194 protein-coding genes, 3 tRNA genes and 11 pseudogenes (2 of these 208 only partly in view) are annotated in these 230,686 nt (G+C 65.6%); 123 read left to right on the top strand and 85 right to left on the bottom strand.

Annotation, left to right across the window (positions count from 1 at the left end; genetic code table 11):
- The 3 genes from G6N68_RS22600 to G6N68_RS22590 form a co-directional block, all read left to right on the top strand.
- A protein-coding gene (locus G6N68_RS22600; protein ID WP_163717154.1) for a sensor histidine kinase crosses the window boundary here: on the top strand, positions 1-1,220 show its 3' portion. It extends 325 nt beyond the left edge of the window; the window shows 1,220 of its 1,545 coding nt (coding positions 326-1,545); its start codon lies off the left edge, out of view; it ends in the stop codon at positions 1,218-1,220.
- A 78-nt stretch (positions 1,221-1,298) separates the two neighbouring features.
- The gene (locus G6N68_RS22595; RefSeq protein ID WP_163717152.1) at positions 1,299-2,828 is read left to right on the top strand and encodes a S1C family serine protease; all 1,530 of its coding nucleotides are present in this window, start codon (positions 1,299-1,301) and stop codon (positions 2,826-2,828) included.
- The gene (locus G6N68_RS22590; protein WP_163717150.1) at positions 2,828-3,373 is read left to right on the top strand and encodes a MogA/MoaB family molybdenum cofactor biosynthesis protein; all 546 of its coding nucleotides are present in this window, start codon (positions 2,828-2,830) and stop codon (positions 3,371-3,373) included. The genes G6N68_RS22595 and G6N68_RS22590 overlap by 1 nt, the downstream gene beginning before the upstream one ends.
- Before the next feature lie 19 nt (positions 3,374-3,392).
- Here G6N68_RS22590 and mscL read toward each other — a convergent pair whose 3' ends face one another.
- From mscL to G6N68_RS22570, 4 genes are all read right to left on the bottom strand, one after another.
- Entirely contained in the window at positions 3,393-3,863 is a 471-nt protein-coding gene (gene mscL, locus G6N68_RS22585; RefSeq protein WP_163717147.1) for a large-conductance mechanosensitive channel protein MscL, read from the bottom strand.
- A 31-nt stretch (positions 3,864-3,894) separates the two neighbouring features.
- Positions 3,895-4,518 (bottom strand): SAF domain-containing protein, encoded by a 624-nt coding sequence (locus tag G6N68_RS22580; RefSeq protein WP_163718878.1) that lies wholly within the window; start codon positions 4,516-4,518, stop codon positions 3,895-3,897.
- A gap of 116 nt (positions 4,519-4,634) precedes the next feature.
- On the bottom strand, positions 4,635-4,967 hold the full coding sequence (locus tag G6N68_RS22575) for an FmdB family zinc ribbon protein (protein ID WP_163717144.1): 333 nt from the start codon (positions 4,965-4,967) through the stop codon (positions 4,635-4,637).
- Positions 4,968-5,044: 77 nt separating this feature from the next.
- Positions 5,045-5,638 (bottom strand): 5-formyltetrahydrofolate cyclo-ligase, encoded by a 594-nt coding sequence (locus G6N68_RS22570; protein ID WP_163717140.1) that lies wholly within the window; start codon positions 5,636-5,638, stop codon positions 5,045-5,047.
- Positions 5,639-5,709: 71 nt separating this feature from the next.
- Between G6N68_RS22570 and G6N68_RS22565 the strand changes: the two genes are divergently transcribed.
- The 5 genes from G6N68_RS22565 to G6N68_RS22545 all read left to right on the top strand — a co-directional run bounded on the left by G6N68_RS22565 (position 5,710) and on the right by G6N68_RS22545 (position 10,160).
- Positions 5,710-6,618: a UTP--glucose-1-phosphate uridylyltransferase gene (locus G6N68_RS22565; protein WP_163717137.1), complete on the top strand. Its 909-nt coding sequence runs from the start codon at positions 5,710-5,712 to the stop codon at positions 6,616-6,618.
- Between the two features lie 52 nt (positions 6,619-6,670).
- The gene (gene glp / locus G6N68_RS22560) at positions 6,671-7,945 is read left to right on the top strand and encodes a molybdotransferase-like divisome protein Glp (protein WP_163717134.1); all 1,275 of its coding nucleotides are present in this window, start codon (positions 6,671-6,673) and stop codon (positions 7,943-7,945) included.
- Positions 7,946-7,956: 11 nt separating this feature from the next.
- Positions 7,957-8,610: a GNAT family N-acetyltransferase gene (locus tag G6N68_RS22555; protein ID WP_205351414.1), complete on the top strand. Its 654-nt coding sequence runs from the start codon at positions 7,957-7,959 to the stop codon at positions 8,608-8,610.
- Between the two features lie 377 nt (positions 8,611-8,987).
- Positions 8,988-10,037: a divisome protein SepX/GlpR gene (gene sepX, locus G6N68_RS22550; protein ID WP_163717131.1), complete on the top strand. Its 1,050-nt coding sequence runs from the start codon at positions 8,988-8,990 to the stop codon at positions 10,035-10,037.
- Positions 10,038-10,087: 50 nt separating this feature from the next.
- Positions 10,088-10,160: transfer RNA gene (locus tag G6N68_RS22545), tRNA-Ala, on the top strand.
- 37 nt (positions 10,161-10,197) lie between these two features.
- On the opposite strand, the pseudogene G6N68_RS31635 reads toward G6N68_RS22545, so the two are convergent.
- The 3 genes and pseudogenes from G6N68_RS31635 to G6N68_RS22530 all read right to left on the bottom strand — a co-directional run.
- Positions 10,198-10,290: pseudogene (locus G6N68_RS31635) on the bottom strand (class I SAM-dependent methyltransferase); the annotation flags it as partial.
- A 161-nt stretch (positions 10,291-10,451) separates the two neighbouring features.
- Positions 10,452-11,921 carry an MFS transporter gene (locus tag G6N68_RS22535; RefSeq protein ID WP_163717129.1) on the bottom strand — a complete coding sequence of 490 codons (1,470 nt, stop codon included), beginning with the start codon at positions 11,919-11,921 and terminating at the stop codon, positions 10,452-10,454.
- Positions 11,922-12,102: 181 nt separating this feature from the next.
- A complete protein-coding gene (locus G6N68_RS22530) occupies positions 12,103-12,522 on the bottom strand; it encodes a limonene-1,2-epoxide hydrolase family protein (RefSeq protein WP_163717126.1) in 420 nt (139 codons plus the stop codon).
- Positions 12,523-12,624: 102 nt separating this feature from the next.
- Here G6N68_RS22530 and G6N68_RS22525 point away from each other — a divergent pair, with 102 nt between their 5' ends.
- Positions 12,625-13,251: a TetR/AcrR family transcriptional regulator gene (locus G6N68_RS22525; RefSeq protein ID WP_163717123.1), complete on the top strand. Its 627-nt coding sequence runs from the start codon at positions 12,625-12,627 to the stop codon at positions 13,249-13,251.
- 17 nt (positions 13,252-13,268) lie between these two features.
- Here the strand turns inward: G6N68_RS22525 and G6N68_RS22520 are convergent, their stop codons facing one another.
- The 3 genes from G6N68_RS22520 to G6N68_RS22510 all read right to left on the bottom strand — a co-directional run bounded on the left by G6N68_RS22520 (position 13,269) and on the right by G6N68_RS22510 (position 17,778).
- Positions 13,269-14,384 carry a dihydrodipicolinate reductase gene (locus tag G6N68_RS22520; RefSeq protein WP_240355572.1) on the bottom strand — a complete coding sequence of 372 codons (1,116 nt, stop codon included), beginning with the start codon at positions 14,382-14,384 and terminating at the stop codon, positions 13,269-13,271.
- A 66-nt stretch (positions 14,385-14,450) separates the two neighbouring features.
- On the bottom strand, positions 14,451-17,054 hold the full coding sequence (locus tag G6N68_RS22515; protein WP_163717119.1) for a flavin-containing monooxygenase: 2,604 nt from the start codon (positions 17,052-17,054) through the stop codon (positions 14,451-14,453).
- A gap of 94 nt (positions 17,055-17,148) precedes the next feature.
- Entirely contained in the window at positions 17,149-17,778 is a 630-nt protein-coding gene (locus G6N68_RS22510) for a cutinase family protein (protein ID WP_163717116.1), read from the bottom strand.
- A gap of 102 nt (positions 17,779-17,880) precedes the next feature.
- Here G6N68_RS22510 and G6N68_RS22505 point away from each other — a divergent pair, with 102 nt between their 5' ends.
- Positions 17,881-18,684, top strand: a complete 804-nt coding sequence (locus G6N68_RS22505; protein ID WP_163717113.1) for an enoyl-CoA hydratase/isomerase family protein — start codon at positions 17,881-17,883, stop codon at positions 18,682-18,684.
- Between the two features lie 27 nt (positions 18,685-18,711).
- Positions 18,712-19,593, top strand: a complete 882-nt coding sequence (locus G6N68_RS22500) for a haloalkane dehalogenase (RefSeq protein WP_163717108.1) — start codon at positions 18,712-18,714, stop codon at positions 19,591-19,593.
- 3 nt (positions 19,594-19,596) lie between these two features.
- Here the strand turns inward: G6N68_RS22500 and G6N68_RS22495 are convergent, their stop codons facing one another.
- The 3 genes from G6N68_RS22495 to G6N68_RS22485 are packed head-to-tail and all read right to left on the bottom strand — an operon-like array spanning position 19,597 to position 21,031.
- Positions 19,597-20,220 carry a maleylpyruvate isomerase family mycothiol-dependent enzyme gene (locus G6N68_RS22495; RefSeq protein ID WP_163717105.1) on the bottom strand — a complete coding sequence of 208 codons (624 nt, stop codon included), beginning with the start codon at positions 20,218-20,220 and terminating at the stop codon, positions 19,597-19,599.
- Positions 20,217-20,705 (bottom strand): SRPBCC family protein, encoded by a 489-nt coding sequence (locus G6N68_RS22490; RefSeq protein ID WP_163717101.1) that lies wholly within the window; start codon positions 20,703-20,705, stop codon positions 20,217-20,219. Before G6N68_RS22490 ends, G6N68_RS22495 begins: the two co-directional genes overlap by 4 nt.
- On the bottom strand, positions 20,702-21,031 hold the full coding sequence (locus G6N68_RS22485) for an ArsR/SmtB family transcription factor (protein WP_163717099.1): 330 nt from the start codon (positions 21,029-21,031) through the stop codon (positions 20,702-20,704). The genes G6N68_RS22490 and G6N68_RS22485 overlap by 4 nt, the downstream gene beginning before the upstream one ends.
- Positions 21,032-21,100: 69 nt before the next feature.
- Here G6N68_RS22485 and G6N68_RS22480 point away from each other — a divergent pair, with 69 nt between their 5' ends.
- Both G6N68_RS22480 and G6N68_RS22475 read left to right on the top strand, forming a co-directional pair.
- Positions 21,101-21,562 carry an SRPBCC family protein gene (locus tag G6N68_RS22480; protein WP_163717096.1) on the top strand — a complete coding sequence of 154 codons (462 nt, stop codon included), beginning with the start codon at positions 21,101-21,103 and terminating at the stop codon, positions 21,560-21,562.
- Positions 21,563-21,627: 65 nt separating this feature from the next.
- A complete protein-coding gene (locus G6N68_RS22475; protein ID WP_163717092.1) occupies positions 21,628-23,340 on the top strand; it encodes an FAD-binding protein in 1,713 nt (570 codons plus the stop codon).
- Here G6N68_RS22475 and G6N68_RS22470 read toward each other — a convergent pair.
- Positions 23,262-23,822 carry a hypothetical protein gene (locus tag G6N68_RS22470; protein ID WP_163717089.1) on the bottom strand — a complete coding sequence of 187 codons (561 nt, stop codon included), beginning with the start codon at positions 23,820-23,822 and terminating at the stop codon, positions 23,262-23,264. The genes G6N68_RS22475 and G6N68_RS22470 overlap by 79 nt on opposite strands.
- Positions 23,823-23,966: 144 nt before the next feature.
- On the opposite strand from G6N68_RS22470, the gene G6N68_RS22465 reads away from it, so the two are divergent.
- Both G6N68_RS22465 and G6N68_RS22460 read left to right on the top strand, forming a co-directional pair.
- Positions 23,967-24,803: an alpha/beta fold hydrolase gene (locus G6N68_RS22465; protein ID WP_163717086.1), complete on the top strand. Its 837-nt coding sequence runs from the start codon at positions 23,967-23,969 to the stop codon at positions 24,801-24,803.
- A gap of 104 nt (positions 24,804-24,907) precedes the next feature.
- The gene (locus G6N68_RS22460) at positions 24,908-25,159 is read left to right on the top strand and encodes a hypothetical protein (protein ID WP_163717083.1); all 252 of its coding nucleotides are present in this window, start codon (positions 24,908-24,910) and stop codon (positions 25,157-25,159) included.
- Here the strand turns inward: G6N68_RS22460 and G6N68_RS22455 are convergent.
- Complete coding sequence (locus G6N68_RS22455) at positions 25,156-25,902, bottom strand: class I SAM-dependent methyltransferase (RefSeq protein WP_163717080.1); 747 nt, start codon at positions 25,900-25,902, stop codon at positions 25,156-25,158. The two genes, G6N68_RS22460 and G6N68_RS22455, sit on opposite strands and share 4 nt — an antisense overlap.
- Positions 25,903-25,984: 82 nt before the next feature.
- On the opposite strand from G6N68_RS22455, the gene pat reads away from it, so the two are divergent.
- From pat to G6N68_RS22440, 3 genes are read left to right on the top strand one after another with little or no spacing between them, the layout of a single operon-like run.
- Positions 25,985-26,977: an acetyltransferase Pat gene (gene pat / locus G6N68_RS22450; RefSeq protein WP_163717076.1), complete on the top strand. Its 993-nt coding sequence runs from the start codon at positions 25,985-25,987 to the stop codon at positions 26,975-26,977.
- Positions 26,978-26,980: 3 nt separating this feature from the next.
- A complete protein-coding gene (locus tag G6N68_RS22445) occupies positions 26,981-27,679 on the top strand; it encodes a DUF5642 family protein (protein ID WP_163717073.1) in 699 nt (232 codons plus the stop codon).
- 40 nt (positions 27,680-27,719) lie between these two features.
- The gene (locus G6N68_RS22440) at positions 27,720-28,376 is read left to right on the top strand and encodes a DUF5642 family protein (RefSeq protein WP_163717070.1); all 657 of its coding nucleotides are present in this window, start codon (positions 27,720-27,722) and stop codon (positions 28,374-28,376) included.
- On the opposite strand, the gene G6N68_RS22435 is transcribed toward G6N68_RS22440, so the two are convergent.
- A complete protein-coding gene (locus tag G6N68_RS22435) occupies positions 28,373-28,969 on the bottom strand; it encodes an alpha-ketoglutarate-dependent dioxygenase AlkB (protein WP_205351413.1) in 597 nt (198 codons plus the stop codon). The genes G6N68_RS22440 and G6N68_RS22435 overlap by 4 nt on opposite strands.
- A gap of 80 nt (positions 28,970-29,049) precedes the next feature.
- Between G6N68_RS22435 and arcA the strand changes: the two genes are divergently transcribed.
- Positions 29,050-30,255, top strand: a complete 1,206-nt coding sequence (gene arcA / locus G6N68_RS22430; protein ID WP_163717064.1) for an arginine deiminase — start codon at positions 29,050-29,052, stop codon at positions 30,253-30,255.
- Between the two features lie 54 nt (positions 30,256-30,309).
- Here arcA and G6N68_RS22425 read toward each other — a convergent pair.
- Together G6N68_RS22425 and G6N68_RS22420 are read right to left on the bottom strand one after the other, a co-directional pair.
- Positions 30,310-31,157, bottom strand: a pseudogene (locus G6N68_RS22425) (type IV toxin-antitoxin system AbiEi family antitoxin).
- Positions 31,158-31,268: 111 nt separating this feature from the next.
- Entirely contained in the window at positions 31,269-32,855 is a 1,587-nt protein-coding gene (locus G6N68_RS22420) for a dolichyl-phosphate-mannose--protein mannosyltransferase (protein ID WP_240355570.1), read from the bottom strand.
- A 25-nt stretch (positions 32,856-32,880) separates the two neighbouring features.
- On the opposite strand from G6N68_RS22420, the gene rsmI reads away from it, so the two are divergent.
- Positions 32,881-33,774, top strand: coding sequence for a 16S rRNA (cytidine(1402)-2'-O)-methyltransferase (gene rsmI / locus G6N68_RS22415; protein WP_163717058.1), 894 nt, complete (start codon positions 32,881-32,883; stop codon positions 33,772-33,774).
- A gap of 11 nt (positions 33,775-33,785) precedes the next feature.
- Here rsmI and G6N68_RS22410 read toward each other — a convergent pair whose 3' ends face one another.
- The 5 genes from G6N68_RS22410 to G6N68_RS22390 form a co-directional block, all read right to left on the bottom strand.
- A complete protein-coding gene (locus G6N68_RS22410; protein ID WP_240355569.1) occupies positions 33,786-35,051 on the bottom strand; it encodes a hypothetical protein in 1,266 nt (421 codons plus the stop codon).
- Positions 35,052-35,180: 129 nt separating this feature from the next.
- On the bottom strand, positions 35,181-36,455 hold the full coding sequence (locus tag G6N68_RS22405) for an aminodeoxychorismate synthase component I (RefSeq protein WP_205351412.1): 1,275 nt from the start codon (positions 36,453-36,455) through the stop codon (positions 35,181-35,183).
- A gap of 59 nt (positions 36,456-36,514) precedes the next feature.
- Positions 36,515-37,420, bottom strand: a complete 906-nt coding sequence (locus tag G6N68_RS22400) for an RNA polymerase sigma-70 factor (RefSeq protein ID WP_163717055.1) — start codon at positions 37,418-37,420, stop codon at positions 36,515-36,517.
- Entirely contained in the window at positions 37,417-38,613 is a 1,197-nt protein-coding gene (locus G6N68_RS22395; protein ID WP_163717053.1) for an NAD(P)/FAD-dependent oxidoreductase, read from the bottom strand. Before G6N68_RS22395 ends, G6N68_RS22400 begins: the two co-directional genes overlap by 4 nt.
- Before the next feature lie 193 nt (positions 38,614-38,806).
- Complete coding sequence (locus G6N68_RS22390; protein ID WP_163717051.1) at positions 38,807-39,607, bottom strand: FkbM family methyltransferase; 801 nt, start codon at positions 39,605-39,607, stop codon at positions 38,807-38,809.
- A 340-nt stretch (positions 39,608-39,947) separates the two neighbouring features.
- Here G6N68_RS22390 and G6N68_RS22385 point away from each other — a divergent pair, with 340 nt between their 5' ends.
- The 6 genes and pseudogenes from G6N68_RS22385 (at position 39,948) to G6N68_RS31090 (ending at position 48,685) form a co-directional block, all read left to right on the top strand.
- Positions 39,948-41,807: a putative bifunctional diguanylate cyclase/phosphodiesterase gene (locus G6N68_RS22385; protein WP_163717048.1), complete on the top strand. Its 1,860-nt coding sequence runs from the start codon at positions 39,948-39,950 to the stop codon at positions 41,805-41,807.
- Positions 41,808-41,825: 18 nt separating this feature from the next.
- On the top strand, positions 41,826-43,520 hold the full coding sequence (locus G6N68_RS22380) for a hypothetical protein (protein ID WP_163717046.1): 1,695 nt from the start codon (positions 41,826-41,828) through the stop codon (positions 43,518-43,520).
- Between the two features lie 190 nt (positions 43,521-43,710).
- Positions 43,711-45,220, top strand: a pseudogene (locus G6N68_RS22375) (tyrosine-protein kinase domain-containing protein).
- A 32-nt stretch (positions 45,221-45,252) separates the two neighbouring features.
- Positions 45,253-46,695, top strand: a complete 1,443-nt coding sequence (locus G6N68_RS22370) for an O-antigen ligase family protein (RefSeq protein WP_240355567.1) — start codon at positions 45,253-45,255, stop codon at positions 46,693-46,695.
- Positions 46,692-47,807 (top strand): glycosyltransferase family 4 protein, encoded by a 1,116-nt coding sequence (locus G6N68_RS22365; protein ID WP_163717042.1) that lies wholly within the window; start codon positions 46,692-46,694, stop codon positions 47,805-47,807. Before G6N68_RS22370 ends, G6N68_RS22365 begins: the two co-directional genes overlap by 4 nt.
- 104 nt (positions 47,808-47,911) lie before the next feature.
- Complete coding sequence (locus G6N68_RS31090; protein WP_308205891.1) at positions 47,912-48,685, top strand: FkbM family methyltransferase; 774 nt, start codon at positions 47,912-47,914, stop codon at positions 48,683-48,685.
- Here the strand turns inward: G6N68_RS31090 and G6N68_RS22355 are convergent.
- The 13 genes and pseudogenes from G6N68_RS22355 to G6N68_RS22295 all read right to left on the bottom strand — a co-directional run.
- A pseudogene (locus G6N68_RS22355) lies at positions 48,666-49,712 on the bottom strand (glycosyltransferase family 4 protein); the annotation flags it as partial. The gene G6N68_RS31090 and the pseudogene G6N68_RS22355 overlap by 20 nt on opposite strands.
- Complete coding sequence (locus tag G6N68_RS22350; RefSeq protein WP_163717035.1) at positions 49,709-50,824, bottom strand: class I SAM-dependent methyltransferase; 1,116 nt, start codon at positions 50,822-50,824, stop codon at positions 49,709-49,711. The pseudogene G6N68_RS22355 and the gene G6N68_RS22350, both read right to left, overlap by 4 nt.
- Positions 50,821-52,071, bottom strand: coding sequence for a class I SAM-dependent methyltransferase (locus G6N68_RS22345; RefSeq protein WP_163717033.1), 1,251 nt, complete (start codon positions 52,069-52,071; stop codon positions 50,821-50,823). Before G6N68_RS22345 ends, G6N68_RS22350 begins: the two co-directional genes overlap by 4 nt.
- Positions 52,072-52,106: 35 nt before the next feature.
- Positions 52,107-54,176, bottom strand: coding sequence for a glycosyltransferase (locus G6N68_RS22340; RefSeq protein ID WP_163717031.1), 2,070 nt, complete (start codon positions 54,174-54,176; stop codon positions 52,107-52,109).
- Positions 54,173-55,674 (bottom strand): annotated as a pseudogene (locus tag G6N68_RS31885) (oligosaccharide flippase family protein). Before G6N68_RS31885 ends, G6N68_RS22340 begins: the two are co-directional and overlap by 4 nt.
- A 65-nt stretch (positions 55,675-55,739) precedes the next feature.
- Complete coding sequence (locus G6N68_RS22330; RefSeq protein ID WP_163717028.1) at positions 55,740-57,278, bottom strand: sugar transferase; 1,539 nt, start codon at positions 57,276-57,278, stop codon at positions 55,740-55,742.
- Positions 57,275-58,108, bottom strand: a complete 834-nt coding sequence (locus G6N68_RS22325; RefSeq protein ID WP_240355564.1) for a WecB/TagA/CpsF family glycosyltransferase — start codon at positions 58,106-58,108, stop codon at positions 57,275-57,277. The genes G6N68_RS22330 and G6N68_RS22325 overlap by 4 nt, the downstream gene beginning before the upstream one ends.
- Positions 58,105-58,686 carry a dTDP-4-dehydrorhamnose 3,5-epimerase gene (gene rfbC, locus G6N68_RS22320; protein WP_163717027.1) on the bottom strand — a complete coding sequence of 194 codons (582 nt, stop codon included), beginning with the start codon at positions 58,684-58,686 and terminating at the stop codon, positions 58,105-58,107. Before rfbC ends, G6N68_RS22325 begins: the two co-directional genes overlap by 4 nt.
- Entirely contained in the window at positions 58,683-59,357 is a 675-nt protein-coding gene (locus G6N68_RS22315) for a PIG-L deacetylase family protein (protein WP_163717025.1), read from the bottom strand. Before G6N68_RS22315 ends, rfbC begins: the two co-directional genes overlap by 4 nt.
- The gene (locus tag G6N68_RS22310; protein WP_163717022.1) at positions 59,354-60,187 is read right to left on the bottom strand and encodes a glycosyltransferase family protein; all 834 of its coding nucleotides are present in this window, start codon (positions 60,185-60,187) and stop codon (positions 59,354-59,356) included. The genes G6N68_RS22315 and G6N68_RS22310 overlap by 4 nt, the downstream gene beginning before the upstream one ends.
- A 133-nt stretch (positions 60,188-60,320) precedes the next feature.
- Entirely contained in the window at positions 60,321-61,517 is a 1,197-nt protein-coding gene (locus G6N68_RS22305) for a PPE family protein (protein ID WP_163717020.1), read from the bottom strand.
- A gap of 188 nt (positions 61,518-61,705) precedes the next feature.
- Entirely contained in the window at positions 61,706-62,929 is a 1,224-nt protein-coding gene (locus G6N68_RS22300) for an IS1380 family transposase (protein ID WP_240355563.1), read from the bottom strand.
- Positions 62,930-63,244: 315 nt separating this feature from the next.
- The gene (locus G6N68_RS22295; RefSeq protein WP_163717018.1) at positions 63,245-63,544 is read right to left on the bottom strand and encodes a PE family protein; all 300 of its coding nucleotides are present in this window, start codon (positions 63,542-63,544) and stop codon (positions 63,245-63,247) included.
- 385 nt (positions 63,545-63,929) lie between these two features.
- Between G6N68_RS22295 and G6N68_RS22290 the strand changes: the two genes are divergently transcribed.
- Both G6N68_RS22290 and G6N68_RS22285 read left to right on the top strand, forming a co-directional pair.
- Positions 63,930-64,607: a TetR family transcriptional regulator gene (locus G6N68_RS22290; RefSeq protein ID WP_163718873.1), complete on the top strand. Its 678-nt coding sequence runs from the start codon at positions 63,930-63,932 to the stop codon at positions 64,605-64,607.
- Between the two features lie 101 nt (positions 64,608-64,708).
- Positions 64,709-65,473, top strand: a complete 765-nt coding sequence (locus tag G6N68_RS22285) for a TetR family transcriptional regulator (RefSeq protein WP_163717016.1) — start codon at positions 64,709-64,711, stop codon at positions 65,471-65,473.
- On the opposite strand, the gene G6N68_RS22280 is transcribed toward G6N68_RS22285, so the two are convergent.
- The 3 genes from G6N68_RS22280 to metG all read right to left on the bottom strand — a co-directional run bounded on the left by G6N68_RS22280 (position 65,474) and on the right by metG (position 68,173).
- Complete coding sequence (locus G6N68_RS22280; protein ID WP_163717014.1) at positions 65,474-66,043, bottom strand: serine acetyltransferase; 570 nt, start codon at positions 66,041-66,043, stop codon at positions 65,474-65,476.
- An 87-nt stretch (positions 66,044-66,130) separates the two neighbouring features.
- A complete protein-coding gene (locus tag G6N68_RS22275; protein ID WP_163718872.1) occupies positions 66,131-66,496 on the bottom strand; it encodes a PAS domain S-box protein in 366 nt (121 codons plus the stop codon).
- Between the two features lie 126 nt (positions 66,497-66,622).
- Entirely contained in the window at positions 66,623-68,173 is a 1,551-nt protein-coding gene (gene metG, locus G6N68_RS22270; RefSeq protein ID WP_163717012.1) for a methionine--tRNA ligase, read from the bottom strand.
- 40 nt (positions 68,174-68,213) lie between these two features.
- Between metG and G6N68_RS22265 the strand changes: the two genes are divergently transcribed.
- The 5 genes from G6N68_RS22265 (at position 68,214) to G6N68_RS22245 (ending at position 74,246) form a co-directional block, all read left to right on the top strand.
- Complete coding sequence (locus tag G6N68_RS22265) at positions 68,214-69,065, top strand: TatD family hydrolase (protein ID WP_205351411.1); 852 nt, start codon at positions 68,214-68,216, stop codon at positions 69,063-69,065.
- A 189-nt stretch (positions 69,066-69,254) separates the two neighbouring features.
- Positions 69,255-70,382, top strand: a complete 1,128-nt coding sequence (locus G6N68_RS22260) for a resuscitation-promoting factor (protein ID WP_205351410.1) — start codon at positions 69,255-69,257, stop codon at positions 70,380-70,382.
- Complete coding sequence (gene rsmA, locus G6N68_RS22255; protein ID WP_163718869.1) at positions 70,355-71,281, top strand: 16S rRNA (adenine(1518)-N(6)/adenine(1519)-N(6))-dimethyltransferase RsmA; 927 nt, start codon at positions 70,355-70,357, stop codon at positions 71,279-71,281. Before G6N68_RS22260 ends, rsmA begins: the two co-directional genes overlap by 28 nt.
- Before the next feature lie 50 nt (positions 71,282-71,331).
- Positions 71,332-72,279, top strand: a complete 948-nt coding sequence (locus G6N68_RS22250) for a 4-(cytidine 5'-diphospho)-2-C-methyl-D-erythritol kinase (RefSeq protein ID WP_371871649.1) — start codon at positions 71,332-71,334, stop codon at positions 72,277-72,279.
- Between the two features lie 332 nt (positions 72,280-72,611).
- The gene (locus G6N68_RS22245; RefSeq protein WP_163717009.1) at positions 72,612-74,246 is read left to right on the top strand and encodes a fatty acyl-AMP ligase; all 1,635 of its coding nucleotides are present in this window, start codon (positions 72,612-72,614) and stop codon (positions 74,244-74,246) included.
- Positions 74,247-74,334: 88 nt separating this feature from the next.
- Here G6N68_RS22245 and pth read toward each other — a convergent pair whose 3' ends face one another.
- The 4 genes and pseudogenes from pth to G6N68_RS22225 all read right to left on the bottom strand — a co-directional run bounded on the left by pth (position 74,335) and on the right by G6N68_RS22225 (position 77,882).
- Entirely contained in the window at positions 74,335-74,910 is a 576-nt protein-coding gene (gene pth / locus G6N68_RS22240) for an aminoacyl-tRNA hydrolase (protein WP_163717007.1), read from the bottom strand.
- 12 nt (positions 74,911-74,922) lie between these two features.
- Positions 74,923-75,579, bottom strand: a complete 657-nt coding sequence (locus G6N68_RS22235; RefSeq protein WP_163717004.1) for a 50S ribosomal protein L25/general stress protein Ctc — start codon at positions 75,577-75,579, stop codon at positions 74,923-74,925.
- Positions 75,580-75,754: 175 nt separating this feature from the next.
- Positions 75,755-76,623: pseudogene (locus tag G6N68_RS22230) on the bottom strand (oxidoreductase).
- Positions 76,624-76,649: 26 nt separating this feature from the next.
- Entirely contained in the window at positions 76,650-77,882 is a 1,233-nt protein-coding gene (locus tag G6N68_RS22225) for a cytochrome P450 (RefSeq protein WP_163717001.1), read from the bottom strand.
- Positions 77,883-78,051: 169 nt separating this feature from the next.
- On the opposite strand from G6N68_RS22225, the pseudogene G6N68_RS32240 reads away from it, so the two are divergent.
- Together G6N68_RS32240 and G6N68_RS22215 are read left to right on the top strand one after the other, a co-directional pair.
- Positions 78,052-78,168 (top strand): annotated as a pseudogene (locus G6N68_RS32240) (LuxR C-terminal-related transcriptional regulator); the annotation flags it as partial.
- Between the two features lie 175 nt (positions 78,169-78,343).
- Positions 78,344-79,408 carry a GGDEF domain-containing protein gene (locus G6N68_RS22215; RefSeq protein ID WP_163718867.1) on the top strand — a complete coding sequence of 355 codons (1,065 nt, stop codon included), beginning with the start codon at positions 78,344-78,346 and terminating at the stop codon, positions 79,406-79,408.
- A gap of 16 nt (positions 79,409-79,424) precedes the next feature.
- Here the strand turns inward: G6N68_RS22215 and G6N68_RS22210 are convergent, their stop codons facing one another.
- The 5 genes from G6N68_RS22210 to G6N68_RS22190 all read right to left on the bottom strand — a co-directional run bounded on the left by G6N68_RS22210 (position 79,425) and on the right by G6N68_RS22190 (position 83,145).
- Positions 79,425-80,087, bottom strand: coding sequence for an LpqN/LpqT family lipoprotein (locus G6N68_RS22210; RefSeq protein WP_205351408.1), 663 nt, complete (start codon positions 80,085-80,087; stop codon positions 79,425-79,427).
- Positions 80,084-80,440 carry an arsenate reductase (glutaredoxin) gene (arsC, locus tag G6N68_RS22205; protein WP_163716998.1) on the bottom strand — a complete coding sequence of 119 codons (357 nt, stop codon included), beginning with the start codon at positions 80,438-80,440 and terminating at the stop codon, positions 80,084-80,086. The genes G6N68_RS22210 and arsC overlap by 4 nt, the downstream gene beginning before the upstream one ends.
- Entirely contained in the window at positions 80,441-81,421 is a 981-nt protein-coding gene (locus G6N68_RS22200; RefSeq protein ID WP_163716995.1) for a ribose-phosphate diphosphokinase, read from the bottom strand.
- A gap of 98 nt (positions 81,422-81,519) precedes the next feature.
- Complete coding sequence (glmU, locus tag G6N68_RS22195) at positions 81,520-82,983, bottom strand: bifunctional UDP-N-acetylglucosamine diphosphorylase/glucosamine-1-phosphate N-acetyltransferase GlmU (protein WP_163716992.1); 1,464 nt, start codon at positions 82,981-82,983, stop codon at positions 81,520-81,522.
- Positions 82,984-83,073: 90 nt separating this feature from the next.
- Positions 83,074-83,145 (bottom strand) — tRNA-Gln (locus tag G6N68_RS22190).
- 502 nt (positions 83,146-83,647) lie between these two features.
- Between G6N68_RS22190 and G6N68_RS22185 the strand changes: the two genes are divergently transcribed.
- The 10 genes from G6N68_RS22185 to G6N68_RS22140 all read left to right on the top strand — a co-directional run bounded on the left by G6N68_RS22185 (position 83,648) and on the right by G6N68_RS22140 (position 94,547).
- Positions 83,648-84,241, top strand: a complete 594-nt coding sequence (locus G6N68_RS22185; protein ID WP_069418729.1) for a TetR/AcrR family transcriptional regulator — start codon at positions 83,648-83,650, stop codon at positions 84,239-84,241.
- A 125-nt stretch (positions 84,242-84,366) separates the two neighbouring features.
- Positions 84,367-84,630, top strand: coding sequence for a hypothetical protein (locus G6N68_RS22180; protein ID WP_163716989.1), 264 nt, complete (start codon positions 84,367-84,369; stop codon positions 84,628-84,630).
- 96 nt (positions 84,631-84,726) lie between these two features.
- Positions 84,727-88,356 (top strand): transcription-repair coupling factor, encoded by a 3,630-nt coding sequence (gene mfd, locus G6N68_RS22175; RefSeq protein ID WP_163716986.1) that lies wholly within the window; start codon positions 84,727-84,729, stop codon positions 88,354-88,356.
- Positions 88,357-88,366: 10 nt separating this feature from the next.
- Positions 88,367-89,449 carry a nucleoside triphosphate pyrophosphohydrolase gene (locus G6N68_RS22170; RefSeq protein ID WP_163716983.1) on the top strand — a complete coding sequence of 361 codons (1,083 nt, stop codon included), beginning with the start codon at positions 88,367-88,369 and terminating at the stop codon, positions 89,447-89,449.
- Positions 89,450-89,642: 193 nt separating this feature from the next.
- On the top strand, positions 89,643-90,374 hold the full coding sequence (locus G6N68_RS22165) for a lytic transglycosylase domain-containing protein (protein ID WP_163718865.1): 732 nt from the start codon (positions 89,643-89,645) through the stop codon (positions 90,372-90,374).
- 105 nt (positions 90,375-90,479) lie between these two features.
- Positions 90,480-91,769, top strand: coding sequence for a phosphopyruvate hydratase (gene eno, locus G6N68_RS22160; protein ID WP_163716980.1), 1,290 nt, complete (start codon positions 90,480-90,482; stop codon positions 91,767-91,769).
- Positions 91,770-91,780: 11 nt separating this feature from the next.
- The gene (locus G6N68_RS22155; RefSeq protein WP_163716978.1) at positions 91,781-92,476 is read left to right on the top strand and encodes an FtsB family cell division protein; all 696 of its coding nucleotides are present in this window, start codon (positions 91,781-91,783) and stop codon (positions 92,474-92,476) included.
- Positions 92,469-92,966 carry a DUF501 domain-containing protein gene (locus tag G6N68_RS22150; RefSeq protein ID WP_163716974.1) on the top strand — a complete coding sequence of 166 codons (498 nt, stop codon included), beginning with the start codon at positions 92,469-92,471 and terminating at the stop codon, positions 92,964-92,966. Before G6N68_RS22155 ends, G6N68_RS22150 begins: the two co-directional genes overlap by 8 nt.
- Positions 92,959-93,918 carry a Ppx/GppA phosphatase family protein gene (locus G6N68_RS22145; protein WP_163716970.1) on the top strand — a complete coding sequence of 320 codons (960 nt, stop codon included), beginning with the start codon at positions 92,959-92,961 and terminating at the stop codon, positions 93,916-93,918. Before G6N68_RS22150 ends, G6N68_RS22145 begins: the two co-directional genes overlap by 8 nt.
- A 335-nt stretch (positions 93,919-94,253) precedes the next feature.
- Complete coding sequence (locus G6N68_RS22140; RefSeq protein WP_163716967.1) at positions 94,254-94,547, top strand: hypothetical protein; 294 nt, start codon at positions 94,254-94,256, stop codon at positions 94,545-94,547.
- A gap of 193 nt (positions 94,548-94,740) precedes the next feature.
- Here G6N68_RS22140 and G6N68_RS22135 read toward each other — a convergent pair whose 3' ends face one another.
- From G6N68_RS22135 to G6N68_RS22110, 6 genes are all read right to left on the bottom strand, one after another.
- The gene (locus tag G6N68_RS22135) at positions 94,741-96,255 is read right to left on the bottom strand and encodes a sensor histidine kinase (RefSeq protein ID WP_163716963.1); all 1,515 of its coding nucleotides are present in this window, start codon (positions 96,253-96,255) and stop codon (positions 94,741-94,743) included.
- A 7-nt stretch (positions 96,256-96,262) separates the two neighbouring features.
- Entirely contained in the window at positions 96,263-97,036 is a 774-nt protein-coding gene (locus G6N68_RS22130; RefSeq protein WP_163716960.1) for a response regulator transcription factor, read from the bottom strand.
- A 184-nt stretch (positions 97,037-97,220) separates the two neighbouring features.
- Positions 97,221-97,505, bottom strand: a complete 285-nt coding sequence (locus G6N68_RS22125) for a WXG100 family type VII secretion target (RefSeq protein ID WP_079220028.1) — start codon at positions 97,503-97,505, stop codon at positions 97,221-97,223.
- A 32-nt stretch (positions 97,506-97,537) separates the two neighbouring features.
- On the bottom strand, positions 97,538-97,834 hold the full coding sequence (locus G6N68_RS22120; RefSeq protein WP_163716957.1) for a WXG100 family type VII secretion target: 297 nt from the start codon (positions 97,832-97,834) through the stop codon (positions 97,538-97,540).
- A 60-nt stretch (positions 97,835-97,894) separates the two neighbouring features.
- On the bottom strand, positions 97,895-99,070 hold the full coding sequence (locus G6N68_RS22115; protein ID WP_163716954.1) for a PPE family protein: 1,176 nt from the start codon (positions 99,068-99,070) through the stop codon (positions 97,895-97,897).
- A gap of 62 nt (positions 99,071-99,132) precedes the next feature.
- Positions 99,133-99,948: a PPE family protein, SVP subgroup gene (locus tag G6N68_RS22110; protein WP_163716951.1), complete on the bottom strand. Its 816-nt coding sequence runs from the start codon at positions 99,946-99,948 to the stop codon at positions 99,133-99,135.
- A gap of 360 nt (positions 99,949-100,308) precedes the next feature.
- Between G6N68_RS22110 and G6N68_RS22105 the strand changes: the two genes are divergently transcribed.
- From G6N68_RS22105 to G6N68_RS22050, 12 genes are all read left to right on the top strand, one after another.
- A tRNA-Leu gene (locus G6N68_RS22105) sits at positions 100,309-100,382 on the top strand.
- A gap of 186 nt (positions 100,383-100,568) precedes the next feature.
- Positions 100,569-101,723, top strand: coding sequence for an acyl-CoA dehydrogenase family protein (locus G6N68_RS22100; RefSeq protein WP_163716948.1), 1,155 nt, complete (start codon positions 100,569-100,571; stop codon positions 101,721-101,723).
- Positions 101,724-101,950: 227 nt separating this feature from the next.
- Positions 101,951-103,183: a class I SAM-dependent methyltransferase gene (locus G6N68_RS22095; RefSeq protein WP_163718864.1), complete on the top strand. Its 1,233-nt coding sequence runs from the start codon at positions 101,951-101,953 to the stop codon at positions 103,181-103,183.
- 198 nt (positions 103,184-103,381) lie between these two features.
- The gene (locus tag G6N68_RS22090; protein ID WP_163716945.1) at positions 103,382-103,705 is read left to right on the top strand and encodes a hypothetical protein; all 324 of its coding nucleotides are present in this window, start codon (positions 103,382-103,384) and stop codon (positions 103,703-103,705) included.
- Positions 103,706-103,956: 251 nt separating this feature from the next.
- On the top strand, positions 103,957-106,239 hold the full coding sequence (locus tag G6N68_RS22085) for a putative bifunctional diguanylate cyclase/phosphodiesterase (protein WP_240355561.1): 2,283 nt from the start codon (positions 103,957-103,959) through the stop codon (positions 106,237-106,239).
- A 36-nt stretch (positions 106,240-106,275) separates the two neighbouring features.
- On the top strand, positions 106,276-106,668 hold the full coding sequence (locus tag G6N68_RS22080) for a YchJ family protein (protein WP_240355560.1): 393 nt from the start codon (positions 106,276-106,278) through the stop codon (positions 106,666-106,668).
- Positions 106,669-106,788: 120 nt separating this feature from the next.
- Positions 106,789-107,790 (top strand): AAA family ATPase, encoded by a 1,002-nt coding sequence (locus G6N68_RS22075; protein ID WP_163716943.1) that lies wholly within the window; start codon positions 106,789-106,791, stop codon positions 107,788-107,790.
- 27 nt (positions 107,791-107,817) lie between these two features.
- Positions 107,818-108,684, top strand: coding sequence for a DUF58 domain-containing protein (locus G6N68_RS22070; protein WP_163716940.1), 867 nt, complete (start codon positions 107,818-107,820; stop codon positions 108,682-108,684).
- Positions 108,674-109,165 carry a hypothetical protein gene (locus G6N68_RS22065; RefSeq protein ID WP_163716938.1) on the top strand — a complete coding sequence of 164 codons (492 nt, stop codon included), beginning with the start codon at positions 108,674-108,676 and terminating at the stop codon, positions 109,163-109,165. The genes G6N68_RS22070 and G6N68_RS22065 overlap by 11 nt, the downstream gene beginning before the upstream one ends.
- Positions 109,156-110,145 carry a hypothetical protein gene (locus G6N68_RS22060; protein WP_163716934.1) on the top strand — a complete coding sequence of 330 codons (990 nt, stop codon included), beginning with the start codon at positions 109,156-109,158 and terminating at the stop codon, positions 110,143-110,145. Before G6N68_RS22065 ends, G6N68_RS22060 begins: the two co-directional genes overlap by 10 nt.
- Positions 110,142-111,089 carry a vWA domain-containing protein gene (locus tag G6N68_RS22055; protein WP_163716931.1) on the top strand — a complete coding sequence of 316 codons (948 nt, stop codon included), beginning with the start codon at positions 110,142-110,144 and terminating at the stop codon, positions 111,087-111,089. Before G6N68_RS22060 ends, G6N68_RS22055 begins: the two co-directional genes overlap by 4 nt.
- The gene (locus tag G6N68_RS22050) at positions 111,086-111,823 is read left to right on the top strand and encodes a hypothetical protein (protein WP_163716928.1); all 738 of its coding nucleotides are present in this window, start codon (positions 111,086-111,088) and stop codon (positions 111,821-111,823) included. Before G6N68_RS22055 ends, G6N68_RS22050 begins: the two co-directional genes overlap by 4 nt.
- Before the next feature lie 3 nt (positions 111,824-111,826).
- Here G6N68_RS22050 and G6N68_RS22045 read toward each other — a convergent pair whose 3' ends face one another.
- Entirely contained in the window at positions 111,827-113,530 is a 1,704-nt protein-coding gene (locus tag G6N68_RS22045) for an acyl-CoA synthetase (protein ID WP_205351407.1), read from the bottom strand.
- A gap of 49 nt (positions 113,531-113,579) precedes the next feature.
- On the bottom strand, positions 113,580-113,945 hold the full coding sequence (locus G6N68_RS22040) for a DUF4345 domain-containing protein (RefSeq protein WP_163716926.1): 366 nt from the start codon (positions 113,943-113,945) through the stop codon (positions 113,580-113,582).
- Between the two features lie 198 nt (positions 113,946-114,143).
- On the opposite strand from G6N68_RS22040, the gene G6N68_RS22035 reads away from it, so the two are divergent.
- The 3 genes from G6N68_RS22035 to G6N68_RS22025 are packed head-to-tail and all read left to right on the top strand — an operon-like array spanning position 114,144 to position 117,097.
- A complete protein-coding gene (locus G6N68_RS22035) occupies positions 114,144-114,623 on the top strand; it encodes an MmpS family transport accessory protein (protein ID WP_163716923.1) in 480 nt (159 codons plus the stop codon).
- Between the two features lie 44 nt (positions 114,624-114,667).
- Positions 114,668-115,453, top strand: coding sequence for a hypothetical protein (locus tag G6N68_RS22030; RefSeq protein WP_163716920.1), 786 nt, complete (start codon positions 114,668-114,670; stop codon positions 115,451-115,453).
- A gap of 51 nt (positions 115,454-115,504) precedes the next feature.
- Entirely contained in the window at positions 115,505-117,097 is a 1,593-nt protein-coding gene (locus G6N68_RS22025; RefSeq protein WP_240355559.1) for an esterase-like activity of phytase family protein, read from the top strand.
- On the opposite strand, the gene G6N68_RS22020 is transcribed toward G6N68_RS22025, so the two are convergent.
- Complete coding sequence (locus G6N68_RS22020; RefSeq protein WP_240355558.1) at positions 117,084-117,596, bottom strand: nitroreductase family deazaflavin-dependent oxidoreductase; 513 nt, start codon at positions 117,594-117,596, stop codon at positions 117,084-117,086. The two genes, G6N68_RS22025 and G6N68_RS22020, sit on opposite strands and share 14 nt — an antisense overlap.
- A 117-nt stretch (positions 117,597-117,713) precedes the next feature.
- On the opposite strand from G6N68_RS22020, the gene G6N68_RS22015 reads away from it, so the two are divergent.
- The 9 genes from G6N68_RS22015 (at position 117,714) to G6N68_RS21975 (ending at position 126,642) form a co-directional block, all read left to right on the top strand.
- Positions 117,714-118,469 (top strand): dienelactone hydrolase family protein, encoded by a 756-nt coding sequence (locus G6N68_RS22015; RefSeq protein WP_163716914.1) that lies wholly within the window; start codon positions 117,714-117,716, stop codon positions 118,467-118,469.
- Between the two features lie 12 nt (positions 118,470-118,481).
- Entirely contained in the window at positions 118,482-118,754 is a 273-nt protein-coding gene (locus G6N68_RS22010) for a DUF6295 family protein (protein WP_163716911.1), read from the top strand.
- A gap of 49 nt (positions 118,755-118,803) precedes the next feature.
- Positions 118,804-119,547, top strand: coding sequence for a DUF427 domain-containing protein (locus G6N68_RS22005; RefSeq protein WP_163716908.1), 744 nt, complete (start codon positions 118,804-118,806; stop codon positions 119,545-119,547).
- 728 nt (positions 119,548-120,275) lie between these two features.
- The gene (locus G6N68_RS22000) at positions 120,276-121,475 is read left to right on the top strand and encodes a YncE family protein (protein ID WP_163716905.1); all 1,200 of its coding nucleotides are present in this window, start codon (positions 120,276-120,278) and stop codon (positions 121,473-121,475) included.
- A 119-nt stretch (positions 121,476-121,594) separates the two neighbouring features.
- Positions 121,595-123,232 carry a long-chain fatty acid--CoA ligase gene (locus G6N68_RS21995; protein ID WP_163716903.1) on the top strand — a complete coding sequence of 546 codons (1,638 nt, stop codon included), beginning with the start codon at positions 121,595-121,597 and terminating at the stop codon, positions 123,230-123,232.
- A 97-nt stretch (positions 123,233-123,329) separates the two neighbouring features.
- A complete protein-coding gene (locus G6N68_RS21990) occupies positions 123,330-124,394 on the top strand; it encodes an NAD(P)H-dependent amine dehydrogenase family protein (protein WP_163716899.1) in 1,065 nt (354 codons plus the stop codon).
- A gap of 31 nt (positions 124,395-124,425) precedes the next feature.
- Positions 124,426-124,899 (top strand): SRPBCC family protein, encoded by a 474-nt coding sequence (locus G6N68_RS21985; protein WP_163716896.1) that lies wholly within the window; start codon positions 124,426-124,428, stop codon positions 124,897-124,899.
- A gap of 22 nt (positions 124,900-124,921) precedes the next feature.
- Complete coding sequence (locus G6N68_RS21980) at positions 124,922-125,788, top strand: class II glutamine amidotransferase (RefSeq protein ID WP_163716893.1); 867 nt, start codon at positions 124,922-124,924, stop codon at positions 125,786-125,788.
- Positions 125,785-126,642 carry a patatin-like phospholipase family protein gene (locus G6N68_RS21975; protein WP_163716890.1) on the top strand — a complete coding sequence of 286 codons (858 nt, stop codon included), beginning with the start codon at positions 125,785-125,787 and terminating at the stop codon, positions 126,640-126,642. The genes G6N68_RS21980 and G6N68_RS21975 overlap by 4 nt, the downstream gene beginning before the upstream one ends.
- 11 nt (positions 126,643-126,653) lie before the next feature.
- Here the strand turns inward: G6N68_RS21975 and G6N68_RS21970 are convergent, their stop codons facing one another.
- Entirely contained in the window at positions 126,654-127,742 is a 1,089-nt protein-coding gene (locus G6N68_RS21970; protein WP_163716887.1) for a patatin family protein, read from the bottom strand.
- An 81-nt stretch (positions 127,743-127,823) separates the two neighbouring features.
- Positions 127,824-128,258, bottom strand: coding sequence for a lipoprotein LpqV (locus G6N68_RS21965; protein ID WP_240355557.1), 435 nt, complete (start codon positions 128,256-128,258; stop codon positions 127,824-127,826).
- Between the two features lie 112 nt (positions 128,259-128,370).
- Here G6N68_RS21965 and G6N68_RS21960 point away from each other — a divergent pair, with 112 nt between their 5' ends.
- Together G6N68_RS21960 and G6N68_RS21955 are read left to right on the top strand one after the other, a co-directional pair.
- Positions 128,371-128,940 (top strand): cysteine dioxygenase, encoded by a 570-nt coding sequence (locus G6N68_RS21960; RefSeq protein WP_163716884.1) that lies wholly within the window; start codon positions 128,371-128,373, stop codon positions 128,938-128,940.
- The gene (locus tag G6N68_RS21955) at positions 128,940-129,320 is read left to right on the top strand and encodes a rhodanese-like domain-containing protein (RefSeq protein ID WP_163716881.1); all 381 of its coding nucleotides are present in this window, start codon (positions 128,940-128,942) and stop codon (positions 129,318-129,320) included. Before G6N68_RS21960 ends, G6N68_RS21955 begins: the two co-directional genes overlap by 1 nt.
- A gap of 57 nt (positions 129,321-129,377) precedes the next feature.
- Here the strand turns inward: G6N68_RS21955 and G6N68_RS21950 are convergent, their stop codons facing one another.
- Both G6N68_RS21950 and G6N68_RS21945 read right to left on the bottom strand, forming a co-directional pair.
- Positions 129,378-131,147, bottom strand: a complete 1,770-nt coding sequence (locus G6N68_RS21950; RefSeq protein ID WP_163716878.1) for an alpha/beta hydrolase — start codon at positions 131,145-131,147, stop codon at positions 129,378-129,380.
- A complete protein-coding gene (locus tag G6N68_RS21945; protein WP_163716875.1) occupies positions 131,144-131,926 on the bottom strand; it encodes an enoyl-CoA hydratase in 783 nt (260 codons plus the stop codon). The genes G6N68_RS21950 and G6N68_RS21945 overlap by 4 nt, the downstream gene beginning before the upstream one ends.
- Positions 131,927-132,286: 360 nt before the next feature.
- On the opposite strand from G6N68_RS21945, the pseudogene G6N68_RS21940 reads away from it, so the two are divergent.
- A pseudogene (locus G6N68_RS21940) lies at positions 132,287-133,516 on the top strand (IS110 family RNA-guided transposase).
- Between the two features lie 24 nt (positions 133,517-133,540).
- On the opposite strand, the gene G6N68_RS21935 reads toward G6N68_RS21940, so the two are convergent.
- Positions 133,541-134,578 carry an enoyl-CoA hydratase/isomerase family protein gene (locus G6N68_RS21935; protein ID WP_163718858.1) on the bottom strand — a complete coding sequence of 346 codons (1,038 nt, stop codon included), beginning with the start codon at positions 134,576-134,578 and terminating at the stop codon, positions 133,541-133,543.
- Between the two features lie 215 nt (positions 134,579-134,793).
- Between G6N68_RS21935 and G6N68_RS21930 the strand changes: the two genes are divergently transcribed.
- On the top strand, positions 134,794-135,639 hold the full coding sequence (locus G6N68_RS21930; RefSeq protein ID WP_163716872.1) for a Bax inhibitor-1/YccA family protein: 846 nt from the start codon (positions 134,794-134,796) through the stop codon (positions 135,637-135,639).
- Between the two features lie 240 nt (positions 135,640-135,879).
- Here G6N68_RS21930 and G6N68_RS21925 read toward each other — a convergent pair whose 3' ends face one another.
- Entirely contained in the window at positions 135,880-137,097 is a 1,218-nt protein-coding gene (locus G6N68_RS21925; protein ID WP_163716871.1) for an acetyl-CoA C-acetyltransferase, read from the bottom strand.
- Between the two features lie 70 nt (positions 137,098-137,167).
- Positions 137,168-138,151, bottom strand: a complete 984-nt coding sequence (locus tag G6N68_RS21920; RefSeq protein ID WP_163716868.1) for an SGNH/GDSL hydrolase family protein — start codon at positions 138,149-138,151, stop codon at positions 137,168-137,170.
- A 232-nt stretch (positions 138,152-138,383) separates the two neighbouring features.
- Here G6N68_RS21920 and G6N68_RS21915 point away from each other — a divergent pair, with 232 nt between their 5' ends.
- The 7 genes and pseudogenes from G6N68_RS21915 (at position 138,384) to G6N68_RS21880 (ending at position 156,843) form a co-directional block, all read left to right on the top strand.
- Complete coding sequence (locus tag G6N68_RS21915; RefSeq protein ID WP_163716865.1) at positions 138,384-139,451, top strand: alpha/beta hydrolase; 1,068 nt, start codon at positions 138,384-138,386, stop codon at positions 139,449-139,451.
- A 75-nt stretch (positions 139,452-139,526) separates the two neighbouring features.
- Entirely contained in the window at positions 139,527-140,933 is a 1,407-nt protein-coding gene (locus G6N68_RS21910) for a cystathionine beta-synthase (protein WP_163716862.1), read from the top strand.
- A gap of 363 nt (positions 140,934-141,296) precedes the next feature.
- Positions 141,297-152,250 (top strand): annotated as a pseudogene (locus G6N68_RS21900) (PPE family protein); the annotation flags it as partial.
- Positions 152,251-152,361: 111 nt separating this feature from the next.
- The gene (locus G6N68_RS21895) at positions 152,362-154,005 is read left to right on the top strand and encodes an IS1634 family transposase (protein WP_163716859.1); all 1,644 of its coding nucleotides are present in this window, start codon (positions 152,362-152,364) and stop codon (positions 154,003-154,005) included.
- Positions 154,006-154,171: 166 nt separating this feature from the next.
- A pseudogene (locus G6N68_RS21890) lies at positions 154,172-154,738 on the top strand (hypothetical protein); the annotation flags it as partial.
- A gap of 162 nt (positions 154,739-154,900) precedes the next feature.
- The gene (locus tag G6N68_RS21885) at positions 154,901-155,575 is read left to right on the top strand and encodes an RDD family protein (RefSeq protein ID WP_163716852.1); all 675 of its coding nucleotides are present in this window, start codon (positions 154,901-154,903) and stop codon (positions 155,573-155,575) included.
- Between the two features lie 110 nt (positions 155,576-155,685).
- On the top strand, positions 155,686-156,843 hold the full coding sequence (locus G6N68_RS21880; RefSeq protein WP_163716848.1) for a cystathionine gamma-synthase: 1,158 nt from the start codon (positions 155,686-155,688) through the stop codon (positions 156,841-156,843).
- A gap of 18 nt (positions 156,844-156,861) precedes the next feature.
- On the opposite strand, the gene greA is transcribed toward G6N68_RS21880, so the two are convergent.
- Together greA and G6N68_RS21870 are read right to left on the bottom strand one after the other, a co-directional pair.
- Positions 156,862-157,356 (bottom strand): transcription elongation factor GreA, encoded by a 495-nt coding sequence (greA, locus tag G6N68_RS21875; RefSeq protein ID WP_069422335.1) that lies wholly within the window; start codon positions 157,354-157,356, stop codon positions 156,862-156,864.
- Between the two features lie 221 nt (positions 157,357-157,577).
- On the bottom strand, positions 157,578-158,012 hold the full coding sequence (locus G6N68_RS21870; RefSeq protein WP_163716845.1) for a DUF4307 domain-containing protein: 435 nt from the start codon (positions 158,010-158,012) through the stop codon (positions 157,578-157,580).
- 185 nt (positions 158,013-158,197) lie between these two features.
- Between G6N68_RS21870 and mca the strand changes: the two genes are divergently transcribed.
- The 4 genes from mca to G6N68_RS21850 are packed head-to-tail and all read left to right on the top strand — an operon-like array spanning position 158,198 to position 161,790.
- The gene (gene mca / locus G6N68_RS21865) at positions 158,198-159,067 is read left to right on the top strand and encodes a mycothiol conjugate amidase Mca (protein WP_163716842.1); all 870 of its coding nucleotides are present in this window, start codon (positions 158,198-158,200) and stop codon (positions 159,065-159,067) included.
- Positions 159,064-159,366 (top strand): hypothetical protein, encoded by a 303-nt coding sequence (locus G6N68_RS21860; protein WP_163716839.1) that lies wholly within the window; start codon positions 159,064-159,066, stop codon positions 159,364-159,366. Before mca ends, G6N68_RS21860 begins: the two co-directional genes overlap by 4 nt.
- Positions 159,353-161,374, top strand: coding sequence for a thioredoxin domain-containing protein (locus G6N68_RS21855; protein WP_163716835.1), 2,022 nt, complete (start codon positions 159,353-159,355; stop codon positions 161,372-161,374). Before G6N68_RS21860 ends, G6N68_RS21855 begins: the two co-directional genes overlap by 14 nt.
- A gap of 35 nt (positions 161,375-161,409) precedes the next feature.
- Entirely contained in the window at positions 161,410-161,790 is a 381-nt protein-coding gene (locus tag G6N68_RS21850) for a nuclear transport factor 2 family protein (RefSeq protein WP_163716833.1), read from the top strand.
- Between the two features lie 27 nt (positions 161,791-161,817).
- On the opposite strand, the gene trhA is transcribed toward G6N68_RS21850, so the two are convergent.
- Positions 161,818-162,558, bottom strand: a complete 741-nt coding sequence (trhA, locus tag G6N68_RS21845) for a PAQR family membrane homeostasis protein TrhA (RefSeq protein ID WP_163716830.1) — start codon at positions 162,556-162,558, stop codon at positions 161,818-161,820.
- A 157-nt stretch (positions 162,559-162,715) separates the two neighbouring features.
- Between trhA and G6N68_RS21840 the strand changes: the two genes are divergently transcribed.
- The 11 genes and pseudogenes from G6N68_RS21840 (at position 162,716) to G6N68_RS21790 (ending at position 191,544) form a co-directional block, all read left to right on the top strand.
- Positions 162,716-163,504, top strand: coding sequence for a (2Z,6E)-farnesyl diphosphate synthase (locus G6N68_RS21840; protein WP_163718856.1), 789 nt, complete (start codon positions 162,716-162,718; stop codon positions 163,502-163,504).
- Between the two features lie 266 nt (positions 163,505-163,770).
- Positions 163,771-166,188: a cellulose binding domain-containing protein gene (locus G6N68_RS31075; RefSeq protein ID WP_163716826.1), complete on the top strand. Its 2,418-nt coding sequence runs from the start codon at positions 163,771-163,773 to the stop codon at positions 166,186-166,188.
- Between the two features lie 983 nt (positions 166,189-167,171).
- A complete protein-coding gene (locus G6N68_RS21830) occupies positions 167,172-172,847 on the top strand; it encodes a PE family protein (protein ID WP_163716823.1) in 5,676 nt (1,891 codons plus the stop codon).
- A gap of 97 nt (positions 172,848-172,944) precedes the next feature.
- Positions 172,945-176,505 carry a PPE family protein gene (locus tag G6N68_RS21825; protein WP_163716820.1) on the top strand — a complete coding sequence of 1,187 codons (3,561 nt, stop codon included), beginning with the start codon at positions 172,945-172,947 and terminating at the stop codon, positions 176,503-176,505.
- Positions 176,506-176,601: 96 nt separating this feature from the next.
- Positions 176,602-180,171, top strand: a complete 3,570-nt coding sequence (locus tag G6N68_RS21820) for a PPE family protein (protein WP_163716816.1) — start codon at positions 176,602-176,604, stop codon at positions 180,169-180,171.
- A gap of 96 nt (positions 180,172-180,267) precedes the next feature.
- Positions 180,268-180,705 (top strand): annotated as a pseudogene (locus tag G6N68_RS32400) (PPE family protein); the annotation flags it as partial.
- 160 nt (positions 180,706-180,865) lie between these two features.
- On the top strand, positions 180,866-185,125 hold the full coding sequence (locus tag G6N68_RS31875; RefSeq protein ID WP_163716810.1) for a beta strand repeat-containing protein: 4,260 nt from the start codon (positions 180,866-180,868) through the stop codon (positions 185,123-185,125).
- Between the two features lie 114 nt (positions 185,126-185,239).
- Positions 185,240-186,610, top strand: a complete 1,371-nt coding sequence (locus G6N68_RS21805) for a hypothetical protein (protein ID WP_163716807.1) — start codon at positions 185,240-185,242, stop codon at positions 186,608-186,610.
- Positions 186,611-186,672: 62 nt separating this feature from the next.
- Entirely contained in the window at positions 186,673-187,758 is a 1,086-nt protein-coding gene (locus G6N68_RS21800) for a methyltransferase (protein ID WP_240355556.1), read from the top strand.
- A gap of 150 nt (positions 187,759-187,908) precedes the next feature.
- Positions 187,909-188,322, top strand: a complete 414-nt coding sequence (locus G6N68_RS21795; protein WP_163716804.1) for a hypothetical protein — start codon at positions 187,909-187,911, stop codon at positions 188,320-188,322.
- A 393-nt stretch (positions 188,323-188,715) separates the two neighbouring features.
- Positions 188,716-191,544, top strand: coding sequence for a PE family protein (locus G6N68_RS21790; protein ID WP_163716799.1), 2,829 nt, complete (start codon positions 188,716-188,718; stop codon positions 191,542-191,544).
- 43 nt (positions 191,545-191,587) lie between these two features.
- On the opposite strand, the gene coaA is transcribed toward G6N68_RS21790, so the two are convergent.
- A complete protein-coding gene (coaA, locus tag G6N68_RS21785; protein WP_069422453.1) occupies positions 191,588-192,526 on the bottom strand; it encodes a type I pantothenate kinase in 939 nt (312 codons plus the stop codon).
- Positions 192,527-192,674: 148 nt separating this feature from the next.
- Between coaA and glyA the strand changes: the two genes are divergently transcribed.
- From glyA to G6N68_RS21760, 5 genes are all read left to right on the top strand, one after another.
- On the top strand, positions 192,675-193,955 hold the full coding sequence (gene glyA / locus G6N68_RS21780; protein ID WP_163718854.1) for a serine hydroxymethyltransferase: 1,281 nt from the start codon (positions 192,675-192,677) through the stop codon (positions 193,953-193,955).
- A gap of 71 nt (positions 193,956-194,026) precedes the next feature.
- Complete coding sequence (locus G6N68_RS21775) at positions 194,027-194,854, top strand: acyl-ACP desaturase (RefSeq protein WP_163716797.1); 828 nt, start codon at positions 194,027-194,029, stop codon at positions 194,852-194,854.
- A gap of 230 nt (positions 194,855-195,084) precedes the next feature.
- On the top strand, positions 195,085-196,386 hold the full coding sequence (gene phoH2 / locus G6N68_RS21770; protein ID WP_163716794.1) for an RNA 5'-3' helicase PhoH2: 1,302 nt from the start codon (positions 195,085-195,087) through the stop codon (positions 196,384-196,386).
- A gap of 30 nt (positions 196,387-196,416) precedes the next feature.
- The gene (locus G6N68_RS21765) at positions 196,417-197,292 is read left to right on the top strand and encodes a polysaccharide deacetylase family protein (protein WP_163716792.1); all 876 of its coding nucleotides are present in this window, start codon (positions 196,417-196,419) and stop codon (positions 197,290-197,292) included.
- Between the two features lie 111 nt (positions 197,293-197,403).
- Entirely contained in the window at positions 197,404-198,858 is a 1,455-nt protein-coding gene (locus G6N68_RS21760; RefSeq protein ID WP_163718853.1) for an adenylate/guanylate cyclase domain-containing protein, read from the top strand.
- Positions 198,859-198,902: 44 nt separating this feature from the next.
- Here G6N68_RS21760 and G6N68_RS21755 read toward each other — a convergent pair whose 3' ends face one another.
- The 3 genes from G6N68_RS21755 to glpX form a co-directional block, all read right to left on the bottom strand.
- On the bottom strand, positions 198,903-199,925 hold the full coding sequence (locus G6N68_RS21755; protein ID WP_163716788.1) for a hypothetical protein: 1,023 nt from the start codon (positions 199,923-199,925) through the stop codon (positions 198,903-198,905).
- Positions 199,926-200,020: 95 nt separating this feature from the next.
- Positions 200,021-201,424, bottom strand: coding sequence for a class II fumarate hydratase (locus G6N68_RS21750; protein ID WP_163716784.1), 1,404 nt, complete (start codon positions 201,422-201,424; stop codon positions 200,021-200,023).
- 31 nt (positions 201,425-201,455) lie between these two features.
- Positions 201,456-202,538, bottom strand: coding sequence for a class II fructose-bisphosphatase (gene glpX, locus G6N68_RS21745; protein WP_163716781.1), 1,083 nt, complete (start codon positions 202,536-202,538; stop codon positions 201,456-201,458).
- A gap of 115 nt (positions 202,539-202,653) precedes the next feature.
- Here glpX and G6N68_RS21740 point away from each other — a divergent pair, with 115 nt between their 5' ends.
- Complete coding sequence (locus G6N68_RS21740) at positions 202,654-203,304, top strand: DUF4245 domain-containing protein (RefSeq protein ID WP_163716778.1); 651 nt, start codon at positions 202,654-202,656, stop codon at positions 203,302-203,304.
- Between the two features lie 36 nt (positions 203,305-203,340).
- Positions 203,341-204,138: a dienelactone hydrolase family protein gene (locus G6N68_RS21735; RefSeq protein WP_163716777.1), complete on the top strand. Its 798-nt coding sequence runs from the start codon at positions 203,341-203,343 to the stop codon at positions 204,136-204,138.
- Here the strand turns inward: G6N68_RS21735 and G6N68_RS21730 are convergent.
- A complete protein-coding gene (locus G6N68_RS21730) occupies positions 204,119-205,309 on the bottom strand; it encodes an AI-2E family transporter (protein WP_163716774.1) in 1,191 nt (396 codons plus the stop codon). The genes G6N68_RS21735 and G6N68_RS21730 overlap by 20 nt on opposite strands.
- Positions 205,310-205,404: 95 nt before the next feature.
- On the opposite strand from G6N68_RS21730, the gene G6N68_RS21725 reads away from it, so the two are divergent.
- Positions 205,405-206,943 (top strand): carboxylesterase/lipase family protein, encoded by a 1,539-nt coding sequence (locus tag G6N68_RS21725; RefSeq protein ID WP_163716770.1) that lies wholly within the window; start codon positions 205,405-205,407, stop codon positions 206,941-206,943.
- Positions 206,944-206,947: 4 nt separating this feature from the next.
- Here G6N68_RS21725 and G6N68_RS21720 read toward each other — a convergent pair whose 3' ends face one another.
- Genes G6N68_RS21720 through G6N68_RS21705 form a run of 4 tightly spaced genes read right to left on the bottom strand, consistent with a single transcriptional unit; the run spans position 206,948 to position 210,204 of the window.
- Positions 206,948-208,078: a 3-beta-hydroxysteroid dehydrogenase gene (locus tag G6N68_RS21720; protein ID WP_163716767.1), complete on the bottom strand. Its 1,131-nt coding sequence runs from the start codon at positions 208,076-208,078 to the stop codon at positions 206,948-206,950.
- Between the two features lie 41 nt (positions 208,079-208,119).
- Positions 208,120-208,362: an exodeoxyribonuclease VII small subunit gene (locus tag G6N68_RS21715; protein ID WP_163716764.1), complete on the bottom strand. Its 243-nt coding sequence runs from the start codon at positions 208,360-208,362 to the stop codon at positions 208,120-208,122.
- Positions 208,355-209,596 carry an exodeoxyribonuclease VII large subunit gene (gene xseA / locus G6N68_RS21710; protein WP_163716762.1) on the bottom strand — a complete coding sequence of 414 codons (1,242 nt, stop codon included), beginning with the start codon at positions 209,594-209,596 and terminating at the stop codon, positions 208,355-208,357. Before xseA ends, G6N68_RS21715 begins: the two co-directional genes overlap by 8 nt.
- Positions 209,593-210,204 (bottom strand): lipid droplet-associated protein, encoded by a 612-nt coding sequence (locus G6N68_RS21705; protein WP_163716759.1) that lies wholly within the window; start codon positions 210,202-210,204, stop codon positions 209,593-209,595. Before G6N68_RS21705 ends, xseA begins: the two co-directional genes overlap by 4 nt.
- Positions 210,205-210,293: 89 nt before the next feature.
- Between G6N68_RS21705 and G6N68_RS21700 the strand changes: the two genes are divergently transcribed.
- Positions 210,294-211,301 carry a 4-hydroxy-3-methylbut-2-enyl diphosphate reductase gene (locus tag G6N68_RS21700; RefSeq protein WP_069420931.1) on the top strand — a complete coding sequence of 336 codons (1,008 nt, stop codon included), beginning with the start codon at positions 210,294-210,296 and terminating at the stop codon, positions 211,299-211,301.
- Between the two features lie 23 nt (positions 211,302-211,324).
- Here the strand turns inward: G6N68_RS21700 and G6N68_RS21695 are convergent, their stop codons facing one another.
- Entirely contained in the window at positions 211,325-212,548 is a 1,224-nt protein-coding gene (locus tag G6N68_RS21695) for a DUF6542 domain-containing protein (RefSeq protein WP_205351405.1), read from the bottom strand.
- Between the two features lie 84 nt (positions 212,549-212,632).
- Here G6N68_RS21695 and ychF point away from each other — a divergent pair, with 84 nt between their 5' ends.
- The 4 genes from ychF (at position 212,633) to G6N68_RS32225 (ending at position 215,066) form a co-directional block, all read left to right on the top strand.
- Positions 212,633-213,706, top strand: a complete 1,074-nt coding sequence (gene ychF, locus G6N68_RS21690) for a redox-regulated ATPase YchF (protein ID WP_163716756.1) — start codon at positions 212,633-212,635, stop codon at positions 213,704-213,706.
- 286 nt (positions 213,707-213,992) lie between these two features.
- Positions 213,993-214,190, top strand: a complete 198-nt coding sequence (locus G6N68_RS21685) for a type II toxin-antitoxin system VapB family antitoxin (RefSeq protein ID WP_163716754.1) — start codon at positions 213,993-213,995, stop codon at positions 214,188-214,190.
- Complete coding sequence (locus tag G6N68_RS21680) at positions 214,187-214,555, top strand: type II toxin-antitoxin system VapC family toxin (protein ID WP_163716751.1); 369 nt, start codon at positions 214,187-214,189, stop codon at positions 214,553-214,555. Before G6N68_RS21685 ends, G6N68_RS21680 begins: the two co-directional genes overlap by 4 nt.
- Entirely contained in the window at positions 214,527-215,066 is a 540-nt protein-coding gene (locus G6N68_RS32225; protein ID WP_371871645.1) for an SRPBCC family protein, read from the top strand. Before G6N68_RS21680 ends, G6N68_RS32225 begins: the two co-directional genes overlap by 29 nt.
- 30 nt (positions 215,067-215,096) lie before the next feature.
- On the opposite strand, the gene arr is transcribed toward G6N68_RS32225, so the two are convergent.
- Entirely contained in the window at positions 215,097-215,507 is a 411-nt protein-coding gene (arr, locus tag G6N68_RS21670; RefSeq protein WP_163716746.1) for an NAD(+)--rifampin ADP-ribosyltransferase, read from the bottom strand.
- A 130-nt stretch (positions 215,508-215,637) separates the two neighbouring features.
- On the opposite strand from arr, the gene G6N68_RS21665 reads away from it, so the two are divergent.
- On the top strand, positions 215,638-216,045 hold the full coding sequence (locus G6N68_RS21665; RefSeq protein WP_163716743.1) for a VOC family protein: 408 nt from the start codon (positions 215,638-215,640) through the stop codon (positions 216,043-216,045).
- A 23-nt stretch (positions 216,046-216,068) separates the two neighbouring features.
- The gene (locus G6N68_RS21660; protein WP_163716740.1) at positions 216,069-216,410 is read left to right on the top strand and encodes a DUF1801 domain-containing protein; all 342 of its coding nucleotides are present in this window, start codon (positions 216,069-216,071) and stop codon (positions 216,408-216,410) included.
- Positions 216,411-216,730: 320 nt separating this feature from the next.
- Here G6N68_RS21660 and G6N68_RS21655 read toward each other — a convergent pair whose 3' ends face one another.
- Positions 216,731-217,126 carry a DUF732 domain-containing protein gene (locus G6N68_RS21655; protein ID WP_163716739.1) on the bottom strand — a complete coding sequence of 132 codons (396 nt, stop codon included), beginning with the start codon at positions 217,124-217,126 and terminating at the stop codon, positions 216,731-216,733.
- 66 nt (positions 217,127-217,192) lie between these two features.
- On the bottom strand, positions 217,193-217,693 hold the full coding sequence (locus G6N68_RS21650; protein ID WP_163716736.1) for a nitroreductase family deazaflavin-dependent oxidoreductase: 501 nt from the start codon (positions 217,691-217,693) through the stop codon (positions 217,193-217,195).
- 118 nt (positions 217,694-217,811) lie between these two features.
- On the opposite strand from G6N68_RS21650, the gene G6N68_RS21645 reads away from it, so the two are divergent.
- Both G6N68_RS21645 and G6N68_RS21640 read left to right on the top strand, forming a co-directional pair.
- Positions 217,812-218,147, top strand: a complete 336-nt coding sequence (locus G6N68_RS21645) for an Mtp family mycobacterial-type pilin (protein ID WP_503826933.1) — start codon at positions 217,812-217,814, stop codon at positions 218,145-218,147.
- A complete protein-coding gene (locus G6N68_RS21640) occupies positions 218,144-218,572 on the top strand; it encodes a hypothetical protein (RefSeq protein ID WP_163716733.1) in 429 nt (142 codons plus the stop codon). Before G6N68_RS21645 ends, G6N68_RS21640 begins: the two co-directional genes overlap by 4 nt.
- 95 nt (positions 218,573-218,667) lie before the next feature.
- On the opposite strand, the gene G6N68_RS21635 is transcribed toward G6N68_RS21640, so the two are convergent.
- Positions 218,668-219,048: an HNH endonuclease gene (locus G6N68_RS21635; RefSeq protein WP_163716730.1), complete on the bottom strand. Its 381-nt coding sequence runs from the start codon at positions 219,046-219,048 to the stop codon at positions 218,668-218,670.
- Between the two features lie 300 nt (positions 219,049-219,348).
- Between G6N68_RS21635 and G6N68_RS21630 the strand changes: the two genes are divergently transcribed.
- The 4 genes from G6N68_RS21630 to G6N68_RS21615 all read left to right on the top strand — a co-directional run bounded on the left by G6N68_RS21630 (position 219,349) and on the right by G6N68_RS21615 (position 222,176).
- Positions 219,349-220,305: a DUF1214 domain-containing protein gene (locus G6N68_RS21630; RefSeq protein WP_163716726.1), complete on the top strand. Its 957-nt coding sequence runs from the start codon at positions 219,349-219,351 to the stop codon at positions 220,303-220,305.
- Positions 220,266-220,493, top strand: a complete 228-nt coding sequence (locus G6N68_RS32220; RefSeq protein WP_371871643.1) for a type II toxin-antitoxin system death-on-curing family toxin — start codon at positions 220,266-220,268, stop codon at positions 220,491-220,493. The genes G6N68_RS21630 and G6N68_RS32220 overlap by 40 nt, the downstream gene beginning before the upstream one ends.
- Before the next feature lie 392 nt (positions 220,494-220,885).
- The gene (locus G6N68_RS21620; protein WP_163716723.1) at positions 220,886-221,446 is read left to right on the top strand and encodes a C40 family peptidase; all 561 of its coding nucleotides are present in this window, start codon (positions 220,886-220,888) and stop codon (positions 221,444-221,446) included.
- A gap of 217 nt (positions 221,447-221,663) precedes the next feature.
- Positions 221,664-222,176, top strand: a complete 513-nt coding sequence (locus tag G6N68_RS21615; protein WP_163716721.1) for an OsmC family protein — start codon at positions 221,664-221,666, stop codon at positions 222,174-222,176.
- Between the two features lie 2 nt (positions 222,177-222,178).
- Here G6N68_RS21615 and G6N68_RS21610 read toward each other — a convergent pair whose 3' ends face one another.
- Positions 222,179-222,895, bottom strand: coding sequence for a guanylate cyclase (locus G6N68_RS21610; protein ID WP_163716718.1), 717 nt, complete (start codon positions 222,893-222,895; stop codon positions 222,179-222,181).
- A 59-nt stretch (positions 222,896-222,954) separates the two neighbouring features.
- Here G6N68_RS21610 and G6N68_RS21605 point away from each other — a divergent pair, with 59 nt between their 5' ends.
- On the top strand, positions 222,955-223,164 hold the full coding sequence (locus G6N68_RS21605) for a hypothetical protein (protein WP_163716715.1): 210 nt from the start codon (positions 222,955-222,957) through the stop codon (positions 223,162-223,164).
- Here the strand turns inward: G6N68_RS21605 and G6N68_RS21600 are convergent.
- Positions 223,116-223,949, bottom strand: coding sequence for an adenylate/guanylate cyclase domain-containing protein (locus G6N68_RS21600; RefSeq protein ID WP_163716712.1), 834 nt, complete (start codon positions 223,947-223,949; stop codon positions 223,116-223,118). The two genes, G6N68_RS21605 and G6N68_RS21600, sit on opposite strands and share 49 nt — an antisense overlap.
- Positions 223,950-224,028: 79 nt before the next feature.
- On the opposite strand from G6N68_RS21600, the gene G6N68_RS21595 reads away from it, so the two are divergent.
- Genes G6N68_RS21595 through G6N68_RS21585 form a run of 3 tightly spaced genes read left to right on the top strand, consistent with a single transcriptional unit; the run spans position 224,029 to position 226,939 of the window.
- Positions 224,029-225,435 carry a glucose-6-phosphate dehydrogenase gene (locus tag G6N68_RS21595; protein WP_163718850.1) on the top strand — a complete coding sequence of 469 codons (1,407 nt, stop codon included), beginning with the start codon at positions 224,029-224,031 and terminating at the stop codon, positions 225,433-225,435.
- Positions 225,432-226,472 carry a phosphogluconate dehydrogenase (NAD(+)-dependent, decarboxylating) gene (gene gnd / locus G6N68_RS21590; protein WP_263991920.1) on the top strand — a complete coding sequence of 347 codons (1,041 nt, stop codon included), beginning with the start codon at positions 225,432-225,434 and terminating at the stop codon, positions 226,470-226,472. Before G6N68_RS21595 ends, gnd begins: the two co-directional genes overlap by 4 nt.
- A gap of 2 nt (positions 226,473-226,474) precedes the next feature.
- Positions 226,475-226,939: a hypothetical protein gene (locus G6N68_RS21585; RefSeq protein ID WP_205351403.1), complete on the top strand. Its 465-nt coding sequence runs from the start codon at positions 226,475-226,477 to the stop codon at positions 226,937-226,939.
- Here the strand turns inward: G6N68_RS21585 and G6N68_RS21580 are convergent.
- On the bottom strand, positions 226,930-227,787 hold the full coding sequence (locus G6N68_RS21580) for an alpha/beta fold hydrolase (protein ID WP_205351402.1): 858 nt from the start codon (positions 227,785-227,787) through the stop codon (positions 226,930-226,932). The genes G6N68_RS21585 and G6N68_RS21580 overlap by 10 nt on opposite strands.
- A gap of 133 nt (positions 227,788-227,920) precedes the next feature.
- Between G6N68_RS21580 and G6N68_RS21575 the strand changes: the two genes are divergently transcribed.
- Complete coding sequence (locus G6N68_RS21575) at positions 227,921-229,255, top strand: adenylate/guanylate cyclase domain-containing protein (protein ID WP_163716704.1); 1,335 nt, start codon at positions 227,921-227,923, stop codon at positions 229,253-229,255.
- 89 nt (positions 229,256-229,344) lie between these two features.
- The gene (locus G6N68_RS21570; RefSeq protein WP_163716701.1) at positions 229,345-229,830 is read left to right on the top strand and encodes a VOC family protein; all 486 of its coding nucleotides are present in this window, start codon (positions 229,345-229,347) and stop codon (positions 229,828-229,830) included.
- Positions 229,831-229,846: 16 nt separating this feature from the next.
- Here G6N68_RS21570 and G6N68_RS21565 read toward each other — a convergent pair whose 3' ends face one another.
- Positions 229,847-230,170 (bottom strand): TetR/AcrR family transcriptional regulator, encoded by a 324-nt coding sequence (locus G6N68_RS21565; RefSeq protein ID WP_163716698.1) that lies wholly within the window; start codon positions 230,168-230,170, stop codon positions 229,847-229,849.
- An 84-nt stretch (positions 230,171-230,254) separates the two neighbouring features.
- Here G6N68_RS21565 and G6N68_RS21560 point away from each other — a divergent pair, with 84 nt between their 5' ends.
- Positions 230,255-230,686, top strand: partial view of an alpha/beta fold hydrolase gene (locus G6N68_RS21560; RefSeq protein WP_163716695.1) — the 5' portion only. It continues 471 nt past the right edge of the window; the window shows 432 of its 903 coding nt (coding positions 1-432); the start codon lies at positions 230,255-230,257; its stop codon lies beyond the right edge, outside the window.

The following is a 230,686-nucleotide window of genomic DNA, read 5'->3' as shown; positions in this document are numbered from 1 at the left end:
GCCAAACCCTGCCGGTCGGGTCACCGGAGAAAGCCGTCATCCGCGGCGAACTCTTCATGTCGCGGCGTACCGCGGGCGATCAACGAGTCCTTGCCATCCACCTGCCCAACGGCAGCTCGCTGATCATCTCCAAGAGTTTGCGGCCCACCGAAGCGGTGATGAGCAAACTGCGCTTCGTGCTGCTGATGGTGGGTGGAGTCGGCGTCCTGGTTGCCGCGGTGGCCGGCGGGATGGTGACCCGGGCCGGCCTACGTCCGGTAGCGCGCCTCACCGAAGCGGCCGAACGGGTGGCCCGCACCGACGATCTGCGGCCCATTCCCGTTTTCGGAAGTGACGAATTGGCAAGGCTCACCGAGGCTTTCAACCTCATGCTGCGGGCCCTGGCCGAATCTCGGGAGCGGCAGGCGCGGCTGGTCACCGACGCCGGCCACGAACTGCGCACCCCGCTGACCTCGCTGCGCACCAACGTCGAGCTGCTGATCGCCTCGATGCAACCCGGGGCGCCGCGGCTTCCCGAACAGGAGATGGACGGCCTGCGCAGTGATGTGCTGGGCCAGATCGAGGAATTGTCCACGCTCGTCGGCGACTTGGTCGATCTCACCCGCGGCGACGCCGGTGAGACCGTGCACGAGCCGGTGGATATGGCAGACGTCATCGACCGCAGTCTGGAACGAGTCAGGCGGCGCCGCAGTGACATTCATTTCGACGTCGAGGCGATGCCATGGCAGGTCTACGGAGACGCGGCCATGCTGTCGCGGGCCGTATTGAACCTGATGGACAACGCGGCCAAGTGGAGCCCGCCGGGCGGGCGGGTCGGCGTCACGCTGACCCAGCTCGATCCGTCCCACGCCGAGCTGGTCGTGTCGGACCACGGCCCCGGCATCGCGCCTCAGGAACGGCGTCTGGTGTTCGAGAGGTTCTACCGGTCGACGTCCGCTCGGGCGATGCCGGGCTCAGGCTTGGGGCTGGCCATCGTCAAGCAGGTAGTGCTCAACCACGGTGGATCACTGCGGGTCGAGGACACCGTTCCGGGTGGGGACCCCCCGGGTACGTCGATCCGCGTGTTACTGCCCGGTCGCCCGATGCCGACGCCGGTTTATCCGACCGAGGCGGGGGATATGTCAGACAGCGCGCGTCAAGGTGACACCGGCGACGACGGGAACTCACGGAATTCGGCGAATGTTATCTCAGTGGATTCTCAGTCCGCGCGCGCAACGTAGTTGTGCAGCTACTGTTAACCGTTAAGCCTCACGGCAGTACCCGAAGGCCCAAATCAGGAGAAGAGCCACATTAGCGACATGACGAATCACCCGAGGTATTCGCCACCGCCGCAGCAGCCGGGATATCGCGCATCGGAGCAACCGGTGCCGCCTGCGTATGCCCAGACGCAGCAAGCGTATAACCAGCAGTTCGACTGGCGCTATCAGCAGCCGACGACGGAGCACCGCCAGTCGTTCGAGGGGGCACCCACGCAAAGCGGCACGGGTTCTCACCCGATACCGAGCGGTACCGGAGCATATCCGGTCCCCGGCGGCACCGGCTCCTTCCCGTTGCCTGGGGCTACCGGGCCGGGCCCGATACCGCGGGGCACGGGGCCGGGTCCGATACCCGGGCCAACCATGCAAGGTCCGATGCCGGGCAACACCGGACAGCGGCCGATACCGGGGATGTACCCGCCGATGGGCCCGCCTCCGCAGATGCCGCGCCAACCCCAAAAGCGTTCCCGCGCGGGCCTGTTGACCGTTGGTGCGGTGGCTATCGCCGTGGTGTCCGCGGGTATCGGCGGCGCGGCGGCGACGGTCGTGGAGCTGGGTAACAAGCCCGCGAGCAGCACCGCCGCGACGGCGTCATCGGGCGGCGCGCCCAGCGTGCCCGCGGCGAACATGCCGCCGGGTTCGGTCGAGCAGGTTGCGGCCAAGGTGGTGCCGAGCGTCGTCATGCTCGAGACCAATTTGGGCCGCCAGTCCGAGGAAGGCTCCGGCATCATCCTGTCGGCCGATGGGCTGATCCTGACCAACAACCACGTGGTCTCGGCCGCGGCCAAGCCGCCGGCCGGAGCGCCGCAGCCGAAGACGACGGTCACGTTCCACGACGGCCGGACCGCCCCGTTCACCGTGGTCGGGACTGACCCCACCAGCGACATCGCCGTGATCCGCGTGCAGGGTGTCTCCGGGCTCACCCCGATCGCCATCGGGTCCTCGCACGACCTGCGCGTCGGCCAACCGGTGCTGGCCATCGGGTCACCGCTGGGGCTGGCGGGCACGGTGACGACGGGCATCGTCAGTGCCCTCAACCGGCCGGTGTCGACGACCGGGGAATCCAGTAACCAGAACACCGTCCTGGATGCGATTCAGACCGATGCCGCGATCAACCCGGGTAACTCCGGTGGCGCGCTGGTCAACATGAACGGGCAACTCGTGGGCGTCAACTCGGCGATCGCGACCATGGGCGCGGATTCCGGCGACTCGCAAAGCGGCTCGATCGGCCTCGGCTTCGCAATTCCGGTTGACCAGGCCAAGCGCATCGCCGACGAGTTGATCGCCACCGGCAAGGCATCGCACGCCTCGTTGGGGGTCCAGGTGACCACCGACAAGGATGTGCCGGGCGCCAAGGTCGTCGAGGTGGTGCCCAACGGTGCCGCCGCGGCCGCCGGAGTGCCCAAGGACGTCGTCGTCACCAAGGTCGACGACCGCGTTATCAACAGCGCCGACGGGTTGGTCGCGGCGGTGCGGTCCAAGGCCCCAGGTGAAAAGGTTTCGATCACGTTCCAGGAGCCGGGTGGCGGCAGTCGGTCGGTGCAGGTGACGCTGGGTAAGGCGGAGCAGTGATGAAGGTCGATGCGCAATTGTCCGACCTCGGATATACGGTTGCACCCATGGAACAGGGCGCGGAATTGGTAGTCGGCCGGGCACTCGTCGTCGTTGTCGACGACCGCACCGCGCACGGGGACGAGGACCACAGCGGTCCACTCGTCACTGAGCTGCTCACCGAGGCGGGGTTTGTCGTCGATGGCGTCGTCGCGGTCGAGGCCGACGAGGTGGAGATTCGAAACGCGTTGAACACCGCGGTGATTGGCGGCGTCGACCTGGTGGTTTCGGTCGGCGGAACGGGCGTGACGCCGCGTGACGTCACCCCGGAAGCCACGCGCGACATCCTGGATCGGGAAATCCTGGGTATCGCCGAGGCACTCCGTGCTTCGGGACAGGCGGCAGGAATCACTGATGCCGGGCTCTCGCGTGGTCTGGCGGGCGTGTCCGGAAGCACGCTGGTGGTCAACCTCGCCGGTTCTCGTCCCGCCGTGCGGGACGGCATGGCTACGCTCAACCCGCTGGCCGCGCACATCATTGGCCAGCTGTCGAGCTTGGAGATCTGAGGCTTTTAGCCTCGGGCGACTAGCCCCGGCCCAGTTGCTCCTCGGCCTCCGCGCGCGGGCCGTGGCTGGGGGTGGGAGCCCCACCGCCGTGCCTCCCCGACGAGCCGTTCCCGTTGGTCTCGGCAAGCAGGTCGCGGATCTCGGTGAGCAGCACAACCTGCGCGTCGTCGGCCTGCTCGACCTCGCCCTTCTTGCGCAGGCTGTTGTAGGGCAGCACGACGAAGAAGTAAACGACCGCTGCGATCAGAATGAAGTTGATGAAGGCCGAGAGCAGGATGTTGAGGTTGATTTCCTGGCCGCTGTTCCAGAGGGGCATCTTCAGCAGGCTGACATCGGTCTGCTGATTCGCGCCGATTGAACTGGTCAACGGCGTGATAACGCTTTCGGTGAACTTGGTGACCAAGCCCGTGAATGCAGTACCGATCACGACCGCAACGGCCAGATCGACGATGTTGCCCCGCGAGAGAAACTCTTTGAACCCTTTGAACATGAGCCGTTCCTTTCTGGACCCCTCAGCCAGCTCAGTGCAGGGTCAGGGTGACTTTCTGGCCCAGCGCCGAACCTGCCACCGCGTTTGCCACGCGGGCTGGCAGCGCAATTAACACTACGCGGTCAGCCTCCGTGGATTGAGTCTTGTTTTTGGCCGAGACCAGCACTACGACGGCATCGGTGGCTAACACTCGGGGGACGGGCTGCGGCGTCAGCTGCCCTTCGGAGGCCGGGGCCGCCAGCACGTCGACGACATCGCCGACCCGGACCAGGTCGATCAGCGCGTTGTCGGCCAGATGTAACGGCACGATCCGGGCACCCGCCCCGACCGTCGCCTCGGCCAGTCGGTGACCCAGCAACCGCACGTCGGTGAGCACCTCGCCCCGCCGCGTCGGGCTGGCCAGCGTGGCGCCCACCACCGCCCCCAGGTCGGTCTGCGAGCCGTCGGGAAGCGTTGTCGCCGAACGGGTTTCCAGGCGGACGTCGTCTCCGGTCAACGCGGCGCCGGGGCTCAGATCGCGCACCGCCACCACCACGTCGGCGCGGTCGTCGGCGGGATCGGGTCGTAACGCCGCGACGCCGGCCAGCACCACCAGCCCGCCCGCCGCAATCCGCCGGGCCCGCACCGTCCGCGTCCAGTCAGGACGCAGCGCCATCGCCAGGCGGCTCAGCAACGTCGGGTTCAGCGACTGCCCCACGACGCAACCGTAGGCGCAGCTCCCTGCCGGCAAACGCCGGTCAGGGCGCGCCTGTGGATAACGCCGTCAGATCGCTAGGTCGACGCGCCCGCGGCTGCCGGGGTGGAGCTGCTGGCCTTCTCGGTCGAGCTCGACGACTTGCTGTCACCAGAGCTGGAGCTGGAGCCGGATCCTGAGTCACTGTTCGAGGACGAGGACCCGTTGCTCGACCCGCTCGAATTCTTGCCCGCCTCGCGGCTGTCGGTGCGGTAAAACCCGCTGCCCTTGAACACGATGCCGACGGAGTTGAACAACTTACGAAGTCGGCCGGAGCACTTCTCGCAGGTAGTGAGCGCGTCGTCGGTGAAGGCCTGCACGATGTCGAAGCGGTCGGCGCACTGAGTACACGCGTAGCTGTAGGTCGGCACAGAAAACCTCCGGATGATGTTAAGCGCTGGGTTAGCACTCTACCGTCTCAAGTGCTAGAACCGCCACGTGACTTCGATCATTCCCGGCTGACCAGTGGGATAAACCCGCGCTCGGGCGTGAGTGCGTGCGTCATCGGAACGTCGTGAGGTTCGGACGGCAGTTCGTCGACCAATTCCTCGTCCCGCACCACCGCGACCAACTGGGCTTTTGGATTCCGCGTCGCCAGCGAGCGGTCGTAAAAGCCCTGGCCACGGCCCAGTCGCACGCCCCGGCGGTCGACGGCCAGGGCTGGCAGCAGCACCAGACTCGCCTCGGCCAGCGCCGAAGCGGGCAGCCACGGTTCCGGCGGTTCGAGCAGTCCCCAACGCGCCGTCGTCAACTCACCCGGCCGGTATTCGCCCCACTGCAGCGGCAGCGGCGCGTTGTCGGCGTCGCTGCGCGCCACCGGCAACAGCACCCGACCCGCTCGCTGCAGCAACTCATCCAACATCTCGATCGATCCCGGCTCCGAGCCCACCGGCACGTACGCACACACCGTGCATGCGCCGCTCACCAGCGCCGTCACGTGCTTGGCGAGCTTGCGCGCCTCGTCGGCCCTGGCCTCGTCGGCAACGCGACGCCGGGCGGCCAACAGCCGGTCGCGCAACGCGGACTTGCTCGCGGTCGCCATGCCTTTCACGATGACAGCCGCACTGTTCAGGTCGGCACACCGGCCCCAAGCTGTTGAAGGGAGTTATGGTGATGACGATGGCACAAGTACCTGTTCCCTATACGGCGATCGTCCCCGCGGCCGGGCTGGGGACGCGGTTCCTGCCTGCCACCAAGACCGTTCCTAAAGAACTGCTACCTGTCGTCGATACCCCGGGCATCGAGCTGGTGGCCGCCGAGGCGGCGGATGCCGGGGCCGAACGGCTGATAATCATCACCTCCGAAGGCAAGGACGGGGTGGTCGCGCACTTCGTCGAGGACCTCGTGCTGGAAGGCACCCTCGAAGCCCGTGGCAAGAAGGCCATGCTGGCCAAGGTCCGACGCGCACCGGCTCTGATCAAGGTCGAGTCCGTCGTGCAGGCCGAACCGCTGGGCCTCGGGCACGCGATCAGCTGCGTCGAACCTAGCCTTTCGGCGGACGAGGACGCCGTCATGGTGTTGCTGCCTGACGACTTGGTGCTGCCGACCGGCGTGCTGGAGACGATGTCGCAGGTGCGGGCGCGGCACGGTGGCACGGTGTTGTGTGCGATCGAGGTGTCTCCGGAGGAGATCAGTGCTTACGGCGTCTTCGACGTCGAGCCCGTTTCCGACGGCGGTGACGACGTATTGCGGGTCAAGGGCATGGTGGAGAAGCCCAAGGCCGAGGACGCCCCGTCGCTGTTCGCGGCCGCCGGCCGCTACGTGCTTGACCGGGCGATTTTCGACGCGCTACGCCGCATCGACCGTGGAGCCGGCGGCGAAGTTCAACTGACCGACGCGATCGCGTTGTTGATCGCCGAGGACCACCCGGTGCATGTGGTGGTGCATCGCGGATCCCGACACGACTTGGGAAATCCCGGCGGGTACCTCAAGGCTGCGGTTGACTTTGCTTTGGATCGTGACGACTATGGCCCGGATTTGCGGCGATGGTTGGTGGCGCGATTGGGCCTGACCGAGCAGTAGCCGGCGATAATCCGGCCCGGCTTCGCCACTTGGCTAGACGGAAAGGCGCGCTGTGCGTTCTGTGGAGGAACAGCAAGCCCGGATATCGGCAGCCGCGGTAGCCCCGAGGCCTATACGTGTTGCCATCGCCGAGGCGCAAGGACTGATGTGCGCCGAGGAAGTGGTGACCGAACGGCCGCTGCCCGGGTTCGATCAGGCCGCCATCGACGGTTACGCGGTGCGCAGCGTCGATGTGGCCGGTGTCGGCGATGCCGGTGGCGTGGAAGTCTTTCCCGACAGTGACCTCGAAGGCCGCGAGGTGCTGACCCTGCCGGTGATGGGGTTCATCGAGGCCGGTTCACGCACCCCCGCCAGGCTGCAGCCGCGCCAGGCCGCCCGGGTGCAGACCGGCGCGCCGTTGCCGACGCTGGCCGATGCCGTCCTTCCCTTGCGGTGGACCGACGGCGGGATGAACCGCGTGCGGATCCTGCGCGGGGCGCCGTCGGGCGCCTATGTGCGGCGGGCCGGTGACGACGTGCAACCCGGTGACGTTGCCGTGCGGGCGGGGACGATCATCGGGGCCGCCGGGGTGGGGTTGTTGGCCGCGGTCGGCCGCGAACGGGTGCTGGTGCATCCGCGACCGCGGGTGGCGGTCATGGCGGTCGGCGGTGAACTGGTCGACATCACCCGAACCCCTGGGAATGGTCAGGTGTACGACGTCAATTCGTACGCCTTGGCGGCCGCAGCTCGGGATGCCGGTGCGGAGGTGAATCGGGTCGGCATCGTCAGCAACGACCCCAAGGAACTCCGCGAAATCGTTGAGGGACAGCTGAACCGGGCGGAGATCCTGGTGATCGCCGGCGGGGTCGGCGGGGCGGCGGCCGAGGCCGTCCGCGCGGTGCTTTCCGAACTGGGCGAGATGGAAGTGGTGCGGGTCGCCATGCATCCGGGGTCGGTGCAGGGCTTCGGGCAATTGGGCCGCGAGGGTGTTCCCACATTTCTGCTGCCCGCCAATCCGGTGAGCGCGTTGGTGGTGTTCGAGGTGATGGTGCGGCCGCTGATCCGGCTTTCGCTTGGTAAGCGCCAGCCGATGCGCCGCATCGTGCAAGCCCGTACGCTTTCGCCGATCGCATCGGTGGCCGGGCGCAAGGGTTACCTGCGTGGCCAGCTCATGCGTGACCAGGAAAGCGGTGAATACCTGGTGCAGGCGCTAGGGGGAGCCCCGGGAGCGTCGCATCTGCTGGCCACGCTCGCTGAGGCGAATTGTCTGGTCGTGGTGCCTAGCGGGGCGGAGCAGATTCGCACCGGTGAGATCGTCGACGTCGCCTTCCTCGCTCAGCACGGCTGAGTCGCACCTTGGTGAAACTGTTGCGCCCCAACTATCGGCATCCCGGCTGGCCAATGTCGTTGGGGCCGTTGCGCGTAGCCGGCGGGGTGGTCCGGCTGCGGCCGGTGCGGATGCGGGATGGCGCGCTGTGGAGCCGCATCCGGCTGGCCGACCGCGCGTACTTGGAGCCCTGGGAGCCGGTCACCGACGGCGATTGGACGGTCAGGCACAACGTCGCCGCTTGGCCGACAGTGTGCTCGGGTCTGCGTGCCGAGGCGCGCAAGGGGCGCATGCTGCCCTTCGTGATCGAGTTGGATGGCCAGTTCTGCGGTCAGCTGACGATTGGCAACGTGACGCACGGGGCATTGCGGTCGGCGTGGATCGGCTACTGGGTGCACAGCTTGGTGACCGGCCGTGGGGTGGCGACGGGCGCGTTGGCGCTGGGGCTCGATCACTGCTTCGGGCCGGTCAGGCTGCATCGTGTGGAAGCGACTGTGCGGCCGGAGAATCTGGCCAGCCGGCGGGTGCTGTCGAAAGTCGGTTTCCGCGAAGAGGGTCTGCTGCGGCGGTATTTGGAGGTGGACGCCGCCTGGCGGGACCACCTGCTGGTGGCGATGACCATCGAGGAGGTCAACGGATCGGTGGTCTCGACGCTGGTCCGGTCTGGTCAAGCCAGCTGGGCTTGAGTTTTCCTTTGGCTTTTGTTCGTCGAGCGTCACGCGAGAGTGACGTTGGGTGTTGAGTGTCGCGCCAGCGTGACGGTCGGCGGTGGCGCCGGGCTGGCCGTCGCGATTTGGCGTCGAGCGTCACGCGAGAGTGACGTTGGGTGTTGAGTGTCGCGCCAGCGTGACGGTCGACGGATCCGACGCCCTAAACGGGGGCTCAGGCGGCCCGCGAACTTGAGGAAACCGAAATATTCCTGTGGCTAACGTGACATATGTGGCGTGTGATGCTTGAACGAGGCGAATTACAGGTGTGTAATTGCCCTGGTCATTACAGACCCGGCCGCGGTGGCTGACGATCAAGCCTCGCGGGGCAGCGGAACCGAAGAGAGCAGGTCATCATGCCGAGCATCCCGCAGTCGTTGTTGTGGATATCGCTTGTGGTGCTTTGGTTGTTCGTCCTGGTACCCATGCTGATCAGCAAGCGGGAGGCGGTGCGGCGCACCAGCGACGTGGCGCTGGCGACCCGGGTGCTCAACGGCGCAGCGGCTTCGAGGCTGCTCAAGCGCCGGGGCGGGCCCGCCGCGGGCCACCAGAGTGACCCGGACTGGCAAGCAGATGAGCACGACGATTCGGAATTCTCCGACGAACACGACGAGGACGACGACGCCCCGACCGACCAGCTGCGGCGCGTTCGCCCGCTGGTCATGGCGGTCGCCCACGACGACGCGCCGAGCGAACCGGACTACCTGGACGTGGACGTCGTCGAAGACTCCGCGGCGCTGCCGCCTGGCGAAAGCGTGCGGTTGGGCGAGCCCAAGTTGGTGGCCGAGCCCGATCCGGTCGACGAAGTGGTCGAGGAGCCGGTGGAGGAATCCGCCGAACCAGAGGCCGAGGCCGAGGCGGAACTGCACGACGACGAATACGAATACGTCGACGACTCTTCGGGTTTGGAGCCTCCGGACGACGGCGCCGAAGACGACGGGCCCGTGCCCTTCACCCCGGGTGTATCGCGGCGACGCCGGTTCGACAACAAGACCGCCGCGGTGGTCAGCGCTCGCAAGTACCGGTTCCGTCGGCGCGTCCTGATGGCGATGGCGGTGGTCCTGGTCGGTTCGGCCATCATGGCCTTCGAAGTGACCCCGTCCGCCTGGTGGGTGTGCGGGACCGCCACCGCGGTGACGCTGATGTACCTGGGCTATCTGCGCCGCCAGACGCGGATCGAGGAGCAGGTGCGGCGTCGCAGGATGCAGCGGATGGCGCGGGCGCGACTCGGCGTGGAGAACGCCTACGACCGCGACTACGACGTGGTGCCGGCGCGGCTGCGCCGCCCGGGTGCCGTGGTGTTGGAGATCGACGACGAGGACCCGATCTTCGAACACCTGGACTACGCGATGCCGATGCGCAACTACGGATGGCCGCGCGATCTCCCGCGGGCAGCCGGGCAGTAGGGGCGCGGTTCGGCCCATCCCGGGCTCGGCTGGTAGCCTGCTAGCGACCAGGGGCTATGGCGCAGTTGGTAGCGCGACTCGTTCGCATCGAGTAGGTCAGGGGTTCGATTCCCCTTAGCTCCACAAAGTTTGTGCAGGTCACAGGGTCGAATAGGCCGGACAGTCGGTACGTCCTCGCATCGAGGCCGACTGCCACGATCACCAATTGCTCGATGTTGCCTTTAGTCGCTGAGGCGCAGATCTCGTCAAGCAGACGGTGCGTTCTTGCGGTACGTCATGCGAGGTCGTCCTCGGGCCCATGCAAGACAGACACCCCGCGCCATTGCGTCCAACACGACTCTTTCGCTCGCATCCGCGGTAGGCGCGTCAGACCGCCCGGTGTCGTTGTCGGCCATGGCTTCTCAGCACGTTCCCCTATGAGTTGCCGGACGACTCGGATCGTTGTCGATCGCGTCTGGGTGCCAAGATCGCAACGGCGGCAGCGGAAACCAGGACGACAACAGCCAGCATCAGCAGCGATGAGTGCATTGCGTGCATGAAGGCGTCCTTCGCGTGACTTGACAAGTCGCCTCCTGCGGGGCCGAGCCGATCGGAGATTGTCAGTGCTTGCGCAAGTGAACCGAGCGCGGGTTCCCTGATCGGCTGGGGCAGCATCGCGACGCTCTGGGCAAGTGCGTGGCTGTATCCGGCGGCGAGGATTGAACCGGCGAGCGCGATGCCCAGCGCACCGCCTAGTTCCCTTGTTGTGTCGTTGATTGCTGAGGCGACGCCTTGCTTACTCAGTGGGACTGCCCCGGTTATTGCAGTGGTCGAGGGAGCGTTGCAGATGCCCATTCCGGTACTGAGGACCAGCATCGGCCATGCCAGGTCGAAGTACGTCGAGTCGGCCTCGAGCAGGCACATGCACAGGAGTCCGGCCGCCAAGATTGCGAGTCCCCCTGCTACAGAGATTCGTAGCCCCAAGCGGGGCAGATACCACTGCGTGAGCGCTGCGCAGATGAACAGGGGAACCGCGAGAGGGCACAGCGCGACAGCGGTTTGGAGCGGGCTGTAGCCGATCACCAGTTGCAGGTACTGCATGATCAAGAAGAAGAACCCGAAGATGGCGAAGAACAGGGTCGTCATGCCGATCGCGCCGGTCAGCATGTCGGGTCTTCTGAATACGCGAATGTCGAGCAGTGGATGCTTGCGACGCAGTTCGAAGAAGCCAAAGACAACGGCGAGCAAGATTCCGCCGGCAAGGCAGCCGTACACAGTCGGGTCGCTCCACCCTCGCAGCGGAGCTTCAATAACGCCGAACACGAAAACGGCGATTGCCGAGCCGATAAGCAGCGCACCCCACCAGTCGACCGGCGTTGCCTCGGGGTCTTTGGACGACGAGATCGTCAGCGCCAACACGAAAAGTAGAGCTGCTGCTCCGACGAACGCCCAGAAGATCGTCCGCCATGGCCCGAATTGCGTGAGTAGTGCGGTCCCCGTAAAGCCGACGAGGGCGCTTGACGCGCACACCCCGGCCCAGATGCCAATTGCCTTGTTGCGCTCTTCTTTCGGATATGCCGCGGTCAACAACGACAGTGTGGCCGGCAGAATCGCTGCAGCACCGACCCCTGTGACACCCCGCGCAACGATGAGTGCGGTGGGCGAGTCGAAGTAGATGGGCGTCAGCGATGCCGCGGCGAAGATAACGAGTCCGACCAGCAGGACGGTGCGCCGCCCGTAGCGATCCCCTAATGCGCCAGCGGGCAGCAACAGGCACGCCATCACCAGCGTGTAGCCGTCGACGATCCACGTCAGTTGCGACTGTGTCGCAAGGGTGTCCACCGCGATAGCGCCCAATGCGGCATTCAGAGCCACCATCGACGAGATGACCAGAAGGACACCCATCGAGCAGACGATCAGAAGCCAAATTTTGGAACGTCCGGACAAGACGCTTGATTGAGCCTCTTCGCCCGCGCTTGGTTTGGGGAGTTGTTCGTCAACCGCGTCGGTCGTGGCGTCAGTGTTCACCGCGTTGCGTGTTCCTGTCCCGTTGATCGGTCATCAGTTACCGGTCGTTGCTCCTCGGTCATGTCGTGGAGGTGGATGGAACCAGCGCGCTAATGTCCTCGCCCTGAAGGAGTTTGATCGTCAGATTGAGATCGAAGTAGTCCGTCCAACGCGTGATCTTGCCGTCGTCGCCGACGACGAACGTTCCCATCACCGGAATGGCCGGCTTGGTTCCATTGGGTGTCTGGATGTAGTCGAGCCGTTCAGTCAGTACCACCGGGCCATCGGCGGCGATGTTGACGATTTCGAAGGCGTAGGCGTCGGGAAACATCGAGAACTGTGCGCCCAGGTTCTCCACGATGGCGTCTACGCCGGTGAAGGCCGGCATACCGACGTTCTGGTACACCGCGTTGTTGGCCAACAGTGGGCGTAAGGCTTCGGGATCCCGACGTTCCATCAGGGCGCAAAACTCGCGGACCACCTCGATAGGACTGGACACAGCAACCTCCGGTTTCGGATGGTGATGACAGCTTCACATGGGACCTGCATGTGACATACAGACCGTATGTCACATGCAGGCAGTATGCAATACGATATTGCGATGGCCCAGAGCCAGCAGAAACTCGATCCCAAGGCGCGACGTGCCGCTCAAGCGGAGGCCACCCGCGCCGCACTGATCGACGCAGCAAAGCGTCTGTTCGTCGAGAAGGGCTACCACCACACCGGCACCGAGGAAGTCGTTGCAGAGGCTGAGGTCGGTACTCGCGGCGCTCTTTATCACCACTTCGCCGACAAGCAGGCACTCTTCGAGGCGGTGTTCATAGCGGTCGAGGAGGACCTCGTCCTACAGGCCGCCAAGAATCTGGCAGATCCAGCTCACGGCGCATTCAATCAGTTGCGCCAGGGTTTGATTGGATTCCTCGACGCGTCCCTCACGCCCCAGGTTCAACGGATCCTGCTCATCGACGGACCGGCGGTCTTGGGTTGGGCTAGATGGCGCGAACTGGAAAGCGTCTACGGATTGGGAGCCATCCGCGCGATGCTCGAAATTGCCATCGAGGAAGGCGATCTAGCCGCCGGTCAGCCGGTCGCAGTGCTGGCTCACGTTCTTCTCGCCGCGGCAGAGGAAGCCGCGATGTTCATCGCAAATGCAGTCAATCAGCAAGAAGCGCGGGACGAGAGCGTTCGGGCGCTCAACGCACTGCTGGACGGACTCCGATCGCGCTAGCCCGAATCGCTAGCGGTTCAGACAGTGCCACGTCGGGTCTGCCGGGTGACGATCGACGGCCCCGCCAGCGGAGCATCCAAAAGCCCGGGTGCCGCGTCGATGACAGCCGGAATCGCATTGACCGCCGCCATCGCCGTTGCCGCGACGCCGGGGTTGGTCTTGTCGCCTGGTGCAGGGTCGAGCCGCAGGGCGAGGGTCATGCTGGGGGAGCCTTCGATGCGGAACACCATGCCGCCCTGGCCGGGTTGCGCTGGCAGCGGCCAGCTGTCGGGCCACGGCGTGGAGGTCACGGTCGCGAAGTATTGGACGGACACGACCGGTCGCCCGTCGCAAACGGCGGCGAGCTGCCAGCGGTGTCCGCAGATGGTGCCGGCCGGGATCACCCCGAGCGCGGTGTCGAGATCGTCGGGGGCCAGGACTGTTTCCCAATCCAGCGCAACGTCTTCCACGTCGACCGACAGCGCGTCGGCGATGTACCGCACGACGGGCCCCCAGTCATTGTGCACCTTGCCTGACGCGATGCGGATGGGAACGTGGCCGTCCGGTTTCCCGAAGCCCATCGACTCGTGCAGCACTTCCCAGATCGGATAGGCCAGGTCGAGGTCCAGCGCGTACTCGTCCATGCGATAGGTGTCGATGACGCCGGCGCCAGTCAGCAATGCGGTGGGGAGGTTCAGGCTCACGAACCCGGGTTCGCATCCGGTCGCATAGAAGGTCGCGTTGCCCTCGCGCGCGGCGCGCTCGATCGGATCGCGCCATTTCGCCGGGGCCGCTTGGGGATACACCATTGGGATGGCGGAGATGGTGACGACGTTGATGCCGGCTTCCAGGTAACCGACGATGTCGGCGATCGCCTCGTCCTCACGCCGGACGGCGGTCGCGCAGTAGGCGACGCAATCCGGCTTGGCGTCCAGCACCGCGGCAACGTCACCGGTGGCTGCGATGCCCACGTCGGGCCGTCCACACAGTTGGCCCGCATCGGTGCCGACTTTCGTCGGGGAGGACACCTTGACCCCGATCAACTCGAGCGCAGGGTCGTCGATGATCGCGCGCAGCGCCACGCTGCCGGTCAAGCCGGTTCCGACATGTACAACGCGACGCTTCGCGGTCGCGGAGCCAGGGGATGGAGTCACAAGAGCCGCCTCACTGTATGTCCACTAGTAAGACTTACCAGAAGCGATTCAGCGGACGACGGCAGCTCACCCCGTCGGCTGGGCTGACGCAGCCTTTGCGGCGTCGACCGCGAAAAACCCGCGCAGCGCCTCAGCCATCTGAGCCCGGATCGGGGCTCCCGAGACGACGACATCGACCATCGGTACCGACAAGTGTGTGTGACCACGGGCCCGTAAAACCTGGGTCGGAACCCCCGCTGCCGCAAGGGCTTCGGCGTAGGCGATGCCCTCGTCGCGCAACGGGTCGAAATCTGCCGCGACGATCATTGCCGGTGGCAGGCCTGACAGCTCCGCCGCGCGCAGCGGGGCAAGCCGCGGATCGTGTCGCACGTCTGGGTCGGAGTACTGGTCGAAGAACCAGCGCATCAGCGCGGTGGTCAGACCGTAGCCCTCGGCGTTCTCGACGTAGGAGCCGCGGGTGAAGTCGGTATCGGTGACGGGAGTGAGTAACACCTGCCCGACGATCCTCGGGCCGGCCGCATCCCGGGCGAGTCGGCACACCACCGTCGCGATGTTGCCGCCCGCGCTCCACCCGCACACCGCGAGCCGTCCGGGCACGCCGCCTAGCTCTTCGGCGTGAGCCGCCACCCACTGCAGTGCCGCCCAGCCGTCGTCGTGCGCGGCCGGAAATCGATACTCGGGGGCATGCCGGTAATTCACCGACACGACGAGCGCATCGCTGAGCACGCACAAGTCGCGACACAGCGGATCGTCTGAGGCGGCGTCGCCGAGAACCCAGCCGCCGCCATGGAAATAGACGACGAGGGGGTGCGGACCCTCGCTCGCAGGCCGATACACGCGATAGGCCAGCGGGCCTGCCGGCCCGGGCAGGGTCCCGTCGGCGATCTCGCCGACACCGGGACCCGGTGGACGGGCCAGGTTGACCTCGTCGAAGAAGGCACGCAACCCGTCGGCCCCCATCGATTCCAACGGAGGCAGGTTCAACAGCGCCGTTTGCTCGAGGACCATCTGGACATCGGGCTGCAACTGACGCACCACGCCGTCGTTGCATTGCGAGCCGCCGGGGCCGGACAACCTGAAGCCCAGATAGTCCCGCTCCACCACCTCGTCGCAGGTCAGCCGGTAGAAGTCGACACCGACGGTGTAGGCCATGAAGACCCGGGGCTTGCCCGGAATGTTGGCGCCCACGTACCACGAGTTGGCTTGTGGGAAAAGCGTTATCGCCGCGGCGTCGTCAACGTGCTGCATCCAGCCGGCCGCGGCGAGCTCGGTGGGTTCGATCTGGTCGAACCCGTGCGTGCGCAGGTACGTCAACGCGTCGGCGACGAAATCGATGTGCTGCTCGATCGACACCGCCATGTTGGACAGCACCGACGGGCTGTTGGGGCCGGCGATGAGGAAGAAGTTCGGGAACCCCGCGACGGTCAGGCCGAGGTATGTCGATGGGCCGTTCGACCACTTGTCCCTCAAGGCAACTCCACCGCGGCCGACGATGTCGATGGCCGCGACGGCGCCCGTGATGGCGTCGAATCCGGTCGCGAACACGATCGCGTCAAATGCGAAAGATTCGCCGGCCGTGTCGATTCCGGTTTCCGAGACACCGAGCAGCGGTTGCTTCTGCAGGTTCACCAACCGCACATTCGGCCGATTGAATGTTTCGTAGTAACCGGTGTCCAGGCACAGCCGTTTCGAGCCAACGGGATAGGTTTTGGGGCACAACGCTTCCGCTGTCTCCGGATCGTGCACGATGCTGCGGATCTTGCCGCGGATGAACTCGGCGAAGTCGGCGTTCGCCGCCGGGTTGCTCATCGTGTCGGTGTAGAGGTTGAGCACTTCGAGCAATTCGCCGCGCTGCCAGGCCCGTTCGTACCGCTGCTGACGTTCCTCAGCTGATGCCGCGATCGACGGAGTGATGGTGCGTTCCAACGGCACCCCGCCGAAGGAGTATTTCGCCGCGTGCCGGTAGGCGGCGTCGTCGGCCAGTTGCTCGAGTTTCTCCCGTGAGATGGGTCCGTTGTGGGCGGGGATCGAAAAGCACGGTGTGCGTTGGAATACCACCAGCTGCGCCGCTTGCTGGGCGATGAGGGGGATGGTTTGGATCCCCGATGAACCGGTTCCGACGACACCGACGCGCTTGCCGGTGAAGTCCACGGATTCGTGAGGCCAGCGACTGGTGAAATACACCTTGCCGGTGAAGCTTTCGATGCCGTTGATGTCGAGGTCTTTGGGCCTGGAGAGGCAGCCGGTCGCCATGACCAGGTGGCGGCAGGTGATTTCCTCGCCGCGGTCGGTGCCGACGCGGTACCCCGACAGGTCGTCGTCCCAGTGCGCGGACAGGACGCGGGTGCGGAACCGGATGTCGCGACGAAGGTCGTGCTTGTCGGCGACGTGGTTCAGATACCGCAGGATCTCGGGTTGCGTGGCGTACTTTTCCGACCATTGCCAGTCGCGCGACCAGTCCGGGTCAAAGCTGTACATGTAGTCGACGCTGGGTATGTCGACACGGGCCCCGGGGTATCGGTTCCAGTACCAGGTGCCGCCGATGTCCTCGGCCGCCTCGAATATGCGCATTGAATGACCGGTGAGTCGAAGCCGGTACGCGGCGTACAGACCTGCGAAGCCCGCACCCACGACCACAACGTCGACGTCCGTGTGATGTACGTCACTCATCCGCCTATCATCGCCGCTTGGGCGCGTTTTAGATAGAAGGCAGCGGTCACCGCTCTGATCGGGCGGCTTCAAAGCGAACGCGCTGCCCAGCGACTCACAGCCTGCCGGCGACGTAGCTCGCGGCTTGGTCCACCAGGCCGGAGTCGATGTATGACGGCTGCAGGTGCGACGGCCAGTCGGTCCCGCGCCCGCAGATCGGGTCGCCGTTCGCGCACTGGTCGATCGTCCTGTCGGCAAAGGCTGCGGGCGGGCCTAGCCGCTTGGCCCCGTTGCCGAACAGAGCGACCGCGGCGACATTCTGATTGACCCCGGCCGGAATCATGCCTCTGGCCGCCATGTCGGCCGCCGTCGCACCCAGCGAATAGCCGCCGATCACCATGCGGGTGTTCGGGCAGCTTTTCGCCATGGACTGAATGTGATTGCTGATATCGGCGGCGCCGGCGGCCGCGTTGATGTTGGCCGGATAGTTCACCCCGTACACGCCGATCGGGACGCCGGTCTTGGCGCGCAACGAACCCACGAAGGCATCGCCGACGGCGCCGACGCCGGGCGGCTCCTCTCGGCCGCGAGCGAAGACGACTTCGGCCCCGGGGCAATCCGCCGACGCGACTGGGAGCAGGGCTACGGTCGGAATGATTGCCGGGGCCATGACGAATGTCGCCGCGAGCAGGGCGGCGGTTGCCGGGCGACGATATCCCCCCGATTTCCTAGCAACGAGCGTCATCCGGCCGATATTACGAATCGAACTTTAGAGCCCGCTGTGACGTCAAAATCGGTGGCCGTATGGTCCTGGATATCCCCTGGACATGCTAAGGAGCCTCGCCCGATGTCATCGAACGCCGCTGATCCGGTCACCCTCGAAATCGCTAACGCGGTTGCCCGAGTGAGCCTCAACAGGCCGGACGCCGGCAACGCGATGGATGCGCCACTGGGACGCGCACTGCGCGACGTCGCCGAGTCGCTCCAAAAGCGCGACGACGTCCGTGCGGTCCTACTCAGCGGAAACGGCCCACGGTTCTGCGTCGGCGGCGACCTGAGCTACTTCGCGTCCTCCGAGGACATCGGCGCCGCCCTCCAGTCCCTGGCCGGCGACGTACACGCCGCCGTCGAGGCCTTCGCAGCACTCGACGCACCCGTCGTCGCCGCCGTTCACGGCGCGGCCGCCGGTGCCGGACTGAGCTTGGTGGCCGGAGCGGACCTCGTGATCGCCAGTGAGACAACCAAGTTCACGATGGCCTACACGGCGGCCGGTCTCTCGCCGGACGGCGGCGCCACCTGGTTTCTGCCGCGGGTGATCGGCCACCGCCGCACTGCGGAGATGGCCATCACCAACCGCGCGCTCACGGCCGCCGAGGCGCTCGACTGGGGACTGGTGACCCAAGTGGTGGCCGACGACGAGCTCAGGCCCACCGCGGAGAAGCTCGCCGAGCGGATCGCGTCGGGCCCGACGGCCGCGTTCGGAACGGTCAAGCGGCTGCTGAACGCCTCATCGAACGCGACGTTGAAGGAACAGCTCGCCGACGAAGCCGACGGGATCGTCGCCAACTCCGTATCGGCGGACGGGCGCGAGGGGGTGGCCGCGTTCCTGCAGAAGCGGCGCCCCAACTTCGTCGGCCGTCGCATCGAGTGAGTCGCATCGAGTGAAAGGCAGAGACCGATGAGCCAATGGCGTGAGTCCAAGCAATACGTGGAGGTCCTCGGCCGGCGCGTGGCCTACGTCGAGCAGGGAACGGGCGACCCGATAGTCCTGCTGCACGGCAATCCGACGTCGTCCTACCTGTGGCACTCCGTCATCCCCGAACTGACCGGCAAGGGCCGGTGTATCGCGCCTGACCTCATCGGCATGGGTGACTCGGACAAACTTCCCGGACCCAACGACCCCGGGTACACCCTGGCGGGCCACCAGAAGTTCGTCGACGCCTTCCTCGACGTCATCCTGGGCGCCACCGAGAAGGTCGTGCTGGTCATCCACGACTGGGGCTCGGCCCTGGGGTTCGACTGGGCGCGACGTCATCCCGGCCGGGTTCGCGCCATCGCCTACATGGAGGCCATCGTGCGACCGCTGGACAGCTGGGACGACTGGCCGGAGGCGGCGCGCCGCATCTTCCAGGGGTTGCGTTCCGAGGCGGGCGAAGACATGGTCCTCAACCGCAACCTGTTCGTCGAGGCCATCCTGCCCAACTCCATCAAGCGCAAGCTGTCCGACGACGAGATGAACGAGTATCGCCGCCCGTTCGCCAACCCAGGTGAGGAGCGTCGCCCGACGCTGACCTGGCCACGCCAGATCCCGATCGAAGGACAGCCGCCCCAGGTGGTCAAGGTCGTCGGTGAATACGCGAACTATTTCGCCACAACGCCGGGCATCCCGAAGCTCTTCATCAACGCCGACCCCGGCATCATTCTCGTTGGCGCGCAACGGGAGTTCTGCCGCTCCTGGCCCGATCAAACCGAAATCACCGTGTCCGGCCTGCATTTCATCCAGGAAGACTCTGGCCCTGAAATCGGTAGGGCCGTAGCCGCTTTCATCGACGGCCTATAGGCATCACAGGCGCGCGGCCAACGTGGCCTGCCCGGGACCGGCGAGTTCGGGCACGGCGGCCGGACGGCCCGTCATCACCATCAACAGGGCCTCGCCGGTGCCGTAGACGTCGGGCCCGCTGCCGTGCTCCCAGTCGACGTCGGTTGCCTGCAGGTGTAAGCCTCTGATGCGCCGGCCCGCGCCGAGGCGGGGGTTTCCTGGCACCAGAGGCAGGATGCGTGCGAGCCGCTCGGGCGGAACCGTTCGGGGGCGGCCGAGTGCGCGACGGATGTCCTGGTGATGAACGGTTCCGTCGACCAGTGCGATCATCCCGCCGAATCCTGCGGTAAGCCCTTGTGGGCGTAGATGTTTGCGCAGAAAGGCAATCAACTCGTCGGGCGACTTCCCGGAGAGCTCTTTGACCCCCACCTCGTTGGTGCGGACGACACCACCTTTGGCAAACCGCTTGACCAAGCCGAACCAACGCAACTCTTCGTAGCTGACGACGTGTGCGACAACGTCTTTGACCGTCCAGCCCCGGCACAGGCTGGGGGATTCCCAGTCCTGCGGGTTCAACGTCTCAAGGAATGCGGCCAGGTCTGACCGCTCCGCAAATGCCAAGTCCATCAGCGAAGTCTCGGTGCTCATCGCTTCAACTCCGCCTCCGCTAACGCGACGTACCGGTGCAGGTACAGCGGCCAGCCGGCGTCACCGTCGACTCCGTCGGCCACGGATCTCCACCCGGCGCCATGGCGGTCCAGGTGGCGATGCTCCAATTCGACCCGCGTGCGATCAACGGACTCGGCGACGAAGCGCACTTCGACTTCGCTCGTCCTGGTGTGGTCGTGTTCCAGCTGCCAGGTCGGCCCGATGTCCCAGGAGAAGACCACCCGCGAGGGCGGCTCGTACACCAGGACGCGAGCCCATTCGCATCGACTGCCGTCAACTCCCACGTCGTAGATGTGCCCGCCGACGCGCGGTTCGAACACGGTCTTGTCGATCGGCACCGGCAGCAGATTGTGCTCGCGCGGCTTGATGGCATCGAACTTGTCGACGAACAGCGCGAACGCGCGCTCCACACCGGTGTTGACCACCACGCTCTTTCGGATCGGCGGCACGCCTGATGACGTCATCCTTCTTCCCCCTTTTCTTGGCTTTCCTCGGCAAGCGACCGATATGCGTCCAGAGCCTTCTCCCAGAACACATCAAGCTCTGACCTGAGCGCCTCAAGGCCTGCCGGATTTAGCTGGTAGATCCGGCGGGTGCCGACTGGCCGATCGGCGACTAGTCCGGCGCGTTTGAGCACTTTCAGGTGCTGCGAGACCGCCGGCCGGCTGATGGGCAGACCATGAGCCAAGTCGCCGACCGCCATCGGCCCACCCGCCAGACGCTTGAAAATCGTTCGGCGGGTGGCATCAGCAAGAGCCCCCCAGGCATCTTCTGCTTCGTAAGTCAGCACTAACGGTAAGTATACACTTACTAAAGAGGTCCGCGTAGCTTGATCCGAGAGGGTTAGGGAGGGCGGCCAATGCCTACAGCAACCACCGGCGAAGCGCGTGTCCAGATCGACGCAGCACCGCTGAGCGTGTACCAACTCATCAGCGACATCACGCTAATGGGCGAGTGGAGTCCGGAGTGCTATCGCTCGGAATGGCTCGACGGCGCCACGACCGCCGCCGTGGGCGCCCGGTTCTGGGGCCATAACCGGCTCGGCGTGATCCGTTGGCGCAGGGATGCGGTCATCACGGCGGCCGAACCCGGACGCGAATTCTCGTTCACCACCTTGAACCCGAAGGGCCGCGAGGAGACGTTGTGGCGCTACCAGCTTCGACCGGTCGGAGGGGGCACCGAGCTGGCCGAGTCGTACCGATTTCTGTGGTGCTCCATCGCGAGCCGGATAGCCGAGCTGCCCCTGCCGCGCGACAAGCAACTCCGGCGCGGCATCCAAGAAACTCTAGAACGAATCAAGGCCGTGGCGGAACAGAAGTAAGAACACGTTCCAGTTCTGGTGGAGAAGGGGCTGTTCAGCCTGTCGACGCAGCACTAGAACCTGTTATGTTGCTTCGTGCCGTCAATCACCACGAGGGCAGGAACGCGATGGGCAGCTCAGACCACATCAACGAAACCACCGACATCGTCGTAGTCGGCTTCGGCGCGGCGGGGACCTGCGCAGCAATTACGGCACGCGAGGCGGGCGCGGAGGTCATCGCGCTCGACCGCGCCAACGGCGGCGGCGCGACCGCCATCTCGGGCGGCATCATCTACGCCGGCGGAGGCACGGCGGTGCAACGCGAGGCCGGAGTGGCCGACACGGTCGAGCAGATGCTCACCTACCTACGGCTGGAAGTCGGCGACGTCGTCAGCCAACAGACGCTGGAATCGTTCGTTGGTGGCAGTGCGGACATGATCGACTGGCTCAAGGAGCAGGGAGTCCCGTTCGACTCCACGTTGTGCCCCTACAAAACGTCCTACCCCAACAATCGGTATTACCTGTATCACTCGGGAAGCGAGAACGCCGGCGCTTTCCGCCGGCATACCCCGCCGGTCCAGCGTGGGCACCGCGTCAAGGGCACGGGCACCTCGGGCAAGCAACTGTATGCGCCACTGCTGAATTCGGCACTGGCGCACGGGGTCGACTTCCGGCCGCACACGACGGTCACCAAGTTGCTGCAGGATGCCACCGGCCGGGTCACCGGGGTGGAGGCCACGACGATGGGCCAAGCGCCGGAGCGGATTCAGCGGTTGTACGCGAAGATGGCCGCAGTGTCGACGAAGCCGGGCATCTATTACCCCCCGCTGCGTCGCGCGCTCGAATACCGGCTGAGAAAGCTCGAACGCCGCTACGGTCGGACCATCCGGATCACCGCCCGCCGCGCGGTGATCATCTGCGCCGGCGGATTCATCGCCAACACCGAGTGGATCGAACACTACGCGCCGGAGTTCAAACACGGCCTCGCCCTGGGCACCGCCGGCGACGACGGCAGCGGCATCGCGCTGGCCGAAAGCGTCGGCGCCGTCACCCAGCGCATGGACAATGTGTCGGCGTGGCGGTTCATCACGCCGCCCAGCGCGTTCATCAACGCCCTCATCGTCGACCAACAGGGGCGGCGGGTCATCGACGAAAGCCGGTACGGCGCGGCCGTGGGGCAGGCAATAGTGCGGAACCACAACGCAAAAGCCTGGCTTCTTGCCGACGCCGCGCTGATGCGCGAGGCCCGTCGGCAACTGATCGGTCAGACATTGTGGTTCCAGCGCCTACAGACCACCGCGCTGCTGCTCACCGGCTCGAAACGCGGTGCGACGCTGCGGGATGTCGCGGAAAAGGCCGGCATCGACCCGGACGGCCTGCAGGCCACGGTCGACGCGCACAATGCCGCAATCGATTCGGGCGCACCGGATCCCGTGGGAAAGCATCCCGACTTCACCCGACGGATCGCCAAGCCGCCGTTCACGCTGTTGAACATCTCCGTCCGGCCCAGCCTGATCAATCCCACGCCGATGCTCACCCTCGGTGGCGTGCGGGTGGACGAGGTCACCGGTGCCGTGGTGGACGGATCGGGCGCGCCCATCCCCGGCCTCTACAGCGCGGGCCGATCCGCGGTCGGCGTTGCCTCAAACTCCTATGTCAGCGGCCTGTCCATCTCCGACTGCGTGTTCTCCGGTCGCCGCGCCGGACGGCATGCCGCCGATCAATCGTCGGAGTGGACTTCGGAATCGGCGTCGGGGCCTAGCGAAAACAGCGACGATGCAACGGGTTTGGTGACGTAGGTGCGCGCCCCGGAGGTCACCGCCAGCACGATCTGCGGTGGCTGACCCTGGACGCGCTCGGCGACCTCGGCGAACCGGCGCGCGTGCTGTAGTTCGGTGATGAAGATCGCGCTGCCTCCGGCCGGTATCTCGAGGGGAACCTCGTCGCCGCCGATCGGCTTTTCGACGGGCACCAGCGACGTGCCGCCCGGTTCGGCGCGCACGGCCCACCCATCGACGTAGCAGGGTGCCCGACCGGCGTTGACGACCTTGACGCCGATGATGAACGGACCGGCGGACAGGTTCCCCTCGGCATCGGTGAGCACCTCGCGCACGTCGGCGCTGGCGTCGTTGGTCACCAAGCCGTCGGGTGTCATCAATCCCACCAACGGCGTCAATTTGGGACGCGGACCCCGTCGCAAGAAGTCGATTAGCTGCCAACTGAGCGAGGCCACTGACAGGACGGTTGCGACGACGCCCAGGACGAATGCCGCGACGCTCATGGCGCGGGCCTCAGACCGTTGACCATGTCGTAAACGCTACTAAGGAAAGTCACATAAAGTCGAAATGCAAGCATCACGACATGTGACCTAGCTCCCTCTCGGTCCCTCTCGTTGCCGGCTTTATGAGTGCGCAAAGATGGCCTGATGGAACAGTTCTCGCGCGGACAGCTCGTTTTTGACGTTCGGGACAGCGGGCCCGAGGACGGGCCGGTGGTGGTTCTGCTGCATGGACACCCGCAGACCAACTCGGCTTGGGACGGCGTTATCCCCCTGCTCACCGCGCGCGGCTATCGGTGCCTGGCCCCCAACCAGCGCGGCATTTCCCCCGGGGCGCGGCCGCCGCGCCGGCGGGAGTATCGCCTGTCGGAACTCGTCGACGATGTCGGCGCGTTGATCGACGCCAGCGGGGCGCAACGGGTGCACCTGGTGGGGCACGACTGGGGTGCGTTGGTGGCCTGGGCTTTTGCCGCCACGCACCCCGACCGGCTGATCACCCTGACGGCGCTGTCCGGCCCGCACCCACGCGCGCTGCGCCGGGCGCTGCTGACCGGTCAGCAGGGGATGGCGTCCTGGTACGCGTACTTCTACCAGTTGCCACGTCTCCCGGAGCGGGTGTACCTCGGCCGGGACGGCAAAGGCGCGAGGCTGTCGGCGATGATGCAGGCGGGCGGTCAACGCCTCGAGTTCGCCGACCGCGACGCGCGGGCCATGGCCGAACCGGGTGCCTACACGGCCGCGCTGAACTGGTACCGGGCGATGCCGTGGTCGGGGCGGGTCGGACCCGTCGACGTCCCCACGTTGTACGTCTGGGGCGATAACGACCCGTACATCCTGGATCGGGCCGCACACACCTGCGGCAACTACGTCAGCGGTTTCTACCGATTCGAAATCCTGCGCGGCGCGGGTCATTGGCTGCCCGACGAACACCCGGACACCGTCGCAGACCTGCTGTTGGAGTTCTTCGCCACCCGGCGCGCATAGCTTTCCTGCCGGAAACCTGATGATCTTCCGATAATCAGCTGAACATCTGTTAAGACCCCGTTTTTGCGCAGGACACGGGTTCTCGACGCCCTTAATGTCAGGGCATGAGCACTAGGTATTACCTGCAGAAGCTCCCTGTGGAGTCCGTCGAACCGGGCTTCTCACTGGCCGTGCACGACGGGGACGACTACCGACTCTTCCAGGTCGAATGCACGCAGATGTGCCAGCGCAACGGTCAGCCCGTGATGATCACGCTGACGTCGGAACCGTTCGACGGCGGCGAACCTTGGGTCTTGGAGTACCAGGCGGGAACGCCGGTGGTCAGGCTGCTGGGCGTCGGCGCGGCCGCTTCCTAGCCGGGCTTTGCGGCAGTGACGAACTGCAGCACGCGTTGGGTTTGCTGCTCGACGTCGACCAGGCCGGCCGAGGAGAAAAGACCGACGAAACTGTCCCGGTCGAACATGGTGAGCCCGATCAGCGTGGCGGTGGCGGTGAACGCGTGCCGGATGGGGGCCACTTGCCCGGAGTAGCTGGTCAGGATCGCGATTCGGCCGCCTGGCTGCAGCACCCGCACCATCTCGTGGGCGATCCGGAACGGCTCGGGCATCAGGTACAACGCACCGAAACAGCAGACAGCGTCGAAAGTTTCGTCGCGGAAAGGCAACTGGCGCGCGTCGCCGCGGACGTAGCAGGTCCGCGGCCCGCTGTTGTCCTGGACGGCCCGGGTGACCATCGGCTCGGAGATGTCGAACCCGACCGCGAGCCCCCCGGCGGGCAGCTGCCGCGCCAGTGGGGCGGTGAAATTGCCTGGCCCGCAGGCGACGTCGAGCAACCTGGTCGCCCTCGACACGTGCAGCGCCTGCGCAGCGCGGCGCTGCTCGGCGCCCGTGGTGACGCCACTGGCAAGGTAGAACGAAGTCGGACGCCACAACCGTTCGTAAACCGTGGCGACGAACGGACTGTTCATGGCCCGCTGGGCGAAGGTCGGTGCGGGTGAACTGGTGGATTCGCCCAGCACATCCAGGAAGCCGTGTCGCACGGCGGCGCCCTGGTTGAGCAGGCCACGCGTCAACTCGAGCGGATCCTGGTCGGCGTTCATTCCGGCCAGGCTAGTGCGCATCCTTGCCGCCACAACGACGGACGCCATAACCTGAAGCGGATCTAGACCGCGGAAAGACGGGATGGCCGAATTGACCGGCGCGGGGGCCCAAGAACTCGCGGGAATGGACATCTTCAAGGGGTGTCCGGCCGAAGAGCTGGAACCCTTGGCGGAACTCCTTTCGCCGCTGCGTGCCGACACCGGACAGGTGCTGATGCGGCAGGGCGAACAGGCGGTGTCGTTCCTGCTCATCTCGTCGGGCACGGCCGAGGTCATCCACGTCGGCGACGACGGAGTGGTGATCGTCGAGTTGGTGGTGCCCGGCACCATCGTGGGGGAGATCGCGCTGCTGCGTGACATTCCGCGCACGGCGACGGTCACCACGGTCGAGCCGCTGACGGGCTGGATCGGCGGCAAGGACGCGCTGGACCGCATGGTTCACATCCCGGAGGTCATGCCGCGACTGCTGCGCATGGTCCGTCAGCGCCTGGCGGCCTTCATCACGCCGATCCCGGTACGGTTGCGCGACGGCACTGAGTTGCTCCTGCGCCCGGTCTTGCCCGGGGATAGCGAGCGGACCGTGCACGGGCATGTGCACTTCTCCAGCGAGACGATCTACCGCCGGTTCATGTCGGCCCGGACCCCCAACCCGGCGATGATGACCTACTTGGTCGAGGTCGACTACGTCGATCACTTCGTCTGGGTGATGGTCGTGGACGGCGACCCCGTCGCCGATGCCCGCTTTGTTCGCGACCATGACGACCCGACGGTTGCGGAGATAGCGTTCACCGTGGCCGACGCGTACCAGGGGCGGGGAATCGGGACCTTTCTGATCTCCGCGCTGTCCGTCGCGGCCTGGGTGGACGGGATCGAAAAGTTCTCCGCGCGAATGCTTTCCGACAACCTGCCGATGCGCACCATCATGGACCGGCACGGCGCCGTCTGGCAGCGGGAGGACATCGGCGTGATCACCACGGTCATCGACGTGCCCGGACCGCGTGACCTGAGTTTCGGAAGCGACATGGCCGAGCGGATCAAGCGGGTGGCCCGGCAGGTGATCGAGGCGGTCGGCTGACCGATGCGGCGGCCATGGGCATTGTGGGTGAGCCCGGTCGTGGCGTTTGCGGTGGCAGCTTGCGCGCAATCGCCCCCGCGCTCGTCGGCGCCGTCTCCGTCGTCGTCGGCGGCAGCGTCGTCAGCGGCGCAGGCGGCCGGCATCAACCCCGCCAACATCAAGCGGGTGGCGCGGGAATTCCCGGACGGCTATGAGGTGACCCGGTCCATCCCCAACGACGCCTCACCGCGGCTGATCTGGGGTCTTGGCGCCGACGCGGCCGATCCGCCGCAGTGCGCCGCGCTGGCCGACCCGGGCAACGGGCGCGAGCAATCCGCCCAAGGGGTCTCCGGGTCGGGCGCCGGCGGCATCCTCAACGCCGTGGTGGTGAGTTTGCCGTCAGGTCAGGTCAGTCTGGATACCGACGTCGTCGCCGCCTGCGGGCGGTGGACCGGCTCCGACGGGCGCAAGACGGTCAGCGTCAGCCTCCTCGACGCCCCGCCCGTCGACGGAGCACCCACCGTCGGCATGGTGGCCGACGTCAAGACCTCGGTGGAGTCGGGGACCCAAATCGACGCGCGGACATACACGTTCATCGCCTACCTCGGCAACCATTACGCGTTCACCACGCTCACGACGGACCCCGGGTCCATGCTTCCGCCGCTGCCCCCGCAATTCGTGGCCGATCTGTTAGTCAAAACGGTGGCGACGTTACGGGGCTGAGCGCCGCGCTGTGGGTAGCGTGACCCAGGTGTCGAGGAGGGTGTCGAGGAGGTTGTTAGCGATCGTGTCGGCGTGTCTGCTCGTCGGCTGCTCGCCCGCGCATTCGGCTCAGTCGGTGAACGCCGACATCGGCAGGGTGTTCGACGTCAAGTCGAGCTTCGGGCCGGGGTTCAAGATCACCGACGTCACTCCCCGGGCCATCGATCCCCAGTTCTTCGCCGCGCGGAAACTACCCGAGGGACTCAAGTTCGATCCACCCAACTGCGCGAAGGTGGCGGCCGGGCCGGAGATGCCGGCGGACCTGCAGGGCAATATGGCCGCGATCTCCGCCGAGGGCAACGGCAATCGGTTCGTCGTGATCGCAGTGGAGACCTCCAAGCCGCTACCGACCAATGACCCGGGGCCGGACTGCAAGAAGGTGGCCTTCGTCGGCGCCCAGGTCAGGGGCGGCATGGAAGAGGTCGAGGCGCCCACGATCGACCAGGCGCAGACGTTGGGCATTCACCGCGTGCTGCAGGCCGTCGTCGCCGGGGCACCGCGCACCGGCGAACTCTACGACTACTCCGCCCGATTCGGCGATTTCCAGGTGATCGTGGTGGCCAACCCGCTGGTGATTCCGGATCGGCCCGTCGCCAAGGTCGATACGCAGCGCGCCCGCGACTTGCTGGTCAAGGCGGTGGCCGTTATTCGCGGCTAACGCACGCCGCGGGGGCGGAACTGCAGGCTGACGCGTGGGCCGGTGGGTGTGGACGTCTTGGGCACCGAATGCTCCCAGGTGCGCTGACACGATCCGCCCATCACCAGCAGATCGCCGTGTGCCAGCGGGAAGCGCAACGATGCGCCACCGCCGCGTGGTCGCATGGCAAAGGTGCGGGTGGCGCCGAGGCTGACGATCGCCACCATGGTGTCCTCGGTGCTGCCGCGACCGATGGTGTCACCGTGCCAAGCGACGCTGTCGGAGCCGTCGCGGTAGCAGCACAGGCCGACGGTGGTGAAGGGCTCGCCCAGTTCGCCGCCGTAGATGTCGTTGAGTCGGCGGCGCAATCGTGACAGCAGCGGATGGGGTGGTTCTTCCATCGAGAGGTCGTGGAAGCTGACCAGGCGCGGCACGTCGACCACCCGGTCATACATCTGGCGGCGTTCGGCGCGCCATGGGACCGTGGTCAGCAGCGCGCTGAGCAGGTCGTCGGCGTCGGTGAGCCAACCGGCGCGAACATCGATGAAGGCGCCGTCGCCGAGTTGTCTGCGCTCGTTGTACTCGAATAGCGAGCCCTGTACCGCGATCGCCACGATGCCGATTCTATCGCACACCAGTTCGATCACCGGGCGTGTGACGCGACCGGCAGGCCGCGCGCCGCTACGGTTTATCTGTGGTCGAGTTGGGGTCCGATTCCGAAGTGGGGGCGTTGCGCGTCGCCATCCTGCATCGACCCGGGGCCGAACTGCAGCGACTCAATCCGCGCAACAACGACCAACTGCTGTTCGACGGGCTGCCCTGGGTGTCGCGGGCGCAGGAGGAGCACGACCAATTCGCCGAGCTGTTGCGTGCGCGCGGCGTCGAGGTGCTGCTACTGGCCGACCTGCTGACCGAGGCGCTGCAACACAGTGGCGCGGCGCGGATGCAGGGCGTGGCCTCCGCGGTGGACGCGCGCCGGCTCGGAGTTCCGTTGGCGCAGGAGCTTTCGGCGCATCTGCGTGGGCTCGACCCCGCGGCTTTGGCGCACGTGCTGACCGCGGGTATGAGGTTCGACGAGTTGCCGCCGGAGACTCGAACCGACGACTCGCTGGTACTGCGGATGCATCGTGGCGACGACTTCGTCATCGATCCGCTGCCCAACCTGGTGTTCACCCGGGACTCGTCGATGTGGATCGGGCCGCGGATCGTGATTCCGTCGTTGGCCCTGCCGGCGCGGGTGCGCGAGGCGGCGCTGACCGATCTGATTTACGCCCACCATCCGCGGTTCACCGGTGTGCGCAAGGCCTTCGAATCCCGGGCGGCGCCGGTCGAGGGCGGTGACGTGTTGCTGCTCGCCCCCGGCGTGGTCGCCATCGGAGTGGGGGAGCGGACGACCCCGGCCGGGGCAGAGGCGTTGGCGCGCAGCTTGTTTGACGACGACCTCGCCCACACGGTGCTGGCCGTGCCGATCGCTCAACAGCGCGCGCAGATGCACCTCGACACGGTGTGCACCATGGTCGACGTCGACACCGTGGTGATGTACGCCAACGTCGTCGACTCACTCTCGGCGTTCACCATCAAGCGGACGTCCGACGGCGTAACCATCAGCGATGCGGCGCCCTTCGTGGAAGCCGCCGCCGACGCCATGGGAATCGACAAGCTGCGCGTCATCGACACCGGACGGGATCCGCACGTCGCCGAACGCGAACAGTGGGACGACGGCAACAACACCTTGGCGCTGGCGCCCGGCGTCGTCGTCGCCTATGAGCGCAACGTGCAGACCAACGCCCGACTGCGCGATGCGGGCATCGAAGTGCTCACCATCGCCGGGTCCGAGTTGGGCACCGGCCGCGGCGGGCCTCGGTGCATGTCGTGTCCGGTCGCGCGGGATTCCCTGTAGCTTTCGTCGTCGAGATTGCCGTCATGGTGGTGGGTTGGGCCCGAACCACAGCCGTCACGGCAATCTCGGCGTTGACCGGCGTGCCAATGCGTCGCCGACCCGCTGCACGATCATGTAGGGGCGGTCCTCCTTTATCACCTTGATGACGTTCCAGCCGCGGCCGTAGACCATCTCGGATCTCTTGATGTCATCGACATACTGTGGTCGGACGGTGCGATGTTGCTCTCCGTCGTACTCCACCCCACCTTTGGCTCCTCATAGCCCATGTCGATGAAGGCAACACGCCTGCCGTCGGTAACCCGAATCTGCGTGACGGGTCGGGGCAGACCGCCGTCGATGAGGACCAGTCGCAGCCAGGTTTCTCTTGGCGATTGGGCGCCGCCGTCCATCAAAGACAACGCCACCTGGCATTGCCGCACGCCACGTGCGCCTCGATGACGACCAACCACCTCGGCTACGTCATCGGCAGAGATTCCCGTCGCGTTGGAGAGGGCATCGAGATTTGCGACGGCGACGCCGCGGGGCAGATGCCGGCCCAAATCGAACGCGGTGCGAGCCAGGCTCGTCACCGGCAGGCCGGCGAGTTCCACGACGTCGTCGGAGCTGATCCGCTCCCGCCGGACGATGATGCCGGGCGACGGATGGTTCAACGGCCCCACCAGCTCGATCGGCGTAAAGTCGTCGACCCATTTCGCCCCGTGCAACGCTGCGGCGGCCCGGCCGGCGATCACACCCCTGCGGTTTGACCACAACCAGGCGGCCCGAATGTTGTCCCATAACGACCTCGGGGCGTCCCGTGGGACGTAGACATCACGATGAACTTTCCGGTAGTTCCAACGCAACTGCCCACGGGTAGGTGCGCCGCCGGCCAGAGCCTCACTGCCAATGAAGACTTCGGTCACGCAGTGATCATGCTGAGCGTCCCCGACATACTGCAGCGAGATTGCCGCCGTGGTTGTGGATGGAGGTAAAAGGACTGCCGTAGCGGCAATCTCGGCGCCAGTCCGCAGAACTCATCGCCAACTGGGCAGCCACATCTCCATGTTCCAGGTCTGCTGGGAGATGGGCAGACCCGTCAAGATCGGAAACAACCAGGCAAAGTTCGTCACCACCAGGGCGACGTAACAGGAGACGGCGATCATCCCCAGCGTGCGTCTCTCTGCGCCTTGCCGTGGCTGGTACAGGATGTCGCCGAGTATCAGCGCGATGGCCATCACCAGGAAAGGCGCCATCGTCGCGGCGTAGAAGAAGTACATCTGCCGGTCGATGTCGGCGAACCAGGGCAGCCAGCCGGCGCAATACCCGACCAACACCACCGCGTATCGCCAGTCGCGACGCACAAACATCCGCCAGGCCGCGTACACCAGGACCGGCACCGCCAGCCACCACATGGCCGGGGTGCCGACCAGCATCACCGCCTTGACACACGATTGCGCGCCACAGCCTTTGACGTCGTTCTGGTCGATGGCGTAGAGCACCGGCCGCAACGACATCGGCCATGCCCAGGGCTTGGATTCCCAAGGGTGGTGGTTGCCGGCGGAATTGGTCAGCGTCGAGTGGAAATGGAAAGCCTTGGCCGTGTAGTCCCAGAGCGACCTGACGGCGTCGGGCAGCGGAACGATGCTGTCGGGACCGATGGTCTGGCCGACCTGGTGGCGGTCGATAGCCGTCTCCGACGCGAACCAGCCCGCGTAGCTGGCCAGATAGACCCCGAAGGGGATGAGCGCAAGCGCGTATCCGGTGGGGAAGAGATCCCGTCGCACGGTCCCCAGCCACGGTCGCAGCACGTGGTACTGACGCCGCGCTGCGACGTCGAACGCCAGTGACATCGCGCCGAAGAACGCGATGAAATACAGGCCGGACCATTTTGTGGCGAAGGCCAGCCCGAGCAGCACGCCGGCGCCGAACCGCCACCAGCGCACACCGAGCCGAGGACCCCAGACCGTCTCGGCGATGCGACCCTCCATGAGCGCGACGTGCATCCGCTGCCGAACCTGGTCTCGGTCCACGATCAGGGCACCAAACGCGGCGACCACGAACACGGTGAGGAAACCGTCGAGCAGCGCCGTCCGTGACGTGACGAAGCTGACGCCGTCGCAGATCAACAAAATGCCTGCGATGCCGCCGACCAGCGTCGAGCGACTGATCCGTCGCACGATCCGAGTCACCAGCACCACCAGGACCACGCCCATCAGCGCACCGGTGAACCGCCACCCGAGTCCGGTGTAGCCGAACAGGGCTTCGCCGAGCGCGATCATCTGCTTGCCGACGGGCGGATGCACGACCAGGCCGTAGCCGGGGTTGTCTTCCACCCAGTGGTTGTTCAGGATCTGCCACGCCTGCGGCGCGTAGTGCTTCTCGTCGAACAGGGGAGTGCCGGCATCCGTCGGCGAATTCAGGTTGATAAAGCGCGTCAGGATGGCCAGCAACGCGATCACGCCGGTCACGAGCCACCCGCGCAACCGGTCCGTCGGTCCGAAATCGGCGACGGGCACCCGCGGCCCCGGGCTGACCAGGGGTATCGCCCGCTCCTCGGCGCCGGCGGCGCCGGCGCTGCCGTCCTCACCTGGAGCAGCGGCGACTTCGGACGGGGCGGTCATCGGTGTCGATCGTATTCTGTCCGTCATGTCCTCTGGTCGCCTATTGCTCGGTGCGACCCCGTTGGGCCAACCCTCGGACGCCTCCCCGCGACTAATCGAAGCGCTATCCACTGCCGACGTGGTGGCGGCCGAGGACACACGACGGGTGCGAAACCTGGCCAAGGCTTTAGACCTTCAGCTGACCGGCCGAGTGATCAGCCTCTACGACCGGGTGGAAGCCTCCCGCGCGGCCACCCTGGTCGAGGCCATGACGTCGGGTGCGACGGTACTTGTGGTCAGCGATGCCGGAATGCCGGTCATCAACGACCCCGGCTACCGGCTGGTCGCCGCGTGTGTGGAGGCGGGAATCCCGGTGACGTGTCTGCCCGGGCCGTCGGCGGTGACCACCGCGCTCGTCCTGTCCGGACTGCCGGCCGACAAGTTCTGTTTCGAGGGGTTCGCCCCGCGCCGCGGTTCGGCGCGTCGGGCCTGGCTGGCGTCCTTGGCCGACGAATCGCGCACCTGGGTGTTCTTCGAGTCGCCCCGTCGGCTGGCCGCTTGCTTGCGTGACGCCGTCGAGCAGCTCGGGGGCGCCCGTCCGGCAGCGGTCTGTCGTGAGTTGACCAAGGTGCACGAGGAAGTGGTGCGCGGATCGCTGAGCGAACTGGCGGAGTGGGCGGCTGGTGGCGTGCTCGGCGAGATCACCGTGGTGGTGGCCGGGGCGAACGCCGTCCCCCGCACCGCCGACGAGACGACGCTGGACGCCCTGGTCCAAGAGGTCGAAAACCTGGTGGCCGCAGGGATCCGCATCAAGGACGCGTGCAGCGAGGTTGCGGCGGCCTACCCGGAAGTGCGCACCAGACAGCTGTATGACGCCGTCATCCTCGCCCGGCGGGCTGCGGACGAGGACGACGGCCTAGATGACGACCCGGAGCCATAAGCTCCGTTAGGTCACGGCGTGCAGAACCCGATCGGGCCGAAGCCAGGCGTGCACAGCTGAGGGTGCGGAGGCAGTGCCGGCAACGCCGGGGGCGGCAACGCCGGCAGCGGAGGCAGACCCTGCGGCAACCCTGCGGCCAGCGCGGGAAGGCTCGTCGGAATGCCCGCCGCGGCCGCCAGTTGCGGCAGCGCCGCAGCCAGCATTGCGGGGTCGAGCCCCGGCAGCGGCGGCAGAGCGGGCAGCCCGGGCGCACCCGCCGCGAGGGCAGGTAGTGCGGCCGCGAGACCCGGCAAGGCGGCCTCCAGATTCGGCAGGGCCCCGGCGAGCGCCGGGAGACCACCAGCGGCCAGTGCCATCAAGTCCTGCGGTCCAATGCCGGGGGGCAGCGCCGGCAGACCCAGACTCGGCAACACGCTCGCCGCCAGGTTCACCAGGTCCTGCGGCGCAAAGCCCGGCAGACTCGGCAGACCGATGCCGGGCAGACCGCCCGCCGCCGCCAGCGCCATCAGGCTTCCCGGCGACAGGCCGGGGATACCGGGCAGACCGGGTAGGGCCATGGCCGGCATCGCCGCCGCCTGCGGCAGCAGGATGTTGCCGATGGAGCCGAGCGCATTGTTAGCCACCGGCAAGATGCCCGAGGACTGCAGCATGTTGTAGGCGAGCACCACATAGGTGACGGCCAGCGCGCTGGAGGTCACCAGGCCGGTGGCGCTGTTGCCGATACCAATGAGGCCATTCACCACCGCATAGGCCGTGTTCACCCCGTTTATGGCATTGGGCGCGCCGGCCAGGGCGAAGGGGTCGATCCCGGGGATGCCGTAGCCGGGAATCCCGATGCCGGGCGGAAGCCCGATGCCAGGGATCGCAGGCGAGTCAATGCCCGGTGGCAGCGCGGCGTCCGCCACGGGTCCCGCCGGAGGCAGGGCGCTCGCCGGGGGCAGGGCGGCCGGGGCTACGTTGCTGTTCCCCGGCAGCAGGTCGGAGCCCCCAGTGCCAGTCCCGGGCAGCGTGGCGACTGCGGGCTCGGCGGCCGGTTTCGGCGGCTCCGGCGCTATCGCCGCAGGTGGCTCGACGACCCCCGGCGTCTGCGGCCCGGTGATCGGTGTCGGCTGCGTGCCGGTGTTGGGCATCAGGACCGATGCCAGCCGATCGCACTGCTGACCTGCGGTGCACGTCCCAGTCGACAGCTTCGTCGGTGTGGAGAACGTCAACGGCGTGACCGCCAGCGCCCCACCTACTACGGCAGCAGCCGCAGCGCCAACGATGGCGACTCTCATTACGGACCCCTCTCAGATTCAATACGCCAAAGACACGTATCGATCACCCGAGCTTATGCATGCGCGCTGGTTCGGGGGGCGGTTACGAAAAAATTGTGACGTGTTCGCTCTGAGCGAAAGTTTGCTGGGTTAACCGACCCGGATGGCCGTCGCGGTGACCGGCAAGTCCACGATCGGGGCCGCTTTATGCAGGCATTCCGCCCATTCGGCGGCGGGATCGGAATCGGCGGTAATCCCGCCTCCGACACCCAACACGGCGTTGCCCGCAGTGTCGAACTCGACCGTGCGGATGGCGACGTTGAGTTCACACCCGGCCACAGGTGAAGCAAAACCTACTGTGCCACAATATATTCCGCGCCTATTCCGTTCCCATTGCGAAATGAGTTGGCGGGCACGAAGTTTCGGTGTTCCGGTGACCGAAGCCGGCGGGAAGGCGGCGTCCAGCAGTGCCGAGGTCGGAACCTCGAGCGGTACCTGTGCGGCGACGGTGGACACCAGGTGCCACACGCCAGGCGCGCGGCGCACCACCAGCAGCTCGGGAACGGTTACCGTGCCGGTGATCGCCACTCGCCCAAGGTCATTGCGAACCAGGTCGACGATCATGATGTTCTCGGCGACCTCTTTGGGAGAGGCCCGCAACGCCGACGGCCACGCGTCCAGCGGCAGGGTGCCTTTGATGGGACTGGAGGCGACGTTGGTGCCGCGGCGGCGCAAAAAAAGCTCGGGGGACAGCGAAGCCACGGCGCCCCACCCGCCGGCGACGTAGGCCGCCCGCGCCGGTGACGTTCGGGCGACGCCGTCGACAAAGAAGTCCAACGGCGATCCGACGACGGTTCCGGTGAACTGCGTGCACACGCACGCCTGATAGACCTCTCCGGCGGCGATCGCTTCGAGGCAGCTCAGCACACCATCGCGGTGTGCTGAACGATCGCCCTTTTCCCACTCAATTCGGCACATCTGTGCCGGTCTGGGTGCCGCGGCGGGTACCGCGAGCAGGGTGCTGGCCAGCCATTCCGGCATGGGCGCACCCGAGAGGCTTTCGTAGCACCACTGCCCGTCGCGGTCACGGCGCAGCACACAATCGGTCCAGCCACCTGCGGCTTCGGGAATCCGGTGCGGTTTACCGTCAGCGCCGGGGTCGGGGTACGACAGATATCCGACCCAACCGCCACCGATCGCCCCGGGAACGCCGCCGACCTGGTCTGTTGGCCCCATCGGGATCGAAAACGCGTCCGTGGGGTCGACGGGTTGGATGGATACGCTCGGTGCGATCACCGCCAGCGCGTCAAACCATTCGCCGGTCAGCCCGGCCGGCGGCGGCAAACCGAGCCGACTGGTGGCTCGGCCGACGGCGCGGAGCACCTCGGGGGCGCCGCCTAGATCGCCGAGCCGGTCGATTCGCACCGCCCTAGCTTGACAGAACTGCGGGTTTCCGCACGCCAGGACCTGTCGTCTGGCCGTCTTCAGCCGCGGCTGATCGAGCGTGCGGTGGCCAGCGCCGCCAACTTTTCCGGATTGCGCATCACGTAGAAGTTGGTGATCTTGTCGTCGATGATCTCCACCGAGATCACGCCTTGCAGCTGCTCACCCAGGTACATCAGCACCGCCGGTGCGCTGTTGCAGGTCACAAACTCCACCCGCAGCCCCTGGCCGCCCTTGCGCATCATGCCGCTGACCGCCCTGGCCACCCGGTCGGCGCCGACGATGGGTCGACGGGCTGCGCTCACCTTGCCGTTGCTGTCGGCCATCCAGGTGGCATCCGGGGCCAGCATCGTCATGAGCGTCTCCACGTCACCGCTGGCGGCGGTCGCCAGAAACTGCGCGGTGAGCTCCGCATTGCGTTGCGGGTCCACCGCGTCGAACCTCTTGCGCCGCGCCTGTACGTGCTCCCGAGCGCGGTGGGCGACCTGACGCACCGTCGGCGCCGGCTTGCCCACCGCGTCGGAGATCTCGTTGTAGTCGAATCCGAACACCTCGCGCAGCACGAAGATCGCGCGCTCGTCCGGGCTCAGGGTTTCCAGCAATACCAACATCGCCATCGAAACCGATTCCGCCAGCACGACATCGGCGGACGGATCCTGCTCGTCGAGCAGTATCGGCTCGGGCAGCCACGGCCCCACGTACTCCTCCCGGCGGCGGGCGCCGGCCCGCAATGCGTTGAGCGCCTGCCGGGTGACCAGTTGGGCCAGGTAGGACTTGGTATCGCGAACGGTCGACAGATCGACGGCGGCCCACCGCAAATAGCTGTCCTGCAGCACATCGTCGGATTCCGTTGCCGATCCGAGGATTTCGTAGGCAATGGTGAACAGCAATGGCCTTAGCAGGGTGAACCTTTCGGCGTGCTCGCCGCCGTCTGTCGCGTTCGTCACTGGACCACGACCTCCTTGTCCGCCGCGACGGCCTGCAGCTGGGCCGCGCGGTTGCCGCCCTTGAGCCAGCGGTAAAAGCCGGGCTTGGCGGCCTCGCGCCGAATCTGCCACAGCGTGCCCTTGCACACCGCTTCCTTGATCGAAGCGGCAATGCGACCGCCGATGATCATGTCCCTGGGAGTGTCGTCGAAGTGGGCCAACTGAATGGTCCCGTAGCTGCGGCCGACGCTGATGCACTGACCGGTGAAGGCCTGGTTCAGGGCCGCCGGCGTGGTTCCGGCGATGCGGCTGAGCACCGTGTTCGCGGCCTGTGCGGCCAACGGGAAGGCGGCCTGGCAGCTCATCCGCAGGGGTTGGTTGGACGGTGCGGCGGAGTCACCCGCGGCGATGATGCGGTCGTCACTGATGCTGGTCAGCGTCTCGTCGGTGAGCAGCCGACCCAGCGCGTCGGTGCGAAGCCCGCTGCGGCTGGCCAGGTCCGGCACACCGAAGCCGGCCGTCCAGATCGTCACCGCACTGGGCAGCCTGGTGCCGTCGGCAAGAATCACCGAGTCCCACCGCACCTCACTGACGCTAGCGTCTTCGAGCACATTTGCGCCGAGTTTGCGCAGGTGCTTGGCGACCGACCGGCGGCCGCGCGCGCTCAGTGACGGACCCAGGATGCCGCCGCAGATCAAGGTGACCGAACGCCCCTCCTCGGCCAGCTCGGAGGCGACCTCGATGCCCGTCAGGCCGGCGCCGACGACGGTGACCGGACTGTCCGGGTGCACGTCGACGAGGGTGTAGTGCAGCCGGGTCGCGCTTTCGTAATCGGCGACGGAGTAAGCGAATTCGGCCGCACCGGGCACGGCGATGGGGGTGGCGCCGGTGCTGCCGACGGCGTAGATCAGGTAGTCGTAGTCGAGCGCGGCACCCGAGGCCAGCTCTACCCGCCGAGCCTCGGCGTCGATGCGCTCGGCACTGTCGACGACCAACTGGATGCCCTCGCCGAGCAGCGTGCCGTAATCGGCGGTCGCCGTGCCGGTGCCCGCTACCAACTGGTGCAGCCGGACACGCTCGACGAATTCGGGGCGGGGGTTGACCAGGGTGATGTCGACGTCGTCGCGCATCCGTAGGTGATTGGCGGCCATCGTTCCGGCATATCCGCCGCCGATGACGACCACGCGGTGGCGCTGGCCGGTGTACTCGTTCATCTGAACCTCCTTGTTCGTGTCTTTCGGGTCTTGCTGCCCTTCAGACACCGCGGCGCGCCCAGGTGTGACATCACCGGCCACTTTTGTGAGCTGTCTCACGCCGAGCAGACGCAAACTCGTACGTTTCGGCACGAAAACGTACGAGTTTGCGTCTGCTCGCGGTGGCGCCCGGCGGCGCCCAGTGGTGCCGGGGCTAGCGCGCGTTGGGCAGGAACACGAAGTTGTTGACGTACACCCCGCGGGTGGCCCAGCCTTCGTCAGCGCCGGCGATGTTGGCGGGGTTCTGATGCACGGCCGCGTCGAACTCCGCGATGGGCCGTCGCTCGTCGCCCACCGGGAAGTAGCCCGTGTAGTTCAGCCCCGCCAACAGTTCGGTGATCTCGGCCACGGCGTTGGGGTGGTGGCGTTCCTCGGCCTCCACCAGGATCGCCGGGCGGTTGCGGGTCAACGTGTCGGTGGCCCCGCGCAGCACGGCCAGCTCATGGCCTTCGACGTCTACCTTCACCAGGCCGACGTCATCCAGTTTCAGGTCGTCGAGGCGCCGCACCGGAACCTCGATCGTCTGTACCGGGCCGGTGGCGTCATCAAAGTCATTCAGCTCGTTGTCGGTGTCGATGGTGCTGCGGCCAGGGTCGGCTTCGAGCACCCGCATGGCCGTGACGCCCGGCTCGTCCGACAGTGCCACCGCTTCGATGCGTACGGGCGCGCCGACGGCAGCGAACATGGTCGCCAACTCACGGGCTTGAGCGGGGCGCGGCTCGAACGCGATCACCGAGCGCGACGCCGTCAGCATCGCGATGCTGAATTCGCCGACGTCGGCGCCGATGTCCACGGAGACCCGGTTGGGGTCACACAGCGAACGCGCCAGCTGCACGTCTGGCCGGGTCTCGCCGAGACGTTGCAGAATGCCGTACTTGCGCCGCCAGAACAGGCGGGGCGCCAGAGTCTTCGCCGCCGGCGCAAGCAAACGTTTGGCCGTACGTGCGACAGGCATGTGGCGTGCTCCCCCCGTCCTCATTTACCTGGCGATTTTCCCCCGGGCCGGCGCAAGTCACCAGCGATAAATTCTGCCCGCACAACCCTAGCCGACGGCGGTCCGCGACGGCGGTCCGCGGCGGCCTGCGCCAGCCCTCAGCCGGCCCTCTTTTGGCACTTGTCTCGGCCGATCCAAAAGGCGTGCGCATGTTACGCTTTTTGGACTATTTACGAACCGCGGACCCGCTTCGGTCCTCCTTTCGATGCTCACGGCTGTGCATCCGAAAGTTGCCAATGAAGACCGTCCCCGTGCCCCGTCTAACGGGCAGGGGACCCGTTGCACGTATCGGAGGTCCTCGTTGCCACGCAGCCTGGATCTCGTTGTTACCTCCGTAGCAACGCAGTTGATGGAGGCCACCGCCTCCACGGCGACGCAGGTCAGTGAAAAGGTCCTCGCGCAGCTCGTCGAACAGTTCGATGTGGACGCCAGCTTCCTGCGGCACCATGACCACGAAATCCGTGCGTCGGTGCTGGTCGCGGAATGGCCTCCGCGCGTAGACGTTCCGAATCCGGACCCGCAGGCCATCGTCCACTTCACCAGCGCCGACCCGGTGCTTTCCCAATGCGAGCACGGCAGAAAACCGGTGGTGATCAGGCCGGAACAGAACAGCAGATCCCGCTGGATCGGGGGCGCCAGGCAGGCCGCATCGCCGTCGGTGGCCGCGGCACCGCTGGTGTCGGGCGAGATGACCACCGGTGTGCTCGGCTTCGTCAAGTTCGGCGCCCGCAAGTGGAGGCAGGAAGAGATCAACACGCTCGAGGCTGTCGCGGCCCTCTTCGCGCAGCTGCAAGCGCGGATCGCTGCCGAGGAGAAGCTTCGTTATTTGGCCGAGCACGACGACTTGACCGGTCTGTACAACCGCCGGGCGCTCGTCGCCCACCTGTCCGAACGATTGGCGTCGGGCAGCCCCGGCCCGGTGGCGGTCCTGTACATGGACCTCGATCGGCTGAAGTCCATCAACGACTACCTCGGCCACACGGCCGGGGACTGGTTCATCCGGGTCTTCGCGCAACGCCTGCGGGTCTGCGCGGGCCCGCAGAGCATGATCGCCAGGCTCGGCGGCGACGAGTTCGTGGTCATTCCGGACCAGACGATGTCGTCGGGTGGGGCCGAGGCGTTCGCCCGCCGGCTCGGCACCATGCTGCGCGAGCGGTTGGCGATCGGCGGCCACCAGATCACCCGTACGGTCAGCATCGGACTGGCAGTCGGGATGCCGGGACGCGACAACAGCACCGACCTGCTGCGCCGCGCCGACGAGGCGGTTCTGACGGCCAAGCGCGCGGGCGGCAACCAGGTCGCCGTCTCCACCGATGACATGTCGCTGAAGAGTGCCTTCCGCAACGACATCGAGTTGCATCTGCAGGGCGATATCGACAGCGAAGCCCTGCTGCTGCACTACCTGCCCGAGGTCGACTTGTGGACGGGGGCGATCGTGGCGGCCGAGGCGCTGGTCCGCTGGCGGCACCCAATCTGGGGTCTGCTGCTGCCGGACTCGTTCATCGGGGTGGCGGAGTCGACCAACTTGGCCGGTGAGCTCGGCCGCTGGGTGATGCGAAGTGCCTGCGCCGAATTCAGCCGCTGGCGCGCCAACGGCGTAGGCCAGAGCGCCATCCTGCGCATCAATGTGTCTCCGGTGCAGCTGATCACCCGCGGTTTCGTGCGCAGCGTCGCCGACACGATTGACGAGTTCGGCATCGACGGCGGTTCGGTCTGCCTCGAAATCACCGAGCGCGCGGTGGTTCACGACATCGAGGCGACGCGCAAGACGCTGCACGAACTCAAGGAGGTCGGAGTCCAGATCGCGATCGACGACTTCGGCACCGGGTACGCCGTGCTGTCGCATCTGAAGTCGCTTCCGGTCGACATGCTCAAGATCGATACCGGATTTGTGCGCGACCTTGGCACCAACGCCGGTGACCTGGCGATCGTTCGGGCCATCATCGGCCTGGCCGAGGCGTTCGGACTGCAATTGGTCGCCGAAGGTGTCGAAACCCCCACTGCCGCATTGACTTTGATGCAACACGGCTGCCACCGGGCACAGGGATTCCTACTGTCGCGCCCGGTCCCCGGCAACGCCATGGAGGCGTTGTTGTCCGCTCGCTGGATGCCCATGCCGTTCCTCGCCGATCGCGAGGCGCTGTCGCTGGGTGCCATCTAGCTCAAAGTGTGAGAGTGGATGAACATTAGGAACCGCATCGTTGTCGTTGTCGCGTGCGCGACGCTGCTGCTCGCCGGGTTGGTAACCGGGTGCAGCAGGAACCGGAGCCCCGACGGCCCATTGGCCGCGATGGCCAGTCCAGCCATACCGCCGGCCGCGCAGGAGATACCGAATCCGTTGCGCGGCCAGTACGAAGACCTGATGCAGCCGCTGTTCCCGCAGGGCGAGCCCGTGCAGCGGCGTTATCCGGCGTGGCCCGCGTCGTATGACGCCAGCCTGCGGGTGTCGTGGCGACAGTTGCAGCCCGCCGACCCGGCCACCCTGCCCCCCGATGCTCCCGACGACGCCAAGTTCGACTTCAGCGTGATCGACGATGCGCTCAACAAACTCGCCGAGCGAGGCATGCGCCTGACCCTTCGGGTTTATGCCTACAACTCGTGTTGCAACTCGTCGTATCCGGACAACACCAACATCGCCATCCCCGACTGGGTGCGTGCGATACCCAGCACCAACACCAGCTACACCGCGGGGGCCAAGAGTCCCACGCCCGGCGTCACGCATGTGGTGCCGAACTTCAATGACCCCACGTACCTGGACGATTTCGGTCAACTGTTGGCGGCGCTGGGTCGCCGTTACGACGGCGACGAACGGCTCAGCGTGTTCGAGTTCTCCGGGTACGGGGACTTCAGCGAGAACCACATCGCCTTCCTGCGCGACGCGCTGAACGCGGGCGGTCCGGGTCCCGACGAAAGCCCTGGGGCGCTCGGGTATTACAGCCAGTACCGCGACCAGAACATCACCACCGCGTCGATCCGGAAGCTGGTCGCGGCCAACGTCGGCGCGTTTCCGCGCACGCAACTGGTGGTGACGCCCAACAACCCCGAGATCGTGCGCGAGCTACTGGCCGACGACGTCACCAACAAGCTGGCCGCGCCGGTAGGCATCCGCTCGGATTGCCTGGGTGTGTACGCGCCGCTGCCGACCTGGGCCGAGACCAACTCGTCGCACTACGTCCAGACTTCTGACCCGCTCGTCGCCGCACTCAAGCAGCGACTGGCCACGGCGCCGGTGATCACCGAATGGTGCCAGCTGCCGGATGGCACCACGCCGCAGGCCTATTACGAGAAGGGGCTGCGGGACGTCATCCGGTACCACGTGTCGATGACGTCGAGCATCAACTTCCCGGACCAGGAAGCGACCTCGCCGATGGACCCCAAGTTGTACGTGCTGTGGGCCCAGGCGAACGCGGTGGCCGGCTACCGGTACTCGGTGGAAGCCCGTCAGGGGTCCCAAGGCCTGCAGGACAATGTGGCGACGATCGGGGTGACCTGGACCAACTACGGCGCCGCGGCGGCCACCGAGAAGTGGGCGCCCGGCTATCGACTGGTCGACTTCAACGGCCGCGTGGTTCGGAATCTGCCCGCGAACGTGGACTTGAAGAAGCTGGTCACCGATCAGCCCAGCAGCACCAGCAACCAGCCGACCCCGGCATCCACCACCGAGACCGTCCGCGTTGAACTCAAGGACCTGCCGCCCGGGCACTACACGCTACGTGCGGTGATCGAATGGCAGCAGCACAAGCCGAACGGGTCGAATGCGGTGCACTATCCGCCGATGCACTTGGCGCGCGATGGCCGGGACGAGTCCGGTTTCTACCCAATCGCGACGCTGGATATTAAGCGCGAGGTGCTGACGTCCACCCCTAAACCCTGAGACCGGGCCTGCCGGCCACATACTGACATCTGGCCTACTGCTTGCTTACCATACCAATAGTAGGTAAATTGGCAAAAGAATCAACTCATGGTTTGGCATGGGTGCGCGGGGGGAATTAACACGTTAGGCGCCGTTTTCGTCACGGAGGCGCTGTCGCACACCTAGCTAGCTCCCAGGGAGGTATGGGTGTATGGACTTTCGCACCTTCGTTCGGACGCTGATCCAGCACTGGAAGCTGTTTGCCGGGGCCGATGCTCGCGTGCCTTGCCGGTGCCGCGGCCGTCACCGCGTTCCAGACGAAGAGTTACGAATCGTCGGCCACCCTCCTCATCTCGTTTAGCGGCGAGACCGACCTCATGCAGGTGTACCAGGGCACGCAGGCCGCCCAGGAACGCTTGTCGTCGTATGCGGCGATTGCCGGCGGGCACGCAGTTGCCGAACGTGCGGTGGCGCAGTTTCGCTTGCCGATAACTCCGGACGCGTTGGCGAACCAGACGAAGGTGGCGTTTACGCCGAAGTCGACGTTGTTGACCATCACCGTCACCGACACGGATCCCAAACGCACCGCGACGCTGGCGAAAGCGGTGGCCGACGAGTTCAGCATCATGGTCGGGACACTCGGTGCGGACCCCAAGGCGACGGTGACCCCGGCGGCCGCCACCCCCACCCCGACGTCGGTCGCGCCGCCCACGGTCGACGGGGAACAGCCCACCGCGCAACCACTTTCCAGCGATGCGACCATCGCGCCGTCGGAGGCCCCGGTGCCACCGGCCGCGGTGTCGCAGACCCCCTTGGCCTTGCCGAAGGCCAAGGCGACCATCGTCGAGCAGCCGGGTGTACCCGACCACCCGGTCAAGCCGGTACCGGTGCGCAACATGGCGATGGGGTTGGTGGCCGGGCTGCTGTTGGGCACCGGCGTGGCGCTGACCCGCGACGCGGCCGACCGCACCGTGCGCGACCGGCAGAAGCTGGAAAGCCTCTCTGGTCTACCGACTTTGGCCGAGTTACCCGGAAGCCGAGGCGGTGCACCGAGGTTCGGCACCGACATCTCTTTCGACGACGCTGTCCGCGGCCTGCGCGCGCGGCTGCTGCGGGCGATGGGCCCCGACGGCAGTCGGGTGCTGCTGGCGGCGCCGTTCGGCGGTGAGGGGACCACGACGACCGCGCTGAACCTGTCCCGGGCGTTCGCCGAACTCGGTGAAGACGTGCTGCTGGTGGAGGGTGACACCCGGCGGCCGGTGATCGCGGGGTTGCTGAAAGTCGAGTCGGGGGAGGGGTTGTCGAACGCACTGTCCCATCCCGAGATCGCGACCGAGGCCACCAAGCCGACCGCGATTCCCAAGCTCTTCGTCCTCGCGGCGCGCTCGGTACGCCGTGAGACCCTGCCCTGCAGCGCCTACTTGCCCGAGGTGCTGGACACGGTGCTCAAGGACATGTCGACGACGTTCGATCGCATGGTGGTCGACGGTCCTCCGGTGCTGGCCGCCGCGGACTCCGGTCTGCTCGGCGGCGCGTTGGACGCCACGGTCTTGGTGGTCCGGGCCGGTCGTACCACCGAGGATGAACTGGCGGATGCGCTGACGGCATTGCGCGCGGCCGGCGCCAACGTCGTGGGCACCGTGCTCACCGACGCGCGAATAGCACGCCACACCAAGGCTTCCGCGCGCACCTATCGCGCCAAGGTCAGCGGACCGGCGTGATTCTCTACCTGCGCAGTCGCCATCGCTTGGTGATGGCGGCAGTCTTCTTGGCGTTGTTCGGTTTCGTGTGCTTCGCCTTTGGTGTTATGTCGGTACGCAACACCACGCAGGGCATCATCCTGATCGCCGCCACCTTCTGCCTCATCGTGTACTGGGCCAAGCCGGAACTGATGATCGGCATGGCGCTGTTCCTGAGCTGTGCCGCGCTGCCGCAGGGGTTGCACGTCGGCAAAATCATTGGCCCGGTGGCGATTTACGCCTCCCACGTGGTCCTGGTGCTGGCCATCTGCTTCCTGCTGCCCAAGGTGCGGCTGCAGTTCGGTGACTTCCTGTTGCCGGGCATGTTCGCCGCCACGGTGATCTACTTTGCCGCCGTTGGGTTTACCAGCGGGCACATGCCGGCGATCGTCGTTCGCGAAGCGACGTTCCTGCTCGAAATGGTGGCCGGGTTCATTCTGGCGCTGGTGATCGTGTACGGCGGCCACATCATGCTGTCGATGCACGCGATGGCCCTGACCCTGTGGTTCTCAGCCGGAATGGCCATCCTGGGATCGTCCGGGGGCATCCGGTTGGCCGGCCGGACCGAAAGCCTGCAGATGGATACCGGTGATGCCGCCAACCGGGTGATCACGTCCACGCTGATACCGGCCATCGCCGTGTTGACCGCCCTGGTGGCGGCCCAGATCGCGGGCCGCGTGAAACCGGTGGCCTACCTGGCTTTGGGCTTGCCCGCATTGGTGATTGCGGTGTTGGCGTTCTCTCGGAACACCCTTCTCTCGGTGGGGGTGGCGGCCGTCGTCGCGTTCTTTGCCAGCATGGGCTGGTCGGCGGTGCGGCGGGCCGCCAGGCTCACCCTGATCGGCGCCGGGATTCTGGCGGTGACGCTACCCGGTGCTCTGTTCCTGTTGGGTGACACCACGGCCGGGACTTGGCTGGGCCATCAGATCACCGGGTTCAGTCACCGGGTGCTCGGCAGAACGTCCACCAACGCGCTCGCGGTCGACCCGTCCACACTGGCCAGACTTGCCGAAGATGCCAACCTCAACCAGACCATCGCCGCTGCGCCGGTGTTCGGCCACGGCCTGGGCTACGCCTACCAGTTGCCGTTCGGGGGTGATGACCCAACCGAATTCACGCAGTCGCTGGGCACCACTTACGCGCACAACTTCTACCTCTGGTGGTTGGCCAAGGCCGGTGCGGCCGGTATGGGTGCGTTCGCGCTGTTTGCCCTCACGCCCATGGTTCGCGGGCTGCGCAGCGCGTCGGTGCCGGCGAAGATCAGCGCGGCGGTCAGCTGCGGTCTGCTGGTGATGTGCATCGTCGATCCGCTGCCGGAAGACCCGGCCAATGCGATGACCCTGGGCATGGCGTTGGGATCGGCGTTGGCGTTCGCCAAGCTGCGCAGGAAAAGCCTTGCGTCGCAGAGTCAGGACGCGCCCACCGAGGAACTGATCCTTGCCGGACCGGCCGCATGACGCCCGGGCAGCGCCGCATATTGGTGGTGGGTCCCGCGCCTGCCCAGGCCGCCAGCCGTGGCGGCATGGCGACGGTGGTCACGTTGATGGCCGCCCATCCCGACGAGCGGGTCAGCATCACGGTGATGCCCACCTACATCGAGGGTGCGGCCTGGTATCGGCTGTGGGTCGGCGTGGCCGGAATGCTGCGCGCCACGTGGCAGGTGCTCAGCGGGCGCGCCGACATCCTGCACGTCCATTTGGCACACGGCGGCAGCGTGATGCGAAAAGCGCTGCCGTTGGCGGCGGCCCGGTGGGTCGGGGTGCCCACCGTGGTGCACGCCCACAGCTACGACTTCGGTGGGTGGTTCGACGGGCTGCGGCCCACCGTGCAACGAGCCGTCCGGCGTCTGCTCGCGGCCGACCAGTGGTTGGTGCTGGGGGAGCGCCACGTCGACGAGTACGCAAGCCGGCTGGGGCTGCCCAGTGACCGGATCGTGGTGCTGCACAACGCCGTCGCGATTCCGCAGTTCCCGGTGCGCCAATCTGGCGTGGAGCGGGTGCACGCGGTGTCGCTGGGTAGGCTGGGAGCGCGTAAGGGCAGCTACGACCTGATCACCGCCGTCGGACGGCTCGACGAGGACGTTCGCGCCCGACTGCGGGTGACGCTCGCCGGCGACGGCGAGGTGGACGAGGTGCGTGCGGCGATCCAAGCGGCCGGTCTCACCGAGACGATGCACGTTGCGGGCTGGCTCGAACCGGTCGCGCGTGACCAGTTGCTGCGCAGCGCACACGTCTTCGTGCTACCGAGCCGGGACGAGGGTCTACCGATGGCACTGTTGGAGGCGATGGCTTGTGGGCTGGCGCCGATCACAACGTTGGTGGGCAGCATCGGCGCGGCCATCACCGATCGGGTGACCGGTCTGGCAGTGGCACCTGGGTGTCCCGATCAGATCGCAGACGCGCTAACCGAATTGGTCAACGACGAATCGCTGCGCGCGCGCTTGGGCGCGGCGTCCCGCAGCCGCGCAGGCGATTTCGGGCTGGATCGCTGGTACGAGCGACTGGCGCACCTATGGATGGCGTTGGAACGCGCACGGGCCACACCTACGAACCAAACTGAAGGCAGGTGAACAAAGTGACCGTGAGGGACCGCTTGCTGCACAGCGAAGCAGCCAATTGGGCCGCAAAGTATGTGACGGTGCGGAACGTCGGGCGATACCTCGGCCGCGCCGCGATGGCGACCGCGACCGAGATGCTCTGGCGGCGAAGAAGTTCCCAGGATCTCGCGATGACGGTGGCCGATCACTTTGCGCCCATCGGGGCGACGGTGGTCGACGTGGGCGCCAGTTGGGGCCTGTTCACCTACCACCTGGCCCGACGCGTCGGAACGTCCGGGCAGGTGTACAGCTTTGAACCGCACCCGGACAACGCGCCGATGCTGCGCAAACTCGCCACGACCCGCCCCGGCGTGCATTTCAGTCCGGTCGCGGTATCCGATCATGTCGGTAGCGCGGAAATCCTGGTGCCAGAACGGCGCAATCGGCAGGTGACCGCGCAAGGCAGTCTCGCGCACGGGTTCGACGGTCAGGATGTGACCGTCCGCAAGATCGAAGTCCCGGTGGTTCGGTTGGACGACGAATTGCACGGCGTTGAAGTGGATTTCGTCAAGATCGACGTGGAAGGGCACGAGACGGCCGTGCTGCGCGGGGGCGCCGAGATGTTTCGGCGTTGGCGCCCCTCGATACTCATCGAGATCGAACAGCGCCATCTCGACGTGCCAATCTCCAAGCTATTCGACGAGATCGAAGACCTTGGCTACTTCGTGTATGCCATCACCGAGTCGGGGCTGCGGCCGGTGTCGGAGTTCGACGTCGAGCGCGACCAGATGTCCATGGTGAGGTCGGATGAATTTCATCCGTTCGCCATGCCGAAGCAATACGTGCACGACTTCTGCGCGGTGCGTGGCTGTTGCGTCCACTCGCGGCAGGTGACAACACCTCGTCGATGACTTTCAGTAGCCCATCCGCGGCGTGCTCGACGGTGCAGCGCTGCGCGTAATGCCGCGCCGCGACCACGCCGGAGCGGGCCGCCACCGCGGGATCGGCGAGCCGGTCGAACGTGGCGGCAAGCCCTGCCACGTCGTCGATCCCCACCGGAGCGCATTCGGGCGGTTGGTATTCGGGCAGGCCACCGGCCGTGGAAACGATGGGCATCACCGCCTGCTGCATGGAGAGCACCTGCACTCCGCTTTGTGAGGCACGCCGGTAGTGGGCAACAGAGCCCTTTGCCGCAGCGAGCATTTCGATGACGTCGGAGTAGCGGTACCTGCCGGCGCGCCATTGTGTGTGCTTCGGCAGTCTGCGGTCACCGAGTTGCCCGTCGCCGATGAGCACCAGGTTGTCGCCACGCCACTCACCGCCGTCCACGTGACGCCGCCAGGCTTCGAGCACGACGTCGATGTTCTTGTAGGGGTTGAGTCGGCCGATCATGACGAAGTCACGACGCTCGTAGGAACTGACCAACGACGGAACATGTTTCGCGTCCAGGTCGCTGGTGAGGGGCACCACGTGCACGTCGGTGCCGGCCACGTCGCGCCGCGCGGTGACGGCGGCCGCGACGTAGCGGCTGTAGGTGACGGTGGCCGCCGACCGCGCACCCCAGCGATCAAACACCGCACGCTCGTAAGCCGGCCGCTGTTCGCCCGCGTCGTGGGGACGGTCGTCATGGACGAGCTGTATCCGTGGTTTGCGCCCGGTCAGCGCGATCCAGCGCGGATCCCGAACCAACTCGGTGATCACAACGTCCGCTCGGAAGTCGCGGACCCGGCGCCAGGCGGCAACCGTGTCAGGCCAGGTCGCGACCGTGCGAAATCGCGGGTCCAGCACCAGTTCATAGCTTCGCGGAGCGTCGGACTCCGGATGCTGGTCGGAGGTCACCAACAGCACTTCGGTGCCACGCCGCTGCAACGCCTCGGCCTGGACCCGGGCCAGCGGCCGCAGCCATGGCGAAAGCCACAGCACTCGACGGGCGGTCATCGCGGTACCGTGGCCCCCACCGGGCCGGGATCAACCCACCAGCGCCCGTCGAGTTGGGGGTAGCGGTCCCGAACCTCGTCGTACAGGTCCGGCAGCGTGAGCAGTACGCGGTCGGGATCGGCGGCGATCAGCTGCTCGGGGGAGATGATCGAGATATCGGTTCCCGGGATGCGGCGCCCCTGCTTGAGGGGGGAGCCGTCGGCGACTGCGGCGACGAGGCTTCGATCGACACCGGCGATGCTGAACAGGGCTGGCACGCGCGAACCGGCGCCGTAGCTGTACACCGTGTGCTGGCTGTTCGCCTGCGCGACAAGCCAATCGCGCAGCTGTGCCGCGTGACTTTCGACGGCTCGCTGCAGCCGGCCGAGCACATCGGGATCCGTCACCCCGAAATCCCGCTCGCGCTGCAAAATGTCGTTGATGCGCTCGTCCGGCTCGGTCCGACCGTGCACCGCGGCCACCAGAAAGGTGCCACCGTACAGGTCGAACTCCCACGCCGTGGCTACGCTCATCCCGACGGCATCGAGCAGCCTGATCAAGGCGGTCAGTGAGTAGTAGCCGAAGTGACCGTGCCGCAACGCATTCCACTGCCCTTGCGTCACCATCGCCATGAGCGAGGGGAACTGCACCAGCAACAGCCCGTCCGGTGCGGTTGCCTTTGCCCGCACTTCGAAGGAGGCACGCTGATCGGGGTCGTGCATGACACCGAACGAATCGAGCACGATATCCGCCGGGTGGTCAGTCGCGGCTCCGGGGGCCACCACAAACCCGCGTTCGGCGAGGAGCGGCAGCCACGTACCGCCATGCGGGCTGCCGAATTCGCGTATCGTCGTGCCACGTAGCAAGCCGGCATCCGCCACGCGTTGGACGGCGTCGGCGGCCTGGTCGCGCAGGGCCTGCGGTTCGATCCCGCGGGGTTCGGCGGTGATGGTGTCGTCATCGGCGAGTTGGGCAAGCCCGCAGCACCCACACAGATCCATCGCCAGTGCATGGGCCGACTCGCTGGCACTGATCGGTTGGGTTGCCAACGGAAAGTCATCTGCCGCGGGCAGATTCCCCAGATCCAACACCCTGGTCAGTTCGGTGCCGCCGCACCCTCGGCAGCCGCTCATCGCAGCGCGGCGCTGCGCGACTTCAAGTCCGCGACGTGCAGGGTCGGGAGCGGAAAGACCAATTGGCCACCCCATTCGGCGATATAGCTGAGTTGGTCGGTGAGCTCGGGCTCCAGGTTCCACGGCAGTCCCAACACCACATCCGGACGGTCCTTGGCGATCATCTCGGGGTCGTGAATGGGAATCCGGGTGCCCGGTGTGAAATGGCCGTGCTTGTAAGGATTGCGGTCGACCGTGTACTCGAGCAGATCGCTGCGGATCCCGCAGTAGTTCAGCAGCGTGTTGCCCTTGCCCGGCGCCCCGTACCCGACGACGCGCTTCCCCTGGGCGCGGCAGCGCAACAAGAACGCCAGCAGGTCGTGACGAATCGCCTCGGTGCGCCGCCGCAGTTGCAGATAGCCGTCCGAGCGATGAAGTCCCGCAGCCTCTTCCATCAGCAGCACCTCACAAACCCGTGCCGTCGGCGCGCCGGCGGACTCCACGGGCCGGGCCCACACCCGGATTGACCCGCCGTGGGTCGGCAGCAGTTCGACATCCACCACGGCAAGCCCGGCCTGGGCAAGCGCATAGGTCGCCGAGAACAGCGTGTAGTACTGGAAGTGTTCGTGGTAAATGGTGTCGAACTGGCCGAGGGACACCAGGTTCAGCGCGTGGTGCACCTCGATGCTCAACCAGCCGTCGTCGGCGAGCAATCCGCGTAAGGACTTGGTGAAACCCCGCAGATCGGGAATGTGGGCATAGACGTTGTTGGCGACCACCAGATCCGCCGGCCGGTACTGCGTGCGCACGCGGCGCGCCACGTCTTCGTCGAGGAATTCCGTCCACGTCGAGACGCCCCGTTCGACGGCGGCGGCACCAACGTTGACGGAAGGCTCGATGCCCAGGCACGGTATGCCCGCGGCGACGGCGTGTTGCAGCAGGTAGCCATCGTTGCTGGCGACTTCCACCATGAACGAGTCGGCGTCGAGCCCCAGTCGTCGGACCGCGTCTTCCACAAAGGATTTCGCGTGCCGCACCCAGCTGTCGGAATACGAAGAGTAGTAGGCGTATTCGGTGAAGGTGTCCTCCGGCGTGATCAACGCGGGAATCTGCAGCAGCAGGCAGTCTTCGCACAGCCGCAGGTGCAGCGGGAAGGTGGGTTCAGGCAGGTCCAGCTCGTCCGCGGAGAGGATCTTTTCGCACGGCGGTGTGGCGCCAAGGTCCAACACACTGAGCATTCGGTTCGAGTCGCACAGGCGGCATTTCATCGATTTCTCGTTTCCTTCTATCCAACGGAGGGTTTTCACAGGGGGCTGCACAACACGGCATCTATTGCGTCCAGGTAGGCATCGGTCATCGCTTCCACCGTGTAGTGGGAGCACAGACGCGCGAAACCGCGCTCGCCCATCGCCGGCAGTGCGTCCGGGTTGGCCAGGATGTCGGCCAATCGAGTTCGCCATGCCGACACCGACACTGGCTCGACGACATAACCTGCCTTGCCGAAGTCGAGCATTTCCGGCACCGCGCAGACCCCCGACGCAGCGACTGGCACCCCTCGGGCCATCGCTTCCAGAACCACGAGCGGAAATGCTTCGGACCGACTCGGTACACAGAGCAGGTCGGCGTCGGCCAGTGCCGGCCCCGGCCCGGTGGACCACCCGCGCCAGTGGACACGGTCGCACAGCTCGGCCGGCGTGCCGGCCTGCAACCGCTCCCGGTCGGGTCCGTCCCCGAAGATCGAGAGTTTCCAAGGTAGCTCGGCCAACCCTGCCAGCGCCTCGATCAGGAGCTGCGGGTTCTTGTGTTCGACGATGCGGGACAGCATGACCAGGTGCGGTGGCTCGCCGGCGGGGCGGACGCGCCGCCGAGGCGCGTCGGTCACCGCAACGCCGTTGGGAGCGATGAATAGTCGCGACGGCCGGTGGCCGAGCCGATGGTGCACGGTGAGCATGTCCCAGTGGCGGTGTGCCAATGCGACGAAGCCGTCCGCGCGGCGCATCGCCGCGGTGAGCGGCCGCGAGTAGATCGGCCGGTCGTTTTCGGGCGGCACGTGCGGTGCGACCAGCCAGCGTCGGTTCCTGGCACCCGCGCGCCATAGGGCGGCGAAGCCTGTCTCCGTGTTGGTGTCGCCACTGATCAGCACGGCGGGTCCGGCGGGCAGGTCCAGCGCCGGGGCCCACCAGGGTTGGCGCACCACCCGCACGCCGTGCGGGATCTCTTTGATCAGCGGGCCGAAACGCTGCATGCAGGCGATGGTGACCGGGTATCCGCGCCGGTCCAATTCCGTTGCCAACAGTGCCTTCTGGCGTTCGGCGCCGCCATACACCGGGCGGTTGGTGGTGATGACGATGGACGGCTTGGAGGTGCGGCGAACGGCGATGAACCGCTTACGTGCATCGCGCTTGGACCGCTGCACCCGCTCCAGGATCGTGGTGCCGGCCAGGTAGACGTCGGCGTGATGAACGGTGTGTTCGCGTTCGAGCAGCAGAGCGATGTTGGCGCGCAACAAGTCACGGTTGCGGCGCCGCTCGGGGCTGGACACTTCCGCCCCGTGCGCGGCGCCCGGTTCGGGCGCCGTGTTGACCGTGTTGACCGTGTTGACCGTGTTGACCGCCGCCGCGGGGTTGCCGTGTTCGACGTCGAGTTCGTTGGCCAACAGCACCCGCCAGCCCGCCGCGGTGGCACGTTGCTGCCAATCGGTTTCCTCGCCGTAAAGGAAGAACTCCTCGTCGAAGCCGCCGATTTCGTTCCAGGCCTCGCGGTTGATGGCCAGGCAAATGCCGGCCACGTAACCGTCGATGCTTTGTGATTCGGTGGGCTGGCTGGCATACAAGTGGGAGACCGGGGTGCCCCGCAGCGCATCCGAATAGCCGGCGGCCGCAACCAAGGCCCGGCCCAGGGTGCGGCGGCGAGTAGCGATGTCCCACTGCGCCGGACCGGGGGCACCCCTGTCGTTGATCAACGGCGAGACGGCCGCCACACCATGCTGACGCAACAACTCTCGGGTTCGGGTCAACGGACCCACCAGCCGGGTGTCGGCGTTCAACAGCAGCAGGTCGGCATCGGCAGGAACGTGCTCCACCAACGCGTTGAACGCGGCGCCGAATCCGAGGTTCACCGATCCGAGCACCCAGTGCACGTTCAGATGGCGCGCGACCAACTCTTCGCGGCCGGGGTACTGGTCGCCGCTGTTCTCATAGACGTAGACGGGCAGTTCGGGCGCATGCTCGGCGAGGCCGGCCAGACAACCTTCCACCAGATCGTGACTCTTGTAGGTCACGATCAACGCCGCCAGCGGTCGCTCGGACGGCAGCGATCGGGCCGTGGCGCCGACCGGCCGTTTGAGATACGCGCGGTCCATTTCGATCGTCATGCCACCACCTGCTTTCCGAAGAGTCCGGTCATCATCGACCACTTGACAGGCCCGACGACCATGCTGACGGCGAGATATACCGCACCGGCCGCCGCCAGGATCAAAACCACGTGTTGACCCGAAAGCAGCAGCACGACAGGGACACTGGCAGCCGTAGGCACCAACACTTGCAGCAGGAACCAGCCTGGGTCGCGATAGCCGCACTCGCGACGTAGCCGCCAGCGGGCGAACAGCATGCCGAACAGTTCGGTTGCCACCAGTGCGACACCCGCGCCGACGGCGCCGTACCGGCCGTCCAGGACAAGGTTCAGCGTGAGATTCAACACCAGAGTCGCCACGAACAATTGGAAGAAGAACCGTTGCTGGTGGCAGGCGAACAGCCCCTGGCCGAGAGTTGCCGTGACAAAGCGCAGCGCGACAGCAATGAACAGCAGTGCCAGCGTCGGTCCGCCGCGGCCGTCGACGAAAGCCTGGTCGCCGAACAGCCTCACAGAGGTACCGCCAGCATGCTGCCGACCACAGCAACCGGGACGGCAATGAAGTACATCAATTCCACACTGCGGCGCAGGAATACGACGTAAGCCTTGACATCGCGGGCGAAGAGTTCGGTGGCCGTCGACAACGTCGACTTGAGGAAAAAGACCGACAGCGCCTCGGTGTTGAACGCGATCAGATACGCCAACCCGTACACCCCGACCTCGGCATGGGTGCTCATCAGCGACAGAATCACGCCGTCGGCGCGCCAATACACGATGCCGACCACCGCTACGCCCATCAGCGGCAGGCTTTCTCGCAACAGGTCGAGGGCTTCGCGTAGCGCGAAAATCGGGCGCAGCGAGATGTGCTGGGCGGCCGCCGTGCCTTGGATCAACAACTGCACGGCCGGTGGGATCAGCTGTGCCACCGCGAACCAGATCACGTCGGCGTGGGCGGTCACCAGCCAGCTGACCATCGCCAGTGTGCCCAGCCGGCCCGCGAGATCGGAAATGGCCACCGCGGAAAAGCGGACGGTGGACAGGAACACCGGCTCGAACCGCGTGCGCATCGTCAGCATCAGCAGCTGTCCCGACAGCACCACCAACATGACCCGCACGCTGGCGTCGCGATAGATGAGCAACCCGGTGATCGCCGCGATGATCCCCAAGGGGAGGCAATACACCAGGGACAGACCGCTGTTCACACGGACCAGTCGTTCCAATTCACCGCGGCCGGACGTCACTCGGCGCACGATGACGGTGCTGATGCCGAGATCGGTCATGCTCGTCCATATCCCGATGAAGGCGACCGCGACCATGAGCTGTCCGTACCGGTCCGGCCCTAGGTAGCGGGCCGTCATCGCGACGGAAACGACCGAGGCCAGCATCCCCAGTGCCCGGCAGAGCAATTGCACCGAGAAGGCGTGCGCGATCCGCGCCTGCGGCACCGACGGTGGCGCCGGATCGCGCGGCTCGGCAGGCTCGGTCGGCTCGGCAGGCGAGGGTGGCGGCGCCGACGACACCGACTGGGGCGCCGACGGCAGGGGAGCCTCCCCTGCCGTCGGCTCAATCATGATGTCCCCCTCCATCAATAGGCCCCATCGCTCGCCAGAACCGCTCGCAGTGTTCTGGCGATGATCACGAGATCGCCTGCCATCGACCAGTTGTCGACGTACGACAGATCGAGTCGCACGGAGTCCTCCCAGGACAGATCCGACCGTCCGCTGACCTGCCACAGTCCGGTGATGCCCGGCTTCACCAGCAGACGCCGTTTGACCTCGCCGTCGTAGGTCTCCACTTCGCGCCGTAGCGGCGGCCGCGGGCCAACGACGCTCATGTCGCGTTTCAAGACGTTGATGAATTGCGGCAATTCGTCGATGCTGAAGCGGCGCAGGATCTTGCCGACCGGCGTGACGCGAGGATCCTGGTGGATCTTGAACAGCACACCGCCCGCGCCTTGGTTGAGCGGGAGTAGACCCTCAACCTGGGTGTCGGCCCCGTCGACCATGGTCCGGAACTTCAGCATCGTAAAGGGCTCGCCGTCCCGGCCAATTCGCTCGGCGCGGTAGAAGATCGGCCCTGCACTGGTCAGCTTGATCGCGATGGTGGCCGCGGCCATCAGCGGTGCGGTTACGGCGAGCGCGGCCATAGCGAAGCAGAAGTCGAAGGCGCGCTTCAAGAAGCGCTGGCTTCCCTCATATTGGGGCTTCTCCACATGCAGCAACGGGAAGCCGGCGATGGGTCGCAGGGTCAGCCGGGCGCAGGCCACGTCCACCACCCCGGGCGCGACCACGAGGTCCACGTCGGTGGTCTCCAACTGCCACATCAACTCTCGGATCCCGTGTACTCCGAAGTGCTCGGTGCGGGTAACCGCCATGGTGTCGGCACCGCATTCGTCGAGCGCTGCCGGCGCGCTGGTTTCGTCGCCCAGAATCGGAATCTCACGGCTTCCAACGGTGAGCGATTCACCGCGGCACGGCCCGTATCCTGCGATGCAGATGCCCACCACGACATAACCGTCTTTGGGGTTGCGCAGCAGTTCGTGGGCAAGATGGGTGACTCCCGGTCGGTCGCCGACCGCCAAGACGTTGGTCTGGTACTGCCCCTGCGCGCGCTTGTGCCAGACGTGCTTTCGCCACACATTGCGGCTTGCCAGCAGGCCCATGGTGCCGACCGGAAGGGCTACGGCCAGATAGCCGCGGGCCAGGTCGATCTTGGCCAGCAACGTGACCATCGCGATGATGCCGAACGTCCAGAACGACGCACTGGCGATGCGTCGGTATTCGTCGATGCCCGCGCCGATGATCCGGGTGGACCTGGCGTGGAACACCGCAATCGACGAAAGCCACAGCGCCGCAAACAGGCACGAGAACAGCGTCATCACCGGGCCGGGGTAGCCCGAGTGGTTCGGTGCGTCTCCGAACCGGACGAACTGGGCGAGCGCGACGGCGGCGCAGACGATCACCGAATCGGTCAGACGCAACCGGTTGGCATACCGTTGCTGCCAGCGCGAGTCGGTGCCCACCCCAGATCGACGGGCCGGTAGGACGGTGACGGACGGGCGGTCGGCCCGAGGACTGACGGGGGATCGCAGGGTGGTGGTCAAGCTGGGCGCTCCCTCGGTCATGCTGTCCCTGCTTTCGTTGCAGCGCTGACGGTTTCGGCGTTCCCGGCCTGGACCAGGCCGGAATGACAGGCGCCGGGGTAGCAGATGAGCTGGGCGCGCAAAGCGCGCAACAACGCCAGCGGGCCCTGCAACAGATAGCGACGAGCCAGTCGCCGCGGCTCGTGAGTCAGCCGGTAGAACCATTCCAGCCCCGCCCGCTGCATCCACTCGGGGGCGCGACGGGTCTGGCCCGCCAGGAAGTCGATGGCGCCACCGCACGGCAGGAAGATCCGCGCGCCTGTCGCGTGTCCGTATTGGTCGACCCACTGCTCCTGGCGCGGCTTGCCCAAGCTGACGACCAGGATGTCGGTGCGTGCGCTGCGGACCGCCGAAGCGATGGTGTCCGAACAGGTTTCGATCTCACCGGGGGTCGGCGCCCACATCCCGGAGACGGCGAGCGCCGGGTACCGCTGCCGCAGGTGCACGGCCAGCAGTCGGTGGGTTTGGGTGCTGCCGCCGAGGAAACCGACTCGCTGACCTCGTGTTTCGGCCAACTTCAACACAGCGGGCAGCAGGTCGGCACCGGTCACCCGCGGCCACGGCTGCGCCGTCAGCAGGAGGCCGCGCCAGGCGATCGGCATCCCGTCGGCGAGCAGTAACCACTCCACCCGGCCATTCGGAGCGGCGGCCATCTTGCGGAAATGGTGCAGGTGGTCGAGGTTGACCGAGCCGACCGCCAAACCCAGGGGATAGTCGGAGCGCAGACGCGAATCGACAAGCGACAGAACCTCGTTGGTCTCGCACCGTTCGACGATGCTGCCACTCACCACCATGCGCACCGCCGTGTTCATGTTCCGGTGCTCTCTAACGGTTCTAATGGCGGTTGCTGCGGCTCCGTCGACGTCGCCAACAGCGGCCAGCTGGCGTCTCTTTCCGAGATGACCGTGACGGGCAGCGGCCACTTGATGCCGAATGCCGGTTCGTTCCAACGGAAATTCTGTTCGCTGGCGGGCACATAGGGGCCGCTGATCTGGTAGAGGATCTCGGTGTCGTCGGTCAGGCTCTGAAAACCGTGGGCGACGTAGGGTGGCAAGAACAGCGCCCGGTGGTTGTCGGCACTCAACTCCACCATCACGTGCCGGCCGAAGGTCGGTGAATCGGCACGCACGTCCACGGCGACATCGGCAATGGCTCCGCGGATGCAGCGCACCAGCTTTGCCTCCGCGTGCGGCGGTACCTGGCGGTGTATGCCGCGCACCGTCCCGCGCGTGTGGTTGAAGCAGATGCTGGTCTGCGACACATCGGAAATCAGCCCGTGCTCGGCGAATTCCTCGGCGCAGAAGATCCGTGAGAAGAACCCGCGATGGTCGCGATGGGGTTCGATGTCGATGATCGTCACGCCCGCGACGTGGGTGGGTGTGTATTTCACGCCGATCCTCCCTGCGGGGTGGCGAGGTCCAGCACGGCTTTCTCCAGCACGAAGGCTTCGGCGTAGCGCGCATGGCACTGCGCCCCGCGGATGCGCATCAAGCCCAGGAAGGCCTCGTCGTCGAACCAGGTGTGGCTCGCCTGCGATGGGTAGCAGTCCGCCAGTAGCCGCGTCTTCCGCCGCGCCAGTTCAGCTGAAATCGGCGTGTACACAGAGGGATTCGGCAAGTCGGACTCCCACTTGAGAATCTCGTAGCCCAGGGTCAAGTGCGCGCGGAACTCGGTCGGGATGAGTTCGGCGATCAGCCGGTGGTCTTGGTGGGAGTCGCCGCGCTGGGGACCCAGCACGACATCGGGCTCGCATCCGCGACGGAAGCCGGCGAGATGTTGTTTGACCGATCCCCAGTGTTGCGGCAGACGCCCGTCTGGCAGGTCCGCAACCGTCAGGCGAACCTGGGCGCGGGGGGCGTGCGAGAGCAGTGCCGCTAGGGCGTTCTTTTCCTCGACCTCGCGCTCGGTGCCGGCACCGGTCAATACCAGCGCATGCACAACGACCCTCGGATTGCGGTGGGCGATCTGCATCAGCGTGGCACCGGCGCCGATGACGATGTCATCGCAGTGCGCACCGATGGCGGCGACGGAACCGATGTCGGCGGCGGTCAACGGGATCATGCGGACAGGCCCACCGCCGGGATAGCTTCCCGTGCCACGTCTACAACCGCGTCTTCCGGCTTTTCCCATACCGCCCAAGGCCGAATTCCCCGGTTGTAGTCGGCATCCAGCTCGGCGCGCTCCTTGAATGTGTCGGCCGGCTTCCAGAACCCGTGGTGCTCATAGCCGATGAGGCGTCCCGTCCCGGCCAGGGTCATGCATGCGTTGCCGACCAGGTCGCCGTTCTCCGGGATCAGGTCGATGACTTCCCGGTTGAGGACGAAGTAGCCGCCGTTGACCCAGATCGGGAATTTGGCGATCGGGGCGATTTCCTTGATGTCGCCGTGGGCGCTGACGTCGACGCAGTGGAACGACGACTGTGGGGGCACCACCAGCATCGATGCGGCGGCGCCGGCGGCGTGGAACCGTTCGATCATGGTGTCCAGCGGGGCGTCGGTGAGCACGTCGGCGTAGTTGGCCAGGAAGTATTCGTCGTCGCCGAGGTAGCTGCGGACCCGGCGCAGCCGCTCGCCGATCGGCGACTCCAGCCCGGTGTCGACGAAGGTGACGGTCCATTCCGACATGTCGGAATCGAGCAGTTCGACGCGGCCACCGCGCATGACGAAGTCGTTGGACTCCGTCTCGCGGTAATTGAGGAAGAAGTCCTTGATCATCCCTTGGCCGTAGCCCAGGCAAAGGATGAAGTCCTTGTGCCCGAAGTGGGCGTAGTAGCGCATCACGTGCCACAGCAGCGGTCGCGGACCGACCATCTGCAGTGGCTTGGGGACCAGGTCGCCGTCGGCGCTGCGCATCCGCATGCCGTAACCGCCACAGAAAAGTACGACCTTCATGAGACGCTCCTAGAGCCAGCGTGTGACGTGTACATACCGAATCCCCTACCTTCCCTATTTATCAATACTTAAAGTATGGTTTTGACGGGAAATGATGACTTTAGTTATGCGGTGGTGTTCAGGGGAGGCTGAGTTAGACGACGGCGCCGTACCCGGCGGACGGCGGCTGCGCCATCACGGTGGGAACGAGCCCATACCGGGGCATCGGGTTTCTCGGGCCGGTGGCCCCTCGGGGCACTCCGCCAAGCAGGGCCGGCGGCACGCCTCCTTCGCCGACCATGCCGGTGGTCACGGCCCCCTGGGCCCCGGCGAAGTGGGCCGTCGGGATCACGCTGGTCCAGGTGGGGGGCACCGACAGCGACCCCAAACTGGCGGCCGAACCCATCGCGCCGAGCACGCCGCCCATGGCCGCTTCGCCGCCGATCATCGCTTCTTCGGCCGCCACGGCCGCGCCCTCGACGGCGCCCTCGACGGCGGCCGCTGCCGCGGCGGCCTCTTGCGCGGCGGTGGCCGCCATGCCTTGCATGGTCTGAGCGATGCCCAACAGGCTCGACAGCGCGAAGACCGGCATGACGGCGATATTCAACAAGTTCGCCATCTCGCCACTGGAGCCAAGGGGGGATGTGGACGGAAGGGTAAGCGCCGCTGCGGCCGGTCCCGACGCACCGCTGACGTTCGCGGGGGAGGCCATGCTGGTCAGCGCCGCGGGGACCGTCTCCACCAGGGAGGCCAGCGTCGATTGCGTGGCCCCGGCTTCCCCGGCCGCCTGCGAGACCGCGGTCGCCTGCGCGGCCAGCCCCGCCGCCTCGGTGACCGGCGGCGGCAGTTGGAACGGTGCCAGCGTCGACGCGGACGCCGAGGTGGCGGCGTAGCCGTACATCGCCGCGGCGTCCTGCGCCCACATTTCGCAGTACAGGGCTTCGGTTGCCGCGATCGCCGGCGAGTTTTGGCCGAAGAAGTTCGTCGCGACCAACGCCGCCAGCAGACTGCGGTTCGCGGCGATCACCGCTGGCGGCACGGTAGCGGCGTATGCCGCTTCGTAGGCGGCGATGGCTGCCCTCGCCTGGCTTGCCGCGAGCTCGGCCTGCCCGGCCGTCACGGAAGTCCAGGTCGCAAAGGGGATGAACGCGGCTGCCGCGTTCGCCGCCGCGGGACCCAGCCACGGCCCGCTGGTCAGGCCGGCGATCACCGACGAGTAAGACGAAGCGGCCGTCTGTAGCTCGGTTGCCAACGCATCCCAGGCCACCGCGGCACCGATCATCGACCCCGCCCCGGGACCGGCATACATCCTGGCGGAATTGATTTCTGGAGGAAGTGCGCCGAAATCCATTTAATCGTTACCCCCCTTTAGCCTCGATTTTTCGTCGAGGGTGATTTCGGTCGGACTTGGCGATGGGGTGCGTGGTGTCTGGGGTTTGTGTGGTTTAGGGCGTGTTGGGGTTGTCCCGTGTCGCCGGGTTGGCGGGCTTTCCCAGGGCCGGTGGTCTTTCGTGCTCGGTTGGTCAGCTGGGTTGTCGGTCAACCGAAGGCGGTGCGGATGTGTTGCCATGCGGTGGCGATGGCTGCGGCCCATCGCCAGGTGGCGTCGATGCGTAGTCGGGTTCGGCGGGCGCCGCGGGTGATGCGGGCTGCGACGTGCAGGACTCGGTAGCGGAAGGTAGCGATCTCGGCACGGGTCAGGCCGGGGTGGCCGGTGAATCCGATGAGCTGGCACCAGGTGACCAGATCGGCTGCGGCCAAGACGATTTCCAGCCAGGCGGCGTTGGCGTCGAATGCCTGACACGGCAGGTTGCGCAGGCCGGTGGCTTTGAGTTCGCGGATGCGGTCTTCGACGCGGGCGTGTTGGCGGTGGCGTAGTTCCAGACCTGCCACCTGGCCGGCGACCACACCGGGCGGTGTGTCGGTGATGAACGCGGTGACCCGCATCCCGTCGGCGTCGGTGAACCGCAACTGCGCACCCGGATGGGGCCTTTCCTTGCGCAGGATCAGCCGGGTCCCCGCCGCCACGATGACAGGTTGACCAGGTTGGTGGCCTCGGCGACCCAGGCGCCCTCGCGGATACCACCGTCGGTGTCGATCGCCGGATACCAGCACTGCCCGATGTTGAGAGTGTCCACAGCGTCCTGCACCCGCCAATCCACGGGTAGCCGAAGGAGAACCCCACGCCGCGGCGCGGCAGGCGTCGGCGAAGTCGTGGGTGGCCCCGGCGGTGTCGCAGCGCACCAGCACCGCCGGCTTGTCGGGGTCGTCGCGATGATCGGGGTCCGGCCGCCATCGCGCCGGCAGGCCGGCCAGTGCCTGCGCTAGGACACTGACGTGGTCAGCTGCGGTGTTGGAGCCCGCGCCACCGGGGCGCAGTAGGCCGCCAGCGCTTCCCCGCCGGCGATCTCGGGGCGGTCCACGAAGGCCAGCAGCGGGTGGTGACCGTAGGTCTTTTCCAGGTCGCCCTGCCTTCTCCTTGTTATCGGAATGATCGAGGACCAGGGTGGCGTCGATGTCGATGTGCAACCAGCCACCCGGTGCGGGGGCGGCGCCGGCGGCCCAGGCCGCTGCGCGGGCCGCAGCCCGGGCGGCACGCACCCGCGGTAGGTGCGAAGCATCGATGCGCTCATCGATTAGCCGCCACATCGTGGTCGTGGAGGCTTTGGCACCCAGGACATGCTCACGGTCGCCGCACAGTTGTCCGACCGCGTCGATGCAGTCCGCCCCATCGGCGACCGCGGCAGCCAGATCAGCGAACACCTCCCGGGCGCATACACCCACGGGCCCCGGTAGGTATCTGCCAACGCGGCGGTGACCTGCGCCGATAACCCGCTGCGGTCCGCGAGCTCACGCACCATGGCCATCCCGGCATGCGACACGACACCATAACCGTCGGCGGAAACTTTCACCCGCGACCCGACCGCGATATTCTTCACCTGCGAGGTGCCTTCCCGCTGGAACGACTGAACCCGTAGAGAAGTCCAATTATTCCTTGCAGGACAGGCACTTTCGCATATCTACACCCCGAAACTCACAACGTTTCACGAAAAATCCGGGTTAGCCCCCCCGGGCTCGTTAACCTGTCGCGCCTACGTTCGCCGCTTCGGTTGCGGCATAGGAATTGGCACTTAGGCTCAAGGCGTCGACGAACATCTGGTGAATCTCCGCAGCTCGGGCGCTCACCGCCTGATAGACCTGGGCGTGAGCGGCGAACTGCACTGCCGTCAGCGCCGACACCTCGTCGGCGGCGGCGGGGATGACTTCGGTGGTGGGAGCGGCGGCTGCCGCGTTGCCCGCGTTTACCGCGGAGCCGATGCCTTGCAAGGTCTCGGCCGATGCCGCGAGAACTTCCGGTTGCGTTGTAACGAACGACATGGGTCTCTCCTAACGCCTACAGCTCGATCAGGATGCGGTTCCAACGACGACGGCCCAATGCCGAGATTGCGACTACTTCGACGCCCCCAACAAACCGAATATCGCTATAAGCGAACTATTACATACCTGTAGGATGTTGTGAAGATCTAAAACCAACTTCAAGTATGGCCGATATCACGTTTAACGCGCGGACAATCGCAACACCGCACGTCGACGGCGGACTGATAACCTCAGAGACGGCGCCCGCCGCCTGAGACTCCCGGTGAGCGTTTAGGCACGTAAACGAGGCTCACTACCTGCTTCGAGAGGGAGGCGCGAACCTGAATGCGACCCTCCGACGTGGGCAGTACCTGCCGACAAGGACCCAGTGAGCTATTCGCCAAAGATGACCAGCGACTCGACTGACGGACGAGCGGATACCACTCGTCAGCAGATCTTGCGTGCTGCAGCGCATCAGTTCGCCCGTCGCGCCTACCACGATGTGGGCCTGGATGACATCCTCGCCGAGGCCGAATTGACCAAGGGCGCAATGTACTTTCACTTCCGCTCCAAGCACGCACTGGCGGTGGCGATCATCGAGCAGCACATCGCGGTGGGCCGGGTCGCCGTGCAGGAGTTGTTGTCCAAGGAGCTTTCCGGCCTGGAGACGCTGATCGACTTCACTTACCTGGCCGCAAGTCGAGACCTCGGTCAGGACGTGTCGCGCGCCGCGGGACATTTGCTCGAATCGGTCGGGCGTACCGAAGGCCTGCGGGCCAGGCTGCTCGATGGCTGGATCGACGCTCTCACCGAGGTGGTCCGGCGCGCGATCGCCGAAGGAGACGTCGCACCGCGTTGCGACCCGGAGGATGTCGGGCGCCTCGTGGTGTCGATGTACATGGGTTTGCGGCAGACCAGCGACCTGGACGCCCCGCAGCGGTATCTACTCGACCTGGAGAAGAACTGGGTCTTGGTGCTGCAGGGTATCTTGCAGCCGGATCGGTTCGACTACTTCAGGCAATTCCTCCGTCGTCGCACGGCGCTTGCGGTCAACTCGATGGCGGCCCGCGAAGCCTCGGCTTGAGGCGCCTTGGTGGCTGTTACGATTTGGTGGTCTGACCAGGACAAACGAGACCCAAAGGTCCGCAATTCGCGGATCATGGCACTGTCGGAGGGGCAGAATCGATGGCTCGCCAGATACGGTCGGAGCTGACTCGTCGAAAGATTCTCGATGCTGCCATCGACGTCTTCGGCGAGGTCGGCTACGCCGCCGCGGGGTGGGGCACCATCATCGAGCGAACGGGCATGACCAAGGGCGCCCTCTATCACCACTTCGATTCGAAGGAAGCGCTCGCGTCCGACATCATCGACGAGGGCTCGCAAACGATGCTGCTGGCCTTCAACAACGTCTGCGGGTCGGCCTCGCCCGCGCTGGAGAACATGATCCACGGCACCTTTGCCATCGCCAAGGTGTTGAGCACCGACAAGGTGGCGCGCGCGGCCGAACAGTTGACGGCGGCATTGAGCGGATTCAACGAGGCGACCGCGCGCAGCTGCCGCAATTGGGTTGAGGCAATGGCGCGCCAGGCTCGGCGGGCCATCGCCGAAGGCGACGTTCGACCCGACATCGACCCCGACGTCGTCAGCGCGACGATCGTCGGAGCCATGTACGGCGCGCGCGTGCTGGCGGTTGCCATCTCCGGACAACGCGCCAGCGCAGGTCTGGCCGATGACCTCAGCGGCCGACTGAATCAACTGTGGGGGGTGCTCCTTCCCGGCATCGCAACCGAAGAGGCCCTGCCGTATTTCCGGCAATTCCTGGCTCGCGAGGCGATGCGTCATTCCCGTTCCCAGGGGGCGGCCAACGGTCGGGCGGCCACCGTTGCGGCAGCCGGCGACGCGCCGACCAGCGACGCGCCAGCCAGCGACGCGGCGATTCTGGAGAATTAGTCAGGCGTCCGCGAGCAGTGCCTGCTGGGCGGGGCGCGGACGGCGATCTTTGACGATGTGGGCCGGAATGCCGGCCACGTCGACGTCGTCGGGCACTGGCTTGGTCACGACGGCGCCGGCAAGGATGCCCACGCGACTGCCGACATCGACGCCAAGCACCATGGCACCGGGGAAGATGAACACGTCGTCGCCGATGGTGGGGTACTGGCCCGGCCGCCCTTCCCCGATCGTCACACCTTGGTGGATCCGGCAGTTGGCGCCAATTCGTGCCCGATGATGCACATGAACCCAGCCGACATGTGCGATCGACAAGCCGGGGCCGAATGCGTTGCGCGGGATACCGAACCCGAGCCGTTCGCCCAAGAATTTGCACCGCAGTCGCAGGTATCCGGCGATGAGGCGGCCGAAGGGTGTTCGGGCGGTGTTCGTCCAGTACTCGGACTTACGAAGTAGGCGCTGAAAATAGGCCGCGCGATGGACGATCCGGTAGCGATGTCGCCAGCGGTCGAGCCCGTGGGCGTTCAAGTCCGCAGCAAGATACAACCCGAGCTCTCTGCGAGTCTTGATCATACCCCAAAACCATACTACAGGTATTAATAAGTGGCTATGCGAAAACTTGCGGTCTGGGAAACTCATAGAGACCCGGCGGGTAGGGTGTCAGCGCTCCTCCAACCAGAGCTGCTCGGTCAGGTCTTGGAACGCCGCGAGGGCGAAGTTGTCGTCGGACCGCATGACCGCCGACCGGCTCATCAGCGCCTTCACTACGGAACCGTCCTTGTGTGACAGTTCGACGACTTCGTTGGCCAGGGCCCGGACGAAGGACAGCAGCGACGACTCCGAGTCCGGGGTCTGGTGGAAGATCTCATGGAACTTCAGGGCGAGCACTTCCTCCGGATCGAATCCCACCATCTCCGCGAACGCGGTGTTGGTGAACAAGATGCCCCCGTCATGCCCAATCGCGAGAATGGGAACCGGAATCCGCTCCAGTACCACCAGCGCCGGCAACTGCTTGAGGGTGGCCATCGGCGATTGGCTGGCTTGCCGATTCCGTCGTCGCTCCACAGCCCGATTATGTCCTATGCCAGACCGTAGCTCGGACGCTTTCGAGTTACCGGTAGTGAAGCCGCAGGCTGGACCCGGAGATTGGGCTCAGTCCGCCTGAAAACGCGGGAAAACCCCGGTTGGCTGTGGTAAGGCGGTGCCGGGAACCAGCCGAGCTCCGACGGAAGTGAATGTCCGCTCGTCTGTGGGCTGGCCCAGCAGGTCCAGCAATCTGCCCGCCGATTCCGGCATCACGGGCTGCACCAGCAGCGCCGCGATCCGCACCACTTCGCACGTGGTGTACAGCACGGTTCGGAATCTGACCTGGTCCGCTTCGGAGTCGCTCTTGCGCAGTACCCAGGGCTGCTGGGCGGAGAAGTACTTGTTCGCGTCACCGAGCATCAGCCAGATCGCTTCCAAGGCCAGATGCATCGCCTGAGCGTCGAAATGCGCGCGCACCCGCTCCAACAAACCGTCAGCGGTGGTCAGCAATTCGGTGTCCGCAGCGGTGAATTCGCCGGGCTCGGGGACCGCCCCGTCCAGGTTCTTGGCGATCATCGACAACGAGCGCTGGGCGAGGTTGCCGAGCTCGTTGGCCAGGTCGGTGTTGATCCGCGTGATGATCGCCTCTTCGCTGTAGCTGCCGTCCTGGCCGAACGGCACCTCGCGCAACAGGAAATAGCGGACTTGGTCCACGCCGAAGGTGTCGGCCAGGGCCGTCGGGTCGACGGTGTTGCCCACCGACTTGCTCATCTTCTCGCCCCGGTTGTGCAGGAACCCGTGCGCGAAAACCCTTCGGGGCAACTCGATTCCGGCCGACATCAAAAACGCCGGCCAGTAGACCGCGTGGAACCTGATGATGTCCTTGCCGATCATGTGCAGGTCGGCGGGCCAGTAGCGCTGGAACGAGTCCGAGCTGGTGTCGGGGAAGCCGGCCCCGGTCAGATAGTTGGTCAGCGCGTCCACCCAGACGTACATGACGTGGTCGGGGTGGTCCGGCACCGGGACGCCCCAGTCGAAGGACGTGCGTGAGACGGACAAGTCCTTCAGCCCGCCGGAGACGAAGCTGATCACCTCGTTGCGGCGTACGTCGGGTCCGATGAACTCCGGATTGGCTTCGTAGTGGGCGAGCAGCTTGTCGGCGTATGCCGACAGCCGGAAGAAGTAGGTCTGCTCCTCGGTCCAGGTCACCGGGGTGCCCGTCTCGACCGCGATGCGGACCCCGTCGACAACCTCGGTCTCCGATTCGACGAAGAACCGCTCGTCGCGAACCGAGTACCAACCCGAGTAGTCGTCGAGATAGATGTCCCCGGCGTCGGCCATCCGTCGCCAGATCTCCTTCGACGCCTCGTGGTGATCGGCGTCGGTGGTGCGGATGAAGCGGTCGAAGGAGATGTTCAGCCTCTCCTGCATGCGTTGGAACACATCCGAATTCCGCCGCGCGTGCTCGGCCGTCGGCACACCCGCTGCCGCGGCCGCCTGGGCGACCTTCAGGCCGTGCTCGTCGGTCCCGGTGAGAAACCGGACGTCGTAACCGTCCAGCCGCTTGAACCGGGCTATCGCGTCGCTGGCGACGTATTCGTAGGCGTGACCCACGTGCGGCGCGGCGTTGGGATACGCGATCGCCGTGGTGATGTAGAAGGGCTGCTTAGGGCTCATCGGAGTTTCACCCTAATTGGGCGCACATATTGTGTGCGACGTGAGCTCCAACCGTCAGGACCGCAACCGACCTCCCGCGCCGGAGCCGTTGGCGCCGTTAGTCGACGCCCACACCCACCTCGACGCGTGTGGCGCGACGGACGCCGCTTCCGTCGGCGCGATTCTCGACCGCGCGAACGCCGTGGGCGTCGAGACGGTGGTCACCATCGCCGACGACCTGGATTCGGCCCGCTGGGTGACCCGCGCTGCGGAGTGGGATCCGCGGGTGTATGCCGCGGTGGCGTTGCACCCCACCCGCACGGACGCGCTGGACCAGGCGACCCGCGCCGAGATCGAGCAGCTGGTGTCCCATCCCCGGGTGGTGGCCGTCGGTGAGACCGGTATGGACATGTACTGGCCGGGCAAGCTGGACGGGTGCGCCGCGCTGGAGGTCCAGCGGGAGGCCTTCGCGTGGCACATCGACCTGGCGAAGCGGGTCGGCAAGCCGCTGATGATCCACAATCGGCAGGCCGACCGCGAGGTGCTCGACGTGCTGCGGGCCGAGGGTGCGCCCGAGACCGTGATCTTTCACTGCTTCTCATCCGACAGCTCGATGGCTCGGGAGTGCATCGCCGCGGGGTGGTTCATCAGCCTGTCCGGGACGGTCAGCTTTCGCAACGCGCGAGAGCTGCGCGAAGCGGCGCCACTGATACCGGCGGACCAACTTTTGGTGGAAACCGATGCACCTTTTTTGACGCCCCACCCGTACCGCGGCGCAGCGAACGAACCGTATTGTCTGCCCTATACCGTCCGGGCGTTGGCTGAGCTGGTAAATCGGCGTCCGGAGGAGCTGGCGGAAATCACGTCCAGCAATGCGCGCCGGGTGTATGGGCTGGCCTCGATATCGCCCTGATTTGCCCCTACCGGCCCGACTTGCTGCGTGCAGGAGTTGCTCACCGTTGGCCGGTTCGTTACCGTCTTGTGATCGTACGGGTGGGTGTCCTTCTCTCGAAGGGGCCCATTTTGTGATTTTCAGCTGAGAAGGTCGGAGCTTTGGCAAAAGGTTTGTCGCTAAGGTGCTGATTAGGTCGGGATAGAGCTTTTGAAACTGGTTACAAAACTTCACCAATCCGAATCACCGTTGCTGCGCCTGGTAGTTGGCGCGTTGTTGCTGGCCCTGGTTTTCGCCGGCGGGTTCGCGATTTCCGCAGTTAAGACAGTGACGTTGACCGTCGACGGAAACGCGATGCGGGTCAAGACCATGAAGTCGCGGGTGATCGACATCGTCGAGGAGAACGGGTTCTCGATCACCGAGCGCGACGACCTGTACCCGGCCGCTGACGTAACAGTCGGTGATGCCGCCGACATCGTGCTGCGCCGCAGTCGTCCGCTGCAGATTTCGCTGGACGGCCACGAGACCAGGCAGGTGTGGACAACCGCTTCCACCGTCGACGAGGCGCTGGCGCAACTGGCCATGACCGACACGGCCCCCGCTGCGGCTTCGCGCGGTACCCGTGTTCCGTTGAGCGGCATGGCGCTGCCGGTGGTCAGCGCCAAGACGGTGCAGATTGACGATGCCGGGGTGGTACGCACGGTGCACCTGCCGGCGCCGAACGTCGCGGGGCTGCTGAGCGCCGCCGGTGCGCCGTTGGAGGCGACCGACCACGTGGTGCCCAGCGCGACGGCGCCCATCGTGGACGGGATGGAGATCCACGTGACCCGTAACCGCATCGGGCAGGTCACCGAGCGGGTGCCGCTGCCCCCACCGGCCCGTCGCATCGAAGACCCGGAGCTCAACCAGAGCCGCGAAATCATCGAAGACCCGGGCATGCCCGGCACCCAGGACGTGACTTTCGCGGTGGCGTCGGTCAACGGTGTCGAGACCGGCCGGCTGCCCATCTCCAACGTGGTGCTGGTGCCGGCCCGTGAAGCGGTGGTGCGGGTAGGGGTCAAGCCCGGCACTGAGGTGCCCCCGGTGATCGACGGAGCCGTCTGGGACGCCATCGCGGGCTGCGAGGCGGGTGGCAACTGGTCCATCAACACCGGCAACGGCTACTACGGCGGCGTTCAGTTCGACCAGGGCACCTGGGAGGCGAACGGCGGGCTGCGTTACGCGCCCCGTGCCGACCTGGCCACCCGTGAAGAGCAGATCGCCGTCGCCGAGGTGACTCGCCAGCGCCAGGGCTGGGGCGCCTGGCCCGTCTGCAGCGGACGGGTGGGCACCCGCTGACGATCCGGCTGCTGGGCCGCAACGAGATCAGGCGGCTGGCCAAGGAACTCGATTTCCGGCCTCGGAAGTCGTTCGGTCAGAACTTTGTCCACGACGCCAATACCGTGCGACGGGTGGTCACCGTTTCCGGGGTGACCCGCTCGGACGTCGTCCTCGAGGTCGGGCCTGGCCTGGGATCGCTCACGCTGGCGCTGCTGGACCGTGGACCGACAGTGACCGCCATCGAGATCGACCCCGTGCTGGCGGCCCGGCTGCCGCAAACGGTCGTCGAGCATGCCAACGGCGAGGCGCAGCGGCTCACGGTGCTCAACCGTGACGTGTTGACCCTGCGCAAGGAGGATCTGGCTGCCGAGCCGACGGCGGTGGTTGCCAACTTGCCCTACAACGTCGCGGTCCCCGCGCTGTTGCACCTGCTCGCCGAATTCCCCTCGATCCGGGTGGTGACGGTGATGGTGCAAGCCGAGGTCGCCGAACGGCTCGCCGCTGAACCGGGCGGCAAGGAATACGGCGTGCCCAGCGTCAAAGTGAACTTCTACGGACGGGTGCGGCGCTGCGGGACGGTGCCGCCGACGGTTTTCTGGCCCATTCCCCGGGTCTACTCCGGGCTGGTGCGCATCGACCGGTACGAGACCTCGCCCTGGCCTACCGACGCGGCGTTCCGCCAGCAGGTGTTCCAACTGATCGATATCGCCTTCGCTCAGCGACGTAAGACGGCACGCAATGCATTCGTGGAATGGGCGGGCTCGGGGAACGAGTCGGCGAGTCGACTGCTGGCCGCCAGCATCGACCCCTCTCGTCGCGGTGAGACCCTGGCGATCGACGACTTCGTCCGACTCTTGCAGCGCGCCCAGGACAACCCGCCCGGAGCGGATGACGGGCGGCATATTTCGGCTAGCTGAGGAGCAGCGATAGTCTGCTGCGGTGGCGGTGGCTGACATCCTGGTTGCTTATGCCTGACGGGAACACCGCCGAGTTGTGGGTGCCGACCGGGTCGGTGACGGTTCGGGTACCTGGCAAGGTCAACCTCTATCTGGCCGTCGGCGATCGACGTGAGGACGGCTATCACGAGCTGACGACGGTGTTCCATGCCGTCTCGCTCATCGATGAGCTGACCGTGAGCAACGCCGACGTGTTGTCGCTCGAGTTGCTCGGCGAGGGTGCCGACAAACTGCCGAACGACGAACGCAACATCGCCTGGCGGGCGGCCAAGCTGCTGGCCGACCACGTGGGACGGGCGCCGGACGTGTCGATCGTGATTCAGAAGTCGATTCCGGTGGCCGGAGGCATGGGTGGTGGCAGCGCCGACGCCGCCGGTGTGCTGGTGGCGATGAACTCGCTATGGGAACTCAACCTGCCCCGGCGTGATCTGCGCATGCTTGCGGCCAAGCTGGGCAGCGACGTGCCGTTTGCCCTGCACGGCGGGACGGCGCTGGGCACCGGGCGGGGTGAGGAACTGGCTACGGTGTTGTCGCGCAACACCTTTAACTGGGTACTGGCGTTCGCCAAGAGCGAGCTGCTGACCCCAGAGGTGTACGACGAACTCGACCGGCTTCGCGAGGTGGGGGATCCCCCTCGGCTGGACGGGCCGGGTCCGGTGCTGGCCGCGCTGGCCGCCGGCGACCCGCACGAGTTGGCGCCGCTGCTGGGCAATGAGATGCAAGCGGCCGCGATAAGCCTGAACCCATCGCTGCGGCGGGCCCTGCGCGCCGGGGTGGACGCCGGTGCGTTGGCCGGCATCGTGTCCGGGTCGGGGCCGACGTGTGCGTTCCTGTGCGCCTCGGAGGAGTCCGCCGTCGACGTCGGCACACAGCTGTCCGGAGCTGGCGTGTGTCGTACCGTTCGAGTCGCCACCGGGCCCGTGCCCGGCGCGCGAGTGGTGACGCCCACCGAGGCGTGATTGTGGGGTGCCGAGCCGCCGCCCGCGTTGAGACTGCGTGTAGGGCGGCAAAGTCCGAGTAGACACCGCCAACAGTGCAGTATCAACGGGTCCAGGCGGGTGTGACTTGGCCCTCAAACGGCACCAGAGTTTGGCGGTTACTTAAGAGGAGCTTAAGATAATCGGCGGTGAGGACCAGCGGAAGGGAGAGAATGCGGTCTCTGCGTTCGCTGGACATCATCATTTTGAGACTTAATTGCTCCCGAAATGTGCGCGCGCGCCTGCTTTAAAGTGCCGTCCAGCAGGCGGAACATGAAAATCCGGACCCTGGCGCCGGAGCCGAGGAGGTTGCTTTGAGCAGGTTTACCGAAAAGATGTTCCGCAATGCCCATGAGAGCGCCAAGGGCATGGTTACCGGTGAGCCGCACAACCCAATCCGTCACACGTGGCTTGAGGTCCACGAGCGGGCGCGTCAGATTGCCGGAGGGCTGGCTAAGGCCGGCGTCGGGCGTGGTGATGCGGTCGGCGTGTTGGCCGGTGCGCCGGTGGAGATCGCGCCGACCGCCCAGGCCTTGTGGATGCGCGGGGCGAGCCTGACCATGCTGCACCAGCCCACCCCGCGCACCGATCTGGCGTCGTGGGCCGAGGACACCACGACCGTCATCGACATGATCGAGGCCAAGGTCGTCGTCATCTCCGATCCGTTCATGCCTGCGGCTCCGGTCCTGGAGGAACGCGGCGTCAAGGTGTTGACCGTCGCCGACCTGCTGGCCAACGACCCGATTGACCCCGTCGAGACCGACGAGGACGACCTGGCGTTGATGCAGCTGACGTCGGGATCGACCGGTTCCCCCAAAGCCGTGCTCATCACGCACCGAAACGTGTACTCCAACGCCGAGGCCATGTTCATCGGCGCCAAGTACGACGTCGAAAAGGACGTCATGGTCAGCTGGCTGCCCTGCTTCCACGACATGGGCATGATCGGCTTCCTGACGGTGCCGATGTACTTCGGTGCCGAGCTGGTCAAGGTGACCCCGATGGACTTCCTGCGCGACACCTTGCTGTGGGCCAAGTTGATCGACAAGTACAAGGGCACGATGACCGCCGCGCCCAACTTCGCCTACTCGCTGTTCGCCAAGCGGCTGCGCAAGCAGGCCAAGCCGGGCCAGTTCGACCTGTCCACGCTGCGGTTCGCGCTGTCGGGCGCCGAGCCCGTGGAGCCCGCCGACGTCGAGGACCTGATCGACGCCGGCAAGCCGTTCGGACTCAAGCCCGAGGCCATCCTGCCGGCCTACGGCATGGCCGAGACCACGCTGGCGGTGTCCTTCTCGGAGTGCGGTGCGGGTCTGGTGGTCGACGAGGTCGACGCTGACCTGCTGGCCGCGCTGCGCCGGGCGGTTCCGGCCACCCGCGGCAACACCCGCCGTCTGGCGTCGTTGGGCCCGCTGCTGCAGGGGCTTGAGATCCGCATCGTCGGCGACGACGGCACCATCCTGCCGCCCAGGGGCGTCGGCGTCATCGAGTTGCGCGGTGAGCCGTTGACCCCGGGTTACATCACGATGGCCGGTTTCATGCCGGCACAGGACGAGAACGGCTGGTACGACACCGGCGATCTGGGCTACCAGATGGAGAACGGCCACGTCGTGGTCTGCGGCCGGGTCAAGGACGTCATCATCATGGCCGGGCGCAACATCTACCCGACCGACATCGAGCGGGCGGCGTGCCGGGTCGAGGGGGTCCGTCCGGGCTGCGCGGTGGCCGTGCGGCTGGACGCCGGGCATTCGCGGGAAACGTTCGCGGTGGCCGTCGAGTCGAACGCCTTCGAAGACCCCGCCGAGGTGCGTCGCATCGAGCACCAGGTGGCCCACGAGGTTGTCGCCGAGGTGGACATGCGGCCGCGCAACGTCGTGGTGCTCGGGCCCGGGACCATCCCGAAGACCCCGTCGGGCAAGCTGCGCCGCTCGAACACTTTGACTCTGGTCACCTAACCGCATGCTCGGCGAGCCAACGCAAAATCCCCCAATTCGACTGGCGTTTGGGGGATTTCGCGTCTAGTCGCGCGGAGTGATTACCGGTTTACCAGGCGTGCACAATGTTCTGCGCCGGTTCCAGTCCCACCTCGACGAGCAACTCGGTGGCGTCGGCGGCCTGCTCGCAGATCGTCGGGACCTCTGCGCGTTCGGCGGCGGTGAAGTTCTCCAGCACGAATGCCGCGGGATCCTTGCGCCCGGGCGGGCGGCCGATGCCGATGCGAACCCGTTGAAAGTCCTTGGTGCCCAACGCCGCCGCGACCGAGCGCACCCCGTTGTGGCCGCCTTCCCCGCCGCCGAACTTGAGCCGGATGCGGCCGAACTCCAGGTCAAGCTCGTCCTGGATGACGACGATGTCGGCGGGCGGCACCGAGTAGAACTTCGCCAGCGGACCGACCTGGCGGCCGGACTCGTTCATGTAGCAGCGCGGTTTGGCCAGCACCACCGAACGCCCGCCCAGTCGTCCGGTGACCACCTCAGCGCCAGAACGCTTGTGCGCCTTGAACTTCGCACCCAGGCGCGCGGCGAGGATGTCGGCGACGACGAACCCGAGGTTGTGTCGGGTGCGGGCGTAGGTTTCGCCGGGATTGCCCAGGCCGACCAGCAGGAGCGGCTCGGCCATGCGCCAACCCCCCTATTCGGACTCGCCGGAGGCCTCGGCTTCGCCGGCCTCGGCGGCGGCCTCTTCGCCTGCGGCAGCGGCCTCTTCGCCTTCGACCTCTTCCGCGAGGTCCGCGGCGGTCGGGGCGTTCACCACGTTGACCACCAGCAGTTCGGGGTCGGAAACAAGGGTGACGCCCTTGGGCAGCGGGATCTGGCCGGCGGCGAACTGGGTGCCCGGCTCGGCGCCCTCGATGGACACGGTCAACTGTTCGGGAATCGACAGCGCTTCGGCCTCGATCTCGATCGCGTTGGTTTCCTGCGTGACCAGGGTGTCGGGACCGGCCTCGCCCTCGATGACGACGCTGACCTCGACGGTGACCTTCTCGCCGCGACGCACGACCAACAGGTCGGCGTGCTGGATGGTGCGCCGGATCGGGTGAATGTCGATGGCCTTGGTCAACGCCAACTGCTCCTTGCCCTCGATGTCGAGGGTCAGGATGGCATTGGTGCCCGCGTGCCGCAGCACGGCTGCAAAGTCGTGTCCGGGCAGCTCAAGGTGCTGCGGGTCGGAGCCGTGGCCGTAGAGAACGGCGGGAATCTTGCCGTCGCGCCGTGCGCGCCGGGACGCGCCCTTGCCCGTCTCGGTACGTACCTTGACGCTCAGCTGGTTGACTGCGGACTTAGCCATGTGTCGCTCCTGTGTGTCTGTCGGGGCACGGCCAGGATCGCGACGAACTGTCGGTCTCCGTCGATAACGGTGCTGGTAAAGCTGATGCACCCTCGCCGTGACGCCTGGCCAGGTTAGCGCATGTGCACCTCAGAGGAAAAATTCGCGCGACCGGCGCTGCCCGACAACTCGCACCTCAGAGCGGAAATCTGGTGTCGGTGAGCCGCTCCGAGAGCGCCCAAAGGGCGGCGGCGGTCGTCGCGTCGCGTGCCCCCCGGCTCCGCCCCACGGCCTGGGTGCGGCCGAGATAGCCGAATCGGGGGCCGACGTAGGTGTTGCCCGGGAGGTCCTGGGAGGCCGCGTACAGCGTCTGACGGGCGCCGAAGTCGGCGTCGGTGGCCATGATGCGGGTGGCGGCCGAGACCACCGCGTCGCCGAACTTGCGCCCGGAAGCCCCTTGCAGGTTGGTGTGCGAGTAGCCCGGGTGTGCGGCCAGCGCCCGCAGCGGCGACCCGGCCGCCTCGAGCCGCGCTGCAACTCGCTGGTGAACAGCAGGTTCGCCAGCTTCGACTGGCTGTAGGCCAACCAGGGCGAATACCGTCGGGTCTGCCAATTGAGGTCGTCGAGGGCGATCCGGCCCGGCCAGTGCGCCATCGACGAGACCGTCACCACCCGATCGGTGAGTTTGGGCACCAGCAGGTTGGTCAGCGCGAAGTGGCCGAGGTGGTTCGTGCCGATCTGGCTTTCGAAACCGTCGGTGGTCAGCGCGTACGGGGCGGCCATGATGCCGGCGTTGTTGATCAGCACGTCGGCCCCGTCCATACCTTCGGCGAACGACCGCACGGACGACAGATCCTGCAGATCGAGTCGGCGTACCTCGACATGCCCGCTCATCTGGCGCGCGACGTCCTCACCCTTGTCGGTGTTGCGGACGGCCATGATGATTGCGGCGCCGCGGCCGGCCAACTCGCGGGCCGTCACCGCGCCCAGGCCGCTGTTGGCGCCGGTGATGATCACCGTGCGCCCGGCGAACGAAGGAAGATCAGCTGCCGTCCATCCCGTCACGGTACCTAACTGTAGATAGCCGCTTCTCACGACTTGTCGAACGCCAACGGAAGGGTGGTGGGCCCGGTGATGCCGGCCATGGACTTCCACGGGGCCGGGCCGGTCTGGCGGGCCTTGGGCATGCGGGCGGTGATGACGCGAAGCGCCTCGGTCAATTCCAACCGCGCCAGATGAGCACCGAGGCAGTAGTGCACGCCGCCGCCGAAATTCATGATGGCCCCGGGGTTGGTCCGGGTGATGTCGAACCGGTCCGGGTCTTCGAAGACCTTCGGGTCGCGGTTGGCGGCGGCGGTGTTGGCGAGCACGATGGTGCCCGCCGGGATGCGGACCCCGGCGAGTTCGACGTCCTCGGCGGCCTGCCGGATGGTGCCGAAAATGATTGGAAAATAACGCATTAGCTCATGCACCGCATCGATCGCCAGTTCGGGGCTGCGGGCGAGCAGGTCCCACTGGGCCGGGTGCGCGCACAACACGTGTATCGCCGCGGCGAGTTGGTTGCGGGTGGTGTCGGTGCCGGCGCCGAGCAGGGTGCCGCACAGCATGAGCAGTTCGTCGTGAGTGAGGCGGTCACCGTCGTCTTCGGCGCGGATGAGGTCGGAGATCAGGTCATCGGACAGGGACACCCGTCGGCGCGCGATCAATTCCTCTATATAGGCGTCCAGTGCATGCCACGCCGCCAAGATCTCCGGAGTGTCCTCGACGACATTGGTTTCGAAGACCTTCTTGATCGCATCGGTCCAATCGGAGAACAGCTGCCAGTCCTGTGGCGGCGCGCCGAGTAGCGCGCAGATGACCGGTGTGGGGTAGCGGCGGGCGATGTCGGCGACGAGGTCGCAGTGCCCGACGGCGGTGAAGGGTTCGACCAAGCCGGTGATGACGTCGACGATCAAGCCCCGGAGCCGTTCTGCGGCGCGGGGTGCAAAAGCCTTCGACACCAGGCGCCGCAGCCGGTGATGAGCCGCGCCGTCCAACCCGAGGATGTTACTCGTTGCCCTGTCCCACAGGGGGCCCGAAGTGATTCCTTGCACGCTGAGTCCCAACCCCTGCGCGGTGACGAAGCGGCTGTCGCGCAGCACCGCTCGGACCAGGTCGTAGGTCAGCACTTCGGGTCCGTAGAGGCCGAGGGCGATTGGAGAGACGGCGCGCGTCTCGGCGATGACGCGGTGCGCTTCTGCTGGGTCGGTGAGTTGGTCGTAGGCGATGACCGGCAGTGCGCCATCAAAGACGCTGGGGTAATCGAGCGCTGTTTGGATCGTCATGTTCTTGACTATCCGGAGGTCGGCGTCCGGAAAGATCCGCCGCAGCGCGCATATTTGCGCGCACCGACCGCGCAATTGCGCGCAGCCGTCGACCCGAAACCGCGCGGTTTCGCCGATGTATTGCGTAGGTTGCGAGGCCGATGCTGGCTACCATGAGCCAACACGCGGAGGCGCTCGTCTTTTCATCTCGCCCCGCACCGTGCAGAGTCACTTAACCCACGTTTCCGCGAAACTCGGCTTAGACTCACGGGTGCAGTTGGTCCAGGAGGCAGGTCGGCACGTCTGACGCCAGTCGTCGCTGCGCAAGTCCTGGGCGCCGAGCTGCGCCCATGCGCAAATCTTTGGATTGCTATGAATTGCGCGCGGGCGCCGACCGACAAAAGCAGCGATGTGCCACGATTTGTGTGTCTAAGTAACGGCGAGAATCTGTGGTAGCGACGGGGAGCCAAACATTGATCGAGATGCTCCGCCGATGGTGGCGGCCCGATCAGTACGACTGGCTTTCCGGATACCTCGGGGCACGGGGTGTGAGCGGCATCACTCGCGCCGTGATCGCGGCCATTGCCGGCTCGATGGTGTTGTGTTTGCTCGTCCTCCTCATCGGCTCAGACGGTCCGCGCGGCACGGTGGGGGTCACCATGACCTGGATCGCGGTCGCGTTGGGAGTGGTCGGGGCCTTGCTGTGGATTTGGCGTTGGCCAAGCCGCATGCAGTCGGTGCTCTTCGCAGGGTTGTGCAACCTCGCCGTCGCGTTGGCGTGTCTGGCGCACCAGGACCCACTGGCCTCGCTGATCGGGTGTACCGCGTTTGCCACGTTCGGCGCGTACATCGCGTTCTTTCACAACGCCGGATTTGTGCTGTACAACTTCACGGTTGCGGCCGTCGTCGCAAGCTACGAAGCCGCACGGCTGGCCGCAGCGGGGCACCCCTCCTTGGCTGGGGTGGACCTATGGCTGGTGGTCGAGGTCAACATCGCCCTGCCGCTGGCGATCGCGGTCCTGGTCCGCGCCTTGGCGGGTGATCTGCTGCGCGCCGACCGCGATCCGTTGACCGGGCTGCTCAACCGCCGGTCCTTTCAGCGCAACGCGCTGGGGATGATGCTGGCCCGTCGGGGTATCGACTCTCACATGGTGGTGTTGCTGATCGATCTGGACGACTTTAAAGGGCTCAACGACTTGCGCGGCCACGCCGCCGGCGACAACGCCCTCGTCCAGGTTGCGCAGTCGCTGCTGGCCGCCGCGGGTGATCGGGCGGTCGTCGCGCGTACCGGCGGCGAGGAATTTATTCTCGCCGGCACTTCGGCGGGTTGCAACGCTGTGCCGTTGGCGGGTCAGATGTGCCGTACGATCGCGGCCTCAGCCGCCGGGGTCACCGCCAGCATCGGCACCGCTTGTGCTCGTCTTGATGACACCGTTCCCAGCGAACACCAGCCACTGCTCGACAAGTTGATCGCCACCGCGGACGCCGCGATGTACGAGGCGAAGCGGTTGGGCGGCAATCGCGCTCAACACCACGAGCTCTGTTGATGCCCGTTCCGCCGGACTACTTACGGGCGACTACGAATCCGCGAATGATCGTCTCGATGTCCGCCGCCTCCGGCGCCGCCTGGGCGGCGAGGCTGGTGATGGTCAGCTGAACCAGGAACTTCTCTTGCGCCGGCCCCGGGCTGGTGGGGATCACGATCCGGTTCCAGGTATGCAGGCGCTGGCCATCGAGGTCGTAACTGCCCTGCAGCATCGACGACGGAAAACCATTGAAGTCCGCGGAAGACTCGTCGAGTTTCCTGAAGTTTTCGAATAGGTACGCATCGGCGTTGCCGTGTCTGGCGACTTCGGCCGGGTCGAATGTTCCGGTCATCGTGAAGACGACCAGCCTTGCCGTCGGATACTTGCGGCCCTTCGAGATCAACACCGTTTCCGGTGGGATGTTCGGATTGGTAAACCGTTCCCAGCCCGGAGGCGTCGGAATGGACACCGTCAGGCCGGGCAGCGAGTCGGGCGCCACTTGATGCCCGCCGACACCGATGCCTTCCAGATACTTCGACAGGGGGACGGGCTTTTCGGTCGTCGTAGGCGCGCTGGTCTGCGAGCTGGGCGTCAAGATCGTCTGGTAGTCGGGAACTTTCGGCCCGCAGGCCACGGCGGAGCCGGTCAGGACGGTCAAAGCTGCAGCGGCGGAGATGCGTGCTAAAGCCCGTGTTCTCACAGAATCTCGCGTACTGTGTCGATCGGCCTCGCCAGCCGCGTGCCCTTCGGCGTGACGACGAATGGTCGCTCGATCAGGATGGGGTGTTCGGCCATCGCATCGAGCAACTCGTCATCGGTTGCGTCGGCCAAATTGAGTTCGGTGTAGAGGGATTCGCGTTTGCGAACTGCGGTCCGCACGTCGATGCCGGCGTCGCGGATCATGACTTCGAGTTCGTCCCGGGACGGCGGCGTCTTCAGATACTGCACCACCGTGGGCTCTATGCCGTTGTCCCGCAACAAGTCCAAGGTCTTGCGGGACGTGCTGCATTTCGGGTTGTGGTAGATGACCGTTTTGCCCTGGCTGGCAGCCATCTATGCGTCTCCGTCGAAAAGTCCGGTGACGGACCCGTTTTCGAAGACGGCCCGAATCGTGCTGGCCAGCAGCGGGGCAATGGACAAGACGGTGAGCTGAGGGAACCGCTTTTCTTCGCTGATCGGCAGCGTGTTCGTGACGATCACTTCCCGGGCGCCACAGGCGGCTAACCGCTCTGCCGCCGGATCGGACAGCACCCCGTGCGTCGCCGCGATGATCACGTCGCTGGCTCCGTCATTGTGCAGTAGCTGAACAGCGCCGGCGATGGTGCCGCCGGTGTCGATCATGTCGTCGATCAGAACGCAGGTCCGGCCGGCGACCTCGCCGACGACGCGGTTGGATACCACCTGATTGGGCACCCGCGGGTCCCGAGTCTTGTGGATGAAGGCCAGCGGGACGCCGCCCAGGGAGTCTGCCCACTTTTCGGCGATGCGCACGCGGCCGGAATCGGGCGAGACCACGACCATGTTGCTGTCGGGGTAATTGTCTCGGATGTAGCCGGTCAGCAGGTTCTGCCCGCGCATGTGGTCGACGGGCCCGTCGAAGAACCCCTGGATCTGGTCGGTGTGCAGGTCGACGGTCACGATCCGGTCCGCGCCGGCAGTCTTGAGCAGGTCTGCGACCAGTCGGGCCGAGATCGGCTCGCGCCCGCGGTGCTTCTTGTCCTGGCGAGCGTAGGGATAGAACGGCATGACCGCGGTGATCCGTTTGGCGCTGCCGCGTTTCAGCGCGTCGATCATGATCAGCTGTTCCATCAACCAACGGTTGACCGGCCACGGGGACGACTGCAGGACGAAGGCATCGCAGCCACGGACCGACTCGTGGAAGCGGACGAAGATCTCGCCGTTGGCGAACTCGCGAGCCGTCTGTGCGGTGACGTGGACGTTGAGTTCTTTGGCGACCTGTTCGGCGAGCTCAGGGTGAGCGCGGCCGCTGAACAGCATCAGGTTTTTGCGGTTGTCAGTCCAGTCGTGGCTCAACGTGCTGCCCTCGCGATATCAGGGGAGATAAGGAATCAAAAAAGGGATTGAATTGGTGAAAGCAGGCCCTATCGTAGCGGGGTTTGCTCAAAACCCGGTCACGGTGTCTGGTCCGGGCCGGGTTGCTGCTCAGCCTCCTCGGCCGCCCGCGCGGACGGGGTGCCCGGTCGCTTGCGCTGGACCCACTTCTCGATATTGCGCTGCGGACCTGCGGATATGGCCAACGCTCCCGGTGGGACGTCCTCGCGGACCACGGTTCCGGCGCCCGTGTAGGCGCCGTCCCCGACGGACACCGGAGCCACGAACATGGTGTCCGAGCCGGTCCGCACATGGGAGCCGATCTTGGTGCGGCTCTTGTTCACGCCGTCGTAGTTGACGAAGACGCTGGAGGCGCCGATGTTGCTGTGCTCGCCGATGTCGGCGTCGCCGACGTAGGTCAGGTGCGGCACCTTGGTGCCGGTGCCGATCGTGGAGTTCTTGGTCTCGACGAACGCGCCCAGCTTGGCCTCGGCGCCCAACACCGTCCCGGGCCGCACAAAGGTGAACGGGCCCACTGTGGCGCCGTCGCCGATCGACGCCGATGCGCCGTGGGTGCGGCAAATGGTGGCGTTGTCGCCGACGGTGACGTCGGTCAGGGTGGTGTCCGGACCGATCTCACAGCGACCGCCGATCTGGGTCTTGCCCAGCAGTTGGGTGCCCGGGTAGATGACGGTGTCGCGGCCGATGGTGACGTCTACGTCGATCCAGGTCGTAGCGGGATCGATCACGGTGACACCGGCCAGCTGGTGGGTGGACACGATGCGTCGATTCAGCTCGGCGCCCAATTCGGCGAGTTGGACGCGGTTGTTGACTCCGGCCACCACCGCGCTGTCGTCGAGGTGGCTGGCGTGGACGGCGTGGCCATCGCGGCGCAGGATCGCGACGACGTCGGTGAGGTAGAGCTCCTGCTGGGCGTTGTTGGAGCTCAGCTGGCCCAGCGCGGAGCGCAGCGGGGCGATGTCGAAGGCGTAGACGCCGGTGTTGACCTCGCGGATCTCGCGCTGCGAGGGGGTGGCGTCGGTCTGCTCGACGATCGCCATCACTTCGTTGTCCTGCGTGCGCAGGATGCGGCCGTAACCGTAGGGATCGTCGAGGGTGGTGGTCAGCACCGTGACCGCCGCCGAGGCGGCGCTGTGGGTGGCGATCAGGTCGGCCAGGGTGTCGGCATCCAGCAGCGGTGTGTCGCCGGCGGCCACCACCACGATGCCGGAGTAGTCACTGGGCAGCGCGGACAACCCGCACAGCACCGCGTGCCCGGTGCCCAGCGGCTTGTCCTGTAGCGCCACGTCGATCGTGCGTCCCAGCTTTTCGGCCAGCTCGCTGACCAGCGGGGAAATGCGCTCGTGGTCGTGGCCCAAAACCACCACCAGGTGCTGCGGCGCGAGCTTGGTCATCGCGTGCAGAGAGTGCGACAGCATGCTGCGCCCGCCCAGGGTGTGCAGGACCTTCGGGGTGTCTGACCGCATTCGGGTGCCGGGGCCGGCCGCTAACACCAGGACTGCGGTGTCACCACGAAACGCCATGTCTTCCTCTCTTGACCGCGAGCGTGCGTGTCCGCTCGACGACACGCCGTCCAGCCTGACATTTCATGCACGCTCGCGGCAAAAAGCGTGCTCCGTCGCCAGGACTCGAACCTGAACTATCTGAACCAAAATCAGAGGTGCTGCCGATTACACCACGACGGATTGTGAGCGGCGGGCTGCTGAGAGCCTGCGCTTCACCATGAGACTTTAGTCGGACGACGATGCGGGCCGCGTGCGGCCGGAGGAGGAGTCCGACAATTGGGTCCGGTCGGACGACGATGCGGGCCGCGTGCGGCCGGAGGAGGAGTCCGACAATTGGGTCCGGTCGGACGACGATGCGGGCCGCGTGCGGCCGGAGGAGGAGTCCGACAATTGGGTCCGGTCGGACGACGATGCGGGCCGCGTGCGGCCGGAGGAGGAGTCCGACAATTGGGTCCGGTCCAATCACCCGGCCGGCCGCCGGCGAAGCGTCCTGACGTACTAACGCGACGTCACGAGCCTGTAATCCTGCAGGGAATGTTCGAGTGGGGACCTGCGAAATTACAGGCTCAGATGGTGACACCCGGCGGGATGTGAGACGGCGATCCGATCACCGGCATACGCTGGTGCCGTGGCTGAGCCGCTCAAGGGTCCGGAAAAGGAAATTCGGGCTCCGCGCGCCAGGATGACCGGCAGCGAACGCCGACACCAACTCATCGGCATCGCGCGATCCCTGTTCGCCGAACGCGGCTACGACGGCACCTCGATCGAAGAGATCGCGCAACGTGCCAACGTGTCCAAGCCGGTCGTCTACGAGCATTTCGGCGGCAAGGAAGGCCTCTACGCCGTGGTGGTGGACCGGGAGATGTCCGCCCTGCTGGACGGCATCACGTCCTCGCTGACCAACAACCGGTCCCGGGTGCGGGTAGAACGCGTCGCGCTGGCTTTGCTCACCTACGTCGAGGAACGCACCGACGGTTTCCGCATCATGATTCGGGACTCGCCGGCCTCGATCAGTTCCGGGACCTACTCCAGCCTGCTCAACGACGCCGTCAGCCAGGTCGCATCCATCCTGGCCGGCGACTTCGCCCGCCGGGGACTGGATCCCGACCTGGCTCCTCTCTATGCCCAGGCGCTGGTGGGTTCGGTGTCGATGACCGCGCAATGGTGGCTCGACACCCGCGAACCCAAAAAAGAAGTGGTTGCCGCGCACCTGGTCAACCTGATGTGGAACGGCCTGACTCATCTGGAAGCCGATCCGCGCTTGCAGGACGAGTAACCCCTTCGAGCGCCGAGCGCGCAAGAAGAACGCAAGCGCACGGTGTTGTGATCGGTAGCAGTCCGGCGGCAGTTACCTGCTAGGCAGGCGGTCCGGACGGGATAGACAGCACCGGAGGAACCAACATGAACCGAGTACGACGCATCTTCCCCCTCGTCGCGGCAGGAATCGCAACGGCGGCCATAGTGGCCGCACCGTCCGCGACGGCCGATCAAGGCAACTGCCCCCGCCTGCAGGCGTGCACGACCTGGTGTCCGGGTGACCCCAACCCGGCGGGTCGGCCCGTCCCGTGGGATGGCGGTGTCTGCCACGAGTACTACTGGGACTCCTACGGCGTCCATGACGTCGGCAACGGCGCCTTCTACTCGTGGGCGACGATGCCCTGGTAGCTCACGGTAGGGGCCCGGTTGCAGGCGAGCCCGCGGGCTGGTCGGCTGCGCCGGGCTCGGAAGCGGCACAATCAGCGCCCTTAGAATGGGCGAATCATGACCGCACCGGGGGCTGCTAGCCCAGATACCCCGATCGCGGGGCTCCTCGACTTGGCGCTCTCCGCGCCCACCTTTCAGCATCTGATCGAGCGCGCCTCCGATCGACCCGACGAATTGGCTCTGGTAGGCCCTGCCAGCGCACGCCTTTTCGTGGCCGGAGCACTGGCTCAGCAAGGCCCGCTGTTGGTGGTCACCGCCACCGGGCGAGAAGCCGACGACCTCGCCGCCGAACTACGGGGCGCCTTCGGCGAGGCGGTGGCGGTGTTCCCATCGTGGGAGACCCTGCCGCACGAGCGGCTCTCGCCGGGCGTGGACACCGTGGGGACCCGGCTGATGGTCCTGCGGCGGCTGGCCCACCCCGACGACACCAGGCTGGGCCCGCCGCTGCGGGTGGTGGTGACGGCCGTGCGCTCGCTGTTGCAGCCCATGTCGCCGCAGCTGGGCCTGATGGAGCCGATCGCCCTGACCGTCGGCTTGGAGATCGACTTCGAGGAGCTGATCGCGCGTCTAGTCGAACTGGCCTACACCCGAGTGGACATGGTGGGCCGGCGCGGCGAATTTGCCGTTCGCGGTGGGATTCTGGACGTCTTTCCCCCGACTGCGGAACATCCGGTGCGCATCGAGTTCTGGGGTGACGAGATCACCGAGATGCGGATGTTCTCGGTCGCCGACCAGCGCTCGATTCCCGAGCTCGACGTCGACACCGTGATCGCCGTCGCCTGCCGGGAAATGCTGCTTACCGACGAGGTGCGGGCACGGGCAGCCGAACTGGCCGCCGACCATCCGGTGGTCGGCGATGTGGTGACCGGCAGCGTCTCCGACATGCTGGCCAAGATCGCCGAGGGGATCCCGGTCGACGGCATGGAGGCGTTGCTTCCGGTGCTTCGGCCCAGCGCTCAGGCGCTGCTCACCGACCAGCTTGCCGACCGGACGCCAGTGCTGGTGTGCGACCCGGAAAAGGTCCGTACCCGCGCCGCCGACCTGATCAAGACCGGCCGGGAATTCCTCGAAGCGTCCTGGTCGGTCGCCGCGATCGGCGGCGGTGCGCCCGTCGACATCGAGCAACTGGGCGGCTCTGGCTTTGCCGAACTCGACGAGGTCCGCGCCGCTGCGGCCCGGGGCAACCATCCCTGGTGGACCTTGAGTCAGCTTTCCGACGAGTCGGCCGTCGAACTGGACATCCGGGCGGCGCCGTCGGCCCGCGGGCATCAACGGGACATCGACGAAATTTTCGCCATGCTGCGCGCCCATGTCGCGGGCGGCGCCTATGGCGTGGTGGTCGCGCCCGGCACCGGGACCGCGCATCGCGTGGTCGAGCGACTGGCCGAGTCCGACACCCCCGCTGGGTTGTTGGAGCCGGGCGCCAAGCCCAAACCAGGTGTCGTCGGCGTGCTCAAGGGCCCGCTGCACGAAGGTGTCGTCATTCCCGGGGCCAACCTCGTCGTCATCACCGAGAGCGACCTCACCGGCAGCAGGACGACGAACGCGGAAGGCAAGCGGCTGGCGGCCAAGCGTCGCAACACCGTCGACCCGCTGGCGCTCACCGCCGGCGACCTGGTGGTGCACGATCAGCACGGCATCGGCCGCTTCGTGGAGATGGTCGAACGGACCGTCGGCGGCGCCCGGCGCGAGTATCTGGTGCTCGAGTACGCGTCATCCAAGCGTGGCGGCGGCTCCGACAAGTTGTACGTCCCGATGGATTCGCTGGATCAGCTGTCGCGGTACGTCGGCGGCCAGGCGCCCGCGCTGAGCAAGCTGGGCGGCAGCGACTGGGCCAACACCAAGACCAAGGCGCGCCGCGCCGTGCGCGAGATCGCCGGTGAGCTGGTGGCGTTGTACGCAAAACGTCAGGCCAGCGCCGGACATGCGTTCGCTCCGGACACCCCGTGGCAGGCCGAGATGGAGGACGCGTTCGGCTTCACCGAGACCGTCGACCAGCTCACCGCGATCCAAGAGGTCAAGGCCGACATGGAGAAGCCGATCCCGATGGACCGCGTGATCTGCGGCGACGTCGGCTACGGCAAGACCGAGATCGCGGTGCGGGCGGCGTTCAAGGCGGTTCAGGACGGAAAGCAGGTCGCGGTGCTGGTGCCGACGACCTTGTTGGCCGACCAGCACCTACAGACCTTCAGCGACCGGATGGCGGAGTTCCCGGTGACCGTCAAGGGACTGTCCCGATTCACCGACCCGGCCGAGTCGCGCGCGGTCATCGAGGGGTTGGCCGAGGGGACGGTGGATGTCGTGATCGGCACGCACCGGCTGCTGCAGACCGGTGTGCGCTGGAAGGACCTGGGCCTGGTCATCGTCGATGAGGAACAGCGCTTTGGCGTCGAACACAAGGAGCACATCAAGTCGATGCGCACCCACGTCGACGTGCTGACCATGAGCGCGACGCCGATCCCGCGCACCTTGGAGATGAGCCTGGCAGGCATCCGTGAGATGTCGACCATCCTGACGCCACCCGAAGAGCGCTACCCGGTGCTGACCTACGTGGGCCCCCACGACGACAAGCAGGTCGCGGCGGCGCTGCGGCGCGAGCTGCTCCGCGAGGGGCAGGCCTTTTATGTGCACAACCGGGTCAGTTCGATCGACCGGGCGGCCGCCCGGCTGCGCGAACTGGTGCCGGAGGCGCGGATCGTCGTCGCCCACGGGCAGATGCCGGAAGAGCTGCTGGAACGCACCGTGCAGGGATTCTGGAACCGGGACTACGACATCCTGGTCTGCACCACCATCGTGGAAACCGGGTTGGACATCTCCAACGCCAACACCTTGATCGTCGAGCGCGCCGACACCTTCGGCCTGTCGCAGCTACATCAGCTGCGCGGGCGAGTCGGCCGCAGCCGCGAACGCGGGTACGCCTACTTCCTCTATCCGCCGCACACCCCCCTGACCGAGACCGCCTACGACCGGTTGGCGACCATCGCGCAGAACAACGAATTGGGCGCGGGCATGGCCGTGGCGCTGAAGGACCTCGAGATCCGCGGCGCCGGCAACGTGCTGGGCGTCGAGCAGTCCGGGCACGTCGCCGGGGTCGGGTTCGACCTTTATGTGCGGCTGGTCGGTGAGGCGGTGGAGGCGTACCGGGCGGCCGCGGACGGCGAGGTGGTGAGCAGTCCGCAAGAGCCCAAGGATGTGCGGATCGATCTGCCCGTCGACGCGCACCTGCCGCCGGACTACATCGCGAGCGACCGGTTGCGGCTCGAGGCCTACCGGCGCCTGGCCGCAGCCCAGGACGACGCGGCCGTCGGCGCCGTGGTCGATGAGCTGATCGACCGTTACGGCGCATTGCCGGAACCCGCCCGACGCTTGGTCGCGGTGGCTCGGCTGCGGCTGCTGTGCCGGGCCGCCGGCGTCACCGAGGTGTCGGCCCCGTCAGCGGCGACGGTGCGCCTGGCGCCGATGAATCTGCCCGATTCGGCCCAAGTGCGGCTCAAACGGATCTATCCGGGCGCGAACTACCGGGCCACCACCGCTACCGTGCAGGTTCCCATCCCGCGTGCTGCCGGCGGAATTGGCGCTCCGCGCATCCGTGACGTCGAACTGGTGCAGATGGTTGCCGATTTGCTGACGGCGCTGGCCGGTAAACCGCAGCAGGATATTGGTATGACGAAAGCATCCAGTGAATAGTGGGCAAGCGATGATCGTCGTCTTGGTCGACCCACGCCGCCCCTCGCTGGTGCCCGTCGACGCCATCGAGCTGCTCAGCGGGCCGGTGCAATACACCGAGGAAATGCCGATCGCGGTTCCGTGGTCGCTGCCCGACGCGCATCCGGTGCATATGGGCGAGGATGCGCCGGTATTGCTGTCCTCCGATCCTGACCACCCGGCCGTGGTGGCCCGCTTGGCCGCCGGAGCTCGATTGATCTCGGCGCCCAGCCCCCAGCGCGGCGAACGCGTGCTCGATGCGGTGGCGATGATGGACAAGTTGCGCACCAACGGACCGTGGGAAAGCGAACAAACCCACGACTCCTTACGTAGGTATTTGCTGGAGGAAACCTACGAGTTGTTGGACGCCGTTCACAGCGGCAATGTCGACCAGCTGCGGGAAGAGCTCGGCGACCTATTGCTTCAGGTGCTTTTCCATTCGCGCATCGCCGAGGACGCCGCGCAGTCGCCGTTCAGTGTCGACGATGTCGCTGACACCCTGATCCGCAAACTCGCCAACCGCGTGCCGGGAGTCCTTGCGGGCGAGAATATTTCGTTGCAGGACCAGCTGGCGCAGTGGGAGGAAGCCAAGGCGCTGGAGAGGTCGCGCAAGGCGCATCACTCGGTATTGGATGACGTGCACACCGGTCAGCCGGCATTGGCGTTGGCGCAGAAGGTAATTCAGCGGGTAGAGCAGGCGGGACTGCCCGCCGAGTTGATACCTGAAGAGATCACCTCGATTTCGGTGTCGGCCGATGTCGATGCGGAAAACACGCTGCGGACAGCGGTTTTGGACTTCGCCGAGACGTTACGTGCGGCGGAGGCGGCCATTGCCGCCGCGCGCCGCGGCGACAGCGTCGCAGAGGAGTTGGATGTGACCCCACTGGGCGCCATTGCTCCCGAGGAGTGGCTTGCCCATTGGCCGTCAGTGGTTGCTGAACGCTTGGACGAAGGGGCGGGGGTCGAGGGCGCTGCGGTCACCGAAGATGTCGCCGAAGCGCCGGAAAGCCCGGAAGCTGCGGAAGCCCGCAAAGAGTCTCGCGGCGGGTCGAAAAAGCGCAAAGGTCGCCGCTAGGAATCATGTCGATGTTTGCGGAGGATATTTTCCCGCTGGTTAACCGTGTCAATGCAATTGCCGAGTTTGCTGGCAGCAAATCGGTAATTGTTTGAAATTCGTGAGATTTCTGGGTGGCGCGGGCCGTATTCACCCGGGGGAACTTCGCGCTCATGGGACGATGGCAGGACTCGAGCTGGTACAGGGGAGTGTTTTGTCGCCGAGACGTTGGTTACGCGCGGTCGCCGTGATTGGGGCTACCGCGATGCTGCTGGCGTCTAGTTGCACCTGGCAGCTCAGCCTCTTCATTCCCGAAGGTGTGCCGCCTCCTCCCGGCGATCCGGTGCCTCCGGTTGACACCTACGCCGCGGGTAGGCCCGCCGATCAGTTGCGGGAGTGGGCGGAGCTGCGCGCTCCTGCCTTGGAGATGCCGGTCGTGGCCCTGGAGGCCTACGCCTATGCCGCGCGGGTCGCCGAGGTGGAGAACCCGAAGTGTCATCTGGCGTGGACCACCCTGGCAGGCATTGGGATGGTTGAGAGCCACAACGGCACCTACCGAGGGGCAACGATCGCGCCGGATGGGAAGGTGACGCCCCCGATCAGAGGGGTACGCCTCGATGGCACGGGGGGAAATCTCCGGATCGTGGATACCGAGGCGAGCGAACTGGCGGGCGAGGAGGCCCTCGAACGGGCGAAAGGGCCCATGCAGTTCATCTCTGAGACATGGCGCCTATACGGGGTTGATGCCAACAACGACGGCGTCGCAGACCCGGACAACATCGATGACGCCGCCCTGTCGGCTGCGGGTTATTTATGTTGGCGCGGAAAGGATCTCTCGACGCCGCGGGGGTGGATCACCGCGCTGAAGGCCTATAACAACTCCGGCGTTTACGCGCGAGCGGTGCGGGACTGGGCGACCGCCTATGCGGCGGGTCATCCGCTGTAGAAGGATAGATCGCTACCAAGGCTTTACGCTAAGGCGCTAAAGCGCTAAGGGCAGCCCGGGGGCCGCCAGCAACTAGGACGCAGCTAGAAGGTAAAGGAGAACCCAGTGCCGATTATCGAGCAAGTCGGGGCCCGCGAGATTCTCGATTCCCGCGGCAACCCGACGGTCGAGGTCGAGGTGGCGCTGATCGACGGAACATTCGCGCGTGCCGCCGTGCCTTCGGGTGCGTCGACCGGCGAACACGAAGCCGTCGAGCTGCGCGACGGCGGTGACCGTTACGGCGGCAAAGGCGTCAAGAAGGCCGTACAGGCCGTGCTCGACGAGATCGGCCCGGCGGTGATCGGGCTCAACGCCGACGACCAGCGACTGGTCGACCAGGCGCTGGTCGACCTCGACGGCACGCCGGACAAGTCCAGGCTGGGGGCCAACGCGATCCTGGGCGTCTCGTTGGCGGTGGCCAGGGCTGCGGCGGATTCCGCGGAGTTGCCGCTGTTCCGCTACGTCGGCGGGCCGAACGCCCACATCCTGCCGGTGCCCATGCTGAACATCCTCAACGGCGGCGCCCACGCCGACACCGGAGTCGACGTCCAAGAGTTCATGATCGCGCCGATCGGGGCGCCCAACTTCGCCGAGTCGCTGCGCTGGGGTGCCGAGGTGTACCACTCGCTCAAGTCGGTGTTGAAGAAGGAGGGGCTGTCCACCGGGCTGGGTGACGAGGGCGGCTTCGCTCCGGACGTGGCGGGCACGACCGCCGCGCTGGATCTGATTTTGCGGGCCATCGAGTCTGCGGGGTTGAAGCCCGGTTCCGACATCGCGCTGGCCTTGGACGTCGCGGCCACCGAGTTCTACACCGACGGCACCGGTTACCGCTTCGAGGGCTCGGTACAAACGGCCGAGCAACTGACCGAGTTCTACGCCGGCCTGCTGGGCTCCTACCCGCTGGTGTCCATCGAAGACCCGCTGTCCGAGGATGATTGGGACGGCTGGGTCTCTTTGACGGCTGCAATCGGGGACCGGGTGCAAATCGTCGGCGACGACCTGTTCGTCACCAATCCCGAACGCCTCGAGGAAGGTATCGACCGGGGTGCGGCAAATGCGTTGCTGGTCAAGGTTAATCAGATCGGGACGCTGACCGAGACGCTCGATGCGGTTGCGCTGGCGCACCACAGCGGGTACCGCACGATGATGAGCCACCGCAGTGGTGAGACGGAGGACACGACGATTGCCGATCTGGCGGTGGCCGTCGGCAGCGGACAGATCAAGACCGGTGCGCCGGCCCGCAGTGAACGCGTCGCCAAGTACAACCAGCTGTTGCGGATCGAACAGGCGCTGGGCGACGCGGCTCGCTACGCCGGAGACCTGGCTTTTCCGCGCTACACGCCGGACCCGAAATAGGCTGAAATAGCTTGGCGCCCAAGTCCGACCCGAAACGTCGCGGCCCGGCCTCGCGGCCGGGGAAGGCTGGCGACTCGGGTCGCGGCCGTCGCTTCAACAAACCCTCGCCGGCGCCCCGCGCGAGCCGCAATGGCGCCCAAAGCGTGCAGGAGCATGTCGTTGAACCGATCAAGCGGTCGATCAGCGAATCGCTGGAGCAGCGGTCGGAGCAGCGGCTGGGATTCACGGCCCGACGAGCGGCGGTGCTGGCCGCGGTGGTCTGCGTGCTCACGTTGACCATCGCCGGGCCGGTGCGCACATATTTCGCGCAGCGCACCGAGATGGAGCAACTGGCGGCCACCGAAGCCGCGCTGCGCAGCCAGATTGCCGATCTGGAGCAGCGCAAGGGCCAGTTGTCCGACCCGGCATACATTGCGGCGCAGGCTCGTGAGCGTCTGGGATTCGTCAAGCCTGGGGACATTCCGATTCAGGTTCAGCTACCGCAGGTTTCCCCGTCGCGGGCGCCAGGGGCGGAGGAGCCGGCACCGACCAAGAACGACCCCTGGTACACCGCCCTGTGGCACACCATTGCCGATACGCCGCACCTTCCTCCCGCCGCCGTTACGCCGACGCCCCCCGCGCCCGAGCCGGGTGGACCGGATTTGGGGCCGGGGGAAACGGTGCCGGGCGGATCGGTGCCCGCCAACCCGACGACGCCCGGTGGTTGATCCCGCCGACCTGGAGGCGGTGGCTCATCAGCTCGGCCGCGCGCCTCGCGGAGTGCTTTCCGTCGCTTACCGGTGCCCCGACGGCGCACCGGGAGTGGTGAAGACCGCACCGAGACTTCCTGACGGCACACCGTTTCCGACGTTGTACTACCTGACGCATCCGGCTCTGACGTCGGCGGCGAGCAGATTGGAGACCACCGGCCTCATGCGTGAGATGACCGAGCGCTTAGGGAGGGATCCCGAGTTGGCCGCCGCTTATCGGCGGGCGCACGAGTCGTACTTGGCGGAGCGGGATGCGATCGAGCCGCTGGGGACCGGGGTGTCGGCCGGTGGGATGCCCGATCGGGTCAAGTGCCTGCACGTGTTGATCGCGCATTCGCTGGCCAAGGGGCCCGGGGTGAACCCTCTTGGTGACGAGGCGGTGGCGCTCTTGGCCGCAGAACCTTCGACGGCCGCGATGCTGACGGGGGAGTGGCGCCGAGATGGCTGAGAAGGCCAAGCGACTCGCCGGTATTGACTGCGGGACGAATTCGCTGCGGTTGCTTATTGCCGACGTCGCCGACGGCGTCCTGCGCGATGTGCACCGGGAAATGCGAATTGTGCGGCTGGGGCAGGGAGTTGATGCGACGGGCGAGTTCGCCGACGCCGCGATTGAACGAACCAGGGCTGCGCTGAGTGACTACGCGAGGTTGTTGCGGACGCACGGTGTTGAACGGGTGCGGATGGTCGCGACTTCCGCCGCACGCGATGTGGCCAATCGCGATGTTTTCTTTGCGATGACGGCAGAGGTGCTGGGCGCGGTGATTCCCGGCTCGGTGGCCGAAGTGATCACCGGCGCCGAGGAAGCGCGGTTGTCGTTTCGTGGTGCTGTGGGTGAATTGGACAGTGCCGAAGCTCCTTTCGTGGTTGTCGACTTGGGTGGCGGGTCCACGGAGATCGTGCTCGGCAAGTCGGGTGACGAGGTCGTGGCGAGCTACTCGGCCGATATCGGCTGTGTCCGGTTGACCGAGCGCTGTCTACACTCTGATCCGCCCACGTCGGATGAGGTGGCCGCGGCGCGGGGCGTGGTGCGTGAAAAGCTCGATGCCGCACTGCAAGTGGTGCCTGTCGAGGAGGCCCGGACCTGGGTGGGCTTGGCCGGGACGATGACTACCTTGTCTGCATTGGCACATGAGATGCCTGTGTATGACTCTGCCGCCATTCACCTTTCGCGGGTGTCGGGCGATAGGCTGACGGCGGTCTGCGAGGGATTGATCGGCATGACTCGGGCCGAACGTGCCGCCCTGGGGCCGATGCACGAGGGCCGGGTGGACGTAATCGGTGGCGGTGCAATCGTTGTCGAGGAGTTGGCTCGTGAACTGCGTGCCAGGGCGGGCATCGATGAGCTGATCGTCAGCGAGCACGACATCTTGGATGGCATCGTGCTGTCCCTTTGCGACTGAGTCACGTCTGCCACTTGCGTCTCCGTTCCGGGCGGGTGGGCTCGTGCCCGGCTTGTAGCGACAAGTGCATGCTGGCGGTGGTCGGTTTGCGATGAGTCACATTCGTCACTTGCGTCTCTGTTCCGGGCGGGTGGCTTCGTGCCCGGCTTGTAGCGACAAGTGCGTGCTTGGCAGTGTCGCTTGGGGGTGAGTCACATTCGTCACTTGCGTCTCTGTTCCGGGCGGGTGGCTTCGTGCCCGGCTTGTAGCGACAAGTGCGTGTTACTGCCAACCGTCAGATCGATTGTGCAGCAATGGTTCAAGTCCATGTCAGACCCCTATGCGAATGTCTTGACATGACCAGACAACTACGAGGGATCGAGCTTCGTTACGTGCTTACGTTGCACCTGGCGCTGCATGGGCCGGCGACCGTCGCGGAAATGATCGATGTGCTGACGTATTACGGCTTCAGCGTTCGCGGCAGGCCATCCAAGGCCATTTCTGACGCTTTGCGTTGGGAGGCGGGACGAGACCGGGTGCGGCGGCTAAAGCGCGGTCGATACGGGCCAGGGTGCATACCGCGCGGTACTGAACATCGAATTCATCAGCGAGTGCTTGCGTTGCGGGAGGCGGCAAAGGAATTCGCGTGAGTTCGGCGAGTTGGCCCCCGCACCGGAGATGCATGTGACCCGGGTGATTTCGGCCTGGTGCGGTCGCTGTTGTCGCTACAAGCCGGGCACGAAGCCACCCGCCCGGAACAGAGACGCAAGTGACTCCTGTGACTCGCGCGCAGCAGAACCACGCCAGGGGTCGAGCCCGCTACGGTCTTCTGACGGCAGCCGGCTAGTGGACGTCCAGAGCCGGTTGCCTGATCATGGGCAGCTGGACTCGAAAGACGGTGCGGCCGTTGGCGGATTCGGCGCTCACCGTCCCCCCGTGCGCTTTAACGATCGAACTAACGATGGCCAGACCCAACCCGTGGCCGGCGCCATTGGATCGCGCCTTGTCAGCGCGGACGAACCGCTCGAACAGGCGAGGTAGGACCTCGGGGTCGATGTCGGGCCCGTCGTTGGCAACCGTCAGCTCCGCATAGGAGCCGCCGGAACCGTCGGTGTGGCACGTGATTCCGGTGGTGACGGTGACATCGGGCGGTGTGTGCACCCAGGCGTTGGTCAGCAAGTTACTGACGAGCTGGTGCAACCGTGCGTGATCCCCGTTCACCCAGACCGGCTCGTCGGGCAACTTCTTTACCCACTTGTGGGTCGGCGCCGCGACGGCGGCGTCATTCACCGCGTTGAGGACGAGGTCGTTGAAGTCGAGGTCTTCGGTCTGCAGATCCTCACCTTCACCCAGGCGTGAGAGCAGCAACAACTCGTCGACCAACGACGCCATCCGACGCGCTTCCGACTCGATGCGCGCCAGCGCATATTCGGTGGTCGGTGGCAGGTCCGAACTGTCCTGACGGGTCAGTTCCGCATATCCCTGAATGGCCGCCAGCGGCGTCCGCAGCTCGTGACTGGCATCGGTGATGAACTGCCGCATCCGCAAGTCGGAGTCGACGCGGTGTTGTAGCGCACTATCGACGTTGTCCAACAACCGATTCAACGTGTGACCGACGATTCCGACCTCGTTGTCCGGATCGGTGTCTTCCGGCCGCACCCGCACGCTGATCCGGTGGTCGTCGCCCGCAAGCGGCATCGCGGCCACTTCGGCGGCGGTGGCAGCGACTCGTCGCAACGGGCGCAGGGCATAGCCCACCACCCAAATGGTCAGCGCGGCTGTGATCACCAGCGCGGCCACCACCAATACCGTCGTGGTGAGGTTCTTACGAGCAATGATCTGGTCGGTCACGGCCATCGACACACCAACGACCAGGCGGTCAGAGCCGGCCACCCGGCTGTCGACCTGGTAGGAGCCCAAGCTGCCCAGCCTCTCAACGCGAGATGGCCGGTCATTCCAGGTCATCGACTCGATGGCTTGGATGACATCGGGCGGCGCGGGTCGCGGTTCGTCCTCGGAGAAGACGGCCGAAGCGATCACCTTGCCGTCACGGATCACCGCTATGAGGTTGCCGGGCGTCTGGCCGGTGAACTCCAGCAGAGCCTGGGAGATGGGTGGAGTCCCGGTGTGTATCGACGTGTGCTCGCCGTTGCGGTACCGGGCATACGCGTGGCTGAACGCATGCATGGATTCGGCCACCTCCGCTTCGTCCACTGCGGTGACATAGCCGCGCAGACTCAGAACGGAGACGACCCCGACGGCCCCCAACACCACGGTGACGACCATGAGCACGCCCAAGAGCAGCTGCTGGCGCAGCGAACGGGGCAGCCACCGGGGCGTATTTCGGTGCCCCGTCATGGGGGGCTCATTCCGGGGGTCGGAGCATGTACCCAATCCCGCGCACCGTGTGGATCATCGGCTCCCTGTCGGCGTCGATTTTCTTCCTTAAGTAAGAAATGTACAGGTCGACGATGCTGGTGCGGCCGGCGAAATCGTAGTTCCAAACCCGGTCGAGGATCTCGGTGCGGCTCAGTGCACGCCGCGGATTGCGCATGAGGAACCGAAGCAGTTCGAACTCGGTCGAGGACAGCGGAATCGGTGTACCGCCACGGGTGACCTCCCTGCTGGCCGCGTCGAGCTTGAGGTCGCCGACCTTGAGGGATTCGTCGGCGGGCGGGGCCAGGTGGTTCGACCGGCGCAGCAGTCCGCGCAGCCGAGCGACCAGTTCTTCGAGGCTGAACGGCTTGGTCATGTAGTCGTCGGCGCCCGCGGTCAGGCCGGTGACCCGGTCCATCACCGAGTCGCGCGCGGTGAGGAACAACGTGGGTGTGTACGAGTCGGACTCGCGGACACGTTGCAGGATCTGCAGCCCGTCCACGTCGGGCAGCATGATGTCGAGGACCAGCACGTCGGGGGAGATCCGCTCGAACTTGCTGATCGCTTCCCGCCCGTTGTGGGCGATCTCGACGTCCCAACCCTCGTAGTGCAGGGCCATCTTGACCAGGTTGGTCAGGGCCGGTTCGTCGTCAACCAGCAACACCCGGATAGGTGAACCGTCAGCACGGTTGATCCGGGGCAACTGGCCCAGAATGGCTTGGCGGGGACGCTGACTGCGCGCATATCCAGACATGGCGGTCATATTCGTAGACTCTTTCAAGCGCACATGCGGTTGTCACGAAGTTCATAGATTTCTCAAATGCTTCGCGTGGCGGGTGGGCTCGCAGCAACCCGTACGCGCGCTTCGACGCGGCCTTCGGTGTCGCGGCAAACAACAACGTGGCCGCACACCGGAGTGTGCGGCCACGTTGGTCAACGCGTGTGGGTCAGGCCCAGCTGGAGCCCACGGCGCTGTCGGTCTGCGCCATGTTCTGGCCGGCGGCCTGAACCTTCTGGCCGTGCTGGTTGGCCTGCTCGTAGATCACCTGGAAGTTGCGACCCAACTGGGTGATGAACTCCTGGCAAGCCACCGAACCGGCGCCACCCCAGAAGTCGCCAGCGGCCAGCACATCGCGAACGATGGCCTGGTGCTCTGCTTCCAACGAGGCAGCCTGGGCCCGGATCAGGGCACCGTGGGCGTCGACGTCGCCGAACTGGTAATTGATGGTCATTGTGATTGTTCTCCTGAGTCTTCGGGCCGGGGTTAGCTGCTGAGGATCTGCTGCGAGGCGTGCTCTTGCTGCTCGTAGTGGTTGGCGTCACGGATCAGGCCGTCACGCACGCCGTGGAGCATGTTCACGATGTTGCGGAACGCGGTGTTCATCTGGCCCATGGTGTCCAACGAGGTAGCCGAGGCCAGACCACTCCAGCCAGCACCCGAGATGTTCTGCGCGGACGCCCACATGCGACGGGCCTCGTCCTCGACGATCTGGGCGTGAGTCTCGAAACGGCCCGCCATGTCCCGCATAGCGTGCGGGTCGGTCATGAAACGCGTGGTCATGCTGTCTCCTTATCTCGAATTTGGTTTTGAACTTCTAGTAGTGGTTGTTACTTCAGGGCGTTAGACAACGACCTGCTTGGGCATAACGATCGGCTTGAAGCCGTACCGCGGTGCCGAACCGACGCCGGCACCCTTGGCGGCGGCAGCCATGCCCGGCATCCCGGCCATGACACCACCCTGCGCCGCGGCTTCCTCGGGAACCGTCCAGCCGCTGCCCGCCAACGCCGTACCGGCGTTCGCGGCGACGGGGGCGGCATTTGCCCAGCTGGCCGGCACCGAAAGGCTTCCGACCAGGGACGCCTCGCCCAGGGCGGCGCCGACGCCCGCTGCTTCCACATCGCCGGCCAGGCCCGCCGCGGCTGCCCCGGCAGCAATGCCCGCACCCTCGGCGATCTCCTCCGCCACCACCGGCGTGCTGCCGGCGAGGGTGTTCGCCAGGAAGATCGCCGTGGGGATAGCGGACATGACCCACCATGCCGTGGTGTTGATGGCGCTGTTGATGATGTTGGCGATGAACGCCTCGCCCAACACTTCGTCAATGACCGGAAGGATGTCCATCACGCCCGCCGCGTCGAGAGCCGAAGTGACCGGTGCAGCCAGTTGCGAAATTGCCGTCGGCAACTGGGTGATCAGGTCGACAACCGATTGCGTCGCGGGTGACACCGAGGCGGCGGCGCCGACGGCGGCGGCCTGGGCTACGGGGCCGGCAGGGTTGGTGTTCGGCGTAGGGGGCTCCAGCGGTGCCAATGCACTGGCGACGCCGGCCGCGGCCGCGTAGGTGTACATCGCTAGGGCGTCCTGGGCCCACATCTCCATGTAGAGGGCCTCGGTAGCCAGAATCGCGGGTGTGTTGATGCCCAGGAAATTGGTCGCGACCAGTGCCGCCAGTTGGGCCCGGTTGGCCGCGATGACTGGCGGGGGAACGGTGGCGGCGAACGCTGCCTCGTAGGCGGCCGCGGATGCCATGGCCTGTACGCTCGCCTGCTCCGCCGCTCCAGCGGTGTAGGTCAGCCAGGCGATGTAGGGCTGGGCGGCGGCAGCCGCGGAAAGCGACGCCGGACCAAGCCACAGCTCACCGGTGAGCTCGGTGACCACAGACTCGAAACCGGTTGCGGTGGAGGTCAATTCGGCGGCCAGGCCACTCCATGCCGACGCGGCTGCGAGCAGCGGGCCGGCACCCGCGCCGGAGTACATGAGCGCGGAGTTGACTTCTGGCGGCAAAGCGGCGAAATCCATTGTGTATCCCCGTTCTTATTAGGTTTGACTCAAGTTGTTGATGGTGCGGAATGGGCTGGTGCTTAGACCGTGGCGAGCTTCGGCATGACGATTGGCTTGACGCCGTAGCGCGGCGCACCGAAGCCGGCGCTGTTGCGCGCCGCGTTGGCCAGACCACCGGGGAAGAGCATCCCGGGCGAGCCCGCCGCCGGGGCGGCGGTGAATCCGGCACCGGTGAGTGCCGCGGGAGTCGTGCTCGAGACCAGGGTCGCGCCTGCCCAAGCGGGCGGCACCGAGAGTGCGCCAACCGCGCCGGCCGTACCGATCCCGGCCGCGACTGCGCCACCTTCGGCTGCGGCGGCTGCCGCTCCCAGTTCACCCAAAGCCAAATCGCCGCCGATAGCGGCATCGGCCGCCGCCGCCTCTTCGGCGGGAAGCAGACCACCGCCGGCAAGGCCGACCAGCACGGATGTGGCAGAGGCCCAGTTGCCGGCGCCGATGTTGAGGATGTTGGCGATACCGCCGGAGAACTCGTCCGGGAAGACGTCACCAAACGCCTGGGTAAGTGCCCCCGCGTCGGCGGCGAACCCGTCGAACGGCGAAATGGCCGCGGCCTGGTTGATCTCTTCCGTGGCCTCGTAGGTACCGGCGCTGATCCCCAGCGTGTTCACGAATTGGTCGTGGATTGCGGCGGCTTCGGCGCTGATTTGCTGGTAGAGAGTCCCGTACGCGGCGAACAGCGAGGCCTGCAACGTCGACACCAGGTCAGCGGCGGCCGGAGCGATCGCGGTGGTGGGGGCCGCGGCGGCCGCGTTCTGAGCGGTGAACGTTGTGCCAAGAGCACCCAGCTGTGTGGCCGCAGCGGTCAGCTCTTCGGGCAATATCTGCAGGAATGACATCCGTTGCTCCTTAAGTGTGAAACATTGCGACCTGTAATCCCCCAGGCCGACCCTGTGTGTTTGCGTATTAGCCCCTGTGCGTTGGCGTAACGCTAATCAGCCGCGGGACCAGATTCCTGGCCGAAGTGCGCTGGGTGACGGACGTTTACGGCGTTTTAACTCGCGTGCGAGCTGTGTTAACGCGTTATTGGCGGGCGACATAGACCTGTCATATGCGTGAGGCCCCGCAGCACCCCTTGTTCGGGCGCGGCGCGCGATCCTACACAGATCACGAATAGAACGCATGTCGGCCTCAGAGGGGGCTCGGAGGGGGGAGGGGAGGTCCCGTACGTGACGTCGGCGCGCTAGATTCGCCGCCGAGCCCCCATAGCCCAATTGGCAGAGGCAGCGGACTTAAAATCCGTCAAGTGTCGGTTCGAGTCCGACTGGGGGCACTGGAAAAATGTCCTGGTAGAAGGCCATTCGCGTTAGTTGGTGAGTAGGTGGCTTCCTAGCCGGCTCGGAGCGACGATATGGCTACTTCGCGGCGGGGCCTAACCCATCGGACCTCATAGCCGCCTCCGACATTGCGCATAAGGTTCAGTAGGTGGCCCAAGCGCCTCGGATCGCTCAACGCGAGAATGAACAGCATGACCCGGCCGCTGTTCAATGACGACCACGAGCAATTTCGGGCTACCGTCGCCCGTTTCATAGCCACCGAGGTGGCTCCCCACTACGAGCAGTGGGAACACGACGGGCGCATCGACCGCTCGATGTTCGCCGCTGCCGGCGCACACGGCATGTTGCTGTTCGAGACTCCGGAGCGGTTCGGCGGTGCCGGTGTGGATGACTTCCGGTTCAACACCATCCTCAACGAGGAGTTCGCCAGGTCCGGCTATGCCTCGGCCGGGTTGGGCTTGGTGCTGCAGAACGACGTGGTGGCCCCATACCTGACCGATCTGACCACCGAGGAGCAGAAGGAGCGCTGGCTTCCCGGAGTGACCAGCGGCGAACTGGTCGTCGCCATCGCCATGACCGAGCCCGGGGCTGGCAGCGATCTGTCGGGCATCAGCACCCGCGCGGTCCGCGACGGCGACCATTACGTGATCGACGGCTCCAAGACGTTCATCTCGAATGGTCAGAACTGCGATCTCGTCGTGGTGGCGGCCCGCACCGGCGAGGACCGGCACCGGGGCCTCTCGCTCTTCGTCGTCGAGGCCGGCGCCCCCGGTTTCGAAAAGGGGCGCAACCTCGACAAGCTCGGACTGCATGGACAGGACACCAGCGAGCTGAGCTTCACCGGTGCCCGCGTTCCAGCCGCCAACCTGCTCGGCGAAGAAGGTGCCGGCTTCTACCAGCTGATGCACAACCTGCCCCAGGAACGGTTGTCGCTCGCCGTCACGGCCGTCGCCGCCGCCGAGGGAGTGCTCGCCACCACCCTGGAATACGTCAAGCAGCGCACCGCCTTCGGCAAGCCCGTCGGCTCCTTCCAACACAACCGGTTCCTGCTGGCCGAACTGTCCACCGAAGTGGAGATCGCCCGGGTGTTCATCGACCACTGCGTGGAACTGCACACGCGCAAAGAGCTCAGCGCCGCCACTGCCGCCAAGGCGAAGTGGTGGACCACCGAACTGCAGGTCCGCGTCGCCGACCGCTGCCTGCAGCTGCATGGCGGCTACGGCTACATGCGCGAGTACCCCGTGTGCCGGGCCTTCGCCGACGCCCGTATCCAGACCATCTATGGCGGTACCACCGAGATCATGAAAGAGATCATCGGCAAAGACCTTGGGTTGTAACGCGGAAACCACCACCACGTCGGCCATGATCAACAAGGAGATGGCGTTGCGCTCTCCTGCCATGGACCCGATCGCGGCGCTCACATAAGAAACGCTGGCGCGCCGCGAGGTCATCTGGCATCCCGACGTCATCGAGCGCATCGGCAACGCCTACCGCAAGAAGGCTCGTGTTGCATGGAGATGTGGCGGCGTTCAGGATTGCCGCACGAGCCGAAAAGGAGCCAGCACTGACCTCGAACGACGATCCCCGCGCCGATATTGTCGCCCGTCAGTACGAGCGGTGGAGCTATCCGCACCCCATCGCAGACCTGAAAGCGTGGGCGGCGGTCAACTGGGAATGGTTTGACCCCGCCTACTCCCACCGCATTTTATGGCCGGACCGCGAATACAAACCCGATCTCGATATTCTGATCGCGGGTTGTGGCACAAATCAGGCGGCGATTTTCGCATTCACAAACCCTGCGGCCAAAGTCGTGGCGGTCGATGTCAGCCAGGCGTCACTGGACAACCAGCAGCATCTGAAGGACAAGTACGCGCTGGCGAATTTGGAGTTGCATCTGCTTCCGATCGAAGAGTTGGCCACCCTCGGCCGCGACTTCGATCTCGTCGTGTCCACGGGCGTGTTGCATCACATGGCCGACCCGCAGGCCGGCATGAACGCGTTGGCCAAATGCGTACGGCGAGAAGGCGTTATAGCGGTGATGCTCTACGGCCGGTACGGCCGCATCGGGGTCGAGATGATGGAATCGATCTTCCGCGACATGGAGTTTCAGCAGGATGACGCATCGCTAGATCTCGTCAAAGCGGCCCTTCGGGTGACGCCGGCGCATCACCCCATCCAGAACTACCTGAAAAAGGCGATGGATTTGACTTCCGACGCCGCCCTGGTCGATACCTTTCTGCATGGTCGACAGCGCAGCTATTCCGTGGAAGAGTGCATTGATCTCGTCACCTCCGCCGGACTGGTGTTCCAGGGATGGTTCCACAAGGCTCCGTACTACCCCCACGATTTCTTTGTCAAAGACAACAAGTTTTATGCCGCGGTAAATGCGTTGCCAGACATCAAGATCTGGTCCGTGATGGAACGGATGGAGCCATTGAACGCCTCCCATTTGTTCCTGGCGTGCCGTCCCGACCGGCCGAAGGAGCAGTACACCATCGACTTTTCGACGGCTGCCTGCCTCGACTACGTCCCGCTGATGCGTACTCGTTGTGGAGTATCCGGGACCGAGATGTTCTGGCCCGGCTTCCGCATGAAACCCGCTCCGCTTCAGTTGGCTTTTCTGCAGCACGTCGACGGGCGCCGCACGATCCGAGAGATCGCTGAGCTCGTGGCGGGTAGCGGTCAGCCGGTGCAGGGCATGGTGTCAGACTTCGAGGAGTTCGGCCGCAAGCTATTCCAATCGCTCTGGCGTCTCGACTTCGTCGCGATGGCCCTCAACGCAAATGGTCACACCTAGGACCCAAGGCGTCGGCTCTCTTCGCGTGGCAAATTTTCAGTGAATGCCAATACTCCGCTTAACGGCGCGTCGTAGTATTCATCTCGCTCGTCCGCAAACACGCTGCTCAACGGCCTGCATAACCCTGCCAATCCGGTCAGCGAAGGCGTGGACGCAGTCGTTAAGCGCATGGGATAAGTAGACGTTCAAGGGGAGCCAATGGATTTCAAGCTTGCTCGTCGCGGCGCTGCGGTAGTGGGTTGTGCTGCAGCGTTTGTGTTTTCTGCTCCGGTGGCCAACGCCGAACCGCTGGACCCGCACCAGCCGGACATGACAAAAGGCTGGTGTCCGGGTGGTCGATGGGGGTGGGGCAATCTAGCTGTCTGTGACGGCGAGAAGTACCCGGACGGGTCGTTCTGGCATCAGTGGATGAAGACCTGGATGGTGGGCCCGCAGTTCTACTACGACTGCGTCAGCGGCGACGAACCGATGCCCGGCCCGCCACCGCCCGGCGGCTGTGAAGGGGCCATTCCGCCCGAGTAGCGGTCCGGCGCCGGCTCGCGGTCGCCCCCCGGCAGTTTGCGGCGTCGCTGGCTGGCGTCGTGTTCGCAGCACTCTGGCCGCTCCGCAGACCAATGGTTGCGTGGCGTTATCGCAGATGACACGCTGGCAAAGAATTGCGTTGGAGCTGCCACCGGCTGTCGGGCCCATGCCGGAGGCAAGTTGGCCACCGTTGTTGTCCCCGTCGATAGCCAGGACCAAGGATTAGAGCCGGTCGCCAGGGGAGGAGGCTCGTGTCGATAAGTCCTTTTCGACTGCGCCTCTATGTCTTCGTTCTGATAGCACTTTTGGCGATCATCAACGCGCTGGCGCTGTGGGGGCAACATGCGGCTGAGCGCGGCGCGGCGATTCTCCAGGTTTTTACGGGGACGGCGGCGGTCGTCTGTGGGCTGGTGGGCGCCCGGCGAGCGAAAGGCTTGGCGCGTTGGTGGCGCCTTATCTATCTCGCGGCGGTGGTGTTGTGGCTGATCGGTCAGGTGCTGTGGTTTACGGCTAGTCCCAACGCGGACGCCGTCGCGCCCACCCCGGCAGTTGTCTTCAATTCTTTGCTACCGGCGTTCGCCCTTGCATCGGTGGTTCTGCTGGTGCGTTCGAGCGGCAGGATATTTGGACCAGGCGGCCTGCTGTACCACCCCCCGGTCACCAGCCTTCTCGACGGCGTGGTGGCAGCGGTGGCGTTCCTGATCCTGGCATCTTTCGGTGGATTCGGCGCGGGGTCGCCGGCTTCGCTGCCGCGGTCGGGTAACCCGGCCGTCGAAGTGGCGTTCTCGGTGTCCGTGGTCGTCGTGGTAGGCGTCGCGGTCCTGGTCGCCATGGTGTACGACGCGGCCAGGCCATACCGGACGAACTATCTGCTACTGGCCGGCGGTCTCGTGTTGATGGCCGTCGCGGACAGGGTGATCGCCTACTTCCGCTCGGTGGGCACGGCGGAAGGTGAAGTGTATGGCGACATCGGGTTGATCCTCGGGCCGTTGATGATCGGCTTCGCGATGTTTGAGTATCCGGCGCGGACGACGGAAGACCTCGGACTCGGCCGCGGAATTGACTGGGCGCACCTGATCTTGCCGTACGTCGGGTTCCTGGGAATCTGTCTGCTGTTCACCTTCCACGTGCTCGCCGGTCGGTCGCTAAGCGCCGTTGCGGTCTGGGTGACTTCGTTCATGGTGCTCCTGGTGACAGTGCGCCAGGTGATCGCCATGGGGGCGCAGCGCCTGCTGACGCAGCGCCTCTACCGCGCCCAGCAAGGACTCGCGCATCAGGTGCACCATGACGCGCTTACCGAGCTGCCCAATCGGCTGCTGTTCTCCCGTCGCCTCGACGAGGCGATGCACGCCGGGGGGTTCGTGCTGATCTTCGTGGACCTCGACGACTTCAAAGAGATCAACGACCGCTTCGGGCACGCCGCCGGTGACGAATTGCTTTGCGCGGTGGGTGAGCGACTCAAGCGATGCGTATCGGAAAACGACACGCTGGCCCGGATCGGCGGCGACGAGTTCGCGATCCTCATACACGAAGAGCCGGAGGAACTCGAGACCGTCAGTGACCGGGTGCGCGTGGCGCTGCGCGATCCCTTCCCGCTGCACGGCTCCTCGGTGCGTGTCCGGGCCAGCCTCGGCGTGGTACGGCCGGACACCGAAGACGGACTTCAGACATCCGACGATCTGCTGCGTAAAGCCGACATCTCGATGTACGCGGGCAAACGGCTCGGCAAGAACACCGCGGTGATCTACCAACCGTTGACGGGGGTGCGGGCCGATTTCCCGACCGCGCTGCGCGCTGCCAAAGGCGGCGTACCCGATGGGTTCAGCCTGGTCTACCAGCCAGTCGTGCGGCTGCCGGAACGGACCATGGTCGCCGTGGAGGCTTTGGCCCGCTGGACCGCGCCCAACGGCATGCAGATAGCTCCCGAAACTTTCGTGGTAACCGCCGAGGCCGCGGGACTCGGCGCCGACCTGGATGCGATGGTGCTCGACCTGGCCTGCGGTGAGGTCCAGGGTGCTGGATTGGACGTCGACATCCACGTCAACATCGGTGCCGCACGGCTGGGGAGTACCGGTTTCGATGAGCACGTGAAGCGGACGATGAAACGGCATCGAATCGCGCCGGGGCGTCTCGTCGCGGAGATCACCGAGACGGTCCCGATCGTCGACCTCAGTGAAGCGGCGGCCGAGATCGAGCTACTCAATGAGCTCGGCGTGCGGGTGGCGCTCGACGATTTCGGCGCGGGGTACAACTCGCTGACCTATCTGCACGCCCTGCCGGTGCACATCGTCAAGCTGGACCGGAGCCTGGCCGTCGGGGTCGATCCGGTGCGCGATATGGCCCTCTACCGCTCGGTGTTCGGGCTCTGTGCCGAGTTGGGCTTCGAGGTGATCGCGGAGGGCATCGAGACGACGGCCCAGTTGGACACCATTGCGGACGCCGGAGTTCGCCTCGCTCAGGGACATCTTTTCGGACGGCCTCTGTCGATCGCCGAAATCGCCGACGCGAGGCGAGCACGCCAGCACGCCATGTAACAGACGAGGCGGGCGGATGAGGATGGCTTCCACGACGTGAGCGAATTGTTCGGGGCGTTGTGTCCGTGCGGCAGCGGTGCGGTCCATCAGGCGTGCTGCGGGCCGTTGCTTCAAGGTGAGCGGCAGGCTTCGACGGCCGAAGAGCTGATGCGGTCTAGGTATTCGGCGTACGCCTGTGGCGACGCCGACTATCTGTTCCGCACTTGGCATCCCCGAACGAGGCCGGTCGAGGTGACCGTCGATCCCGCCGTCAGCTGGACCGGTCTCGAGGTGCTCGACACCGCCGCGGGCGGCCCGGATGACGAACTCGGGGAAGTGGAGTTCATGGCCCACTTCGAGGTTGTGGGCCGCGCGGACAGCATGCACGAGCGCAGCCGCTTCCAGCGGCGCGTCGGTCGCTGGTTTTACGTCGATGCGATGACGACCTAACGGACGCACGGGGGGAGAACTCATTGCAATGGGTGTTCACAAAACCGGGGCGGTGCGATCACGTCGGCGATCAAGCCAATTACGTGTGGAAATGCGGCACCCGGGTATAAATGCGGGCGTATGACTACAGCACGGACACAACCGGATCAGCGCGAGCTCGACAGCGTCCGGCGAATCGTAGATGCCATCTCCCAGGCGTTCGCGGCCAAGATCGTCGGGCAGCGCGACCTGCGTGAGTCGCTGCTGATTGGCCTGCTCACGGGCGGCCACATCCTGCTCGAAAGTGTCCCGGGCCTGGCCAAGACCACCGCCGCGAAAGTGCTCGCCGAGGCGGTGCATGGGCGATTTCAACGCGTCCAATGCACGCCTGACCTGCTGCCCAGCGACATCATCGGCACCCAGATCTACGATTCGGCGACGACGTCGTTCGTCACCCAGCTGGGCCCCGTGCACTCCAACGTCCTGCTGCTCGACGAGATCAACCGGTCGAGCGCAAAGACCCAGAGCGCGATGCTCGAGGCGATGGAAGAGCGGCAGACCACCATCGGCGGGCAGGTGTACCCGATCGCGGAGCCGTTCCTGGTCATCGCCACCCAGAACCCCGTCGACCAGGAGGGCACCTACCCGCTCTCCGAGGCGCAGACCGACCGCTTCCTCATCAAGGAGATCGTGCGCTACCCCTCCCCGGAGGAGGAGGTGGAAGTGATGTCACGCATCGACGCCGGCATCTACGACAGGGGCCAGCCGACCAGGCCGGTGGTCAGCCTTGACGACGTGCTGCGGCTGCAGCACCTGGTGCGCCACGTCCACATGGACCGCGCGCTGGTCCTTTACGCCAGCCAACTGGTCGACGTCACCCGCCACCCGGCCCAGAAACTGCCCAAGCAGATCGCGCGCCTCATCGAGTACGGCGCCAGCCCCCGCGCCACCATCGCCTTCTGCAAGGCCGCACGGGCCCGTGCGGTCCTACACGGCCGGACGCACGTGTTGCCCGAGGACATCGCCAAGCTCGCGCACCGGGTGCTGCGGCATCGGCTCATCCTCGGTTTCGAAGCGGCCAGCGCCAACGTCACTCCCGAGACCGTGATCGACGCCGTGATGCGTGTCGTCCGGGTCCCCTGAGGTGCCAGAGGGTCACTAGGGCTAACTGTGGGCAAGCACCTCAACCGGGCGAAAGCGCATTTCGGCACCGACACCCGCGGCCTGCTTGAAGGTGGTCGCTACGCGCTGACGCACACGCGCAGCATGGAGTTCGACGACCTCCGCGAATACGTGCCGGGCGACGACGTGCGAGACATCGACTGGAAGGCCTCCGCACGCTCAGGCACCGTGCTGATCAAGCGGTTCGTCTCCGAGAAGCACCACAAGATCCTGCTCGTCGCCGACGCCGGCCGGAACATGGCGGCGCTTGCGCCCAGCGGTGAATACAAGCGCGACGTCGCCGCGCACATCATGGGCGCGGTGGGATTGATCGGCTTGCGCCGCTCCGATCAGATCGGCATGGTCTACGGCGACCGCCGCGGCTCGGTGAACATCCCGCAGCGGCGCGGCGAGCCGCACATCGAGGGACTGCTGCATCGCTGGTATCAGCACACCATCGCCGATCCCGCCACGAGCGACATCACCGTCCAACTCGACTATGTCGCAACCCATTACCGACACAGCATGCTGATCATCGTGGTGTCCGACGAACCCGATGTCGACGAGGCGCTCAGCGGCTTGCTCGTAAGGCTCGGCGCACGGCACGACATCATGTGGGCGATGGTGTCGGACATGCCCGCGGTCGGTCCGGACAACACCGACGGATTCGACGTCGCCACCGGCCGTTTCGTGCTCAACGGCGCCGATCTGGGACCACGGGTGGTCGACGCCTACCGCCGCGCCGAGCAGGCACGCCGCGACCGACTCGATGCGTTCCTGACCCAGCACACCATCCCCCACGCGACCATCACCGGCAGCGGTGACATCCGACGCAAGCTGGTCGGCCTGACCGAGGTGACCGCACGTGCCGGATGAGCTGCTGCGCCACGTATTTGGCCCGCAGCCGTATTCGTGGACCTGGCTGTGGTTGGGCGTGTTGCTGGTGCTCATCGTAATCGGTTGGTACGCAGGCATTCTCGTGTGGACACAACCATCGGATCGGCTGCGACGGATGCCCGTAGTGCGGCGGATACACGCCCGGCTGATCCGCTTCCGATTCTCCCGTCGCGTTCGCACTATTGCCGACGAGTACGTCGCGGGACGGATGTCAGCGGCGGCGGCAAGCGCGGCGATCGCCCGAACGATACGCAGCTTTCTGCACCAAGTAACCGGCGAGCGGGCCCAGTACCTGCACATCGAAGCCCTGGCGGTGGAAGCCGGCGGGCAACTGGCTCCGGCCGCTCCGCTGCTCACCCGGCTCGGTGACGCCCAGTTCAACCCGGAGGCCGGGGTGAACGAAGCCTGGATGGCTGACGTGAGTGCCCGGGCGCAGGAGTTGATTCGCTCGTGGACCTGAAGTGGTGGCCGGTGGTGGCGGTCGCCTGCGCCTGCTTCGTTGCGACCGTCGCGCTGGCCGCGCTGTTGCCGCTGACGCGCCTCCGCAAGCGGCTACGCCCGTTGGCCAACGTCGCACGCCTTACGCGGCTGCCCGAGTACGCGAAGGTGGCCCGACTGCGTACCTGGTCGACCGTTGCGACCCTGATACTGCTGACGGTCACATTCGGCGCCGCAACCTGGGCGGGTGCCCGCCCGGCCGGGGCCAGCAAGGGTCTGGACGCGACCCATCCCGAGGACATCATGATCTGCGTCGGCCAGCCGGTGACCGATGCCGCGACGGCCGAGCTGCTCGACTATTTCGCGCGGCAAGCCGGTGATTCCTATCAAACCCAGCGCATCGGCCTGACATCGGTGAACCGTCGCGTGGTCCCGCTCACCCGGGACTATCAGTACGCCGCGGCGCAGTTCGCTGAGTATGCCCGTGCAGGCACGGCGGAGTCGGCTGCGTTCGCCCCGCGGGTGCCCTACCTCGACTACGCCGCCAGTGTGAACGACTCGCTGGCGCTGTGCATTTCGGGCTTCCCGTCGTTCGACAAGCGCAGCACGCACCGGCGCTCGGTGGTCTACCTCGGACCCTCCGATCTCCGCGTTGCCGGGGATCGCCGAGCCACCCTGTTCGCCGGCGGCAGTGTGCGCGATCTCGCCGACCGCGCCGGAGTCCAGCTCAATGTGATCGACACCGCCCCGTCACCCGCCAGCGGGTCGCTACTGGCGCTGACCGAGCAGACCGGCGGCCGGTACCTGGTGCCGGACTTGGGATCGGGATCCGGCGCTATCACGAAGGCGCTCGACGAGATCCGGGCCAACACCCCACCGGCGCGATTGACGGACGGCGCGGTCGTGGAGGCAGAGTTCTTCGACGCGCCGGTGCTACCGCTGGCAATTGGAATGGTGTCGGCGGCCGTGCTGTCGGTGGCCCTGTTGATGTTGCGCCGATGACGTTTCAACCGGTCTTGCCCTGGGCGATCTTCGCCGTCGTCGTCGGCGCGCTCGTCCTGGGGCGTCTGGTGGCGCTGCGGCAGCTGCTGTGGACGAATGACACCGCGCGTCGAGGGCGCGTTGTGCTGCGGTGGGGCGGGGTGACTCTGGCGGTGCTGCTGCTCCTCGCCGCGACCACCCGTCCAGCACTGCGGCACAACGAAATTCGTCGGGGAACGGCGGCGGCCGGTGCGAATCTCAACGTGTTCCTCGTCGTCGACCGGTCGGCCGACTCGGGCGTCGCAGACTATGGGGGCACCCGGGAACAGCGCATCGCGGGGATGCGCGCCGACATCGAAGCCGTGCTGAAGCGGTACCCCGCTGCGCGGTACGCGCTCGTCGCCGTCGGCTCGCGAGCCGTGCTGGAATGGCCGCTGTCCGAGGATGTCTGGAGTCTGCGCCCGACCGTTGCCGCGCTTAGCACCTATCAGAACGAGCCCGATGCGGGGTCGGACGTCAACAACGGTGCGGCGGGGGATGTGTTGCGGTATCAGCTGGCCCAGGCCGTGCAGCACTATCCGGGATCACGGAATGCGGTGCTGTACTTCGGTTCCGGTGCGCCCGGTTCGCGCGCGCCGCAGCACATCTTCGACGTCACGCAGGGGCGAGTGGACGGGGGAGCGGTGCTGGGCTACGGCCGCAGCGAGGCGATCGACGAACCCGAATTGCGGCAAGCCGCAACAGACCTCGGCGTGCCCTACCTACACCGGGATCCGGGTCAGCCCTTCCAGCCGGACCTGCCCGACAGCCCGGACGGCACCAGGATCGAGGCGGCGGCCGCGCAACGCATCGAGCTGTACTGGCTGCCCGCGCTGCTCGCGGCGGGACTGCTGCTTATCGAGATCTACTTCTCGGTGCGGGAGTTCCGACGCGGCCGCATCGCTCGACGGGACTTGGCACGATGACGGCGCGACCCGCCCGGCTGCGGCTGCGACGGCGGTTGCTGATCTACTCGGCCCCGCTGACCGTCATCGCACTGCTGGTGGCCGCCAAATTGATATCGGTTGTCGTGGTGGGGAATTCGGCGGCTGATGCATTTGCCGCTGGTGATGCGAACGCGGTGCGAGCCGACGCGGCGGTTCTCGGTGTGGCCAACGTGGTGGAGCCGGCCAAGGCGCCGTTCGCCGCCGGCGCGGCGGCGGTGCTCGACGGTCGGCTGGAGGACGCCGACAGCAAGTTCATCGCGGCGCTGGCCCGCTCCGACTTCGCCGACTCCTGCCTGGTGCGGGTCAATCTCGAATTGGTCCGCGAAACACAGGGCGATCGAGCCGCCGTGGCAGGTGACCGGGACCGCGCCGCGGAACGTTATGGCAGCGCGCTGAGCGTCGTCGAGAGCGCCCCGCAAGGTTGCTTCGCCGGCAACCGCGACCCCGACGCGCAGCGGCGGAGCCTGCGTCAGGACGCGGCGAGCCGGCTGGCGGCCAAGATGTCACCGAGTGCCCCGCCGCCAGTGGCGCCGCCGCCGCCTCCGCCGATCGCGTTGCCGCCTCCGCCGCCGCCCCCGGTTCCCGCCGCCGCACCCGACAGCGGGGATATTCCACCCCGCCGACTCGACCCGACCGAGGGTGATCCACTGGACAAGTTGCAGCAGGTGCTGCAGGACGCGGCCGGCGCCGCGCCCCCGGCCGAGGGGCCGTGAGCCCTAGCTGGGCTGCGGTGTGCTGGGCTCCTCGACGTTGTCCGGCTGCTTGACGTCCATCTCGACCAGCACCCGCCGTAGCAGCTTGCCGGTTGCGTTGCGGGGAAGTTCGTCGATGAAGATCACGTCGCGCGGCACCTTGTGGCGGGCGAGGTTGTTCTTCACGTACTGCTGGATCTCTGCCGGGTCCGTCTTCGCACCCGGCTCGGGAACGATGTAGGCGCGCAACCGCTTTCCGAACTCGACGTCGTCGACGCCCACCACCGCGACCTCGGCGACGTCGTCCCGCTCCTCGAGCAGGTTCTCCACCTCTTGCGGAAAGACGTTCTCACCGCCGGAGACGATCATGTCGTCGTCGCGGCCGTCCACGAACAGCAGGCCGTTCTCGTCGATGTGGCCCATGTCGCCGCTGGACATGTAACCGTCGATGATCTGCTTGTTGCGGCCGTCGGTGTAGCCCTCGAACTTCGCACCGTTGTTGACGAAGATGCGGCCGCGCCGGTTCGGGCCCTCGATGCGTCGGTCGTTGTCGTCGTACAACACGATGTGGCAGGTCAACGGGGGCCGCCCGGCGGTACCCGGCGCGGCGCGCAGCTCGTCGGGGGTGGCGATGCTGGCGATGGCGCACTCGGTGGAGCCGTACATGTTGTAGAGCACATCCCCGAATGTGTCCTGCACCCTGTTGGACAGGTCGGGGCTGAGCGCGGAGCCGGCGACCAGGATGACCTTCAAAGACGAGGTGTCGTACTTGTTGATGATGTCGGGGCCAAGCTCCACGATCCGGTGCATCATCGTCGGTACCGCGACCAGCATGTCGGCCTTGTGGTCGGCGATCATTTTCAAGGTGTTCTCCGGCTTGAAGCGGCGGGAGGTCACCACCTTGTTGCCCAGTGCGGCGCCGACCGTGTAGGTGGCCCAGCCGGTGCTGTGGAAGATAGGCGAGACGATCACCATGGTTCCCTTGCGGGGGAACGGGATTCGGTCGACGATCTGTGCCGTCGCCAACGGGGATACCTTGTTGCGCGGCGCACCCTTGGGCAGTCCGGTGGTGCCGCTGGTCAGGATGACGGATCCGCCCGCTTTGGTCGGTGGGGGCAGGGGCGCGGACGGATTCGCGGCGACGAGGTCTTCCAGGGTCTTCGCGCCCTCGGGCAACTCTGCGCCCTCGTCCACCCAGGTCAGTACCCGCGGCATGTCGGCGGGCAACGCGTCGAGCAGGCCGATGAACTCACTGTCATGCATGACCACGGTGACGTGCTCGCGTTCGCACACTTGGGCGAACTGCGGCTTGGCGAAGCCCGTGTTCATCAGCACCATGCGGGCACCGAGCTTGCCGCACGCGGCCATCGTGATGACCAGGCCTCGGTGATCGCGACACAGCAGCGCGATGACGGACCCCTGGGAGACGCCCATGGACTGCAGTCCCCGCGCCAACGCCCACGACTGGTCGTCGACCTGCTTGTATGTCAAAGTCCCGCGTTCGTCGACGAACGCCGGCAGGGAAGCATACTTCTGGCCGCCAATGATGGTCATGGTGGCTTGGGGGCCGTAGACGGGCGTCAGCTTGGCGGCTTGAATGAACGATTTCGGGTCGCTGAGGTCGACGATGCCCCGGTCGACGAGTCGCTTGACCGCGCGTCCCGCCTCGGTGACGCGCTCCAGCTTTTCCCGAACACTGTCCCGGATAGCGTTCAGTGCATCGGTCATCGATCCTCCTCTGCGCCAAGTTTGCGAAAACGGTAGCAGTCGTGGTTGCTCAGGCCGTGGCCAGCAAGGCGGCCCCGGCCACGGCCTCCACCAGAAAGTAGAACCAGTTGGGATAGAACGCCGTTGGCTTGTCGACCAGCGCGGAAACCAGCCTGCCGAGCGCCATCCCGGCCAGCGCCGCCCCGACAGTAGTCATGATCCCGGCTCGATGGAAACCGGGATCGATGGCAGCGAACGCCAGGACCACTGCCATCGCCAGGCCGTACCCGCCGTAGACCGCGCGCACCTCGGACCGAGACTGCGCTTCCGGCAGCTCGATGGCGAATGGTCGCAGCAGGGCGGCCGGGGCGGCGAGTGCGTACGCCCCCATACCCAGGAAAAACACCGCGGTGATGGTTAAGACGACGACCGCCATGATGGCCTCCTGTCCTCGAGACCCGTGGGTGCCCGATCTGCCGGGATACCGCCCATCTCACCCCGAACCACGAACTGGCACAAACCTCGCGCTCGGGTGGGCCGGTATCGGGCAATTGCGGGTCTCCGCGCGCGCTCGCTGCTAAATATCTGCTGTGATGTACGTGTCTTTGCCGCTGTATCACCCTTGGGAAGGTTGATGACCACAGATCTGACGTCCGGCGACCACTTACAGGTCTCCTGGAAAAAGCGGCTGTGGCGCCCCTTGGCCATCGGCGGCTTCGTCCTTCTGTTCGTCGCCGGCCTGGTTGCCTACGTCACCATCCACAGGCACGCGACCTGGGAAAATGCGCATCGAGGGGTCAAGATCACCTATGAGGTCGAGGGCACGGCCAAGGCGGTGAAGATCACGTATACCGGGCCAGTCGGCGACCCGGAGCAGATACAGGACGTAACACTGCCGTGGACGGCGGAGGTGACCGTCGAAAACTGGGTTCTGGTGGCATCGGTGTGGGCGACGTCGTCAACCCCCGGCGGCACCGTCACCTGCCGACTGTTTGCGGACGGCCAGAAGGTGGCTGAGCAGACCTCCGACGGCGGTTACATCTCGGCCAACTGCGTGGGTGTCACGGGCAACAAGTTCGCGCCGTTTCCCGCCACCAGGGACGTTACAGATTGAGCCGCCGACGTAACCTTTGAGCGTCGGCCATAAACTGACCGGCTATGGGCATGCTCTTTGGCTTTGCGCCGTGGATCACCTACTGGGTGCTGGTCGGCAACGTTCCTTTCCTCACCGCCGTATCGGTGGCGCTGCTCATGGCCGTCGCCGTGTTCGCGGTCGGCCGCGCCACCGGAAAGCCCGGACGGTCGATCGAAATTGCCGCTGTCGCAACATTTTTGGTGCTGACCTTGCTGACGTTTGCGGTCAGCGATGCGTTCATGGCGCGTTGGATACAGCCGATCGGCAACGCCGGGATCTTCCTCGGCGCGCTGGTGGGTGTGTTGATCGGCAAGCCGTTCGTGCGTGAGTTCGCCGAGGCCGAGCAACCGCCCGACGTAGTCAAGACCGAGTTGTTCCAGCGCACCACCACGGTGTTGACCTGGGTGTGGGTCGCGGCCTTCGCAGGCATGACGGTGTCGTCGACGATTCCGGCGATCGTGCACGGTGAGAATGCCACCATCCTCGACACGAAGACCCCGTTGTCGTTCATCTGCTACTGGGTCGTCCCGTTCTCGCTCCTGGGCCTGGCGGCAGTGGCATCGCGGTTGCTGCCGGCCAGGATGATGGCTGGCATCAACGACCTCACCCGCCACACCTCGTTCGTCGCCTACGACGAAGCCACCATCGACGAGCTGTACTACCTCGCCCAGGAGCACGCCAACCGCGAAGTCGGCCCGGGCAAGGAGGCCTACAACGTCAAGGTCGGCGGGATGGGCACCCCGCTGACCGGCGACGAGTCACGCAAGTCGTGGCCGTCGACATACAAAGTTCGCGACAAGAAGAGCTGACCGCCTTCCGCACACCGGCACGTCAGATTGCCTTGGTTAAGTATGTGCATGGTGCCTAACACGAGATGGTTGGCCGCTGCGGCAACGGCCCTGCTGGCGGTTGCGTCCTGCGCGTCGCACGCCGCACCGGTCCCGACGGTGCGCCCGGACAAGGTGGAGTTCCGGACGGAGGCGGGCAAGCCGCTCGACATCACGCCGGACCGGATGCTGGTCGCCACCAGGGGCATCACGCCGGTGGCGTTCGGCAAGCCCGCACACGGCAAGATCACCTACGGCGCCAACGGTGTGATGGTCTACACCCCCGACGCCGGCTTCACCGGCACCGATGAACTTCCCGTCACGGTCAGCCGCGCGGTCAAGCTCTACGCCGAGGACACCCTTCCGCTGGTCACGCTCGGCGGGGTTACCGTCGGCGCGAGCGCACACGGGTCGGCGATCTCTGCGGTGCCGGGCAGCCCCGACGAGATCTACGGCCTGACCGACCGCGGACCCAATGTCGACGGGCGTGCGCCCAACGAGAAGGTGGCTCCGGTACCCGAGTACCACCCACAGATCGTTCGGCTCAAACTTTCCGACGGCGTCGCGACGGTGCAGCGGACGATCACGCTGCAGGGGCCGGACGGCTCACCTCTGGTCGGACTGGTCAATGCGCATGCCAACGAGGGCGAGACGTTGGTCGATCTCAACGGGAATCCGCTGCCAAATTCCGATTACGGCATCGACCCCGAGGGCCTGGCCGCGAGGCCCGATGGTTCCTTCTGGGTGTCCGACGAATACGGCCCGTACATCATTCATTTCGACGGCAATGGCAGAGAGCTGGAACGTCTTTCGCCGTTCGATGGAACTCTGCCGCGAGAGCTGTCGCTGCGGGTGCCGAACCGGGGGCTTGAGGGTCTGACGGTGACGCCCGACGGCACCACGCTGGTGGGCATCATGCAGTCCGCGATCCAGACGCCGGGACTGCAGGGCTCGGCCAAGGCCGTCCCCGTCACCCGCATCGTGACGATGGATCTCATCCACCACGAGGATGTGCACGAGTACCTGTACCCGCTCGCCAATCCGCAGCAGTCGAACGTCGGGGTATCGGATATCACCGCACTCAGCGCGACGACCTTTCTGATCGTCGAGCGGGACAGCAAGACGGCACCCGACGGCGACAAGAAGATCTACAAGACCGACATCGCGCATGCCACCGATGTGGGACCGCAATCGAAGCTGCCCGGCGCGTCCTACAACGCGGAGGCGGGCGGGCTACTCGTCAACAATGTCCCGATCGAGACCTTCGTCGGGGAAAGCACCGACGCACAGGCCGTCGCCAAACTCCGGTCAGTGGGGATCACCGTCGCAAACAAACTCCTGAAACTTGATCTGGGTGCGCTACTGCGTTCGCTGTCGCCCAAAGGCGACTTCTTTGGGCACGACAAGATCGAAGGCCTCATCACTCCGGACGGCGGAAGCACGTTAATACTGGCCAACGACAGCGATTTCGGGTTGGCAGGCTTGGCTTCGGATACGCCGCCCATGCGGCTCAAGCCCAAGAAGCTCCCCAATGGGAGTCAGGACAGTGGGGAGATCCTGTCGGTCGACACCAACCAACTTCCCGCGACGACGGAATCGCTGACGGTTCCGATCAAGGTTGGCTAGGTCGCAGGCGGAAGATCCTGATTTCCCGTGGCGCGCAGTTGACGCGGTAGTTTTCGTACCCGGCGTAGAAGTCCACGGCGTCGGCCCATGCCGCGGCGCGTTCGTCACCGCTGAGCAACTCGGCGCGGTGCCGCTTGGGAGGACCCTTGAATTCGACCGTGCATTCGGGGTGCGCCAACAGGTTGGCACTCCACGCGGGGTGGTGGGGACGACCGTAGTTGGAGCCGATGGCCAGCAGCCCGTCGCCGTGTTCGATCAGCGCCAGCGGATGTGTGCGCGGCTGACCGGATTTGGCGCCCGTCGTCGTCACCAAACCGACCTTGTCGATGCCGGCCGAGCTCAACCGGCCCTTCGTTCGGGGGATCACCGCCTTATCCAGCGGTGGGGCGATGTGGAGCAGGAATTGCATGCCCACCGGCGACATGACGAAGCGCTCGATCAGCGCCTCGGTTAATCGCAGCCGCCGGCCGCGAATGCGGCTTTGCCGACGAAATGGCACGGCTAGACAGTACTAGCGAGCGCGGCGAGATGGGAGCGTCCGTCGGGGTCACCCGGTGGCGTGCCGTCGCCATCGCTGCCCGCCGACTCGACTGTATTGAGTGGCAAGCTGGGACCCGTGAATTCGTTCAGTGCAGATGCAATTCAAGCGGAGGCGGTCACCATCACCGGCCATGGCGGCGACGAGATCGAGGCCTACCGGGCCATGCCACTGGCCGAAGGATCCCGCGGTGCAATCGTTTGGATCCACCACATGCCCGGCTATGACCGCGAAACCAAGGAGTTCGTGCGGCGCCTGGCGGTCAGCGGGTATCACACGCTGGCGCCGAACTTGTATTCCCGCGAAGCGCCAGGCGCGGCGCCCGACGACGCGGCGGCGGCATCACGCGCGGCTGGCGGCGTGCCCGATGAGCGGTTGGTCGGCGACGTCGCCGGCGCCGTCGACCACCTGCGCTCACTGCCCGGTGCGAACGGGAAGTTCGGTGTCATAGGCCACTGTTCGGGTGGGCGGCACGCCTTCCTCGCAGCGTGCTCGCTGGAGTTCCATGCCGCGGTGGACTGCTATGGCGCGTTCATCGTCGAAGATGCGCCGGAGGGCATGCCCAAGACGATGAAGCCGATCCTGGGGCTGGCGGCGAATTTGAGCTGCCCGTTGCTGGGACTGTTCGGGGCCGAGGACCGGTTTCCGACGCCTGAGGGGGTGGCGACTCTAGACGCCGAACTGACCAGGCTGGGCAAGCCGCACGAATTTCACACCTACGACGGGGCGGGCCACGCGTTCTTCTCCGTCGACCGCCCGTCGTACCGGCCGGAGGCGGCGGTCGACGGCTGGCGTCGTATCGAGGCGTTCTTCGCTACTCACCTGAAAGGCTAGGTCTCCCAACACATGTGCACGTATCTGACCGAACAAGTAGAGATCGACGGCAGCGGGAAGGGTGCAACGGGGTGGTTCGGCGCCAGCCGCGCAACGGTGTACGTCGACCATCCAGTCCATGCGCCATACGCGCATACCGTCAATATCGATGTGATCAACCCGGAGCTGGGCCCGTCCGCACGAGTGGCCCTCGAACTCACCGAGGCGAGTGCGCTGGCCCTGGCCGACGCGATTCGGGCTGCGATCTCGCACGCCCCAGCCGGCCTTGCGTCCAAGAACCAGTAGGGCCGTGGCCGCCGTGAGCAATGATTCTGTAGGCCGGGATTATCCCGAAATGGCCGCCGCGCGAGGGCGAATCGAGCCGGCGCCGCGGCGGGTTCGCGGTTACCTCGGCCATGAACTCGTCTTCGACACCACCGCGGCGCGCTACGTATGGGAAATCCCGTATTACCCGCAGTACTACATCCCGCTGGCCGACGTTCGTGCCGAGTTTCTGCGTGATGAAAACCATTCGCAGCAGGTGCAATTCGGCCCCTCCAGGTTGCATGCCCTGGTCGGCGCCGGTCAGACGCATCCGTCGGCGGCGCGGGTGTTCGATGCCGACGGCGCCGGTCCGGTGGCGGGGACCGTGCGATTCAACTGGGATGCGTTGCGTTGGTTCGAAGAAGACGAGGAGATCTACGGCCATCCGCGGAGCCCGTATACGCGAGTCGATGCGCTGCGCTCGCACCGGCACGTCCGGGTAGAACTCGATGGTGTTGTCCTGGCTGACACCCGGTCTCCGGTGCTGCTCTTTGAAACCGGTTTGCCCACCAGGTATTACATCGACCCGACGGATGTCTCCTTTGAGCACCTAGAGTCGAGTACCACCCAGACGCTGTGTCCTTACAAGGGGACGACATCGGGTTACTGGTCGGCGCGGGCGGGCGAAACCCTGCATTCCGATCTGGCGTGGACGTACCACTACCCACTCCCGGCAGTAGCCCCGATCGCCGGTTTGGTGGCGTTCTACAACGAAAAGGTCGACATGATCGTCGACGGCGTTGCCTTGGCGCGGCCCCGGACTCATTTCACCTAGGGCGGGCTCGTCGAGCGTCGCGCTGGCGTGACGCTCGGCGACGGCTGTCGCGCCAGCGTGACGCTCGACGGGGGAAAGGGCCGTCGGCGGCGACGGTTGCGCTGGCGTGACGTTCGGCGGGAGAAGGGGCCGTCGGCGGCGACGGTTGCGCTGGCGTGACGTTCGGCGGCGGCCGTCGCGCCAGCGTGACGTTCGGCGGGAGAAAGGGCCGTCGGCGGCGGCCGTCGCGCCAGCGTGACGTTCGGTGGGGGTAAGACGCAGAGAAAGCCAGTCGGGGGTCGACTTGATCGCAGCGCGGGTGCGTCGAAATAACGAAATGCGACACGAACGGGCAGGCAGCGTGTGATATATGCCTCCCCCGATTCGGGAACTTAAGAGTCTCTTATCCAACGACTTAGAGTCAGGCCAACTCATCAGGTAGCCACGTGAGTCAACAACCCTGTTCAGGCCATAAGATTAGTTTGCCTACATATTTCTGCTAGACTGGTAGAAAATCGCTACCTGAGTGCAACCTGAGTCGTCTGAGTGACCTGGGTTACAAAGTCGCGAATTGAATTCTTTTCGGGGGAATTTCGCGAGCTAGAATGGTGTTCAATGCGATTAATTACGGCGCTAATCGAGGTGCCGTAAACGTAAAACCGGTAACCCCGGGCCGACAGGCCGCACAAAGTAGTCGCGAAGCCCGTCGCCCCGCGTGGAGGTTCGACAACAGCAAAGGCGGTGCCAGCATGAGCGCGATGAAAGGCCGTAAGGTCGCGCAGGCCAGCAAGAACATCCAGCTCGCGGACTTCGACTCGTCACCTGGCAACCCCCTCGCTGTCGAAATCCCCGTCAAGAACGGTCCGATCAGCGCTATCGGGATAACCCCCGACGGCGGCCAACTGCTGGTGACCAACTACCGCGACCACAGCGTTTCGGTGATCAACACCGACACCTGCCGGGTCACCGCGACTCTCGCCGGCATCGACGAACCGTTCGCCATCGCCATGGGCGGTGCGAACACCGACCGCGCCTACGTCAGCACGGTCTCCCCGTCATATGACGCGATCACTGTTATCGACACCGCCACCAACACCGTCGTCGAGTCTCATCCGCTGGCCTTGAGCCTCACCGATCTGGCCGTGAGCCAGGACGGCAAGTACGTGTACGCCAGTCGCAACGGCGCCCGCGGTGCGGACATCGCTGTGCTGAACACCACGACGGACCGCATCGAGGTCGTCGACATCGCGACAGCGCCCGGCACCGTCACCGAATGCGTGCGCGTCAGTCCGGACGGAAGCCGGCTGTACGTCGGGGTCAACGGCCCGTCCGGCGGTCAGGTGGTCGTTGTCGGTACCCACAGCCAGCCCGAGGCCCCGAGCCGCGGGCGCTCCGGGTGGCGCAAGAAGGGCACCAAGTCGGCAGCGAAGGGCGCCAAGAACGCCAAGAAGGAAACCCAGCCCGGCTTGCATGTGCTGGCGACCATCGACATCGGTGCGGCCATCCGTGACGTCGCGTTGGGCCCCGACGGCGCAACGGTTTACGTCGCCAGTTGCGGCGTCGACTTCGGCACGGTCGTCGACGTCATCGACACGAAGACCAACAAAGTCACCGCCACCCGCAAGCTCGGCGAGATCGGTGGCCTGGTCACCCAGGTCAGCGTCAGCGGCAACGCGGACCGCGTCTATCTGGTCAGCGAGGATCGCGTCACGATGCTCAACGCCGACACGCAGGACGTCATCGGCACCTTCAAGACCCGCCAGCCGTCGTGCGTAGTGGAAAGCCCGGACGGCAAGTACCTCTACGTCGCCGACTACGACGGCAGGGTCACCAGGGCATTGGTTGGTCAGCGGCAAGAAATGCCCGTCGAGCAGCAGGCTCTGGAAGCCAACACGTCCGTCGACTGGCTGCTGCCCGAGCTGTTCGAGCGTGAGCCGGCGCTGGCCTGACGCGCGGTGTTGAACGTGCTTCTCGGGGGAACCCCTGCACCATGAGTTCCCGCGGCGATAGCATTCGCCCGACTGGAGACGAGGCGGTGCTGCGCCGAGACCCGTAAGGCGGTACGTCGATGTACGGCACGATGCAGGATTTCCCCCTGACAATCACCGCGATCATGCGCCACGGATGCGGCGTTCACGGAGCACGTCAAGTCATCACCGACACCGGTGACGGATACCGCTACAGCACCTACCGCGAGGTGGGTCAGCAGGCCGCGCAGCTGGCAAACGCGTTGCGCGGTCTCGGCATAACGGGCGACCAGCGAGTCGGCACGTTCATGTGGAACAACACCGAGCACCTCACGGTGTATCTCGCCGTTCCTTCCATGGGGGCGGTCTTGCACACGCTCAACATCCGGCTCTTCCCGGAGCAGATCGCCTACGTCGCCAACGAGGCCGAGGACCAGGTGATCCTGGTGGACCTGTCGCTGTGCAAACTGCTCGCGCCGGTGCTGCCCGAACTAGAGACCGTGCACACCCTGATCGCGGTGGGCGAGGGCGACGATTCGGCGGTGGAGGCGCTGCAGGGGTCCGGCAAGACGGTGCTGCGCTACGCCGAGGTGATCGATGGCCAGCCCACCGACTTCGATTGGCCGGATATCGACGAGAAGTCGGCCGCCGCCATGTGCTACACCAGCGGCACCACCGGCAATCCCAAAGGTGTTGTCTACAGCCACCGTTCGAGCTATTTGCACACCATGGCGGCGTGTACCGCCAACGGCGTCGGGGTTGGCAACAGCGACCGAGTACTGCCCGTCGTGCCGATGTTTCACGCAAACGCGTGGGGGCTGCCGTATGCGGCGTTGATGGCGGGGGCGGACCTGGTGCTTCCCGATCGGCACCTGGACGCCAAGTCGATCATTCAGATGGTGGAGACGCTGCGGCCGACGGTGGCCGGTGCGGTGCCGACCATCTGGAACGACGTGTTGCATCAGCTGGAAAGGGACCCCGGCCACGACATGTCGTCGTTGCGCATGGTCGTCTGCGGCGGTTCGGCCGTCCCGGTGTCGCTGATGCAAGCCTTCGAGGAAAAGCACTCCGTGCAGATTCGGCAGTTGTGGGGCATGACGGAAACCTCCCCGCTGGCGACCATGGCCTGGCCGCCGCCCGGGACCCCGGACGACCAGCACTGGGCATTCCGCGGGACGCAGGGTCAGCCGGTCTGCGGCGTGGAGGTCCGCATCGTCGACGACGACGGCAAGGTGCTGCCCAATGACGGCGAGGCCGTGGGTGAGCTGGAGGTTCGCGGACCCTGGATCACCGGCTCGTACTACCGCGGATACGACGCGTCCAAGTTCGACTCGGGCTGGTTGCGCACCGGCGACGTCGGCCGCATCGACGAATACGGCTTCGTCACCTTGACCGACCGGTCCAAAGACGTCATCAAGTCCGGTGGGGAATGGATCTCCTCGGTCGACTTGGAGAACAACCTGATCGCACATCCCGACGTGGTCGAGGCCGCAGTGGTCGGGGTTCCCGACGAGCGCTGGCAGGAGCGCCCCCTGGCCGTCGTCGTGCCGCGGGAAGGCGCCACGATCAGTGCCGGCGAACTGCGAAAGTTCCTCACGGACAGGGTAGTTCGGTGGTGGTTGCCCGAACGGTGGGCATTCACCGACAAGATCCCGCGCACCAGCGTCGGCAAATACGACAAGAAGACCATCCGGTCTCACTACGCCGACGGTGGCTACGACGTCATCGAGGCGCACTAACCACCCGCGAGCCACCCGCGAGCAGACGCAAACTCGTACGGTTTCGGCCCGCAACGTACAAGTTTGTGTCTGCTCGCGAGTACTCGCGAGTAAAAAGGTGACCATGAGTCTGCGAGTCGTGCAATGGGCAACCGGGTCGGTCGGCGTGGCCGCAATCAAGGGGGTACTGGAGCATCCCGAACTCGAACTCGTCGGCTGTTGGGTGCATTCCGAGGCCAAGAACGGCAAAGACGTCGGCGAGATCGCCGGCACGCCGCCGCTGGGCGTAACCGCGACCAACAGCATCGACGACATCCTGGGCCTAGACGCCGACGCGGTCATCTATGCGCCGCTGATGCCCAGCGTCGACGAGGTCGCCGCGCTGCTGCGTTCCGGGAAGAACGTCGTCACCCCGCTCGGGTGGTTCTACCCGAGCGAGAAAGAGGCCGCACCACTGGAAATTGCCGCCCAGGCCGGCAACACGACGCTGCACGGTGCCGGCATCGGCCCAGGGGCGGCCACCGAACTGTTTCCCCTGCTGCTGTCGGTGATGTCGACGGGAGTGACTTTCGTTCGCGCCGAGGAGTTTTCAGATCTCAGGACCTACGGAGCGCCGGATGTGCTGCGCTACGTCATGGGCTTCGGCGGCACCCCCGACAGCGCATTGACGGGGCCGATGCAGAAATTGCTCAACGGCGGCTTCATCCAGTCCGTTCGGCTCTGCGTCGACCAATTGGGCTTCGCCGCCGAGCCCGAGATCCGGCCGCTGCAAGAAGTGGCCGTCGCGACCGCGCCGATCGACTCGCCGATCGGGGTGATCGAACCCGGTCAGGTCGCCGGGCGCCGCTTCCACTGGCAGGCGCTGGTCGGGGACACGGTGGTCGTCGAGATCACCGTCAACTGGTTGATGGGGGAGGAAAACCTCGACCCCCCTTGGTCTTTCGGTCCGGCTGGGGAGCGGTACGAGATCGAGGTGCGCGGAAACCCGAGCACCTCCGTCACCATCAAGGGCTGGCAGCCCGAAAGCGTGCAAGAAGGGCTGGAGAGCAATCCCGGCATCGTCGCCACGGCTGCGCACTGCGTCAACGCCGTCCCGGCAACCTGCGCGGCGCCGGCGGGTATTCAGAGCTTCTTCGATCTGCCGCTCATCACCGGCCGGGCCGCCCCACACTTGAGCCGCTGACGGCAACCCGCTGGACGGTTACAGTCTGGTAATGCCTAGCTCTGTCGTCGTCGCACAGTCGCGAGCAATACCCGTCACCGTCGAGGATGCATTTCGCCGCACACTGGCCATACCGCTGCCGGTGATCTGCTCGAACTGGTATGGGCCGATCCCGCCGATCAAGGACGTTCTTGAGCAGACGGGTGACTGGGATGCCGCGGGCCAGACCCGGCTCATCACCATGGTGGGTGGCGGCAGCCTGCGGGAGGAACTGACCAGTGTCGACCCCCCGCGGTCGTTCGGCTACCGGCTCTCCGACATCAAAGGACCCATGGCGGCGCTGATCGGCTCCGTCGACGGCAAATGGAGCTTCGCGCCCGCCGGCACCGGAACCGGGGTGACTTGGCAATGGACCATCTACCCGAAGTCAGCGGTGGCCGCCCTACTGCTGCCCGGGTTCGGGAAGATCTGGAAAGGCTACGCGCGCGGAGTCCTCGAGAACCTTTCCGCCCAACTCGTGGACTGAGCCCTTCGGTACCGTCGGGACCATGTGTCGACTTTTTGGCCTGCACGCCGGGACGAACGTGGTCACGGCCACGTTTTGGCTGTTGGACGCCCCCGACAGCCTCGCCGAGCAAAGCAGGCGAAATCCCGACGGCACGGGTCTGGGGGTTTTCGACGAACACGGCCGACCGCAGCTGCACAAAGAGCCCATCGCGGCGTGGCAGGACATGGACTTTGCCGCCGAAGCCCATCACCTCACCGGCACAACGTTTGTCGCTCACGTGCGGTACGCGACGACCGGGTCGCTCGACGTCCACAACACCCATCCGTTCTTGCAGGACGGGCGAATCTTCGCGCACAACGGCGTAGTCGAAGGTCTGGACACCATCGACGAACGGCTGCGTGCAGTCGGTGCCTCGGATCTCGTTCTGGGCCAAACCGATTCCGAACGAATCTTCGCGTTGATCACCGCCTCGATCCGCGCTCACGGAGGTGACGAGACGGCAGGTCTGGTCGACGCGATGACCTGGGTGGCGGCAAACGTCCCCGTTTACGCGGCCAACATCGTGCTGAGCACCGCCACCGACATGTGGGCGCTGCGCTATCCGGAACCCAACAAGCTCTACGTGCTGGATCGTCGCCTGGGCGGCGCGCCCGATTTCGATCTGCGGTCGCAGCGCATCCGCGCGTGGTGTGAGCATTTGAGCGATCGGCCGTCGGTGATATTCGCGACCGAACCCATGGACGACGACCCCCGCTGGAGCCTGATCGCTCCGGGCGAGTTGGTGCACGTCGACTCGTCGCTGCGGATGACCCGGACCTTGGTGTTGCCTGACCCACCGCGGCATCAGCTGCGCAAAACCGATCTCAGCGAGCCCGTGCTGCACGCCCAGCACACGTCGGTGCGATGAGCCTGCGAGCGCTGGTGCTGGCCGGTGGTGGTCTTGCCGGAATCGCTTGGGAGACAGGGGTGTTGTGCGGTATCGCCGACGAGTCGCCGGCGACCGCGCGGTTGCTGCTGGAGTCGGATGTGGTGGTCGGCACATCGGCCGGCTCGGCCGTAGGCGCCCAGATCGGCAGCGGGCGCCCGCTGGAGGAGCTGTTCGCCAGGCAGGTCGCCGAGACGTCGGCCGAGATCGACCCGGGTGTCGACATCGACAAGATCACCGAACTGTTCCTGGCCGCGCTTTCCGGGCCGAACGAGGGCGGCCTTGCGGGTCGGCTGGCCAAAATCGGCCAGGTGGCCTTGGCGACCGAGACCGTTCCCGAATCCGTGCGGCGCGAAGTGATCGCGCAGCGCCTGCCGTCGTACGAGTGGCCCGACCGCGTGCTGCGACTCACCGCGATCGACACCGCGACGGGAGAATTGGTCGTCTTTGACCAGAACTCTGGGGTTGAGTTGGTCGACGCGGTGGCGGCCAGTTGCGCCGTGCCTGGGGCGTGGCCACCGGTGACCATCGGGGACCGGCGCTACATGGACGGCGGCGTGCGTAGTTCGGTCAACCTGAGCGTGGCCGACGATTGCGACGTGGCGGTGGTCCTGGTGCCGTCCGGCGTGGACGCACCCTCGCCCTTCGGGCCCGGGCCGGCCGGTGAGATCGCGGCGTTCGACGGCACGGCGTACGCCATCTTCGCCGACGACGACGCGTTGGCGGCGTTCGGGCGGAATCCGCTGGATCCGCGCTGTCGGGTGCCGTCAGCGATGGCCGGGCGCGCCCAGGGCCGCCGAGAAGCGGCGGCCGTGGCACAGGTGTTGGGTGTCTGACGGCTGGTAGCTCAAGCCTCGATGGCGGGTATGACGGGAGAGTCGGGACCGTCCGACACACAGTCGGACAACGTGTCCAGGGCGCGGGTAGCCAGCTCGCGACCGATTTCGATCACCTCCGCCGCGCGATGGAACTCCAGGCTTCGACAGGTCGAGCGCGGCACCTCGATCAGCAGGTCGGCGGGGTAGGCCGCCAGCGTGTGACGTGCCAGGGCGCTTTGCGCGATATCGATGGTGCGGTTCATCACCTCGAAGCTGCCCAACTTGGGCAGCCCGGGCTCCTCGGGGCCCGTCGCGGCGGAGGCCTCGTCGACAATCTCGTCGCCGTCGTCGGTGTCTTCCGACCCGTTCAGCGTTTCGGTGGTCGCGCCGAAGCGACTCAACACCGCCCTTGCCGCGGGCCGGTCCAAGAGCGACCGTGCGGCGTTGGCGTCGAACAGGGCAGAGGTGCTGCGGACCATGCGGGTCAGCCACTCGGCGGTGGCGCCCTGCTCCACTTCGCGACTTCCGGGCGTCTCACTGCCGCCGAGGCTCACCGCGATGGTCAGGTCGGCGCTGACGCCGGCGATGGGCGCCATGGGCAGGGGTTCCAGGATGCCGCCGTCGGCGAGCAGGCGTCCGTCCGTTTCGTGCGGGGCGATCACTCCCGGTATCGCGATGGACGCTCGGATGGCGTCGTCCAGCGGACCACGCTGGAACCACACCGACTTGCCCGTCAGCAGGTCCGTCGCCACTGCGGTGTACGGGATGGGCAGCTCCTCGATGGTCACCGGTCCCACGATGTCGCGCACGGCGTCCAGGATCTTCTCCGCGCGCAGCACGCCCGCCGCGGTGATGGTGGGGTCGAGCAGTCGCAGGATGGTGCGCTGGGTCAGGGACGTCGCCCAATCGGCCAGCTCGTCCAGTCGGCCAGCCGCCTGAACGCCGCCGACGACCGCGCCCATCGACGAGCCGGCGATGCCCACGATTTCGTAGCCGCGCTCCTGGAGGACCTGAATCACCCCGATGTGGGCGTAGCCGCGGGCGCCGCCGCTGCCTAACGCCAGCGCGACGCGATTACCGGATGATCCGCGGCCGCGCGGCGGTGTAGGTCCAGACACCACTTCATTCTGCGCGGGTAGTCGACCTTCCGCCGATTCGGTCGACAGTTTTGTGCACCCCTGATCGCAATTGCGCGGCGGCTATCCGCATCCGTTGTCGGCGGCGGCTTCGGCAGCCACGATCACCGCTGCCTGTCGTGCCGGGCTGAGGTTGGCCCAGGGGATGTTCCAGGTCCCCGCAACTCCGGACTCGGAGGCCTGAACCATGGCCAGGTACGGCTCGATCATTGACTGCCCAGTGCCCGCTTGCGTTTCCATCCACACCTTCGCGGCATGGCAGGCCTGGAAATACTCTTCCTCGGTCGACTCGGCTGGTGCGTCGACCTTGGTCGTGACCCCGCCCGGGGAGATCCCGATGGCGCCCGGCGGTGGCGAACTGGTGGATGTCGACGGCCGGGGGGATGAGTGCGTCGGCTTGTCGCCGCCGTCGCTGTGCGAACAGGCCGCCACGGCCGTCAGACCCGCCGCCACAACCAGCAGCGCCCAGCGCGGAGGGCGGCCAGGCAACCAATGCACGGTCCTAATCTATGCAACACTTCTTGGCGTGATGGAGTGCTCCGGCTTTTGGGAGTGTTGTCGGCCCTGACGCCGCCGCTTGCCCTAACCGTTTCATCCTCCGGAGCTCTTCATGGCTATGCCGTTTGCCCCTCCCTATGCCTCCCCAGCGTCGGGACCCACGCGGTTGCGCGTGCCCGATCTGCTGCTCGCGACCGATCAAGCCGCCGACGATGTGCTCAGCGGGCGGTGCGACCACCTGCTGCCGCGGGACGGCCTGCCGGAATACAAGCGCTGGTTCACCCGCATCCACGGCGACGACGAGTTGGACATCTGGCTGATCAGCTGGGTGCCGGGTAAGGCCACCGAGTTGCACGATCATGGCGGGTCGCTCGGGGCGCTGACGGTGCTGTCCGGGTCGCTCACCGAATACCGCTGGGATGGCCGGCGATTGCGGCGGCGCCGCCTCGATGCGGGCGACCAGGCCGGTTTTCCGCTGGGCTGGGTGCATGACGTGGTGTGGGCGCCCCGGCCGATCGAGGAGTCGGTGGCCACCCGCAAGCCCGCACGAACCGTCCAACCGACCCTGAGCGTGCACGCCTACTCGCCGCCGCTGACCGTCATGTCGTACTACGAGGTCACCGGGCGGAACACGTTGCGCCGCCAGCGCACCGAGTTGACCGACCAGCCCGAAGGGCCCTGATGAGCCGGATCGACCAGGTGCTGGAGGCTGCGCGGAGCCGATACCAACGGTTGCCCGCAGACCAGGTGCCCGAGGCGCTGCGGCGTGGCGCGGTGCTGGTGGACATCCGGCCGCAGGCCCAGCGCGCGGCCGAGGGCGAGGTGCCCGGCGCGTTGGTCATCGAACGCAACGTGCTGGAATGGCGCTGCGACCCCACCAGCGACGCGCGGCTGCCGCAGGCCGTCGGCGACGACGTCGAGTGGGTGATCCTGTGTTCGGAGGGCTACACCTCCAGCCTGGCCGCCGCGGCGCTGTTGGACCTGGGCCTGCATCGCGCGACCGACGTGGTCGGTGGCTATCACGCTCTGGTGGCCGCGGGCGTGCTTGCTGAGTTGAGCTAGGCCCGACCACCAGCCCGCCGGCTTTGTCAAGCCCTGGCTCTGTGCACCATCAACGTTCTATTGACCGCTGTCCTGGTCGCCCGCTGGTCCGAGCGGCTTCGCGTTGGCCTGCAGCAACGGCCGCAGCCGCTCCGTTTTCTCAGGCGTCCAGCCCGGCGGGGACAGCACCGCCGCCCAGCCGTCGGCGACATTCGCGACGTACCGGTGGCCATGTCCGTCCGGCACGTCGACGGCCACCGCCATGTCGGCAGATACCTGCAAGAAGGTCACGACGGGAATCCAGTACGTCTCGGGCAGCACGTCATAGCCGCGCGGTTCCTTCAGCCATTCGGGTTCCTTGAACAGCAGGTTCGGTGTCCACCAGGCGATCGGGTCGGAGGCGTGCTGCAGGTACACGACCCGGGGTCGGTGCCATTCGGCGTCGGGCCGGTCCAGATTTTCCGGACGCGCGACGAACCGGACATTGCGTCCGTCGTCATAGATGGGCAGCCATTGCGGTGAGCCGGGATCGCGGTTGCTGGTGAGCTGGGTCCAGATCGTGTTGTTGAAGGTCGGCCCGCTGAACAAGGCGCCGTCGGTGCGGGCCAAGACGTTGTTGAGGCTCATGAACGGGGCCTCGGCGCCGAAAGACCCCAGGCTCTCGCCGAACACCACGAGCTTCGGGCGTTTGAATTCGGGCATCTGCCGAATCAGCTTGTCGACCGCCTCGAACAACGCCTGGCCGGCATGCCGCGCGTTCTCCTTGTCGACCAGGAACGACAACCAGCTGGGCAGGAACGAGTACTGCATGCTGACGATGGCGGTGTTGCCGTTGTACATGTACTCCAGCGCCGAGGCTTCGGCCTCGTTGATCCACCCGGTTCCGGTGGTGGTGGCCACCGCGACGATCGCGCGTTGTAGACCGCCGGCGCGCTGCAGTTCGCGCGCGGCAAGCTCGGCGGCCGCGTCGATCCCGTGCGCGGAGTTCAACCCCGCGTAGGCCCGGATGGGTTCGGTGGCTGGGGTCCCGTTGAAGTCGGAGAGTTGTTTGCGCGACGGTCCGGCCCCGACGAAGATCCGACCCTGGTGGCCCAACGACTCCCAGGACACCAATGATCCTGGGCCGCCCGATCGCCTCGCCGTCCTCGGCGGCGCGTGGTCCGGATCCATCTCACTGTTGACCGATTCGAACGTGTTGTTCATGGACCGCATCGCGAATTTGAGCACCACACCGTTGAGCAGCGTGATGGTCAGTGCTACCAGCGTCGCCACCACGATGGCCGCCGACACGCGGAAGGGTGCGATTCGGTCCACCTGTGCCACCAGGAAAGCGACCACCAGACGGATGAACTGGCCGACTTCCACGAGCGTGAAAAGCACGACGAGCGAAAGGATTCCGGTGAGCGGGTAGTCGTACCACTTCAGGTGCTCGACGCCCATCATGTCGCGCACCCGGTCTTGCCAGACGTGGAATTGGATGCCCATGAAGACCAGGCCGATCGCGCCGACGGCGACCAGGGGCAGCCACACCCACCGCGGGGGCGGCGGAGTGGTGTTCTTTGAACGCAACCAGCGGATCAGCCAGACGACGAAGACGCCGATGGCGTAGCCGATGGCGCCGGAGCAGCCGCTGACCACGCCCTGGAAAAGCGGGCCCCGAGGCAGCAGCGACGGCGTGAGGGACAGCCAGATGAAGACGAGACCGACGGCGGTCCCGGTGAAGGTGTAATGCCTTATCCAGAAGGCTTTGCGGACGGCCTCGTTGGCATCCGAGGCGACCTCGGCAACCGGGGATTCCTCAGCGTCGGCGACAGGCTCCTTGGTGGTCGCGGAGCCTTTCTCGGTCATCGGTAGGTGAAGTTCGGGGGACGTTTTTCGATGAACGCAGCCATGCCTTCGGACTGATCAGCCGTGGCGAACGTCGAATGGAAAAGCCGTCTCTCGTAGAGCAACCCTTCGGTGAGGGTCGATTCGAAGGCGCGGTTGACGGCCTCTTTCGCCATGCGGGAGGCCGAGCGCGACATCTGCGAAATGGTGGTGGCGACGCCCTTGGCCTCGGACAGTAAGTCTTCGGCGGGCACCACCCGCGAGACGAGGCCGCTGCGTTCGGCTTCCGCGGCGTCGATGGTGCGTCCCGTCAAGATCAGGTCCATGGCCTTGGCCTTGCCGATGGCGCGGGTCAGACGCTGGGAGCCACCCATGCCGGGCAGCACGCCGAGTTTGATCTCCGGTTGGCCGAATTTCGCGGTGTCGGCGGCGATCAGCAGGTCGCACATCATCGCCAGCTCGCAGCCACCGCCCAGGGCGTATCCGGCCACCGCGGCGATCGTCGGGGTGCGTACGGCGGCGAGTTTGGCCCAGGGCGCGAAGAAGTCTGCTTCGAACGCGTCGGCGAACGACAGTTCGGCCATTTCCTTGATGTCGGCGCCGGCGGCGAACGCCTTCTCCGACCCGGTGATGATGATCGCGCCGATCCCGGGATCGTTGTCCAATTCGGTTGCCGCAGTGGTGACTTCGTCCATCACCTGGCTGTTGAGCGCGTTGAGTGCCTTCGGTCGGTTCAGCGTGATGATGCCGACCCGCTCCTCGCGCTCGACCAGAATTGTCTCGTAAGTGTTGTCGGCCATGGGGGCTCCCTAATCGTTTAGTAGGGGTTGGTTACTGGTCGTGTAGGCCAGGGCCATTCCTGTGTGGTCTGCCGTTGGGTGATGCCTGGGAGCTCCCGGCGTATGACGCCTTATGAGAGAGCGGCGCGCCTGACGGCAGATCATGGCTTTCGGTGGTGGGATGCCGTTGCTCGAGCCCGCCACAGGGTCGACCTCCCGGCTAACGATCCCGAGCTTCGAGCTCTTCGAAAGAACGAGGCCCTGTGGTGTGCTGGAGTCACGGACGGCTAGTGAGATGACGGACCTTCGAGTCCTGCGATTAGGGCGCCGCGTGACCCCATCAAGGCTCGTGACCGGTTGAGTGATCGAAGGAGCGGTAATTTGGAACTTTTTTGCGGAATCGACTGGGCCACATCGCATCACGATGTCGCCGTGGTAGACGCCGACGGTCGCGTGGTGGCCCGCGGGAGGGTCGATAACGACGCGGCGGCTTTGCACAGTTGTTGACCCTGTTGGCCGAGGTCGGCGACAGCGCCGAGCATCCGATCCCGGTGGGGATCGAAACCGACCGCGGGCTGTGGGTAGGCGCGTTGCGCGAAACCGGCCGGGCGATATATCCGATCAATCCGTTGGCGGCCTCGCGGTATCGGGCGCGGTATGCACTCTCGGGCGCCAAATCCGATGCCACCGACGCAGTGCTGTTGGCCAACATCATCCGCACCGACCCCGACGCCCACCGCCGGCTGCCCCTCGACACCGAGCTGACCCAGGCTATCCGGGTACTGGCGCGCGCCCAGCAGGACGCCGTGTGGGCACGTCAGCAGATCGGCAACCAGATCCGCGATCTGCTCAAAGACTTCTACCCGGCCGCGCTGGCGGCCTTCGCAGACCTGCCCAGCGGAGGGCTGGCCCGCGCCGACGCGCGCACCATCCTGGCGGCCGCGCCAACCCCCACGCAGGCTGCAAAACTGACCCCGGCGCGGCTGCGCCGGTTGCTGGTCAAAGCCGCCGCCGCCGTGACCTCGACCGTGACGTCGAGCGGCTGCGCAGCGTGTTCACCGACACCTACCTGCACCAACCACCCATGGTGGAAAACGCGATGGGCATCCAGCTGGCCGCGCTGCTGCGCCAGTTCGAGGCCGCGAGCGCGGCCGGCGATGACCTGGCCGAGGCGGCGATCGCCCATTTTGAACAGCACCCGGACGCCGCGATCATCACCAGCTTCCTGGCCTGGGGAATCTGACTGGCGCCCGGGTGCTCGCCGAGATCGGCGACGACCGCGCCCGCTTCGCTGATGCCCGCGGGTTGAAAGCCTTCGCTGGATCGGCCCCTATCACCCGCGCCAGCGGAAAGAAAACCGTTGTGACACATCGGCATATCAAAAACCGGCGCCTGGCCGCGGTCGGCTCGATCTGGGCGTTGGCATCGTTGCGCGGTTCCCCGGGTGCCCGTCGCCACTTCGATGCCCGCCGCGCCGCAGGAGACTGGAACCGCCAAGCCCAACGACACCTGTTCAACAAGTTCCTCGGCCAACTCCACCACTGCCTGCAAACTGGCCAACGGTACAACGAACATCAGGCGTTTCCACCCCCTCTCACACTCGCGGCTTGACTTCTAACTTCGTGAGATGTCTCTCTAGAACGTCAGGTCGTCATCGACCGGTTTGAAGTAGTCCGCGACGTCGGCGACGGTGACGTCGGCGAGTGATGCCGGCGACCATTTCGGATTGCGGTCCTTGTCGACCAGTTGGGCGCGAATCCCCTCGACGAAGTCGTGCGAGCGCAGCGATGCCGATGACACCCGATAGTCCTGTACCAGAACATCTTCCAGCGTTTCCAGCTTGGCCGCGCGACGCACGGCCTCGAGCGTCACCGACAACGCGATGGGGGAACGGGTCGCGATCAGGTCGGCGGCGTCGTTGGCCGCCTTGGCGCTGTGATTCTTCAGCGCGGTGATGATGTCCTGCACGGTGTCTTGCGAATAGCACTCGTCAATCCATTCGCGTTGTGCCGCAAGCTCACTCGGTGGTGGTTCGATGGCGTGGCGGGCCAGCGCGGTTTCCACGCCGACGGCGGCAATCGAGGCCTTGAACGCGTCCAGATCGCTGTGCGGCACGTAGTGGTCGGCGAATCCCAGGGCGATGGCGTCGGCGCCGTTGAACGGCGCACCGGTCAAGGCCGCGTGCAGGCCCAGCTTGCCGGGGGCCCGGGACAGTAGGTACGTCCCGCCGACGTCGGGGATGAACCCGATGCCGACCTCGGGCATGGCGACCTTGGCGGTGTCGGTCACCACCCGGGTGTTGGCGTGTGCGCTGATGCCGACGCCGCCGCCCATCACGATGCCGTCCATCAGCGCCACATACGGCTTGGCGAACCGACCGACCTGGGCATCGAGCAGGTACTCGTCGCGCCAGAACCGTCGCGCTTCGACGCCGTCCTTGCGGGCGCTGTGGTAGAGCGCGACCACGTCGCCGCCGGCGCACAACCCGCGCTCCCCGGCGCCCGAGACCACGACCGCGCGCACCGCGTCGTCGCGCTCCCAACGGATGAGCACGGTGCTGAGCAGGTCCACCATGTTCTGGTTCAGCGAGTTGATCGCCTTGGGGCGATTGAGGGTCACAAAGCCGACGTCGCCGTCGACTCGGGTGAGCACCTCGTCGGACTCCCCAGTAATCCCGGCTTCAGTCACGCCCTAGCTCCCCTCGACGGATTCCGCCTTTACCTGCGCATGAGTTTGACCAGCAATCTAGATCGTTACTCGCTCCGCGATGTCCGCGGGGCTAGGGTTGATCGAGAACGGACCATGAGGCTGGGAACCTGGACGAGCCACTGACCGTTGTGCAATTGTTCGCACATCTCTAAGCGATGGCCATAAGAGAGGATCCGACGGTGCGGGAGACAAGCAACCCGGTATTTCGCTCGCTGCCCAAGCAGCAGGGCGGCTATGCGCAATTCGGCGCAGGCACGGCACAGATGCAGCCGGGCTACCCGGCGGCGGGCTACGCGCCTTACCAGGAGGGTCGTGCTCGCGTATCACGGCCGATGACCATTGACGATGTCGTCACCAAGACCGGCATCACATTGGCTGTACTGACGGCTACCGCCGTCATTTCGTATGTCCTGACGCGGTTGAACCCGGCACTCGGGTACCCGCTCGCCCTGATCGGCGGTCTTGGCGGGTTCGCGCTGGTCATGGTCGCAATTTTCGCGCGCAAGCAGGACAACCCGGCGATCGTGCTTACCTACGCCGCGCTCGAGGGGTTGCTGCTGGGCGCCTTCTCGTTTGTCCTGGCCAATTTCTCGGTGGGTTCGGCCAATGCCGGCGCCCTGATCGGGGAGGCCATCCTGGGCACTCTGGGCGTGTTCTTCGGCATGCTCGTCGTCTACAAGACGGGCGCCATCCGCGTCACACCCAGGTTTACTCGCATGCTTACCGCCGCGCTGATCGGCGTGGTCGTGCTGATGCTCGGCAACTGGTTGCTCGCGATGTTCCACTTCGGCAATGGTGAGGGGCTGGGCCTGCGTAGTGCGGGACTGATCGGCATCATCTTCTCGCTGGTCTGCATCGCGATCGCTGCCTTCAGCTTCCTGATCGACTTCGACGCGGCCGACCAGATGATCCGCGCAGGTGCGCCGGACAAGGCAGCCTGGGGCGTCGCCCTGGGTCTGACCGTGACGCTGGTCTGGCTGTACATGGAGATCCTGCGCCTGTTGAGTTATCTGCAGAACGATTAACTTGCTCCACGAAAAAGCCGGCACCCCGGGGTGCCGGCTTTTTCGTGTTGACGCTGGGTGTGGGCGCCACTCGACCCTCAACCCGCGTTGATGCTGCGCTGTTGGCGGTGTTCTCTCGAACTTTGCCGCCAAATCTGCAGTCTCAACTCGGCGGGTGGGGCGCATCGCGTTGAGTCTGCGCTTTTGGCGGTGGTTACTCGCACTTCTCCGCCCTACGCGCAGTCTCAACGCAAGAAGAAGCTAGCTCAGGCGCTCGAACACCATCGCCATGCCCTGGCCGCCACCCACACACATGGTCTCGAGACCAAACGTCTTGTCGTGGGTCTGCAGATTGTTGATCAGCGTGGTGGCGATGCGGGCCCCGGTCATGCCGAACGGGTGACCAAGGGCGATCGCCCCGCCCGAGACATTCAGCTTGTCCTCGTCAATGCCCAGCTCGCGGGCCGAGCCGAGCACCTGCACCGCGAACGCCTCGTTGATCTCGAAGAGGTCGATGTCGTTGACCGAGAGGCCGGCGTTGGCCAGCGCCTTCTTGGTGGCCTCGATCGGCCCCAACCCCATGATTTCGGGCGACAGGCCGCTGACGCCGGTGGACACGATGCGGGCCAGCGGCGTCAGGCCGAGCTCCTTGGCCTTGGTGTCGCTGGTGATCACCAACGCGGCCGCGCCGTCGTTGAGCGGGCACGCGTTGCCGGCGGTCACCGTTCCGTTGGGCCGAAACACCGGCTTGAGGTCCCTGATCTTGTCGTAAGTGGTGCCCGGCCGCGGGCCGTCATCGGTGCTGACGACGGTCCCGTCCGGCAACGTGACCGGGGTGATCTCGCGATCGAAGAACCCGTTCTTGATGGCCTCCTCGGCCCGGTTCTGGCTGCGCACGCCCCAGTGGTCCTGGTCTTCACGGCTGATGCCGGTCAACAGGGCGACGTTCTCAGCGGTCTGCCCCATCGCGATGTAGATGTCGGGAAGGTTGCCGTCGGCGCGCGGGTCATGCCATTCCTCGGCACCCGCGGCCGCGTTGGTCGTGCGCTCCTGCGCCTCGTCGAACAGGGGGTTCTTGGTCTCGGGCCACGAGTCGGCCGTGCCCTTGCCGAAGCGGGACACCGTCTCCACGCCCGCGGAGATAAACGCGTCGCCCTCACCGGCCTTGATGGCGTGGAAGGCCATCCGGCTGGTCTGCAGGGACGAGGAGCAGTAGCGGTTGACCGTGGTGCCAGGCAGGAAGTCGTAGCCCAACTCCACCGCCACAACGCGGGCCAGGTTGAACCCGGACTCGCCACCTGGCTGCCCACAACCCAACATGAGGTCGTCGATGTGGTGCGGGTTCAGCGCGGGCACCTTGTCGAGCGCGGCGCGAACCATCTGGACCGCCAGGTCGTCGGGACGCATATTGACCAGCGACCCTTTCATGGCCCGGCCAATCGGCGACCGGACAGCGGAAACGATGACGGCTTCTGGCATGACGGCTCCTCGCGTGCAAGCAGGCCGTAGACCGCGGCCCGACCATGACTAGACGAGATAAATCTAGTCGCTACCCGCTAGTGGGAGCAGCGACGGGTGTGGGCATCGCCGGCGCATGGTCGGGTGCGGGCCGCCGCCACAGGCGGGACATGACACTGCGTCGCGTGTGCTCGCTGGTGAGGGTGGGTGCGGTGGGCCGGGCCGGCAACTCCGGCATTGGCGTACCACGCTTTTCGGCCAACTCCACCCGAAGCGCGGGCAGCAGGTGTTCGGCGGCGAGGGCGTATCCGAGCGCCGACGGGTGGTAGCGATCGCGACAGAACATCGCATCCGGCATCGCCCGAAACTTCGGAGCCAGCAGTTGCGCCAGCGGGACCGCCGCACCGTCGGCCGACTTGACGGCACTGGCCTGAGCGCGCGCAAGTTGCAGGGAACGCTGGTGGGCCACCGAGCGCAGTGGCTGCGGGATGGCGGGGATCATCCCGAAATCCGGACACGTGCCGACGACGACCACGGCGTCCCGGGCGCGCAGCTTGCGCACGCAAGTGGCCAGCCGTCGCGCCGACGGCCCGATGGAGTTCAGTGCCGTCACGTCGTTGGCGCCCACCAGGATGACCGCCGCGTCCGGGGGCGGGCCGGCCACGAACATCGCATCGACCTGACCGCACAGGCCTCTCGACGTCGCGCCGACGATCGCCTTGGTGCTCAGTCGGACGCGCGTTCCGGTCTCGTCGGCGATGCCGCGGGCGAGCAGCACACCCGGCACTTCGTCGGCGCTGGCGCAGCCGTATCCCGTCGCCGTCGAGTCGCCGAACATCATTATGTGTAGGTCGAACGGAACCCCCCGGCGCCACCGCTGGGCGGGCTCGCCGCCGGGGCCGTAGACACCGTCGGCCCGGGGTGGGGTGCCCCATGCTTTCGGGATCACCGTGCGCACGTGTGTGGCCTGGCCCACTAGCAGGTTGCGTGCGCCCAGATAGGCAGTCCCCGTCGAGGCGAGTGCGCCCGCAGTGGCCAGCGCGACGGTCGAACGACGCGGCGCATGTATGTCCACGCGAAAAAGTTTAGGACGGTTGTGCCGATTTCGTGGGTAGCTGACGAAGAAACCCGTTACGGTGTGAAACAAAGTTGGTATCGAAACAGACTCATCGAATGTTGGAAGCGAAAAGGACTGTCAAGCTAAGTTCGCGAGGTTGGCTGGGGGCTTCGGAGAGCAGGTAAGCCGGAACGCCCGACCTCTTCGCCGCATGCTGTATCCGACTACAACGGCGTAGGAAGTGTTGGGCATGACTGCACCCAAAAAGGTATCCGGCTCACCTAGAGAAGCCATTCGCCCGCGCGACGTGCTGAAGGCACGTAGACTCGAAACACGCAGGTTTGCCATCAGCGACGGCGCCCCTGTTGAGGTCGTCGAATCTGGTCCAGGCATTGCTGCGCGCTTAGCTGCGTTGGCGTCGCGATTGACCATCCGGCCCGTTCTGGCGGCTGGCAGCTACGTTCCCCAACTGCCTTGGCCATGGGGGCTCATCGACCATGCGGCGCGCGTGTTCTTGCCGGCATCCAGCACCGTCCGAGCCACGGTGAAGTTGCCTAACGCGTCGGCGCAGCTGGTTCGCGCCAAGGGCGTGCTGCCCGCGGACGGCACCCGGCGGGTGGTTCTCTACTTGCACGGCGGCGCGTTCCTGACCTGTGGAGCAAACTCGCACGGTCGGCTGGTCGAGTTGCTGTCGATGTTTGCTGACGCGCCCGTTCTCGTGGTGAATTATCGGCTGATGCCCAAGCACTCGATCGGGATGGCGTTGGAAGACTGCCACGACGGCTACCGCTGGCTGCGGCTGCTGGGGTACCAGCCGGAGCAGATTGTGCTCGCGGGCGACTCCGCCGGCGGCTATCTAGCGCTCACGCTCGCGCAGCGCCTTTTGGACGAAAACGAGGAGCCGGCGGCGTTGGTAGCGATCTCGCCACTGCTGCAGCTAGCAAAGGAAGAAAAGCAGGCGCATCCCAACATCAAGACCGACGCGATGTTCCCCTCGCGGGCCTTCGACGCCCTCGGTGTTTTGGTTGCTAGCGCTGCCGCCAAGAACCAGGTGGACGGCAAACCGGAAGAGGTTTACGAGCCGTTGGATCACATCCGCGCCGGGCTGCCGCGAACCCTGATCCACGTGTCCGGCTCGGAGGTACTGCTGCACGACGCGCAGCTTGCCGCGGGCAAATTGGCGGCCGCCGGTGTGCCCGCCGAGGTCCGCGTTTGGCCGGGACAGGTTCACGACTTCCAGGTCGTCGGGCCGCTGTTGCCCGAGGCGGTCCGATCGTTGCGGCAAATCGGTGAGTACATCCGCGAAGCCACGGACTAGAGCCACCGACTAACTACGGCCCTCGCCGGTGTGCCCAGCTGCGCGCCGGCCGAAATCGCCTGAGACGATAAGCGCATGCGGATTGCGCAGCACATCAGTGACCTCATCGGCGGCACGCCACTGGTTCGGCTGAACTCAGTCGTCCCCGACGGTTGCGGCATCGTGGCCGCAAAGGTCGAATACCTCAATCCCGGTGGTAGCTCCAAGGACCGCATCGCGGCGAAGATGATCGACGCCGCCGAGGCCAGCGGGTTGCTGAAGCCGGGCGGCACGATCGTCGAACCGACGTCCGGCAATACCGGTGTCGGGCTGGCGCTGGTCGCCCAGCGACGGGGCTACAAATGCGTGTTCGTTTGCCCGGACAAGGTGAGCGAGGACAAGCGGAATGTGTTGCTCGCCTACGGCGCCGAGGTCGTCGTATGCCCGACGGCAGTTCCGCCGGAGGACCCGGACAGCTACTACAGCGTTTCCGACCGTCTGGTCCGGGAAATCGAGGGCGCCTGGAAACCCGACCAGTACGCGAACCCGGAAGGTCCGGCCAGTCACTACGCGACTACGGGTCCCGAAATTTGGGCCGACACCGACGGCAAGATCACCCACTTCGTGGCGGGCATCGGCACCGGGGGCACGATCACCGGGGCGGGCCGCTACCTCAAGGAGGTGTCTGCCAACCGCCCAGAAGGACCGGTGCGCATCATCGGCGCTGACCCGGAGGGCTCGGTGTATTCGGGTGGCACGGGTCGCCCCTATCTGGTCGAGGGCGTCGGAGAGGACTTCTGGCCGGCGGCCTACGACCCGACGGTGCCCGACGAGATCATCGCGGTGTCCGACGCCGACTCGTTCGACATGACCAGGCGGCTGGCCCGCGAGGAAGCGATGCTGGTCGGCGGGTCATGTGGGATGGCGGTGGTAGCGGCGCTAAAGGTCGCCGAACAAGCCGGGCCCGACGCCCTGGTGGTCGTCCTGTTGCCGGACGGCGGCCGCGGCTATATGTCCAAGATCTTCAACGACGCCTGGATGTCCTCGTACGGATTCCTGCGCACGCGTCTGGACGGCTCGGCCGATGAGTCGACGGTCGGAGATGTGTTGCGCCGCAAGTCGGGGGCGCTGCCGGACCTGGTGCACACCCATCCGTCGGAGACGGTGCGCGACGCCATCGGGATTCTCCGTGAGTACGGGGTCTCGCAGATGCCGGTCGTCGGGGCCGAGCCGCCGGTGATGGCCGGCGAGGTGGCCGGCAGCGTCTCGGAGCGCGAACTGCTCTCGGCGGTGTTCGAGGGTCGGGCCAACCTGGCCGACGCGGTCTCCCAGCACATGAGCCCGCCGTTGCCGTTGATCGGGGCCGGCGAGTTGGTGAGCGCGGCTGGTAAAGCATTGCGGGATTGGGACGCGCTGATGGTCGTCGAGGAGGGCAAGCCGGTAGGTGTGATCACCCGCTACGACCTGCTGGGCTTTTTGTCCGAAGGGCAGCGCCGGCGTTAGCCGAGGCGGTCTTTCCGGGGAGACTAGCGGGTGCCGGTGCGCCAGCACCCGAACCGAAGTTTGCTGCACAGGCGGCGTGAGTCTCCGCGCTTGGCACGAATAGGCCGGTAAAAGAGATTCTCAGGCTGAGACAACTTCTCGTCGTTCAGAGGCTGTTTTCGCAGGTAATTGGCTTACGCTGATACTTCTTGCGGGGCCTTCCATTTCGTCTCGTCTCAACTTTTCTCTGGCTAAAGACAACGGAATCTCGCCATTGAATACTCGGTGGACAGGTAGCTGGCAGCACGTCGAAAACACATGCCTTACCAGCTCCGGGGTCACGCCGCCGAACCGGCGGTGCCCACCTGAGAAGGGACCGAGGCGATGGAGTTTCCGGTGTTTCCGCCGGAGGTGAATTCGGCGCTGATGTACGGCGGCGCTGGGTCCGCGCCATGGTTGGCTGCGGCTCGGGCCTGGGATGCATTGGCTGCGGAGTTGAGTTCGGCGAGCCTCTCGTTCGAGTCGGTTACGGCGGCGTTGGCGGCTGGGGCGTGGCAGGGCGCCTCGTCGGCGGCGATGTCCGCTGCCGCAGCTCCGTATGTGGGATGGCTGAGTGCGACGGCGGCCGCGGCCGAGGCGGCGGCCGGTCAGGTCAATGCGGTGGTGGAGGTTTTCGAGGCTGCGCTGGCGGCGACGGTGGATCCCCTCGTGGTGGCTGCCAACCGAGCGGAGCTGCTGCAGTTGGCGTTGTCGAATCTATTGGGGCAGAACACCCCGGCGATCGCGGTCGTCGAGGCTGAGTACGAGCTGATGTGGGCTCAGGATGTGACCGCGATGGTTGGATACCACACCGGCGCAGCCGCGGCGGTGTCGAAGTTGACGGGGTTTGGCCAGCAACTGCAGGTGCTGGCAGGCGGCGTTGGTGCAGCGGCAAGCGCGGCTGCGGCCGACACGGTCGGCCCGGCCAGGACGCTGAGCCTCAACGCGGGCGCAGGCAATGTCGGCAATTTCAACATCGGGTTGGGAAATATCGGGGACTTCAACCTGGGCCTGACGAACGTTGGTGCTTCGAATATTGGCCTAGGTAATATTGGCTCCGGTAATTTCGGTATCGGGAATTCGGGGCTCGGAGCGGGCCTCGCCGGGCTTGGCAATCAAGGCCTGACCAATGCGGGTAGCAGCAACCTCGGCATCGCAAATATCGGACTTGGAAATGTCGGGTTCGCGAACACCGGCAACAATAACTTCGGGATCGGGTTGACCGGCGACAACCTGTCCGGTATCGGGCCCTTGAATTCGGGAACAGGAAATATCGGCTTATTCAATTCCGGAACCGGCAACGTGGGCTTCTTCAACTCCGGCACCGGAAACGTCGGACTGTTCAACTCGGGAAGTTACAACACGGGGATCGGCAACTCTGGGATCGCGAGTACCGGGTTGTTCAATGCTGGTGGTTTCAACACAGGATTTGCCAATACCGGTTCGTACAACACGGGCTCTTTCAACGCCGGTGATACCAACACGGGTGACTTCAACACGGGCAACGTCAACACCGGCTGGTTCAACACCGGGCACACCAATACGGGCATCGCGAACTCGGGCAACGTCAATACCGGCGCCTTCATCTCGGGCAACTTCAGCAACGGAATGTTGTGGGCAGGTGATTACCAGGACTTGAGTGGGTCCTCGGTCGGATCGTCGATCGCCCAGATCCCGATCGGCGTTGAGCTCGTCGGCGGCATCGGTCCCATCACAATCCCGGCTATCACCATTCTGCCAACCATCCCGGTGAACATTCACCACACCATTAATATCGGACCCCTCGTCGTTCCAGACATCACCGTCCCCGCGTTCGGCGGAGGTATTGGCATACCGATCAATATCGGGCCGCTTTCCATCTCGCCGATTACGCTCTTTCCTGCCCAAAACTTCACCACAGCATTCCCCGTTGGTCCGTGGGGTTTGGCGCCTATAGGCATTCCGGTAATTGCCTTTACTACAGGCATCGGCGCCGACATGCAGGTAAGGCCCTTGGGCCCCAGCACTATTACCCTCCACGTTCAGCGGTTCGATGCAACCGTGAACTGGCTTACGCCGGCCATCACACTCTTCCCGAACGGCATCAATATTCCCAGCACCGACAACCCGTTTAGCCTGCTTGCGAGCGTATCGATCGGCACACCGGGCTTTACCATACCCGGGTTCAGCGTTCCGGAGCAGGCAATTCCGCTGACCATCAATATTCAGGGCCAAATTGACGGCGTGAGCACACCAGCGATCACGATCGAGCGTGTCCCCATGAATTTTGGAATCGGGATCAATGTCGGCGCCATCCCGATGCACGCCATCGATTCACCTGCGACTCCGGGTTTTGGGAATACGACGGTGACGCCGTCGTCGGGTTTCTTTAATAGTGGTGCGGGTGGGGTGTCGGGTTTTGGGAATTTTGGTGCGGGGGTGTCGGGGTGGTGGAACCAGGCGTATGACGCGGTGACGGGGGCGGGTTCGGGGTTTGGGAATGTGGGTTCGTTGGGGTCGGGTGTGTTGAATGTGGGTTCGGGTGTGTCGGGGTTGTTGAACTCTGCGGGGTTGGATGCGGTGGGGTCGGGGTTGGTGTCGGGGGTGGGGAATGTGGGTGAGCGGTTGTCGGGGTTGTCGTCGGTGCTGAATGTGGGGTGGGGTCAGGTTGGTGGGGCCAATGTGGGGTTGGGCAACCTCGGGAATGTGAATGTGGGTGGGGCCAATCTGGGTGATTTCAATGTCGGGTTGGGCAATGTCGGGGACGGCAATTTCGGGTTCGGCAATGTCGGCGACAACAATTTCGGGTTCGGGAACTCGGGTCTGGCACAGGCGGGGTGGGTAATCAGGGGTTGGGTAATGCTGGGGGCGGCAATCTGGGGTTGGCGAATTTCGGGTTCGGGAATGTGGGGTTGGCCAACACCGGTAACAATAATTTTGGGATCGGGTTGACGGGGACAATCTGACCGGGGTCGGGGGTTGAATTCGGGAGCAGGAACATCGGGTTGTTCAATTCGGGGACGGGCAATGTGGGGTTCTTCAATTCGGGGACGGGAATTTCGGGTTGTTCAACTCGGGGAGTTACAACACCGGGATCGGGAATTCGGGGTGGGGGTTGTTCAATGCCGGTGGTTTCAACACGGGGCTGGCCAATCCGGGGTGGTACAACACGGGCAGTTTCAATGTCGGTGATACCAACACCGGGGACTTCAACGTGGGCAGCATCAACACGGGCTGGTTCAACACCGGAGATTCCAACACCGGCATCGCAAACTCCGGCAACGTCAACACCGGAGCGCTCATATCCGGTGATTACAGCAACGGCATCCTCTGGCGCGGCGAATACCAAGGCCTAGTAGGCGCACACTACGGGCCCGCCGTGGGCCAGTTCCCGGTCAGCGTGCTCGTAGACGCGGGAGTCGGTCCCATCCATGTCGCGCCGATGCCGATTTCGGCAATCCGCTTTGAGTTCACCGATGCATCGGTGAGTTTGGGATCGTTCACGCTGCCGTCCGTCACTATTCCTGCTGTTCCGATACAGATTCTCGGATCCGTGGGACTGGGGCAGACCACGATATCGCCCATGACGGCACTCGGCCACATGAATTTCGCGTTGGAGATAAAAACTGGAGCGGTGACTCTCGGTCATAGTTCCATCCCGCTAATAGATATCGTGCAATTTGGTCCTCCTGTGCCAGAAGGCAAACCAGATTTTTCCGGCCTCAATTTCTCGCCGATCAGGATATCGTCCATCGGGCTGAATTCAATTCCGGTGTCACTGTTGTCAACTTTATCTGCGGCGACTGTCTTTCCGAATGGCTTCACCATTCCGGCTCAAACACCGGTGACAGCGGGCGTGACCATGGCCAACGATGCATTCACTTTCTTCCCAGCCGGTCTCACTTTCCCGGAAGCGGCCGTGGGCGTATCGAATCTGTCCGGTGGGCTCGACGCCTTCACCTTGTTGCCGACTGGATTCACGCTCAGTCCAGTCCAGTTGCTGGTCAACGCCACCGCACACATCGGAGACATTCCGATTCCAGCGGTTAATGTGCCGGCGTCGCCGGGTTTTGGGAACACGACGACGAGCCCTTCGTCGGGGTTTTTCAATTCGGGGGCCGGCGGCGGCTCGGGGTGGGGGAACTTTGGCGCGGGCATGTCGGGCTGGTGGAACCAGGCCTACGATGCGCTGGCGGGGGCGGGGTCGGGCTTCGCCAACGTTGGTTCACTGGGTTCGGGTGCGCTGAATCTGGGCTCGGGACTCTCGGGTTTCTACAACACCAGCCCGTTGCCGTTGGGGACATCGGCGTTGGCGTCGGGCGTCGGCAACTTCGGCCACCAACTGTCGGGGCTGCTGGCCGCCAATCTCGGCCACGACGCCACCGCCGTCATCAACCTCGGGCTGGCCCACGTTGGCAACGGCAATGTCGGGTTCGGCAACGTCGGCAATCTGAATGTGGGTGGGGCCAATCTGGGTGATTTCAATGTCGGGTTGGGCAATGTCGGGGACGGCAACTTCGGGTTCGGCAATGTCGGCGACAACAATTTCGGGTTCGGCAACTCGGGTCTGGCGCACGGCTTGGCGGGGATCGGTAATCGGGGGTTGGGTAATGCTGGGGGCAGCAATCTGGGTGTGGCGAATTTCGGGTTCGGGAATGTGGGGTTGGCCAACACCGGTAACAATAATTTTGGGATCGGGTTGACGGGGGACAATCTGACCGGGGTCGGGGGGTTGAACTCGGGGAGCGGGAACATCGGGTTGTTCAATTCGGGGACGGGCAATGTGGGGTTCTTCAATTCGGGGACGGGGAATTTCGGGTTGTTCAACTCGGGGAGTTACAACACCGGGATCGGGAATTCGGGGGTGGCCAGCACGGGGTTGTTCAATGCCGGTGGTTTCAACACGGGGCTGGCCAATCCGGGCTGGTACAACACGGGCAGTTTCAATGTCGGTGATACCAACACCGGGGACTTCAACGTGGGCAGCATCAACACGGGCTGGTTCAACACCGGAGATTCCAACACCGGCATCGCAAACTCCGGCAACGTCAACACCGGCGCGCTCATGTCGGGCAACTACAGCAACGGCATCCTCTGGCGCGGCGAATACCAAGGCCTAGTAGAGCTTTCCTACGGGATCACGATTCCGGAATTTCCGATCCATATCACGACCAGTGGCGGCATGAGCCCGATTGTCATCCCCGAAATCACAATTGTCCCGCCCCTCCATCTGGACCTCACTGGCGCGGCCAGTTACCAATTCGCCCTGCCTGAAATCCCCATTCCCGGCATCCGCATCGGCATCGACGGTGCCATCGACCTCGGCTTCACCGCCCCCGCTACTGCCCTGTTGTCTGAGCTAAAGAATACGGGAAGTGTCAATATCGGTCCAATTAGTGTTTCGACCAGTGTTAGCCCATTAACCGTTACCATATTTACCCCCTTGCCCGAGCCCGACCTTACCGGCTTTAAGTTGGCAATCGGCATCCCGCAAACCAGCATTACCACTGGCGACATCAATTTTAGTATTCCCCTGGATCTCAGTATGAAGTCGATCATGATGCCTGCAATTTCGATCGCCGACTCCATACCGCTCGAGATTCCCGCCGTCGATATTCCCGCCTCGATGATCGGCGGAATTTCCATGGCCGAGTTCTTGCCCATCGATCTGTCCCTGGACATCCCGGGAATCACCATCCCGGGAATGACAATCTCGGGAATCCCGCTTGACTTTGACCTTCTCACCACGACCGGCACGGCCATCGACATCTCGATCATCGATATCCGGGCCGTACCGGGCATTGGTAATTCGACGACCTTGCCGTCGTCGGGATTCTTCCACGCCGGCGTTGGCGGCGGATCGGGCTTCGGAAATGCGGGTGGCCTCGTGTCGGGTTGGCTGAACTCCGGCACGAACATCTCCGGGATGTTCAATGTCAGCACGTTGGATGCCCTCAGCCCGGCGGCGCTCTCAGGTCTGGGCAATTTGGGCAACCACGTATCGGGATGGTCTTACCAAGGCTTGGCCGCAATGCTCACCAGTGGTTCGAGTTCGAGCGATCCGGCCGGACCGAACTTCTTCGACTCGGCCATCGCCGAATTGCAGAACATGAGTTTGCTCAACGTTCTGAACCTGGGCAACGTCGACGGCTTCAGTCTCGGATTCGCCAACACCGGCTCCTTCAATGTGGGCATGGGCAACGTCGGGAACATCAACTTCGGTGCCGGCAACATCGGCGGTGGCAACCTGGGCTTGGGCAATATCGGTGACGGCAACTTCGGGTTCGGGAATATCGGTGACGCTAATTTCGGGTTCGGCAACTCGGGTCTCGCGGAGGGCTTGGCGGGGATTGGCAACCGCGGATTGGCTAACGCCGGGAGCAGCAACCTGGGCCTGGCGAATTTCGGGTTCGGCAATGTCGGGTTCGCCAACACCGGCAACAACAATTTTGGAATCGGGCTCACCGGAGACAATCAGGCCGGCATCGGCGCTCTGAACTCCGGTGCCGGCAACATCGGCTTGTTCAACTCCGGGACCGGCAACGTCGGGTTCTTCAACACCGGGACGGGGAACTTCGGCCTGTTCAACTCGGGAAGCTACAACACTGGTATCGGCAACTCGGGTCTGGCGAGCACGGGTCTGTTCAACGCCGGTGGTTTTAACACCGGGCTGGCGAATGCGGGCTCATATAACACAGGCAGCTTCAATGCCGGTGACACCAATACCGGGGGTTTCAACCCAGGTAATCTCAACACGGGCTGGTTTAACACTGGTGACATCAACACAGGCCTGTTCAACACGGGCAATGTCAATACCGGTGCGTTCAACTCCGGCAGCTTCAACAACGGGGCTTTATGGACGGGCGATTGGCACGGCACCTACGGGTTCTCGTTGACCATCGAAATAGCCGGAAGCACGATCTTGGACCTGAACGAGACCCTCGATTTCGGGCCCATCAGCATCGACCAGATCGACATCCCGGGCATATCGCTGTTCGACATCGACGAAATCATCAACATCGGGCCATTCACTATTCCGCAGATCGACATTCCGGCAATGGGTTTCGACATCCAGGACCTGTTCCCGGATCTGCCGACGGAGATCCCGCCCATTGTCTTCGCGCCGGGCTTCACCTTCGACGCCCAGGACATCACGATCCCGTTGGACAGTCCACCGGGCCTGAAAGGTACGTCCTTGACCCTTCCGGTACTCAACGTGACCGCACTGAATGACGATTGGATCCTCGGGGCGACCTCGTCAACGGGCATCGATGCCAGCGACTACGTAACCGCACCCACTAAAGGCATAACGATCCATTTTGGTCCCAGTACCGGCTCGACCGGAAGCATGGTAATCAGCCTCCCGAGCTTCACCATTCCGTCAATCGGGACGTCAAGTATTCCACTAAATATTGATATCTCAGCCGGCCTCCCGGCCTTCACCCTATTCCCGAGTGGCCTGTCGATTCCGCGAAACGCGATTCCGCTGATGATTAATGCGTCGGGTGTGCTCGATCCCATCACCATTTTCCCCGGCGGTTTGACAATCGAGACGCTGCCGCTAAATCTGGCCGTGAATATCAGCATCCCGCAGAGCAGTGTCCCGCTGTTCAATATTCCTGCGACTCCGGGTTTTGGGAATACGACGGTGACGCCGTCGTCGGGTTTCTTTAATAGTGGGGCGGGTGGGGTGTCGGGTTTTGGGAATTTTGGTGCGGGGGTGTCGGGGTGGTGGAACCAGGCGTATGACGCGGTGACGGGGGTGGGTTCGGGGTTTGGGAATGTGGGTTCGTTGGGGTCGGGTGTGTTGAATGTGGGTTCGGGTGTGTCGGGGTTGTTGAACACTGCGGGGTTGGATGCGGTGGGGTCGGGGTTGGTGTCGGGGGTGGGGAATGTGGGTCAGCGGTTGTCGGGGTTGTCGTCGGTGCTGAATGTGGGGTGGGGTCAGGTTGGTGGGGCCAATGTGGGGTTGGGCAACCTCGGGAATGTGAATGTGGGTGGGGCCAATCTGGGTGATTTCAACATCGGGTTGGGCAATGTCGGGGACGGCAACTTCGGGTTCGGCAATGTCGGCGACGGCAATTTCGGGTTCGGGAACTCGGGTCTGGCGCACGGCAGGGGGGGTAATCGGGGGTTGGGTAATGCTGGGGGCGGCAATCTGGGGTTGGCGAATTTCGGGTTCGGGAATGTGGGGTTCGCGAACACCGGTAACAATAATTTTGGGATCGGGTTGACGGGGGACAATCTGACCGGGGTCGGGGGGTTGAATTCGGGGAGCGGGAACATCGGGTTGTTCAATTCGGGGATGGGCAATGTGGGGTTCTTCAATTCGGGGACGGGGAATTTCGGGTTGTTCAACTCGGGGAGTTACAACACCGGGATCGGGAATTCGGGGGTGGCCAGCACGGGGTTGTTCAATGCCGGTGGTTTCAACACGGGGCTGGCCAATCCGGGGTGGTACAACACGGGCAGTTTCAATGTCGGTGATACCAACACCGGGGACTTCAACGTGGGCAGCATCAACACGGGCTGGTTCAACACCGGAGATTCCAACACCGGCATCGCAAACTCCGGCAACGTCAACACCGGAGCGCTCATATCCGGTGATTACAGCAACGGCATCCTCTGGCGCGGCGAATACCAGGGCTTGCTCAACCTGTACTACGAGTTGGACGTCCCCCCGACCAGCATCCTCGATGCACATTTCGCCGGCAGTTTCGGCCCCGTCGTGATTCCGGACATTCCCGTCCCGGCCGTCAACCTGCACTTGGCTGGAAGTATTGCGCTGGGCTCGTTCAGCATCCCCGAGATCGCTATTCCCGCAATCAATCCGGATATCACGGGAAGCGTTGCCATTGGCCCCATCTCGATTCCCTCCGTCACCATTCCCAGCGTGAACTTCGCCGACATCTTGATAAGCATGGACCCATCAACCGGGTCGCTCCTGGAAATTGAACCGTTCATCATGTGGACAGCAGCCGGCGCCGGTCCTTTGGGCCCGACGTATTACTCATTCGGGTCGAGCTACGCCTTTACCCATCGCTTCGCGGTGGGCAGCATCACCATGGGTGGGGGCACGACCGGCGAATTTGGCATGTTGATTCGGGCTATCTCAAAGGCCTTCAATACTCCGGCACTAAATATCAGCCAACTCGCCCTGGGCATTGAGGTGCTCGGCGGAACCAACGCGCTCACCCTGTTCCCGGGAGGTCTGACGTTCGACGGCGCGTCGCTGAGCCTGGCGGTGACCGGCGGTGGCGGAGGCGTCGACATTCCGGCCATCGTCTTCCCGCAAATCCCGGCGAGCGCCACTGGCTCCCTTTACGTCATACCCAGCAGCATCCCGCTCCTTAATGTGCCGGCGTCGCCGGGTTTTGGGAATACGACGACGAGCCCTTCGTCGGGGTTTTTCAATTCGGGGGCCGGCGGCGGCTCGGGGTGGGGGAACTTTGGCGCGGGCATGTCGGGCTGGTGGAACCAGGCCTACGATGCGCTGGCGGGGGCGGGGTCGGGCTTCGCCAACGTTGGTTCACTGGGTTCGGGTGCGCTGAATCTGGGCTCGGGACTCTCGGGTTTCTACAACACCAGCCCGTTGCCGTTGGGGACATCGGCGTTGGCGTCGGGCGTCGGCAACTTCGGCCACCAACTGTCGGGGCTGCTGGCCGCCAATCTCGGCCACGACGCCACCGCCGTCATCAACCTCGGACTGGCCCACGTTGGCAACGGCAATGTCGGGTTCGGCAACCTCGGCAATCTGAATGTGGGTGGGGCCAATCTGGGTGATTTCAATGTCGGGTTGGGCAATGTCGGTGACGGCAATTTCGGGTTCGGCAATGTCGGGGACGGCAATTTCGGGTTCGGCAACTCGGGTCTGGCGCACGGCTTGGCGGGGGTGGGTAATCGGGGGTTGGGTAATGCTGGGGGCAGCAATCTGGGGTTGGCGAATCTCGGGTTCGGGAATGTGGGGTTCGCCAACACCGGTAACAACAATTTTGGGATCGGGTTGACGGGGGACAATCTGACCGGGGTCGGGGGGTTGAATTCGGGGAGCGGGAACATCGGGTTGTTCAATTCGGGGACGGGCAATGTGGGGTTCTTCAATTCGGGGACGGGGAATTTCGGGTTGTTCAACTCGGGGAGTTACAACACCGGGATCGGGAATTCGGGGGTGGCCAGCACGGGGTTGTTCAATGCCGGTGGTTTCAACACGGGGCTGGCGAATCCGGGCTGGTACAACACGGGCAGTTTCAATGTCGGTGATACCAACACCGGGGACTTCAACGTGGGCAGCATCAACACGGGCTGGTTCAACACCGGAGATTCCAACACCGGCATCGCAAACTCCGGCAACGTCAACACCGGCGCGCTCATATCTGGTGATTACAGCAACGGCATCCTCTGGCGCGGCGAATACCAAGGCCTGGCCGGGCTAGCCCTCGAATACAGTATCCCGCTGCTCCCGGTGGTCGGCGCCGAAGTCAGCGGCAGTGTAGGCCCCATTACCGGAGTCCCGCACATCCATATTCCATCGATTCCGTGGGGCATTACCGCGGTCGGCGGGGTCAGCTCAATTGTCATCCCGGACATTCCAATTCCTTCAATCCAGCTGAGCATCGCGCCTGCCATCGACCTCGGCACTATCACCGTTGACCCGATCACGATCACCACGCCGGTCCTAACCGCGGACGTGTTCCTCAACTCGATTTTCGGAAGATCGGGAGCGAGTTCGCCTTTCGTGGTGAGGCCCAGCTTCCTCCCCGCGGCCTACATGATCAACCCGGGCCAACAAGGGGGGCAAATAACCCAAATTATCCTCCCCAACCGCCTGGGCCCCATCGTTCTCGACGCCACGACCTTCACCTTCCCCGGATTCACCATCCCCACCGAGTCGGTGCAGGTGAGCCTGCCCTTGTCGCTGACTATCCCGGGGTTCACGATCCCCGGTGGTGCGCTGATTCCCGAACTGCCGCTGGGGCTGGCGTTGTCGAACGGCACCCCCGTCATCGACATCCCAGCCATCACTCTGTTCGACCGGATCGGGTTGGACCTGAACCTCAACACCAGCATCGGCCCGATCGACATTCCGATCGCCGGCATCGGTGGGGTTCCGGGCTTCGGAAACTCGACAGGCGACCCATCGTCGGGTTTCTTCAACATCGGTGGTGGGGGTTCGGGCTTCTGGAACAGCGGTGCGAGCATGTCGGGCTGGCTCAACGCCATGACCGATCCGCTACTCGGGTCGGCTTCGGGCTTTTCCAACTTCGGCACCCAACTTTCCGGGGTGCTCAACCGCGGCGCCGGCCTCTCGGGTGTATTCAACCCGACTTGGGTCACTTTCGACATTTTCTGGGGGCTGCAGGGCTTTGACCTGCGTTGATACTTCAGCTTAGTGCGCATGTTAGGCACTAAATTTGGTCAGTAGGCTCGCTGGATGGTGTGGATTCGGCGGGTGCGGACCGCCTCGGGCGCGACTGCGGTCCAGATCGCTGAGTCTGTCAATGGCCGCCGCCGGATCGTCCGCCATGTGGGCTCTGCGCGTGATGAAGCTGAACTTGGTCTGCTCATCGAGGAGGCGCAGCGGCTGTTGGCCGATGACACCCAGGGTGAATTGGATCTGGGAATCACTGCGAAAGCGGTGAGGGCCCGTATGGTTGCACCGCGGGCCGAGGAATTGTTCACCGACGGTGCTGGTGCACCCGCAGCGCGGGAGTTGGTAGCGCGGCCGCGGGTGCTCAAGAGCTGCAACGGGCTGCTCTACGACGCTTTGGCCGGGGTCTATGCCAGCCTGGGCTTTGATGCGGTCGACGATGAGGTCTTTCGTGATCTGGTGATCGCCCGGGTGGTGGAGCCGACCAGCCTGCTCGATGTCGATCGGGTCCTGGCGGAATTGGGCCGCACGTCGGCGTCGTTGTCGACGCGCAAACGCACCCTTCGGCGGGCCCACGCAGGTGGCTACCGCGACCAGATCGCCGCGGCCTGCTTCGCCCATGCCCGCAGCGCAGGCGATGTCAGCCTGGTGCTCTACGACGTCACGACCCTGTACTTCGAGGCCGATAAGGAAGACGAGCTACGAAGGGTCGGCTACTCCAAGGAACGCCGCGTCGACCCGCAGATCGTGGTGGGCCTGCTGGTCGACCGGTGCGGGTTCCCGCTGGAAATCGGCTGTTTTGAAGGAAACAAGGCCGAGACCCTGACCATCATCCCGATCGTGAAAGCGTTCCAGGCCCGTCATGACATCACCGACATGGTCATCGTCGCTGATGCCGGCATGCTCGCCAGGGGCAATCTGCGCGAGCTCGACGCCGCAGGGTTGCGCTTCATCGTCGGGTCCCGGATCACCAAAGCGCCCAACGATCTGGCCTCGCACTTCCATTGGAACGGAACAACATTCACAGATGGCCAGATCATCGACACCATCACCCCACGCGATCAACGCGGCGCCGCCGCCAAAACCAGCGACCCGAAACTTAGAGCCGAACCCGTCTGGAATCCGGCAACCCATACCAAGTCCTGGCGGGCGGTGTGGGCGTACTCGAGGAAACGGGCAGCGCGGGACAACAAGACGCTCAACCTGCAGGAGAACAAAGCCCGCGCCGTCATCGCCGGAGACAAAGCCGCCCGCACACCACGTTTCGTGACAGTCCGCAACGGCGCCCACGAACTCGACACCGCCTCGCTAGAGCGGGCGCGGCGCCTGGTCGGACTCAAAGGCTACGTCACCAACATCGACGCTGCGCTCATGCCCGCGACCGAAGTAATCGCCAACTACCACGACATCTGGCACGTCGAGCAGTCGTTCCGGATGTCGAAATCCGACCTTGCCGCCAGGCCCATATTCGCCCGCACCCGCGATGCCATCGAGGCCCACCTAACCATCGTGTTCACCGCACTAGCTGTCAGCCGCGAAGTCCAGACCCGCACCGGACTGTCGCTGCGGCGGTTCCTGCGCACCCTCAGACCTCTGCGTTCGGCCACCATCGACCTCAACGGCATCATCGCCACATTCCCGCCCGCACTGAACACCGAGGTCAAATCAATCCTCGACGCGCTGAACGTCGAAAACCCAAGGCACTAAGGCAAATGACCCAACTCGGGTCGGAAGATCGGGAGCGAGTTCGCCTTTCGTGGTGAGGCCCAGCTTCCTCCCCGCGGCCTACATGATCAACCCGGGCCAACAAGGGGGGCAAATAACCCAAATTATCCTCCCCAACCGCCTGGGCCCCATCGTTCTCGACGCCACGACCTTCACCTTCCCCGGATTCACCATCCCCACCGAGTCGGTGCAGGTGAGCCTGCCCTTGTCGCTGACTATCCCGGGGTTCACGATCCCCGGTGGTGCGCTGATTCCCGAACTGCCGCTGGGGCTGGCGTTGTCGAACGGCACCCCCGTCATCGACATCCCAGCCATCACTCTGTTCGACCGGATCGGGTTGGACCTGAACCTCAACACCAGCATCGGCCCGATCGACATTCCGATCGCCGGCATCGGTGGGGTTCCGGGCTTCGGAAACTCGACAGGCGACCCATCGTCGGGTTTCTTCAACATCGGTGGTGGGGGTTCGGGCTTCTGGAACAGCGGTGCGAGCATGTCGGGCTGGCTCAACGCCATGACCGATCCGCTACTCGGGTCGGCTTCGGGCTTTTCCAACTTCGGCACCCAACTTTCCGGGGTGCTCAACCGCGGCGCCGGCCTCTCGGGTGTATTCAACGCTGGCACGCTCGGGCTAGTCGGTGCGGCATTCGTCTCCGGTTTGGGCAACGTGGGCCAGCAGCTGTCAGGTCTGCTGTACACCGGCGCCGGCCCGTAACAAGCTGTGGGCACACGGTGGCCTCCGTACGTGCGTTTGCGGACGTGTCGAGGCCGAGCCAAAAGCAGCTGTGACGTATGTCTCGCCCCAGCGTGCCACGGGGACGGAGCTCAGGTACTGTTCTTGCGGCCGAACTAGCAAACTCGCAGTGGAAGGGTTCATATGAGTAATCAGCCGCCTCCCGGCGGGTCATACCCCCCGCCCCAATCCGGTGGATACGAGCCGCCCAGCGGCTACCAGCCGCCCCCTCCATCTGCGCCGGGCGGTGGCAGCTTCCCACCTCCGCCTCCACCGCCCCAGGGCGGCTACCCCCCTCCGCCTCCGCCGTCCGGCGCAGTTGCGCCCCCGCCGCCCGGTCCGGCCATCCGTGACCTGCCCCAGGACGCCTACACGCCGTGGGTCACCCGCGTGCTGGCGGCACTCATCGACGGTGTGCCGATCGCTGTGGTCGTCGGTATCGGGCAGATCATTTCGACGCTGCTGACGACGACACGTCACTACGAGTCGTACGGATACAGCTACGACGTCAGCGAGCCGTCGATCTTCGGGATTCTGCTGTCGTGGCTGCTCAACCTCGCGGCGCTGGCCTACGTCGTCTGGAACTTCGGGTACAAGCAGGGGACGACCGGGTCGAGCATCGGCAAGGGGATCATGAAGTTCAAGGTCGTCAGCGAGGCGACCGGACAGCCCCTTGGATTCGGGATGTCGTTGGTCCGCCAGCTGGCGCACATTGCCGACGGCCTCGCGTGCTACATCGGATATTTGTGGCCACTCTGGGACGCCAAGCGGCAGACCTTCGCGGACAAAATCATGACGACGGTTTGCCTACCGATCTGACGCCAAACAGCAAACGTGCTGTGTAGCTGAGGATTAGGGCTGTCCCAAGCCTGACGCCACCCCGGTCGCTGATTGCGGCCGGGGTGGCGTTCGCTATTAGGCTGATCCCGATGAGTGACGAGCGCACGGCACAGCACGGTCTTGGAACTAAAGCCATCCACGCCGGGTACCGACCCGATCCGGCGACCGGAGCCGTCAACACTCCGATCTACGCCAGCAGCACCTTCGCCCAGGACGGTGTCGGCGGCCTGCGCGGCGGATTCGAATACGCGCGCACCGGCAACCCGACGCGGGCGGCGCTGGAAGCGTCGCTGGCCGCCGTCGAGGAAGGCGCATTCGGGAGGGCGTTCAGTTCCGGGATGGCGGCCACCGACTGTGCGCTCCGGGCGATCCTGCGCCCCGGAGATCACCTGGTCATCCCGGACGACGCCTATGGCGGCACCTTCCGGTTGATCGACAAGGTTTTCACCCACTGGGGCGTCGAGTACACGCCGGTGGCATTGGCCGATCTGGATGCGGTGCGCGGGGCGATCACGTCGCGAACCCGGCTGATTTGGGTGGAGACGCCGACCAACCCGTTGCTGTCGATCGCCGACATTGCCGGCATCGCGGCCCTGGGTCAGCAGAGCGGGGCAAAAGTGCTGGTGGACAACACGTTTGCCTCGCCCGCGTTGCAGCAACCGTTGACGCTCGGTGCGGACGTGGTGCTGCACTCGACCACCAAGTACATCGGTGGGCACTCCGATGTGGTGGGCGGTGCGCTGGTGACCAACGACGAAGAGCTGGACCAGGCGTTCGCGTTCCTGCAGAACGGCGCCGGAGGGGTACCCGGTCCCTTCGACGCCTACCTGACCCTGCGCGGGCTCAAGACGTTGGTGGTGCGCATGGAGCGGCACAGCGAAAACGCTGCAGCGGTAGCCGAGTTCCTCACCGGACATCCGTCAGTAAGCGCAGTGCTCTACCCGGGGCTCCCCGATCACCCCAACCACGAGGTCGCCGCTCGGCAGATGCGGCGTTTCGGTGGGATGGTCTCGGTTCGGATGAAAGACGGACGGCAAGCCGCGGAGCGGCTGTGCGCCAACACCAAGGTCTTCATCCTCGCCGAATCACTGGGCGGCGTGGAGTCGCTGATCGAGCATCCCAGCGCCATGACGCACGCGTCGACCGCCGGCTCGCAATTAGAGGTTCCCGACGATTTGGTTCGCCTTTCGGTCGGGATCGAGGACATCGCCGATCTGCTCGCCGACCTCGAACAGGCGCTCGCCTAGCCGCTGCGCCGTACCGACCTAGGAGTGGTACGGCTCCGCGCTGACCAGCGTGACCTCGATGGTCTTGCCGCTAGGCACGACGTAGCTGCGGGTCTCGCCCACCTTGGCGTCGATCAACGCCGCACCCAACGGCGAGTTGGGCGAGTAGACCTCGAGCTTGCCGTCGTTGACTCCCTCTTGCCGGGTAGCGATGAGGAAGGTCTCCGAGTCCGACTCGTCGCCGTTGTAGTAGACCTTGACCACCGAACCGGGCAGTGCCACCCCGGACTGCTTCGGCGCTTCGCCGACTTTCGCGTTGTTGAGCAGGTCTTGCAGCTGACGGATGCGCGCCTCCTGCTGACCCTGCTCTTCCCGGGCGGCGTGGTAGCCGCCGTTCTCCCGCAGGTCGCCCTCCTCGCGGCGGTCATTGATTTCGGCGGCGATGACCGGACGGTTAGCGATCAACTGGTCGAGTTCGGCCTTGAGTCGGTCATGTGACTCCTGGGTCAACCAGGTCACCTGAGTATCCGTCATCTCGTGGCGCTCCTTGCTTGTCGTTTTCCGCGTAGTCGCGTAAGTATCTGATTCCGCCTGGGCGCAAGCGGGTCCCCTCACCCCGGGTGCTGCCCACTCCGTCCTTCTCACGGCCATTAATGCAGCAATACACGGTCCCAGCAGGACCGTGCATTCACTTATGTTACCACCGCGCAAACGCAAGATGACTGTCGTATCCGCAGTTCGGCACCGTTGCGCGGTCAGGAGGATCGCAGGTAACCGGGTACCTCTGTGCCGCAACCGTATACGTCCGCCATCACCGGTGGCTTGCTGGATTTGAGCGTCGTCGTGACCTGCACAGTGGCCTGATCGGAGGGGGGAACCAGCACCTCGCGGCGGCCCGTCTCGCTGCCGTCTTTGGCCCGCACCCGCACGATGCAGTCCACCGGCCGCGACGGGTCCTTACGGGTCACGCTGATGGTCACCGACGCCGTTTCGCTATCGATGATTTGATAGCCGGCCAGCGAACCGCTGACGTCGCTGGTGGCGATGCGCTGGTAGCCGATCACGGCGATCACGAGGCCAGCCACCACGACCAACACCCCCAGGCCGATCGCGATGTGACGCCGCGACCGGCGTGACAGCCGCGCCCGACCGTAACGGGCCGCGGGACGAGACGGGGCATCGGAGTTCATGGCTGATCGCTAGTTGGTCGCTAGGTGGGTGGGGGGTCTGGGACCCCGGTCGACGTAATGGAACGATGGAGAACTGGAATTATAGGGTCGCTGTTGGGCGTCGCTGTTGGGTGACGCTGTTGGGTGATGCAGCAGGCCCACTACTGGACAGACGACGCAGCGGACCCAGATGGACGAGGGGGCAAGTGAGCGAACTGCGGTTGATGGCGGTGCACGCCCACCCGGACGACGAGTCCAGCAAGGGCGCGGCCACCTTGGCCCGGTATGCCGACGAGGGGCACCGCGTGATGGTGGTGTCGCTGACCGGTGGTGAGCGCGGCGAGATCCTGAACCCGGCGATGGACCTGCCCGACGTGCACGGCCACATCCACGAAATCCGGCGCGACGAGATGGCCAGGGCTGCCGAGATCCTCGGCGTCGAGCACACCTGGCTGGGCTTTGTCGACTCCGGGCTGCCCAAGGGGGACCCACCGCCACCACTGCCCGAAGGTTGTTTCGCGCTGGTGCCGCTCGAGGAGTCCACCGAGGCGCTGGTGCGCGTGGTCCGGGAATTCCGGCCGCACGTGCTGATCACCTACGACGAGAACGGCGGCTACCCGCATCCCGACCACATTCGCTGCCACGAGGTTTCCATGGCCGCGTACGAGGCATCCGGCGACTATCGGCTCTTTCCCGAAGCCGGCGAGCCGTGGACAGTGTTGAAGCTGTACTACGTGCACGGCTTCCTGCGGCAGCGCATGGAGGTGCTGCAGAACGAGTTCATCAAACGCGGCCAAAAAGGCCCGTTCGACAAGTGGCTCACGCATTGGCTCCCCGAACATGACCCCTACGCCAACCGGGTGACGACGCGGGTCGAATGCGCGGCCTACTTCCCCCAACGCGACGACGCCTTGCGGGCGCACGCCACCCAGATCGACCCGAATGCCGAGTTCTTTGCCGCCCCGCTGGAGTGGCAGGAAGAGCTGTGGCCGACCGAGGAGTTCGAACTGGCCCGCTCCCGCGTGCCCATCAAACTCCCCGAGAGTGACCTGTTCGCCGGGATCGAGAACCCGTGAACCACTTTCTGCTCAGTGTGATTGCTGAAGGCCCGCGCAACAATGGGCCGGACTTCGGCAAGGCCAGCCCAGTCGGCTTGCTGGTGGTGGTACTGCTGGTCATCGCCACCCTGTTTCTGCTGCGGTCGATGAACCGTCAACTCAAGAAGGTGCCCGAGTCGTTCGACCCTCAGCACCCGGAGCCCGATCAGGCCGCCGACGAGGGCACGGACGCGGTCGACGGGCCCGCCCCCAACAACGACCCATACCCCGGGCAAGGCCGACCCGCCCGATCACCGGGACCCGATGAGCCCGGCTGAATCGGGGGCGAACACCCTCGCCCGGGCCACTAGCCCATATCTGCGCCAGCACGCCGACAACCCGGTGCACTGGCAGCAGTGGACGCCGCAGGCATTGGCCGAAGCCGCGGCGCGCGACGTGCCGATCCTGCTGTCCATCGGTTATGCCGCGTGCCATTGGTGTCACGTCATGGCCCACGAATCGTTCGAAGACGACGAAGTGGCCGCGGCTATGAATGCCGGTTTCGTCTGCGTCAAGGTCGACCGCGAGGAACGGCCGGACATCGACGCCGTCTACATGAACGCCACCGTTGCGCTCACCGGTCAGGGCGGATGGCCCATGACGTGCTTCCTCACACCCGATGGCCGACCCTTCTTCTGCGGCACCTACTACCCGAAGGACAGCTTCTTGCAACTTCTTTCGGCCGTCTCGCAGACATGGCGGGAGCGTCGAGGCGAGGTTGAGGAGACGTCGGACCACATCGCCGACGAACTGCGCAAGATGACGTCGGCCCTGCCTGGCGGGGGTCCGGAGATCGCGCCCGAGCTGTGCGAGCACGCGGTGGCCACCGTGCTGCGTGAGGAGGACACCGTTCGCGGCGGCTTCGGCGGAGCTCCCAAGTTCCCACCGTCAGCGCTGCTGGAGGGGCTGCTGCGCCACTATGAGCGCGTCGGAGGTACCGGTTCGGGGGCGGCCGCGCTGCAGGCCGTCGAGCGGACGTGCACCGCGATGGCGCGGGGCGGCATCTACGATCAACTGGCCGGCGGCTTCGCCCGCTACAGCGTCGACAATGCGTGGGTCGTACCGCATTTCGAGAAGATGCTCTACGACAACGCGCTGTTGCTGCGCGTGTACGCGCACTGGGCGCGGCGCACGGGTGATCCACTGGCGCATCGCATCACCGCCCAGACCGCCTGGTTCCTGCTCGACGAACTCGCCGACGGCGCCGTGTTCACGTCGTCGCTGGATGCCGACGCCGACGGTCGCGAAGGTTCTACCTATGTGTGGACACCGGCTCAGCTCACCGGGGTACTGGGTGAGGATGACGGGCGTTGGGCGGCGGAGGTTTTCGAGGTCACCCCGGACGGCACGTTCGAACACGGGTCCTCGGTGCTGCAGTTGCTGCACGAGCCGGACGACCACCAACGCTTCGAACGCATCAGGCGCGCGCTGTTGGCGGCCAGGCTCACCCGAGTCCAACCGGGGCGTGACGACAAGGTTGTCACGTCGTGGAACGGGTTGGCGATCACCGCCCTGACCGAGGCCAGCGTGGCGCTCGACCAGCCCGACCTGACCCAGGCCGCGCGGCGGTGCGCGGCCGCCCTGCTTGACCTGCACGTCGTCGACGGCCGGCTGCGGCGGGCCAGCTTGGGCGGTGTGGTGGGCGACAGCGGCGCGATCCTGGAAGACCACGCGATGCTGGCCACCGGGCTGTTGTCGCTCTACCAGCTGACGGCCGAGGACGAGTGGCTGACCGCAGCGACCGATCTGTTGGACACCGCGGTGCTGCACTTCCGCGACGCACAACGCCCCGGCCGGTGGTTCGACACCGCCGACGATGCCGAGCAACTGGTGCTCCGGCCCGCCGACCCGTTGGACGGAGCCACTCCGTCCGGGGCGTCGTCGATCGCCGAGGCGCTACTGACCGCCGCTCATCTGGTCGACGGCTCCCGCGCCGAGCGCTACCTGCAGCTGGCGAACGAGACGTTGCGTGCGCATTCGGTGCTCTTGGCTCGCGCGCCGCGCTCGGCGGGTCATTGGCTGGCGGTGGCCGAAGCCGCGGTGCGCGGACCGTTGCAGATCGCAGTCGCCTGCGCCGAGCAGCTGTCGCCGCTGTTGGCCGATGCGCGCCGACTGGCTCCGGGCGGGGCGATTGTGGTTGGGGGCGAGGTGGACTCGTCGCCGCTGCTCAGCGGCCGGGACCGGGTGGCCGGCGCCGATGCGGCATATGTGTGCCGCGGCCGCACGTGTGACCTACCGGTGACGAGTGCGGCCGAGCTCGCGGACGCCCTGGGCGTGCCCGGGTAAGCCTGGCCGATCCGCCCGCGACTAACCTCCGTCCCATGCCACGTCCCGACAGGACTCATGAACTCACCGACACGGTGCACCGCTACCTGGCAGCGGTGGCCAACGGCAGCGTCGACGATCTGGTCGCCTTCTATGCTGACGACGCCACGCTCGAGGACCCGGTCGGTGGCGAGGTGCACATCGGCAAGTCCGCCATCGCCGGGTTCTATTCGGCGATCATCGGGATGGAGCGGGAGACCGAACTCGTGACGCTACGGGTTTCGGGCAACGAAGCCGCGTTTCACTTCCGGTTGATCGTGGCCGCCGGCGACAACAAGATGCAGATCGAGCCCATCGAGACGATGGTGTTCAACTCGCAGGGCAAGGTCACGGCGATGAAGGCGTATTGGTCAGCCGCCGACGTCAAGCGGCTGTAGCCAAGCGTTGAATTCGGCGGTCGTGCGTCAGTAGAAGACCACGAACCACATCGCGATGTAGTGGCAGATAGCCGCCACCGCGGTGCAGGCGTGGAAGAACTCGTGATAGCCGAAGGTCGACGGCCACGGGTCCGGCCACCTCAGCGCATAGAGGATGCCGCCGATGCTGTACAACGCGCCGCCGACCAGCAGCAGCACCAGGGCGGCGACTCCCGCGTTGTGCAGGATCGTCCCGATGTACCACACGGCCACCCAACCCAGCAGGATGTAGAGGGGCACCCCCACCCAGCGGGGCGCCGAGGGCCAGAGCATCTTCAGCAGGATGCCGGCCGCTGCGCCTCCCCACACGATCGACAACATCAATTTCGCGGAATCGGGCGGCAGGGCCAGCAAGGCGAAGGGTGTGTAGCTACCGGCGATGAACACGAAGATCATCGAGTGGTCGGCGCGCTTCATCCATTTCCGAGACGTCTCTGATTTCCAGTTGACTCGGTGGTAGGTGGCGCTGACCGTGAACATGAAGATGGTGGCAAACGTGTAGAGCAGCGTGGCCAAGCCGGCCTTGGTGGAGTGGACGGCCCACGACACCGCAACCAGCGATGCGCCGGCGGCGACCGCGATGACTGCGGAGTAGACGTGGATCCAGCCGCGGGCGCGCGGCTTGCCCAGGACCCGGGCTACGCCGTCGACGACGGTATGGGCAGCATCACGTGGCGAGAAGCCGTCCTCGGTTTCTGGCTTGTTGAGAGTGTCGGTCTGGCTGGTCATATCTCCCCTGTTACCTCGTGGTTGGTGCTGATCAGCAAGCCGTTGGTAGATACCCATCAGGGTAGCGGGGCTAGCTGTGTCCCAGCTGTTCGACATGGTGTGATATTGCCTCGAATCGGCCCCGGAAACCCGCACTCGCCACAGTAGGGTGATGTCCGTGGAGATCATCCCGCCGCGGCTCAAGGAGCCGTTGTATCGGCTCTATGAGCTTCGGTTGCGGCAGGGGTTGGCCGCCTCCAAGGCCGATCTGCCACGCCACATCGCGGTCCTTTGCGACGGAAACCGGCGCTGGGCGCGCAGCTTGGGATACGACGACGTCAGCTACGGCTACCGCATGGGCGCCCTAAAGATCGCCGAAATGCTGCGATGGTGCCAGGACGCCGGCATCGAGATGACCACCATCTATCTGCTGTCCACCGAAAATCTGCAGCGTGATCCCGACGAACTGGCCGCACTCATCGAGATCATCACCGATGTCGTCGAAGAGATCTGTGCACCCGCCAACCGCTGGAGCGTTCGCACCGTCGGCGATCTGGAACTGTTGGGCGAGGAAACGGCAAAGCGGCTGCGTGATGCGGTGGATTCGACGCCGAGCACGGCAACCTTCCACGTCAACGTCGCGGTTGGTTATGGCGGGCGCCGGGAAATCGTCGATGCGGTACGGGCCCTGCTGAGCAAGGAGCTCGCCAACGGCGCGACGGCCGAGGAACTCATCGAAAAGGTAACGGCCGAAGGAATTTCGGAAAATCTTTACACGTCAGGGCAACCCGATCCGGACCTGGTGATCCGGACGTCGGGGGAGCAGCGACTGTCCGGGTTTCTGCTCTGGCAGAGCGCCTACTCCGAGATGTGGTTCACCGAAGCTCATTGGCCCGCGTTCCGTCATGTCGACTTTCTGCGCGCGCTGCGCGCTTACAGCCTCCGGCACCGTAGGTACGGCAAGTAGCCGACTCTGTAGTTGGTGTGATTCGCTGGCCGGACTAATCGGTTTCGCTAACCGCAACAATGTTCAGGTGTTGAACAAATGCGGGCCTATTGCCCAAAAACATTAAGAAGTTCTTGGCAGGGCACACGACCTGCGAATATTCCGTGCTAACGTCGCCCGTGATCAAGCCGTGATGTGAAAGTTATTCACACTCGATATAGCAGCTGTGATGTGTTTGTTAGGCAATCGAGATAAAACGGTTATATAGCGAATCGAAAGGTTAGCGCATGTCATTCGTGATCGTTCCGCCGGCGGTCTTGGCGACTGCGGCAGCGGAAATTGCCGGGATCGGGTCGGCAATCGGTGCGGCGAACAGCGCCGCGAGCGCCGCTACCACGGGCCTGTTGGCCGCGGCCGCCGACGAGGTTTCGACCGCGATCACCATGTTGTTCAACACCAACGCCTTGGAATACCAAAGCCTCAGCGCTCAGGTGGCGGCGTTCCACTCTCAGTTCGTCAACGCCCTGACCGGCGGTGCGAATACGTTCGCCAGCGCCGAAGCGGCGAATGCCGCTCAGCTGGGCGGCGTTACTGGTGCTCAGGGGGGCGCCATTGGCGAAGGCGCGACGGTGACCGAGGGCGGGGCGGCCACGGCGCAAGCCGGCCTGATGGGCGTTGCGGAGAGTGGCGGCCTTAATGCCCTGTCGGTGAGTGGGGCGACGACGTCGCTCGGCAGCGCCACCAACACCGGCGTCGAAGCGGCCTACACGGTGAAATCGCAATGGCAGAGCGGTTACGTGGCCAATTACACCATTACAAACACCGGTGCAACCCCTCTTACTAATTGGCAGCTGCAATTCAATCTGCCCGAAAATGCATCGATCACTAATGCGTGGAGCACGCAACTCACCCAGTCTGGTTCGCAGTACACCCTGACTCCACAGAGTTACAACAGCACGATTTCGCCCGGTGAGTCGATCACCATCGGTTTCCAGGCCGCGCAAACGGGCGAATATTCGGCGCCGACCGATGTCCTCGTCAGCGGAAATCACGCCGCCGCGGAACCCCCGACGAATCCGCCCACTAATCCGCCGACCAACCCACCGACCAACCCGCCGACCGAGCCACCAACCACCCCACCGACCACCCCGCCAGCCGTTCCGCCGGCCACCGGCGATGGCCTCACCGCCACATACACGACGCCGTCGCAGTGGGAGGGCGGCTACATCGCGAACTACACGATCACAAACACCGGCACCACGCCGATGTCGAACTGGCAGTTGGAATTTGACCTGCCGCAGAATGCATCGATCACCAACGCGTGGAGCGCACAGGTCACCCAGGCGGGTGGCCACTACACGCTGACTCCGCAGAGCTACAACAGCACCATTGCGCCGGGTGAGTCGATCACCGTCGGGTTCCAGGCCGCGCAGTCGGGCGCATACTTGCCCCCGACCGAGGTGCTGATCAATGGCCAACCGGTGCCAAGTAGCGAGCCTCCGACGAATCCGCCGACTAACCCACCGACCAATCCGCCGACGAACCCGCCCACCGAGCCTCCGACCAACCCGCCGACTAACCCGCCGACTAACCCGCCGACCAACCCGCCGACGGAACCCCCGACCGTTCCGCCGACCACCGGGGACGGTCTGACTGCTACCTATTCCACGCCGTCGCAGTGGGATGGCGGTTACATCGCGAACTACACGATCACCAACTCAGGCGCGACGCCGATCACCAACTGGCAGCTGCAATTCGACCTGACCGGCAACGCGTCCATCGGCAACTCGTGGAATACGCAGCTGGTTCAGACGGGTTCGCATTACACCTTGAACCCGGCCAGCTACAACGCGATGATCGCGCCGGGCGATTCGATCACCCTCGGCTACCAGGTGGCTCAGGTCGGCGCCTACGTGGCACCGACGAACCTGTTGATCAACGGCGAACCGGTCACGGTTACCCCTCCGACCACGCCGCCCACGACGCCGCCGACGACCCCGCCCGTCACGCCGCCGCCGGGGGCGACGGTGATTTCCACGCAGTATGGGACGACGACGGTCAACGGTGGGTATGTGGTGCAGAACAATGCGTGGAACAACCCGTCGGGGCAGACGATTGCGGTGGATCCCACGGGTGGGTTCACGATCACGCAGATGAATGGGTCGGCGTCGACCAATGGTGCGCCGTTGGGGTATCCGTCGATTTTCGAGGGGGTGCATTACGGCACGTCGTCGACGGGGACGAATCTGCCGATTCAGTTGAGTCTGATCGATACGGCGATGACCAGTATCGATTACAACTACGTGCCGACGGGGGTGTGGAACGCCTCCTACGACATCTGGCTGGATTCGAGCTACACCACTACCGGGGTCAACGATCACGAGATCATGATCTGGTTCAACCATCAGGGTCCGATTCAGCCGGTGGGGTCGCCGACGGGGAATGTGACGGTGGCGGGCAGGAACTTCACGTTGTGGATGGGCAGCAATGGTCAGAACACGGTGACGTCGTATGTGGCGACCGAGCCGATCGAGGTGTGGACCTTCGATGTGATGGATTTCGTCGACCACACCGACAGCATCGCCAGCTTGCCGGTCAACCAGAGCTGGTATCTGACCAGCATCCAAGCCGGCTTCGAACCCTGGCAGGGCGGCGTGGGCCTGGCCGTCGAATCCTTCGACGCCAAGGTCACCACCAACACCTAAGGCTCCGCCCGGCGCCCCGCGATGTTCCTGACGGCGGGCGGGGTGCGGGTCCGGCTGGGGCCTGGGCAGGGTCGAGCTAACTGGCCCTCGTTGCCGCCCCAGCCGGACCGTATTGCTTCGCCTGTGGGCTTTCGTTGTATCGCAATGTGGCCTGGCTCCTATTGACAAACCCCTGCTAGTGGGCAGAGACGGGTTTCGTGCTTCTACGAGCAACTAGAGGGAACTGATCGGACAGTCCGAATGGCGATCGATGCGCTCCCTCGGCGCGGGCGCTAGGCGAATGGTCGTTAGTTTGCTCACACAACGCGCCCGGTGGACACGGAATTGGATGCGTGTCAAATAACTTTGCACTTCAGAAGCTTGGCGCCGACTGGACGTTGGCTGTCAAGCAGAATACGAGACTTTGCTGCAGAAGCCAAGTATGACTGTCCTGCGTTCTCTTAACGCTCGCTGACCCGGACCCATCCGGCCGCCATAGCAAACGCAGTTGTCTCCTATTTATTAGTACGTACGTACCAGACAGCACCCACTAGCAGATGCCGCGGCATCGTGGGGGTGGTCCAGCTGGCGTCGGTGAGCGCGTTTTGGCATGAGGCGCAGCCAGGTGCTGACAGCAAACGTAGATAAGTGCCTGGCTAAGCGGCCGGAGCGGTATCGCGAGCCGGCGCGCCTATGTGTTAATGGTGAGGCCGGCACGGCGGGATTGGCCTGTGCCTCTCAGGGGCGTACCCTAACGCACATTAAATTCATATCCTGAGCAGGATCTTAGCGAGACTACAGAACGCATCGTGCGCGGAGGGCTGTCCGTCGCCAGCCGCGCGATGCGATCGCGACATTAGGTCGTACCCATTTGTAGTGGTCACGCTCGCTGTCGGCGCCACGCCGCGCAGCAAAATTGGATAATACTTGTGTTCAGAATGCTCCCCCGTTACAGTCAGCACGTCGTATGACAACCATGCCCGCGACCCAGCAGGAGTCTAGTGATGTCGTTCTTGGTGGCTTCCCCAGAATTGTTCGCTCAAGCAGCGGCCAGTCTGGATGGATTGCGCTCTACGATCAGCGCGGCCAATGGAACGTGGTCGGTTCCGATCACGTCGTTGCTACCCGCCGCCCAAGACGAGATCTCGGCGGCTATCGCCGCGGTGTTCGGCGCTCACGCGCAGGGCTATAAGGCGATCAGCGCTCAGGCCGAGGCGTTCCACGCCCAATTCGTGCAGAGTCTGAGCGCCGCCGGCGCGGCGTACGCAACGGCGGAGACGGCCAACGTCTCGCCGCTACAGGGCGTGCTGGACCTGATCAACGCTCCCTCCAACGCGGTATTGGGCCGCCCGCTGATCGGCAACGGCGTCGACGGGGCGCCCGGGACCGGCGCGAACGGCGGCGCCGGCGGTCTGCTGTGGGGCAACGGTGGAAACGGTGGTTCTGGCGCTGACGGCCAGGTCGGCGGTAACGGTGGGGCCGCCGGTCTCTTCGGTACCGGCGGTGCTGGCGGGACCGGTGGTGCCGGCGCTGCTGGCGGAAACGGTGGCGCTGGCGGGATCCTCTGGGGCAACGGCGGTGCCGGCGGAACCGGCGGTGTCGGCGCTGGCCCCGGTCTGACCGGTGGCGCGGGCGGTATCGGCGGAAACGCCGGGTTGTTCGGTACCGGTGGGGTTGGCGGTGCTGGCGGTGCCGGCGGTGCCGGCGACCAACTAGCGGGCATCCACGGCGGTGACGGTGGTGTCGGCGGTAGGGGCGGCAACGGCGGGGCGTTGTTCAGCACCGCCGGGGCGGGCGGTGTCGGCGGTGCCGGTGGCGCCGGCTACACGGGCGCGGCGTCCACCGACCCAGGCATTGCCGGTGGCACCGGAGGTAACGGCGGCAATGGCGGCGCCGGTGGCGCCGCCGGTGGCACTGGCTTGTTCGGGGCCGGCGCCGCGGGCGGCCAGGGCGGTGCGGCCGGACTCGGCGGTGACGGCGGTGCCGGTGCCGCTGGTGTGGACGGAAACATCCACGGCGGTGCTGGCGGGCAGGGTGGCAACCCGGGCATTGGCGGCGTGGGTGGCGCGGGCTCGCTCGGCGCACCCAACGGCGCGGCCGGTGCCGCGGCCACCAGCGGCGGTAACGGCGGCGCCGGCGGCGCGGGCTACAGCGCTGCGGGTGGGTCGAACGCCAATGGCGGCAATGGCGGCGCCGGTGGCAATGGCGGCGCGGTCGGAAACGGTGGCGCCGGTGGCGCCGGCGGCCACGGCGACGGCAGCGGTAACGGCGGCAATGGTGGCCAAGGCGGCGTGGGCCGCGTCGGCGGTGCCGGCGGTGCCGGCGGTGACGGCGGCGAGACGGGCAACGGTGGTCACGGTGGTGCCGGTGGTAACGGAGCGGTCGGTGTCGCAGGGGCCGACGGGGCCACCCCGGGTGCCTCAGGCGGCACGGGCGGAGCCGGCGGTATCGGTGGCGTCGGTGGCGCCGGTGGGCGCGGCGGAACCATCTCGGGCAACGGCGGTAACGGTGGCGCCGGTGGTGTCGGCGGTCTTGGTGGTGCGGGCGGTGCCGGCGCCACTGGGGCGGACGCCACAGTCGCCGGAGCCACCGGCGGGGCCGGCGGCCACGGCGGCAACGGCGGCGTCGGCGGCCAAGGCGGCCAAGGCGGAGTCGGTGGAGAAGCGCTGGGTAGCGGCATCGGTGGTCTCACCGGCGTCGGCGGCGCGGGCGGCCAGGGCGGTGCGGCCGGGATCGGCGGCGACGGCGGGACCGGCGGAGCCGGCAGCCAGACTGTGCGCAATGGCGGTACCGGCGGCCGGGGCGGCGACCCCGGTGTTGGTGGCGCCGGTGGCGCCGGCGGCCTGAACGGCACCGGAACCGCGGTTGCCGCCTCCGGCGCGGCAGGGAATGCCGCGACCTTTGGCGGTAACGGCGGTGCCGGCGGCAGGGGCTGGGACGCCATCGTCCCAGGCGCGCATGGCGGCAACGGCGGCGCAGGCGGTGCCGGTGGCCTCGTCGGCAATGGCGGCAGGGGCGGTGACGGCGGTAACGGCGCGCAAGGCGTCGACGGTACCGACCCGACCCAAACGGGCAGCGGCAACGGCGGGACCGGCGGTAACGGCGGCCACGGCGGCGCTGGTGGTTCGGCCGGGACACAAGCCGGCTTCGGCGGCGACGGCGGTAAGGGCGGCATCGGCGGTCAGGGTGGAAGCGGCGCGCAAGGCGCTGACGCAACCGACCCGTCCAAGATCGGTGGTACCGGCGGAAACGGCGGGGCAGGCGGGATCGGCGGTAATGGTGGTAAGGGCGGCGACGCCCCGAACCCGCTCGGCAACCTGGGCGTCGGCGGTGACGGTGGTAAGGGCGGCGCGGCCGGTCTGGGTGGTGACGGTGGACATGGCGCGCATGGCACCGCTGACCACTTCGACGGTGGCGCCGGCGGCCTAGGCGGTAACCCCGGCACGGTCGGGGCCGGTGGCCTGGGTGGCTACGGCTCGACCTTTGGTACGGACGGAACGAGCGGCGCCGCGGCAACCAGCGGCGGCAACGGTGGCGCCGGCGGCGATGGCTACAGCGACCCCAACCCCAGCGGACTTGCCGGCGGTAAGGGTGGCGCCGGCGGCAACGCCGGTGCGGTCGGTAACGGTGGCGCCGGCGGTAAGGGCGGCAACGGCGCCCAAGGTATCGAGGGTGAAGAGGGCACCGGCCAGACCGGCGGGACCGGCGGCGTCGGCGGGCAAGGCGGCGCCGGCGGCAAGGGTGGCTCCATATCCGGAAACGGCGGTGCCGGTGGCGCCGGCGGTATCGGCGGGAAGGGCGGAACCGGCGCGAGAGGTGCCGACTCGACTGACCCGACTCTGGCTGGTGGCGCAGCCGGCAACGGTGGTGTCGGTGGCCAGGGTGGTGCCGGCGGTAACGGCGGCGGCGTGACCCCAGGAAAGGGAACTGTCGGCGTCGGTGGCGACGGTGGTCAGGGTGGTGACGCCGGTATCGGCGGGCGCGGTGGCGACGGCGCCGCCGGCACCTCAGGCCACATCGACGGCAGTGCTGGTGGTCAGGGTGGCGACCCGGGTAGCGCAGGGGCCGGCGGTAGCAAGGGCACCGGCTCAGTCAACGGTAACAACGGCGTCGCTGGTAATGCGGCCACCTTCGGTGGTGACGGCGGTACCGGCGGTAGGGGCTTCGATGCTGAAGCGGGCTCCGGCGCAACCGGTGGCGTTGGTGGCGCCGGTGGTGCCGGCGGTTTGCTGGGTAACGGCGGTACCGGCGGTGCTGGTGGCAAGGGCGATGGCAGCGGTGCTGGCGGTGCCGGCGGTCAGGGTGGCAACAGCGGTGCGCAGGCTGGCAGCGGTGGTGACGGTGGCGCCGGTGGTGCCGGGGGCGCCACCGGTAACGGCGGCGCCGGTGGTACGGGTGGCGGCGGCCTGTCGCCAGAGGGTGTCGGCGGTACCGGTGGTAAGGGCGGCGCCGGCGGTGCGACATCTGGGGATGGTGGCATCGGTGGTGACGGCGGTGTCGGCAAGGTTGGCGGTGGCGCCGGCGGCGCCGGTGGTAATGCCGGCCAGAACGGCGACGGTGGCGCCGGTGGCAACGGCGGTGCGGGCCTGGTGGGCGCCAATGGCGCAAACGGGGTCGGCTCGGGCGTTAACGGGACCAACGGAGTGGCCGGCGGCTACGGCGGCCGCGGCGGCGACGGCGGCGCCGGGGGCACGGTGTCCGGCAACGGCGGGGCCGGCGGTACGGGTGGCGCTGGCGGACAAGGCGGAACGGGCGGCAAGGGTGCCAACTCGACCAACCCGACCACGGCTGGCGGTACGGGTGGCCACGGTGGTGCCGGCGGTACGGGTGGCGCCGGCGGTAACGGTGGCACTGCCAGCAAGGGCACCGCGGGTGCTGCCGGAAACGGCGGGGCCGGTGGTGCAGCGGGCCTCGGTGGTGACGGCGGCGATGGCGCCAACGGCACGGCGGCCACCGTCAACGGCAGCGCCGGCGGTAGGGGCGGTGACGCAGGCGCGGTCGGGGTCGGCGGCGCGGCGGGCACCGGCTCGGTCCCCGGCGCCAACGGCGCTAACGGCGCCGACGCCACTAACAGTGGCCACGGCGGTAACGGTGGCAACGGCTTCGACAACGGCGCGAACACCAACGGCGCGAACGGTGGCCACGGCGGCGCCGGTGGTGCAGGCGGTTCGCACGGTGACGGCGGTAACGGCGGTACCGGTGGCAACGGCGCGACCGGTGCCACCGGTGGCGCCAGCGCCACTGGCGGCGCCGGCGGCCGGGGTGGCGACGGCGGTGCCGGTGGCGCCGGCGGATCCGTCCTCGGTGACGCGGGTAACGGCGGCAACGCGGGTAACGGCGGTAAGGGCGGCCAGGGCGGCAACGGTGCCGCTGGCGCCAACTCGAGTACCGCCAATGGCACGGCGGGCACCGGCGGCGCCGCGGGCGACGGAGGCAAGGGTGGCGACGGTGGCAACGGTGGCGCCGCGGGTGTGGCCACGAACGGCAACAACGGCACGGCCGGTAACGCCGGTAACGGCGGCGACGGCGGTAACGCCGGGACGGCTGGTAACGGCGGTAACGGCACCGGCAACCGCACCAACGGCGGCACCGGTGGTGCTGGCGGCGATGGTGGCGCCGGCGGCAACGGCGGTAAGGGCGGTGCCGGCACCGCAACCACTGACGGTGGCGCTGGTGGTAACGGTGGCAAGGGTGGCATCGGATCCAGCGGCGGCACCGGCGGTAGCGCCACCGGTAACACCGGCGGCAACGGTGGCAACGGTGGTACTGGTGGCAACGGCGGCGCCGGTGGTAATGCGGGTGCCGGTGGCGATGGCGCGTCAGGTGGCGCCGCGGGTAGCGCTGGAGACGGTGGTGCCGCTGGCAACGGCGGTAACGGCCAAACGGGCGGTAACGGCCAAAACAGCAACACGGCCGGTAACCGCGAGCCACGTCCCGGTGGCAACGGTGGCCAAGGCGGTGTGGGTGGTGCCGGTGGCGATGGCGCGTCCGGTGGCACCGCGATCGGCGGCGGCACCAACGGCGCGGCGAGTGCCGGTGGCGACGGCGGTGCCGGCGGTACCGGCGGCGACGGCGGTAAGGGTGGCACGGGCGGTGCCGCGACCAGTGGCACCGTGGTTGGAGCAACGGGCGGTGCTGGTGGCTCCAGCGGTGATGGCGGTGCTGGTGGCGCCGGCGGTAAGGGTGGTGCGGGAACCACCACCACCCCAGGCGCAGCCGGTGGTAACGGCGGTCAGGGCGGCTCAGGCGGCACGTCAGGTGCTGGCGGCACAGGTGGTGCCGCTAAGGGCACTGCCCTCGGTGGCAACGGCGGCAATGCAGGCACGGCCGGCTCGGGCGGCGTAGGTGGTGTCGGCGGCGACGGCGGTGCTGGCAACGGCGGCGGGAACGGCGGTAACGCTGGAAACTCCGGCAAGGGCGGTGACGGCGGCGCTGGCGGCGCCGGTGGTGCTCCGAATACCGGTACCACTGGCGGTGACGGCGGTAATGGTGCCAACGGCGGCGACGGCGGCAACCACGCCAGCGGTGGCAAGGGCGGACAAGGCCTGGGCGGCGGAACCGACGGCGACGACGGCCAAGACGGTGACCCCGGATTGGGCGGTAGCGGCGGCGCAGCGGGCACACCCGGTGCGAACGCCAATCCCGGTACTGCGGGCAGCGACGGTAACCCCGGCACCTAAGAACCTAACCCGGCCCTACCAGGTATTACTCCACACACGTCGACCAGCGGTCGCCTGAAACGTCGACCGTCTGAATGTAAGGAAGAGGATTGAGCCGGTGAGTTTTCTGACCTTGCCACCTGAGATCAACTCCCTGAACTTGCTGCTCGGCGCGGGTTCGGCGCCGTTGACGGCGGTGGCGTCGGCCTGGGATGGTCTGGCGGCTGAGTTGAGTTCGGCGTCGTCGTTTTTTGAGTCGGTGACTTCCGGTTTGGTCAACGGTGCCTGGCAGGGGCCGGCGTCGGGCGCGATGGCGGCCGCGGCTTCGCCGTATGCGGCGTGGTTGAGTGCGGCGGGGATCGCGGCTGAGGAGGCGGCGTCGCAGGCTCGGGTGGTGGTGTCGGCGTTTGAGTCGGCGCGGTCGATGGTCGTGCATCCGGCGTTGATTGCGGGTAACCGTAATTCGCTGGTGCGGTTGGCGGTGTCCAACTTGTTTGGGCAGAACTGGCCGGCGATCGCGGCGGTGGAGTCGGCCTACGAGGAGTTCTGGGCCCAGGACGTGGCGGCGATGTTGAGCTACTACGGTGGGGCGTCCTCGGCGGTGTCGGCGTTGACGCCGTTCACCAAGTTGCCGTTGGGTCAGTTGGCGGGCGTGGTGTCGCAGGTGGCTGGCTTGGCTGGTGGCGGCGGTGGGAGTGTCAAAGCTGTTGTTGCGGGCTTGAGTTCGGGCAATGTGGGTGGTTTGCGGCTGGGCGGCTTGCTGGGTGGTTTCAACCTGAGCGGGTTGTTGGGCAGTTTGCGGCTGGGTACGGGCAATCTGGCCAACGTGGGCCTGCACAGCCTGGGTGATGCCGGCACGGGTGCGGCGGCGGCGGCCGGGCGCTGGGGGTCGTTCGGTCGCTTTGGTTGGGGACACTTCGGCGGTGCGGGTCTGCAGGCGTTTGTGCCGGCACTGTCGGGTGGGGGCCTGAGCAGCGTGTTGAGCAGCGGGGCGTTGAGCGCTGTGCTGAGCAGTGGCAGTTTGTCCACGTTGCTGGCCAGCCCGACGGTCACCACGTTGTTGAACAGCCCGGCGGTCGGTAATTTCTTGAGCAGTCCGGCCGTGGGCAACTTGCTGCGTAGTCCGTTGGTGAGCGGTTTGTTGAGCAACCCGGCGATCAGCAGCTTGTTGAGTGGGACGGCGCTGTCGGGCAAGTTGGACGGTCTGCTGGCGGTGAGCCCTGCGGCCGCGGCGGATGCGGTCACCGACATCTTTGGTAACACCGGGACCGGCAACATCGGGTTCGGTAACACCGGTGACAACAACGTCGGGTTCTTCAACACCGGTAACGGCAACGTCGGTTTCGGTAACTCCGGGTTTGACCTGCGCGGCATTTTCAACGCCGGTGAGGGTAACGCCGGGTTGTTCAACACCGGTAGTTACAACACCGGTATCGCCAACTCCGGTATCGGCAACACCGGTTTGTTCAACCCGGGCAACTTCAACACCGGTATCGGTAACCGCGGCAACTTCAACACCGGCAGCTTCAACGACGGCAGCTTCAACAGCGGTGACTTCAACAGCGGTGACACCAACACCGGCTGGTTCAACACCGGCGACCTGAACACCGGTATCGGCAACTCCGGCGACATCAACACCGGTATCGGCAACTCCGGCAACATGAACAACGGGTTCTTCGTCCGGGGCGACGCCCAGGGCATGACCGGTGTTTCCTACTCGATCCACATCGACCGGATCTATGTGGACTACGGCATGCGATTCCCGGTGAACACGATCATTTCCGGTGGCACATTCGACATCACCACGATGCCGTTCAACATCGCGGCGCTGGACCTCAGTTCTCTCAGCAACACGAGCGGCACCATCGGTCCGATCAGCGTTCCGTCCATAACGATCAGCGGCCCACGGCTGAACTTCGTGCTCGGCGGCCCCGGATACACCACATTCGGCGGCATCGTCGGCACCATCGGCCCGATCGATATCCCGTTGTTCTCGATCCCGGCGGGCCCGGGCTTTGGCAACCAGACGGGTGCTCCGTCGTCGGGGTTCTTCAACTCCGGCGAGGGCAGTTCTTCAGGGTTCTTCAACCTGGGCGCGGGCAGTTCGGGATGGCACAACCAGGGGCTGGGCACCTCGGGTTGGGGCAACGTGGGCGATCTGCAGTCCGGTTTGCGCAACCTGGGCAACACCGTCTCGGGGTGGTTCAACGTCAGCTCGTTGGACGCGGCGCAGGAGGCGGTGGTCTCCGGGTTCGGCAACGTCGGCAGCCAGGTTTCCGGGTTCTTCAACGACTCAGTGACCGACCTCACCAGCTTCAGCATCGGCCTGGGCAACGTAGGTGGGCTGAACATCGGTGGCGGCAACGTCGGCCAGCTCAACATCGGGTTGGGCAATGTGGGTGGCTTCAACTTCGGTGGCGGCAACCTGGGCGACATGAACTTCGGGTTCGGTGACCTGGGTAGCCACAACTTCGGGTTCGGCAACCTCGGTGATGGCAACATCGGCTTCGGTAACACCGGTTCGGGCAACATCGGTATCGGTAACACCGGTAACGGCAACATCGGTTTCGGTAACTGGGGCGATGGCAACTTCGGCTTCGCCAACTGGGGAAGCAACAACGTCGGTATCGGGTGGCTCGGTAGCGGCAATGCCGGCTTCGGCGGGCTGAACGCCGGTTCTGACAACGTCGGGTTGTTCAACTCCGGCACCGGCAACCGCGGGTTGTTCAACTCCGGCATTGGCAACACCGGTATCGGCAACACCGGTGAGTACAACACCGGTATCGGTAACACCAGCATCGCCAACACCGGTATCGGCAACACCGGCAGCGGCAACGCGGGTATCGGCAACACCGGCAGCAACAACACGGGAAGCTTCAACGTCGGCAGCTTCAACACCGGCAGTGCCAACCCGGGTCATCTGAACACCGGAAGCTTCAACGCCGGCAGCATCAACACCGGCTTCGCCAATGTCGGCGACGTCAACACCGGGTCGTTCAACACCGGCAGCAGGAACTTCGGCGCATTCAACCTGGGCGACGACGTAGGGGCGGACGGCTACCACATCCCGCTCAACTTCCCGGCGATCCCGATCGACCTATTGGCGTACACGAACGTTGCGATCCCGATCACCGGTCAGTTCGACCCGATCACCGTCTATCCGATCCTTGTCGATGTCCCGGTCAACATGAATGCGCTTGGCCTCGTCAGCATCTCCGGCATCGTCGGGTCCGCAATCGTGGAACCGATCGTCATCAACCCGATCGTCCTGATGGACGTCGTGTACGGGGCGGACTTCGCGATGCCCATTCAGATGACGTTCCTCGGACAACTCATGCTGGGCATACCGGGACTGTCCGGCTTCGGGAACTCCTCCGGAACGGTGTCGTCGGGCTTCTTCAACGGAAATGCCACAGGCACTTCCGGGTTCTTCAACTCGAGCGATCTGAGTTCGGGCTTTGCCAACGCCAACGGGGCGCTGACGTCGGGCTGGTACAACTCCGGCACGTTGCTGTCCGGTTGGCAGAACCTCGGCAACGCCATCTCCGGTCTCGTCAACACCAGCACGCTCGCCGCAGACACCGCAGCTCTGATCTCCGGTATCGGCAACGTCGGCAGCCAGGTCTCGGGCTACTTCAACGGACTGCAGGCGGCGTTGGCGAACTGGGGAGGCAGCTGATGACGTACTTATCCACCTTGAACGGCCGACCGTTGTTCTGTAGCAGCTACTACTCCCAAGAAGCTTTCCTGCAATGTAAGGAAGAGGATTGAGCCGGTGAGTTTCCTAACCTTGCCACCCGAGATCAACTCCCTGAACTTGCTGCTCGGCGCGGGTTCGGCGCCGATGACGGCGGTGGCGTCGGCGTGGGACGGTCTGGCGGCCGAGTTGAGTTCGGCGTCGTCGTTCTTTGAGTCGGTGACTTCCGGCTTGGTCAACGGTGCCTGGCAGGGGCCGGCGTCGGGCGCGATGGCGGCCGCGGCGTCGCCGTATGCGGCGTGGTTGAGTGCGGCGGGGATCGCGGCTGAGGAGGCGGCGTCGCAGGCTCGGGTGGTGGTGTCGGCGTTTGAGTCGGCGCGGTCGATGGTCGTGCATCCGGCGTTGATTGCGGGTAACCGTAATTCGCTGGTGCGGTTGGCGGTGTCCAACTTGTTTGGGCAGAACTGGCCGGCGATCGCGGCGGTGGAGTCGGCCTACGAGGAGTTCTGGGCCCAGGACGTGGCGGCGATGTTGAGCTACTACGGTGGGGCGTCCTCGGCGGTGTCGGCGTTGACGCCGTTCACCAAGTTGCCGTTGGGTCAGTTGGCGGGCGTGGTGTCGCAGGTGGCTGGCTTGGCTGGTGGCGGCGGTGGCAGTGTCAAAGCTGTTGTTGCGGGCTTGAGTTCGGGCAATGTGGGTGGTTTGCGGCTGGGCGGCTTGCTGGGTGGTTTCAACCTGAGCGGGTTGTTGGGCAGTTTGCGGCTGGGTACGGGCAATCTGGCCAACGTGGGCCTGCACAGCCTGGGTGATGCTGGCACTGGTGCGGCGGCGGCGGCCGGGCGCTGGGGGTCGTTCGGTCGCTTTGGTTGGGGACACTTCGGCGGTGCGGGTCTGCAGGCGTTTGTGCCGGCACTGTCGGGTGGGGGCCTGAGCAGCGTGTTGAGCAGCGGGGCGTTGAGCGCTGTGCTGAGCAGTGGCAGTTTGTCCACGTTGCTGGCCAGCCCGACGGTCACCACGTTGTTGAACAGCCCGGCGGTCGGTAATTTCTTGAGTCCGGCCGTGGGCAACTTGCTGCGTAGTCCGTTGGTGAGCGGTTTGTTGAGCAACCCGGCGATCAGCAGCTTGTTGAGTGGGACGGCGCTGTCGGGCAAGTTGGACGGTCTGCTGGCGGTGAGCCCTGCGGCCGCGGCGGATGCGGTCACCGACATCTTTGGTAACACCGGGACCGGCAACATCGGGTTCGGTAACACCGGTGACAACAACGTCGGGTTCTTCAACACCGGTAACGGCAACGTCGGTTTCGGTAACTCCGGGTTTGATCTGCGCGGCATTTTCAACGCCGGTGAGGGTAACGCCGGGTTGTTCAACACCGGTAGTTACAACACCGGTATCGCCAACTCCGGTATCGGCAACACCGGTTTGTTCAACCCGGGCAACTTCAACACCGGTATCGGTAACCGCGGTAGCTTCAACACCGGCAGCTTCAACGACGGCAGCTTCAACAGCGGTGACTTCAACAGCGGTGACACCAACACCGGCTGGTTCAACACCGGCGACCTGAACACCGGTATCGGCAACTCCGGCGACATCAACACCGGTATCGGCAACTCCGGCAACATGAACAACGGGTTCTTCCTCCGGGGCGACGCCCAGGGCAGCACCGGGTTCAGGTACGCGCTGCACATCGACCAGGTTCCCGTGGACTTCGGCTTGCGAGTCCCGATAAACATGACGATTTCCGGTGGCACATTCGACATCACCACTCAGCCGTACGTCATTGGGCAGATCAACCTCGCCACTCTCAACAATGTCAACAACAACTCCTGGATCGGTCCCATCACCGTTCCGTCCATAACGGTCAGCGGCCCACGGCTGAATCTGCTAGTCGGCGGCCCGGGATACACCGTTTTCGGCGGCCTCTTCGGCACGGTCGGCCCCGTCGAATTTGGCTTCGAGATCCCGGCGGGCGTTGGCTTTGGCAACCAGACGGGTGCGCCGTCGTCGGGGTTCTTCAACACCGGCGAGGGCAGTTCTTCAGGGTTCTTCAACCTGGGTGCGGGCAGTTCGGGCTGGCAGAACCAGGGGCTGGGCACCTCGGGTTGGGGCAACGTGGGCGATCTGCAGTCCGGTATGCGCAACCTGGGCAACACCATGTCGGGCTGGTTCAACGTCAGCTCGTTGGACGCGGCGCAGGAGGCGGTGGTCTCTGGCTTCGGCAACGTCGGCAGCCAGGTTTCCGGGCTCTTCCAGAATTCGGTGACCGACTTCACCAGCTTCAGCATCGGCCTGGGCAACGTGGGTGGGCTGAACATCGGTGGCGGCAACGTCGGGCAGCTCAACATCGGGTTGGGCAACGTGGGTGGCTTCAACTTCGGTGGCGGCAACCTGGGCGACATGAACTTCGGGTTCGGTGACCTGGGTAGCCACAACTTCGGGTTCGGCAACCTCGGTGATGGCAACATCGGCTTTGGTAACTCCGGTTCGGGCAACATCGGTATCGGTAACACCGGTAACGGCAACATCGGTTTCGGTAACTGGGGTGATGGCAACTTCGGTTTCGCCAACTGGGGTGACAGCAACGTTGGTATCGGGTTGCTCGGTAGCGGCAATGCCGGCTTCGGCGGGTTGAACGCCGGTAGTGACAACGTCGGGTTGTTCAACTCCGGCACCGGTAACCGGGGGTTGTTCAACTCCGGTACCGGCAACACCGGTATCGGTAACGCTGGTGAGTACAACACCGGTATCGGTAACACCAGCATCGGCAATACCGGTATCGGCAACACCGGCAGCTTCAACACCGGTATCGGCAATACCGGCAGCAACAACACGGGAAGTTTCAACGTCGGTAGCTTCAACACCGGTGGTGCCAACCCGGGTGATCTGAACACCGGAAGCTTCAACCCCGGCAACATCAACACCGGCTTCGCCAACGTCGGCGACGTCAACACCGGGTCGTTCAACACCGGCAGCAGGAACTTCGGTGCATTCAACCTGGGTAGCGGCATAGGGGCGGACGGCTACCACATCCCGATCAATTTCCCGGCGATCCCGATCGACCTGGTGGGCGGCACCAACTCGTCGATCCCGATCACCGGTTACATCGATCCGATGACCGTCTTCATCCCTGCAATGGCCATCCCGGTCCGTTTCTCGATTACCGTCCTGCTGACAATCACCATCCAGGGCGACCAACTGGTCCCGGCGATGCAGATGGTCGTAAACCAGATCGTCCTGAACAACCTCGCGGTCGGGGCGAACATAGCGGTGCCCTTCCAGATGAACTTGCTCGGCCAACTCCAACTGGGCATCCCGGGCCCGTCCGGTTTCGGGAACTCGTCGGCAACGGCGTCGGGCTTCTTCAACGGAAATGCCAGCAACACGTCTGGGTTCTTCAACTCCAACGACTGGAGTTCGGGCTTCTCGAACGCCAACGGTGCGTGGACGTCGGGCTGGTACAACTCCGGCACGTTGCTGTCCGGCTGGCAGAACCTCGGCAACGCCATCTCCGGTCTCGCCAACACCAGCACGCTTGCCGCAGACACCGCGGCCCTGATCTCCGGTGTCGGCAACATCGGCAGCCAGATCTCCGGCTACTGGAACGGCCAGACGAGCGCGTTGCAGGCGGCGCTGGCGAACTGGGGCAGCTGATGACGTACTTATCCACCTTGAACGGCCGACCGTTGTTCTGTAGCAGCTACTACTCCCAAGAAGCTTTCCTGCAATGTAAGGAAGAGGATTGAGCCGGTGAGTTTTCTAACCTTGCCACCCGAGATCAACTCCCTGAACTTGCTGCTCGGCGCGGGTTCGGCGCCGATGACGGCGGTGGCGTCGGCGTGGGACGGTCTGGCGGCCGAGTTGAGTTCGGCGTCGTCGTTCTTTGAGTCGGTGACTTCCGGCTTGGTCAACGGTGCCTGGCAGGGGCCGGCGTCGGGCGCGATGGCGGCCGCGGCTTCGCCGTATGCGGCGTGGTTGAGTGCGGCGGGGATCGCGGCCGAGGAGGCGGCGTCGCAGGCTCGGGTGGTGGTGTCGGCGTTTGAGTCGGCGCGGTCGATGGTCGTGCATCCGGCGTTGATTGCGGGTAACCGTAATTCGCTGGTGCGGTTGGCGGTGTCCAACTTGTTTGGGCAGAACTGGCCGGCGATCGCGGCGGTGGAGTCGGCCTACGAGGAGTTCTGGGCCCAGGACGTGGCGGCGATGTTGAGCTACTACGGTGGGGCGTCCTCGGCGGTGTCGGCGTTGACGCCGTTCACCGTTGCCGTTGGGTCAGTTGGCGGGCGTGGTGTCGCAGGTGGCTGGCTTGGCTGGTGGCGGCGGTGGGAGTGTCAAAGCTGTTGTTGCGGGCTTGAGTTCGGGCAATGTGGGTGGTTTGCGGCTGGGCGGCTTGCTGGGTGGTTTCAACCTGAGCGGGTTGTTGGGCAGTTTGCGGCTGGGTACGGGCAATCTGGCCAACGTGGGCCTGCACAGCCTGGGTGATGCCGGCACGGGTGCGGCGGCGGCGGCCGGGCGCTGGGGGTCGTTCGGTCGCTTTGGCTGGGGACACTTCGGCGGTGCGGGTCTGCAGGCGTTTGCCCCGGCGCTGTCGGGTGTGGGCCTGGGCAGCGTGTTCAGCGGTGGAACGTTGAGCGCTGTGCTGAGTACGGGCAGCCTGAGCGGTTTGTTGAGCAGCCCGGCGGTGACCGGCTTGTTGAGCAGCCCGGCGGTGAGCAGCCTGTTGAGCGGCCACAGTCTGAGCAGCCTGTTGAACAGCCAGTCGGTGAGCAGCCTGCTGAGCAGCCTGCGTTTCGGCGCGGGTGATGTGTCCAGTGTGTTGAGCCAGCTGGGTGTGGGTACCGGGACGGCGGCCGCGGGTTGGGGTCACTGGGGTGGCTTCGGTGGCTTTGGTGGCTTTGGTGACTTCGGTGGCTTCGGTGGTTCGGGTCGCGGCTTTGGCTTCCTGTCTGGCCTGTTGAACTCCGACTTCGTGTCCAACGCGTTGAGCAGTGGCAGCGTGAGCGCCCTGTTGAGCAGTTCGTCGGTGACTGGTCTGCTCAACAGCTCGGCCGTCAACACCCTGCTCAGCAGCGCCACCGTGAGCAGCTTGTTGAGCAGCCCGACGGTGAGCAGCCTGCTGAGTAGCCCGACGGTGAGCAGCTTCTTGAGCAGCAAGGCTGTCAGCAGCCTGGTCAGCGGTCTGCACCTGAGCAACGGGTCCAGCCTGAGCAGCCTGCTGACTCAGTTGGGTGTGGGTGGCACCGGTAGTGCGGCTGCGTCGACGTTGTCGACGCCGTGGGGCAATTTCTCGGTGAACCAGATCGCGAACTTCGTTGAGTCCCATGGCGGGTTGCAGGCGGTGTTGAGCAACCTGTCGCGTTCGTCGGCGTTCACCTCGTGGGTAAGTTCGGATGCGTTCATCAGCCAGCTGAACGACTCCTCGATCACCGCTTTTGTGAGCAGCCCGGTGGTCACCAACCTGTTGAGCGGCCCGTCGGTGACCGGCCTGCTCAGCAGCCCGGTCGTCACCAACCTGCTGAGCAGCCCGTCGGTCGGTAGTCTGTTGAGCAGCCCGGCACTGAGCGGCATCTTCAGCAACCCCTCGATCAACAGCCTGCTCAGTAGCGTGCACCTGAGCAACGGGTCCAGCTTGAGCAGCTTGTTGACCCAGTTGGGTGTGGGTGGCACCGGCAGTGCGGCTGCGTCGACGCTGTCGACGCCGTGGGGCAATTTCTCGCTGAACCAGATCACGAACTTCGTCGAGTCCCATGGTGGTCTGCAGACGGTGCTGACCAACCTGTCGAATTCGCCGGCGTTTACCGCGTGGGTGAGTTCGGAGGCGTTCATCAGCCAGTTGAACGACCCCTCGATCACGGTGGCTTTGGTGAGCAACTCGGCGGTCACGTCCTTGCTGAGCGGCCCGTCGGTGAGCACCCTGCTGAGCAGTCCGGCCGTCAGCAACCTGCTGAGCAGTCCGGTGGTCAGCACCCTGCTGAGCAGCCCCTCGGTGAGTGGTCTGCTGAGCTCGGGGAACCTTGGCAGCCTGTTGAACAGCCCGGTGATCAGCAACCTGCTCAGTGGGACGGGTCTGTCGGTCAAGCTGAACAGTCTGCTGGCGGTGAGCCCTGCGGCCGCGGCGGATGCGGTCACCGACCTGTTCGGTAACACCGGGACGGGCAACATCGGGTTCGGTAACACCGGTGACAACAACGTCGGGTTCTTCAACACCGGTAACGGCAACGTCGGTTTCGGTAACTCCGGGTTTGATCTGCGCGGCCTTTTCAACGCCGGTGAGGGTAACGCCGGGTTGTTCAACACCGGTAGTTACAACACCGGTATCGCCAACTCCGGTATCGGCAACACCGGGTTGTTCAACCCGGGCAACTTCAACACCGGTATCGGTAACCGCGGTAGCTTCAACACCGGCAGCTTCAACGAGGGCAGCTTCAACAGCGGTGACTTCAACAGCGGTGACACCAACACCGGCTGGTTCAACACCGGCGACCTGAACACCGGTATCGGCAACTCCGGCGACATCAACACCGGTATCGGCAACTCCGGCAACATGAACAACGGGTTCTTCCTCCGGGGCGACGCCCAGGGCATCACCGGGGTGACCTACGAGATCCACATCGACCAGATTCCCGTGGACTTCGGTATGCGAATCCCGTTGCACCTGACGATCACCGGTGGAACATTCGACATCACCACGGCGCCGTTCACCGTCCCCCAGCTACCGGTCACTCTTTCCGGCGCCAGCATCAGCGGCACCTTCGGTCCCATCAACGTTCCGACCATAACGATCGGTGGGCCACAGCTGAACTTGTCAATCGGCGGCCCGGGATACACCATCTTTGGCGGCATCACCGGCAGCATCGGCCCGATCCACATGGGCTTCGGAATCCCGGCGGGCTCCGGCTACTTCAACCAGACGGGTGCGCCGTCGTCGGGGTTCTTCAACACCGGCGAGGGCAGTTCTTCAGGGTTCTTCAACCTGGGTGCGGGCAGTTCGGGCTGGCAGAACCAGGGGCTGGGCACCTCGGGTTGGGGCAACGTGGGCGATCTGCAGTCCGGTATGCGCAACCTGGGCAACACCATGTCGGGCTGGTTCAACGTCAGCTCGTTGGACGCGGCGCAGGAGGCGGTGGTCTCTGGCTTCGGCAACGTCGGCAGCCAGGTTTCCGGGCTCTTCCAGAATTCGGTGACCGACTTCACCAGCTTCAGTCTCGGCCTGGGCAACGTGGGTGGGCTGAACGTGGGCGGCGGCAACGTCGGGCAGCTGAACATCGGGTTGGGCAACGTGGGTGGCTTCAACTTCGGTGGCGGCAACCTGGGCAGTTTCAACTTCGGGTTCGGTGACCTGGGTAGCAACAACTTCGGGTTCGGCAACCTCGGTGATGGCAACATCGGCTTCGGTAACTCCGGTTCGGGCAACATCGGTATCGGTAACACCGGTAACGGCAACATCGGTTTCGGTAACTGGGGTGATGGCAACTTCGGTTTCGCCAACTGGGGTGACAGCAACGTTGGTATCGGGTTGCTCGGTAGCGGCAATGCCGGCTTCGGCGGGTTGAACGCCGGTACTGACAACGTCGGGTTGTTCAACTCCGGCACCGGTAACCGGGGGTTGTTCAACTCCGGTACCGGCAACACCGGTATCGGTAACGCTGGTGAGTACAACACCGGTATCGGTAACACCAGCATCGGCAATACCGGTATCGGCAACACCGGCAGCTTCAACACCGGTATCGGCAATACCGGCAGCAACAACACGGGAAGTTTCAACGTCGGTAGCTTCAACACCGGTGGTTCCAACGCCGGTGATCTGAACACCGGAAGCTTCAACCCCGGCAACATCAACACCGGCTTCGCCAACGTCGGCGACGTCAACACCGGGTCGTTCAACACCGGCAGCAGGAACTTCGGTGCATTCAACCTGGGTAGCGGCATAGGGGCGGACGGGATCCACATCCCGATCGATTTCCCGGCGATCCCGATCGACCTGGTGGCCGGCACCAACGTGGCGATCCCGGTCACCGGCTTCATCTACCCGATCACCATCTACGCGCCGCCAACGTTCGGAATCCCGGTCAACGTGTCGGTCTCCGTTCTGCTCACCATCAACGTCAGCGGAACCCTGCTGTCCCCGGCGATGGACAACATCGTCGTGAACCCGATCATCTTCAACGACCTCACGGCCGGAGCGGACATCCGGATCCCCATCCAGATGAATTTGCTCGGCCGGCTCAACCTGGGCATACCGGGGCTGTCGGGTTTCGGAAACTCCTCCGGGGTGTCGTCGTCAGGTTTCTTCAACGGAAGTTCCAACAACACGTCCGGGTTCTTCAACTCGAACGATTGGAGTTCGGGCTTCTCGAACGCCAACGGTGCGTGGACGTCGGGCTGGTACAACTCCGGCACGTTGCTGTCCGGTGTGCAGAACCTCGGCAACGCCATCTCCGGTTTCGCCAACACCAGCACGCTTGCCGCGGACACCGCGGCCCTGATCTCCGGCGTCGGCAACATCGGCAGCCAGGTCTCCGGCTACTGGAACGGCCAGCTGAGTGCGCTGCAGGCGGCGCTGGCGGCCCTGTCGCCGGTCAACGCGGGCCTCGTCGTCACCAACACGTAGCGCGTAGGTCGGCAGTTGGCGCAGTGCGTCGGCGCGCCTCTGGCTGTGGTCCTGTCCGTCCTCCTCGAACCCCTCGTCGAGGAGGACGGACTAGCCACGTGACACACTGGTCAGATGGCTGCCCTATCGGCCGTGGTGTTCACGCTGAGCGCCTGGCTCGGGCTCTACCTGCTGGCTCGAGACCCGCGCAAACCCGTGCTTGCGCTGGCCGCGACGGGGCTCTGTGGCTTCGCGTTGGTCGTGGCTCTTGACGCGATACGAACGACCAGCATCACGCACGCCGAGCTGCTGAGTCAGGCGGAGATCTACCTGGTGGCCGTCCCGGGTGTGGCGTGGTTTGCGGTACTCCTCGAGCTGTCCCGATCCGGCGATGGTGCTCGGCCCCGCAAGGGTGAGCTGCTGCTGGTCGCCGCCGTCGGCGGGCTGACGTTGTTCGGTGCGATGCTGGCCGGCAGCGTTGACGGTCCGGTGCGGCCCGGCCACTGGCTGATGTTCGCGGTGAATTCGATCGCCACGCTGGGCGCGATGATCGCCGCATTGAAGCGACCGGCGCAACCACTGCCCGTTGCCGGCGTCGTCGTCGTGGCAACACTGTTCTTTGCGCTGAGCAACGCCATCCTGGTCATCCCCCTGGGCCTGCTACCCAGCTGGCTGGCCCTGGCCGCGACGGGTTTCGACGTCTTGCTCCTCGGCCTGGCCGTTGCCCGCTGGGACGCGTTCGACGAAGGCCAGGCGTTGCGGGCCGACATGCTGCGCTCGTTCGCCGGCTCGATCGCGGTAGCGGCGTTGTTCGGCGGTCAGGCCCTGGTCGGCCTGGCGGTGACACGCCACGACCCCGGCGCCCAGATCACGCTGACGGTGCTGCTGTTCACCAGCTTGGCCATCGCGATCACCATTCAGGTGCTGGCCGACCCGCTGGCTGGGATCTTGGACCGGCTGGCCTTTTCGAAATCGCCGACGCTGCGGGCGGATCGGGCCGCGCTGCGGCACACCGAAGCGGCACTGCCGCTGCGAGCCGACAATCCGCTGGCCGACGTGGACGACGAAAACTTCGTCCGGCTGACCCGCCGGGCGCTGGGCCACTACGGCGACTTGAGCAAGCTGGTAGCCAGTCCGCTGACCGCTTTGCCGGTGATCGACGAGCGGCTGGCCGCCCGCGGCGCATCGGACCATCCCCTGGAAAGGACCAACGAACTCAAAGCCGTTCTCGCGGACGGCATCAGGCGGCTCAAGCCGCGCGACGGCGGTGATTTCGGGACGACCGAGGAATGGCGGTACTACAACTCGCTGTACTTCCCCTACGTGGTGGGGGTGCGGGCCTACGCGCAGAATGCCACCGCCGCAGGACTGGATCCGATCGCCCGCCAGGCGTGGCAGTGGTTGGTCACCGAAGTGCCGCAGCGTTCCCTGCACAACTGGCAAAACGCCGCAGCCCGGCTCATTGCGGCCGATCTCCGTGGTCGGGTCCCAGTCGCCAGCGACTAGTCTGACCACCGAGCGTACTGCCGCGGCGACCGTCGCCGTCGCCGAATAACCAAGGGAGACTTGTGGCTTCAAAGATTCCGCCCGTCAGAGTTGCGCAGGCCATCGAGACCGCGCGGCACTACCTTGCCCAACTCCACCGGAAGATGGTGCCGCCGCCGGTGGCCGTGCTGGAAATGATCAACAACGCGTGGGCCGCGCAGGCGATCACCGCGGCGGCGCAACTGGGTATCGCCGATGCGCTGGCCAACGGGCCCCAGTCGGCCGACGAATTGGCAGCAGCGGTCAACGCCGATGCCGACGCACTTCGTCGGCTGCTGCGAGCGTTGATCGGTCGCGGCATCTTCAAGCAGCGCCGTGACGGGCGCTATGACCTCACGCCGCTCGGGGACACGCTGCGCAGCGATGCCGAGGTGCCCATGGCGGGCTGGGCCCGTTGGCTGGGATCGCCCCAACACCGCGAACACTGGAGCCACCTGGTCGATGCGATTCGCACCGGCAAGCCAGTCATCCCCGAATTGCGCGGCAAGTCGACATTCGAGTACCTGGCCTCCGAACCGGAGCTCGGCGAGATTTTCAACGACGCCATGACGGCCGGGTCCGCGATGGCGATCGGCCCGGTGATCGCCGCCTACGACTTCAGCCCCTTTTCGACCATCGTCGACGTCGGCGGAGGACATGGTCGGCTACTGGCCGAGATTCTGGCTGCCACGCCCGGCGCGCGAGGCATCCTGTTCGACCAGCCGCAGGTCGTGGCGGGGGCGCCGGACGTGCTCGCCGAATTCAAGGTGCAGGACCGAGTCACCGTCGTCGAGGGGTCGTTCTTCGAGTCCGTGCCCAAGGGCGGGGACGCGTACGTCCTCAAGAGCGTGATCCACGATTGGTCCGACGACGACGCCGTGCGAATCCTGCGCAACGTACGGGATGCCGCAGCCGTCGGTAGCCGGGTGTTGGTCATGGAATTCGTCCTCCCCGAACACCATCGCGAATACACGGGTAACTGGGTGGACTTGGAGATGTTGCTGGCACTGGACGCCCAGGAACGTTCCGCCGCCGAGTTCGAGCGCCTCTTCAGCCGCGCCGGCTTCCGGATGACGCGGGTGGTGGACACGGCGTCGCCGTTCCACGTGGTCGAAGCCACAGCGATCTGACCGGAAACTCCGGGAATTCCGGAGGAAAATACCTGGTCGTTTAGTCCATGGCAGTAGTTGGCAGTGCCGTGCGTCGATCTGGCAGTGCTGCACCGGCATCGTCGGACGTGTTCGACACCGCCAACCGGATAGTTCCAAGGAGTGAATGACATGACCTCAATCGCTGGCCCGTTGACCCGGCCCCTCTACGACTCGACGGATTCGCTGCTGAGGTTCGCCATGCGCCTGGACGCCACGTTGACCGGACTGATGGGTCTGGCCGTGGCCGCGGCCGCGGACCCGATCTCGAGGATGACCGGGCTGACGTCGGGCCAGGAATACAGCATCGGCGCCTTCTTCGTGCTCTACGGGCTGGCCGTATTCAGCCTCGCCGCGTTGCCGAATCTGCGTCGAGCCGGCATCGGTGTGGTGGTAGGCAACCTCGTCTACACCGTGGCGGCGATCGTCGCCGCTGAATTGGTGCCCATGACCAGCACGGGTGTCGCCGCGACGCTGGCAACCGGTGTCTACACCGCGTTGTTCGCTGGCCTGCAATACCTGGGAGTGCGCCGCCTCGCGGCCTAACTCCCCTCCTCGCCGATACGGGGTGCCTCCACGACAGTGCGGAACGCGCCCCGTATCGGCCATTTCTTTTTGGCTCCAAACAGGAGCCGATATTGAATTCAAAGAGTGTATTTACTGACAAGCATTTTGCTCTGATTTGTTCGAGATGATCTCTTAAGGCATGCCTGCCTGGGGGCGGGCGAGAGCAAGAGCTCAAAAGTGTTATGGCGCTTCACAGTGTGTGCACTGTGCACATACCGCCGGTAGAGGTGGTGTGCACTTCGACCGTGCGGAGATAGGTCGGATCGTTGAGGCTTGCAGTTCAGCCGAAACGCACCGCATTTTCGGGCAGCGGCGATACGATCTGCGTAATTCGAGTAGCTGTCTGGGGGCCTGAGTGACGGGAGATCTGCAATGGCCTTTCTGGTTGCAGCGCCGGAGTCGCTAATTCAAGCGGCTACCGATCTGGCGGAACTCGGGTCGACACTCACCGCGGCCAACGCGGCGGCAGCCGCTCCCACCACAAGTTTGCTGGCCGCCGGAGCAGACGAGATCTCGGCAGCCGTCGCGGCGCTGTTCAGCGGGCACGCCCAGTCCTATCAAGCGTTGAGTGGGCAGGTACAGGCGTTCCATTCGCAGTTCGTACAGGCCCTTTCTGGTGCTGGTACGGCCTACTCATCGGCCGAGTCTTTCAATGTCGGGCCGTTGCAGCCGGTCCTCGATGTGATCAACGCTCCCACTCAGCTGCTGCTGGGGCGTCCGTTGATCGGTGACGGCGCCAGTGGTGCGCCGGGCACCGGACAGGCTGGCGGCCCGGGTGGCCTGTTGTACGGCAACGGCGGGGCTGGTGGCTCGGGTGCGCCGGGTCAGGCCGGCGGCGCTGGCGGGTCGGCGGGATTGATTGGCAACGGCGGCGCCGGCGGGGCCGGTGGTGTCGGTCTGGCCGGCGGCTTCGGGGGTGCCGGCGGCAACGGTGGCAACGGCGGCTGGTTGTACGGACACGGCGGGATCGGCGGCGCCGGTGGAGCCGGGGCAGGCGCGAACAGCCTTGGCGGCGGAGCCGGCGGTTTGGGCGGTTCGGCCGGGCTGTGGGGCGCTGGCGGAGCGGGTGGCGCCGGCGGGCATGGTGGAACCAATAGCAATTTGGTCGGCCCGAACGGTGGGGCTGGCGGTGACGGCGGGCGCGGTGGATTCCTCTCCGGCGACTCGGGCGCTGGTGGAAACGGTGGCGGCGGGGGTACCGGTGCCACCTTCGGCGGGAGCGGTGGGGCCGGCGGTGACGGCGGCAGTGGCTGGCTACAAGGCAATGGTGGGGCAGGCGGTGCCGGTGGCAGCGGTGGATCACAAGGTTTCAGTAGCGGTGGCGCGGGCGGCAACGGAGGGGCTGCCGGCCTGTTCGGCGACGCCGGGGCTGGCGGGGCCGGCGGCCAGGCATTCGGCGGTGTCGGAGGGCAAGGCGGTCTGGGTGGTCCGGCTCTGCTGTTAGGAAACGGCGGGGCCGGCGGTGCGGGTGGTGGGTCTAGCTCACTCTCCGGGACCCCCGGGAACGGCGGTGACGGCGGAACCGGCGGTCTCTTCGGCGGTAACGGCGGTGACGGCGGTCGCAGCGGCATACCCGCTGGCAGCACGGTAGCCAACTTCGCCTCGGGTGCTCGCGGCGGCAACGGCGGCAATGCCCGGCTGTTCGGGAATGGCGGTACTGGTGGTGCTGGTTATGGCGGCGTTGGCGACATCCCCGCAGATGCACCGGGCTATGCCGGTAATGGCGGGGTTGGCGGGTTCATCTTCGGTAATGGCGGCGCTGGTGGCAACGGCGTCACGGGCGCATTCGACTCGTCTGGCAACTCGGCATCCGCGGGCGGCAACGGCGGCAATGGCGGCAACGCTGGCCTCATTGGGGCCGGTGGCGCTGCTGGCACGGGCTCCCTTCACGGCAGCTTCGGCAGCAGGCCCGACGGCGTCGCGGGCGTTGTCGGCACCGGCGGCAAGTTGTTCACGCCGCCACCATTCGACCCCCTGGACATCATCAACGCGCCCACCAACGCGCTGCTCGGACGCCCGCTGATCGGCGACGGGGCCAATGGCACCGCTGCGAATCCCAACGGCCAGGCCGGCGGATTGCTATGGGGCAACGGCGGCCACGGCTACAGCACCACGGCTGCCGGAGTAGCCGGCGGCAACGGTGGAGATGCCGGGTTGTTCGGCAACGGCGGGACTGGCGGCGCCGGTGGTGCCGGCGCTAACGGCGGTCATGGCGGAAATGCGATTTGGGGCATGGGCGGCGCAGGCGGAGCCGGCGGCGCCAGCAACGTTCCCGGCGGTAGCTCCGGCTCCGGCGGTAACGGCGGAAACGTCTTCTTCTGGGGTACCGGCGGTGCCGGCGGCACCGGCGGTGCCGTCATTTCCGGCCAAGGGATCGCTGGCAACGGTGGGACCGGTGGACACGGCGGGCGGTTCTATGGCGATGGGGGAGCCGGCGGGGCCGGCGGGAGCGGCGGTCAGGGCTTCCCGGGGACAACCGCTGAGCCCGGCGGCGACGGAGGTCGCGGGGGCGACGGTGGTGCGGCAGGGCTGATTGGTAACGGCGGCGCCGGCGGAAACGGTGGGGCCGGCGGCCTGGGTGGGCAAGGCAGCCAGGCCAACCCATCCACCGGTGGGGATGGTGGTCACGGCGGTAACGCCGGTCACGGCGGAGCGGGCGGAACGATCTACGGAAACGGTGGTGTCGGCGGGGTCGGTGGGGCCGGCGGGAACGGCGGCCAAGGAGTCATCTCTGGCGGCAACGAGGTCCGTGGCGGCGCCGGCGGAAATGCCGGTAACGGCGGCATGGGTGGATCCGCGGGTATGTTCGGCGCCGGCGGCGCAGGTGGTGCCGGCGGTGTCGGCGGTGCCGGGACAATAGGCGCCAACGGCGGTAACGGCGGTGACGCGGGAGACGGCGGAGACGGCGGAATCGGCGGGAACGGCGGTTCGGTCTACGGCAACGGCGGTGCCGGTGGCGCCGGCGGTTCCGGCGGCGCGGGCGCCTTCGGCCCGGGTGGTCCCCTCGAGTTGAAGGGTGGCGCAGGTGGCAACGGCGGAAACGGCGCCGCCGGCGGCAACGCTCAGCTGATCGGAGACGGGGGAGCGGGCGGTGCTGCCGGGGCGGGTACTGCGGGCCAGGCCGGCAATGGAACCAGCGGCGTCAGCGGGCCCGGCGGTAATGGCGGGTCACTGGCCGGCGCGCCCGGGCCGCAGGGGTAACCGCCGGTTCTACCGGCTGAGTGCGACCGCAGGCCTCGCCGAGCTAGAGCTTGCGCAGCCGCAACCGGTTGATGGAGTGATCGGCGTCTTTGCGCAGCACCAGTGTTGCCCGCGGTCGGGTCGGCAGGATGTTCTCCACCAGGTTGGGCCGGTTGATCGACCGCCAGATCTCCTTCGCGGCGGCAACGGCTTTCGCGTCGGACAACGCTGAGTAGTGGTGGAAGTGAGATTCCGGGTCGGCGAACGCCGTGCTGCGCATCGCCAAGAACCGCGATATGTACCACTGTTCGATGTCCTCGATCCGTGCATCCACATACAGCGAGAAGTCGAACAGGTCCGACACCATCAGCGTCGGACCGGTCTGCAATACGTTGAGCCCCTCCAAGATCAGGATGTCGGGGTGACGGACCACGTGCTTGGCGCCCGGAATGATGTCGTACTTGAGGTGCGAGTACACCGGCGCGCAGGCATATTCCGAACCGGACTTCACCGACGTCACGAAACGCATCAGCGCTCGCCGGTTATAGCTCTCCGGGAAACCCTTGCGGTGCATCAGGTTCCGCCGTTCCAGCTCCGCGTTGGGATACAGGAAACCGTCGGTGGTCACCAGGTCGACCCGTGGATGGTGATCCCACCGGGCCAGCAGTGCCTGCAGCACACGAGCGGTGGTCGATTTGCCGACCGCAACGCTGCCCGCCACACCGATGACGAACGGCACCAGCCGGTCCGGGTGCTGCTGGGGTTCGCCAAGGAACTCGGCGGTCGCGGCGAACAGCCGCTGGCGTGCGGCCACCTGTAGGTGAATCAGTCGGGCGAGCGGGAGGTAGACCTCCTCGACTTCGAGCAGATCGATCTGCTCGCCCAGGCCCCGCAAACCGATCAATTCCTCTTCGGTCAGGGCCAGGGGCGTCGACTCACGAAGCGCGCGCCATTGCTTCCGGTCGAACTCCACATAGGGGCTCGGCTCGCTCAGCCGGGGCATATTCCCAGTCTTGCAGGAACGGACGCGAGCCTTACGGCTGGGCTGGCAAAAAGCCGACCTGCAGCTGCCCGATAGCAGTCTCGATAGACTGACCCCCGTGACTGCTGCACCTGACGCCCGCACTGCCGTTTCCGGCGAAGCTTCTGTGATGTCGGCCCCACTCGCCGAGGTCGACCCCGACATCGCCGAGCTGCTGGCCAAGGAACTCGGGCGTCAACGCGACACCCTCGAGATGATCGCGTCGGAGAACTTCGTGCCGCGCTCGGTGCTGCAGGCCCAGGGCTCCGTGCTGACCAACAAGTACGCCGAGGGACTGCCGGGCAGGCGCTACTACGGCGGCTGTGAACACGTCGACGTGGTGGAAAACATCGCCCGGGACCGTGCCAAGGCATTGTTCGGCGCCGACTTCGCCAACGTGCAGCCGCATTCCGGTGCACAGGCCAACGCCGCCGTGCTGCATGCGCTGATGTCGCCCGGGGAGCGGCTGCTGGGATTGGACCTGGCCAACGGTGGGCACCTCACCCACGGCATGCGGCTGAACTTCTCCGGCAAGCTGTACGAAAACGGGTTCTACGGTGTCGACCCCACCACGCACCTGGTGGACATGGATGCCGTGCGTGCCCAAGCGCTCGAATTCCGCCCGAAGGTGATCATCGCCGGTTGGTCCGCCTACCCCCGGGTGCTGGACTTCGCGGCGTTCCGGTCCATTGCCGACGAGGTCGGCGCCAAGTTGTGGACGGACATGGCGCACTTCGCGGGACTGGTCGCCGCCGGCCTGCACCCGTCACCGGTGCCTCACTCGGATGTGGTGTCGACGACCGTCCACAAGACGCTCGGCGGAGGCCGCTCCGGCCTGATCGTCGGTAAGCAGGAGTACGCCAAAGCCATTAACTCCGCGGTGTTTCCGGGTCAGCAGGGCGGCCCGCTCATGCACATCATCGCCGGCAAGGCCGTCGCGCTGAAGATCGCCGGAACCCCCGAGTTCGCCGAGCGCCAACAGCGCACGCTCAGCGGGGCGCGGATCATCGCCGAGCGGCTGCTGGCCGACGACGTCGCCAAAGCCGGCGTATCCGTGGTCAGCGGCGGCACCGACGTCCATCTGGTCCTGGTCGATCTGCGCAACTCGCCGCTGGACGGCCAGGCGGCCGAGGACCTGCTGCACGAGGTAGGCATCACCGTCAACCGCAACGCCGTCCCGAACGACCCCCGGCCGCCCATGGTGACCTCGGGTCTTCGGATCGGGACACCCGCGTTGGCCACCCGCGGTTTCGGGGACACCGAGTTCACCGAGGTCGCCGACATCATCGCCAGCGCTTTGGCAGCGGGCACTTCCGCGGACGTGGCCGGGTTGCGCGCCCGGGTGACCCGGCTGGCCAGGGATTTCCCCCTGTACGAGGGCCTCGAAGACTGGAGCCTGCTCGGCCGCTGAGGTCGGTCGGCGGGCGACTCGCCTGTCGCGGGAATTTGAAAGCATCTGTGTACGCGGGTTACAGTAACCGCATGGCACAGAAACCTGTCGCTAATGCGCTGACCCTCGAACTCGAGCCGGTTGTCGAAGAAAACTGGACTCGGCACCTTGCCACCGAGAACCTTTGGTTCGCGCACGATTACGTGCCGTACGACCAGGGCGAGAACTTCGCCTTCCTCGGTGGGCGTGACTGGGATCCCTCTCAGGCCACGCTGCCCAGGCACATCACCGACGCGTGCGAGGTCTTGCTGATCCTCAAGGACAACCTGGCCGGTCATCACCGCGAACTCGTCGAGCACTTCATTCTCGAGGACTACTGGGGACGCTGGCTGGGCCGCTGGACCGCTGAGGAGCACCTGCACGCCCTCGCGCTGCGTGACTATCTGGTGGTGACCCGGGAAATCGACCCGGCCGCCAACGAAGAGGTGCGGGTCAAGCACGTGATGCGGGGCTACCGGGCCGACTGGTACACCCAGGTCGAAACCCTGGTCTACATGACCTTCTCCGAACGCTCGCACGCCACGTTCTGCCGGAACCTCGCCGCACAGATCGAGGAACCGCTCTTGGCCGGGCTGGTGGACCGGATCGCCAGGGACGAAGCGCGCCACGAAGAGTTTTTCTCCAACCTCGTCAAGCACCTTCTCGGCTACGTCCGCGAGGAGACCATCGCCGCGATCGCCACCCGCGCTACCGACATTGACGTACTCGGCGCCGACATTCTGGAATACCAGGACAAGGTGCAAAACATCGCCGATGCAGGCATTTTCGACCGACAGCAACTGCAGCAGGTCGTCTCCGAATGCATCACGGCGTGGGGCTTGGCCGACGAGCCCGCATTGCAGCAATTCGTCACAAGTTAAGTTGAGTTTTCCTCAGCGGCGCGCCTGCACTGCGGGGGTGTGGCCACCGGAGTAGCGTCGCACTCGATGGCCAGCGCAACACTCTGCTGCCAGGGCGGCACCTACCGTCACGACTCCCTGCCATGGCAGGGGCATGACACAGGCAGGACCGGCCCCGGTCCTGGTGCCGCGGCCCCCGCCGATTCGCTCGTGCGGGTCCGCGCGAGCGTCCGTCGCTCGAGGAGCGCTCTGTGACCGAAATCCGGACGTACGTGCTCGACACCTCTGTGCTGCTGTCCGACCCGTGGGCGTGCAGTCGATTCGCCGAGCACGAAGTCGTGGTCCCGCTGGTGGTGATCAGCGAGCTGGAGGCCAAACGCCACCACCACGAGCTGGGCTGGTTCGCCCGCCAGGCGCTGCGGTTGTTCGACGACCTCCGACTTGAGCACGGACGGCTGGATCAGCCCATTCCCGTTGGCAAGCAGGGTGGCTCACTGCACGTCGAGCTCAACCACACCGACCCCGCGGTGCTGCCCGCGGGCTTTCGCACCGACAGCAACGACTCCCGGATCTTGAGTTGCGCCGCCAACCTGGCCGCCGAAGGCAGACGAGTCACGCTGGTCAGCAAGGACATCCCGCTGCGGGTCAAGGCGGCCGCAGTGGGGCTGGCGGCCGACGAGTACCACGCCCAAGACGTGGTCGCGTCGGGTTGGTCGGGCATGCGAGAGATCGAAACCTCCGCCGAAGACATCGCCACCCTGTTCGCCGAAGGTGAGCTCGACCTGGCCGAAGCGCGGGATTTGCCCTGTCACACCGGCATTCGGCTGCTCGGCGGCAGTTCGCACGCACTGGGCCGGATCACCGCCGGCAAGCGCATCCAACTGGTTCGCGGTGACCGCGAAGTGTTCGGTCTGCGCGGGCGCTCCGCCGAACAGCGGGTGGCGCTCGACCTGTTGCTCGACGAATCCGTTGGCATCGTGTCGCTGGGTGGCAAGGCCGGCACCGGAAAGTCGGCGCTGGCGTTGTGCGCGGGCCTCGAGGCGGTGTTGGAGCGTCGGACGCACCGCAAGGTGGTGGTGTTCCGCCCCCTGTACGCCGTCGGAGGCCAGGAACTCGGCTACCTGCCCGGCAGCGAGAGCGACAAGATGGGCCCCTGGGCGCAGGCCGTGTTCGACACGCTCGAGGGCCTGGCTAGCCCGGCCGTCCTGGACGAGGTCCTGTCCCGAGGAATGCTCGAGGTGTTGCCGCTGACGCACATCCGCGGCCGTTCGTTGCACGACTCGTTCGTCATCGTCGACGAAGCGCAGTCGCTGGAACGCAACGTGCTGCTCACGGTGTTGTCCCGGTTGGGTACCGGATCCCGGGTGGTGCTGACCCACGACATCGCGCAGCGTGACAACCTGCGGGTCGGCCGTCACGACGGGGTGGCCGCGGTGATCGAGAAACTCAAAGGTCACCCGCTCTTTGCGCACATAACGCTGCTACGCAGCGAGCGGTCGCCGATTGCCGCGCTGGTCACCGAAATGCTCGAAGAGATCACCGGGCCGCACTGAGCCCGGCTGGCCCACGGGTAAACTTTCGTGGTGCCGAAACGACCCGACAACCAAGCTTGGCGCTACTGGCGCACGGTTTTCGGTGCGGTGGCCGCCGGCGCCGTCCTGGTGATCGGTGGCCTCACCGGCCACGTCACTCGAGCCGACGACCTCAACTGTTCGGTGGTGAAGTGCGTCGCGTTCACCTTCGATGACGGTCCGACGCCCTACACCGACCGTCTGCTGAAAATCCTTCGGGACAACGACGCCAGGGCCACGTTCTTCTTGATCGGCAACAAAGTGGCCGCCAACCCGGGCGGCGCTCGGCGCATCGCCGAGGCCGGGATGGAGGTCGGCAGCCACACCTGGGAACACCCCAACCTGCAGACCGTTCCCGTCGCTGACCTTCCCGCTCAATTCACCAAGGCCAACGAGGCGATCGCCGCGGCGACGGGACGGGCGCCCACGCTGTACCGGCCCGCCGGTGGACTGTCCAACGAGACCGTGCGCGCAACCGCCGGGAAGCTGGGGATGGCCGAAATCCTGTGGGACGTCATTCCCTTCGACTGGGAGAACGACTCGAACATCGCGGCTACCCGGCAGATCCTGATGACCCAGATCAGACCCAACTCTGTGGTGCTGCTGCACGACACCTACTCGAGCACCGTCGACCTGGTGTATCAGTTCATCCCGGTGCTGCGGGCCAACGGCTATCGGCTGGTGACCGTCAGTGAACTGCTCGGCCCCAGGGCGCCGGGGAGCAGCTACGGCAGTCGCGAGAACGGGCCACCCGCCAACGATCTGCGTGACATCCCGGCCAACCAGATTCCGGGTCTGCCCAACACCCCGTCGCCCAAGCCGATGCCCAACTTTCCGATCACCGACCTGCCGAACCAGAACTCGGGTGGGCCCAACAACGGTGGCTGACACGGGCCGCTGTCAGCCGGGCTAACCGTTAGGTTGTTTAGCGTGACCACGCCCGCCTCGGCCACCGAAAAGGCAACCGAAAAAGCGGGTCCAAAAAGTGGCCGCAGGCTACTGCTGCAATACGGGTCGGACCTTGCGTTGGCCTATATCTTCGCGGCCATCGACACCGTCGCCATCCTGGTCCCGCTGCGCGGCCACACCTACACCGACTTCGCCGAAAAGAACATGGCCGGCGTGCTCGTGCTGATGGCGCTGGGCGTCTGCTTTGTCGCGGTGGCCGGCGCGATGAGCCTGGCCCCCACCGTGCGCTGGTTTGCCGTCGGCGCCGAACCGACCGCGCAGCAACGCGATGTGGCAACGAAACTCGCCGGCCGCCAGTCGGCCATCCTGGCGGGGGCCTGGGCGGCCAGCGGGGTGATCCTCGTGCTTTTCAATCGCAGCGGTGGTGCGGCGATGTTTGTGCCCGTCGTGCTGGGGGTGGTGCTGGGCGGTGCCGCGGCGGCGGGCACCGGTCTGTTGCTCGCACAACACACCCTGCGGCCCATCATGTTCGCCGCCACGCGTGGTGCCGAGCCGCGACTGACCGTGCCCGGTGTGTTTTCCCGGCTGGTGCTGCTGTGGTTCCTCTGCAGCGCGTTTCCGATCGGGGTCATCGCGGGTTTCGTCGTGCTGCGTTCCTACGGTTGGTTCATCGAGAAAAACGTGTCGTTGGATACGCCGGTGCTGGTGGTGTCGCTGGCGGCCCTGGTGCTTGGTTTGCCGACCATGATCCTGACCTCGCGTTCCATTGCGGACCCGATCAGCGAAGTCGTCGACGCGATGGCCAAAGTCGAACACGGCCACATCGACACGCTCGTCGGGGTATACGAGCGGTCCCAAATCGGCCGTCTCCAAACAGGGTTCAACAAAATGGTGGCCGGTCTCGCGGAACGCGAGCGGTTGCGTGACCTGTTCGGTCGGCATGTCGGGGCCGACGTGGCGCAACGCGCCATCGAAGAGGGCGTCTCGATGTCCGGGGAAGTGGTCGAGGCCGCGGTCCTGTTCATCGACATGTTGAACTCGACCAGGTTGACGGAAAACCTTGCGCCACAAGAGGTGGCCCAGGTGCTCAACGACTTCTTCCGGATAGTTGTCGGCGCCGTCGACGAGCACCAGGGTCTGATCAACAAATTCCAAGGCGATGCGGCGCTGGCCGTCTTCGGAGCCCCGCTGCGCTCCGAGGACCCGGCGTCGGCGGCACTGGCCACGGCCCGAACTTTAGGCACCGAGTTGCGCCGACTGCTGCCCGTGGTCGATTTCGGCATAGGCGTTTCCGCGGGTCGTGTGTTCGCGGGCAACATCGGTGCCGAAAACCGTTACGAATACACGGTTATCGGGGACGCGGTCAACGAGGCGGCGCGGCTCGCCGACCTCGCCAAGACATCCGAGCGGCGGATCCTGTGCTCGTCCGCGGCACTGGATCGCGCCACCGAGGAGGAACGCGAGCGGTGGGCGGAGTCCTATTCCACCGTTCTGCGTGGCCGTTCGGAAGCGACGCACGTCTACAGCCCGGTGGCCGCCGGTTAGCGGCGGCGGAGAGTGGCCCTCAGAGCTACTGGAGCTACTTGGAGCTACTTGGACACCTTAAGTGCGGCGATCACCTTGTTGATGATCGCTTGGGACGCGGTATCGCCGATCGGGATGGCACCCAGGAAGATCGTGACCGGTTTCGTGTCGACCGCGATGATCACCACGGAGTCACCCTTGACGTTGCGGGTGGTGTCGCCGATCGTGATGTCGGCGTCCACGCGGGCGGCTTTGACGCCGTCGACCGTCGTCGTCGACTTCTTCAACGGACCCAGGGTGGGTTGCGACTGTATGTAGCCGGGGCCGTTGGCCACGCACTGCATCAGTTTCGCGGCTTGGGCGGCGACGTCCATGCTGGTCACGAAGTTGGTGATGGCGACTTCGACCTGCATCATCCACTGGTTGGCGCCGGGGACTTCCGCGGCCAGCCCCACCCCGCCGATGAGGTTCGGATTCTGGTCATCGGAATACGGCAACCAACCGGGTGCCGCGCTGGCCGGGAACGAGAGCTTGCCCGCGCTGACGGTGCCACCGGAGGGTGGCGCCCCGCCGGACACGTTGTCCGTGCAGTCGGTGGCCGTCTGATCGGAACTGATCGGTCCTGACGACGGCCCAGCGGCGCTGCTCGTCGCGGGTTGCGACGGCGAGGGCGACGAATCCCCGTTGCCCAGGGCGACTACCAGGATGACGACCAACGCGATGACACCCAATATCGCGATACCGGCAAGAACCAACCACGGCGTTTTCGAGCTCGGCCCACCCGGTGGCGGTCCACCGGGACCGGGGTAGGTCCCCGCGCCCCAACCTGGGACATATTGCTGACCGGTCGGCGGATATGGCTGCGGAGGGTAGCCCGCATGGCCGTACGGGTCCGTCCCCTGGGGATTGGCGTAGGGGTTGGCCGGCGGATACGTACCGTCCGGTGGTGGGTAGGGATAGCCGCCCCCCTGAGGCTGCCCGGGCTGCGGCTGGCCACCCTGCGGCTGTCCGCCCCAGTATTGGTCCTGGCCGTAGGGGTTCGATCCGTAGGGATCCTGACCGTAAGGGCCGCCGGGAGGAGCCGTCATCGAATAATCACCCTCACTCTCACGGACCACCTCGAGCTGAGGCGGTCAAACAGCCGCGTCGCCGCTGACGCTTACGGGAACCCTCCCAGCTGGGCCTAGTCGACCGGATCGACCTTGGCCATCGCCAGGACATCGAGGCGGCGGTCCAGCTCCTCGATCGACAGCTTGTCGCCGATCAGTCCGCGGTCGATGACGGTTTGGCGAATCGTCTTGCGTTCCTTGAGCGCTTGCTTGGCAACCGCGGCTGCCTCCTCATAGCCGATGGCCGAGTTTAGCGGGGTCACGATCGATGGCGACGACTCGGCCAATTCGCGCAGGTGGTCGACGTTCGCCTTCAGTCCGACGATGCAGCGCTCGGCGAACAACCTCGACGCGTTGGTCAGCAGCTTGAACGACTCGAGGATGTTGCGGGCCATCATCGGGATGTAGACGTTGAGCTCGAAGGCGCCGCTCGCCCCGCCCCAAGCGATCGCGGCATCGTTGCCGATCACCTGCGCGGCCACCTGAGTGACCGCCTCCGGCAGCACCGGATTCACCTTGCCCGGCATGATCGAGCTACCCGGCTGCAGGTCGGGCAGCTGAATTTCGGCCAGGCCGGTCAGCGGCCCGGAACCCATCCAGCGAATGTCGTTGGCGATCTTGGTCAGCGAGACCGCGATGGTGCGCAGCGCCCCGGACGCCTCGACCAACCCGTCCCGCGCGGCCTGCGCCTCGAACGAGTTTGCAGCCGTACGCAATTCGGACAGCCCCGTCTCGGCGACCAGGACCGAGACCACCTTGACGCCGAAGCCTTCGGGGGCGTTGAGGCCGGTGCCGACCGCGGTGCCGCCGATCGCCAGCTCGCCCAGCCGGGGCAGGGTGGCACGCACCCGCTCGATGCCGGCCTCGATCTGGCGGGCATAGCCGCTGAACTCCTGACCGAGCGTCACGGGAACGGCATCCATGAGGTGCGTCCGTCCGGACTTCACCACCGTGTGCCACTCGAGAGCCTTGTCCGACAGTGCTTTGTGCAGCACCTCGAGGGCCGGAATGAGATGGCGCACCGCCGCTTCGGTGGCGGCGATGTGGGTGGCGGTGGGGAAGGTGTCGTTCGACGACTGCGACATGTTGACGTCGTCATTGGGGTGCACCTGCACGCCGTTCTTGGCGGCGATGGACGCGATCACCTCGTTGGTGTTCATGTTCGAGCTGGTGCCCGAACCGGTCTGGAAGACGTCGATCGGGAACTGGTCGTCGTGCTGGCCGTCGGCGATCTCGGCCGCCGCGGCGATGATCGCGTCGGCCTTCTCCGACGCCAGCAGACCCAGGTCCTTGTTCACCTGAGCGCAGGCGCCCTTCAGCAGGCCCAACGCGCGGATCTGGGCGCGCTCCAGCGGCCGGCCAGAGATCGGGAAGTTCTCCACCGCGCGCTGAGTCTGTGCGCGCCACAACGCTTTGGCCGGCACCCGGACCTCGCCCATGGTGTCGTGCTCGATGCGGTATTCGGCGTCGTCGGCCATTTTGAAAAGGTTCCTCGCTATCCGGGATGGGTCAGGGCAGGGGATAGGCGGCGGTGCTGTCGCCGGTGAAGTCGATCGCGGAGTACTCGTTGAGCTTCGAGAGCCGGTGGTAAGCCTCGATCATGCGCACCGTGCCCGACTTCGACCGCATCACGATCGACTGGGTGGTGCAGCCCCCCGGCTGGTAACGAACCCCCTTGAGCAGGTCGCCGTCGGTCACTCCGGTGGCGCAGAAGAAGACGTTCTCCCCGGACACCAGGTCCTCGGTGGTCAGCACCCGCTCGATGTCGTGGCCGGCGTCCAGCGCCTTACGGCGTTCGGCCTCGTCCTTCGGTGCTAATTGCGCCTGGATGGCGCCGCCCATGCAGCGGATGGCGGCGGCGGTGATGATGCCCTCTGGCGTGCCGCCGATGCCGGCCAGCATGTCGGTGCCGGACTGGGGACGGCAGGCCGAGATGGCACCGGCCACGTCACCGTCGGTGATCAGCCGGATGCGGGCGCCGGTGGCGCGGACGTCGGCGATCAGCTGGGCGTGCCGCGGCCGGTCCAGGATGCAGACGGTCATGTCCCGCGGCGACAGTCCCTTGACCTTGGCGACCGCGCGGACGTTCTCGGCGATGGGGGCGGTGATGTCCAGCACGTGCGCTGCTTCGGGGCCCACGGCGATCTTGTTCATGTAGAAGACCGCGGACGGGTCGAACATCGCGCCGCGGTCCGCCACCGCCAGTACCGAGATGGCGTTGGGCATGCCCTTGCTCATCAGGGTGGTGCCGTCGATCGGGTCGACCGCGAAATCGCACTCGGGGCCGTCGCCGTTGCCCACCTCTTCGCCGTTGTAGAGCATCGGCGCTTCGTCTTTTTCGCCCTCGCCGATCACCACGACGCCGCGCATCGACACCGAGTTCACCAGTTCACGGATCGCATCGACCGCTGCGCCGTCGCCGCCCTCTTTGTCGCCGCGACCCACCCAGCGGCCCGCGGCCATGGCGCCGGCCTCGGTGACACGCACCAGCTCGAGGGCCAGGTTGCGGTCCGGGGCTTCCCCGCGCGTCGTCCGCGGTTTTGCCGGATCGTGGTCCGCCACCGCGGTCGAACGTGGTCCCTGAGAAGTCATAGTTGGAGCCCTTCGTTCAAGGTTGGAGCCCTTCGTTCAAGGTTGGAGCCCGTCGTTCATCCTCAGAGATTGTCCCAGAAGCTGATCGGTGAGCTGGAGCTGGGATACTGGCGGAGTGACCGTTGAACCCCAGCCGACTCCCAAGCCGGCCAAACCGCGGGTGCTGCAGGACGGTCGTGACATGTTCTGGTCGCTGGCGCCGCTGGTCGTCGGATGCATCCTGCTGGCCGGGATGGTCGGAATGTGTTCGTTCAAGCCCGGCGGGACCAACCGGGGCACCATCCCCTCCTACGATGCGGCGACGGCCTTGCGGGCCGACGCTGTGACGCTGGGGTTCCCCATTCGGCTGCCTCAACTGCCGGCGGGGTGGCAGCCGAACTCCGGTGGCCGCTCGGGTATCGAGAACGGGCGCACGGACGCGGCCAGCGGTCAGCGGCTGAACGCGCCCACGTCGACCGTGGGATACATCAGTCCGACCGGGATGTACCTGAGCCTGACCCAGAGCAACGCCGACGAGGACAAGCTCATCGCGTCCATCCATTCGGGCATGCACCCGACCGGGACGGTCGACGTCTCCGGCACCACCTGGATCGTCTACGAGGGAACCGACCAGGACGGTAATGGGTTCGAGCCGGTCTGGACGACCAGAATCGCCAGTCCCTCCGGCCCGACCCAGATCGCGATCACCGGAGCGGGGACCGCCGATCAATTCCGCACGCTCGCGGCGGCAACCCAGTCGCAGCCGCCGTTACCGAACACTCGTTAGCTCTCGTCGGATACGGAAAGACAGGTAGGGACCTCTATGACCGCACCCGCAGCGGACCTGACCGGTTGGTCGGCGGCGCCTTTCACCGGCGGTGGCTACACGCACGACGTCTATCGCAAGGGGTCGGGCCCGGGGGTGGTGCTGATCCCCGAGTTGCCGGGCATCCATCCGGGAGTGCTGGCCCTGGGGAACCATCTGGTGGACAACGGCTTCACCGTCGCCATGCCGTCGTTGTTCGGCACTCCGGGCCGGCCGGTGTCCGGGGCCTATATCGCCTCGCAGATCGCGCGGGTGTGTGTGGCGCGGGAATTTGCAGCGCTGGCCACCAACAAGCAGCGGCCGGTGGCGCTGTTCCTGCGGGCGTTGGCCCGCGACCTCAATGCGTCCACGCCGGGCAAGGGCGTCGGCGTGATCGGGCAGTGCTTCACCGGGGGTTTCGCGCTGGCGGCCGCCGTCGACGACAGCGTGTTGGCTCCGGTGCTCAGCCAGCCGTCGGTGCCTTTCCCGCTGACGCCCGCACAACGCCGCGATCCCGGACTGAGTCAGGTCGAGTTGGGCGTCATCGCAGACCGCTGCGCGAACGACGGCCTGTGCGCCATCGGGTTGCGGTTCAGCGAGGACAAGATGGCCCCCGGCGAACGGTTCCAGACGCTCAAGAAGCGGCTCGGCGACGCATTCGAAGTGATCGAGATCGATTCCGGCCCGGGCAACCCACACGGCTTCACCAAGATGGCGCACTCGGTGCTGACCGACGAGGTTCGCGAGGTCGACGGTCAGCCGGCGTATGAAGCCCGCAAGCGGGTGGTCGAGTTCCTCACTCAGCGGCTGACTTAGCCGCGCTCTCGTCCTCGGTGTCGTCGGCGTCGGTGTCGCCGGCGTCGGTGTCGTCGCGCGAGCCGCGAGACAACCAGCTGCGCTTACCAGCTTTCGGCTCGACCGGTTTCAATTCGACGCCCTTGTAGACCGCCAGGTAGACGTCGATGGTGGTGACGATCATGATCATCAGCACCGGTCCGATGATGATGCCCCACGGGCCGAACATGCTGATTCCGGCGAACACCGACAGCAGCATCAGCGCGGAATTCAGCCGGGCATCTCGTGGCACCAGGATCGGGCGCAAGAAGTTGTCGATGTTCGTGACCACGAGCAAGTGGATGAGCACCACGAAGATGCCACCGCCGATGTTGCCGAAGAGGATCATCCCGATGCCGAACGGGATGGTCACTATGCCGCCGCCCAGCGGAATGATCGACAACGCGGTCAGCACGATCGCGAAGATGAAAAAGCCGTGGTGGAACCCGGCGATGTAGATGGACGCGGCGCCGGTGACGCCCTGGCAGAACGCGATGACGAACTGGCCGTTGACGGTGCCGCGCACCATGGAACCCATCTTTTTCAGGTACAGGTCCGTCGCCTCTTCGCCCAGCGGGTTGAGCTGCCCGATCAGGGTGCGCAGCTTTTCCTGGTTGGTCAGCAGAGCGACGAATACGTACAGGAAGATGATCGCCGAGGTGATGGCGCCGGCGAGGCTGCCCGCGGTGTTTTGCAGGAAGTGCAGCAACCATTCGCCGGCCGTCTGCGCGACCGTGACCATCGCCTTGCGCAGCTGTTCCTCGGTGACGGTGACATGGGCGAACGGGATCCGGGCCAACAAGTCGTTCGCCAGTTGCAGGGTCCTCTGGCCGAGTTCGCTGGGGTTGGTCGCCTTGACCCAGTCCGCGACGTGCTCGACCATCCGGGCGATCTGAACGATCGCCAGCCCCACCAGCAGCCCCACCGGCACGATCACGACGGCCAGCGCCGACAACAGGGTGAAGGTGGCCGACAAGCCGGTGTTGACGCGCTTGTTGAACCAATTGAACAGCGGCGTGAACAGGTAGGCGAAGACCGCCGCGACCACGATCAGCACGAAGTATTGGCGCAGGAAATACGCGCCGAACAGCAGCGCGATCAGCGTGATGATCGCGAGAGCGCGCTTCTGGGTGAGCGTGAATTCGGTGTTCATGCGCAGCGCAACATTACGCGCGAGAAGACGCAAACTCGCGTGATTTCGGCCCCAATCGTGGGATTTTGCGTCTGCTCGGCGGTAGATAGGAGTCCATGGACAACTGCGTCGTGGAAACCAGCTACGGCCCCGTCCGTGGGTGCCAGGTAGGGCGCGTCAAGGTATGGCGAGGCCTTCGATATGGCGCACCGCCGGTCGGCGACCTGCGTTTTCGCGCACCCGAACCACCCCGGCGCTGGACCGAGGTCGCCGACGCCACGCGCAACGGGCCGGCCTGCCCGCAACCCGTGATTCCGAACATGCCGCTCGACCTCGGCGCACCGCAGGGCGAGGACTGCCTGAGTCTGAACATCTGGGCACCGGCCGGCACCGAGCCCGGCGCCGGCAAAGCGGTGATGGTGTGGCTGCACGGCGGTGCTTACGTGATGGGGTCGGGCAGCCAGCCCCTGTATGACGGCACGCGGCTGGCCGGCGACGGCGACGTGATCGTGGTGACCGTCAACTACCGCCTGGGCGCGTTGGGCTTCCTGGACCTGTCGTCGTTCAGCGCATCCGGACAGCGGTTCGACGCCAACGTCGGCCTGCACGACGTGCTGGCCGCGCTGCGGTGGGTACGCGACAACATCGCGGCATTCGGCGGCGATCCCGCCAGGGTGACGCTGTTCGGTGAATCGGCCGGCGCAGGCATCGTCACCACGCTGCTGGCCAGCCCGGCGGCCGAGGGACTGTTCGCCCGGGGGATCGCCCAGAGCTCGCCGGCCACGTCGGTGTACGACCGGGAGCGGGGGCGCCGGGTCGCCGAATGCGTCCTCGACAAGCTTGGGCTCGGCCCGTCGGACATTGCGAAGGTCCCGGAGGTGTCGACGGCGGCGTTCGTGGCGGCCGCGCGCGAAGTGTTCGATGAAGTGCCCGTCCGCAACCCCGGCACGCTGGCGTTCGTCCCGATCATCGACGGCGACTTGCTGCATGACTATCCGGTGAAGTTGGCTCAGCAGGGCCGCCTGCTTCCAATCCCGCTGATCATCGGCACCAACAAGCACGAGGCGGCGCTGTTCCGGCTGCTGAGGTCGCCGCTGATGCCGATTACTCCGCACGCGATCACGTCGATGTTCACCCAGATCGCCGCCGAACAACCCGACCTGCAGTTGCCCTCCGAAGAGGAGATCGTTTCGGCCTACGCGCGCCACCGGCCCAAGTCGCGCTACCTCAGCATCGCCACCGATGTCGGCTTCCGGATGCCGACACTGTGGCTTGCCGACGGCCACCACGAGGTGGCCCCGACATATCTCTACCGGTTCGACTATGCGACGCCGTTGCTGAAACTGCTGCAGGTGCGTGCCGCGCATGCCACCGAATTGCCTTACGTCTGGGGCAATCTCGGTATGCCCAAGGATCCGACGCTCAAGCTCGGCGGCGCCAAGACCGCGTTCGCGATATCCGAACGGATGCGGCGCCGGTGGACTAACTTCGCCACCCTTGGAAAGCCGGAAGGTGCGGCCGGTGAGCCGGCATGGCCGTCATATCAGGACCCCGACCGGGCCTGCCTGGTCATCGACAAGCACGATGCTCTGTTGCACGACCCGGACGCACGCATCCGATCCGCGTGGGGTCGGCAGATGGTGAGCTTCCGATAAGCGCCTAACGCGATCCGCTGGCCGCCGGGGTGCGCTTGCCCGCCTTCTTGGCGGCCTGAGCCTCGCCCTTCATCTTGTTGAACAACTCGATGTAGTAGGGCAGACATTCGGCCAGGGCCTGCTCGGTGGTGAACAGCGGCTCGTAGCCAAGATCGCGGCGCGCCTTGGCAATTGAGAAGTAGTTGTCCGTTGAGATCCGTTCGATGGCCAACGGCTCGATCAGGGGTGCGGGGAGCCCGAACCGGAAGTGCAGCCGCTGCCAATTCGTCATCGCCCAGTGCACGGCCGGAGCGGGAACCCTTACCTTGGGCCACTTTTCGCCGCACGCTTCCACCACCGGCCGGGCGAACTCGAACATGTTGATCGGTTCGGCGTCATTGATGAAGTACGCCTGCCCGGGTGCGGTGCCGTCGGGCACCAGATGTTGGCCGGCCAGGATGAAACCGTGAATCAGGTTGTGCACGTAAGAGTTATCCAGCTTCACCGACTTCTTGCCGACCAGGACCTTGGTGTGGCCCTTGATCACGCTTTCGAACAGCTTGCGGAACATCGTCTGGTCGCCGCTGCCCCAGATGCCGCTGGGCCGGATGGCACAGGTCAGCATGCCCTCGACGCCGTTCTGTCCCAAGACGTATTTCTCGGCGACCACTTTGGTCTCGGTGTAGAGGTCGTTGAACCGGTCGGTGTAGGGGAGCGTCTCGTCGCCTCCGGCGATGTTCTGGCCACCCATCACCACGCTGTTGGATGACGTGTAGACGAACCGCTTGACGCCGGACTTCTGACCGGTCTCCACCAGGTTCTGGGTGCCGCCGACGTTGACCGAGAAACTGCGCTGCCGGTATTCCTCGGTCACCGAGTCGCCGCCCATCAACTCGATGATCGCCGCAGTGTGGATGACCGTGTCGATGCCGTCCACCGCTGCTTCGCAGGTTGCCCTGTCGGTGATGTCTCCCTGCAGCACCTCCAGTTGCGGGTGTTGCGGCAGTGGCGACGGCGCCCGGTCGAAGGAACGGACAAAATGTCCGCGGTCGAGCAATGTCTTGACCAGGTTGGCGCCGACGAAGCCGGAGCCTCCGGTAACCAGGACGCGGCCGAGTTCGGTTGTCAGAGATGCATCACCCATGCGGCGAAGCATAGTGAAACGTGTTCCAGTTTGGAATAGTATTTTGGTTTGGGTCAGTCCTGCGAGGCGTCGCCGGACCCGAGTGCATCGGTCACCCGCTGACGGGCGCCAGCTAAGTGCTCTTCGCACCGTTTAGCTAGTTGTTCGCCTCTTTCCCATAGTTTCAGCGACGCATCGAGGTCCAGTCCGCCCTGCTCCAAAAGGCGCACGACTTCGATTAGTTCATCTCGGCATTTTTCGTAGCCGAGCTGACTAATAGGCGTAATAGGAGTGTCCGCAGAAGACTCGTCAGTCATGTGGGGTGTGTCCTTCGCTCACAGCGGCTATGGCGCCGTCGGCAACCCGCACCCGCAGCTTGGTGCCGGCGGGGGCGTCGTCGATCGAACGCAGTATCTGAGTATCGGTGCCGGTCACGGTCTGCACGACCGCATACCCGCGGGCCAGGGTGGCCGCCGGGCCCAACGTCGCCAAGCGCGCGCCGAGGTGACCGATGCGCTCACTCTCGGCGTGGATCAGTCGGTTGATGTCGCGACGCAGCGCCGAGCGGGCACGATCCACTTCGTCGGCGCGTGTCGTGATCATCTTCAGCGGGTCGGCCAGCACCGGCCGATTACGCAGGTGGGCCAACGCTCGCTCCTCGCGGTGAACCCAGTTGCGCAACGCCTGCGCGCTGCGCCGGCGCAGGTCGTCTATCAGGCGCTGTTCGGCAGCGGTGTCGGGGACCACCTTCTTGGCCGCGTCGGTGGGAGTGGCGGCGCGCAGATCGGCGACCAGGTCGCACAACGGGTTGTCGGGTTCGTGGCCGACCGCGCTGATCACCGGCGTGCGGCAGGCCGAGATGGCACGGCACAGCGTCTCGTCGGAAAACGGCAGCAGGTCCTCGACGCTGCCGCCGCCGCGTGCCAACACGATCACGTCGACCTCGACGTGGCGATCGAGTTCCCGTAACGCCTCGACGATCTGTGAAACGGCGTTGGGTCCCTGCACCGCGGTGTTGCGCACGGCGAATCGCACCGCGGGCCAGCGCGAGGTGGCCACCGTCGTCACGTCCCGCTCGGCCGCGCTGGCGCGACCGGTGATCAGGCCGATCGTGTGGGGCAGAAACGGGATTGGCCGTTTGAGGCGCGGATCGAAGAGACCTTCGGCATCCAGCAGGCGGCGCAGCCGCTCGATGCGGGCCAGCAGTTCACCGACGCCGACGGCGCGAATCTCGCTGAGCCGCAGCGAGAACGTGCCCCGGCCGGTGTAGAACTGCGGCTTGCCGCAGACCACCACCTGGGTGCCTTCGGTCAATTTGACCGGTGCGTTGAGCACCAGGTCCCGCGAACACGTGACGGTCAGCGACATGTCGGCAGCGGGATCACGCAACACCATGAACACGGTCGCGGAGTTGGGCCGCATGGTGATCTGGGCCAGTTGCCCCTCCACCCATACCGTGCCGAGTCGGTCAATCCAGCCCGCGACCCGAATGGCTACCGCGCGTACCGGGAACGGATTCTCGGCCGAATTCCCTGCTGCGGCCCGGGTCACTTGGCGTTCGCGCGGGTGATCCTGTTGGCGATCAGGGTCTGGAACGGGGCGCGGGCCTTGGTGGCCTGCTCGTAGGCCAGCAGGGTTTCGAGCTCGGCGACGCTCAGCGATTGCAGGCGAGCCCGCAGCTGGGCCAGCGTCAGGGAGGGGTAGTCGAGTTCGGTCGCCACCGCCGGCGGCTCGACGTCAGCCCCGGACGACGACGGCCGCTGCCCGGTGGAGATGGGCTGGGTCGGGTCGCTTGCCGAGTCCGGTACGTCGGAAACCGAGTACAGCGCGAACCTTCCCTCGGCGCGGCGGTCGTTGTCGGCGTCCGGGCCGCCGGGGAACGGGAACGAGCCCCCTTCGCCGTCGATGACCTCGAGGTCCTCGTCGAAAACCGCCCATTCGGGCTGCTCGTCCTTGGGCGGGAACAGCGTCTCGAGGGTGCTGTCGCCCTTGATCACGAGCTCGGCCAGGTTTTGCTGGAACCGCATCACCAGGTGCGCCGCCTGACTCGCCAGCGTCATCGGATACATCAGGATGGTTCGCGGCAGCCTCATCGTCTCCTCCACGGCGACTGTCGCCGCGCCGACAATGAGCCGAACGCCATACGGTGCACTAGCCATGTGTCCAAGATTGCCTGAAGCTGCGGCTAACTCCAAGCTGAAGACGCGCAGATGGCGGGACCGCGTTGGCGTTACGTACCCTGAACATCATGGTGCCGCCTATCGACATGGGGATTCCCGGTGCTTCGATATCGGTGGCCTCTGGAATCCAAAACCGCAAGCGAGTGCTGCTCGCCGAGCCGCGCGGCTACTGCGCGGGCGTCGACCGCGCCGTCGAGACGGTGGAACGTGCGCTGGAAAAGTACGGTGCGCCCGTCTACGTGCGTCACGAGATCGTGCACAACCGGCACGTGGTGGACACCCTGGCCCAGGCGGGAGCGGTGTTCGTCGAGGAAACCGACGAGGTCCCCGAAGGGGCCATCGTGGTTTTCTCTGCGCACGGCGTGGCGCCGACGGTGTACGCGGCCGCCGCCGAGCGCAATCTGCAGACCATCGACGCCACCTGCCCGCTGGTCACCAAGGTGCACAACGAGGCCAAGCGCTTCGCCCGCGACGACTACGACATCCTGCTGATCGGGCACGAGGGCCACGAGGAAGTCATCGGCACGGCCGGCGAGGCGCCCGACCACGTGCAACTGGTGGACGGTGTGGAGTCCGTCGACAGCGTGACCGTGCGTGACGAGGACAAGGTGATCTGGCTTTCCCAGACCACGCTGTCGGTCGACGAGACCATGGAGATCGTCGAGCGGCTGCGGCAGCGGTTCCCCAAGCTCAAGGATCCGCCCAGCGACGACATCTGCTACGCGACCCAGAACCGGCAGGTCGCCGTCAAGGCGATGGCCCCGGAGTGCGAGCTGGTGATCGTCGTCGGTTCGCGCAATTCGTCCAACTCGGTCCGACTGGTCGAGGTGGCGCTGAACGCCGGGTCTCGGGCCGCCTACCTGGTCGACTGGGCCGACGACATCGATCCGGCGTGGCTGGACGGGGTCACCACGGTGGGGGTCACCTCCGGTGCGTCGGTCCCGGAAGTGCTGGTGCGCGGTGTGCTGGAACGGCTCGCCGACTGCGGGTTCGACATGGTGCAACCGGTGACGACAGCCAACGAGACGCTGGTGTTCGCGCTGCCGCGCGAGATCCGGCCCAGCCGGTCAAGCTAGCTTCGCCGGGCCTAGAGGACTGCCTACTCCCAGGATTCTGGCTGCGTTTTGCGGGGTGCCCGCGGCCGACTCCGCCGCTCGTGCCGCGGCTCGTCGCGGGTTTCCTCCCGCGGCGCTGACGTGCGGTACCGGACCTGGGAAATCGGATGGTGAGTCGGGTTCGCGCCGTTTCCGCTGGGCGCCGGGCGGCGCCGGGGCGGGGGTTCGTAGGGCGCGTACCGGTCGTAGGGGTTTTCTCGGCGCCTGCTGGGCCGCTCGCGTTCGCGTTCGGCAGGGTCGGCCGCCTCGTAGCCCTCGTAGGGATCGAAGCGGCTGCTGCGGCGCTGAGGTCGGTCGTAGGGCCGCTCGTAGGGGTTGCGACGCGGGTGCGGGTCGCGACGCATCTCCCGAGGCGGTTGGGCTCGCAAGTCGGATTCGGATGGGGGCGGACGGCGACGCGACCGGCGGGGTGGCTCGTCGGCGTCGAAATCCCCCGCGGTGCTCGGGGGCGTTCTGCGCGGGCGGCGCGGGCGGTCGGCGGCCGGTTCGCCGCGCTCGTCCAACGGTGGCCGGGCATGCCGGGAACGGGAACCGGAACGGGTTCGTGCCGACCGTTCGCCTGAGAGACCGCTTCGTGCGGTGCGGTTGCTTCTGGTGGAACGGCTGATCTTGTGGGCCGGTTGCGAGTCGGTGCCGGACGCTTCGTCGTCGTCGGTCTCGGGACCGCCCAGCAGCGAACTGAGTTTCGCCGCAATCCCGCTGAAGATCGACGGGCGCGGGTTGGGTACGGCAGCGTCTTCTTCGGCTTCTTGTGTGGCGTTCGCCACTGCGCCGGTGCGTTGTGCGCTTCCGATGAACCAACGGATCAGGCCGAGCAAAAGTACGCCGCCGGCGGTACCCAGCATCAGCGGGAACCGCTCGATGAGTGGGTAGCCGCAGTTGATCAGCAGGTCTTTGAACTTATCGATCTTGCCGCCGTGGAACATCCAGTAGGCGCCCGGCACCGCGCAGAACAAAATCAGGGGCGGTTGGATGACGGCGGTGAACACGGCCGACTGGCGCACCACCAGCACCGCTGCCACGCAACCGGCGATGTAGAGGCCCGCGAAGGTGTGGCTCAACTCCTTGTTGCCGGCATCAAGCAAGTACCCAACCGCAGTCGTCCCGGCGGCGAGAAGCACTGCGGCCCACCAGGGCACACCCGGAAGATTGCGGAGTATCGAGCGGTGGCTCGGCTCCACCGTCGATCCAGCGCGCTGCGTTGACACATGTTGACCGTACCGGCATCTGAGCCAAAGCCCCGTATATAGCTGGACAACTGATGTTGGCGTGCCACCTACACTTGGCTCCCTGTGAGCCTGAGCTTGGGAATCGTGGGTCTACCTAATGTCGGCAAGTCGACTCTGTTCAACGCGCTGACCCGGAACAACGTGGTGGCGGCCAATTATCCGTTCGCGACGATCGAGCCGAACGAGGGCGTGGTGTCGCTGCCCGACCCGCGGCTGGACAAGCTGGCGGAGATGTTCGGATCGGAGCGCACCGTCCCGGCCCCCGTGACGTTCGTCGACATCGCGGGACTTGTCGCGGGGGCGTCGGAAGGCGCCGGCCTGGGCAACAAGTTCCTGGCGCACATTCGTGAGTGCGACGCGATCTGCCAGGTAGTGCGGGTGTTTGCCGACGACGATGTGACGCACGTCGCGGGGAAGGTCGATCCTCGGTCCGACATCGAGGTCGTCGAAACCGAGCTGATCTTGGCCGACATGCAGACCCTCGAACGTGCGCTGCCTCGGCTGGAGAAGGAAGCCCGCACCAACAAGGAGCGCAGGCCGATACATGAGGCGGCGGTGCGGGCTCAGCAGGTGCTCGATACCGGCAAGACGCTGTTTGCCTCCGGCGAGGATTTCTCGCTGCTGCGCGAGCTGAACCTATTGACCACCAAGCCGTTCCTGTACGTGTTCAACGCCGACGAAGCGGTGCTGACCGACGCTGCGCGCATCGCCGAATTGCGTGAACTCGTCGCTCCTGCGGACGCCGTATTCCTGGACGCGGCAATCGAATCCGAACTCATCGAACTTGACGACGAATCCGCCGCGGAGTTGTTGGAGTCGATCGGGCAGACCGAGCGGGGCCTGGATGCATTGGCCCGGGCCGGTTTTCACACCTTGAAGCTGCAGACGTATCTGACGGCGGGGCCGAAAGAAGCGCGGGCGTGGGTGATTCACCAGGGCGACACGGCGCCCAAGGCGGCCGGGGTGATCCACAGTGACTTCGAGAAGGGCTTCATCAAGGCCGAGGTCGTTTCCTTCGACGACCTGGTCGCCGCCGGGTCGATGGCGGCGGCGAAGGCTGCCGGCAAGGTCCGGATGGAGGGGAAGGACTACGTCATGGCTGACGGGGACGTGGTCGAATTCCGGTTCAACGTGTAGTCGCTCGTTGACACTGCGTCTATGGCGGTGATCTCTCGCACTTCTGCGCCCTCACTGCAGAGTCAAGGGCTAGGGACCGCCGTTGCCGCCGCCGCCGGTGAAGCCCGTGCCGGGGATGCTCTTGGCGCTGCCGCCGCCGTTACCGGTGAAATCCGTTGGGCGTTATGAGCCGCGGACCATGGCAGATGGCATCGTCCTTGTCCACGGCTCGGTATCCCGTCCGCCGCGCGCTAGCCTGCGGTTGTGGCATCATGGAGTGCATCAATGATGCGCATGGAGATGTCGAATGAGGACCACCGTCACCATCGATGACGAACTGCTCGCCAAGGCGGCAGAGCTAACGGGCGTGCACGAGAATGTCGCACTGCTAAAACGGGGCTTGCAGACGCTGATCCGGGTGGAGAGTGCTCGACGTCTTGCCGCACTGGGTGGATCGGATCCCGAAGCGACGGCCGCGCCGCGGCGACGCGGCATGCAGGAATGATTCTGGTCGACACCTCAGTGTGGATCGATCATCTCCACACCGTGGAGCGCAGGCTGGTCGAGCGGTTGGAACTCGATGCGGTCGGCTGCCATCCACTGGTCATCGAGGAACTGGCGCTCGGGTCAATTGCGGGTCGGGACATTGTGCTCGACCTGCTAGGGAACCTGACGCAGTTCCCGACTGCGCAACATGCTGAAATCCGGCATTTCGTTGAACGGCGGCAGCTTTGGGGACGTGGTCTGAGCGCGGTGGATGTACATCTGATGGCCGCCGTCGTCATGGTTGAGGGAGCGAAGCTCTGGACCAGAGACAAGCGATTGAAGGCGGCGTCCTCGGATGCGGGTGTCCCGCTTTTCGGCGAGTGACAATGTGCGGAGTGGATTTGGTGGAGCTTCGGTCCAAGGCTTAGGGGCAAAGTTGCCGGTCGGTTCGCTGCCGCTAGTGGCGTGTCGAATCATGGCGAAACGGTGCTCTTTTCGCGTCGAGACACCATCGGGTGCTTTGCCTGAAGCGGTCTACGACACCCTGGTCGATGTCGACGGCTGGAACGGCCTGGGTGCCGTCGTTGGTCGAAGGGTCTTGGGAGCGACGCGGGGCGCCCCAGACGGCAGTCGGTGGCGTGCGCAAGACGCGCAGAGGAGATTGCTCGACGGGTCCCGGCCGCACCTTCACTCGTACAACGTGTTGTCGCCACCTCCGGCGTTGAGCGACTACCAGGCAACCGTCGTCATCGAACCTCGTCCGGAGGGCTGTGTAATCGTTTGGTCGCCCAGTTTCACGTGTCTCGTGCCCGGTCTGGGGCGACCATTGCAGGCGGCGATCCGGTGGCATGTCGCGAGACTCGCAGCCGGGTTGTCCAACGCGGCTGAGAGTTGATCGCGTAGCGGTTCTGTCGTCGTTCTCTGCTCAGTTGATGATTTCGCCGCGCTCGTCGGCCCGCAGTGCCGCCAACCGGTCGCGCCATGCCTGGAGCGCTTCGGCGGACAGCCGCGTCCAGTTTTCGACTTCTCCGACGACCCGCAGCGGTTCGCGGCTGCGGTAGGAACGGGTCGGATTGCCGGGGAACTTCTTGTCCGTGACGTTCGGATCGTTCTCGAACTCACCGGTCGGTTCCACGAGATACACCCGTGGCTCGCCCGGTCCCGGCGCGAGCTCGGCCGCTAGCCCGGCACCGTCGATCAGAGCGGTGAAATAAATGTGATTCATGATGATTTCCGGCCGGTAGTTGGAAGGGAAACCCGGGGTTAGCAGGCCCCCGACCTCCAGCTCGGCCTTCGTGCCGTGGAAAAACGGACCTTCGTCTAGTACCCCGCCCATGGCTCCAGGTTACGAATCTCTGCGTGATGCGCAGCTGAGCTTGGTTTTCAGCGGGTTGTCAGTGGGTTGTCAGTGGGAATGCCTAGCGTTTCTTCTGCAGCCGTCGCACACCGAGAGCAGGGGGAGTTAGGTGAAGTTCGTTTCGACGCGCGTCATCACGGCCGATGTCCAACGACTGGTCGCGTTCTACGAGATGGTCACCGAGTCCTCCGCGGTATGGGGCAATGAGTTGTTCGCCGAGATTCCGACGCCGGTCGGCACGTTGGCGATCGGCAGTGACAAGACCGTGCCGCTGTTCGGAGACGGGTCCGCCGAGCCGGCCGCCAACCGAAGCGCCATCGTGGAGTTCATCGTCGACGATGTTGACTCCGAGTACGAGCGCCTGCGCGGGCGCCTGGCCGAGGTCGTCACAGAGCCCAGGACCATGCCGTGGGGTAACCGCGGACTGTTATTTCGTGATCCGGACGGGAACCTGGTCAACCTGTTCACCCCGGTGACCGAGGCTGCCCGCGCAAAGTTCGGGATCTGCGCCGGTTAACCAGCGGCGGTTACATTGGCGATGTGAGCGATGATTGGCGCCCCGGTCGGGTCGAGGAGATTCGGTCGCTAATTAAAGAGGCCGAGCCCGATGTCGTCGAGGAAATCAAGTGGCGCAAGCCATCCAATCCCGATGGCGTGCCGACGTTTTACTTGGACGGCTTGATCTGCACGCTGGAAATGTACAAGGGGAAGGTCAAACTGACTTTCGCGAAAGGTTCGTCGTTGCGCGATCCCGACAACTTGTTCAATGAGAGCCTCAATGCCCCCGTCCGGCGCGCCATCGATCTGCGCGAAGACGACGAATTGGACGCGAACGCGTTCAAGGCACTGATTCAAGAGGCGGTCAGGGTTAACCGCAGCTAGGTTCAGCCCGTTCCCCCTTGCCCCGCAAGGAATTGCATTGGTCTGGCCGAGTGGTGTCGCCGAGCGTGCGGGGTGTTGCCCGGTTTCGCGTGGGGGTGGTGCGTAAGGCTCACCTTCGGCGGGCGACGTGGCCGACTGGCGGCGCCGAGCGTGAGGCGTGTTGCCCCGTTTCGCGCGGTGGTGGTGCGTAGAGCTCACGTTCGGCGTCCAAGGTGTGGCCGCGGTGGTGTCGCCGAGCGTGAGGGGTGTTGCCCCGTCCCGCGGGCGGGGGTGGTGCACAGTGCACACGTTCGGCGCCGAAGGCGCCGCAGCCGGACTCTCTACGCGCTAGCGGCCTGGACCGTCGGCGAGGTAGGCGCGGGGGGAACGGTGCTGGGTGCGCCCGGAACTTTGCTGGGAAGCGTAGGGACAGTGAGCGAACCGTACTGCGGGCAGTAGGCCTGAATCGCGGCTCCGGTGAAGTAAGCGGAATTTAGCGCCGGCCAGTTGGTGGCATTGGTGACCTTGCTGACCAAGTCCGCGTTGGGAGTGTCGGGGTTATTGCTGAGCGTCCCACACACGACGTTTTTCGCCAGCTGAATTGCCTTGTCGGGTGGGCCGAAGTCCATGCCCGAGGTGTTGAGGTTGGTGAGGAAGGCGTCGTCCTTGGGGTCCGCGAAAGCCGGCGCGGCCAACCCGACGGCAAGGACTAGCAACGCGATGGCAATGCGGACCATGAGATCACTTCCTAGCTTGATTTCGACGTAATCCTAATCGCATCAGGCGCGGCGCGGCCCTGGTTGCTAATGCGGCGTGAGCCTGAACACAGGGATGCGGCGGCCAGCAGCCGTCGCCTTGATCCGATACTCGGCATACCCGGCGAAGACCCGACTGGCCAGCGCAAACAGCCGTTCGTATTCGTCTTCGTCGGTGACTTCGGCGGCGACAAACGGCTCGTCCCCCAACTCGCATTCGGGGTGCGCCCGCAGGTTGTGGCACCAACTGGGGTGATTGGCTTTGCCACCGTTGGACGCGACCAGGATTGGGTCAGGCCCGTCATGGAAGTACGTCACTTGGACTTGCCTCGACTGACCTGATCGAGCGCCTGTCGTCACCAGTGGAGCAGTGGCGCTTGAGCCCAAGATCCACGGGTACCGGCCGCCCGTTGCCCGAAAAAGTATCGGATCGATCCGGGCGCCAGGCCCTAGCGCGTAGGCCCGACCTACACGTGAGCGCGAAAATCGCTCGTTGAGCCGATAGATGAAACCGCGCTTCTTGTTCGGGTCGACGTAATGCAGTCCCATCCCCGAAAGATATCGCTTCGGGTCTCCCGAATAAACGGACTTCGAATCACCACTTGCCTGAGCTCCGGTAGAGGGAAATTCTTAACAGATGGCAGCTGCACAGCGAGCGAGACGATGGGTGACGGCGGTGCTGGCAAGTGGCGGGTTGGCATTGTCCGGCCTCGGCCTGACTGCTGGTGTGGCCCAAGCGGTTCCGCCGCCGATGCCGACACTGCATTGGTGCCCGGGTGACTACTGGGATCCGGCCTGGGAGGACATTTACAACTGGGACTGGCACGCCTGCCACGACTGGCCGGGTGCGGTCTGGGCCGGCTGGGGCCCCTGGGGGCCGCCGCCGGGATGGGCACCGCCGCGACCGCCCCAGCCGTCATGGGCTCCTGGAGCTCAGCTGATCTACAACCCCCTGGAAAACAATTGGGGTTTCTGGAACAACAACATCTGGACTCCGGCATGAGCAAAGTGCCGAGCCGGCAAGCGCGCTTGGCGCATGCCGCGAAACACGCCGAACTGTGGAACGCGGGCAGGAAGGACGAATGGGTCGCGTCCTGGCGCACCCTCTGCCCGGGCGAGGTCCGGATGTTCGACCCCGTCGGCACCGAAGAAAAGCGCGGCTTCGCCGCTGCGACCTCGGACGCATTCGACATGTTCCAGCCGATCCTCAAAATCAAGATGATCACGGTGCAAGTCAACGGAAACGAGATGGCCTGGGTCTGCGAGAACTACTTCGGGACTGAGCCGAACGTTCAAATGGCTTACAGCATCGAGACATTCGCTTGGGACCCAGACGGAAACCTGCTCATCAAGACCTACTATCCGATGCCTGAGTCCGTCGGTAACGACGCTGACCCTTATGCCCACCTATTAGAAGGTCAGCAGTAGACCCGCGCCGCGCCTACACCGGCTCGGACTGCGTAACGCTTGCTGGCGACGGGGCTGCTCTCGTCCTTGCCGCCGCGTCACAGCGGCAACGGTTGCTAGCTGACGCACGAATCATCCGCGGTGCTAGCTGCCTCGGCGGCGATGAACCGGACGATCTCGACCTGCCGAATAAGGAAGCCGCGTTCGTCGAGCTTCTTGCGCCGCATCCACGCGGTGACTTCAGAGTTGCACTTGCTCGCGTTGCACGATCGGCAACTCGGCACCACGTTGGCGAGGGTGTAGCGGCCACCGTTCGCAATGGGGAGCAGGCAATCCTTTTGCAGCGCGGTGTCGCTCGCCCCGCAATAGGCGCAGTGCCCCCAGGCAGATTTGAGCGCCGTCCACTGCGCCTCGGTGAGGTCGTGGACGCGGCTGGCTATCCGCCGCTTCCGACGACGCGCATATCGCTGCGCGCGAGTCGGACGCCGAACTGCCACCGGCACACGCTAACTGGAAACAACGCCGATCATCCGCACCGAATCGCGGTCGATGTCGAAATGCTGCTCTGCGGGGTAATGAGTACAGGGGAGGCATGATGTGATGGCACGGGGCCAGTCACGTCGAATTCGTGGCGCTGGCATTGAAAGCTGGCCAGGGCACCGAAAGTTCCTATATCCCGGCAGGTTTGGTCGTTTTACCGCGCCTGGGTGAGTTATGCGGCAGGCGAGACGAAACCTGCGGCGCCGACGCCCGTCGTAGTCTGCTCCCCGGGAAGCCGTGCTTCGAGGAGGTAGCTGATGGCGATCGTCGTCAATGTGGACAACTTCGTCCGAGCGGAAACCCACCGAATGTTCGCCGACATTCAGGCTGTCGCCGGCGGCGTCGGGGTTTTCCGGCACAACCGGACACCCGCCCGCATCGACGAGCAGACGGTGATCCGGCTCAACCGGGACACGCTGTACAGCTTCGCGATCGTCGATCTCGCCCAACCGGCGCTGCTGCGGCTGCCGGACGCGGACGGCCGCTACCTCTCGGCGATGGTCGTCAACGAAGACCACTATGTGAACAGCGTTTTCCACGACGCGGGTGAATACCCGCTGATCAGCGACGACTACGGCTCCCGCTACGTTCTTGTTGGCGTTCGAATTCTGGTTGATCCCAATGACGCCGCAGATGTCGCCGCAGTGGCAGCACTGCAGGACCGCCTTGTGATCGAGACCGGATCAGCGAAGGAATTCGTCAAGCCGGACTATGACATCGACAGTCTCGACGCCACCCGCGACGCACTGCTTGCGCTGGCCCGGGGACTCAACAACTTCGACCGCATGTTCGGCCGGCGAGATGAGGTCGATCCGGTTCGCCATCTGATCGGTTGTGCGGCAGGGTGGGGTGGGCTACCGACGTCCGAGGCGACCTACGTCGGCGTCGACCCGAACGTTCCCGTCGGTGACTACGAACTCGTGTTCAAAGATGTTCCGGTCGAGGCGTTTTGGTCGGTGTCGGTGTACAACGCGAAGGGATTCTTCGAACCGAACGCGAAGGGCCTCTACTCGGTCAACAGTGTCACCGGCCAGCCCAATGACGACGGTTCGATCACGGTGCACCTCGTGGCCTCCGCGGACGGCGACCTTCCGCCGAACGCGATTGTCACCCCCGAGGGCTGGAATTATGTCATCCGGCTGTACCGGCCCAAGGGCGAAATTCTGGACGGCACGTGGACGCCCCCAATGCTTACGCGGCGCGAGCAGGGCTGACAGGTCCGTCGCTACACGAGAAGGCTGCCGTCCTCTTGGAGTACATCGTCAGGAACCGCCCATTGGTGGACGGCAACAAGCGGTTAGGTTGGCTGGCTAGCTATGTGTTCTATGGGTTAAACGGGCATCGGCTCGTCGCCACTGACGACGATGCGTATGACCTCATCGTTGCTTGTGGCGTTGGGTGAGGCGGATTACCGCGAAGTGGCGGATTCGCTGGCCGGCTGGGTCATGTGACCCGGGCCACGGAATCGCCCCGGGCGACCCCCTCAGCTGGGGCTATAACACACGAAACTAGCCGCCTCGGGGTGTCCGCTATCGCCGCGATGCGCAATAGTTACGTTGCCAGGACCAATCATTGAGTGACTGGCGACAAGTTGACCTGCTGCTAGAGCCGAAAAATCCAAAAAATCTGGATTAGTAACGTAATTTGCTACGTCACATTGATCACTTCTGTTTCAGATTATAGATTTTGGCGTTACATTTCTCCTGTATGTGCAGGTCATCGCCATTTTTGAATTAAGTGATTGATGCCACATAGTTTGCTTAGCTATTGATAAATTGGGTAGCGTCCCTGGCCATGATTGCTCTTGCGACGTTGTTGACGCTTATAAATCAGGTCTCCGGGACGCCGTACATTTCCGGCGGGGACACTCCCGCGGGCACCGACTGCTCAGGGCTGGTTTCCTGGGTCGCGAATACGGCTACGGACCGGCCGACATTCGGAAACCGTTTCAACACCGGAAACATGGAGTCTGCGTTGTTGCAGCGTGGCTTTCAGTATGGAACCGCTCCCAATGCCTTGGTGGTCGGCTGGAACGGCGGCCACGCCGCGGCAACCTTGCCGGACGGCACCCCGGTTTCCAGTGGTGAAGGCGGCGGGGTGCGCATCGGTGGCGGTGGCGCTTACCAGCGACAATTCACCCATCACATGTTCTTGCCGATGGACCTCGACGCGATGGAAGACCCGATGGCAGGACTTCCGCCCCTGCCGGATGCGCCAGTTGAGCTGGTCGACGCCGTAGAACCTGCGCCGGCTCCGGCCCCTGAGGGCATTCCCGAGGACGCTCCGGAAGTTATCCCGGTAGGCGCTCCGGAAGCCGCCCCCGAGGCCGCTCCGGACGACGTCGCAGAAATCTAGCCCACCCGCCGATATGCGGTGATTTCAGTATCCAATTGGGACCTGAATCACATTTAACAACGACTGATATTACTGCCACGCCCCGCCGCATTTGTGGTCTGAATCACAATGCGTGCGGGGCGTGGCTGCAATTCTTGCCAAAATATGGGCGGCCGGGATTCGAGTCACGGTGAGCGGGAGGGTCGACAACAGACCCGCGCTATATAGCATTGCCCGGGTGACCACCTCGACTACCCATCTGGCCGGCATCATCGCCGCTACCCGCGACGCGGTCGAAGCCGACCAAGCCAACGCCCAAGTCGCCTTCCAAGCCTCGGCCATGTCCCACGACGCGGTCGCGAGCACCGCCACACTCGGCCCGTATCGGATCGAGGTCGACGAGCCGCCGGCGCTCGGTGGCGAGGCCAAGGCGCCGAACCCGGTCGAGTACTACCTGGCCTCGTTGCTGTCCTGCCAAATCGTGACCTACCGGTTCTGGGCGGAACGGCTCGGGATCGCCGTCGATGACATCACCGCACGCGCCGAAGGCGATCTCGACGTGCGCGGCTTCTTCGGATTCGACGACGCCGTCCGCGCCGGCTTCCAGGAAGTGCGGGTGGTGGTGAAGGTGACCGGACCCGAGACGCCCGAGCGCTACCGCGAGCTACAGGAAGCGGTCGATGCGCACTGCCCGGTGTTGGATTTGACGCGCAATGTCACGCCGGTGAGCACGCGCTTGGAGTTCGACTGAGCTCAACCGGTCGGGTTATCGGCTCCGTCCACCAGGACCGTGATTTCCTGGCTCAGTTGATACCCCGGCGCCAGCGGTAGTGTGTCACCGCTCCAAAACCTGCCCGGGTCAAACCAGTTGGCGTCCTTGTCGGTGACGATCAGGCCCATCTCCTCGTAGGTGATGGCGACCGTCTCGGCGCAGTACGCCGTCTCCAGGCCCATCTTGCGGTGTTGCTCCTTGCGGCGTTGCGTCTGTTCGCGAACCTTCTTGTCCACGAGCGGGATTCCGCGTATCCAGTCATAGGCGGTCGGCAGCCGTCCGCGGAACCAGCGACCGGTCAACCGGGCGGTGGTGGGAAATGGTGTGCCATCCATCCGCGCGATCACCCGCAGCAGTGCGTTCTCCTGCTCACGGGTGGCGTATGGCGTCAGCTGGCGGAGCCAGCATCGCTGTTGATAGCGGCCAGTCCATTGCAGGACCACCTCGCGGGCATCGTTGAGTTGTACGCCGCGGTGGTTGGTGCCCGTCCACACGTCGGTCAGCTTGTCGCCCAACTCGGCATGCCAGATCAGCGGGGGCAGGTCGTCAATCGCCACGGTCATGCCGACGTGGTTCACCGGGGCGTTCGTCAGGGCTTGTATGGCGCGGTCGGGACCGGAACGGCCCCGAAACAACCAAAGGTCACCGGTGCGGGTTACGTTCAGCGCTTGGTCCAGGGTCAGCTGGCTCGACTCCACGTCAGCACAATAGGACAGAAGTGCGCTGGGCGAGATAGGAGGCGCGATAGCCTGTGCGGATGCGTGGTGTTTGGAAGTGGATCGGTCTAGCCGGTGTCGCCGGTGTGGTCGCCGGCGGTGCGGTGGTTGCGCGCGATCAGCGGAAGCGACGTGCCTACACCCCCGACGAGATTCGCGACCGGTTGCACCAGCGGCTGGCTGAGACCAATGGGCAAGAGCCTCAGTCGGTTTCGGATTCCGGCGAAGCTGCCACCGAGAACAACCGGTAGCTGCCGGAGAATCCTTTCAGTTCGACCTCGCGACCGTCGTCGAACTCGATACCCTCGCAGTCGGCGACGGCGTCCCGCACTGGTTCGCTGACCAGGATCTCGCCGCCCTCGGCTTGTGCGGCGACCCGGGCGGCCATCGCGACGTTGCGCCCGAAGAGGTCATCGCCGCGGCGCACCGAGCGACCCATGTGGATGCCGATGCGCACTCGGAATTCCTTGTGCCGCTTGCGATGTCCATCCCTGGCCACGGCGTCCTCGATGTCCATTCCGCAGCGCACCGCCTGCTCGGCACGGGCAAACGCGATCATGAAGCCGTCGCCCTGACTCTTGACCACATGCCCGGACCGCTCCCGCACCAGCTTCTGCACCATCTTGTCGTGCGCAGCAATCAGCTTCACCCAGGCACGGTCGCCGATCCGCTCGTTGAGCGCGGTGGACCCTTCGATGTCGGAGAACAGAATCACCACGCGGCCGTCCGGAGTGACTTTGGCCAGATCGGGTCGCTCCACTTCCGCCCAATCGGCAAGGTCTTCGATGGAGCCGCGGACGGCGGCGCCGAAGCCCTCCTTGCGCAGGCGGTTTGCGGTTTCCCACACCGTCTTCACGGCCTCACGGCTGCCGGACAGGAACTTGTTGTACGGGTCGGCGCGCTGCCGCATTTCGTCGAGTTCGCGCTGGCTGCGGGCCAGCAGCACCCACAGAGCGGCGATTCCGCCGGCTTCGAGCACTGCGACACCGGTCAGAAGGTAAACCGCGAGATGCCACGGGTCCCCCATGGACCTCATCCTGCCAAACCCGGCCATGCGTGTTGAGTTCGGACGTATCGGGTAGTGGACCAAGTAGGTGACTTGGGGAGGTGGAGCGTTGGCCGACGACGGAAATGCGTCCGCAGACCTGTTGGTGATCTTTGGCATTACCGGCGATCTAGCCCACAAGATGACCTTCCGTGCCCTGTACCGACTCGAGCGTCGCGAACTGCTGGACTGCCCGATCTTGGGCGTGGCCGGCGACGAACTGTCGTTGGACAAGCTGGTGGAACGGGCGCGCAAGGCACTAGACGACGCCGGCGAAGATATCGACGAGGACGTCTTCGAACGGCTGGCGGGTCGGTTGGACTACCTGCATGGCGACGTCACCGACAGCCAGCTCTACCGGTCGTTGGCTGAGCGGATCGGCTCCGACCGTCGCCCGCTGTACTACCTGGAGATGCCGCCCGCTCTGTTCGCTCCGATCGTGGAGAACCTCGCCGAGGAAGGGCTGTTGCAACGGGCCCGCGTCGCCGTTGAGAAGCCGTTCGGCCATGACCTGGAATCAGGACGCGAACTCAAGTCCCGGCTGCGCGCCGTCCTGGCCGAAGATCAGATTCTGCTGGTGGACCACTACCTGGGCAAGCAGCCCGTGATCGAGCTGGAATTCCTGAGATTCGCGAACCGGTCGCTGGCCAGGCTGTGGGATCGCGACAGCGTCGCCGCGATCCACATCACCATGGCCGAGGATCTCGGTGTAGAGGAACGCGGCGAGTTTTACGACGCGGTGGGCGCGTTGCGTGACGTAGTGCAAAACCATCTGCTGCAGGTATTGGCGTTGGTCGCGATGGATCCTCCGGTAGGGCCGGGCGCGGACGACCTCAACGACAAGAAGGCCGAGGTTTTCCGCGCGATGCCGGCGCTGGACCCCGAGCAATGCGTCCGTGGTCAGTACCGGGGTTATACCGAAATCAAAGATGTCGCAAAGGATTCGACGACGGAGACCTTTGTTGCGTTGTGCACGGAAATCGACAACTGGCGCTGGGCGGGGGTGCCGATATATTTGCGGGCCGGCAAAGGGCTGCCCGAGAAGGTCACCGAGGTGCGGCTCCTGTTGCATCGTGTGCCCGCCCTGGCTTTCCTGCCCGACCGTCGACCGGCCGAGCCAAACCAGATCGTGCTGCGTATCAATCCCGATCCGGGCATGCGGCTGCAGTTGTCAGCCCACGGCGATACGTGGACCGACATCCACCTGGACTCCTCGTTCGTCGAAGACCTGGGCGAGCCGGTCAAGCCTTACGAACATCTCTTACATGCTGCGCTCATCGGCGACCACCAGCACTTCGCCCGTGAAGACAGCGTCGAGGAAACCTGGCGCATCGTGCAGCCTTTACTTGATAATCCCAGCGAAATCCAGTACTACGACCGTGGGACGTGGGGTCCCGAGGCTGCACAGGCGATGTTGCCTAGTGACTGCGGTTGGCATCAACCGTGGATGCCGCGAAAAACGGACTCAGAGCACTGAGGAGACATAACAAGATGCAGCTCGGGATGATTGGTCTGGGTCGGATGGGTGCCAACATCGTCCGGCGGGTGGCCGCAGGCGGACACGAGTGTGTGGTCTACGACCACAACCCCGATGCCATCGAGGCGATGGCCGGTGAGGAAAGAACGACCGGCGCTTCCACTTTGTCGGAACTGGCCGAGAAGCTGGACGCCCCGCGCGTGGTGTGGGTGATGGTCCCCGCCGGGAACATCACCACCGGGGTGATCGAGCAGCTGGCCGAAATCCTCGATGAGGGCGACATCGTGATCGACGGTGGCAACTCTTACTACCGCGACGACATCAAGCACGCGAAGACATTGTCCGCGAAGGGAATTCGATTGCTCGACTGCGGAACCAGCGGCGGCGTGTGGGGCCGTGAGCGTGGCTACTGTTTGATGATCGGAGGCGACTCGGAGGCGTTCGACTACGCCGAGCCGATCTTCGCCACCGTCGCGCCTGGCGTGGACGCGGCACCCCGCACCAAGGGCCGGGACGGTGAAGTGGGGCAGCCGGAGAAGGGCTACCTGTACTGCGGATCTTCCGGAGCGGGCCACTTCGTCAAGATGGTGCACAACGGAATCGAGTACGGGATGATGGCATCGCTCGCCGAGGGGTTGAACATCCTGCGCAATGCCGACGTCGGGACCCGCGTGATGGAAAGCGACGCCGAAACCGCGCCGATGTCGAATCCGGAGTTCTACCAATACAATTTCGACATTCCGGCCATCGCCGAGGTGTGGCGCCGGGGCAGCGTCATCGGCTCCTGGCTGCTCGACCTGACCGCGATTGCGCTGCTGGAATCGCCCACCCTACAGGAATTCTCGGGGCGGGTTTCCGACTCGGGGGAGGGGCGGTGGACCTCCATCGCCGCCATCGACGAGGGGGTGCCCGCGCCGGTGTTGACGACGGCCCTGCAGTCCCGCTTCGCCTCGCGCGACCTCGATGACTTCGCCAACAAGGCGCTGTCGGCGATGCGTAAGCAGTTCGGCGGCCACGCGGAGAAGCCATCGGGCTGACCGTGTCTGGCGCACAAGCGATCTGGACCGACGCCGACTTCGACCGGATGAACTGGCACGACTGTGCCGTGCACGCTGTTGCTTTCGAACCGGCGTTACCTTACCCCGGCAGGTTGCTGCTGGACATCGACTACATCGTCGAGTGGATCGTTCCGACGCCGCCAGAGACGGCTTTCAGCTTCCGGGTCTGCCCCGCCACGCTCGTTTTCGACCAGGCGTGGGATGTGGCCGGCGATATTGACTTGCGGGGCTTCAGCTTTGAGCCATCACTGGATGCGCTCGAACGTAGCGCACCTGATGCGGCCGGCGCATTCGAGTGGACTCTGGCCGGCCATGAGTTCACGCTCACGCTGCACGCCACCGGGTTCACTCAGTACCTGCGCCACCCGCCCATTCTCAGTCCCGCACAGCGGCTTTCGTCCGACCAACGGGGCGGGCTAAGCTTCGCGGCACAGGCCTACGGCTGACGCTCGACGAACGCGACGACGACCTCGCTGAACGCGTCGTTGTCGTCGCCGGCGGCGGTGTGTCCGGCATTGGAAAGTTCGACGAACTCTGCGCCGGGCACCGTGTCCAGGAAATGGCGGACGCCTTCCATGCTGACTACGTCGGACAGCTTGCCGCGGATCAGCAGGACGGGGATCTCCAGCGCCTTGGCTGCTTCCTCGAAACCTTCGGTGCGCAGTTCCGGATCGTCGCCGGGCTTGGTCATGAACGCCGGATCCCAGTGCCAGTACCAGCGTCCGTCGCGCAGGCGAAGGTTCTTCTTCAGCCCCTCCGGGCTGCGTGGCCGGGGCCGGTACGGCAGGTAGGCGGCGACGGCGTCGGCGGCTTCCTCGAGTGACTCGAAACCGTCGATGTTGGTCAGCATGAATTCGCGGATGCGGGCGCTACCGGTCTTCTCGAACCGGGGTACGACGTCGACGAGGACCAGCTGGGTCACCCTGGCGGGGCCGGCGCGGTGTGCCACCAGGATGCCGGTCAACCCGCCCATGCTGGCCCCGATGAGTGCCACCGGTCGGCCGATGGTGTCGAGGACGTGCATGACGTCGGCGGCCAGGGTTTCCACGGCGTAGTCGGCGTCCGGCGCGCGGTCGCTGTCACCGTGTCCGCGGGAATCCAGGGCGATGACGTGGAAGCCGTCGTCGGCCAGGATCTGGCCGGTGTTCTTCCACGAGTACCGGTTCTGGCCGCCACCGTGCAGCATCAGAATCGTGGGGCGATCGGCCACCGTGTCCGCGTTGCGGTTCCACTCGTCGGCGACCAGCCTGATCCCGTTCTTGCCGAAGAACTCGACCGTCTGGGGACTGCTCACGCGCACTGACGTTACATAGGTTGGTTAAGCAATGGTGGCTGGGGGTGGTTGGGCGGCCGGGGTGCTTCCGGGAACAACTCCTCGGCGCCGTCGAACAGCCGTCAATGGGCTGCGACGTGTCACCATCTTCTTCATGAGGGACGATCGGGTCCGTTACGCCCGCAACGGCGATGTGCACCTCGCGTACCGGATTTTCGGCGACTCGGGTCCAACGGTCATCTGGGTGCCGGGCTGGATGGTCAGCGACGTCGACGCGATCGACGAACCGGGCAGTCCGTACGCAGCCCCCATCGAACGGATGTCGCAGCATGGCCGCTTGGTGGTGTGGGACAGGCGCGGGACCGGTCTGTCCGACCCATCGGCACACCTGCTCTCGCTGCAGGAGCGCCTCGAAGATCTCGTCGCCATCGTGGATGCGGTTGGCGTCGAGCGATTCGGGCTCTTCGGGAGCAGCGAAGGCGGCGCCGTCAGCATCTTGTACGCGGCGACGTATCCCGAACGGGTCAGCTTGCTCGCCCTGCTCGGCACTGCCGCACGCTTCTCGCAAGATCTGCCGGACTTCCCCTGGGGCTTCACCGCCGAAGAGGTGCAGTCGCAGCTCGCTGAGATCGAAAATGACTGGGGCCGAGGAGCATTGGTGAAGCTCTTTTACGGACCAACGGCCGAGGTGCCCGGCATGCGGGACATGTTCGGCAAGCTGCAACGCTCCGTGTCGAGTCCCTCGATGGCAAGGCTGTGGTGGCAGGCCTTCATGGACACCGACGTTCGTGCGGTGCTGAGTGCCGTCCGTGCTCCCACTCTGGTTCTCGCCCGCGAGGGCGATGATCTGGTGCCTGTCGCATCCTCCGCCGCGCTGGCCGCCGGCATGCCAAACGCGCGGTTCCACATGTTGCCGCCCGGCCCGCACACCCCATTCGACGTTGCCGATGTCCTGATCGATGCGTTGCTCGACTTCTTCACCGGGGAATCGGGTGCCCCAGCCGAAGAACGTGTCCTCAAGACGGTGGTGTTCACCGACATCGTGAGTTCGACGGAAAAGCTCAGCGCCGTCGGCGATTCGGCGTGGCGGCAACAACTCAACAGCCATGACGCAGTGGTGGACAGCCTGCTGTCGCGCTTCGACGGCATCCGGGCCAAGCACACCGGCGACGGCGTGTTCGCGCTGTTCGATGCACCGACCAAGGCGGCCCGCTGCATGCTGGAGATGGTGCCGGCCTTGGCTGGTCGCGGCATCGCGATTCGCGCTGGGATTCACACCGGCGAATGCGAGCGCCGGGGCGACGAGTGGAGCGGCGTGGCGGTCCATATCGGCGCCCGCATCGGCGCGTTGGCCGGCGCCGGCGAAGTGCTCGCCAGCCGCACCGTGCGCGATTTGTCGACGGGATCCGGCCTGGCCTTCGAAACCCTTGGCCCGCGCCAACTCAAGGGTCTGCCCGAACCGATCGAGGTATTTCGGGTCACGCGGTGAGTTTTCGTCGCCGTCGGGGTCTGTAGCTACGAAGGCTTTTTGAAGGCCCTGAAAGACAGCGAAGACCCGCGAGACAGCAAGGAGGCGACATGCCATCGATCACTCCCTCACTGTGGTTCGACAACAACCTCGAAGAGGCGGCGGAGTTCTACACCTCGGTGTTCCCGAACTCACGCATCGAGGGCTACACCTACTACACCGAAGCGGGCCCGGGTGAGCCCGGCACCGTGGTCACTGGCACCTTCGTGCTGGACGGCACCCGGTTCCTGGGGATCAACGGAGGCCCGTATTTCACGTTCAGCGAGGCGGTGTCCTTCGTGGTCGAATGCAAGGACCAGGAGGAAGTCGACTACTACTGGAACAAGCTGGTCGACGGCGGTGAAGAATCCCAATGCGGCTGGCTGAAGGACCGTTTCGGCCTGAGCTGGCAGATCGTGCCGATCCGGCTCAACGAGCTGTGCGACGATCCCGACCCTGTTCGGGCCACGGCGGCCACCACGGCCATGCTGGGCATGCGCAAAATCGTGATCGCCGACATCGAGAAGGCGGTTGCGGAGGCCGCTGCGACAGTCTGAGCCCGGCGTCGCGAGCTCACTCGATGAGCCGGCCGATCCATTCGATGGTTGCGTCGACGATGGGCGGCACATCGTCCGGGTCGTCGCAGGCGGCGACCATCAGCGACGACTCCGCCATGGTCGCCACCAGCAACCGACTCAGCAGTTGTCCGCGCAGCTCGCTCTTGCCGCCGAAGTGGTGATCGATGCTGCCAACGCCGGCGCCCGACCGCTCCACCACCTCGGCGATCGTCGCGGCGGTGAAGCCGCTGGTCGCGAACACGTCGGTCGCGGCGTCGAGGATTCGTTGCTGAGTCCCGTCCGTCTTGGCCCAGCGGTGGCCCGGCACGGGTGTCGCCATACCTAGAAGCTCGCGGGTGGCTACGTTTGCGCCTCGGTTACGTTGGATCATGCGGGCCGGAACGGCGAACAGGAGTCTCCCGGAATGCCACAACCACGCTGGATCGACATCAAGGGTCCCAACGGGGACCTGAAGGCGCTCAGTTGGGGAGCGACGGACGCCCCAATCGCGTTGTGTCTGCATGGCTTTCCCGACACCGCCTACGGGTGGCGCAAGCTGGCGCCACGCCTGGTCGAGGCCGGCTGGCGGGTGGTGGCGCCGTTCATGCGGGGCTATGCGCCGTCGGACATTCCGGCGGACGGCAGCTATCACGTCGGCGCGTTGATGGACGACGCGCTGCGGGTGCGCGAGGCCGCCGGTGGTACCGAGAACGACGTGGTGATCGGCCACGACTGGGGTGCGATCGCCGGCACGGGCCTGGCCGCCATGCCCGAGAGCCCGTTCGTCAAGGCGGTGCTCATGTCAGTGCCGCCGGCCGCGGCATTCCAGCCGCTCGGTCGGGTGCCCGAGCGCGGC

This window comes from Mycobacterium bourgelatii (assembly GCF_010723575.1).
In the GTDB taxonomy this organism is placed as follows: domain Bacteria; phylum Actinomycetota; class Actinomycetes; order Mycobacteriales; family Mycobacteriaceae; genus Mycobacterium; species Mycobacterium bourgelatii.
The sequence above is the reverse complement of the archived record's forward strand: the minus strand, read 5'-3'. Positions and strand labels throughout refer to the sequence as shown.

What these genes read in the sequence shown, in the direction of transcription:
- G6N68_RS22035 (WP_163716923.1), top strand. Translation starts at nt 114,144, where the DNA reads ATGACCACAGATCTGACGTCCGGCGACCACTTACAGGTCTCCTGGAAA.
- G6N68_RS21730 (WP_163716774.1), bottom strand. Translation starts at nt 205,309, where the DNA reads ATGAACACCGAATTCACGCTCACCCAGAAGCGCGCTCTCGCGATCATC.
- G6N68_RS21570 (WP_163716701.1), top strand. Translation starts at nt 229,345, where the DNA reads ATGCCATCGATCACTCCCTCACTGTGGTTCGACAACAACCTCGAAGAG.
- G6N68_RS22465 (WP_163717086.1), top strand. Translation starts at nt 23,967, where the DNA reads ATGGAACAGTTCTCGCGCGGACAGCTCGTTTTTGACGTTCGGGACAGC.
- G6N68_RS32225 (WP_371871645.1), top strand. Translation starts at nt 214,527, where the DNA reads ATGCGGGTGTCCCGCTTTTCGGCGAGTGACAATGTGCGGAGTGGATTT.
- G6N68_RS21680 (WP_163716751.1), top strand. Translation starts at nt 214,187, where the DNA reads ATGATTCTGGTCGACACCTCAGTGTGGATCGATCATCTCCACACCGTG.
- G6N68_RS21775 (WP_163716797.1), top strand. Translation starts at nt 194,027, where the DNA reads ATGGCACAGAAACCTGTCGCTAATGCGCTGACCCTCGAACTCGAGCCG.
- G6N68_RS22510 (WP_163717116.1), bottom strand. Translation starts at nt 17,778, where the DNA reads ATGACGCTCGTTGCTAGGAAATCGGGGGGATATCGTCGCCCGGCAACC.
- pth (WP_163717007.1), bottom strand. Translation starts at nt 74,910, where the DNA reads ATGGCCGAGCCGCTCCTGCTGGTCGGCCTGGGCAATCCCGGCGAAACC.
- G6N68_RS22340 (WP_163717031.1), bottom strand. Translation starts at nt 54,176, where the DNA reads ATGACGATCGAAATGGACCGCGCGTATCTCAAACGGCCGGTCGGCGCC.
- mscL (WP_163717147.1), bottom strand. Translation starts at nt 3,863, where the DNA reads ATGTTCAAAGGGTTCAAAGAGTTTCTCTCGCGGGGCAACATCGTCGAT.
- greA (WP_069422335.1), bottom strand. Translation starts at nt 157,356, where the DNA reads ATGACGGATACTCAGGTGACCTGGTTGACCCAGGAGTCACATGACCGA.
- G6N68_RS22000 (WP_163716905.1), top strand. Translation starts at nt 120,276, where the DNA reads ATGAGCGCGATGAAAGGCCGTAAGGTCGCGCAGGCCAGCAAGAACATC.
- G6N68_RS22130 (WP_163716960.1), bottom strand. Translation starts at nt 97,036, where the DNA reads ATGACCGCCATGTCTGGATATGCGCGCAGTCAGCGTCCCCGCCAAGCC.
- G6N68_RS22390 (WP_163717051.1), bottom strand. Translation starts at nt 39,607, where the DNA reads ATGCCTGTCGCACGTACGGCCAAACGTTTGCTTGCGCCGGCGGCGAAG.
- G6N68_RS21700 (WP_069420931.1), top strand. Translation starts at nt 210,294, where the DNA reads ATGGTGCCGCCTATCGACATGGGGATTCCCGGTGCTTCGATATCGGTG.
- G6N68_RS21925 (WP_163716871.1), bottom strand. Translation starts at nt 137,097, where the DNA reads ATGCCAGAAGCCGTCATCGTTTCCGCTGTCCGGTCGCCGATTGGCCGG.
- G6N68_RS22500 (WP_163717108.1), top strand. Translation starts at nt 18,712, where the DNA reads ATGAGCCAATGGCGTGAGTCCAAGCAATACGTGGAGGTCCTCGGCCGG.
- G6N68_RS22135 (WP_163716963.1), bottom strand. Translation starts at nt 96,255, where the DNA reads ATGACGGGGCACCGAAATACGCCCCGGTGGCTGCCCCGTTCGCTGCGC.
- G6N68_RS21795 (WP_163716804.1), top strand. Translation starts at nt 187,909, where the DNA reads ATGACCTCAATCGCTGGCCCGTTGACCCGGCCCCTCTACGACTCGACG.
- G6N68_RS22170 (WP_163716983.1), top strand. Translation starts at nt 88,367, where the DNA reads ATGATCGTCGTCTTGGTCGACCCACGCCGCCCCTCGCTGGTGCCCGTC.
- G6N68_RS22495 (WP_163717105.1), bottom strand. Translation starts at nt 20,220, where the DNA reads ATGAGCACCGAGACTTCGCTGATGGACTTGGCATTTGCGGAGCGGTCA.
- G6N68_RS21620 (WP_163716723.1), top strand. Translation starts at nt 220,886, where the DNA reads ATGATTGCTCTTGCGACGTTGTTGACGCTTATAAATCAGGTCTCCGGG.
- mfd (WP_163716986.1), top strand. Translation starts at nt 84,727, where the DNA reads ATGACCGCACCGGGGGCTGCTAGCCCAGATACCCCGATCGCGGGGCTC.
- G6N68_RS22455 (WP_163717080.1), bottom strand. Translation starts at nt 25,902, where the DNA reads ATGAACGCCGACCAGGATCCGCTCGAGTTGACGCGTGGCCTGCTCAAC.
- G6N68_RS22420 (WP_240355570.1), bottom strand. Translation starts at nt 32,855, where the DNA reads ATGACCGCCCCGTCCGAAGTCGCCGCTGCTCCAGGTGAGGACGGCAGC.
- G6N68_RS22345 (WP_163717033.1), bottom strand. Translation starts at nt 52,071, where the DNA reads ATGAAATGCCGCCTGTGCGACTCGAACCGAATGCTCAGTGTGTTGGAC.
- G6N68_RS22005 (WP_163716908.1), top strand. Translation starts at nt 118,804, where the DNA reads ATGGCCGCCGCGCGAGGGCGAATCGAGCCGGCGCCGCGGCGGGTTCGC.
- G6N68_RS21630 (WP_163716726.1), top strand. Translation starts at nt 219,349, where the DNA reads ATGGCGATCGTCGTCAATGTGGACAACTTCGTCCGAGCGGAAACCCAC.
- G6N68_RS22365 (WP_163717042.1), top strand. Translation starts at nt 46,692, where the DNA reads ATGACGCCCGGGCAGCGCCGCATATTGGTGGTGGGTCCCGCGCCTGCC.
- G6N68_RS22055 (WP_163716931.1), top strand. Translation starts at nt 110,142, where the DNA reads ATGACGTTTCAACCGGTCTTGCCCTGGGCGATCTTCGCCGTCGTCGTC.
- G6N68_RS22180 (WP_163716989.1), top strand. Translation starts at nt 84,367, where the DNA reads ATGAACCGAGTACGACGCATCTTCCCCCTCGTCGCGGCAGGAATCGCA.
- G6N68_RS21955 (WP_163716881.1), top strand. Translation starts at nt 128,940, where the DNA reads ATGAGCCGGATCGACCAGGTGCTGGAGGCTGCGCGGAGCCGATACCAA.
- G6N68_RS21650 (WP_163716736.1), bottom strand. Translation starts at nt 217,693, where the DNA reads ATGGGACTGCATTACGTCGACCCGAACAAGAAGCGCGGTTTCATCTAT.
- G6N68_RS22075 (WP_163716943.1), top strand. Translation starts at nt 106,789, where the DNA reads ATGACTACAGCACGGACACAACCGGATCAGCGCGAGCTCGACAGCGTC.
- G6N68_RS22100 (WP_163716948.1), top strand. Translation starts at nt 100,569, where the DNA reads ATGAACAGCATGACCCGGCCGCTGTTCAATGACGACCACGAGCAATTT.
- G6N68_RS21910 (WP_163716862.1), top strand. Translation starts at nt 139,527, where the DNA reads ATGCGGATTGCGCAGCACATCAGTGACCTCATCGGCGGCACGCCACTG.
- G6N68_RS22475 (WP_163717092.1), top strand. Translation starts at nt 21,628, where the DNA reads ATGTTGCTTCGTGCCGTCAATCACCACGAGGGCAGGAACGCGATGGGC.
- G6N68_RS21685 (WP_163716754.1), top strand. Translation starts at nt 213,993, where the DNA reads ATGAGGACCACCGTCACCATCGATGACGAACTGCTCGCCAAGGCGGCA.
- G6N68_RS31075 (WP_163716826.1), top strand. Translation starts at nt 163,771, where the DNA reads ATGTCATTCGTGATCGTTCCGCCGGCGGTCTTGGCGACTGCGGCAGCG.
- G6N68_RS21705 (WP_163716759.1), bottom strand. Translation starts at nt 210,204, where the DNA reads ATGGCTAGTGCACCGTATGGCGTTCGGCTCATTGTCGGCGCGGCGACA.
- G6N68_RS21735 (WP_163716777.1), top strand. Translation starts at nt 203,341, where the DNA reads ATGACCGCACCCGCAGCGGACCTGACCGGTTGGTCGGCGGCGCCTTTC.
- G6N68_RS22325 (WP_240355564.1), bottom strand. Translation starts at nt 58,108, where the DNA reads ATGAACACGGCGGTGCGCATGGTGGTGAGTGGCAGCATCGTCGAACGG.
- G6N68_RS22030 (WP_163716920.1), top strand. Translation starts at nt 114,668, where the DNA reads ATGGGCATGCTCTTTGGCTTTGCGCCGTGGATCACCTACTGGGTGCTG.
- rsmI (WP_163717058.1), top strand. Translation starts at nt 32,881, where the DNA reads ATGTCCTCTGGTCGCCTATTGCTCGGTGCGACCCCGTTGGGCCAACCC.
- G6N68_RS21755 (WP_163716788.1), bottom strand. Translation starts at nt 199,925, where the DNA reads ATGACGGCTCCTCCCGGCGGCCCTTACGGTCAGGATCCCTACGGATCG.
- trhA (WP_163716830.1), bottom strand. Translation starts at nt 162,558, where the DNA reads ATGACCAGCCAGACCGACACTCTCAACAAGCCAGAAACCGAGGACGGC.
- G6N68_RS22535 (WP_163717129.1), bottom strand. Translation starts at nt 11,921, where the DNA reads ATGGGTGTCCTTCTGGTCATCTCGTCGATGGTGGCTCTGAATGCCGCA.
- G6N68_RS21885 (WP_163716852.1), top strand. Translation starts at nt 154,901, where the DNA reads ATGAGTAATCAGCCGCCTCCCGGCGGGTCATACCCCCCGCCCCAATCC.
- glmU (WP_163716992.1), bottom strand. Translation starts at nt 82,983, where the DNA reads ATGGCGTTTCGTGGTGACACCGCAGTCCTGGTGTTAGCGGCCGGCCCC.
- G6N68_RS22590 (WP_163717150.1), top strand. Translation starts at nt 2,828, where the DNA reads ATGAAGGTCGATGCGCAATTGTCCGACCTCGGATATACGGTTGCACCC.
- G6N68_RS21720 (WP_163716767.1), bottom strand. Translation starts at nt 208,078, where the DNA reads ATGCTTCGCCGCATGGGTGATGCATCTCTGACAACCGAACTCGGCCGC.
- G6N68_RS21980 (WP_163716893.1), top strand. Translation starts at nt 124,922, where the DNA reads ATGTGTCGACTTTTTGGCCTGCACGCCGGGACGAACGTGGTCACGGCC.
- G6N68_RS22380 (WP_163717046.1), top strand. Translation starts at nt 41,826, where the DNA reads ATGAACATTAGGAACCGCATCGTTGTCGTTGTCGCGTGCGCGACGCTG.
- G6N68_RS21975 (WP_163716890.1), top strand. Translation starts at nt 125,785, where the DNA reads ATGAGCCTGCGAGCGCTGGTGCTGGCCGGTGGTGGTCTTGCCGGAATC.
- G6N68_RS21960 (WP_163716884.1), top strand. Translation starts at nt 128,371, where the DNA reads ATGGCTATGCCGTTTGCCCCTCCCTATGCCTCCCCAGCGTCGGGACCC.
- G6N68_RS22480 (WP_163717096.1), top strand. Translation starts at nt 21,101, where the DNA reads ATGCCTACAGCAACCACCGGCGAAGCGCGTGTCCAGATCGACGCAGCA.
- G6N68_RS31090 (WP_308205891.1), top strand. Translation starts at nt 47,912, where the DNA reads ATGGCGACCGCGACCGAGATGCTCTGGCGGCGAAGAAGTTCCCAGGAT.
- glpX (WP_163716781.1), bottom strand. Translation starts at nt 202,538, where the DNA reads ATGACTTCTCAGGGACCACGTTCGACCGCGGTGGCGGACCACGATCCG.
- G6N68_RS21895 (WP_163716859.1), top strand. Translation starts at nt 152,362, where the DNA reads ATGGTGTGGATTCGGCGGGTGCGGACCGCCTCGGGCGCGACTGCGGTC.
- G6N68_RS22515 (WP_163717119.1), bottom strand. Translation starts at nt 17,054, where the DNA reads ATGAGTGACGTACATCACACGGACGTCGACGTTGTGGTCGTGGGTGCG.
- G6N68_RS22570 (WP_163717140.1), bottom strand. Translation starts at nt 5,638, where the DNA reads ATGGCGACCGCGAGCAAGTCCGCGTTGCGCGACCGGCTGTTGGCCGCC.
- G6N68_RS22290 (WP_163718873.1), top strand. Translation starts at nt 63,930, where the DNA reads ATGACCAGCGACTCGACTGACGGACGAGCGGATACCACTCGTCAGCAG.
- G6N68_RS21725 (WP_163716770.1), top strand. Translation starts at nt 205,405, where the DNA reads ATGGACAACTGCGTCGTGGAAACCAGCTACGGCCCCGTCCGTGGGTGC.
- G6N68_RS22305 (WP_163717020.1), bottom strand. Translation starts at nt 61,517, where the DNA reads ATGGATTTCGGCGCACTTCCTCCAGAAATCAATTCCGCCAGGATGTAT.
- G6N68_RS22185 (WP_069418729.1), top strand. Translation starts at nt 83,648, where the DNA reads ATGACCGGCAGCGAACGCCGACACCAACTCATCGGCATCGCGCGATCC.
- glyA (WP_163718854.1), top strand. Translation starts at nt 192,675, where the DNA reads ATGTCGGCCCCACTCGCCGAGGTCGACCCCGACATCGCCGAGCTGCTG.
- G6N68_RS22525 (WP_163717123.1), top strand. Translation starts at nt 12,625, where the DNA reads ATGGCCCAGAGCCAGCAGAAACTCGATCCCAAGGCGCGACGTGCCGCT.
- G6N68_RS22460 (WP_163717083.1), top strand. Translation starts at nt 24,908, where the DNA reads ATGAGCACTAGGTATTACCTGCAGAAGCTCCCTGTGGAGTCCGTCGAA.
- G6N68_RS21880 (WP_163716848.1), top strand. Translation starts at nt 155,686, where the DNA reads ATGAGTGACGAGCGCACGGCACAGCACGGTCTTGGAACTAAAGCCATC.
- G6N68_RS21870 (WP_163716845.1), bottom strand. Translation starts at nt 158,012, where the DNA reads ATGAACTCCGATGCCCCGTCTCGTCCCGCGGCCCGTTACGGTCGGGCG.
- G6N68_RS22090 (WP_163716945.1), top strand. Translation starts at nt 103,382, where the DNA reads ATGGATTTCAAGCTTGCTCGTCGCGGCGCTGCGGTAGTGGGTTGTGCT.
- G6N68_RS22370 (WP_240355567.1), top strand. Translation starts at nt 45,253, where the DNA reads ATGGCGGCAGTCTTCTTGGCGTTGTTCGGTTTCGTGTGCTTCGCCTTT.
- arr (WP_163716746.1), bottom strand. Translation starts at nt 215,507, where the DNA reads ATGGGCGGGGTACTAGACGAAGGTCCGTTTTTCCACGGCACGAAGGCC.
- G6N68_RS22315 (WP_163717025.1), bottom strand. Translation starts at nt 59,357, where the DNA reads ATGATCCCGTTGACCGCCGCCGACATCGGTTCCGTCGCCGCCATCGGT.
- G6N68_RS22225 (WP_163717001.1), bottom strand. Translation starts at nt 77,882, where the DNA reads ATGACGATCCAAACAGCGCTCGATTACCCCAGCGTCTTTGATGGCGCA.
- G6N68_RS21805 (WP_163716807.1), top strand. Translation starts at nt 185,240, where the DNA reads ATGGCTGCCCTATCGGCCGTGGTGTTCACGCTGAGCGCCTGGCTCGGG.
- G6N68_RS22250 (WP_371871649.1), top strand. Translation starts at nt 71,332, where the DNA reads ATGCCTGACGGGAACACCGCCGAGTTGTGGGTGCCGACCGGGTCGGTG.
- G6N68_RS21655 (WP_163716739.1), bottom strand. Translation starts at nt 217,126, where the DNA reads ATGGTCCGCATTGCCATCGCGTTGCTAGTCCTTGCCGTCGGGTTGGCC.
- pat (WP_163717076.1), top strand. Translation starts at nt 25,985, where the DNA reads ATGGCCGAATTGACCGGCGCGGGGGCCCAAGAACTCGCGGGAATGGAC.
- coaA (WP_069422453.1), bottom strand. Translation starts at nt 192,526, where the DNA reads ATGCCCCGGCTGAGCGAGCCGAGCCCCTATGTGGAGTTCGACCGGAAG.
- G6N68_RS21715 (WP_163716764.1), bottom strand. Translation starts at nt 208,362, where the DNA reads ATGACTGACGAGTCTTCTGCGGACACTCCTATTACGCCTATTAGTCAG.
- arsC (WP_163716998.1), bottom strand. Translation starts at nt 80,440, where the DNA reads ATGGCTGCCAGCCAGGGCAAAACGGTCATCTACCACAACCCGAAATGC.
- G6N68_RS22125 (WP_079220028.1), bottom strand. Translation starts at nt 97,505, where the DNA reads ATGACCATCAATTACCAGTTCGGCGACGTCGACGCCCACGGTGCCCTG.
- G6N68_RS22310 (WP_163717022.1), bottom strand. Translation starts at nt 60,187, where the DNA reads ATGAAGGTCGTACTTTTCTGTGGCGGTTACGGCATGCGGATGCGCAGC.
- G6N68_RS22295 (WP_163717018.1), bottom strand. Translation starts at nt 63,544, where the DNA reads ATGTCGTTCGTTACAACGCAACCGGAAGTTCTCGCGGCATCGGCCGAG.
- G6N68_RS21985 (WP_163716896.1), top strand. Translation starts at nt 124,426, where the DNA reads ATGCCTAGCTCTGTCGTCGTCGCACAGTCGCGAGCAATACCCGTCACC.
- G6N68_RS22595 (WP_163717152.1), top strand. Translation starts at nt 1,299, where the DNA reads ATGACGAATCACCCGAGGTATTCGCCACCGCCGCAGCAGCCGGGATAT.
- G6N68_RS21995 (WP_163716903.1), top strand. Translation starts at nt 121,595, where the DNA reads ATGTACGGCACGATGCAGGATTTCCCCCTGACAATCACCGCGATCATG.
- G6N68_RS22145 (WP_163716970.1), top strand. Translation starts at nt 92,959, where the DNA reads ATGGCTGAGAAGGCCAAGCGACTCGCCGGTATTGACTGCGGGACGAAT.
- G6N68_RS21830 (WP_163716823.1), top strand. Translation starts at nt 167,172, where the DNA reads ATGTCGTTCTTGGTGGCTTCCCCAGAATTGTTCGCTCAAGCAGCGGCC.
- G6N68_RS22330 (WP_163717028.1), bottom strand. Translation starts at nt 57,278, where the DNA reads ATGACCGAGGGAGCGCCCAGCTTGACCACCACCCTGCGATCCCCCGTC.
- G6N68_RS22565 (WP_163717137.1), top strand. Translation starts at nt 5,710, where the DNA reads ATGACGATGGCACAAGTACCTGTTCCCTATACGGCGATCGTCCCCGCG.
- G6N68_RS22410 (WP_240355569.1), bottom strand. Translation starts at nt 35,051, where the DNA reads ATGAGAGTCGCCATCGTTGGCGCTGCGGCTGCTGCCGTAGTAGGTGGG.
- G6N68_RS22040 (WP_163716926.1), bottom strand. Translation starts at nt 113,945, where the DNA reads ATGGCGGTCGTCGTCTTAACCATCACCGCGGTGTTTTTCCTGGGTATG.
- G6N68_RS21945 (WP_163716875.1), bottom strand. Translation starts at nt 131,926, where the DNA reads ATGGCCGACAACACTTACGAGACAATTCTGGTCGAGCGCGAGGAGCGG.
- G6N68_RS22505 (WP_163717113.1), top strand. Translation starts at nt 17,881, where the DNA reads ATGTCATCGAACGCCGCTGATCCGGTCACCCTCGAAATCGCTAACGCG.
- G6N68_RS21915 (WP_163716865.1), top strand. Translation starts at nt 138,384, where the DNA reads ATGACTGCACCCAAAAAGGTATCCGGCTCACCTAGAGAAGCCATTCGC.
- metG (WP_163717012.1), bottom strand. Translation starts at nt 68,173, where the DNA reads ATGAGCCCTAAGCAGCCCTTCTACATCACCACGGCGATCGCGTATCCC.
- G6N68_RS22010 (WP_163716911.1), top strand. Translation starts at nt 118,482, where the DNA reads ATGTGCACGTATCTGACCGAACAAGTAGAGATCGACGGCAGCGGGAAG.
- G6N68_RS22445 (WP_163717073.1), top strand. Translation starts at nt 26,981, where the DNA reads ATGCGGCGGCCATGGGCATTGTGGGTGAGCCCGGTCGTGGCGTTTGCG.
- G6N68_RS21790 (WP_163716799.1), top strand. Translation starts at nt 188,716, where the DNA reads ATGGCCTTTCTGGTTGCAGCGCCGGAGTCGCTAATTCAAGCGGCTACC.
- G6N68_RS22045 (WP_205351407.1), bottom strand. Translation starts at nt 113,530, where the DNA reads ATGACCGATGCACTGAACGCTATCCGGGACAGTGTTCGGGAAAAGCTG.
- G6N68_RS22215 (WP_163718867.1), top strand. Translation starts at nt 78,344, where the DNA reads ATGCTCCGCCGATGGTGGCGGCCCGATCAGTACGACTGGCTTTCCGGA.
- G6N68_RS22110 (WP_163716951.1), bottom strand. Translation starts at nt 99,948, where the DNA reads ATGTCATTCCTGCAGATATTGCCCGAAGAGCTGACCGCTGCGGCCACA.
- G6N68_RS22285 (WP_163717016.1), top strand. Translation starts at nt 64,709, where the DNA reads ATGGCTCGCCAGATACGGTCGGAGCTGACTCGTCGAAAGATTCTCGAT.
- G6N68_RS22275 (WP_163718872.1), bottom strand. Translation starts at nt 66,496, where the DNA reads ATGGCCACCCTCAAGCAGTTGCCGGCGCTGGTGGTACTGGAGCGGATT.
- G6N68_RS22490 (WP_163717101.1), bottom strand. Translation starts at nt 20,705, where the DNA reads ATGACGTCATCAGGCGTGCCGCCGATCCGAAAGAGCGTGGTGGTCAAC.
- G6N68_RS22395 (WP_163717053.1), bottom strand. Translation starts at nt 38,613, where the DNA reads ATGAACGAGTACACCGGCCAGCGCCACCGCGTGGTCGTCATCGGCGGC.
- G6N68_RS22235 (WP_163717004.1), bottom strand. Translation starts at nt 75,579, where the DNA reads ATGGCTAAGTCCGCAGTCAACCAGCTGAGCGTCAAGGTACGTACCGAG.
- G6N68_RS22120 (WP_163716957.1), bottom strand. Translation starts at nt 97,834, where the DNA reads ATGACCACGCGTTTCATGACCGACCCGCACGCTATGCGGGACATGGCG.
- G6N68_RS22350 (WP_163717035.1), bottom strand. Translation starts at nt 50,824, where the DNA reads ATGAGCGGCTGCCGAGGGTGCGGCGGCACCGAACTGACCAGGGTGTTG.
- G6N68_RS21600 (WP_163716712.1), bottom strand. Translation starts at nt 223,949, where the DNA reads ATGAGGTCCATGGGGGACCCGTGGCATCTCGCGGTTTACCTTCTGACC.
- G6N68_RS21950 (WP_163716878.1), bottom strand. Translation starts at nt 131,147, where the DNA reads ATGACCGAGAAAGGCTCCGCGACCACCAAGGAGCCTGTCGCCGACGCT.
- sepX (WP_163717131.1), top strand. Translation starts at nt 8,988, where the DNA reads ATGCCGAGCATCCCGCAGTCGTTGTTGTGGATATCGCTTGTGGTGCTT.
- G6N68_RS21565 (WP_163716698.1), bottom strand. Translation starts at nt 230,170, where the DNA reads ATGGCGACACCCGTGCCGGGCCACCGCTGGGCCAAGACGGACGGGACT.
- G6N68_RS21605 (WP_163716715.1), top strand. Translation starts at nt 222,955, where the DNA reads ATGCGTGGTGTTTGGAAGTGGATCGGTCTAGCCGGTGTCGCCGGTGTG.
- G6N68_RS22470 (WP_163717089.1), bottom strand. Translation starts at nt 23,822, where the DNA reads ATGAGCGTCGCGGCATTCGTCCTGGGCGTCGTCGCAACCGTCCTGTCA.
- G6N68_RS21855 (WP_163716835.1), top strand. Translation starts at nt 159,353, where the DNA reads ATGAGCCCGGCTGAATCGGGGGCGAACACCCTCGCCCGGGCCACTAGC.
- G6N68_RS22140 (WP_163716967.1), top strand. Translation starts at nt 94,254, where the DNA reads ATGACCAGACAACTACGAGGGATCGAGCTTCGTTACGTGCTTACGTTG.
- G6N68_RS22115 (WP_163716954.1), bottom strand. Translation starts at nt 99,070, where the DNA reads ATGGATTTCGCCGCTTTGCCGCCAGAAGTCAACTCCGCGCTCATGTAC.
- G6N68_RS21850 (WP_163716833.1), top strand. Translation starts at nt 161,410, where the DNA reads ATGCCACGTCCCGACAGGACTCATGAACTCACCGACACGGTGCACCGC.
- G6N68_RS22580 (WP_163718878.1), bottom strand. Translation starts at nt 4,518, where the DNA reads ATGGCGCTGCGTCCTGACTGGACGCGGACGGTGCGGGCCCGGCGGATT.
- G6N68_RS21640 (WP_163716733.1), top strand. Translation starts at nt 218,144, where the DNA reads ATGAGCAAAGTGCCGAGCCGGCAAGCGCGCTTGGCGCATGCCGCGAAA.
- G6N68_RS22050 (WP_163716928.1), top strand. Translation starts at nt 111,086, where the DNA reads ATGACGGCGCGACCCGCCCGGCTGCGGCTGCGACGGCGGTTGCTGATC.
- G6N68_RS21750 (WP_163716784.1), bottom strand. Translation starts at nt 201,424, where the DNA reads ATGGCCGACGACGCCGAATACCGCATCGAGCACGACACCATGGGCGAG.
- G6N68_RS21575 (WP_163716704.1), top strand. Translation starts at nt 227,921, where the DNA reads ATGAGGGACGATCGGGTCCGTTACGCCCGCAACGGCGATGTGCACCTC.
- G6N68_RS22280 (WP_163717014.1), bottom strand. Translation starts at nt 66,043, where the DNA reads ATGATCAAGACTCGCAGAGAGCTCGGGTTGTATCTTGCTGCGGACTTG.